At 70.7% G+C, this 226,276-nt stretch carries 207 protein-coding genes, 1 tRNA gene and 3 pseudogenes (1 of these 211 only partly in view); 133 read left to right on the plus strand and 78 right to left on the minus strand.

All coding sequences use genetic code 11. The features are described 5' to 3' along the window. On the plus strand, positions 1 to 181 hold the 3' end of the coding sequence (locus ACZZ9K_RS12480) for a hypothetical protein (protein ID WP_463444205.1). 260 nt of this gene lie to the left of the window's left edge; only the last 181 of its 441 coding nucleotides appear in the window; its start codon lies off the left edge, out of view; its stop codon occupies positions 179 to 181. Positions 182 to 253: 72 nt separating this feature from the next. Here ACZZ9K_RS12480 and ACZZ9K_RS12485 read toward each other — a convergent pair whose 3' ends face one another. After that, positions 254 to 1,132, minus strand: a complete 879-nt coding sequence (locus tag ACZZ9K_RS12485; RefSeq protein WP_027464977.1) for a LysR family transcriptional regulator — start codon at positions 1,130 to 1,132, stop codon at positions 254 to 256. 81 nt (positions 1,133 to 1,213) lie between these two features. On the opposite strand from ACZZ9K_RS12485, the gene ACZZ9K_RS12490 reads away from it, so the two are divergent. Both ACZZ9K_RS12490 and ACZZ9K_RS12495 read left to right on the plus strand, forming a co-directional pair. Then, positions 1,214 to 2,503, plus strand: coding sequence for an MFS transporter (locus ACZZ9K_RS12490; protein ID WP_463444206.1), 1,290 nt, complete (start codon positions 1,214 to 1,216; stop codon positions 2,501 to 2,503). A gap of 65 nt (positions 2,504 to 2,568) precedes the next feature. Continuing rightward, a complete protein-coding gene (locus tag ACZZ9K_RS12495) occupies positions 2,569 to 3,174 on the plus strand; it encodes a hypothetical protein (RefSeq protein ID WP_463444207.1) in 606 nt (201 codons plus the stop codon). Positions 3,175 to 3,273: 99 nt separating this feature from the next. Here the strand turns inward: ACZZ9K_RS12495 and ACZZ9K_RS12500 are convergent, their stop codons facing one another. After that, complete coding sequence (locus tag ACZZ9K_RS12500; protein ID WP_138802424.1) at positions 3,274 to 4,188, minus strand: cation diffusion facilitator family transporter; 915 nt, start codon at positions 4,186 to 4,188, stop codon at positions 3,274 to 3,276. A gap of 87 nt (positions 4,189 to 4,275) precedes the next feature. Between ACZZ9K_RS12500 and ACZZ9K_RS12505 the strand changes: the two are divergent. Both ACZZ9K_RS12505 and ACZZ9K_RS12510 read left to right on the plus strand, forming a co-directional pair. Next, positions 4,276 to 4,611 (plus strand): annotated as a pseudogene (locus ACZZ9K_RS12505) (DUF4166 domain-containing protein); the annotation flags it as partial. A 304-nt stretch (positions 4,612 to 4,915) separates the two neighbouring features. Beyond that, entirely contained in the window at positions 4,916 to 5,893 is a 978-nt protein-coding gene (locus tag ACZZ9K_RS12510) for an epimerase (protein ID WP_138803428.1), read from the plus strand. Here ACZZ9K_RS12510 and ACZZ9K_RS12515 read toward each other — a convergent pair. After that, complete coding sequence (locus ACZZ9K_RS12515; RefSeq protein ID WP_463444208.1) at positions 5,862 to 6,824, minus strand: EamA family transporter; 963 nt, start codon at positions 6,822 to 6,824, stop codon at positions 5,862 to 5,864. The two genes, ACZZ9K_RS12510 and ACZZ9K_RS12515, sit on opposite strands and share 32 nt — an antisense overlap. Before the next feature lie 72 nt (positions 6,825 to 6,896). Between ACZZ9K_RS12515 and ACZZ9K_RS12520 the strand changes: the two genes are divergently transcribed. Beyond that, entirely contained in the window at positions 6,897 to 7,811 is a 915-nt protein-coding gene (locus ACZZ9K_RS12520; protein ID WP_463444209.1) for a LysR family transcriptional regulator, read from the plus strand. A gap of 80 nt (positions 7,812 to 7,891) precedes the next feature. On the opposite strand, the gene ACZZ9K_RS12525 is transcribed toward ACZZ9K_RS12520, so the two are convergent. The 5 genes from ACZZ9K_RS12525 to ACZZ9K_RS12545 all read right to left on the minus strand — a co-directional run bounded on the left by ACZZ9K_RS12525 (position 7,892) and on the right by ACZZ9K_RS12545 (position 12,454). Then, positions 7,892 to 8,713, minus strand: a complete 822-nt coding sequence (locus ACZZ9K_RS12525) for a L,D-transpeptidase family protein (RefSeq protein ID WP_463444210.1) — start codon at positions 8,711 to 8,713, stop codon at positions 7,892 to 7,894. A gap of 101 nt (positions 8,714 to 8,814) precedes the next feature. Further along, complete coding sequence (locus ACZZ9K_RS12530) at positions 8,815 to 9,933, minus strand: hypothetical protein (protein WP_463444211.1); 1,119 nt, start codon at positions 9,931 to 9,933, stop codon at positions 8,815 to 8,817. 180 nt (positions 9,934 to 10,113) lie between these two features. Continuing rightward, positions 10,114 to 11,499: an adenylosuccinate lyase gene (gene purB / locus ACZZ9K_RS12535; RefSeq protein ID WP_463444212.1), complete on the minus strand. Its 1,386-nt coding sequence runs from the start codon at positions 11,497 to 11,499 to the stop codon at positions 10,114 to 10,116. Beyond that, positions 11,496 to 12,008 carry a low molecular weight protein-tyrosine-phosphatase gene (locus ACZZ9K_RS12540; protein ID WP_017886476.1) on the minus strand — a complete coding sequence of 171 codons (513 nt, stop codon included), beginning with the start codon at positions 12,006 to 12,008 and terminating at the stop codon, positions 11,496 to 11,498. The genes purB and ACZZ9K_RS12540 overlap by 4 nt, the downstream gene beginning before the upstream one ends. A 47-nt stretch (positions 12,009 to 12,055) precedes the next feature. After that, positions 12,056 to 12,454: a phage holin family protein gene (locus ACZZ9K_RS12545; RefSeq protein WP_463444213.1), complete on the minus strand. Its 399-nt coding sequence runs from the start codon at positions 12,452 to 12,454 to the stop codon at positions 12,056 to 12,058. Between the two features lie 61 nt (positions 12,455 to 12,515). Between ACZZ9K_RS12545 and ACZZ9K_RS12550 the strand changes: the two genes are divergently transcribed. The 6 genes from ACZZ9K_RS12550 to ACZZ9K_RS12575 all read left to right on the plus strand — a co-directional run bounded on the left by ACZZ9K_RS12550 (position 12,516) and on the right by ACZZ9K_RS12575 (position 18,998). Next, positions 12,516 to 13,595 (plus strand): histidinol-phosphate transaminase, encoded by a 1,080-nt coding sequence (locus ACZZ9K_RS12550; RefSeq protein WP_463444214.1) that lies wholly within the window; start codon positions 12,516 to 12,518, stop codon positions 13,593 to 13,595. Between the two features lie 23 nt (positions 13,596 to 13,618). Continuing rightward, complete coding sequence (locus ACZZ9K_RS12555) at positions 13,619 to 14,755, plus strand: thiamine pyrophosphate-dependent dehydrogenase E1 component subunit alpha (protein ID WP_027464965.1); 1,137 nt, start codon at positions 13,619 to 13,621, stop codon at positions 14,753 to 14,755. A gap of 86 nt (positions 14,756 to 14,841) precedes the next feature. Continuing rightward, positions 14,842 to 15,801 (plus strand): alpha-ketoacid dehydrogenase subunit beta, encoded by a 960-nt coding sequence (locus tag ACZZ9K_RS12560; protein WP_250898884.1) that lies wholly within the window; start codon positions 14,842 to 14,844, stop codon positions 15,799 to 15,801. A gap of 41 nt (positions 15,802 to 15,842) precedes the next feature. Then, positions 15,843 to 17,465, plus strand: a complete 1,623-nt coding sequence (locus tag ACZZ9K_RS12565) for a dihydrolipoamide acetyltransferase family protein (protein WP_463444215.1) — start codon at positions 15,843 to 15,845, stop codon at positions 17,463 to 17,465. Between the two features lie 90 nt (positions 17,466 to 17,555). Beyond that, entirely contained in the window at positions 17,556 to 18,137 is a 582-nt protein-coding gene (locus ACZZ9K_RS12570; protein WP_463444216.1) for a GNAT family N-acetyltransferase, read from the plus strand. Between the two features lie 126 nt (positions 18,138 to 18,263). Continuing rightward, a complete protein-coding gene (locus ACZZ9K_RS12575) occupies positions 18,264 to 18,998 on the plus strand; it encodes a GntR family transcriptional regulator (RefSeq protein ID WP_027464961.1) in 735 nt (244 codons plus the stop codon). A 78-nt stretch (positions 18,999 to 19,076) separates the two neighbouring features. On the opposite strand, the gene ACZZ9K_RS12580 is transcribed toward ACZZ9K_RS12575, so the two are convergent. Next, complete coding sequence (locus ACZZ9K_RS12580; protein WP_463444217.1) at positions 19,077 to 19,529, minus strand: PTS sugar transporter subunit IIA; 453 nt, start codon at positions 19,527 to 19,529, stop codon at positions 19,077 to 19,079. Then, positions 19,526 to 19,762, minus strand: a complete 237-nt coding sequence (locus tag ACZZ9K_RS12585; RefSeq protein WP_027464959.1) for a PTS transporter subunit EIIB — start codon at positions 19,760 to 19,762, stop codon at positions 19,526 to 19,528. The genes ACZZ9K_RS12580 and ACZZ9K_RS12585 overlap by 4 nt, the downstream gene beginning before the upstream one ends. 178 nt (positions 19,763 to 19,940) lie before the next feature. On the opposite strand from ACZZ9K_RS12585, the gene ACZZ9K_RS12590 reads away from it, so the two are divergent. The 12 genes from ACZZ9K_RS12590 to ACZZ9K_RS12645 all read left to right on the plus strand — a co-directional run bounded on the left by ACZZ9K_RS12590 (position 19,941) and on the right by ACZZ9K_RS12645 (position 30,347). Next, on the plus strand, positions 19,941 to 21,209 hold the full coding sequence (locus ACZZ9K_RS12590) for a PTS transporter subunit EIIC (RefSeq protein WP_463444218.1): 1,269 nt from the start codon (positions 19,941 to 19,943) through the stop codon (positions 21,207 to 21,209). Positions 21,210 to 21,398: 189 nt separating this feature from the next. Further along, positions 21,399 to 22,247, plus strand: a complete 849-nt coding sequence (locus ACZZ9K_RS12595; RefSeq protein ID WP_463444219.1) for a metal ABC transporter solute-binding protein, Zn/Mn family — start codon at positions 21,399 to 21,401, stop codon at positions 22,245 to 22,247. A gap of 47 nt (positions 22,248 to 22,294) precedes the next feature. Then, the gene (locus ACZZ9K_RS12600; protein WP_463444754.1) at positions 22,295 to 23,140 is read left to right on the plus strand and encodes a metal ABC transporter ATP-binding protein; all 846 of its coding nucleotides are present in this window, start codon (positions 22,295 to 22,297) and stop codon (positions 23,138 to 23,140) included. Beyond that, positions 23,140 to 24,078 (plus strand): metal ABC transporter permease, encoded by a 939-nt coding sequence (locus ACZZ9K_RS12605; protein WP_071246245.1) that lies wholly within the window; start codon positions 23,140 to 23,142, stop codon positions 24,076 to 24,078. Before ACZZ9K_RS12600 ends, ACZZ9K_RS12605 begins: the two co-directional genes overlap by 1 nt. Next, positions 24,075 to 24,500, plus strand: coding sequence for a Fur family transcriptional regulator (locus ACZZ9K_RS12610; RefSeq protein WP_027464954.1), 426 nt, complete (start codon positions 24,075 to 24,077; stop codon positions 24,498 to 24,500). The genes ACZZ9K_RS12605 and ACZZ9K_RS12610 overlap by 4 nt, the downstream gene beginning before the upstream one ends. Positions 24,501 to 24,510: 10 nt before the next feature. After that, positions 24,511 to 25,206: an alpha/beta fold hydrolase gene (locus ACZZ9K_RS12615; protein ID WP_214526814.1), complete on the plus strand. Its 696-nt coding sequence runs from the start codon at positions 24,511 to 24,513 to the stop codon at positions 25,204 to 25,206. A 322-nt stretch (positions 25,207 to 25,528) separates the two neighbouring features. Beyond that, a complete protein-coding gene (rpmB, locus tag ACZZ9K_RS12620; RefSeq protein ID WP_027464952.1) occupies positions 25,529 to 25,765 on the plus strand; it encodes a 50S ribosomal protein L28 in 237 nt (78 codons plus the stop codon). Further along, positions 25,765 to 25,935, plus strand: coding sequence for a 50S ribosomal protein L33 (gene rpmG / locus ACZZ9K_RS12625; protein ID WP_017886456.1), 171 nt, complete (start codon positions 25,765 to 25,767; stop codon positions 25,933 to 25,935). The genes rpmB and rpmG overlap by 1 nt, the downstream gene beginning before the upstream one ends. A gap of 2 nt (positions 25,936 to 25,937) precedes the next feature. Then, positions 25,938 to 26,243: a 30S ribosomal protein S14 gene (gene rpsN / locus ACZZ9K_RS12630; RefSeq protein ID WP_017886455.1), complete on the plus strand. Its 306-nt coding sequence runs from the start codon at positions 25,938 to 25,940 to the stop codon at positions 26,241 to 26,243. A 290-nt stretch (positions 26,244 to 26,533) separates the two neighbouring features. Next, positions 26,534 to 26,821 carry an HU family DNA-binding protein gene (locus ACZZ9K_RS12635; RefSeq protein ID WP_017886454.1) on the plus strand — a complete coding sequence of 96 codons (288 nt, stop codon included), beginning with the start codon at positions 26,534 to 26,536 and terminating at the stop codon, positions 26,819 to 26,821. Positions 26,822 to 27,015: 194 nt separating this feature from the next. Continuing rightward, positions 27,016 to 29,040 carry a cytochrome c oxidase assembly protein gene (locus ACZZ9K_RS12640; protein WP_463444220.1) on the plus strand — a complete coding sequence of 675 codons (2,025 nt, stop codon included), beginning with the start codon at positions 27,016 to 27,018 and terminating at the stop codon, positions 29,038 to 29,040. After that, positions 29,037 to 30,347, plus strand: a complete 1,311-nt coding sequence (locus ACZZ9K_RS12645) for an ATP-dependent DNA helicase (protein ID WP_463444221.1) — start codon at positions 29,037 to 29,039, stop codon at positions 30,345 to 30,347. The genes ACZZ9K_RS12640 and ACZZ9K_RS12645 overlap by 4 nt, the downstream gene beginning before the upstream one ends. A gap of 347 nt (positions 30,348 to 30,694) precedes the next feature. Here ACZZ9K_RS12645 and ACZZ9K_RS12650 read toward each other — a convergent pair. Then, positions 30,695 to 31,318, minus strand: a pseudogene (locus ACZZ9K_RS12650) (DUF4383 domain-containing protein); the annotation flags it as partial. A gap of 19 nt (positions 31,319 to 31,337) precedes the next feature. Here ACZZ9K_RS12650 and ACZZ9K_RS12655 point away from each other — a divergent pair. Both ACZZ9K_RS12655 and ACZZ9K_RS12660 read left to right on the plus strand, forming a co-directional pair. Beyond that, a complete protein-coding gene (locus ACZZ9K_RS12655) occupies positions 31,338 to 32,234 on the plus strand; it encodes a phosphatase PAP2 family protein (protein WP_463444222.1) in 897 nt (298 codons plus the stop codon). Positions 32,235 to 32,321: 87 nt separating this feature from the next. Next, a complete protein-coding gene (locus ACZZ9K_RS12660) occupies positions 32,322 to 33,461 on the plus strand; it encodes a CE1758 family FMN-dependent luciferase-like monooxygenase (protein ID WP_463444223.1) in 1,140 nt (379 codons plus the stop codon). 219 nt (positions 33,462 to 33,680) lie between these two features. On the opposite strand, the gene ACZZ9K_RS12665 is transcribed toward ACZZ9K_RS12660, so the two are convergent. Next, positions 33,681 to 34,034 carry a DMT family transporter gene (locus ACZZ9K_RS12665; RefSeq protein WP_071246233.1) on the minus strand — a complete coding sequence of 118 codons (354 nt, stop codon included), beginning with the start codon at positions 34,032 to 34,034 and terminating at the stop codon, positions 33,681 to 33,683. A gap of 1 nt (position 34,035) precedes the next feature. Then, entirely contained in the window at positions 34,036 to 34,350 is a 315-nt protein-coding gene (locus tag ACZZ9K_RS12670) for a DMT family transporter (RefSeq protein WP_138802440.1), read from the minus strand. Between the two features lie 106 nt (positions 34,351 to 34,456). On the opposite strand from ACZZ9K_RS12670, the gene ACZZ9K_RS12675 reads away from it, so the two are divergent. The 4 genes from ACZZ9K_RS12675 (at position 34,457) to ACZZ9K_RS12690 (ending at position 38,404) form a co-directional block, all read left to right on the plus strand. Further along, complete coding sequence (locus ACZZ9K_RS12675; protein ID WP_260678789.1) at positions 34,457 to 35,035, plus strand: TetR/AcrR family transcriptional regulator; 579 nt, start codon at positions 34,457 to 34,459, stop codon at positions 35,033 to 35,035. Between the two features lie 73 nt (positions 35,036 to 35,108). Then, positions 35,109 to 36,122, plus strand: a complete 1,014-nt coding sequence (locus tag ACZZ9K_RS12680; RefSeq protein WP_138802441.1) for a permease — start codon at positions 35,109 to 35,111, stop codon at positions 36,120 to 36,122. Then, positions 36,109 to 36,969, plus strand: coding sequence for a TIGR03943 family putative permease subunit (locus tag ACZZ9K_RS12685; RefSeq protein ID WP_138802442.1), 861 nt, complete (start codon positions 36,109 to 36,111; stop codon positions 36,967 to 36,969). The genes ACZZ9K_RS12680 and ACZZ9K_RS12685 overlap by 14 nt, the downstream gene beginning before the upstream one ends. Beyond that, positions 36,959 to 38,404 (plus strand): hypothetical protein, encoded by a 1,446-nt coding sequence (locus ACZZ9K_RS12690; protein ID WP_463444224.1) that lies wholly within the window; start codon positions 36,959 to 36,961, stop codon positions 38,402 to 38,404. Before ACZZ9K_RS12685 ends, ACZZ9K_RS12690 begins: the two co-directional genes overlap by 11 nt. A 72-nt stretch (positions 38,405 to 38,476) precedes the next feature. Here ACZZ9K_RS12690 and ACZZ9K_RS12695 read toward each other — a convergent pair whose 3' ends face one another. From ACZZ9K_RS12695 to ACZZ9K_RS12735, 9 genes are all read right to left on the minus strand, one after another. Then, positions 38,477 to 39,523: an NAD(P)-dependent alcohol dehydrogenase gene (locus ACZZ9K_RS12695; RefSeq protein ID WP_071404920.1), complete on the minus strand. Its 1,047-nt coding sequence runs from the start codon at positions 39,521 to 39,523 to the stop codon at positions 38,477 to 38,479. Positions 39,524 to 39,668: 145 nt separating this feature from the next. After that, positions 39,669 to 40,199: a glycerate kinase gene (locus tag ACZZ9K_RS12700; RefSeq protein WP_463444225.1), complete on the minus strand. Its 531-nt coding sequence runs from the start codon at positions 40,197 to 40,199 to the stop codon at positions 39,669 to 39,671. Continuing rightward, entirely contained in the window at positions 40,196 to 40,714 is a 519-nt protein-coding gene (locus ACZZ9K_RS12705) for a glycerate kinase (protein ID WP_463444226.1), read from the minus strand. The genes ACZZ9K_RS12700 and ACZZ9K_RS12705 overlap by 4 nt, the downstream gene beginning before the upstream one ends. A 226-nt stretch (positions 40,715 to 40,940) precedes the next feature. After that, positions 40,941 to 42,062: an FAD-dependent oxidoreductase gene (locus ACZZ9K_RS12710; protein ID WP_463444227.1), complete on the minus strand. Its 1,122-nt coding sequence runs from the start codon at positions 42,060 to 42,062 to the stop codon at positions 40,941 to 40,943. A gap of 46 nt (positions 42,063 to 42,108) precedes the next feature. Further along, positions 42,109 to 43,098, minus strand: a complete 990-nt coding sequence (locus ACZZ9K_RS12715) for an ornithine cyclodeaminase family protein (protein ID WP_463444228.1) — start codon at positions 43,096 to 43,098, stop codon at positions 42,109 to 42,111. Beyond that, complete coding sequence (locus ACZZ9K_RS12720; RefSeq protein WP_071246316.1) at positions 43,095 to 43,997, minus strand: ABC transporter substrate-binding protein; 903 nt, start codon at positions 43,995 to 43,997, stop codon at positions 43,095 to 43,097. Before ACZZ9K_RS12720 ends, ACZZ9K_RS12715 begins: the two co-directional genes overlap by 4 nt. Before the next feature lie 79 nt (positions 43,998 to 44,076). Beyond that, a complete protein-coding gene (locus ACZZ9K_RS12725; protein ID WP_260678791.1) occupies positions 44,077 to 45,522 on the minus strand; it encodes an MFS transporter in 1,446 nt (481 codons plus the stop codon). Positions 45,523 to 45,701: 179 nt separating this feature from the next. Continuing rightward, entirely contained in the window at positions 45,702 to 46,316 is a 615-nt protein-coding gene (locus ACZZ9K_RS12730; protein ID WP_138802448.1) for a GntR family transcriptional regulator, read from the minus strand. A 14-nt stretch (positions 46,317 to 46,330) separates the two neighbouring features. Next, positions 46,331 to 46,404: transfer RNA gene (locus ACZZ9K_RS12735), tRNA-Gly, on the minus strand. A gap of 195 nt (positions 46,405 to 46,599) precedes the next feature. Between ACZZ9K_RS12735 and ACZZ9K_RS12740 the strand changes: the two genes are divergently transcribed. Next, on the plus strand, positions 46,600 to 47,709 hold the full coding sequence (locus ACZZ9K_RS12740) for a DUF6177 family protein (protein ID WP_463444229.1): 1,110 nt from the start codon (positions 46,600 to 46,602) through the stop codon (positions 47,707 to 47,709). After that, a complete protein-coding gene (locus ACZZ9K_RS12745; protein ID WP_027464937.1) occupies positions 47,699 to 48,046 on the plus strand; it encodes a hypothetical protein in 348 nt (115 codons plus the stop codon). Before ACZZ9K_RS12740 ends, ACZZ9K_RS12745 begins: the two co-directional genes overlap by 11 nt. Before the next feature lie 50 nt (positions 48,047 to 48,096). On the opposite strand, the gene ACZZ9K_RS12750 is transcribed toward ACZZ9K_RS12745, so the two are convergent. Both ACZZ9K_RS12750 and ACZZ9K_RS12755 read right to left on the minus strand, forming a co-directional pair. Continuing rightward, positions 48,097 to 50,127 carry a cytochrome c oxidase assembly protein gene (locus tag ACZZ9K_RS12750; protein WP_463444230.1) on the minus strand — a complete coding sequence of 677 codons (2,031 nt, stop codon included), beginning with the start codon at positions 50,125 to 50,127 and terminating at the stop codon, positions 48,097 to 48,099. A gap of 52 nt (positions 50,128 to 50,179) precedes the next feature. Beyond that, positions 50,180 to 51,271 (minus strand): GNAT family N-acetyltransferase, encoded by a 1,092-nt coding sequence (locus tag ACZZ9K_RS12755; RefSeq protein ID WP_463444231.1) that lies wholly within the window; start codon positions 51,269 to 51,271, stop codon positions 50,180 to 50,182. A gap of 83 nt (positions 51,272 to 51,354) precedes the next feature. Between ACZZ9K_RS12755 and dcd the strand changes: the two genes are divergently transcribed. The 3 genes from dcd to ACZZ9K_RS12770 all read left to right on the plus strand — a co-directional run bounded on the left by dcd (position 51,355) and on the right by ACZZ9K_RS12770 (position 53,143). Continuing rightward, entirely contained in the window at positions 51,355 to 51,942 is a 588-nt protein-coding gene (gene dcd, locus ACZZ9K_RS12760) for a dCTP deaminase (protein WP_027464935.1), read from the plus strand. A 92-nt stretch (positions 51,943 to 52,034) separates the two neighbouring features. Then, entirely contained in the window at positions 52,035 to 52,550 is a 516-nt protein-coding gene (locus ACZZ9K_RS12765; RefSeq protein ID WP_185974093.1) for a helix-turn-helix domain-containing protein, read from the plus strand. Continuing rightward, positions 52,547 to 53,143 (plus strand): HepT-like ribonuclease domain-containing protein, encoded by a 597-nt coding sequence (locus tag ACZZ9K_RS12770; RefSeq protein WP_463444232.1) that lies wholly within the window; start codon positions 52,547 to 52,549, stop codon positions 53,141 to 53,143. The genes ACZZ9K_RS12765 and ACZZ9K_RS12770 overlap by 4 nt, the downstream gene beginning before the upstream one ends. Here the strand turns inward: ACZZ9K_RS12770 and ACZZ9K_RS12775 are convergent. The 5 genes from ACZZ9K_RS12775 to ACZZ9K_RS12795 form a co-directional block, all read right to left on the minus strand. Then, complete coding sequence (locus tag ACZZ9K_RS12775) at positions 53,073 to 54,176, minus strand: substrate-binding domain-containing protein (RefSeq protein WP_027464932.1); 1,104 nt, start codon at positions 54,174 to 54,176, stop codon at positions 53,073 to 53,075. The two genes, ACZZ9K_RS12770 and ACZZ9K_RS12775, sit on opposite strands and share 71 nt — an antisense overlap. 62 nt (positions 54,177 to 54,238) lie before the next feature. Continuing rightward, positions 54,239 to 55,531: a multiple monosaccharide ABC transporter permease gene (gene mmsB, locus ACZZ9K_RS12780; protein WP_035807945.1), complete on the minus strand. Its 1,293-nt coding sequence runs from the start codon at positions 55,529 to 55,531 to the stop codon at positions 54,239 to 54,241. Beyond that, positions 55,528 to 57,051, minus strand: a complete 1,524-nt coding sequence (mmsA, locus tag ACZZ9K_RS12785; protein ID WP_138803433.1) for a multiple monosaccharide ABC transporter ATP-binding protein — start codon at positions 57,049 to 57,051, stop codon at positions 55,528 to 55,530. The genes mmsB and mmsA overlap by 4 nt, the downstream gene beginning before the upstream one ends. A 786-nt stretch (positions 57,052 to 57,837) precedes the next feature. Next, on the minus strand, positions 57,838 to 58,857 hold the full coding sequence (locus ACZZ9K_RS12790) for a LacI family DNA-binding transcriptional regulator (RefSeq protein ID WP_017886425.1): 1,020 nt from the start codon (positions 58,855 to 58,857) through the stop codon (positions 57,838 to 57,840). A gap of 116 nt (positions 58,858 to 58,973) precedes the next feature. After that, complete coding sequence (locus ACZZ9K_RS12795; protein WP_463444233.1) at positions 58,974 to 60,023, minus strand: magnesium and cobalt transport protein CorA; 1,050 nt, start codon at positions 60,021 to 60,023, stop codon at positions 58,974 to 58,976. A gap of 327 nt (positions 60,024 to 60,350) precedes the next feature. On the opposite strand from ACZZ9K_RS12795, the gene ACZZ9K_RS12800 reads away from it, so the two are divergent. Next, a complete protein-coding gene (locus tag ACZZ9K_RS12800; protein WP_138802454.1) occupies positions 60,351 to 61,214 on the plus strand; it encodes a hypothetical protein in 864 nt (287 codons plus the stop codon). A 120-nt stretch (positions 61,215 to 61,334) separates the two neighbouring features. On the opposite strand, the gene idi is transcribed toward ACZZ9K_RS12800, so the two are convergent. Next, entirely contained in the window at positions 61,335 to 61,877 is a 543-nt protein-coding gene (gene idi / locus ACZZ9K_RS12805; RefSeq protein ID WP_071246200.1) for an isopentenyl-diphosphate Delta-isomerase, read from the minus strand. Between the two features lie 21 nt (positions 61,878 to 61,898). Here idi and ACZZ9K_RS12810 point away from each other — a divergent pair, with 21 nt between their 5' ends. The 7 genes from ACZZ9K_RS12810 (at position 61,899) to ACZZ9K_RS12840 (ending at position 68,329) form a co-directional block, all read left to right on the plus strand. Continuing rightward, entirely contained in the window at positions 61,899 to 62,957 is a 1,059-nt protein-coding gene (locus ACZZ9K_RS12810) for a polyprenyl synthetase family protein (protein WP_071246198.1), read from the plus strand. Then, the gene (locus ACZZ9K_RS12815; protein WP_138802455.1) at positions 62,954 to 63,892 is read left to right on the plus strand and encodes a phytoene/squalene synthase family protein; all 939 of its coding nucleotides are present in this window, start codon (positions 62,954 to 62,956) and stop codon (positions 63,890 to 63,892) included. Before ACZZ9K_RS12810 ends, ACZZ9K_RS12815 begins: the two co-directional genes overlap by 4 nt. Then, positions 63,889 to 65,529, plus strand: a complete 1,641-nt coding sequence (crtI, locus tag ACZZ9K_RS12820; protein WP_250897886.1) for a phytoene desaturase family protein — start codon at positions 63,889 to 63,891, stop codon at positions 65,527 to 65,529. Before ACZZ9K_RS12815 ends, crtI begins: the two co-directional genes overlap by 4 nt. Further along, on the plus strand, positions 65,529 to 65,861 hold the full coding sequence (locus ACZZ9K_RS12825) for a lycopene cyclase domain-containing protein (RefSeq protein ID WP_027464925.1): 333 nt from the start codon (positions 65,529 to 65,531) through the stop codon (positions 65,859 to 65,861). Before crtI ends, ACZZ9K_RS12825 begins: the two co-directional genes overlap by 1 nt. Further along, complete coding sequence (locus ACZZ9K_RS12830; protein WP_214561193.1) at positions 65,858 to 66,289, plus strand: lycopene cyclase domain-containing protein; 432 nt, start codon at positions 65,858 to 65,860, stop codon at positions 66,287 to 66,289. Before ACZZ9K_RS12825 ends, ACZZ9K_RS12830 begins: the two co-directional genes overlap by 4 nt. Continuing rightward, entirely contained in the window at positions 66,286 to 67,212 is a 927-nt protein-coding gene (locus ACZZ9K_RS12835; protein ID WP_071404934.1) for a prenyltransferase, read from the plus strand. The genes ACZZ9K_RS12830 and ACZZ9K_RS12835 overlap by 4 nt, the downstream gene beginning before the upstream one ends. Before the next feature lie 73 nt (positions 67,213 to 67,285). After that, positions 67,286 to 68,329, plus strand: coding sequence for a Gfo/Idh/MocA family protein (locus ACZZ9K_RS12840; protein ID WP_027464923.1), 1,044 nt, complete (start codon positions 67,286 to 67,288; stop codon positions 68,327 to 68,329). A gap of 193 nt (positions 68,330 to 68,522) precedes the next feature. On the opposite strand, the gene ACZZ9K_RS12845 is transcribed toward ACZZ9K_RS12840, so the two are convergent. Next, positions 68,523 to 69,263: an MBL fold metallo-hydrolase gene (locus ACZZ9K_RS12845; RefSeq protein ID WP_463444234.1), complete on the minus strand. Its 741-nt coding sequence runs from the start codon at positions 69,261 to 69,263 to the stop codon at positions 68,523 to 68,525. 63 nt (positions 69,264 to 69,326) lie between these two features. On the opposite strand from ACZZ9K_RS12845, the gene ACZZ9K_RS12850 reads away from it, so the two are divergent. From ACZZ9K_RS12850 to ACZZ9K_RS12865, 4 genes are all read left to right on the plus strand, one after another. Next, positions 69,327 to 69,842, plus strand: coding sequence for a hypothetical protein (locus ACZZ9K_RS12850; protein WP_111046213.1), 516 nt, complete (start codon positions 69,327 to 69,329; stop codon positions 69,840 to 69,842). 4 nt (positions 69,843 to 69,846) lie between these two features. Beyond that, positions 69,847 to 70,878 (plus strand): YihY/virulence factor BrkB family protein, encoded by a 1,032-nt coding sequence (locus ACZZ9K_RS12855; protein WP_463444235.1) that lies wholly within the window; start codon positions 69,847 to 69,849, stop codon positions 70,876 to 70,878. A gap of 61 nt (positions 70,879 to 70,939) precedes the next feature. After that, positions 70,940 to 71,431 carry a VTT domain-containing protein gene (locus ACZZ9K_RS12860; RefSeq protein WP_138802461.1) on the plus strand — a complete coding sequence of 164 codons (492 nt, stop codon included), beginning with the start codon at positions 70,940 to 70,942 and terminating at the stop codon, positions 71,429 to 71,431. A gap of 10 nt (positions 71,432 to 71,441) precedes the next feature. Then, the gene (locus ACZZ9K_RS12865) at positions 71,442 to 72,137 is read left to right on the plus strand and encodes an SDR family oxidoreductase (protein ID WP_463444236.1); all 696 of its coding nucleotides are present in this window, start codon (positions 71,442 to 71,444) and stop codon (positions 72,135 to 72,137) included. A 21-nt stretch (positions 72,138 to 72,158) separates the two neighbouring features. Here ACZZ9K_RS12865 and ACZZ9K_RS12870 read toward each other — a convergent pair whose 3' ends face one another. Further along, positions 72,159 to 73,730, minus strand: a complete 1,572-nt coding sequence (locus ACZZ9K_RS12870) for an ABC-F family ATP-binding cassette domain-containing protein (RefSeq protein WP_463444237.1) — start codon at positions 73,728 to 73,730, stop codon at positions 72,159 to 72,161. A gap of 274 nt (positions 73,731 to 74,004) precedes the next feature. Between ACZZ9K_RS12870 and ACZZ9K_RS12875 the strand changes: the two genes are divergently transcribed. Further along, positions 74,005 to 74,430, plus strand: a complete 426-nt coding sequence (locus ACZZ9K_RS12875; protein WP_463444238.1) for a DUF3151 domain-containing protein — start codon at positions 74,005 to 74,007, stop codon at positions 74,428 to 74,430. A 96-nt stretch (positions 74,431 to 74,526) separates the two neighbouring features. On the opposite strand, the gene ACZZ9K_RS12880 is transcribed toward ACZZ9K_RS12875, so the two are convergent. The 4 genes and pseudogenes from ACZZ9K_RS12880 to ACZZ9K_RS12895 all read right to left on the minus strand — a co-directional run bounded on the left by ACZZ9K_RS12880 (position 74,527) and on the right by ACZZ9K_RS12895 (position 80,980). After that, a complete protein-coding gene (locus tag ACZZ9K_RS12880) occupies positions 74,527 to 77,580 on the minus strand; it encodes a glycoside hydrolase family 2 TIM barrel-domain containing protein (protein ID WP_463444239.1) in 3,054 nt (1,017 codons plus the stop codon). After that, a complete protein-coding gene (locus ACZZ9K_RS12885; protein WP_027464914.1) occupies positions 77,577 to 78,512 on the minus strand; it encodes a carbohydrate ABC transporter permease in 936 nt (311 codons plus the stop codon). The genes ACZZ9K_RS12880 and ACZZ9K_RS12885 overlap by 4 nt, the downstream gene beginning before the upstream one ends. Continuing rightward, positions 78,509 to 79,624: a carbohydrate ABC transporter permease gene (locus ACZZ9K_RS12890; RefSeq protein ID WP_463444240.1), complete on the minus strand. Its 1,116-nt coding sequence runs from the start codon at positions 79,622 to 79,624 to the stop codon at positions 78,509 to 78,511. The genes ACZZ9K_RS12885 and ACZZ9K_RS12890 overlap by 4 nt, the downstream gene beginning before the upstream one ends. Next, positions 79,621 to 80,980, minus strand: a pseudogene (locus tag ACZZ9K_RS12895) (extracellular solute-binding protein). Before ACZZ9K_RS12895 ends, ACZZ9K_RS12890 begins: the two are co-directional and overlap by 4 nt. A gap of 231 nt (positions 80,981 to 81,211) precedes the next feature. On the opposite strand from ACZZ9K_RS12895, the gene ACZZ9K_RS12900 reads away from it, so the two are divergent. Further along, complete coding sequence (locus ACZZ9K_RS12900; RefSeq protein ID WP_463444241.1) at positions 81,212 to 82,375, plus strand: baeRF2 domain-containing protein; 1,164 nt, start codon at positions 81,212 to 81,214, stop codon at positions 82,373 to 82,375. Positions 82,376 to 82,513: 138 nt separating this feature from the next. Here ACZZ9K_RS12900 and ACZZ9K_RS12905 read toward each other — a convergent pair whose 3' ends face one another. Then, a complete protein-coding gene (locus ACZZ9K_RS12905) occupies positions 82,514 to 83,725 on the minus strand; it encodes an MFS transporter (protein WP_463444242.1) in 1,212 nt (403 codons plus the stop codon). A gap of 98 nt (positions 83,726 to 83,823) precedes the next feature. Between ACZZ9K_RS12905 and ACZZ9K_RS12910 the strand changes: the two genes are divergently transcribed. Further along, positions 83,824 to 84,525: a GntR family transcriptional regulator gene (locus tag ACZZ9K_RS12910; protein WP_231495634.1), complete on the plus strand. Its 702-nt coding sequence runs from the start codon at positions 83,824 to 83,826 to the stop codon at positions 84,523 to 84,525. 77 nt (positions 84,526 to 84,602) lie between these two features. Here ACZZ9K_RS12910 and ACZZ9K_RS12915 read toward each other — a convergent pair whose 3' ends face one another. Beyond that, on the minus strand, positions 84,603 to 84,752 hold the full coding sequence (locus ACZZ9K_RS12915; protein ID WP_155896754.1) for a hypothetical protein: 150 nt from the start codon (positions 84,750 to 84,752) through the stop codon (positions 84,603 to 84,605). Positions 84,753 to 84,980: 228 nt separating this feature from the next. On the opposite strand from ACZZ9K_RS12915, the gene ACZZ9K_RS12920 reads away from it, so the two are divergent. The 7 genes from ACZZ9K_RS12920 (at position 84,981) to ACZZ9K_RS12950 (ending at position 93,985) form a co-directional block, all read left to right on the plus strand. Continuing rightward, complete coding sequence (locus ACZZ9K_RS12920) at positions 84,981 to 86,081, plus strand: LacI family DNA-binding transcriptional regulator (protein WP_214561212.1); 1,101 nt, start codon at positions 84,981 to 84,983, stop codon at positions 86,079 to 86,081. Between the two features lie 301 nt (positions 86,082 to 86,382). Then, positions 86,383 to 88,125, plus strand: coding sequence for an ABC transporter substrate-binding protein (locus tag ACZZ9K_RS12925; protein WP_260678793.1), 1,743 nt, complete (start codon positions 86,383 to 86,385; stop codon positions 88,123 to 88,125). Continuing rightward, a complete protein-coding gene (locus tag ACZZ9K_RS12930; protein WP_017886395.1) occupies positions 88,122 to 89,102 on the plus strand; it encodes an ABC transporter permease in 981 nt (326 codons plus the stop codon). Before ACZZ9K_RS12925 ends, ACZZ9K_RS12930 begins: the two co-directional genes overlap by 4 nt. 58 nt (positions 89,103 to 89,160) lie before the next feature. Further along, entirely contained in the window at positions 89,161 to 90,102 is a 942-nt protein-coding gene (locus ACZZ9K_RS12935) for an ABC transporter permease (RefSeq protein ID WP_027464906.1), read from the plus strand. Then, positions 90,099 to 91,895, plus strand: coding sequence for an ABC transporter ATP-binding protein (locus ACZZ9K_RS12940; protein WP_463444243.1), 1,797 nt, complete (start codon positions 90,099 to 90,101; stop codon positions 91,893 to 91,895). The genes ACZZ9K_RS12935 and ACZZ9K_RS12940 overlap by 4 nt, the downstream gene beginning before the upstream one ends. Continuing rightward, positions 91,892 to 92,764 carry an alpha/beta fold hydrolase gene (locus ACZZ9K_RS12945; protein WP_138802472.1) on the plus strand — a complete coding sequence of 291 codons (873 nt, stop codon included), beginning with the start codon at positions 91,892 to 91,894 and terminating at the stop codon, positions 92,762 to 92,764. Before ACZZ9K_RS12940 ends, ACZZ9K_RS12945 begins: the two co-directional genes overlap by 4 nt. 24 nt (positions 92,765 to 92,788) lie before the next feature. Further along, entirely contained in the window at positions 92,789 to 93,985 is a 1,197-nt protein-coding gene (locus ACZZ9K_RS12950) for a glycoside hydrolase family 1 protein (RefSeq protein WP_463444755.1), read from the plus strand. Between the two features lie 107 nt (positions 93,986 to 94,092). On the opposite strand, the gene ACZZ9K_RS12955 is transcribed toward ACZZ9K_RS12950, so the two are convergent. Both ACZZ9K_RS12955 and ACZZ9K_RS12960 read right to left on the minus strand, forming a co-directional pair. Next, positions 94,093 to 95,280 carry an ankyrin repeat domain-containing protein gene (locus tag ACZZ9K_RS12955; protein ID WP_176708110.1) on the minus strand — a complete coding sequence of 396 codons (1,188 nt, stop codon included), beginning with the start codon at positions 95,278 to 95,280 and terminating at the stop codon, positions 94,093 to 94,095. A gap of 86 nt (positions 95,281 to 95,366) precedes the next feature. Continuing rightward, the gene (locus tag ACZZ9K_RS12960) at positions 95,367 to 96,551 is read right to left on the minus strand and encodes an acyltransferase family protein (RefSeq protein WP_463444244.1); all 1,185 of its coding nucleotides are present in this window, start codon (positions 96,549 to 96,551) and stop codon (positions 95,367 to 95,369) included. Positions 96,552 to 96,634: 83 nt separating this feature from the next. Here ACZZ9K_RS12960 and ACZZ9K_RS12965 point away from each other — a divergent pair, with 83 nt between their 5' ends. The 3 genes from ACZZ9K_RS12965 to galE all read left to right on the plus strand — a co-directional run bounded on the left by ACZZ9K_RS12965 (position 96,635) and on the right by galE (position 100,195). Then, positions 96,635 to 97,741: a polysaccharide pyruvyl transferase family protein gene (locus ACZZ9K_RS12965; RefSeq protein WP_463444245.1), complete on the plus strand. Its 1,107-nt coding sequence runs from the start codon at positions 96,635 to 96,637 to the stop codon at positions 97,739 to 97,741. Further along, positions 97,741 to 99,159 carry a tyrosine-protein kinase domain-containing protein gene (locus ACZZ9K_RS12970; RefSeq protein WP_463444246.1) on the plus strand — a complete coding sequence of 473 codons (1,419 nt, stop codon included), beginning with the start codon at positions 97,741 to 97,743 and terminating at the stop codon, positions 99,157 to 99,159. The genes ACZZ9K_RS12965 and ACZZ9K_RS12970 overlap by 1 nt, the downstream gene beginning before the upstream one ends. Before the next feature lie 76 nt (positions 99,160 to 99,235). Next, positions 99,236 to 100,195, plus strand: a complete 960-nt coding sequence (gene galE / locus ACZZ9K_RS12975; RefSeq protein ID WP_463444247.1) for a UDP-glucose 4-epimerase GalE — start codon at positions 99,236 to 99,238, stop codon at positions 100,193 to 100,195. A 76-nt stretch (positions 100,196 to 100,271) separates the two neighbouring features. Here the strand turns inward: galE and ACZZ9K_RS12980 are convergent, their stop codons facing one another. Continuing rightward, positions 100,272 to 101,534, minus strand: a complete 1,263-nt coding sequence (locus ACZZ9K_RS12980) for an MATE family efflux transporter (RefSeq protein ID WP_463444248.1) — start codon at positions 101,532 to 101,534, stop codon at positions 100,272 to 100,274. Between the two features lie 83 nt (positions 101,535 to 101,617). Between ACZZ9K_RS12980 and ACZZ9K_RS12985 the strand changes: the two genes are divergently transcribed. From ACZZ9K_RS12985 to ACZZ9K_RS13005, 5 genes are all read left to right on the plus strand, one after another. Further along, entirely contained in the window at positions 101,618 to 102,370 is a 753-nt protein-coding gene (locus ACZZ9K_RS12985; RefSeq protein ID WP_463444249.1) for a WecB/TagA/CpsF family glycosyltransferase, read from the plus strand. 41 nt (positions 102,371 to 102,411) lie between these two features. Next, positions 102,412 to 103,455, plus strand: a complete 1,044-nt coding sequence (locus ACZZ9K_RS12990) for a glycosyltransferase family 4 protein (protein WP_463444250.1) — start codon at positions 102,412 to 102,414, stop codon at positions 103,453 to 103,455. A 110-nt stretch (positions 103,456 to 103,565) separates the two neighbouring features. Next, positions 103,566 to 104,711: an O-antigen ligase family protein gene (locus ACZZ9K_RS12995; protein ID WP_214520718.1), complete on the plus strand. Its 1,146-nt coding sequence runs from the start codon at positions 103,566 to 103,568 to the stop codon at positions 104,709 to 104,711. After that, a complete protein-coding gene (locus tag ACZZ9K_RS13000; RefSeq protein ID WP_027464895.1) occupies positions 104,708 to 105,574 on the plus strand; it encodes a glycosyltransferase family 2 protein in 867 nt (288 codons plus the stop codon). Before ACZZ9K_RS12995 ends, ACZZ9K_RS13000 begins: the two co-directional genes overlap by 4 nt. Further along, positions 105,571 to 106,662: an NAD-dependent epimerase/dehydratase family protein gene (locus tag ACZZ9K_RS13005; RefSeq protein WP_463444251.1), complete on the plus strand. Its 1,092-nt coding sequence runs from the start codon at positions 105,571 to 105,573 to the stop codon at positions 106,660 to 106,662. Before ACZZ9K_RS13000 ends, ACZZ9K_RS13005 begins: the two co-directional genes overlap by 4 nt. A gap of 212 nt (positions 106,663 to 106,874) precedes the next feature. Here ACZZ9K_RS13005 and ACZZ9K_RS13010 read toward each other — a convergent pair whose 3' ends face one another. Both ACZZ9K_RS13010 and ACZZ9K_RS13015 read right to left on the minus strand, forming a co-directional pair. Next, entirely contained in the window at positions 106,875 to 107,300 is a 426-nt protein-coding gene (locus ACZZ9K_RS13010) for a DUF3060 domain-containing protein (RefSeq protein WP_027464893.1), read from the minus strand. 102 nt (positions 107,301 to 107,402) lie between these two features. Then, positions 107,403 to 110,933, minus strand: a complete 3,531-nt coding sequence (locus tag ACZZ9K_RS13015) for an Ig-like domain-containing protein (protein WP_463444252.1) — start codon at positions 110,931 to 110,933, stop codon at positions 107,403 to 107,405. 184 nt (positions 110,934 to 111,117) lie between these two features. Between ACZZ9K_RS13015 and ACZZ9K_RS13020 the strand changes: the two genes are divergently transcribed. The 5 genes from ACZZ9K_RS13020 (at position 111,118) to ACZZ9K_RS13040 (ending at position 115,829) form a co-directional block, all read left to right on the plus strand. Beyond that, entirely contained in the window at positions 111,118 to 111,450 is a 333-nt protein-coding gene (locus ACZZ9K_RS13020; RefSeq protein WP_232750336.1) for a hypothetical protein, read from the plus strand. Positions 111,451 to 111,719: 269 nt separating this feature from the next. Then, positions 111,720 to 113,585: a molecular chaperone DnaK gene (gene dnaK / locus ACZZ9K_RS13025; protein ID WP_071404963.1), complete on the plus strand. Its 1,866-nt coding sequence runs from the start codon at positions 111,720 to 111,722 to the stop codon at positions 113,583 to 113,585. A 2-nt stretch (positions 113,586 to 113,587) separates the two neighbouring features. Next, positions 113,588 to 114,247 (plus strand): nucleotide exchange factor GrpE, encoded by a 660-nt coding sequence (locus ACZZ9K_RS13030; RefSeq protein WP_081827213.1) that lies wholly within the window; start codon positions 113,588 to 113,590, stop codon positions 114,245 to 114,247. Between the two features lie 41 nt (positions 114,248 to 114,288). Continuing rightward, the gene (locus ACZZ9K_RS13035; protein ID WP_463444253.1) at positions 114,289 to 115,293 is read left to right on the plus strand and encodes a DnaJ C-terminal domain-containing protein; all 1,005 of its coding nucleotides are present in this window, start codon (positions 114,289 to 114,291) and stop codon (positions 115,291 to 115,293) included. Positions 115,294 to 115,418: 125 nt separating this feature from the next. After that, positions 115,419 to 115,829 carry a heat shock protein transcriptional repressor HspR gene (locus ACZZ9K_RS13040; protein WP_027464889.1) on the plus strand — a complete coding sequence of 137 codons (411 nt, stop codon included), beginning with the start codon at positions 115,419 to 115,421 and terminating at the stop codon, positions 115,827 to 115,829. Between the two features lie 66 nt (positions 115,830 to 115,895). On the opposite strand, the gene ACZZ9K_RS13045 is transcribed toward ACZZ9K_RS13040, so the two are convergent. After that, entirely contained in the window at positions 115,896 to 117,956 is a 2,061-nt protein-coding gene (locus tag ACZZ9K_RS13045; protein WP_463444254.1) for an Ig-like domain-containing protein, read from the minus strand. A gap of 121 nt (positions 117,957 to 118,077) precedes the next feature. On the opposite strand from ACZZ9K_RS13045, the gene ACZZ9K_RS13050 reads away from it, so the two are divergent. Further along, complete coding sequence (locus tag ACZZ9K_RS13050) at positions 118,078 to 119,223, plus strand: class I SAM-dependent methyltransferase (RefSeq protein WP_138802489.1); 1,146 nt, start codon at positions 118,078 to 118,080, stop codon at positions 119,221 to 119,223. Between the two features lie 55 nt (positions 119,224 to 119,278). On the opposite strand, the gene ACZZ9K_RS13055 is transcribed toward ACZZ9K_RS13050, so the two are convergent. Together ACZZ9K_RS13055 and ACZZ9K_RS13060 are read right to left on the minus strand one after the other, a co-directional pair. After that, positions 119,279 to 120,109 (minus strand): aldo/keto reductase, encoded by an 831-nt coding sequence (locus ACZZ9K_RS13055; protein ID WP_463444255.1) that lies wholly within the window; start codon positions 120,107 to 120,109, stop codon positions 119,279 to 119,281. 73 nt (positions 120,110 to 120,182) lie between these two features. Beyond that, positions 120,183 to 120,602, minus strand: a complete 420-nt coding sequence (locus ACZZ9K_RS13060; RefSeq protein WP_463444256.1) for a pilus assembly protein CpaE — start codon at positions 120,600 to 120,602, stop codon at positions 120,183 to 120,185. A gap of 238 nt (positions 120,603 to 120,840) precedes the next feature. Here ACZZ9K_RS13060 and ACZZ9K_RS13065 point away from each other — a divergent pair, with 238 nt between their 5' ends. The 18 genes from ACZZ9K_RS13065 to ACZZ9K_RS13150 all read left to right on the plus strand — a co-directional run bounded on the left by ACZZ9K_RS13065 (position 120,841) and on the right by ACZZ9K_RS13150 (position 143,260). Further along, positions 120,841 to 123,522, plus strand: coding sequence for a glycoside hydrolase family 2 protein (locus ACZZ9K_RS13065; RefSeq protein ID WP_463444257.1), 2,682 nt, complete (start codon positions 120,841 to 120,843; stop codon positions 123,520 to 123,522). A 111-nt stretch (positions 123,523 to 123,633) separates the two neighbouring features. Beyond that, positions 123,634 to 125,196: a sugar transferase gene (locus ACZZ9K_RS13070; protein WP_051596581.1), complete on the plus strand. Its 1,563-nt coding sequence runs from the start codon at positions 123,634 to 123,636 to the stop codon at positions 125,194 to 125,196. 148 nt (positions 125,197 to 125,344) lie between these two features. Next, positions 125,345 to 125,632 carry a twin-arginine translocase TatA/TatE family subunit gene (gene tatA, locus ACZZ9K_RS13075; RefSeq protein WP_372445505.1) on the plus strand — a complete coding sequence of 96 codons (288 nt, stop codon included), beginning with the start codon at positions 125,345 to 125,347 and terminating at the stop codon, positions 125,630 to 125,632. A gap of 104 nt (positions 125,633 to 125,736) precedes the next feature. Further along, positions 125,737 to 127,155, plus strand: a complete 1,419-nt coding sequence (locus tag ACZZ9K_RS13080) for an MFS transporter (protein ID WP_463444258.1) — start codon at positions 125,737 to 125,739, stop codon at positions 127,153 to 127,155. Between the two features lie 53 nt (positions 127,156 to 127,208). Continuing rightward, positions 127,209 to 129,377 carry an ATP-dependent Clp protease ATP-binding subunit gene (locus ACZZ9K_RS13085; protein WP_463444259.1) on the plus strand — a complete coding sequence of 723 codons (2,169 nt, stop codon included), beginning with the start codon at positions 127,209 to 127,211 and terminating at the stop codon, positions 129,375 to 129,377. A 74-nt stretch (positions 129,378 to 129,451) separates the two neighbouring features. Further along, complete coding sequence (locus ACZZ9K_RS13090) at positions 129,452 to 130,006, plus strand: DUF2231 domain-containing protein (RefSeq protein WP_463444260.1); 555 nt, start codon at positions 129,452 to 129,454, stop codon at positions 130,004 to 130,006. 45 nt (positions 130,007 to 130,051) lie between these two features. Beyond that, on the plus strand, positions 130,052 to 130,705 hold the full coding sequence (locus ACZZ9K_RS13095) for a response regulator transcription factor (RefSeq protein WP_027464882.1): 654 nt from the start codon (positions 130,052 to 130,054) through the stop codon (positions 130,703 to 130,705). Continuing rightward, entirely contained in the window at positions 130,702 to 131,907 is a 1,206-nt protein-coding gene (locus ACZZ9K_RS13100; RefSeq protein ID WP_463444261.1) for a sensor histidine kinase, read from the plus strand. Before ACZZ9K_RS13095 ends, ACZZ9K_RS13100 begins: the two co-directional genes overlap by 4 nt. Next, the gene (locus ACZZ9K_RS13105) at positions 131,904 to 132,422 is read left to right on the plus strand and encodes a hypothetical protein (protein ID WP_138802497.1); all 519 of its coding nucleotides are present in this window, start codon (positions 131,904 to 131,906) and stop codon (positions 132,420 to 132,422) included. The genes ACZZ9K_RS13100 and ACZZ9K_RS13105 overlap by 4 nt, the downstream gene beginning before the upstream one ends. Beyond that, positions 132,419 to 133,567 carry a peptidoglycan-binding protein gene (locus ACZZ9K_RS13110; RefSeq protein WP_463444262.1) on the plus strand — a complete coding sequence of 383 codons (1,149 nt, stop codon included), beginning with the start codon at positions 132,419 to 132,421 and terminating at the stop codon, positions 133,565 to 133,567. The genes ACZZ9K_RS13105 and ACZZ9K_RS13110 overlap by 4 nt, the downstream gene beginning before the upstream one ends. Further along, entirely contained in the window at positions 133,564 to 134,313 is a 750-nt protein-coding gene (locus ACZZ9K_RS13115) for an ABC transporter ATP-binding protein (protein WP_349847185.1), read from the plus strand. The genes ACZZ9K_RS13110 and ACZZ9K_RS13115 overlap by 4 nt, the downstream gene beginning before the upstream one ends. Further along, positions 134,310 to 135,497, plus strand: a complete 1,188-nt coding sequence (locus tag ACZZ9K_RS13120) for an ABC transporter permease (protein WP_463444263.1) — start codon at positions 134,310 to 134,312, stop codon at positions 135,495 to 135,497. The genes ACZZ9K_RS13115 and ACZZ9K_RS13120 overlap by 4 nt, the downstream gene beginning before the upstream one ends. Before the next feature lie 287 nt (positions 135,498 to 135,784). Further along, positions 135,785 to 137,110 carry a sugar ABC transporter substrate-binding protein gene (locus tag ACZZ9K_RS13125; RefSeq protein ID WP_463444264.1) on the plus strand — a complete coding sequence of 442 codons (1,326 nt, stop codon included), beginning with the start codon at positions 135,785 to 135,787 and terminating at the stop codon, positions 137,108 to 137,110. A 3-nt stretch (positions 137,111 to 137,113) separates the two neighbouring features. After that, positions 137,114 to 138,172: a carbohydrate ABC transporter permease gene (locus ACZZ9K_RS13130; RefSeq protein ID WP_463444265.1), complete on the plus strand. Its 1,059-nt coding sequence runs from the start codon at positions 137,114 to 137,116 to the stop codon at positions 138,170 to 138,172. Continuing rightward, complete coding sequence (locus ACZZ9K_RS13135; RefSeq protein WP_258373564.1) at positions 138,169 to 139,056, plus strand: carbohydrate ABC transporter permease; 888 nt, start codon at positions 138,169 to 138,171, stop codon at positions 139,054 to 139,056. Before ACZZ9K_RS13130 ends, ACZZ9K_RS13135 begins: the two co-directional genes overlap by 4 nt. A gap of 261 nt (positions 139,057 to 139,317) precedes the next feature. Continuing rightward, positions 139,318 to 140,106, plus strand: a complete 789-nt coding sequence (locus ACZZ9K_RS13140) for a DeoR/GlpR family DNA-binding transcription regulator (protein WP_301600215.1) — start codon at positions 139,318 to 139,320, stop codon at positions 140,104 to 140,106. Continuing rightward, positions 140,103 to 141,098, plus strand: a complete 996-nt coding sequence (locus ACZZ9K_RS13145) for a 1-phosphofructokinase family hexose kinase (RefSeq protein ID WP_111192068.1) — start codon at positions 140,103 to 140,105, stop codon at positions 141,096 to 141,098. The genes ACZZ9K_RS13140 and ACZZ9K_RS13145 overlap by 4 nt, the downstream gene beginning before the upstream one ends. A 74-nt stretch (positions 141,099 to 141,172) precedes the next feature. After that, the gene (locus ACZZ9K_RS13150) at positions 141,173 to 143,260 is read left to right on the plus strand and encodes a PTS fructose transporter subunit IIABC (protein WP_463444266.1); all 2,088 of its coding nucleotides are present in this window, start codon (positions 141,173 to 141,175) and stop codon (positions 143,258 to 143,260) included. A gap of 94 nt (positions 143,261 to 143,354) precedes the next feature. On the opposite strand, the gene ACZZ9K_RS13155 is transcribed toward ACZZ9K_RS13150, so the two are convergent. Continuing rightward, the gene (locus ACZZ9K_RS13155; protein ID WP_463444267.1) at positions 143,355 to 145,052 is read right to left on the minus strand and encodes a beta-N-acetylhexosaminidase; all 1,698 of its coding nucleotides are present in this window, start codon (positions 145,050 to 145,052) and stop codon (positions 143,355 to 143,357) included. A gap of 62 nt (positions 145,053 to 145,114) precedes the next feature. Here ACZZ9K_RS13155 and ACZZ9K_RS13160 point away from each other — a divergent pair, with 62 nt between their 5' ends. Next, positions 145,115 to 146,287, plus strand: coding sequence for an ROK family transcriptional regulator (locus ACZZ9K_RS13160; protein ID WP_463444268.1), 1,173 nt, complete (start codon positions 145,115 to 145,117; stop codon positions 146,285 to 146,287). 51 nt (positions 146,288 to 146,338) lie between these two features. Beyond that, positions 146,339 to 147,109, plus strand: a complete 771-nt coding sequence (locus ACZZ9K_RS13165; RefSeq protein ID WP_463444269.1) for a DedA family protein — start codon at positions 146,339 to 146,341, stop codon at positions 147,107 to 147,109. Between the two features lie 3 nt (positions 147,110 to 147,112). Here ACZZ9K_RS13165 and ACZZ9K_RS13170 read toward each other — a convergent pair whose 3' ends face one another. Beyond that, the gene (locus ACZZ9K_RS13170) at positions 147,113 to 147,316 is read right to left on the minus strand and encodes a hypervirulence associated TUDOR domain-containing protein (protein WP_027464869.1); all 204 of its coding nucleotides are present in this window, start codon (positions 147,314 to 147,316) and stop codon (positions 147,113 to 147,115) included. Between the two features lie 198 nt (positions 147,317 to 147,514). Here ACZZ9K_RS13170 and ACZZ9K_RS13175 point away from each other — a divergent pair, with 198 nt between their 5' ends. After that, a complete protein-coding gene (locus ACZZ9K_RS13175) occupies positions 147,515 to 148,567 on the plus strand; it encodes a serine/threonine-protein kinase (protein WP_071246475.1) in 1,053 nt (350 codons plus the stop codon). A 55-nt stretch (positions 148,568 to 148,622) separates the two neighbouring features. Then, on the plus strand, positions 148,623 to 149,243 hold the full coding sequence (locus ACZZ9K_RS13180; protein WP_027464868.1) for a phosphoribosylanthranilate isomerase: 621 nt from the start codon (positions 148,623 to 148,625) through the stop codon (positions 149,241 to 149,243). A gap of 100 nt (positions 149,244 to 149,343) precedes the next feature. On the opposite strand, the gene ACZZ9K_RS13185 is transcribed toward ACZZ9K_RS13180, so the two are convergent. The 3 genes from ACZZ9K_RS13185 to ACZZ9K_RS13195 form a co-directional block, all read right to left on the minus strand. Then, positions 149,344 to 150,102 carry an HAD-IIB family hydrolase gene (locus tag ACZZ9K_RS13185; protein ID WP_111056763.1) on the minus strand — a complete coding sequence of 253 codons (759 nt, stop codon included), beginning with the start codon at positions 150,100 to 150,102 and terminating at the stop codon, positions 149,344 to 149,346. An 82-nt stretch (positions 150,103 to 150,184) separates the two neighbouring features. After that, a complete protein-coding gene (locus ACZZ9K_RS13190; protein WP_017886352.1) occupies positions 150,185 to 150,619 on the minus strand; it encodes an acyl-CoA thioesterase in 435 nt (144 codons plus the stop codon). Between the two features lie 82 nt (positions 150,620 to 150,701). Continuing rightward, on the minus strand, positions 150,702 to 151,298 hold the full coding sequence (locus ACZZ9K_RS13195; protein ID WP_027464865.1) for a nitroreductase family protein: 597 nt from the start codon (positions 151,296 to 151,298) through the stop codon (positions 150,702 to 150,704). Between the two features lie 84 nt (positions 151,299 to 151,382). Between ACZZ9K_RS13195 and ACZZ9K_RS13200 the strand changes: the two genes are divergently transcribed. Beyond that, positions 151,383 to 152,306 carry an AEC family transporter gene (locus tag ACZZ9K_RS13200; RefSeq protein WP_463444270.1) on the plus strand — a complete coding sequence of 308 codons (924 nt, stop codon included), beginning with the start codon at positions 151,383 to 151,385 and terminating at the stop codon, positions 152,304 to 152,306. A 138-nt stretch (positions 152,307 to 152,444) separates the two neighbouring features. Here the strand turns inward: ACZZ9K_RS13200 and ACZZ9K_RS13205 are convergent, their stop codons facing one another. Continuing rightward, complete coding sequence (locus tag ACZZ9K_RS13205; protein ID WP_209080553.1) at positions 152,445 to 152,594, minus strand: hypothetical protein; 150 nt, start codon at positions 152,592 to 152,594, stop codon at positions 152,445 to 152,447. Here ACZZ9K_RS13205 and ACZZ9K_RS13210 point away from each other — a divergent pair. Then, a complete protein-coding gene (locus tag ACZZ9K_RS13210) occupies positions 152,593 to 152,940 on the plus strand; it encodes an aldehyde dehydrogenase (protein WP_232536581.1) in 348 nt (115 codons plus the stop codon). The two genes, ACZZ9K_RS13205 and ACZZ9K_RS13210, sit on opposite strands and share 2 nt — an antisense overlap. Before the next feature lie 15 nt (positions 152,941 to 152,955). Here the strand turns inward: ACZZ9K_RS13210 and ACZZ9K_RS13215 are convergent, their stop codons facing one another. Then, entirely contained in the window at positions 152,956 to 153,204 is a 249-nt protein-coding gene (locus tag ACZZ9K_RS13215) for a hypothetical protein (protein WP_027464862.1), read from the minus strand. A gap of 170 nt (positions 153,205 to 153,374) precedes the next feature. Continuing rightward, the gene (locus tag ACZZ9K_RS13220) at positions 153,375 to 154,211 is read right to left on the minus strand and encodes an exodeoxyribonuclease III (RefSeq protein ID WP_071246469.1); all 837 of its coding nucleotides are present in this window, start codon (positions 154,209 to 154,211) and stop codon (positions 153,375 to 153,377) included. A gap of 115 nt (positions 154,212 to 154,326) precedes the next feature. On the opposite strand from ACZZ9K_RS13220, the gene ACZZ9K_RS13225 reads away from it, so the two are divergent. Genes ACZZ9K_RS13225 through ACZZ9K_RS13250 form a run of 6 tightly spaced genes read left to right on the plus strand, consistent with a single transcriptional unit; the run spans position 154,327 to position 157,420 of the window. After that, positions 154,327 to 154,821: an Asp23/Gls24 family envelope stress response protein gene (locus ACZZ9K_RS13225; RefSeq protein ID WP_110858766.1), complete on the plus strand. Its 495-nt coding sequence runs from the start codon at positions 154,327 to 154,329 to the stop codon at positions 154,819 to 154,821. Further along, entirely contained in the window at positions 154,818 to 155,009 is a 192-nt protein-coding gene (locus ACZZ9K_RS13230) for a DUF2273 domain-containing protein (RefSeq protein ID WP_027464859.1), read from the plus strand. The genes ACZZ9K_RS13225 and ACZZ9K_RS13230 overlap by 4 nt, the downstream gene beginning before the upstream one ends. Then, positions 155,006 to 155,377, plus strand: a complete 372-nt coding sequence (locus ACZZ9K_RS13235) for a hypothetical protein (protein ID WP_110858768.1) — start codon at positions 155,006 to 155,008, stop codon at positions 155,375 to 155,377. The genes ACZZ9K_RS13230 and ACZZ9K_RS13235 overlap by 4 nt, the downstream gene beginning before the upstream one ends. Next, complete coding sequence (locus ACZZ9K_RS13240; RefSeq protein WP_138802512.1) at positions 155,374 to 156,006, plus strand: hypothetical protein; 633 nt, start codon at positions 155,374 to 155,376, stop codon at positions 156,004 to 156,006. The genes ACZZ9K_RS13235 and ACZZ9K_RS13240 overlap by 4 nt, the downstream gene beginning before the upstream one ends. Continuing rightward, positions 156,003 to 156,605, plus strand: a complete 603-nt coding sequence (locus ACZZ9K_RS13245; protein WP_463444271.1) for a hypothetical protein — start codon at positions 156,003 to 156,005, stop codon at positions 156,603 to 156,605. The genes ACZZ9K_RS13240 and ACZZ9K_RS13245 overlap by 4 nt, the downstream gene beginning before the upstream one ends. An 11-nt stretch (positions 156,606 to 156,616) precedes the next feature. Beyond that, positions 156,617 to 157,420 (plus strand): phosphotransferase, encoded by an 804-nt coding sequence (locus tag ACZZ9K_RS13250; protein WP_463444272.1) that lies wholly within the window; start codon positions 156,617 to 156,619, stop codon positions 157,418 to 157,420. A 28-nt stretch (positions 157,421 to 157,448) separates the two neighbouring features. Here ACZZ9K_RS13250 and ACZZ9K_RS13255 read toward each other — a convergent pair whose 3' ends face one another. The 4 genes from ACZZ9K_RS13255 to ACZZ9K_RS13270 form a co-directional block, all read right to left on the minus strand. Beyond that, complete coding sequence (locus tag ACZZ9K_RS13255) at positions 157,449 to 158,699, minus strand: hypothetical protein (RefSeq protein WP_463444273.1); 1,251 nt, start codon at positions 158,697 to 158,699, stop codon at positions 157,449 to 157,451. 89 nt (positions 158,700 to 158,788) lie between these two features. Then, a complete protein-coding gene (locus tag ACZZ9K_RS13260) occupies positions 158,789 to 160,630 on the minus strand; it encodes an alpha/beta hydrolase (protein ID WP_463444274.1) in 1,842 nt (613 codons plus the stop codon). 138 nt (positions 160,631 to 160,768) lie between these two features. Beyond that, entirely contained in the window at positions 160,769 to 162,115 is a 1,347-nt protein-coding gene (locus tag ACZZ9K_RS13265) for a peptidoglycan DD-metalloendopeptidase family protein (protein WP_463444275.1), read from the minus strand. 74 nt (positions 162,116 to 162,189) lie between these two features. After that, positions 162,190 to 163,857, minus strand: a complete 1,668-nt coding sequence (locus ACZZ9K_RS13270) for a hypothetical protein (RefSeq protein ID WP_463444276.1) — start codon at positions 163,855 to 163,857, stop codon at positions 162,190 to 162,192. Positions 163,858 to 163,953: 96 nt separating this feature from the next. Between ACZZ9K_RS13270 and pyrE the strand changes: the two genes are divergently transcribed. Both pyrE and ACZZ9K_RS13280 read left to right on the plus strand, forming a co-directional pair. Continuing rightward, positions 163,954 to 164,505: an orotate phosphoribosyltransferase gene (gene pyrE, locus ACZZ9K_RS13275; RefSeq protein ID WP_214528847.1), complete on the plus strand. Its 552-nt coding sequence runs from the start codon at positions 163,954 to 163,956 to the stop codon at positions 164,503 to 164,505. Then, the gene (locus ACZZ9K_RS13280) at positions 164,502 to 166,772 is read left to right on the plus strand and encodes a septum formation family protein (protein ID WP_463444277.1); all 2,271 of its coding nucleotides are present in this window, start codon (positions 164,502 to 164,504) and stop codon (positions 166,770 to 166,772) included. Before pyrE ends, ACZZ9K_RS13280 begins: the two co-directional genes overlap by 4 nt. Positions 166,773 to 166,954: 182 nt before the next feature. Here the strand turns inward: ACZZ9K_RS13280 and ACZZ9K_RS13285 are convergent, their stop codons facing one another. Then, on the minus strand, positions 166,955 to 167,908 hold the full coding sequence (locus ACZZ9K_RS13285) for an aldo/keto reductase (RefSeq protein ID WP_463444278.1): 954 nt from the start codon (positions 167,906 to 167,908) through the stop codon (positions 166,955 to 166,957). Positions 167,909 to 168,016: 108 nt separating this feature from the next. Between ACZZ9K_RS13285 and ACZZ9K_RS13290 the strand changes: the two genes are divergently transcribed. Continuing rightward, entirely contained in the window at positions 168,017 to 168,661 is a 645-nt protein-coding gene (locus ACZZ9K_RS13290) for a HEAT repeat domain-containing protein (RefSeq protein ID WP_463444279.1), read from the plus strand. Between the two features lie 462 nt (positions 168,662 to 169,123). On the opposite strand, the gene ACZZ9K_RS13295 is transcribed toward ACZZ9K_RS13290, so the two are convergent. Beyond that, on the minus strand, positions 169,124 to 169,813 hold the full coding sequence (locus ACZZ9K_RS13295) for a metal-dependent transcriptional regulator (protein ID WP_071246445.1): 690 nt from the start codon (positions 169,811 to 169,813) through the stop codon (positions 169,124 to 169,126). A gap of 37 nt (positions 169,814 to 169,850) precedes the next feature. On the opposite strand from ACZZ9K_RS13295, the gene ACZZ9K_RS13300 reads away from it, so the two are divergent. After that, entirely contained in the window at positions 169,851 to 170,741 is an 891-nt protein-coding gene (locus ACZZ9K_RS13300; protein ID WP_463444280.1) for a lysostaphin resistance A-like protein, read from the plus strand. Between the two features lie 173 nt (positions 170,742 to 170,914). Here the strand turns inward: ACZZ9K_RS13300 and ACZZ9K_RS13305 are convergent, their stop codons facing one another. The 3 genes from ACZZ9K_RS13305 to ACZZ9K_RS13315 all read right to left on the minus strand — a co-directional run bounded on the left by ACZZ9K_RS13305 (position 170,915) and on the right by ACZZ9K_RS13315 (position 175,423). Next, positions 170,915 to 172,894, minus strand: coding sequence for a phospholipase C (locus ACZZ9K_RS13305; protein ID WP_463444281.1), 1,980 nt, complete (start codon positions 172,892 to 172,894; stop codon positions 170,915 to 170,917). 61 nt (positions 172,895 to 172,955) lie between these two features. Beyond that, positions 172,956 to 174,284, minus strand: a complete 1,329-nt coding sequence (efeB, locus tag ACZZ9K_RS13310; RefSeq protein WP_463444282.1) for an iron uptake transporter deferrochelatase/peroxidase subunit — start codon at positions 174,282 to 174,284, stop codon at positions 172,956 to 172,958. Continuing rightward, positions 174,281 to 175,423: an EfeM/EfeO family lipoprotein gene (locus ACZZ9K_RS13315; RefSeq protein WP_463444283.1), complete on the minus strand. Its 1,143-nt coding sequence runs from the start codon at positions 175,421 to 175,423 to the stop codon at positions 174,281 to 174,283. Before ACZZ9K_RS13315 ends, efeB begins: the two co-directional genes overlap by 4 nt. Positions 175,424 to 175,749: 326 nt before the next feature. Between ACZZ9K_RS13315 and ACZZ9K_RS13320 the strand changes: the two genes are divergently transcribed. Continuing rightward, positions 175,750 to 178,818, plus strand: a complete 3,069-nt coding sequence (locus tag ACZZ9K_RS13320) for a DUF7507 domain-containing protein (protein WP_463444284.1) — start codon at positions 175,750 to 175,752, stop codon at positions 178,816 to 178,818. Between the two features lie 78 nt (positions 178,819 to 178,896). On the opposite strand, the gene ACZZ9K_RS13325 is transcribed toward ACZZ9K_RS13320, so the two are convergent. Further along, complete coding sequence (locus ACZZ9K_RS13325; protein WP_027464991.1) at positions 178,897 to 179,694, minus strand: HAD-IIA family hydrolase; 798 nt, start codon at positions 179,692 to 179,694, stop codon at positions 178,897 to 178,899. A 180-nt stretch (positions 179,695 to 179,874) separates the two neighbouring features. Between ACZZ9K_RS13325 and ACZZ9K_RS13330 the strand changes: the two genes are divergently transcribed. The 3 genes from ACZZ9K_RS13330 (at position 179,875) to ACZZ9K_RS13340 (ending at position 184,905) form a co-directional block, all read left to right on the plus strand. After that, complete coding sequence (locus tag ACZZ9K_RS13330) at positions 179,875 to 183,357, plus strand: SdrD B-like domain-containing protein (RefSeq protein WP_463444285.1); 3,483 nt, start codon at positions 179,875 to 179,877, stop codon at positions 183,355 to 183,357. Between the two features lie 180 nt (positions 183,358 to 183,537). After that, positions 183,538 to 184,236 (plus strand): TetR/AcrR family transcriptional regulator, encoded by a 699-nt coding sequence (locus tag ACZZ9K_RS13335; RefSeq protein WP_463444286.1) that lies wholly within the window; start codon positions 183,538 to 183,540, stop codon positions 184,234 to 184,236. 21 nt (positions 184,237 to 184,257) lie between these two features. Then, a complete protein-coding gene (locus ACZZ9K_RS13340; protein WP_463444287.1) occupies positions 184,258 to 184,905 on the plus strand; it encodes a TrmH family RNA methyltransferase in 648 nt (215 codons plus the stop codon). A gap of 94 nt (positions 184,906 to 184,999) precedes the next feature. On the opposite strand, the gene ACZZ9K_RS13345 is transcribed toward ACZZ9K_RS13340, so the two are convergent. Beyond that, on the minus strand, positions 185,000 to 185,989 hold the full coding sequence (locus ACZZ9K_RS13345; RefSeq protein WP_463444288.1) for a LacI family DNA-binding transcriptional regulator: 990 nt from the start codon (positions 185,987 to 185,989) through the stop codon (positions 185,000 to 185,002). A 261-nt stretch (positions 185,990 to 186,250) separates the two neighbouring features. Between ACZZ9K_RS13345 and ACZZ9K_RS13350 the strand changes: the two genes are divergently transcribed. Next, the gene (locus tag ACZZ9K_RS13350; RefSeq protein ID WP_463444289.1) at positions 186,251 to 187,147 is read left to right on the plus strand and encodes an endonuclease domain-containing protein; all 897 of its coding nucleotides are present in this window, start codon (positions 186,251 to 186,253) and stop codon (positions 187,145 to 187,147) included. 10 nt (positions 187,148 to 187,157) lie between these two features. Further along, positions 187,158 to 187,961: an NAD-dependent epimerase/dehydratase family protein gene (locus ACZZ9K_RS13355; protein WP_463444290.1), complete on the plus strand. Its 804-nt coding sequence runs from the start codon at positions 187,158 to 187,160 to the stop codon at positions 187,959 to 187,961. An 89-nt stretch (positions 187,962 to 188,050) separates the two neighbouring features. Here the strand turns inward: ACZZ9K_RS13355 and ACZZ9K_RS13360 are convergent, their stop codons facing one another. From ACZZ9K_RS13360 to ACZZ9K_RS13370, 3 genes are read right to left on the minus strand one after another with little or no spacing between them, the layout of a single operon-like run. Then, positions 188,051 to 190,132 (minus strand): YhgE/Pip family protein, encoded by a 2,082-nt coding sequence (locus tag ACZZ9K_RS13360; protein ID WP_463444291.1) that lies wholly within the window; start codon positions 190,130 to 190,132, stop codon positions 188,051 to 188,053. Beyond that, complete coding sequence (locus ACZZ9K_RS13365) at positions 190,129 to 190,899, minus strand: hypothetical protein (RefSeq protein ID WP_463444292.1); 771 nt, start codon at positions 190,897 to 190,899, stop codon at positions 190,129 to 190,131. The genes ACZZ9K_RS13360 and ACZZ9K_RS13365 overlap by 4 nt, the downstream gene beginning before the upstream one ends. Next, complete coding sequence (locus ACZZ9K_RS13370; protein WP_463444293.1) at positions 190,896 to 191,558, minus strand: TetR/AcrR family transcriptional regulator; 663 nt, start codon at positions 191,556 to 191,558, stop codon at positions 190,896 to 190,898. The genes ACZZ9K_RS13365 and ACZZ9K_RS13370 overlap by 4 nt, the downstream gene beginning before the upstream one ends. Positions 191,559 to 191,865: 307 nt before the next feature. Between ACZZ9K_RS13370 and ACZZ9K_RS13375 the strand changes: the two genes are divergently transcribed. Together ACZZ9K_RS13375 and ACZZ9K_RS13380 are read left to right on the plus strand one after the other, a co-directional pair. Next, on the plus strand, positions 191,866 to 195,366 hold the full coding sequence (locus ACZZ9K_RS13375; RefSeq protein WP_463444294.1) for a S8 family serine peptidase: 3,501 nt from the start codon (positions 191,866 to 191,868) through the stop codon (positions 195,364 to 195,366). Positions 195,367 to 195,541: 175 nt separating this feature from the next. Next, on the plus strand, positions 195,542 to 195,706 hold the full coding sequence (locus ACZZ9K_RS13380) for a hypothetical protein (protein ID WP_155896763.1): 165 nt from the start codon (positions 195,542 to 195,544) through the stop codon (positions 195,704 to 195,706). A 105-nt stretch (positions 195,707 to 195,811) separates the two neighbouring features. Here ACZZ9K_RS13380 and ACZZ9K_RS13385 read toward each other — a convergent pair whose 3' ends face one another. Next, positions 195,812 to 195,985, minus strand: a complete 174-nt coding sequence (locus ACZZ9K_RS13385; protein WP_463444295.1) for an Rv0909 family putative TA system antitoxin — start codon at positions 195,983 to 195,985, stop codon at positions 195,812 to 195,814. Positions 195,986 to 196,193: 208 nt separating this feature from the next. On the opposite strand from ACZZ9K_RS13385, the gene ACZZ9K_RS13390 reads away from it, so the two are divergent. The 6 genes from ACZZ9K_RS13390 to ACZZ9K_RS13415 all read left to right on the plus strand — a co-directional run bounded on the left by ACZZ9K_RS13390 (position 196,194) and on the right by ACZZ9K_RS13415 (position 202,312). Then, on the plus strand, positions 196,194 to 197,528 hold the full coding sequence (locus ACZZ9K_RS13390) for an adenylosuccinate synthase (protein WP_463444296.1): 1,335 nt from the start codon (positions 196,194 to 196,196) through the stop codon (positions 197,526 to 197,528). A gap of 2 nt (positions 197,529 to 197,530) precedes the next feature. Next, on the plus strand, positions 197,531 to 198,091 hold the full coding sequence (locus ACZZ9K_RS13395) for an arsenate reductase/protein-tyrosine-phosphatase family protein (protein WP_463444756.1): 561 nt from the start codon (positions 197,531 to 197,533) through the stop codon (positions 198,089 to 198,091). Positions 198,092 to 198,604: 513 nt separating this feature from the next. Beyond that, positions 198,605 to 199,579 (plus strand): CPBP family glutamic-type intramembrane protease, encoded by a 975-nt coding sequence (locus ACZZ9K_RS13400; RefSeq protein ID WP_463444297.1) that lies wholly within the window; start codon positions 198,605 to 198,607, stop codon positions 199,577 to 199,579. Further along, positions 199,566 to 200,933 carry a sensor histidine kinase gene (locus ACZZ9K_RS13405; RefSeq protein ID WP_463444298.1) on the plus strand — a complete coding sequence of 456 codons (1,368 nt, stop codon included), beginning with the start codon at positions 199,566 to 199,568 and terminating at the stop codon, positions 200,931 to 200,933. The genes ACZZ9K_RS13400 and ACZZ9K_RS13405 overlap by 14 nt, the downstream gene beginning before the upstream one ends. Further along, positions 200,930 to 201,601, plus strand: coding sequence for a response regulator (locus ACZZ9K_RS13410; protein ID WP_110892023.1), 672 nt, complete (start codon positions 200,930 to 200,932; stop codon positions 201,599 to 201,601). Before ACZZ9K_RS13405 ends, ACZZ9K_RS13410 begins: the two co-directional genes overlap by 4 nt. A 72-nt stretch (positions 201,602 to 201,673) precedes the next feature. Next, on the plus strand, positions 201,674 to 202,312 hold the full coding sequence (locus ACZZ9K_RS13415; protein WP_463444299.1) for a TetR/AcrR family transcriptional regulator: 639 nt from the start codon (positions 201,674 to 201,676) through the stop codon (positions 202,310 to 202,312). 202 nt (positions 202,313 to 202,514) lie between these two features. Here ACZZ9K_RS13415 and ACZZ9K_RS13420 read toward each other — a convergent pair whose 3' ends face one another. Beyond that, a complete protein-coding gene (locus ACZZ9K_RS13420; RefSeq protein ID WP_463444300.1) occupies positions 202,515 to 203,798 on the minus strand; it encodes a PP2C family protein-serine/threonine phosphatase in 1,284 nt (427 codons plus the stop codon). A gap of 74 nt (positions 203,799 to 203,872) precedes the next feature. After that, complete coding sequence (locus ACZZ9K_RS13425; RefSeq protein ID WP_301625448.1) at positions 203,873 to 204,595, minus strand: CPBP family glutamic-type intramembrane protease; 723 nt, start codon at positions 204,593 to 204,595, stop codon at positions 203,873 to 203,875. A 152-nt stretch (positions 204,596 to 204,747) separates the two neighbouring features. Between ACZZ9K_RS13425 and ACZZ9K_RS13430 the strand changes: the two genes are divergently transcribed. From ACZZ9K_RS13430 to ACZZ9K_RS13455, 6 genes are read left to right on the plus strand one after another with little or no spacing between them, the layout of a single operon-like run. Beyond that, positions 204,748 to 206,199: a tyrosine-protein kinase domain-containing protein gene (locus tag ACZZ9K_RS13430; RefSeq protein WP_071248450.1), complete on the plus strand. Its 1,452-nt coding sequence runs from the start codon at positions 204,748 to 204,750 to the stop codon at positions 206,197 to 206,199. A 14-nt stretch (positions 206,200 to 206,213) separates the two neighbouring features. Beyond that, entirely contained in the window at positions 206,214 to 207,161 is a 948-nt protein-coding gene (locus ACZZ9K_RS13435; RefSeq protein WP_463444301.1) for a beta propeller repeat protein, read from the plus strand. A 14-nt stretch (positions 207,162 to 207,175) separates the two neighbouring features. After that, positions 207,176 to 208,618, plus strand: a complete 1,443-nt coding sequence (locus ACZZ9K_RS13440; protein WP_463444302.1) for a sugar transferase — start codon at positions 207,176 to 207,178, stop codon at positions 208,616 to 208,618. Next, positions 208,615 to 209,691, plus strand: coding sequence for a glycosyltransferase family protein (locus tag ACZZ9K_RS13445; RefSeq protein WP_463444303.1), 1,077 nt, complete (start codon positions 208,615 to 208,617; stop codon positions 209,689 to 209,691). Before ACZZ9K_RS13440 ends, ACZZ9K_RS13445 begins: the two co-directional genes overlap by 4 nt. Before the next feature lie 29 nt (positions 209,692 to 209,720). Then, positions 209,721 to 210,917, plus strand: coding sequence for a lipopolysaccharide biosynthesis protein (locus ACZZ9K_RS13450; RefSeq protein WP_463444304.1), 1,197 nt, complete (start codon positions 209,721 to 209,723; stop codon positions 210,915 to 210,917). Positions 210,918 to 210,925: 8 nt separating this feature from the next. Continuing rightward, complete coding sequence (locus ACZZ9K_RS13455) at positions 210,926 to 211,660, plus strand: hypothetical protein (protein WP_463444305.1); 735 nt, start codon at positions 210,926 to 210,928, stop codon at positions 211,658 to 211,660. Here ACZZ9K_RS13455 and ACZZ9K_RS13460 read toward each other — a convergent pair. Next, positions 211,550 to 212,854 (minus strand): O-antigen ligase family protein, encoded by a 1,305-nt coding sequence (locus ACZZ9K_RS13460; RefSeq protein ID WP_463444306.1) that lies wholly within the window; start codon positions 212,852 to 212,854, stop codon positions 211,550 to 211,552. The two genes, ACZZ9K_RS13455 and ACZZ9K_RS13460, sit on opposite strands and share 111 nt — an antisense overlap. Positions 212,855 to 213,068: 214 nt before the next feature. Between ACZZ9K_RS13460 and ACZZ9K_RS13465 the strand changes: the two genes are divergently transcribed. Then, positions 213,069 to 213,698 carry an acyltransferase gene (locus ACZZ9K_RS13465; protein ID WP_463444307.1) on the plus strand — a complete coding sequence of 210 codons (630 nt, stop codon included), beginning with the start codon at positions 213,069 to 213,071 and terminating at the stop codon, positions 213,696 to 213,698. A 13-nt stretch (positions 213,699 to 213,711) separates the two neighbouring features. Here ACZZ9K_RS13465 and ACZZ9K_RS13470 read toward each other — a convergent pair whose 3' ends face one another. From ACZZ9K_RS13470 to ACZZ9K_RS13480, 3 genes are read right to left on the minus strand one after another with little or no spacing between them, the layout of a single operon-like run. Continuing rightward, positions 213,712 to 214,845, minus strand: coding sequence for a glycosyltransferase family 4 protein (locus tag ACZZ9K_RS13470; RefSeq protein WP_463444308.1), 1,134 nt, complete (start codon positions 214,843 to 214,845; stop codon positions 213,712 to 213,714). Next, the gene (locus tag ACZZ9K_RS13475; protein WP_463444309.1) at positions 214,832 to 215,947 is read right to left on the minus strand and encodes a glycosyltransferase; all 1,116 of its coding nucleotides are present in this window, start codon (positions 215,945 to 215,947) and stop codon (positions 214,832 to 214,834) included. Before ACZZ9K_RS13475 ends, ACZZ9K_RS13470 begins: the two co-directional genes overlap by 14 nt. Further along, a complete protein-coding gene (locus ACZZ9K_RS13480) occupies positions 215,940 to 216,470 on the minus strand; it encodes an LbetaH domain-containing protein (RefSeq protein WP_463444310.1) in 531 nt (176 codons plus the stop codon). The genes ACZZ9K_RS13475 and ACZZ9K_RS13480 overlap by 8 nt, the downstream gene beginning before the upstream one ends. Positions 216,471 to 216,589: 119 nt before the next feature. Here ACZZ9K_RS13480 and ACZZ9K_RS13485 point away from each other — a divergent pair, with 119 nt between their 5' ends. Further along, a complete protein-coding gene (locus ACZZ9K_RS13485; RefSeq protein ID WP_463444311.1) occupies positions 216,590 to 217,846 on the plus strand; it encodes a glycosyltransferase family 4 protein in 1,257 nt (418 codons plus the stop codon). Positions 217,847 to 217,865: 19 nt separating this feature from the next. Here the strand turns inward: ACZZ9K_RS13485 and ACZZ9K_RS13490 are convergent, their stop codons facing one another. Both ACZZ9K_RS13490 and ACZZ9K_RS13495 read right to left on the minus strand, forming a co-directional pair. Then, on the minus strand, positions 217,866 to 218,312 hold the full coding sequence (locus tag ACZZ9K_RS13490) for a serine O-acetyltransferase (RefSeq protein WP_463444312.1): 447 nt from the start codon (positions 218,310 to 218,312) through the stop codon (positions 217,866 to 217,868). A 49-nt stretch (positions 218,313 to 218,361) separates the two neighbouring features. Next, on the minus strand, positions 218,362 to 219,498 hold the full coding sequence (locus ACZZ9K_RS13495) for a glycosyltransferase family 4 protein (protein ID WP_463444313.1): 1,137 nt from the start codon (positions 219,496 to 219,498) through the stop codon (positions 218,362 to 218,364). A gap of 243 nt (positions 219,499 to 219,741) precedes the next feature. Between ACZZ9K_RS13495 and gmd the strand changes: the two genes are divergently transcribed. The 4 genes from gmd (at position 219,742) to ACZZ9K_RS13515 (ending at position 224,541) form a co-directional block, all read left to right on the plus strand. Continuing rightward, entirely contained in the window at positions 219,742 to 220,770 is a 1,029-nt protein-coding gene (gene gmd / locus ACZZ9K_RS13500) for a GDP-mannose 4,6-dehydratase (protein ID WP_463444314.1), read from the plus strand. Further along, positions 220,770 to 221,741 (plus strand): GDP-L-fucose synthase family protein, encoded by a 972-nt coding sequence (locus ACZZ9K_RS13505; protein ID WP_463444315.1) that lies wholly within the window; start codon positions 220,770 to 220,772, stop codon positions 221,739 to 221,741. Before gmd ends, ACZZ9K_RS13505 begins: the two co-directional genes overlap by 1 nt. Positions 221,742 to 221,776: 35 nt before the next feature. Beyond that, on the plus strand, positions 221,777 to 223,597 hold the full coding sequence (locus ACZZ9K_RS13510; protein WP_463444316.1) for a DUF4012 domain-containing protein: 1,821 nt from the start codon (positions 221,777 to 221,779) through the stop codon (positions 223,595 to 223,597). Positions 223,598 to 223,977: 380 nt separating this feature from the next. Then, a complete protein-coding gene (locus ACZZ9K_RS13515) occupies positions 223,978 to 224,541 on the plus strand; it encodes a hypothetical protein (protein ID WP_071248418.1) in 564 nt (187 codons plus the stop codon). Between the two features lie 69 nt (positions 224,542 to 224,610). On the opposite strand, the gene ACZZ9K_RS13520 is transcribed toward ACZZ9K_RS13515, so the two are convergent. Next, positions 224,611 to 225,075 (minus strand): VanZ family protein, encoded by a 465-nt coding sequence (locus ACZZ9K_RS13520; protein WP_463444317.1) that lies wholly within the window; start codon positions 225,073 to 225,075, stop codon positions 224,611 to 224,613. Between the two features lie 259 nt (positions 225,076 to 225,334). Here ACZZ9K_RS13520 and ACZZ9K_RS13525 point away from each other — a divergent pair, with 259 nt between their 5' ends. Beyond that, positions 225,335 to 225,664: a hypothetical protein gene (locus tag ACZZ9K_RS13525; protein ID WP_027465011.1), complete on the plus strand. Its 330-nt coding sequence runs from the start codon at positions 225,335 to 225,337 to the stop codon at positions 225,662 to 225,664. A 101-nt stretch (positions 225,665 to 225,765) separates the two neighbouring features. Beyond that, positions 225,766 to 226,095, plus strand: a complete 330-nt coding sequence (locus ACZZ9K_RS13530; protein ID WP_463444318.1) for a hypothetical protein — start codon at positions 225,766 to 225,768, stop codon at positions 226,093 to 226,095. The last annotated feature ends 181 nt before the right edge of the window (positions 226,096 to 226,276 follow it).

Here is a 226,276-nt window from a genome sequence, read left to right on the forward strand (position 1 = left end):
CCAGTGCGAGGACCGTGACGGCGGCCGGGTGTGCCAGTCGTCCGTCCGCGCCGAGACCGGCCCGGTCGACCAGGTCTCCACCTTCTTCCTGCGCGACGACACTTTCATCGTGATCCGGCAGGCGAACTTCCCGACGAACGGTCTGCTGGACGCCGTGGTCGGGGAGATCTGGGGGGACTGACGGCCTGGAGGCACGTGGCGGACCCGACCCGTGCCTCCAGTCCGTCGGTGGGGTCCACCCACCGACGCCGCGTCACCCCACCCGCGCCGCCACGATGTCGCGTGCCAGCGTCCGGACCGCGCGGCTCGGCTCCGGGGACGTCCTGACCGCCAGACCGATGCGGAGCGGTTCGACCTCGTCCTCCAGGTCGAGCACCGCACCGTCGTACCGCACCCCCGAGTCCGGCACGACCCCGACACCGAGGCCGGCCGAGGCGAACCGGATCACGGCGGGCATGTCGTTCATCTCCGCGACGATGCGCCGCCGGATGCCGAGGCGCTCGAGTGCCCCGTCGAGGATGATCCGGTTGCCGAACCCGTGCGCCGTGTCGACGAATGGTTCATCGGCGAGTTCGGCGAGCGACACCGACGACCGGCCGGCGAGCGGGTGGTCCGACGCGGTGAACACCCGGAACGGCATCTCCCGCAACGGCTCCACGACGACGCCGGCGGGCACGGTGGGCAGGCCCGTGTAGGCGATGTCGAGCCGCCCGGCGACCAGGTCCTGCACGAGCCCGGTCGTCCCCGACGGCGAGGTCATCAGCTCCACGGCGACGAGCGGGTGCTGCCGTCGGAACCGCTGCAGCACGCCCGTCAGGTCGACGATGTCCATGCTCGTGAAGATGCCGAGCCGCACCCGGCCCCGCAGGTCGGCGTCGTCGGCGGTGGCCAGGTCGCGCATCCGGTCGAGGGACTCGAGCACCGCGCGGGCGTGGGGGAGCAGGTCCTCGCCGGCGGGGGTCAGCACGAGCTGCCGGCCCGTGCGGTCGAAGAGCCGCACCCCGAAGCTGCGTTCGAGCGAGGCGATGCCCGCGGACACCGTGGACTGCGCCGCCCAGAGTCGTTCGGCCGCCCGGGTGACGCTGCCCTCGGCGGCGACGGTGACGAACTGTTCGAGCAGCCGGGTCTCCATCGTCCGAGTATCGAACAGATCGATCGTGCACATCAAGCGCATCCGTTGGACTCGATGCACACCGAGCGCGATCATCGGAGCATGTCAACCGTCACCGACACCCCGACGGGCACCGTCCCCGCCACCACCGCCGCTCCCGTATCCGCGAGCGACCGTGTCGTCGCCCCGCGCGGACGCCGTGTCCACACCCGTCGGCGCCACGGTTTCGGCTTCTGGGCCGTCGCCTTCGCGTTCCTCGCGGTCATGGCCTTCGCGACCGTCCCAGCACCCCTCTACGTCATCTACCAGGCCCGCGACGGGTTCCCGACCTTCACCACGACGGTGATCTTCGCGGCGTACGGGGTCGGCGTCGTCGGGTCGCTGTACCTCGCGGGACACCTCAGCGACGTGCACGGGCGGCGCCCGCTCATCCTGGTGTCCATCGCCCTCGAGCTGGTCGCCGCCGTGCTGTTCCTGCTCTGGAACGACGTCACCGGCCTCATCGTCGCCCGGCTCGTGACCGGCCTCGGTGTCGGGACGCTGACGGCGACCGCGACGGCGCACCTCGGTGAGCTCCGGGTCCGTGCGACCGGGTCGAGCGACTCCGCGAAGGGGGCGAGCGTCGCCGCCGGGGCCGTGAACCTCGGTGGGCTGTCGCTCGGCGCCCTGGTCGGTGGAGCGCTCGCCGAGTTCGTCGGGCAGCCGCTCATGGTCCCGTACGTGGTGTTCGTGATCGCGCTGGCCGTCGCGTTCGTACTGGTGCTCGCAGCACCGGAGACGGTCGGCCGCCCCGAGCAGCCCGTGGCCTACCGCCCGCAGCGCATGCAGGCGCCCGAGGGACAGGGTGCCGCGTTCTGGGCCGCCGGTGCAGCCGCGTTCGCCGCGCTCGCCGTGCAGGGCCTCTTCACCTCGGTCGCGCCGAGCTTCCTCGGCACCACCTTCCACGTCACCGACCGCCTGGCCGCCGGGGCCACGACCTTCGGGGTCTTCGCCGCGAGCGCGCTCTCGCAGATCGTCTTCGCCCGGCTGTCGCAGCGTGCGCAGATCCGGCTCGGCATGGTGCTGCTGGTCGTCGGGCTGGTCGTCCTGGCCGTCGCCGCGGTCCTGCTGCAGGTCGCCGGGTTCATCGGCGGCGGGGTCGTCGCGGGCGCCGGGGTCGGCCTGCTGTTCCGCGCCGCGATCGGCAGCGCCGCAGCACTGGTCGGGCCGGAGCGTCGGGGCGGCGTGCTCGCCGCCACGTTCCTCATCGCCTACGCCGGACTCACCGTGCCGGTCGTGGCCGTCGGGGCGGCGCTGCTGGTGATCCAGACGCTCCCCGTCCTGATCGGGTACGTCGTGCTCGTCGCCGTCCTGGCCGTCGTCGCCGGCACCCGACTGGCCGCGCGCGCCTGACGCGCCACGGGCCTCCCGGCCGCCCGTCGCACGACGTGCGGGCGCACTCCCGGCATACTGGGTGCGTGCCCCGGAACCGCAACCGTCCCGTGATCACGGGGATCGCTGCCGTTGTCGCCGCCGGTCTCCTCGCCGGCGGGCTGTTCCTGACGGCACGGCAGGGTGCGGACGACCCGACCATCGGCGCCGACTCGGCCGCACAGACCCCGGCCGATGCAGCGACCGCCGCCGGCGACGGCACCGTCACGATCACCCGCACCGGGCCGGACATGCCCGGCAGCACGGCGCTCGGCCGGTGCGACACGACGACCCAGGCGGCCGTCGCGCAGTACGAGACCGAGGCCCTGGGCCGTGTCACCCTGCAGTGCGGCACCGCTGCCCAGGGCTACGAGCACATCCGGGTGCGGCACACCGCCGACTGGCAGGACGTCGTGTCCGGGCACGGCTCGCGCGACTGGGACGACGCCATGCTCACGGCGGTGCACACGGCCCTCGAGGACCCGCGCCCCGGGTTCCCGCTCGACGCCGGCGACGGCAAGGTCTGCTACGCCGCACCCGTCCGGTTCGACGACGGTTCACGCCCCGACGACGAGCCCTTCGTCAAGGTGATCGTCTCGGCCACCACCGACCGGGTGATCACGGCGTACCCCACGCGCACCGACGACTGCTGACGCCGGCGCTGGCGCTGGCCGCCCGTTCCGCGACGGACCACGAGTCGATCACCTGGTGGATCGTCGCGAAACCGGGGCTGGGCGCCCGAGCGCGCGACCCTACGCGTGCACCTCGTACTCGTGCCGCCGGTGCGACGCCGGCTCCAACTGGAACGTCGAGTGCTCCACCGGCACGTCGAAGTGCTCCGCCACGCACCGCTGCAGCTCGTCGAGGATCGCCGGGGCGTGCGCCGTCGAGAAGCAGTGGTCGTCGACGACCACGTGCGCGGTCAGGTTCGGCACCCCCGTCGCCACGAGCGTCGCGTGCAGGTCGTGCACCGCGATGACGTGGTCGAGCTCGAGGATGTGGCCCCGCACGTCGTCGAGGTCGAGCCCTGGCGGCGTCGACTCGAGCAGCACGTTCGCGGTCTCGCGCAGCAGCCGGATCGCCCGCGGCAGGATGAGCAGGCCGATCAGGATCGCGGCGACGGAGTCCGCCCGCTCCCACCCGGTCAGCATGAGCACGACCGCGGCGATGATGACGGCCACCGACCCGAGGGTGTCGTTGAGGACCTCGAGCCGGGCGGCACGTGAGGTGAACCCCTCGCCCGAGGCCCGGAGCAGCACCGCGTAGGCCACCAGGTTGCCGACGAGTCCGACGATGCCGAAGACGAGCAGCGGCCCGGAGTGGATCTCCTCCGGCACGATGAGTCGCTGGACCGCCGAGATGATCACGTAGACGCCGACGGCGAGCAGGATCGCGGCCTGCGCGGTGGCCCCGAGGACCTCGGCCCGCTGGAAGCCCCAGGTGCGCTGTGCGGTCGGCGACCGGCGGGCGAGCCGCGTCGCGACGAGTCCGATGCCGAGTCCGCCGGTGTCGACGACCATGTGCCCGGCGTCGACGAGCAGTGCGAGCGAACCCGTGACCACGGCGCCCACGACCTCGGCGAGCAGGATGCCCGCCGAGATGCAGAACGCGATGAGCAGGGCGCGCTCCGAGGCGTGCCCGACGCCGTGCCCGTGGTCGTGTCCCATGTGCGACATCGTAGGGATCCGCACTGACGACATGCCAGGATCGTCGGCGTGAGCCGGTCGCCCTACGAGCTGTCCACACCACCCGAGGTGCTGGCCCGGCTGCACCCCCGGCTCCGGACGTACTTCGCTGCCGTCCCGCCCGGACACGTCGGTCGCGGCGAGGGCGTCTTCACCGTGGTCGGCACCCCGCGCCGCTGGGTCTGGCCGGTCCTCGCGTGGTTCGCGCGCGACGCCGTCGTGTTCCCGGTGTGGGAACGGGACGTGCCCTTCACCGTCGAGAACCGCCCGGCTCGCGTCCGTCGTGGACCCGGCACCGGCCTGGAGGCCCGCCCCGCCGTCCGCGCCCACCGCACCTTCCGGTTCCGCTCGGGCGCCCGCGCGATGGTGGACGCCATCACCGCCGAACCCGACGGCCTGGTCGACCACCTCGGTCGCCGCGGGCGCGTCAGCGCGCGTCTGCGGGCGCAGGTCGACGCGGACGGTCCGGACGCGGGCGCCCTGCGCCTGGTTCGTACCCGGGCGTGTGACCCGGGCTCGCAGGCTCGCCCGGCGCACCCCGCGCAACGCTGGCGCGTTGCCGCCGAGCGGGGCGCGCAGAACGATTCGATGACGAAGCCGACCTGCAGCGCGTGTCCCTGGTGCTCACCGCGCCGGTGCTCGGCACGCTGTACCGGTACGAGGGGGCGTTCCGGTACGAGATCGCGCCGGACACAGGACGGGGATGAAGATGAGCGACGAGAAGGGCCGCGTCGTGATCGCGGGAGCGAGCGGCTTCGTGGGGCGGTACCTGCGGGACGCCTTCGCGGCAGAGGGCTACCGGGTCGTCACCGTCGGCCGGACCGGCGACGCGGTGTGGGGCAACACCCTGCGCATCCGGGAACTCGTCGACGGCGCCGCCATGGTCGTGAACATGGCGGGCAAGAGCGTCAACTGCCGCTACGGCCGACGCAACCGTGCGGAGATCATGCGCTCCCGGGTGGACACCACGCTCGAGCTCGCCGAGGCCATCCGGACGTCGGAGCACCCGACGCCGCTGTGGATGAACGCCTCGACCGCGACGATCTACCGGCACGCCGACGACCGCCCGCAGGACGAGACCACCGGCGAGATCGGCGAGGGGTTCTCGGTCTCCGTGGCCCGCGCGTGGGAGGACGCCTTCTTCGGCGCCGACCTGCCCGGCACCCGTCGTGTGGCGCTCCGGATGGCGATCGTGTTCGGCGACGGCAGCGCCCTGCTGCCGCTCCTCCGGCTCGCGCAGGCCGGCCTCGGCGGGCCGCAGTACGACGGGCCGTGGGTGCCGACGCGCTCCCGGCTCCGCGCCGGCACGTACCACCACCACCGGCCCACGCACGGTCGGCAGCGCTTCAGCTGGGTGCACATCGCCGACGTCCTCGGGTCGATCCGGTTCCTCCGTGACCACCCGGAGATCGAGGGGCCGGTGAACCTCTCGAGCCCGAACCCGTCCGACAACCGCACCGTGATGGCGACCATCCGCGACGCCGTCGGACGCCGGTTCGGGGTACCGACCTGGCGGTGGATGCTCGAACTCGGGTCGTTCGCGATCCGCACCGAGACCGAACTCGTGCTGAAGAGCCGGTGGGTGGTGCCGACCCGGTTGACCGAGGCGGGCTACGAGTTCCGGTACCCGCACCTGCGTGGGGCGCTCGCCGGGATCATCGCGGAGCGCCGCCAGCACCGGGGCTGAGCACCGGCACCGGGACCCCGTCGACCGGAGCTGGCGCCGGGTTCCGGCCCGGTCGCGGCCCGCGGTCCCGCGCCGGACGCGACGACCACAGCACGGCGGCCACGACGACCGCGCCGGCGAGCACCTCGACCAGGTCGGGTACCTCGCCGAAGGCCGCCCACGACGCGAGCACCCCGACCACCGGCACGAGCATCGAGAACGGCGCGACCGTGCTCGAGGGGTAGGTCGCCAGCAGCCGCGACCAGATGCCGTAGCCCACCAGGGTCGCGACGACCACGATGTAGAGCAGGCCGAGGTCGGCCGGCAGCGCCGCCGGCGTGAACGCGGTGCCGAGTGCGGCCCCGATGCGGTCCGGTCCCTCGACCACGAGCGACAGCACGGCCATCGGCACGGGTGGCACGACCGACCACCACAGGGTCAGGTGCAGCGGGTTCGCGGCGCCCGCCCGCCGGGTCGCGACGTTGCCGATCGCCCACCCGAGCGCACCGCACAGCGCGAGCACGACGGGCAGCAGCGCGGCGGTCTGGGAGCGGTGCAGGGCGATCGCGGCGAGGGCGGCCACGGCGACGGTGACCCCGACGACCTGCCGGCCGGTCAGCCGCTCGCGCAGGAACACCCCGGCCAGCACCACCGTGAAGGGCGCGGAGGCCTGCAGCACGAGCGAGGCCAGCCCCGACGGCATGCCGGACGCCATGCTCAGGTACAGGAACGAGAACTGCAGCACGCCGAGCCCGAGGCCGACGAGCAGCAGTCGCCCGAACGGGATCCTCGGCCGCGGCACGAACAGCAGCGTCGGGACCGCCAGGATCGTGAACCGCAGCGCTGCGAGCAGGAACGGCGGGAAGTGCTCGAGCGCGAGTGCCGTCGCGGGGAAGTTCAGTCCCCAGACCACGGCCACGACGACGGCGAAGAGACGGTCACGAGCGGTCATGCTCCTCATCGTCCCGGTCCGCACGTTGTAGGTCCATCGAAACCTTCGCGAAGCACGATGTAGGGTCCCTGCATGGTCGACTTCGACGTGCAGCTGCTGGCGGTCCTCCGTGAGCTCGCTGAGCGTGGCAGTGTCACGGCCGTCGCCGAGGCCACCCACCGCACACCGAGCGCCGTCTCCCAGCAGCTGCAGACGCTGCAGCGGCAGGTCGGGGTCCCGCTGGTCGAACGCGTCGGGCGCGGCGTCCGCCTGACCCCGCACGGCCAGGTCCTGGCAGGCCTGGCACCCGGGGTCGCGACCGCCATCGCCCGGGTGGACGCCGCCTGGCAGGAACACCTCGGCGGCACGACCGGACCGGTGTCCCTGGCGATCTTCCCGTCCGCCGCCGAACTGCTGTTGCCCGGCGTGCTCACCCGGATGCAGGCGCACCCCGGCATCGCGCTGACCCTGGTCGACGTGGACGTCGGCGAGGGGGAGTTCGCACCGCTCGCCGCGGACCACGACGTGGTCGTCGGGCACCGGTCGGACGGCGTCCGACCGGCCGATCAGGGATCGGTCGACACCCTGCCGCTCCTGCGCGAACCGCTCGACGTCGCCCTGCCGCCCGGGCACGCCCTGGTCGGCCGCGCACGCGTGGGCATCGACGAGGTCGTCGGGGAACGCTGGATCGGCGTGCCGGAGGGGTACCCGATCGACCGGGTGCTGCACGCGATGGCCGCGGCGACGGACACCCCGCCGAGCGTCGCGTTCCGCACGATCCACCTGCCGGTCATCGAGAACCTGGTGGCGGCAGGGCACGGCATCGCACTCGTCCCGCGGTACACGTCGGGCACGCGGGCCGCCGGGCGCTTCCACCTGGCGGAACTCGCCGACGTCCGTGCCGGACGCCGCATCGAGGCACTGGTCCGCCCCGACCGTGCCGTCCGGCCCGTGGTGCGCACCGTCCTGGAGGCGCTGGTCGCCGTCGCCCTGGAGGTCACCACCTGAGACGGTGGCGCCCACCGCCGGACGCGCGCCGTGCCTCCAGGCCGCGTCAGCGCTCTTGAAACGTCAGCGCCCCTGGAACGTCAGCGCACCTGGAACGGCGTGCCGAGCGGCAGGAGCTCCGCCAGCGCCGTGATGTCGGCGTTGTGCATGCGGACGCAGCCGTGCGACGAGTCGGTGCCGATGCTCGACGAGTCATCGGTGCCGTGCAGCCCGATCTGCCCCGGACCACCGCCGAACGAGTTCAGCACGTCGGAGAACGCGGTCGTGCCGTACGCGTACGGGCCGTACCCGGCGTTGGTCGGCGCGAGGAGCTCGGTCAGCGCGAAGTGCCCCGTCGGGGTCGGAGTCCCACCGGTACCGGTCGCGACGGGGTAGCGGTCGACGACCTTCCCGCCCCGGTAGAGCTCGAGGGTGTTGGTCGACCTCGTCACGACGATCGCGTACGGGTCGGCTGACAGGTCGACGGACGTCTCCTCCACCCAGCCGGTGCTGCCGTTCGGACGCTGTGCGAGCTGCACCTGCACCCAGCCGTCCTGCTGTGCGACCACGAGGAACACGAGCGGGGCTCCGGAGGCCTGGGGGTTCGGCAGGGTGGTCGTGACCGCGCCGCCGGGCTCGGCGTGCACCGCGATCGACGCGCCACGGACCGCAGCGACCGTCGACGTCACCGGCGCGTGCACGGCGTCCACCGGAGCGGCGCTCGGCGTCGGTGTCGGGGTCGGTCCCCGGGTCGGGCTGGGCGTCGGCGTGCTCGATGCGACCGACGAGGGCGTCGGGTTGGGCGCGGCGGCCGGAGCGGACCACGGCCGCAGCGCCAGGACGATGATCACCGCGGCGACGGCGACCGCCACGGCGGCGGCGAGCAGCCCGGGGCGGAGTCGTGACGACGACGGTCGGGGCACGGTGCGGCTCCTCGGTTCTGACGTGGCGACGGCGCCCGGCGTGGAACTGGCCGGACGCCGTCGGACACCGCGGTGGGTGTCGGTTCGGTCGGTGCTGCGGGTCAGCCGGTGAAGGCCGCGTTGCCCGGGACCGGCACCGCGACGGGGGCGGGGTCGTCGACCGGGGCGGGGTCGGTGCCCGGCGTCGTCGGGTCGGCGACGACCGTCACGGCGAAGCTGACCAGGATGCCGCTGTCGTCACCGCTCAGGATGAACGCGACGTCGCCGGCCGGGATGTCGGAGCTGAACGTGACGGTCCCGGAGACGTTGCCGTCCGCGTCGGCGGTGAGGACCTGGTCCGCACCGACGTACTCGAGGTCCTGCAGCAGGACCGCGGGCAGCACCTTCTCACCCGGCAGGAAACCGGTCGCGGTGACCTGCACGCCCGGGTCGCGGAGCGACGACGACGTGGTCGGTGTCTGCACCCGGATCGTGCCGGTCGGCTCGGGGGTGAAGTAGGTGTCGTCGCTGTTCCGGGAGATCCCCGTGACCGTGCCGGCGCCGGTGAGCGTCAGCGCGCCGTACGCGTTGATCGTGGCGTCCGGCGTGGTCGCGGCGAACTGGGCCTGGAAGGCGGCGAGGGTCGCCGGGGTGCCCGCGGCGATCGTGCCGACGGGCAGCGTGGCGGTCCAGGTGCCGTCGACAGCGGTGGGCCCGGTGGCCGAGGTGGTCAGGACGACGCCGTCGCCCGGGGCGTTGTCGGTCGAACCGGCGGTGTCGATCACCAGCGCGTAGCGCGCGTCGCCGGTCGCGACGAGGTCGGCGGTGCCGAGCCCCAGGCCGTCCTGCGACGCCTTCGCCGTGCTGCGGACGTCGGTGAGGTCGGTCGCGGCGCTGCCGGTCGTGGTGTGTGCCAGGAGCGTGCCGGTCGACAGCGTCGCACCGCTCGCACCGAAGGTGGGCGTGCCGCCCGTGGTGAACCAGGTCGCCGGGAAGGCGCCGCTCGTCCAGGTGGTGAGGTCGTCCGCGGTGACCCACTCGGTGCCGGCCGCCGTCGCGGCGCGGCTCTGGGGTGCAGCCTTCGCCGCGGTGCCCTCGCCCACCGTGCCCGTGATGGACTGCTGGGACGCGGTGGGGGTCGGGCTCGGCGCGTTCTCGGCCGTGGCGACGCCCGGGAGGGCGACGAGCGCGGTTGCGAGCGCGGTCACCGCGGCGGCGGTGACGATGGTGGTACGGCGCATGGACGGGTTCTTCCGGTTCGAGCACCCGAGCGGGGTGCAGCGCGGACCCGGTTCCGTGCTCCGCGACGTCGCGGTCCCCCCAGCATCCGACGCGAGCTTACGTGAGGGAGCGTCGCGTGTCACGTGAACGTCAGCCGACGCCGTCCGGCGTCGGCTGACGCCGGACGGCGGTCCTCGACGTCAGACGTCGAGGTGGTCGACCAGCTCGTCCGCCAGACCCGTGTAGGTCGCCGGCGTCAGGTTCGTCAGCCGGGCCTTCGCGCCGTCGGAGATGTCCAGACGGTTCACGAACACGATGAGGTCCTGCTGGCTCACCCGCTTGCCCCGCGTGAGCTCCTTGAGCATCGCGTAGGGGTCCTCGATGTTCGACTGCCCGGCGGTGACCTCGGCACGGATGACCGTCTGGATGGCCTCGGCGAGGACCTCCCAGTTGTGGTCGAGGTCGTCGGCGAGCTTGGCCTCGTTCACGGCGATCTCGCCCAGACCGCGGCGCAGGTTGTCGAGCGCGAGCAGCGAGTGCCCGAACGCGACACCGATGTTCCGCTGGGTGGTGGAGTCGGTCAGGTCGCGCTGCAGCCGGCTCGTCACGAGGGTCTCGGACAGCGTCGAGAAGAGCGCCGACGAGATCTCGAGGTTCGCCTCGGCGTTCTCGAACTTGATCGGGTTGATCTTGTGCGGCATCGTCGACGACCCGGTCGCACCTGCGACGGGGATCTGGGTGAAGTACCCCATCGAGATGTAGGTCCACACGTCGGTCGCCAGGTTGTGCAGGATCCGGTTGGCGTGACGCACCCGGTCGTAGAGCTCGGCCTGCCAGTCGTGCGACTCGATCTGCGTGGTGAGCGGGTTCCACGTCAGGCCGAGGCCCTCGACGAACTCGCGGGACAGCGCGGGCCAGTCGGCCTCGGGGTCCGCGGCGAGGTGTGCCGAGAAGGTGCCGGTCGCGCCGGAGAACTTGCCGAGGTACTCGCCGCCCTCGATCTGGGCGAGGACGCGCTCGAGCCGGTAGACGACGACCGCGAGCTCCTTGCCGAGCGTCGTCGGGGTGGCCGGCTGACCGTGGGTGTGCGAGAGCATCGGCACGCTCTTCAGCTCGACGGCGAGCGTCCGGAGCTTCTCGAGCACGGCGCGGAAGCCGGGCAGCCAGACCTGGTCGACGGTGTCCCGCACCGTGAGTGCGTAGGACAGGTTGTTGACGTCCTCGCTCGTGGCGGCGAAGTGGGTGAGCTCGGCGATCGCGTCGAGCCCGAGCTCGGACAGCCGGCGGCGCACGAAGTACTCGACGGCCTTGACGTCGTGCCGGGTCGTCGCCTCGATGTCGGCGAGCTCCGCGATCTGGTCCTGGCCGAAGGTCGAGGCGATCCGGCGCAGCGCGGCCTTGTCGTCGACGCTGAGCGGCGAGGTGGTGAACATCGCGTGGTCGGTCAGGAAGATGAGCCACTCGACCTCGACCACGATGCGCGCGCGGTTGAGGCCGGCCTCGGAGAGGTGCTCGCCCACCGTGTGCACGATCGGGTAGTAGCGCCCGTCGAGCGGGCTGATCGGCTGCGGGGGAAGGGGGGTCATGGGGCTCCCTGACGGACTGCCGGCTCGAGCTGGTGGAAGAGCGCCCGGCAGGCCCGTTCGACGGTCGAGAGCACTCGGTCGAACTCGTGCCGGTCCGCGTAGTACGGGTCCGGCACGTCGGCCTGCTGGGGCCAGGCGGCGTCGTACCGCAACAGGAGCGTCACCTTGGCGGAGTCGTCCATGGTCGGGGCCCACGAACGCAGGATGCGCTCGTGGGAGCGGTCGAGTGCGACCACCAGGTCGAGGTCCGGGAACCGGTCCGGGTCGAACTGACGGGCGCGATGCCTGCTGCCATCGTATCCGCGCGCCGCCAGCGCTGCGATCGTGCGCTCGTCGGCGGGTTCGCCGACGTGCCAGTCACCGGTGCCGGCCGACTCCACCTGGAACCGGTCGGCGAGGCCGGCGTCCGCGGCGATCTGCGCGAAGACGACACCGGCCATGGGGGAGCGGCAGATGTTGCCGCTGCAGACGAACGAGACGCGGAACGGGGCGTCGACGTCCTGGGTCATGAGCACATCATGACGCAGGGCGGGGTCCTCCGCGAGGCCCGCCGGGGTCACGCCCGCTGGCGGTTGAGCACCGGGCGGGCGAAGAGCCCGATCAGCCAGGCGAAGACCGCGAGCACGAAGGCACCGACGATGCCCCAGCCGAAGGAGTCGACCTCGAGCCCGAAGCCGAACGCGTCCGAGATGCCCGCGACGATGAGCAGCAGGACCGCGTTCACGACGAACGAGATGAGCCCGAGCGTGAGGATGTAGATCGGGAACGCCACGATCCGGATGACCGTGCCGATCACCGCGTTCACGAGACCGAACACGAACGCCACGAGCAGGAAGGTGAGGACGGTCGCGGTGGTCCCGCCGTCACCGAACGGCGTGACGGAGACGCCGCTGACGATCAGCGTGGTGAGCCAGAGCGCGAGGGCGTTGACGACGAGGCGGACGAGGAATCGCATGCGCCCATGATGCCCTCGCTTCCCCTCGTGGGTGCCGTGGGCCTGCCGGTAGCCTGAACCCGTGAGCGAGCAGCGTGTGCACATCCGGCCCGAGGTGGCCGTCCTCCCCGCGTACAAGCAGGGGCGACAGGCGTCCGACTCCGCCTTCAAGCTGTCGAGCAACGAGAACCCGTTCCCGCCGCTCCCCGGGGTCGTCGAGGCCGTGCAGGCCCAGACCTCGTACAACCGCTACCCCGACGCCACCGCCCTCGCCCTGCGCGCTGTGCTGGCCAACCGCTTCGGGCTGACCGCCGAGCAGGTGCACGTCGCCCCGGGCAGTGTCGCGATCCTGCACGAACTCGCCCGCGCGACCTCCGGCCCCGGTGACGAGATCGTCTACGCGTGGCGCTCGTTCGAGGCGTACCCGGGCGTCGTCACGGTCGCCGGCGCCACCAGCGTGCAGGTGCCGAACCGCGCCGACGGTGGGCACGACCTCGACGCGATGGCCGCGGCCGTCACCGAACGCACCCGCATGGTGCTCGTCTGCTCGCCGAACAACCCGACGGGGCCGATCGTGACCGCCGCGGAGTTCGACGCGTTCATGGCCGCGGTGCCGCAGTCGGTGCTGGTCGTGCTCGACGAGGCATACGCCGAGTTCGTGACGGACGAGGCCGCCGTGCACGGCCACCCGCTGCTCGCCGCGCACCCCAACCTCGTGGTCCTCCGCACCTTCTCGAAGGCGTACGGGCTCGCCGGGCTCCGGGTGGGCTACGCGCTCGGTCCGGACTACGTGCTCGACGCCGTCCGTGCCTGCGCGATCCCGCTGTCCGTGACCGCCCAGGGCCAGGCAGCGGCGCTCGCCAGCCTGGAACGCGAGGCCGAGCTGCTCGAGCGCGTGACCGAGATCGCGACCCTGCGCGACCGGATCGTCGTCGAGCTCCGGGGACAGGGCTGGGACGTCCCCGACGCCCAGGGCAACTTCCTCTGGCTGCCGACGGGCGAGCGGACCGTCGCCGCGGCGGCCGCGTTCGAGGACGCCGGCATCATCGTCCGGGCCTTCCCGCCAGAGGGCATCCGCATCTCGATCGGCGAGCACGAAGCTGTGGAAACGCTCCTCCAAACAGCCCGCTCACTTGTGGGGGACCTCCAGGTGGCCGACTAGTGCCTGGCGCTACGCTGGCCCGCATGTCATTCCGCGCCGCGGCTCCCGCGACGACCACCGTCCGGCTCCTCGACCCCGAGGGTCGGTTCGTGGAGACCGACGAGAACGCCGAGTTCGCCGCCGCCGCGCGGGCGATCCCCGACGAGACCCTGCTGGCGATGCACCGCCGCATGGTGCTGACCCGTCGGTTCGACCACGCCGGCCACAACCTCCAGCGCACCGGCCAGCTCGGCCTGTGGGTGCCCAGCCACGGGCAAGAGGCCGCGCAGACCGGCTCGGCCTTCGCCCTCCGCGCCCAGGACCACGTGTTCCCGTCCTACCGCGAGCACGCCGTCACCATGCACCGCGGCGTCGAGCCGATGGAGATCATCGCGATGTACCGCGGGCAGACCCACGGCGGGTGGGACCCGGACCAGCGCGGCAACACGCACATCTCCACCCTGGTGATCGGCTCGCAGACCCTGCACGCCACCGGGTACGCGCTCGGCCAGAAGCTCGACGGCGACGTCGGCACGGGCGACCCGGACCGCGACGCCTGCTCGATCGTCTACTTCGGCGACGGCGCCACCAGCCAGGGCGACGTGAACGAGGCCTTTGTGTTCTCCGCGTCGACCAAGGCCCCGGTCGTCTTCTTCCTGCAGAACAACCACTGGGCCATCTCGGTGCCGGTGTCGGTGCAGTCCCCGACGCCGCTCGTCGACCGCCCGCGCGGCTTCGGGATCCCGAGTGTCCTGATCGACGGCAACGACATCCTCGCGTCCTACACGGCCTCGGTCGTCGCGACCGAGCACGCCCGCAGCGGCCAGGGCCCGGCCTTCATCGAGGCGGACACCTACCGCATCGGTGCGCACACCAGCTCCGACGACCCGAGCCGGTACCGTGCCGACGGCGAGCTCGAGGAATGGGTCCTCCGCGACCCGATCGTCCGGTCCGAGGCGTACCTGCGCTCGAAGGGTGCGACGGACGAGCAGTTCGCCGCGTTCGACGAAGAGGGCGAGGACATCGCCGCCGACGTCCGACGCCGCACCGTCGCCCTGACCGCACCGTCCGTCGACGTCATGTTCGACAACGTGTACCGCGAGCCGCACCCGCGGATCGCCGAGCAGAAGGCCTGGCTCGCCCAGTACGAGGCCGGCTTCGAAGGGGGCGCCCACGCATGAGCACCACCGAGCAGCTCTTCGACTACACCCTGCGCTCCCACCCGGGCGCCGGCGAGGTCCCGAGTGACCCCACCCCGACCCTGCCGATGGCCAAGGCCCTGAACGCCGGGCTCGCCGCGGCCATGGAAGCAGATGACAAGGTCCTGCTGATGGGCGAGGACATCGGCCAGCTGGGCGGCGTCTTCCGCATCACCGAGGGCCTGCAGGACCGCTTCGGCGCCGAGCGCGTTCGGGACACCCCGCTCGCCGAGGCCGGCATCATCGGCACCGCGATCGGCCTCGCCCTGCGCGGCTACCGGCCGGTCGTCGAGATCCAGTTCGACGGCTTCGTGTGGCCCGGCTTCGACCAGATCACCTCGCAACTCGCGAAGATGGCGAACCGCCTGCCGGCACACATGTCGCTGCCCGTCGTCATCCGCATCCCCTACGGCGGACACATCGGCGCCGTGGAGCACCACCAGGAGTCCCCGGAGACGTACTTCGCGCACACCCCGGGCCTGCGGGTCGTCAGCCCGAGCACCCCGAACGACGCCTACTGGATGATCCAGGAAGCCATCGCGTCGAAGGACCCGGTGGTCTTCCTCGAGCCGAAGTCCCGCTACTGGCCCAAGGGCCAGGTGGACCTGGTCGACGGCCACGTCCCGATGCACACGACCCGCGTCGCCCGCACCGGCACCGAGGTCACGCTCGTCGGGCACGGCGCGATGGTCGCCACCCTGATGCAGGCGGCGGACATCGCCGAGGCCGAGGGCACCAGCTGCGAGGTCATCGACCTCCGCTCGATCTCGCCGATCGACTGGGAGCCGCTGCTGGCCTCCGTCCGCAAGACCGGTCGCCTGGTCATCGCACAAGAGGCCTCCGGCTTCGTCAGCGTCGGCAGCGAGATCGCCGCGACCGTCGCCGAGCGGGCGTTCTACACGATGCAGGCACCGCCGCTCCGGGTCTCCGGCTTCGACGTGCCGTTCCCGGTGTCGAAGCTCGAGCACCTGCACCTGCCGGATGCCGACCGCATCCTCGAGGCCGTCGACCGCGCCCTCGCCTACTGACCCGTCCGACCGAGCTCGACCAGATCCGCGAAGGAGCCGTAGTGGCCGCCGCCGAATTCCCCCTGCCCGACGTGGGTGAAGGTCTCACCGAGGCCGAGATCGTGCAGTGGCGCGTCGCGATCGGGGACGAGATCGCCGTCGACCAGGTACTCGTCGAGATCGAGACCGCGAAGTCGCTCGTCGAGCTGCCGTCGCCGTTCGCCGGCACCGTCACGGGGCTGCTCGTGTCCGAGGGCGACACGGTCGAGGTCGGCAAGCCGATCATCCGTGTCGACTCGGACGCCTCGGTCGCCTCCGGTGCGGCCCTCACGCCGCCCGCGGAACAGCCTGTCGAGCAGCCTGGAGGCGCGGCGCCCGTCGCCCAGACCGCACCCGTCTCGCCGGTGGTCGCGTCCACCCCGCCGGCCGCGGCCACCCCGTCGACTCCGGTCGCGCAGACCCCGCCCGCTCCGGCGCGCGCCGCTGCTGCCCCTGCTCCGGCTGCCCCCGCTCCGGCCGTGCCTGCTCTGGCTGCTGCCGTCGCGCCGGCGGCGCCGGTCCAACCGGTCGCGGTCGACGCTTCCGTCCAGGGCACGGACGAGTCCTCCGGCGCCGTCCTCGTCGGCTACGGCTCGGCGACCTCGTCGCCCTCGCGTCGCAAGCCGGGTGCCCGCCGGGCCGCAGCGCTCGCGGCCGAGGCGAGCCGCGCCTCCAGTGTGGACAGCGCCGCGGCTGCCGAAGCCTCCGTCGACCCGGGCGAGGAGAGCACCGCCGAGGCGATCAGCGCCCTCGGCACGGGCTCCGCGCACAAGCAGAGCACCGCGACCAACGTGCTGGCGAAGCCGCCGATCCGGAAGCTCGCGAAGGACCTCGGCGTCGAACTGACCGAGATCGTCGCGACCGGTCTTGCCGGCGAGGTCACCCGCGACGACGTCATCCGGCACGCGAAGCAGGCCAGCGTCTTCCGGAACATCGAGACGCCCGAGTGGGGCGAGGTCCGCAGCGAGACGATCCCGGTCAAGGGTGTCCGCAAGGCCATCGCCACCGCGATGACGACGTCCGCGTTCACGGCACCCCACGTGTCGCTGTTCGTCGACGTCGACGCGACCCACACGATGGAGTTCGTCAAGCGGCTCAAGGCCTCGCCGACGTTCGCCGGCGTCAAGGTCTCGCCGCTGCTCATCGTCGCGAAGGCCGTCATCTGGGCCGTCCGCCGGAACCGCTCGGTGAACTCGACCTGGACCGACCGCGAGATCATCGTCCACCACTTCGTGAACCTCGGCATCGCCGCGGCGACCCCGCGCGGGCTCATCGTGCCGAACATCAAGGACGCGCAGGACATGTCGCTGCTCGAGCTGGCACAGGCGCTCGAGGAGCTCACCCTGACCGCCCGCGACGGTAAGACCACGCCGAAGCAGATGGCCAACGGCACGGTGTCGATCACGAACATCGGTGTGTTCGGCATGGACACCGGGACCCCGATCCTCAACCCGGGCGAGGTGGCGATCGTCGCCATGGGCACGATCAAGCCGAAGCCGTGGGTCGTCGACGGCGAGGTCCGCTCGCGCATGGTGACGACCATCGGTGCCTCGTTCGACCACCGGGTCGTCGACGGTGACGTGGCGTCCCGCTTCGTGCACGACGTCGCCTCGGTGCTCGAGGAGCCCGCGCTCCTGCTCGACTAGCGCTTCGGCCTGCTGCCGGTCTCCTGCGGGCTTCCGCAAACGTCGCGTGGTGTTCACACGGATGTCGGGGGTCGGCGGCATGATCGGTGCATGGTCCACCAGCTCCTGACCCCCTCGCAGGAGATCCGAACGGATCGCCTCCTGCTCACCCCGCTGACCCCGGCCGACATCGACGACGTGCACGCGCTCTTCTCGGACGCCCGCACGTGGCAGCACCTGCCCACGGGTCGGCACGTGGCGCGGAGCTCGAGCGTGGACATGGTGCAGCGCAAGATCGGCGGTCGTGCACGCCACGGCCTCGGGTCCTGGGCGGTCCGCATCGCCTCCGACCACGCCTTCGTCGGTGTGGGCGGGGTCGACATGACCGCCGGTGGGGTCTGGAACCTCGGCTACCGTCTGGCGCCCGCGGCATGGGGGCAGGGCTTCGCGTCCGAGATAGCCCTCGCTGCCGCCCGTGCCGCCGCCGACGCCGCTCCGGACGTCCCGGTGACCGGCCGCGTGCTCACGAACAACCCTGCTTCTGCAGCCGTGCTGCGTCGTGCGGGCCTGTCTCTGGTGTGGCAGGGGGCTCCCGCAGCGCAGAACCGTGCGGCCGCCGGGGTCGAGGGGCAGGTCTGGACCGATCGGCTGCTCTCCGACGAGCAGTTCGCCTGGCTCGTCGCCAACGCCTGAGCACCGACTCCGTCCCTTCGTCACCGCGCACGTTGGTCTTCCCGGCCTGACTCGCTACTGTGATGGGCACTGGTCATGTCCGCGCATGACCACCGCCCAGGACCAGCAACGGAGCACGAGGGACGCATGACGAGCCGCATCACCGAGGGTGCCGAACCGAAGCACCAGCAGCTGCGGCGCATCCTGCTCGACCTCGTCACCACACGGCTGGCTCCCGGCGCTGCGATCCCGTCCGAACGCCAGCTCATCGCCGAGTACGGCGTCTCCCGGATCACCGTGCGTGAAGCCCTCGGACAGCTGGTGAACGAGGGGTACCTGGAGCGCGTCCGCGGCAAGGGCACCTTCGTCGCGCACCGGCCCGTGCAGTCGACGCTGCACCTCGCCTCGTTCACCGAGGAGATGCGGGCGATGGGGCACGAACCGACCACCGTGGTGCTCGTGCGCGAGGAACGCGTGCCGCCGGCCGACACCGCCGCGGCCCTGCGGATCGATCAGGACGTGCCGGCCTTCCACGTGAAGCGTCTGCGGATGGCCGACGGCGCCCCGGTCTCGATCGACGACGCCTGGCTCGTGGCCGACGCGTTCCCGGGCCTGCTCGACCACGACCTGTCCGGGTCGGTGTACTCGATCATCGCCACGGAGTACGGCACCCCGATCGACCGCGCGCAGCAGACGGTCGCGGCGAACCCGGCGGCCGACGACGTCGCGACGCTGCTCGGCACGAAGACCGGAGCACCGGTGCTCGAGTTCGACCGGGTGTCGTACGCGGGGGAGCGACCCGTGGAGCACACCCGCAGCTGGTACCGATCGGACCGTTACCGCGTGCAGATGGAGGTCACCGCGACCCCCGCGGTCGCGTAGACCCGCCCAGCAACGCGAAAGCGACCGTGTGCCGCGGGTGTCCCGCAGCGCACGGTCGCTCTCGACGAGGAAAAACCCCTAGACCTCGAAGAGGGTTTCGCCGTCGAGCACCGTGGTGCCGACCTTCCCCTGGTCGACGCTGTCCGGCGTCGAGCCGAGCACGACGACCGGGCAGATCGGCGAGTACCCGGCGGCCGAGATGACCGAGGGGGTGAACCGGACGACGGGGTCACCGGTGGTGACGGTGTCGCCCTCGGTCGCGAGGAGCTCGAAGCCCTCGCCGGAGAGCTTCACGGTGTCGATGCCGACGTGCACCAGGACATCGGTGCCAGCGGCGCCCTGCAGGGCGAACGCGTGCGGGTGCAGCTTCACGATGGTGCCGTCGACCGGGGCCACCGCGGTGACCGCGCCCTCGACGCCCGTCGGGTCGACCGCGACGCCGGCACCGACGAGCTGCCCGGCGAACACCGGGTCGGGCACGTCGGCGAGGGCGACGACCGGGCCGCCGAACGGGGTGCGGACGACGGTCACAGTTCGTCCTGGATGTCCTGGGCGAGGTTGTCGGCGACCGTGCCGACGATGACCTGCCAGCCGGTGCCGCCACCGATGACCGCCTGGGCTCCGGCTGCCTGCAGGGCGGCCTTGTCGACCAGGTCCCCGTCCTCGACCTCGACACGGAGGCGCGTGATGCAGCCCTCGACCTCTTCGATGTTCTCGGCACCGCCGAGTGCGGCGATGATGTCGGCTGCCTTGATGTCGGCCATCGTTTCCTCCTCGTTAAGGGTTTGCGTCGCAGGTTGACACCGGACCGCTCGCGGATCAGACTACGGAACTGGTCATGACCGGACAGGACCGGACCTGGCGACACCGCCGAGGTTACCTGCGCTGGCTGCACGACTCAACTCACCCCGACAGCTCCACCCAATGACGAGAGGACCTCCGATGAGCGCCACCACTGCCACGGATGTGCCGGAGAAGAAGAAGCCGAAGAAGCAGTCACGGCTGTTCGCACAGGCCCAGCGCCTCGGACGGAGTCTGCTCCTGCCGATCGCGGTCATGCCTGCAGCGGGCATCCTGCTCCGCCTGGGCCAGTCCGACATGCTCGGCGCGATCCCCGGCTTCGAGCAGGGCGCGACGATCATCGCGGCCGCGGGCAACGGTGTCTTCACCTGGCTCCCGCTGCTCTTCGCGGTCGGCATCGCGATCGGTTGGGCCAAGAAGTCCGACGGCACCACCGCGCTCGCGGCCGTCGTCGGGTACATGGTCATGTACCAGGTGTTCGCCGCCATGTCTCCGATCGTCCTCGCCGGTGTGAAGGACGCCAACGGTGACCAGGCGACGATCAACTTCGGCGTGCTCGGCGGCATCGTGATGGGTCTCGTCTCCGCGGTCATGTGGGAGAAGTTCCACCGCACGAAGATGCCCGACTTCCTCGGGTTCTTCTCGGGCCGTCGCCTCGTCCCCATCCTCACCGCGGTCGCGGGTCTCGTCATCGCCGTCGCGATGTCCTTCGTGTACCGCTACTTCGACATCGCGCTGACCGCGGCGGGCACGGCCGTGGCCGACAACGCCGTGATCGGCGGCGGCATCTTCGGCTTCGTGAACCGCATGCTCATCCCGATCGGGCTGCACCAGCTGCTCAACTTCTTCCCGTGGTTCCAGCTCGGCAGCTTCACCGGTGCCGACGGCGTCACCTACCACGGCGACATCGCCCGGTTCCTCGCTGGCGACCCGACCGCCGGCATCTTCCAGACCGGCTTCTTCCCGATCATGATGTTCGCACTGCCCGCCGGTGCCCTCGCGATCTGGCGCAACGCCAAGCCGCAGAACCGCAAGCTCGTCGGCGGCATCATGATCTCCGCCGCACTGACCTCGTTCGTCACGGGCATCACCGAGCCGCTCGAGTACTCGTTCATGTTCGTGGCGTTCCCGCTGTACATCATCCACGCGGTGCTCACGGGTACCTCGCTCGCCCTGGTGAACGCCCTCGGGATCCACGACGGGTTCTCGTTCTCGGCCGGAGCGATCGACTACGTGCTGAACTTCGGCAAGGCCGACGGTGCGATCTGGCTCATCCCGATCGGCCTCGGCTACGCGGTCGTCTACTACTTCCTGTTCAGTTTCGTGATCAAGAAGTGGAACCTCCGCACCCCCGGGCGTGAAGAGGACACGATCGCCGAGAACACGATCGACGCGGCCACCAAGCCGTAGACGCGCGTTCCGACGGACGGGAGGCCCGGTGCCAGCTGGCACCGGGCCTCCCGTCCGTCTCCTGGTCGCGCTGAGAGCCCTCATAGCGGTTTTGACAATCGTTATCAGTAGGCGTTAGCGTCGTGCCATGCACAACCGCCTCCTCGCCCTCCCGCTCGTCGCCGGCGCCGCCGCGCTCGCCCTGACCGGGTGCGCCACCTCGTCCGCCTCGGGGAGGCCAGCGGTGACGGCACGGTCAACGTCGTCGCCTCCACCAACGTCTACGGCTCGATCGTCAAGATGATCGGTGGCGACGCCGTCACCGTGACGAGCATCCTGAGCGACCCGTCGCAGGACCCGCACTCGTTCGAGTCGAGCGCCCGCACGCAGCTCTCCGTGTCGAAGGCCGACCTGCTCATCGAGAACGGTGGCGGGTACGACGACTTCATGACGACGCTCGCGAACGCCTCGGACACCAAGGCCGACACGATCAACGTCGTGAAGCTCTCCGGCCTCGACAAGGGCGGCAGTGCCGAGTTCAACGAGCACGTCTTCTACAGCTACCCGACGATGGTGAAGCTGGTCGAGGCGGTCACGAAGGACCTCAGCGCGCTCGACGAGAGCGGCAAGGACGCCTTCGAGAAGAACGCCGCCACGCTCACCACCAAGCTCGAGGACCTCGAGGCCCAGACCGACGCCGTCAAGAAGCAGGACTCCGGCGACAAGGTGGCGTACACCGAGCCGGTGCCGGGGTACCTGTTCGACGCGATGGGGCTCGAGAACGAGACCCCGCCGGCCTTCTCCGAGGCCATCGAGGAAGGCGACGACGTCCCGCCGGCGGCCCTCCGCGACACCCTCGCGCTGTTCACCGGCAAGCGCGTGCAGCTGCTCGCCTACAACAACCAGGCGTCGAGCCCCGAGACCGAACAGGTCCAGAAGGCGGCCGAGCAGAACGACATCCCCGTCGTCGGTGTCACGGAGACGCTCCCCAAGGGGCAGGATTACGTCTCGTGGCAGCAGGCGAACATCGACGCGGTGAAGGCAGCGCTCCAGAAGTGACGACCTCGACCGCAGCAGCGGCGACCCACGGCCCGGCGACCACCACGGTGGACGACCGGGCTGCGGCTCGTCCGGTCCTCGCGCTCCGCGACGCCGGGTTGTCCTACGGCGCCCGGAAGCTCTGGGCAGGCCTCGACCTCGACCTCGCGCCGGGGGAGTTCGTCGCGGTCCTCGGCCCGAACGGCGCCGGCAAGACCTCACTGCTCCGTACCGTCCTCGGGCAGCAGCGGCTGACGAGCGGCACGATGTCGTTCCTCGGGCAGCCGGTGCACCGCGGCCACCGGAAGATCGGCTACATCCCGCAGCAGCGTCTGATGGAGGCGGGGACGCCCCTGCGCGCGCGGGACATGATCGCCCAGGGCGTGACCGGGCACCGGTGGGGCATCCGACGTGCGTCGAAGGCCGATCGGATGCGCATCGACCGGGTCCTCGACGAGGTCGGCGCCACCGCCTTCGCGAACGCCCCCGTCGCCGAGCTCTCCGGCGGCGAACAGCAGCGCACCCGCGTCGGGCAGGCCATCGCCGCAGACCCCGCCCTGCTGCTGTGCGACGAACCCCTGATCTCGCTCGACCTGCGGCACCAGCGCGGGATCACCGAGCTCATCGACCGCGAGCGCCGGCAACGCGACGCCGCCGTGCTCTTCGTGACGCACGACGTGAACCCGATCCTCGACGTCGTCGACCGCGTGCTCTACATCGCCGGGGGTCGGTTCCGGATCGGTTCCCCGGACGAGGTCCTGCGCGCCGACGTCCTGAGCGACCTGTACGGCACTCCCGTCGACGTCGTCCGCACCATGGGACGCATCGTCATCGTCGGGGCGAACGAGGCCCACGAGCACCACCCGGGCGAGGTCGACCCGCACGCTGACCAGCCGGACGAGGGGCGGATCTGATGGACGTGCTCTCGACCGTCTTCTCGTTCCAGGACTACGGCCAGCTCCTCGTGCTGGTGCAGAACTCGATCTGGGCCGGCGCGGTGCTCGGCATCGTCGGCGGGCTCATCGGACCGTTCGTCGTCGCCCGGAACATGCCCTTCGCCGTGCACGGCATCTCGGAGCTCTCGTTCGCCGGGGCCAGCGCGTCGCTGCTGCTCGGGGTGAACGTCGTCTCCGGCTCACTCGTCGGATCGGTCATCGCTGCCCTGCTCATCGGCGTCCTCGGGTCGCGTGCCCGGGAGCGCAACTCGATCATCGCCGTCCTCATGCCGTTCGGGCTCGGGCTCGGCATCCTCTGCCTGGCGCTCTACAAGGGCCGGGCCGCCAACAAGTTCGGGTTGCTCACCGGGCAGATCGTCTCGGTCGACAACCCGCAGCTGACGTTCCTGATCGTGGTCGCCGCGATCGTCGTGGCGACGCTGCTCGTCATCTGGCGCCCGCTGATGTTCGCCTCGGTCGACCCCGACGTGGCCGCGGCCGCGGGGATCCCGGTGCGGACCCTCGCGATCGTGTTCATGCTCGTGCTCGGACTGGCCACCGCCGTGTCGGTGCAGATCGTCGGTGCGTTGCTCGTGCTGTCCCTGCTCGTCACCCCGGCGGCCGCGGCCCTGCGCCTCAGCTCGCACCCGGTCGTCGTGCCCGTGCTGTCGACGGTGTTCGCGGTGACGTCGGTCGTCGGTGGCATCCTGCTCGCACTGGGCGGCGGCCTGCCGATCAGCCCCTACGTGACAACGATCTCGTTCGCGATCTGGGTGGTCTGCCGGATCATCGGGTCACGACGCGACAGGCGGGGACGCAACCGCGTCGCCGGCCGGAACCAGCGTGGCGGGGGCGAACCGGGCCTCCAGGCCGGGACGACGTCGACAGCCGGTCGGAAGGAAGAGGTGTCAGCATGAACGCCGTGCAGAAGACCAAGCGGAACACGTGGCAGCGCGAAGCGGTGCGCGGAGCCCTCGACTCGACCGAGGGGTTCGTCAGCGCGCAGGCGCTGCACCAGCACCTGCGGGACGAGGGCTCGACCATCGGTCTGGCCACGGTCTACCGGGCCCTCGCCGACCTGGCCACCGAGGGCGACGCCGACTCGCTGCAGCAGGACGGCGAATCGCTGTACCGGGCGTGCACGACGGACGCGCACCACCACCACCTGATCTGCCGGAACTGCGGCCGGACCGTCGAGATCGAGGCGGACCCGGTGGAGCAGTGGGCGCAGGACGTCGCCGCCGCCAACGGGTTCACCAACGCCAGCCACGTCGTCGACATCTTCGGCGAGTGCGCCGTCTGCACGGCAGCCCGCGCGACCGCCGCAACCGACGAGTAACCTGCCCCGCATGCACGTCATCCTGGTCCCCGGGTTCTGGCTCGACGCGAGCGCGTGGGACGACGTCGCCCCGGTGCTCCGCGAGGCCGGGCACTCGGTGCAGGCGATCACGCGTGACGGCGACACGCTCGACGAGCAGGTCGCCGCGTTGGTCGCGATCCTGGACGACGTCGCGTCCGCCGACGAACCGGTCGTGCTCGCCGGACACTCGGGTGCCGGGCCGATCGCGTACATGGCCGCCGACCAGCGCCCGTCGCTCGTCGCGCACCTGCTCTACGTCGACACGTTCCCGGGGCCCGAGGGCGGGTGCGTCAACGACGAGCTGCCCGTGGTCGACGGGGTCGTGCCGCTGCCGTCGTGGGACATCTGGGAACCCGCCACCGTCCGGGGCATGACGCCCGAGGTCCGGCAGGACGTCGAGCACCGGGCGATCCCCGAGCCGGCCTCGGTGCCGTCGGACCGGTTCCACTACGCCGACCCGGCACGGCACACGATCCCCGCGACGATCATCACCTGCGAGATCCCCGCCGCCGAGCTGCTGGCGATGGTGGCGGACCACCAGGCCTGGGCGGCCGAGCTCGTCGCGACCGAGGAGCTCTCCATCGTCGGGCTCGAGACCGGCCACTGGCCGATGTTCACGGCGCCGCAGCAGCTCGGGGAGCTGATGGTGCAGGCGCTCGCGCCCAAGCCGACGCAGGCGCCGTAGGGGCGACCACACGGGTGCGTGAGCGGCCCTGTCCGGCAGCCACGGGCCTCCAGGCCTGGAGGCGCGGCTTGCGACACGCCCGGTCCTCGCGTAACGTGGACCCCTGGTTCTCCGCGTCCGCGCGGCGGACCCGTTGTTCCAAGCCCTCCGACCGTCGCGAACGCCGCGGTCGCGTGGTGTCCGGCTCTCCTTCGACAGGGGATGCGGACCTGGGCGGTGCACACAACCCCCTCGCACGGTCACCCCGGTGGCAGTGCGCGTGTGCACCAGGCAAGTGAACTTGGGTGCGGCCGTCCGGTCGCACGGTACTCAGGAGGAAACCATGGCAGCAGTGTGCCAGGTGACCGGCGCCGTTCCCGGCTTCGGTCACAACATCTCGCACTCGCACCGCCGGACGAAGCGTCGCTTCGACCCGAACGTGCAGAAGAAGACGTACTACGTGCCCTCGCTTCGTCGTAACGTCACGCTCACGCTCAGCGCGAAGGGCATCAAGGTGATCGACGCACGTGGCATCGAGTCCGTCGTCAAGGATCTCCTCGCCCGTGGGGAGAAGATCTGATGGCGAAAAAGGGTCAGGACATCCGTCCGATCATCAAGCTCCGCTCGACGGCGGGCACCGGGTTCACCTACGTGACCAAGAAGAACCGTCGGAACAACCCCGACCGACTCGTGCTGAAGAAGTACGACCCGGTGATCCGCAAGCACGTCGACTTCCGTGAGGAGCGCTAAGCATGGCGAAGAAGAGCAAGATCGCGAAGAACAACCAGCGTGCCGTCATCATCGCGCGCTACGCCGAGCGTCGTCTCGAGCTGAAGAAGGCCCTCGTGGACCCGAACGGCACCGACGAGTCGCGTGAGGCCGCCCGCGTGGGCCTGCAGAAGCTGCCCCGCGACGCATCGCCCATCCGGTACCGCAACCGTGACGCCATCGACGGCCGCCCCCGTGGCCACCTCGGTGAGTTCGGCATCAGCCGTGTCCGCTTCCGTGACATGGCCCACCGCGGCGAGCTCCCCGGCATCACGAAGAGCTCCTGGTAAGCACTCGCAGTACACGACGCCCCGTCACCTCCTGGTGGCGGGGCGTTCGCTGTGTACGGGGTACATGCGAGCCGTCATTCGTCACATCTGCCCCTCCAGCACCCCCTCGGAGCCCCGACAACCCCGGAAATCCGGGCGAGTCGGCGGTTTTCACCCCCGGCGGCTGGTAGGTTCAACTCCGGTTCCGCCGGGCCCTCGGCCCACTGGCACCGTGGCACGGGGCAACCGCTCCGGGCGCCGGACGACACGTGCGTCCGACCGATACTGCAAGAAGTCCGAGGAGGACATCCATGGCTGACAAGTCACTGAACCGCACCGAGCTCGTCGCTGCCGTCGCCGCTGAGTCCGGCCAGAGCCAGGCCACCGTCAACGGCGTCGTCGACGCGCTCTTCAGCGTCGTCTCGTCGTCCGTCGCCGACGGCACGAAGGTCACGATCCCCGGTTGGATCGCCTTCGAGAAGACGCACCGCGCCGCCCGCACCGGCCGCAACCCGCAGACGGGTGACGCCATCGAGATCGCCGCGAGCGACTCGGTCAAGGTCAGCGCCGGCTCGAAGCTCAAGGCTGCGGTCAAGTAAGACTGTTCCGCGCATCGGGAGGGACGGCTTCGGCCGTCCCTTTCGTCGTTCCCGGGGCGCGTGCGTGGACGTGTGCTCGGTCGGGCGCGCGTGCGTGCGCCCGGTGCGCGCGTCCTGCCTGGAGGCCCGAGCCGGTTTGCACAGATCGGCCCGCCCCGTCCGTCGGCCGGGTGGGCACCGCCTAGGCTTGACGGGTGAATCGGATCGCGCGCATCGCCGGTCCCGCCGTGCTCCTGCTCGTCGGGTTCGTGGCGCTGCTCACGGCACTCGTCATCGGTGGGGGCGCGAACCCCGCACTCATCGCCGACCCGGGGCCCGTCGTCCGCTTCGGGCTGCCGATCGCCCGGCTCGTCGTCGACCTGGCCGCGGCCACCACGATCGGTGGGCTCGCACTGGCGACCATCGGCCTCTCGCGCTCCGGCCCCGAGTGGAACCGCGCGATCGACGTCGCCGCCGGGGCCAGTGGCGTCTGGACGGTCGCGTCGGCCGTCGCCACGTTCTGCACGTTCCTCAGCGTCGCCGGTTCGCGCATCAGCATCGACGAGCAGTTCGGGCAGTCGATGGGGGTGTTCCTCACCGGCACCGAGCTCGGTCTCGCCTGGCTCGTGACCGTCCTCGTCGCCGCGGCCGTCACGGTGCTCTGCTTCGCCGTCCGTTCGCGGGGCATGGTCGCCCTGACCGCCGGCGTCTCGATGATCGGCCTCATCCCGCTCGCGCAGCAGGGCCACGCCGCCGGCACCGCGAGCCACGACGCCGCCGTGACGGCACTGGGGCTGCACCTGGTCGGTGCGGCGCTGTGGGTCGGTGGGCTCGTCATGCTCGTGCTGCTGCGCGGGGTGCTGCCCGGCGACCGGCTGGCTGCCGTCGTGGCCCGGTACTCGAGCATCGCCCTCGGCTGCTTCGTGCTCGTCGCCGTCTCCGGCACCGCGTCGGCGCAGATCCGCGTCGGGGCGCTGTCCAACCTGTTCACCCCGTACGGCACGCTCGTCCTGGTGAAGATCGGTGCGATCGTCGCCATCGGGGTCCTCGGCGCGGTGCAGCGTCGTCGGGCCATCCGTGCGCTGACCACCTCGCCCGATCGACAGCGGCCCTTCTGGACCCTCATCGTGGTCGAGCTCGCGGTGATGGGTGTGGCGTCGGGGTTCGCCGCGGCACTCGGGCGGACCGCCACGCCGGTCGACCAGATCGCCCTGAGCAAGACCACCGACCCGAGCCCCGCGGAACTCCTGACCGACGACCTGCTGCCGCACGCGCCCGGTGCGTGGGGCTGGCTGACCCAGTGGAACATCGACCTGTTCTGGCTGATCGCCGCCGTGCTGCTCGCTGCGACCTACGTGGCCGGCGTCGTGCGACTGCGACGGGGCGGCGTTCGGTGGCCGGCGCGTCGCTCGATCGCCGCGGCCCTGGCGGTCGTGTCCCTGGTGGTCGCGACCTCGGGCTCGCTGCACCAGTACGACCGGTTCCTCGTCTCGGCGAACGTCGGTGCCCACGTGCTGCTCGGCCTGGTCGTCCCCGCCCTGGTGTGGGCGGCGGCCCCCGTCGCCCTGATCCGCGCCGCCGTGCAACCCCGGAACGACGACAGCACGGGCGTGCGTGAGTGGACCGACGTCATCGTCGAGCACCCGTCCGTGCGCTACCTGGCCCAGCCGTTCCCCGCGTTCCTGCTCGCGGCGGCCCTGTGGTGGGCCTTCTTCGCGACCGACGCCGTCCGGTGGTCGGTGAGCGACCCCACCGGCCGCACCGTCAGCGACGTCGTGTTCCTGCTGGTCGGGCTCCTGGCCGTCCCGACGCTCTGCACACCGATCCCCGCCGGGCACCGTCGTCCGACCACGGCTGCCGCGGTCGTCCGGATCGTCGGTGCCGTGGTGATCGCGGCGGGCACGGTCTCGCTCGGCATCGCGATGCGCGGGCCGCTCGGGCTGCTGCAGGCCTCGTGGTTCGGCGCGATGGGTCGGACGTGGGGGCCGGACCCGCTCGTCGACCAGGCCAGGGCCGGCCTGGTGCTGATCGTCGCCGGGGTGCTGCTCCTGGTGACCGTGGTCGTGGTGGTGCTCGTGCGGCTGCGGCGTGACGGCGGAGACGCGGTCGACATTGTTGACGCAGCTGCAGCCGGTTCCACCGCCGTCGCCGAGCCCGCTGCCCGGGCCGACCAGGACGACCTGGACTTCGACGACGTCAGTGACGACCTCGAACCCTCGCCCGGGGCGGACGCCCGATGAGCATCGAGCTGAGCGACGAACAGCGCGCCGTCTTCGAGTACATCGAGCACACCCGTGACCACGTCTTCATCACCGGCCGGGCCGGCACGGGCAAGTCCACGCTGCTCAACCACCTGTCGTGGAACACCGAGAAGCAGGTCGTCATCTGCGCCCCGACGGGAGTCGCTGCGCTCAACGTCGGCGGCCAGACGATCCACTCCCTCTTCCGGCTGCCGATCGGGCTCATCGCCGACGCCGAGCTGCGGCAGGGCCCGGACACCCGCAAGCTCCTCAACACGATCGACACCCTGGTCATCGACGAGGTGTCGATGGTCAACGCCGACCTGCTCGACGGCATGGACCGGTCGCTCCGCAAGGCCCGCGGTCGGCAGTTCGAGGCGTTCGGCGGCGTCCAGGTCGTGATGTTCGGCGACCCGTACCAGCTGCCCCCGGTGCCCGGCGACGCCGACGAGCGCGCCTACTTCACCGACCACTACCGGTCGATGTGGTTCTTCGACGCCAAGGTGTGGCTCGAGGCCGAGCTCAACATCATCGAGCTCGCCACGGTGCACCGGCAGCGCGACGACGCCTTCGCCGCGATGCTCACCGCCGTCCGGCACGGCCGGGTCACCGCGGACATCGCCGAGCAGCTCAACACCGCCGGGGCACGTCCGGCTCCGGACGACGCCATCACCCTGGCGACCCGCAACGACACGGTCGCCCGGATCAACAAGGCGGCCCTCGAACGGCTGCCCGGCAAGGTGAAGACCGCCAAGGCCGACGTGAACGGCGACTTCGGTGGACGGAACTTCCCGGCCGACGAAGCCCTCGAGCTGAAGCCCGGAGCGCACGTGATGTTCCTGCGCAACGACGCCGACCAGCGCTGGGTGAACGGCACCCTCGGCATCGTGACGGCCATCCGCGACACCGTGTGGGTCGACGTCGACGGTGAGTCGTTCGAGGTCCAGCCGTCGGTGTGGGAGAAGTTCAAGTACTCGTACGACGCGGACAAGAAGGAACTCAAGAAGGACACCGTCGGGGAGTTCCAGCAGTTCCCGCTCCGACTGGCCTGGGCCGTGACCATCCACAAGTCGCAGGGCAGCACCTACGACCGGGCCGTGGTCGACCTGGGCAACCGGGTGTTCAGCGCGGGCCAGACGTACGTGGCGCTGTCGCGGCTGACCTCGCTCGAGGGGTTGTTCCTCACCCGCCCGCTCCGGCCGCAGGACATCATCGTGGACCTGGACGTCCGGCGCTTCATGTCCGAGGCGCCCCGCATCGTCGCCACCGAGCTCGAGTCCCCGAAGAAGCAGCCCGACGCCGACTGACGCGTCCGACCTGCGGCTGTCCCCGGCCGCCGTCCGAGCGGGTTCCGTCCGTTCCGCGCGGCGCGGCGCGGTTGAGCGGTCACGACTCCCCGTCGGTCCCGCCTCGAGCGGTCACGATCTGTCGCTCCGAGGCGCCGCAGCCGACGGTTCGTGACCGGCCGGCAGACCTGAGCGGGGAGTCGTGACCGGACGACACACCCGCCGGACCACCCCGCCGCCCGCACACACGACGACGCCCGCCTGCCGGAGCGGCAGACGGGCGTCGGGGAGTGCGGTCGAGCGGGTGCGTCAGGCGCGCGCGCTCGCAGCGCGCGGAGGTTCTCCTTGTCGGCACCGAGCGCGGTGAGCAGCAGGAGCACACCGACGACGGCGTGGAACACGTTGTCCGTGGTGTTCAGCGCGAAGACGTTGGCCGAGGTGTCGACGAAGACGAAGCCGTACACCGCGAAGACGACGAGCAGGACCCCGACGAGCAGGACCCCGACGAGCAGGTTGCCGTTGCGCGATCCGACGGTGTTGCCGAGGCCGGTGATGAGCAGCACTGCGGCGAGCAGCACCCACACCAGGCAGAGCGCCGGGTTCACGCCGAACGCGTTCCACAGCATGCCGCCCTGGCGGTTGAAGAAGCCCGGGTCGCCGTCGGCGGCGAAGAAGAAGCCCAGGACGCCCCAGAGTGCGAGGACGCCGCCGGCCGTGAGTGCGAGACCCCGGTTCGGCGAGGCGATGATGCCCGGTTCCTTGATGGCCACTTCGGTTTCCTCCTCGTACACTGCCGACGCGACGTGCGTCGGTCCCGCGTGGTGCGACGGCCCGGCGGGGATCACCGATCCCCTCGTGTCAGCGCGCAGTGCGCGGCCGACGGGGGTGCGGTTCCCAGCCTCCGGCCGGTGCTCCAACGGTATCGTGTCGGACCCCGACCGACCCAATCGCAGCGCCGCCGCCAGTCGTGCGACGAGCCCGACGACGACCACCCCGAGGAGGACCAGCCCGGTGACCTTGACACCCGAGCGCAGTGCATCCGAGTCGCGCGGACCGTGGGTCTCGCGGCGGGTGCGGTGGGCTGCGCTGGCGGCTCTGGGGTTCGTGATCGTGCCTCTCGTTTACGGGGTCGCGGTGCTGACCCCGGTCGGTCAGAAAGCGGAGGACGCCGCGCTCGGCGGGGTCCGGGAGTCCGACCTGTTCAGTTCGGACACTGCGCTCAACGTCATCTCGGTGCCGGTGATCCTGTTGCTCGTCGTCGTGATCGTCGCCGTGGCGTTCGCCAGACGGCGGCTCTCGGTGGGACTCGGCGCGGGGGTCGTGGTGCTCGCGTCGGCGGCCACCTCGACGCTCGTCAAGCGTATCGCCGTGCGCCCTGAGATCGCTCAGTCGACGACGCCGAACTCGTTCCCGTCCGGGCACGCGACGATCGCGCTGGCGGCGCTGTTCGCCGTCCTGATGGTCACGCCTCGTCGGTTCCGCCCGCTGGTGACCATCGTCGGCGCCGGGTACGCGGTCTTCGTGGCGAACCAGACCGTGGTCTACGGCTGGCACCGGGTCAGCGACATCATCGGTGCCTGCGCGATCGCGATGTTCTGGCTCGGGATCGTCCGCGCGGTCGGGCCCCGGGTCGACCGCGGGCTCCGGGGCGACCGTGACGGTCGGCGGGGGCCGCGGCGGGTGGTGAGCGTCGTGCTCCTCGTCGCGACCGGGATCACGCTGGCGATCGGTGTCGCGGCGCTCGTGGTCGGCCTGACCGGCGGCGGCGCGCACGACCACGCCGCGATCCTGGTTGCGGGACGGCTGGCGTCCAGTGCGAGCGTCCTGTCGGTCGTGACGATCGTGTGGTTCCTCGACGGGATGCACCACGCCGCGCGAACCGACCCGGCCACGCTGCCGGCCGCCTGACGCGCGGAGCGGGAATGCTGACGCGTGCGCTACGTTGTACCCAGCAAGTCGATGCAAACGCATCGAAATCGCGAAAGGCGGCGCATCATGCAGTTCGGCATCTTCACGGTCAGTGACGTCACGACCGACCCCACGACCGGCACCACGCCGGACGACACCCAGCGCGTCCGCGACATCCTGACGATCGCCGAGCACGCCGACCAGGCCGGGCTCGACGTCTTCGCGACCGGCGAGCACCACAACCCGCCGTTCGTGGCCTCGTCGCCGACCACGCTGCTCGCCTACCTGGCGGCGAAGACGAAGGGCATCACCCTGTCCACGTCGACGACCCTGATCACCACCAACGACCCGGTGCGCATCGCTGAGGAGTACGCGATGCTCCAGGTCGTCTCCGACGGCCGCATGGACCTGATGATGGGCCGCGGCAACACCGGCCCCGTCTACCCGTGGTTCGGGCAGGACATCCGCCAGGGCGTCAACCTGGCGATCGAGAACTACGCACTCGTCCGCCAGCTGTGGGAGAACGACGTCGTCAACTGGCAGGGCAAGTTCCGCACGCCGCTGCAGGGCTTCACCTCGACCCCGCGTCCGCTCGACGGTGTCCCGCCGTTCGTCTGGCACGGCTCGATCCGCACGCCGGAGATCGCCGAGCAGGCCGCCTACTACGGTGACGGCTTCTTCCACAACAACATCTTCTGGCCGATCCAGCACACCGAGCAGATGGTCGGCCTGTACCGCCAGCGCTTCGAGCACTACGGGCACGGCCGCGCCGACCAGGCGATCGTCGGGCTCGGTGGGCAGTTCTTCGCGCGGAAGAACTCGCAGGACGCGATCAACGAGTTCCGGCCCTACTTCGACAACGCCCCGGTCTACGGTCACGGCCCCTCGATGGAGGACTTCACCGCCCAGACCCCGCTCACCGTCGGTTCGCCGCAGCAGGTCATCGACCGGTACGCGGCGATGAAGGACCACGTCGGCCACTACCAGCGCCAGCTGTTCCTCATCGACCACGCCGGTCTGCCGCTCAAGACGGTGCTCGAGCAGATCGACATCCTGGCGACGGACATCGTGCCGGAGCTGCGCAAGCTGAACGACGAGGGTCGCCCCGCCGACGTCCCGTCGGACCCGCCGTCGCACGCGGCACGTGCCGCTGCCGCGATGGCGGACGGCACCGTCGGCAGCGACCACGTCGCCGCCGAGGACGAGTGGACGGGCGCCTCCGTCTGACGCTCGCAGCGCTCGCATCGTGAGCAGGAATGGTCGGGTCCCGCGAGGTGACCCGACCATTGCTGCTCACCATGCGCGGTGGGCGCGGCCACGACCGGACGGGAGGCCCCGTGCCAGCTGGCACCGGGCCTCCCGTCCGTCTCGGCGCGTGTTCTCGGACCGCACCCGCTTCACGGGGTCAGCGACACTTCACGGGGTCGCTGGTGCGTGAGCTGTCGCTCAGCGCGTGAGTTCGGCGGCGGGCTCCGCGGCGGGGCGGGCCGGCACCAGCTTCAGGCCGACCACGCACCCGACGATGCCGGCGATGAACAGCAGGCGAAGGACGGTGACGGGCTCCGCGCCGGTGGCCATGCCCCACAGCACCGTGAGCGCGGCGCCGGTACCGGTCCACACCGCGTACGCCGTGCTGATCGGGATGTGCTTGAGGACGTAGCCGAAGGCGACCAGGCTGATCACGATCGTGACGGCGAACACGATCGTCGGTCGGAGCTCGGTGAAGCCGTCGCTCTCGCCCAGGGCGGTCGCCCAGACGGTCTCGAGTGCGGCGCTGACGAACAGGACGATCCACGCCACGTCAGCTCACCACCTTGAGGCCGATGACGCACGCCACCAGGCCGAAGACCAGGGCGAGGCGGGCGAGGGACGCGGCCTCCTGTCGGCGGAGGATCGCGACGACCACGGTCAGGGACGCCCCGATACCGACCCAGACGGCGTAGGCGGTGCCGACCGGGATGCTCTTCATCGCGAACGCCAACCCCACCATGCTCAGTGCCATCCCGGCGACGAACACGATCGTGGGGACGACCTTCTTGAAGCCGTTCGAGGCGCTGAGGGCGGTGGCCCAGACGGCCTCGAGCACGCCGCTGAGCACGAGGATTGCCCATGCCATGACGATGTCCTTTCCTGCTGGAGTCGTTCGTTCTCGTTGTCGTACGACTGTGCGACAACGACATCGACGGTAGCACGAGTTCGTACAACTGTGCGAGTATGGCGTCGTGGCCAGGAGCATGGACGTCGACGAACGGCGCCGCACCGTGTCCGAGGCGGCCTGCCGTGTCCTCGCCCGCGACGGCCTCGGGGCGCTCAGCGTGCGGAACGTCGCTGCCGAGGCCGGACTGCCGCCGAGCACGGTCCGCTACACGTTCCCGACCCAGGCGAGCGTCCGCGAGCACACCATCACGCTCGTGTTCGACCGGATCCGCGAGCGCATCGATGCCATCCCCGCTGACCTGACGCCGGCCCGACGGGCACGCCGGATCGTGCTCGAGCTGCTGCCCCTCGACGAGGAGCGGGTCATCGAGCTCGAGGTCTACCTGGCGCTCGGCAACGCCGCGCTCACCGACGTCGCGCTCCGGCCGACGCTCGACCGGACCGTCGCGGCGATGCGGACGTGGTGTGAGGAGATCCTCGGGTTGCTCGGCGTGCCGGCGGACGACCGGGAGTACGAGGCCTGCCGTCTGCACGCGCTCCTGGACGGGCTCGCGATGCAGGTCGTCCGACTGGCTCCGGGGGAGTCCGGCGACTGGGCGATCGACGTGCTCGACCGACACCTGGACGGCGTCACCGCGGGCTGAGCGCGCGGCCCCCTCGCACCGTGCGAGGGCGCGCGCGCAGCCCCGGGCAGGACGCGTCACCTATCCTGTCCCGGTGACGACGACCACGCGGCCGCCGCAGCGCACTCGGAGCCTCACCGGCCCCGGCCTGGTGCTGCTCGCCGTCGTGATCCTGCTGGGCATCCGGCTGTTCTCCCCGAGCATCGGGACGACCGGGCTGCCGGACGTCGTGCAGGACTTCCTCACGCTGGCGATCAGCGTCGTCGTCGAGTCCCTGCCGTTCGTGGTGCTCGGCATCGTGCTGTCGATCGTCGTCGAGGTCTGGGTGCCGGTCGGCGCGCTCGAGAAGGTCCTGCCGCAGAACGCCTTCGGCCGTCGCGCCGTGATCTCCCTGATCGGCATGCTGTTCCCGGTGTGCGAGTGCGGCAACGTCCCGCTCGCCCGAGGCCTGATGATGCGCGGGTTCACGCCGGCCGAGGCCGTCACGTTCCTCGTCGCGGCCCCGATCCTCAACCCGCTCGTCATCATCAGCACCGCGCAGGCGTTCGGCTGGTCCGGGTGGATCCTGCCGGTGCGCATCGTCGGCGGGTTCGTCATCGCGAACCTCGTCGGCTGGATCGTCGCCGCGCACCGCCGTCCGGCCGACCTGCTGCTCCCCGCCTTCGAGGCCCGGTGCCGTGCGGCCGTCGGAGCGCCCCGCGGCCTGCACCGCTGGCGGCAGAGCGCCGCACAGTTCGGCGGCGAGACGGCGACGATGATGCCGGCGCTGTTCGTCGGTGCCGGGCTCGCCGCGGCGATCCAGGTCGCTGTTCCCCGCTCGACACTGGTGGCCGTCGGCTCGAACCCGGTGCTGTCCGTCGCGGCGATGATGCTGCTGGCGATGACGGTGTCGCTCTGCTCGAACGTCGACGCCTTCTTCGCGCTGTCGTTCGCGTCGACGTTCCTGCCCGGGTCGATCACGGCCTTCCTGATCATCGGGCCGATCATCGACGTCAAGATGATCGCCCTGCTGCGCACGACGTTCCGGGTCCGCTTCCTGGTGCTGCTGTCCGTCGTGTGCGTCCTGTTCGCCGGAGCCGTCGGGTTGGTGATGAATGTCCTCGTCTGATGCACGCAGCAACGCGGCCGCGTACCTGGGTCTCGGGTCGGTGCTGGCCGCGGCGCTCTGCACGCTGTGGCTCGCGCTGGTCGGGCACCTCGACCTGTACATCAACCCGCGGTACTCGGTGTTCACGGTCGTGCTCGCCGCCGTCGGTGTGCCCGCGTCGATCGCCGGACTGGTGGCCACCGCCCGCGGGTACGGCCACACGCACGGTGACGAAGCGGACGAGCACCACGCCGACGCCCACGTCGCCGCTGATGCCCACGGGCACGACGCCGACGCCGACGCCCACGAGCCGCGCCCCGGCCGCGGTCGCGCCGTCCGCCTCGCCCTCGGCGGTGCCGCCGCCGTCGTCACGATCGGCGTCACCGTCGCGATGCTCGTCCTGCCGCCGACGACCCTGTCCGCCCGCACCGCCCAGCAGCGGAGCGTGGACTCCGCGACCCTGTCCAACGCGACCGGCTCCGAGTCCGCAGTGCAGCTGCTCGGCAGCGAGGGCGTCGACACCTCGCAGTACGGCGTCAAGGACTGGGCCGCGCTGATCCGGCAGACCACCGACACCACGGCCCTCGTCGGCAAGCCGGTCGAACTGTCCGGCTTCGTGGTGCCCGGCGACGACGGGTCCTTCACCCTCACCCGCTTCGTGATCAGCTGCTGCGCCGTGGACGCGCAACCGGTCGGCCTCGGCGTCGTGACCGGCGACGGCACCGGGACCGTCCCCGACGAGGGGCAGTGGGTCACCGTCCGCGGAGCCCTGGCCGCCAACCCGGACCAGTCCGCCGACGCCCGCATCGTCGTCAAGGCCGCGAAGATCACCGACATCGCGCAGCCCGAGGACCCGTATGAGTTCTGAGCGCCGCGGAGACCAGCCCCGCGAGCGGCGCAGAGACGAGCGCCGCGAGCGCCGCCCCGTCGCACACCGCTTCCACCGCCGGTACGTCGCCGTCGTGGTGGTCCTCGCCGTGGTCGCCGCGCTCGCCGCGGTCGTCGGCTCGCAGCAGGGCCCGCGGCTCCGCGACGTGTCCTACGACGCGACCGGCCTCGTCACCCGTCCGGCCCAGCGGGTGATCCTGACGGCGAACCAGGCGCTGCAGAAGGTCGCCGCCGCCGACGTCCGGGTCAGCCCGGCTGCGGCGCACACCGTGACCTCGAGCGGCAACACCATCGCGGTCGAGTTCGCCGGACCCCTGGCGTACGACCGCGAGTACACCGTGACGGTCGCGGACGTCCGGGCACCCGGGCAGCGCGCCACGTCCGACCTGACCGCGGCGATCCGCACCGGCAGCACCGACGTGCTCGCACTCGTGCCGGGGCAGGCCGGGGCGAAGGACCGCATCGTCCGGCGATCCCTCGACGCGGGCGGCGCCACCACCGTCCACGAGGGCACCGCGATCTCCGAGTACGCCCGGCTCGGCCGTTCCCTGGTGGTCGTGAGCGGCACGGACGCCAGCTCGTCCGTCGACATCGTGGCGCTGAGCGGTGGTGTGCAGGACGCCGACGCCCCCGTCGAACACCTCACCCTGCCGACTTCCGAGGGTCGCGTCACGGCGCTCCACGTGGCCGACGACGGTGCCTCGTTCGGGTTCGAGTACGCCGACACCTCGACCGGGCAGTCCCGGAACACCGGTCTGTACGTGGTCGACATGACGGGCACCCACATGCCCACGGCGATCGCGGCGGACGGCAAGCCGAAGACGGGCGCCGTGCCGATGACCGTCGGGCAGTGGGCCTACGTGCCGCGGACCGAGAGCGCGCTGGTCCGGACGGGCAGCGACGACCTGGTGCTCGTCGACATGAGCGGGCGTGCCGACCCGGTCCGGCTCGGCAGCGCCACCTACCTGCACGGCTTCGTCGGCACCGGCACCACGGCCGTCGTCGAGACGGGAACCGGTATCGAGCGGTTGGACCTGACCGACGGGTCGAAGTCGGCGCTGCAGGCGCCCGCCGCGAGCACCGATGCGGCCGTCCTCGGCCGCATCGCCCAGCTGTCGGACGACACGTACCTGCGGGTGCTGGGGGACGTGCGGTCGGACGGCACCATCGCGGCACGGATCGTGCGTGTGGACGGGGGACGGGCCTCCCGGCTGCCCGTGACGATCCCGGACGACGCGAGCGTCACCGCGGTCTGCCCGTCCCCGAACAGCCAGTTCGTCGCAGTCGCGACGAAGTCGGCGGCCGGCGAGCTCGTGAGCATCGTCGACGCGGCCTCCGGTGCGCTCGAGGCGAGCATCGACGCGGGCTCCGTCGACTGGTGCGGCGCGCTGCCGTCCGGCGACGAGGTCGGCTGACGGTCTCGAGACGACAGACTGGAGGCCCGGTACCAGCTGGTACCGGGCCTCCAGTCGTTCAGGTGGTGACGACTACGCCAGCGTGGCCGCGTCGATCACGAAGCGGTAGCGGACGTCCGAGGACAGCACGCGCTCGTAGGCCTCGTTGATCTGGTCGGCGCTGATGAGCTCGGTCTCCGGGAGGATCCCGTGCTCGGCGCAGAAGTCGAGCATCTCCTGGGTCTCCTGGATGCCGCCGATGGCGGAACCCGCCCAGCTGAGCCGACGCGGGATGAGCGCGAAGGCCGGCACCTCGAGCGGCTCGGACGGAGCGCCCACGTTGACGAGCGTGCCGTCGACCTTGAGCAGGCCGAGGTAGGCGCCCATCGGGATCTTCGCCGAGACGGTGTTGATGATCAGCTCGAAGGAGTTCGCGAGCTTCTCGAACGTCTCCGGGTCCTTCGTCGCGTAGTGGGCCTTCGCGCCGTAGCGGAGCGAGTCCTCCTGCTTGGAGGTGGTCTGCGACAGGACGGTGACCTCGGCGCCGAGCGCGACGGCGATCTTGACGGCCATGTGGCCGAGCCCGCCCATGCCGACGACGGCGACCTTGGTGCCGGGACCGGCGTTCCAGTGGTGCAGCGGCGAGTAGGTGGTGATGCCGGCGCAGAGCAGCGGCGCGACCTTCTCGATGTCGAGCGATTCGGGGACACGGAGGACGAAGTCCTCGTTCACCACGACGGCCTGCGAGTAGCCGCCCTGGGTGATCGAGCCGTCGGCCGGGTCGACGCTGGCGTAGGTGCCGATGTTGCCCTTGAGGCAGTACTGCTCCTGGCCGGCGACGCAGTTCTCGCACTCGCCGCACGAGTTCACCATGCAGCCGACGCCGACGCGGTCGCCGACCTTGTGCTTGGTGACGTTCTCGCCGACCTCGGTGACGTGGCCGACGATCTCGTGGCCGACGACCTGCGGGTACTGGATGGGACCCCACTCACCGCGGACGGTGTGGATGTCCGAGTGGCAGATGCCGGCGTAGGCGATGTCGATCGCGACGTCGTCCGGGCCGACGTCCCGGCGGGTGATGGTGGTCTTGACGAGCGGCTCGGTCGCTGACGGTGCCGCGTACGCGTTGACGGTGCGCAATGATCTCCTCGTGGGGGTGGTGCGTTGCGGGCCGGTTCCGGCCCGGAACCAGTGTGCGCGCAGCCGCGGCCGGGTGGGAGGTACAACCAGGACACCCCTGTGCCCGCCGACGGGCGCGTCGCGGTGCTCGCGTCGTTCTGCTCACTCAGGCGAGCCGGGCCAACCGCTGCCCCGCGATCGTGGCGAAGCGCAGCGGGTCGGCGAGGGCGTCGTCGGGCTCGCCGGTGGTCTGCGTCGCGAGCACGGTGAGCGACGCGGCTGCCGCGTAGTCGTCGAGCGGGGCCTCGATCGCGCCGGCGACGAGCATCGAGCGGGCACCGGGAGCGTGCGCCGCGGTCAGGTCGCGGACCACCGAGGGCACCTTGCCGACGGCGCTCTGGCCGTCGAAGCACCCTTCGCCGCTGATCACCACATCGGCACCGTCGAGCAGCGCCGGCAGCCCGAGGACCTCGGCGACGGCCGCGGCCCCACCGGCGAGCGTGGCGCCCCACACCAGCAGGCCGAACCCGACACCGCCGGCGGCTCCGGCGCCCGGGGTGTCCGGGTCGACGTCGGGGAAGCGTGCGGCCCAGGTTGCGAGTCGGTCGTCGAAGGACACCACACGGTCGGGCGCGATGCCCTTCTGCGGGCCGAAGACGGCGGCGGCACCGGTCGGACCGAGCAGCGGAGAGGTCACGTCGGTGAGCACGGTGACACCGAGCGGGGGAGCGCGCGGAGGCCGCCGGTGTCGGCTCCTTCGCTGTCGAGTCCGAGCGCCTCGAGCACTGGACGCCCGCCGTCGGTCGACGCGCTGCCCCCGATGCCGAGCACGAGCCCCGTCGCACCGGCGTCGAGCGCGGCGGCGATCGCTTCGCCGAACCCGCGGCTCGTCGCCGTGTCCGGCATCGGAGCGTCGAGCAGGGGGAGGCCGCTCGTCGCGGCGAGCTCCACCACCGCGCGGCCGTCGGGCAGCCGCAGCCAGTGGGTGGCGACCGGGGTGCCGGCCGGTCCGGTCACGGCGACGGGGACCCGGACGGCTCCGGGGACCGCGGACTCGAAGGCGTCGAGCGTGCCCTCGCCGCCGTCGGCCATCGGGACGAGCACCACGTCGTCGTCGGGGCGTTCGGTCAGCCAGCCGTCGTGGACCGCCGCAGCGATCGACGCCGCCGTCGCGGTGCCCTTGAACGAGTCCGGAGCCACGATGATGCGCACGGCTCCCACCGTAGTGGCCGGTCGCCAGACGCCGGCGTGCGTGCGAGACGCCTTCGTGTGCGCGTGTGCGCGTGTGCGCGTGTGCGCGTGTGCGCGTGTGCGAGACGCCGGCGTGTGCGCAGGACGCCTCGTTGTCCTCGAGACGCCTCCGGATCCGGCGGCGTCTCGACGACATGGCGGCGTCGAACGGACACGCCGGCGTCTCGCGAACGCCCGCGCGCTGGCCTCAGGGCGCGGGCACCGGCTCCGGCAGGGCGAAGCGCGGGTGCGGCGCCCCGCCCGTCGCGAGGTCCGCGAGCATCTCGCCCAGCAGCGGCGCGAACTTGAAGCCGTGCCCGGAGAACCCCGTCGCCACGGTCAGCGGCCCGACGCGGTCGATGACGAAGTCCTCGTCGGGGGAGTTGTCGTACAGGCAGCTGATGAACGTCGGCTTCGTCGCGTCGACCCCCGGCACGTACCGCGCGACGTACGCCTGCAGCCGCTCGGCCTCGGCCGGCACGGGCACGAAGTCCCGGTGGTCCGGGTCGACGACGGGGCCGGTGCCGTGGAACCCGACCTTGACGCCCTCGCCCGGCGTGAGCAGCCCGTACACGTCGTCGCCGTCGGCCCAGTGCACGAAGCTCGGCCAGGCCGCGTCCGGCAGGTGGCTGGGGAAGTGGGCCGGCTGCTCCTGGGTGACGCGGATGGCCGGGAGGCCCGCCCCGCGTCCGGCGAGCAGCCCGCCGACCAGCGTGGGGGCCCACGAGCCCACCGCGGCCACCACGGACGCGGTACGGACCGCGCTGCCGTCGGACAGCGCCACGGTGACGTCGTCACCGTGGTCCTCGAGCCCGGTGACCCGCGTGTCGAACCGCAGGTCGGCGAGACCGGTCCGTTCGGCCAGCGTCAGGAACACCTCGATCGTCCGGTCGGAGCGGATGCGCCCGGCGGAGGGATGGGTCAGCACGCGCCCCTCGAACGCGATGCCGGGCCAGCGTGCTGCCGCCTGGTCCGGGGTCAGTGACTCGTGCGGGATGTCCGCGTCGGCGAGGGCGGCGGCGATCGCGTCGACGACCTCGGGCCGACCGTGGTCGACGGCCCCCGTGCGGACGATGAGTTCCTCGCCGGCGGCGGCCTCGAGCGCTCCCCACAGTTCGAGGGCCCGGGTGGTCAGCGCGACGTACTCGGGGTCGGCGTATCCCTGCCGGAAGATCCGGGTCGCACCGTGCGAGGAACCGAGGTGGTGGCCGCGGGCGTGCTGTTCCACGAGCAGGACGCGCTCGCCGCGGGCGGTGAGGGCGTAGGCGGTCGCGGCGCCGACGACCCCGGCACCGATGACGACGTGCGTTGCCGGTGCGGGGATGGTCATGTCGAGATCGTAGTCGGGCACGCCGACCCCGACACGACCGTCCCCATCAGCCGCCCGAGGTCGGCACCGTGGTCCCGAGGCCTCGTTCGCGAGCGACTTCGAGCACCAGGGCGGCGACCGCCAGATCCTGCGCACCGAGCCCGACCGAGTCGAACACCGTGACCTGGTCGTCGTCGACCCGGCCGGCGGCACGTCCGACGATGACCTCGCCGAGCTCGGTCGGGTGGAGGTCCTGCGGGAGCGCGCCCTCGACGACGGCCTCGAGCAGGTCGCCCGACTTCGACCAGGCTGTGGCCCGGCTGTCGACGAACACCGTCCCACGCGCCATCGCGGGGCCGTCGAGCTCGCGGTGGGTGGGGCGCGGACGGGCGCCGACGGCGTTCACGTGCTGGCCCGCGTGCAGCCAACCGCCCTCGACGACCGGGCGTACCGACGGCGTGAGCGTGCACAGGACGTCGCACTCCTCGGCCACCTGGCGGGGACCGCCCACCACGGTGCACCGTCGAGCGAGGTCGTCACCGACGGCCTCGAGGAACCGACCGGTCGTCGCCGCGGAGCGAGACCAGAGGAGCACCCGTTCGAAGTGCCAGACCTTCGCGAACGCGCGCAGATGCTCGACGGCGAGGTTCCCGGCGCCCACGAGCCCCAGCGTCGTGTTGTGCGATCGAGCGAGGTGCTGTGTGGCCACGACCGACGCTGCCGCCGTCCGCGCTCGGGTGATGTCCTTGCCGTCCAGCACGCCCAGGCACTCGCCGGTCATCGCAGACGACACCAAGATGGTGGACCGCTGGGTCGGCAGGCCGCGGGAGGCGTTGTGCGGGATGTCCGCCATGAGCTTCACCGCCACCAGACCCAGCCGGTCGGACCGCACCGCCATCGGCAGGAACAGCGCATCGTCGGCACCGGACATGGCAACCGGGGCCGGTTGCTGCATCCGGCCTGCTCCGAGGTCGGCGTGGACGGCTTCGACGGCTTCGAGCACATCGACGTCCTCGAGCGCAGCAGCGACGTCGGACGCCTCGAGGACGAGCGTCACGAGACGGCGACGGCGCTCGGCGAACCGAGGAGTTCGTCGTACGACGGGACATGCGTCGTGAGTCCGCCGTCGAACAGGATCCGCATCCACCGGTCGGACGCATCACGGTCCACGACGGCGGAGTCCCACACGCCGCCCGCCGCCATCTCGTCGGCGGCTCGTCGGAGCAGTGACTGGTCCTTGTCCGGCCAGCGTGCTGCGAGCACGGCGGTGATCTCGGCGTCGGCGTGCCCAGCGGTGATCCGCTGCATGGCCGCAGCGATGCCGTCCATGAACCGGGGCACGCGGTCACCGAGTTCCTCGATGCGGTCGGTGCGGGTGTAGTAGACGCTGTTCGGCATCACCCCGCCGGCATCGAGGTGCCGGAAGACGATCGACCCGCCGCCGGCCGCCACGAGCTCCTCGGCGGAGACGAGGTCGAGGATGATGGCGTCACCGAGGCCTCCCCGGTAGAGCTCCACGAGCATGGCGGTCGACAGGTCGCGGACGAAGCGGGTCGCTGCGACGTCGAAACCGGCTTCGCGGACGAGCCCCGCCGTGAACTCGTACGGCGCGCTGCCGCCCGCACCCGGCGCGAGCACGACCTTCCCCGCGAGCCAGTCCAGGGTGATCGGGGCAGTCTCGTTCCGCGCGACGATGGTCATCGGGAAGGCGTTGTTCAGCTGTCCGACGACCGACAACTCACGGGCGGTGCCGGCGTACATCGCCGGCACCCAGAGGCCCCCGAGCGCGAGGTGGGCTGCACCCGAGTCGATGTCGTCGAGGACGCCCGTCCACGGGTCGCAAGCGGTGGCGGTCACGGTGAGTCCGCGTTCGGCGAAGAGGCCGCCCAGGTCGGCGACGTACTCGGGCAGGTAGTTGAGGCCGTTCGCGGTCGCCGAGATCTGCAGGGTGTCCATGGTGGTGCTCCGTTCGTGGTGTGCGGTATGCCGGGCGTTCCCCGGCACACCGCTGGATCGTGTGGGTGGATCGGGTGGTTCAGGTGGACCTGGCGGTGAGGACGTTCTCGTTCACGTCCTCGAGGGACCGACCGCGCGTCTCGGGAGCGAACCGCGACGCGATCACGAGCACCGCGTACATGGCTGCCGCGAGTCCGAAGACACCGGCGAAGGCCCAGGAACCGTAGAGCGCGATCGCGGCGAAGGGCATCACGGCGCCGGCGATGTTGCCGATCCCGTTCACGATCGAGGCGCCGGACGCTCGGATCGCCGTGGGGTAGACCTCGGCGGTCCAGGCCGCGAGCGTGGTGTTCGTCAGCATCGTGAAGAACTGGAACAGTGCGCCGAGGGCGAGGATCGCGCCGGTGTCGTTCCCGAACGCTGCGAACGCCAGTGCGGTCAGACAGCCCAGGACCCCCGCGGTGGCGATCAACGGTCGACGCCCGATGCGGTTCGCGAGCAGGGCGGCGGCGGTGCACCCGAGGAGCGAGCCGACGTTCATGATCATCGTGTACAGCAGACTCTGCGAGACGGAGTACCCGCGTTCGACGAGCAGCGTGGGCATGAGGAAGTTCAGCGTGACCTGCACCCCGAAGGCCATCCACGACGCGACCCCGATGGCGATCGTCCGGCGCAGGACCAGCCGGTGGAACACAGCTGCGGGTGAGGCGTGCAAGGACACCGGCGGGAGATCTGCAGGGCTGAGCCGGACGGGGCCGACGGCGTCCGCAGGCGGTGTCAAGGTGTTCGAGGCGAGGACCGCGAGCGAGCGGTTCGCGTCGTCGATCCGGCCCTTCGAGAGGAGCCAGCGCGGCGTCTCGGGCAACTTGCGCCGGTACAGGACGACGAACAGCGCGGGGAGCGCCAGGATCACGAAGCTCCAGCGCCAGACGTGGTCGTCGCCGCCGAGCGGGACGGCCAACGGGCCGAGGAGGAGCAGGAAGAGGCCGTAGGAGATGAAGTTCCCGATGCCGCCTGCACCGACGTTGATCGTGGCGATGAGTCCGCCCCGGTACCGGGTCGCGACCATCTCGGACAGCATCGCGATGCCGATCATGAACTCACCGCCGACGCCGATGCCGACGATGAAGCGGCTGACCAGCAGCATCTCGAAGTTCGGGGAGGCAGCGCTCAGCAGGCCGCCCAGCGTGTAGACGAGCAGGTTCAGGCCGAGTGAGAACCGGCGGCCGTAGCGGTCGGCGAGCCAACCGGCGAGGAGCCTGCCGACCAACCCACCGACGACGGTCGCGGTGTTGATGGTGGAGAGCTGGACGTCGCCGATCGCGAGGGAGGCCTTGATGTTGGTGGCCATCGCGCCGATGGAGTTCTGCTCGAGGGTGTCGAAGAACTCACCGGCGAGGATGAGCATGAGGACCCAGAACTGGGCTCGTGTGAACCCGATCGAGTCGAGTGCGGAGCCGACGCCTCCGGAAGGCTGGTCGGTGGTGGTGCGTGTTGGTGCGGTGGAGCGCGTTACAGCAGACATTCGTAACTCCAGCGGGGAAGAGTGAGCGGTGCACCGTGCGGTCACTCTTTTGTATACGAAAAGCTGTTTCGGGCTGGTTTCGACTGCAAGACGTTTCGTGACGTCTCCTGTTTGAACCGCACCAAGTGGGGCATGCGGCCGGGGCTCCCGTTTGCGCGCGAACCGACGTCGTATACGTTCTACGCGCTGAGTTCGCGGTAGATCGCTTCGTCGCGACGCAGGTGCTCGTCCATCAGCAGCCCTGCCTGAACCGACGCTCCCCGCAGGATCGCGTTCGCGACGGCGGCGTGGTCCCCGCTGCTCGCGGCGACCTCTTCACGCGTCACGCGCTCGAAGGCCCAGGCGGTCTGGTGGATGAGCTGTTCGATCATCGTCTCGAGCCGGGTGTTCCCGGATGCCCGGGCCACCAGGCCGTGGAAGGCGAACCGGGGCGACTGGGCCTCGACCTCCTGGTCGGAGCGGCCCTCGTGGCCGACCGCCCGGAGCAGGTCCGCGCAGTCGCCGCCCGTCCGGTCGGCCGCGAGCTCGGCGGCGAGGACCTCGAGCCCGCGCCGGATCTGCATCAACTCGATGACGACCTCGGTGGAGGAATCCGCGACCCGGACGCCCTTGAACTTCTCGGCGACGACGAAGCCCTCGGTCTCCAGCTGCCGGAGGGCTTCGCGGACAGGGACCCGGGAGACGCCGAAGCGCTCCGCGAGCACGTCTTCCTTGAGTCTCGAGCCACGTGCGAGCGAGCCGCTGATGATCTCGGCCCTGATGGCCTTGAGGACCGATGCCGGCTTGGACTCCACGGTTCGATCGTAGTTGGAGCGAGTGACGGGAATCGAACCCGCGCTACCAGCTTGGGAAGCTGGAGTTCTACCATTGAACTACACTCGCGCGCCCCGCAGAACGGGACTCGGCAAGCCTAGCGGATTCTCGCCTGGAAGCCAGCCGACCGCGCACCGTACGCCGTCTCGCCGGCGCGTGTCGTGCCTCCCGAGTCTCCGCTGTGAGGGTGCGAGCCTGACGGACAGGTGTCGCCCCCGTGTGTACCGTCCAGGGAGTTCCAGCCCCGAACCGAGGAGGACCCGGATGGTCAGGCATCCCCTCATCGACGACGTGGTCGGCTCGGCGATCGTGGTCGAGTCAGCCTCGCCCGTCGTGTGGCTGACCGATGCGTTCGCCTCGCTGCTCCGCCGGTCGGCGGACGCCGGACGGACGGTCGTGCTCCGCACCGGCCGGGCCGCGGCCATCACCCCGGCACTCCGGCACGCGCTCGGCGCGTACGGTGCCGCGTGGGCGGTGTCCGACTTCGACGGCACACTGCGTGACGGCCGGACCGGCGTCGCCGCATCGGACATCGAGGACTTCGTGCACCGCGGCCCCGAACTCGTGGGCACCCCGTCGCCCGAGCACCCGGTCTCGGCTGACTCGGTGCGACAGATCAGCATCGACCTGACCCTCCGGCACCACCCCGGCCGCGCGGTCGACATGGGCTCCGCGATCGAGGCGTTGTGCCACACCGTCGGCACCTGCCCGACCCGGTGGGGCACCGCCGAACCGCTCACCGTGCCCTGGGACCGCTGGGTCGTGACGCAGTACGCGAAGCACGAAGCGCCCGGTATCTCGACCTCGTACGCCGTCGGCGAGGGGTTCTCCGCGACGATGACCGCGCACCTGGTCGGCGGGGTCGTCGTCGAGACGATGTCCGCCGTGCTCACCGTGCCCGAGGAGAACACCGACCCGGGGCTGGCGAACCGGATGTTCGACGCCGTGCAACGGGTCGCCGACCAGGTCGTCCCCGTGTTCGGCGTCGTCATGCAGCGCCGCGGGGACGCCGACCACCTGGTGCGGGCCGTCTCGCACGGCGAACCGTCGCCGCTCGCCGTCGTCGTGGGCCCCGAGGCCGCGGGCTTCCTGGACCGCGACGGCGTCTGGCCACCGCCGCGCACCACGACCGCGACGTTCGCAGCCGGCTCCGGGCCGGCCGCCCGTCCGGGTGCCGACGCAGCCGACGACGGTGGGATGATCGTCCGCTTCGAGGACGGCTGGGAAGCGCTCGAGTCGTTCCTCGACCGCATCGACGAGGACCGCTTCCTGCAGCTGGTCGGTGGCGCACCGCTCGACCCCGCGCACGACGAGGGCACGCTCGACGGCCACGTCCGCGACGACCGGATGGTGGGCGGTCACGGTGCCGCGTGACGTCACCATCCTCTGCCGCCAGCCGGTCGAGACGCGCGAGGTGGCGGAGGCGCTCCTGCTGCACGACGAGACCTGGGGCGTCCGGGCGCTCGACGACGGCCCGATGATGCAGGTCTGCCGCGACGCCACGCACCCGGTGATCACCGTGCTCGGCGTGCGCCGGGTGGACTCCTTCGACGAGGTCGAGCGGATCCTGCCGGACGCCCCGACCCTGGCGACGCCGCTGTGGTGGGTCGACACCGTGACCCCCGCGGGCCCGGACGGGGAATCGGGGATCTCGGCCGCGCTCGAGGCCGCGATGGACCTCGACGCGGTCTGCATCGTCCACGGGGACTGACCGGGGCCGTGCCTGCCGTGTGGCCGGTACCGCGGGTCAGTCCCGCTTGCTCATCGCTGCCAGGCGCTCGTTGTAGGCCTTGAGGTCGGCGTCACCGTCGCGGTCGGCCTTGCGGTCCAGGCGCTTCGCGTCGCGCTTGTCCGAGCGCATCCAGTTCCGGACGACGAGCAGGGCCACGAACACCATCGGGAGCTCGAAGCGCCCCAGGCGATGCCGCCGCCGGTGTGCTGGTCGTCGAGCAGTGCGGCGTCGTTCGTCTGGCCCAGCGCGTGGAACCAGTCGACCGCGAACACCGACTGCGACGTCATGACCGCGACGCCGAAGAACGCGTGGAACGCCAGGGTGGCCAGCAGGGTGATGATGAGCATCGGGTACGGCGGGCGCTGCGGGCCCGGGTCGACGCCGACGAAGACCCAGAAGAACAGGTAGCCGCTCAGGACGAAGTGGATGATCATCGCGACGTGCCACTCGTGCGACTGCATCGCGGCCTGGTACGCCGGCGTGAAGTAGAAGACCACGAGGGACCCGGCGAAGATGATGCCCGCGACGGCGGGCTTGCCGAGGAACTGCATCCAGCGAGAGTGCACGAAGAGCATGAGCCACTCGCGGGCACCGCGTGAACCGTCGTTCCGGACCGGCAGGGTGCGGAGCGCGAGCAGCACCGGGCCACCGAGCACGAGCGGCAGCGGGACGAACATCATCAGCAGCATGTGCTGGAGCATGTGCGACGAGAAGTGGATCATGCCGTACACGGCAGGGCCGGCCGACGTGGTCCAGATGAACAGGGCGCAGCCGATCAGCCAGGCGATCGTGCGACCGACGGGCCAGGCGTCGCCGCGCTTCCGGAGCTTGCGCACCGCCAGCAGGTACCAGACGGCCCCGACGACGGCCAAGCCGAGCCACACCCAGTCGATGTGCCACTGGGTCAGGTAGGTCTGCGTGGTCTGCGCCGGCGGGAACGGGAACCCGATCAGGCCGGAGCGGGTGTCCTCGCCCGTCGCCGGGGTCTGCGGGATCGGGGGCTGCGAGCGGGACACGGCGACCGAGACGCCGATCGCCACGGCCATGAACACGATCTCGGCCAGCGCGAACCGGGTGAACAGGCGGCGGTCGAGCGGCGCGCGGAGGAGCCCGGGCACGAGCTTCCGGCGCTGCACGATCCCCGCGACGCCGAGCAGTACGAGGATGAGCGCCTTGACGGTGATGAGCCAGCCGTACGTCGTGGTGACGAGGTCGAGCGGGCCGGTCAGACGCAGCGACGCGTTGACGATGCCGGAGAACGCCACGGCCCCGAACGACCACCCGGCGAGCGTGGAGTACCGGGCGATCACGCGTCCGGTCGCGCCCTTGGTGCGGGTGCGGAGCAGGACCACGGCGACCAGGCCGCCGGCCCACACGCACACCCCGACCAGGTGGATCGCGAGCGAGTTCACCGCGTTGGCGTGCTCGAGCGACCCGGCGGCGTGGCCGGACAGGGCCAGGGGGAGCAGGGCGAACAGGCCGATCACGGTGGCGAACGCCAGGGTCGTCACCCGGGTGGCGAAGGCGGCGACCACCGTGGCGACCAGGATCGCGGCAGCCGACACCACGAGCGCCTGGCCGATCTCGACCTGGAACGCGAAGAGCATGAAGTTGCGGGCGAACACCGGGCTGGTGAGCGGGACACCGAGGGTGTTCGCGCCGGTCAGGACGATGCTCACCGCGGCCGCCAGGAACCAGACGGCGCCGGTCGCCGCGGCCCACCGGGTGGCCCGGTGCTGCACGCTCGACAGGGCGCCGTGGTCCTTCTTCTGCGCGGGCAGCGCGAACGCCGCGACGATGAGGAGCCCGATGGTCAGCGCCGCCATCGTGTCGTGCACGACGCGGGCGATCGGCAGGCCGTACTCGACGACGTCGCCGGCGGACACCAGCTGCTGACTCGCGCTGAAGGCACCGGTGATCGTCAGCCCGAGGATCGAGCACGCGACGGCGAGCGGGATCGCGATGACGAGGACCGTCGCGACGGTGGACGAGCGCCCGGTGGTGGGGGCGGCGTCCGGCGCTGACCCGGTGGGCTGGGTTTCGGGTGACGTGACGGTCATGACCGTCCAATGGTAGGCGTGTCGGCTGGCAACCGGCCCCTCGGGTGCGCGCTCAGACCCGCCGTTCCCAGATGCCCTCGCAGCCGACGCCGACGAACCCGACGGCCTCGTTCACGTCGAGCATGTGGCGGTTCTCCTCCGCGTTGAACGTGATGATCGACGGGTGCCCCGGATGCTCCCGCTCGACGGCCTCGATCCCGACCGCCTTCAGGAGCCATCCGAGCCGCTGCCCACGGTGCTCACGGACGACGAGGGTGTCGCCCTGCATGACCGGCTGCGCGAGGGGACCGGGGACGGCGAGCTGGGTGAACCCGACGAGCGACCCGGTCGAGGTGTCCTCGACCACGACCGTGCGCATCGTGCGGGGCCCGTCCTCGAGGTGCTGCTCGTGTGTCCGGAGCCGCTCGACCGTCCAGGCGTCCTCGGGCTCGGTCATGTCGCCCGACGGGGCGTCGGTGCTCATCCGGGTCAGCAGGAGCGCGAGGTCCGACTGCCACCGATCGGGTGTCGGACCTGTCCAGGTGTGCACGCGGTGGTGGTCACCCGACGCCGCGGTCGCAGCCGCACGGACGCCGGCCACCGCGGCCTCGGCAGCCGGGAGTGCGAGACGGCTGATCCGGTTGACCTGCCCGAGCCGCCAGCCTCGACCGGTCAGGAACCGGACCGCTGCCTCGTCCTCCGGGACGGCCCCGAACCCGGTGGGGGCCTGTCGGTACCCGGGGCCGGATGCCGGCCCGACCTGTCGTGAGACCGCGTAGGTCTTCCACTGCGTGCGTCCCTGACCGCGAGCGACGTCCTCCAGGTGTTCGGCCAGGAGCGTTCCCACGCCGCGACGTCGGTGTTCGGGTGCCACGCTGACCGCGATCCAGCAGTTCGGGGCGGCCGGGTCCACCTTCGAGTCGTACGAGCCGGCTCCGACCGCGGTCCCCTCGTCGTCGCGGACCAGGAACAGTCGGCTGGGTGCGTCCGGGTCGAGCAGGTACGGCAGCTGTTCCTCGGGGGTCCAGAGCAGCTCGGGCAGGTGCGTGGTCGCGACCTCGGCCCGGTTCTGCACGTCGACCCACTCACGGAACACCGAGACGACGGCCGGGTCGTCGTCCATGGTGGCGGGCACCGTGATCTCGTCGACGGTGTACGTGGTCATCACTGCTCCGAACGCCGCCCGCCCGGGTGGTGGGCAGCCTGGCAGCATACCGGCGCGACGCCCGCTGCCGCTAGGCTTCCTCCGTGCTGCTCTCCGACCGCGACATCACCGCCCAGCTCGCCGAAGGCCGGATCGGCCTCGACCCGTACGACGCCTCGCTCGTGCAGCCGTCGAGCATCGACGTCCGGCTCGACAAGTTCTTCCGGCTGTTCGACAACCACAAGTACCCGCACATCGACCCCGCGGTGGACCAGCCCGACCTGACCCGCCTGGTCGAGACCGACCCGGACGAGGCGTTCGTGCTGCACCCGGGCGAGTTCGTCCTCGGCTCCACGTTCGAGGTCGTGACGCTGCCCGATGACATCGCGGCGCGGCTCGAGGGCAAGAGCTCGCTCGGTCGCCTCGGCCTCCTGACCCATTCGACGGCGGGCTTCATCGACCCCGGGTTCTCCGGGCACGTGACGCTCGAGCTGTCGAACGTGGCGACGCTGCCGATCAAGCTGTGGCCGGGGATGAAGATCGGGCAGCTCTGCTTCTTCCAGCTGTCGAGCCCGGCCGAGAAGCCCTACGGCTCCGCCGAGTACCAGTCCCGCTACCAGGGTCAGCGGGGCCCGACCGCGTCCCGCTCGGCGCAGAACTTCCACCGGGCGGACGTCTCCGACCCGCGCTGACGAGCGTCGGACCGTACCGTTTCGTCCGGGCTTGCACAGACCCGCATGTCCCACTAGCAGACGAAATGTCGCATGCTGTGTATCGTTGCAGCATGTCCGCTGTTCCCCCACGGCCCGCCCCGCCACTGTCGGCCGCGGTGCTCATCCGCGACGCCCGTGAACGCGCCGAACTGACCCAGGTCCAGCTCGCCCAGCGCGCCGGCGTCACGCAGAGCGTCATCAGCACCTACGAGAACGGTCGGCGGGAACCGTCGCTCGCCGCCCTGCAGCGGATGCTCCGGGCGGCGGGCTTCACGACGACGATCGACCTGCAGCCGGTCGAGGAACCCCAGCCGCTCCTCGAACGGGTGGTCGCCGCCCGGCAGGACCTCGTCGACATCGTGCAGCGGTTCGGCGGGCGGAACCCCCGGATCTTCGGCAGCGTCGCCCGGGGTGAGGACGGCCCGGACAGCGACGTCGACCTGATGGTCGACGTCGACGCGGGGCTCGGGATCTTCGCGCTGATGCGGATCCAGGACGCCGCCGAGCGGTTGCTCGGCGTCCGCGTCGACGTGGTGGATGCCGCGGGCATGCGTCCCGGGGTCGTCCGGACCGCGGTGCCGCTGTGAGCGCCGAGCCGGGCGTCCGACGTGCCGTCGGCGACCGCCTCGACGACGTCATCCGGGCCTGCGAGGCGATCCGGCGCTACGTCGACGACGAGCGGCTGCCCGAGGATCTGGTGCACGACGCGGTCCGGATGCGCCTGGTCGAGATCGGTGAGGCCGTGCGGGTGCTCCCGGTCGGGGTCACCGCGAGCGAGCCCGGCATCCCGTGGTCGCGCGTGTCCGACCTGGGGGAGCGGCTGACCCGGCGGTACTTCGACACGACGCGTGCGCTGGTGTTCGGCACCGCCCGCACCGACGTCCCGCACCTCGCCGACGCCGCGCGCCGGTTGCGCGCTGCCCACCCCCTGACGGACGCGGGCACGGACCGGGCGCGGCCACGTGCCCTGGGCGGACCACATGCCGGACTGGAGGCACGGATCACGACGTGCACCGAGCCTCCCGTCCGCCGTGTGGCCGGCCTCAGGACGACGCAGGACGGCCCCGTCTCGCCGAGGCGAGACGGGGCCGTCCGTGGTGCTGGGGAGATCAGCCCTTCTTGGCGAGCTCCTCGAGGGTGTCGTTGCCCTTGTAGGCCTCGACGGCGTTGTCCTTGGTGACCAGGACCGGCGTGAGCTCGATCGCGGGGACCGTCTTCTTGCCGTTGTAGTTGTTCGTCTTGTCCATCTTCGTGTCGGGCTTGTCGCCCTTCGACAGCGTGGAGACGAGGTCGACGGCCGCCTGGGCCTCCTTCGACGTGTCCTTGAAGATCGTCGAGTACTGCGTGCCCTGCATGATGAGCGGGATGGACGCGGTCTCCGAGTCCTGGCCCGTCACGACGGGGTTGTCCTTGCCGGCGGCCTTGGTCGCGGTGAGGATCGCACGGGCGAGGGTGTCGTTCGGCGACAGGACGCCGTCGAGCTCGGTGTCACCCGTGTAGTACTGCGAGAGCAGGTCGGTCATGCGCGACTGGGCCTTCTGCGCGAGCCAGCCCTGCGTGACGACCTTCTGGAACGTGGTCTGACCGGAGACGACCTTGATCGTGCCGTCGTCGATCTTCGGCTGCAGGACGTCCATCGCACCGTTGAAGAACACGGTCGCGTTGGCATCGTCCGGCGAACCGGCGAAGAGCTCGACGTTGTACGGCTTGTCGCCCTTCTTCTCCTCGAGGCCCTTGAGCAGCGCCTCGGCCTGGAGCTGGCCGACCTTGAAGTTGTTGAACGCCACGTAGTAGTCGACGTTCTTCGTGTTCAGGATGTTGCGGTCCCAGGCGATGACGACGGCGCCACGGTCCTTGGCGGACTTGACCTGCGCGGTCAGCTGCGAACCGTCGGCGGCACCGATGATGACGGCCTTGGCGCCCTTGGTGATCATGCCGGAGATCTGCGACTGCTGGTCGGGGACCGGGTTGCCGGCGTTGGCGTACTGGATGTCGGCCTTGAAGCCGGCGTCCTCGATCGACTTCTTGAACGCGGCACCCGCGAGGACCCAGTTCTGCGAGGTCTTGGCCGGCAGGGCGACGCCGATGAGGTCGCCCTTCTTGATGCTGCTGGTGCTGCCGGCGTCGTCGGACGAGCCGCGTGCCGAGCAGCCGCTGAGGGCGAGGCCCGCGATGAGCGCCAGGCTGAGGCCGGCGACGATCTTCTTGCGCATGTGATTGCTTTCTCTTCGTTGAGGAGGTGTGGGGCCGGAGCCCCGCTGTGGGGAGGGGTGAACTAGGGGAGGGTGATCTTGTCCGGCTGGTCCTCGATGGACCGCGGCTGCTGGGCGGCCACCGTGTTCTGCTCGGTGTCCTTCCGCTGGAACTGCCGCATCATGCCGCCGATCAGCGACGGGCGTCCCTGCGACTTCGAGTAGACGTCGAAGGCGACGGCGACGAGCAGGACCAGGCCGCGGATGATCTGCACCTGGTTGGACTCGAGGCCCATGAGCTGCAGACCGTTCGACAGCAACGCCATCACGAGACCACCGATGATCGAGCCGGAGATCGTGCCGACACCACCGGCGACCGCCGCTCCACCGACGAACACGGCGGCGATCGCGTCGAGCTCCCAGCCGGTGCCGTCCGCGGGGCCCGAGGCGCCGGAGTAGGCGACGAACACCATGCCGGCGATCGCGGCGAGGACCGACATGTTCATCATGACGAAGAAGTTGACCCGCCGCGCCGAGACGCCGGACAGGACGGCTGCGTTGGCGTTGCCACCGACGGCGTAGACCTGGCGACCGAAGATCGTGTTCTTCGTGACGAAGCCGTAGACGATGGTCAGGACACCGAGGATGATCGCGACGATCGGGACCGAGGTGCCGACCGGACCGGCGCCGAACAGGTACGTGGCGACGAGCGTGACGGCGACCAGGATGCCGGTGCGGACGATCGAGACCCACAGCGGCGGGACCTCGGCCTGCATCTTCCGACGGCGGGCACGGCCACGGGCCTCGATGATGATGAGCGCGAGGATCGTGACGAGGCCGATGAGCAGCGTGCCGTTGCTGAAGCCGAAGTCGGGGCCGAAGTCACCGAGGAAGCCGGCGCCGATCGGGGTGAAGGCGTCCGGGACGGGGACCGACGTCGAGTTGCCGATGATCTGGTTCACACCACGGAAGATGAGCTGACCGGCCAGCGTCACGATGAAGGCCGGGACCTTCACGAACGCGACCCAGAAGCCCTGCCACGCACCGATCAGGGCACCGCACGCGAGACCCAGGATGATGGCGGCCCACACCGGGAAGTCCCACACGGCCATGGACTGCGCCACGACGATGCCGACGACCGCTGCGACCGACCCCACCGACAGGTCGATGTGCCCCGCGATGATGACCATGACCATGCCGAGCGCCAGGATCAGGATGTAGGAGTACTGCAGGAACAGGTTGATGACGTTGGTCGGCTCGAGGATGAGCCCGTTCGTCGTGATCGAGAAGAAGATCAGCAGCACGATGAGCGCGATGATCATGCCGTACTGGCCGATGCTGTTGCCCTTGCCGAAGAGCAGTTTCAGGTTGTTCATGAGGCGGTGGCGCCCTTCCGCGCGGAGGTCATGCTGCGCATGAGCGATTCGGGATCGGCCTGGTCGGCCGGGAGGTCAGCGGTGATCTGGCCCTCGAAGATGGTGTAGATCCGGTCGGAGAGACCGAGGAGTTCGGGGAGCTCGGACGAGATGAGGATGATGCCCTTCCCCTCGGCGGCGAGCTGCTGGATGATCCCGTAGATCTCGAACTTGGCGCCCACGTCGATGCCGCGGGTGGGCTCGTCGAGGATCAGGATGTCCGGGTCCGTGAACATCCACTTGGACAGGACGACCTTCTGCTGGTTGCCACCGGACAGCTTGCCGACGTTGTCCTCGACGCTCGGCACCTTCGTGCGGAGCATCTTGCGGTACTTCTCGGCGACCGAGTACTCCTCGAGCGAGTCGACGACACCGGCCTTCGAGATCTTCCGCAGGTCGGCGGCGACCGTCGAGCGCTTCACGGTGTCGAGCAGGTTCAGGCCGAGCGCCTTGCGGTCCTCGGAGACGTAGCCGAGGCCGTTCTCGATCGCCTGCTGGACGTTCGTGACCTTGATCTCGCGGCCGTCCTTGATGATCTGGCCGTCGAGCCAGGTGCCGTACGAGCGACCGAACAGGCTCATCGCGAGCTCGGTGCGTCCGGCGCCCATCAGGCCGGCGAAGCCGACGATCTCACCGCGGCGGACGTGGAAGTTCGAGGCCTTGCAGACCAGACGCGACGAGTCGACCGGGTGCTGCACGGTCCAGTTGCGGACCTCGAAGAAGGTCTCGCCGATCTTCGGGGTGCGGTCGGGGAAGCGCGACTCGAGCGAGCGGCCGACCATGCCGCGGATGATGCGGTCCTCGTTGACGCCGTCCGCCTTGACGTTGAGCGTTTCGATGGCCTTGCCGTCGCGGATGATCGTGATCTCGTCGGCGATCTGCTCGATCTCGTTGAGCTTGTGGCTGATGATGATGCTCGCGATGCCCTTGGCCTTCAGCCCGACGATCAGGTCGAGCAGGTGCTGCGAGTCGTTCTCGTTGAGCGCGGCGGTCGGCTCGTCGAGGATCAGGAGCTTGACGTCCTTGTGCAGGGCCTTCGCGATCTCGACGAGCTGCTGCTTGCCGACACCGAGGTTCTTGATCTGCGTGTCCGGGTCGTCGGCCAGGCCGACGCGGGCGAGCAGGTCCTGCGCACGGAGCTGCGCGGCGGTCCAGTTGATGACGCCACCGCGGCTCGGCTCGTTGCCCAGGAACAGGTTCTCGGTGATCGAGAGCTCCGGGATGAGCGCCAGCTCCTGGTGGATGATGACGATGCCGGCCTGCTCGGACTGCTTGATGTTCGAGAAGCGGACTTCTTCGCCCTCGTAGACGATCTCGCCGCTGTAGGTGCCGTACGGGTAGACGCCCGACAGGACCTTCATCAGGGTCGACTTGCCGGCGCCGTTCTCGCCGCAGATCGCGTGGATCTCGCCGGCACGGACGCTGAGGGAGACGTCGGCCAGCGCCTTCACACCAGGGAACTCCTTGGTGATCGAGCGCATCTCGAGGATCGTCTCGGGTGCGGTGATCGACCGGGTCTCGAGGCCGGTGTCGATCGGGGTTGACGCCACAGTGCATCTCCTTCTGCCGCTTCGGTGCGGCAGTGTGTTCGGGTGGTTCTGCTGCGGCAGCGAAAGCACAGGGGGCCTGTGTGGACTTCGTTGTCGCGTCCGGATCCGGCTCGGTGTGACGCTCATGTGAACGGTCACATCGGCTGGACGGAGGCAATTTACGCACAGCCTCGGTGCGGCTGTCAATTCGGATTGGTCGCGTTTTCGTAACGGCGTGCGTGATCCGGAGGGAACGTCCCCCGGGTTGGGGCCAGGGGCCCCGGGAGCGGGCGTTTCGTTGCGTGGTTCCGCATGCGCGGACGGGAGGCCCGTGGCGGGCCGGCCACGGGCCTCCCGTCCGCTTCGTGGTCGCGTCCGGAGCCGCGCTCGCCGGTGCGCCGCCGCCCTGCGGTCCCGCGCGTGGCTGGTGCTTCCGGGCGTACCTGGTCGGAACTTCTTGGCAGGTATGCCCGTTCGTAGCAGGTACTGCGGGGCGGCCGGGTGGTTTCGGGCGTACCTGGTTGTTCCGGGCGTACCTGGTGTCTTCGGGCGTACCTGGTCGAAACTTCGTGGCAGGTATGCCCGTTCGTGGCAGGTACTCCGCGGCGGCCGAGTGGTTCCGGGCGTGCCTGGTGTCTTCGGGCGTACCCGGTGGTTCCGGGCGTACCTGGGCAGAAGTTCGTGACAGGGATGCCCGTTCGTGGCAGGTACTCGGGGCGTGGCGCTGCCCGAGGTTCGTCAGCGCGTGCGGGGTGCGCTGGTGGAGGCGCGCACGACCAGCTGCGGGACGATGTCGATCGGGCGGAGCAGTTCGCCCTCACTCGGCAGCAGCAGGTCCACGCAGCGACGCCCGAGCTCGGCGAAGTCGACCTGCACCGTGGTGAGCGGCGGCCAGAAGTGCTTCGCCTCCGGGATGTCGTCGTAGCCGACCACGGACAGATCGCCCGGGACGTCGAGCCCGTACGAGCGTGCCGCGTGCATCACGCCGAGCGCCATCTGGTCGTTCGAGCAGAAGATCGCGGTGCAGTCCCGCCACCGCAGCAGCTCACGGCCGGCGTGGTAGCCGAAGTCGGCGGTCCAGTCGCCCAGGATCGGCGGCGCGACGGCCATGTCGCGGTCGGACATCTCACGCAGGAACCCCTGCATGCGGGCGTCGGCCTCGATCCAGTCCTGCGGTCCGGCGATGTGCCGCACGTACTCGTGCCCCAGGTCGAGCAGGTGTGCGGTCGCGAGTCGTGCGCCCTCCATCTGGTCCACCCACAGGGCCGTCGGGTCCTCGCCGACGCTCGCGCGCATGGTGACGTAGGGAGTGCGGATGCCGAGCTCCGCGATCAGGTCGAAGACCCGCTGCTGGGGTGCGATGACGACGATGCCCTCGACGTCGAGGTCGAGCAGGTGCCCGAGTCCTTCACGCACGGCGGCATCGGTCGCCTCGGCGATGTTCGCCGTCGTGACCGAGTAGCCGCGGAGCATCGCGGCGTCCTCGATCGCCTGTAGTGCCACGGCGGGACCGTAGTGGGCGCGGCGGGCCGTCAGGACGCCGATCGTGTGGGTCCGGCTCGTGACCAGGGCGCGTGCGGCCCGGTTCGGCCGGTACTGCAGCTGCTCCATGGCCGCCAGGACCTTGTCGCGTGTCTCGGCCCGGATCGCATCCGAGTTGTTCAGCACCCGCGAGACGGTCTGGTGCGAGACGCCCGCGATCCGTGCGACGTCACGGATGCTGGGCGAACGCGGTTGCTGTGTCCGCGATGACGCCATTGCTGCTCGTTTCCGCCCGGGTGTCGTGGCACATCGATGTGCACGTTCACATCCGGGCCAGATCATTATGCACGTCCGACGGATCGACGCCACCTGTGCATCGATCCACCGTCCGCTCAGAGCCAGTTGCGCTTGCGGAAGATCGCCCAGAGCACGCCCATCAGCAGGAGCATGGCGAGGATCGCGACCGGGTAGCCGTAGTGCCAGTGCAGCTCGGGCATGTGGTCGAAGTTCATCCCGTACACACCGGCTATCAGGCCGGGCGCGAACAGGATCGCCGCCCACGACGAGATCTTCTTGACCTCCTCGCCCTGGCGGTGTGCTGCCCGGGCGAGTTGCCGGCTCTCCTCACCCTGGGCCAGGCTCGCGCTGGTCATCCGGCGCATCGCCTCGTTCTGCTCCTGCGACACCAGGGTGGCGTGCAGGGTCAGGGCGTTCTCGAGCAGGGCGCGGAACGAGTCGACCCGCTCGGTGACACGGAGCGCGTGGTCGTGCACGTTGCGGAGCCGGTGCTGCACGTCGTCGTCCACGCCGTACTTGTCCGCACCGCGGAGCAGCCCCGTGACCATCGCCGGCACCGGGGTGGTGGCCCGCTGGAACGCCAGGACCTCGCTGAGCAGCTGGTAGATGCGCTTCGAGACCCCGGGGTCGACCTGCCCGGCGAACAGCTGGTCCTCGATGGCGTCGATCTGCTCCTGCAGCACCTGGACGACGGGGCCGTAGCCGTCCACGACCTCGTCGAGCACGGCCGCGGTCACCGCCTCCGACCCCTTCGCCAGGAACTCCGGGTCCGCCTCGACCTGCGCCCGCAGCACCGCCAGGTCGGGTCGGGCGGCGTGCCGGACGCTCACGACGAAGTGGTCGCCGACGAACAGGTGCACCTCGCCGAACTCCACGGTGCCCTCGGACGGGTCGAACCAGGCCGGCCGGAGCACCAGGAACAGGGTGTCGCCGTAGCGCTCGAGCTTGGCGCGCTGGTGTCCCTTGCGGGCGTCCTCGACGGCGTTCTCGTGCAGGTCGAACTCGGTGGCGACGGCCTCGAGCTCGTGCGGGTCGGGCCGGAGCAGCCCGATCCACGTCAGGTCGCCACGAGCCGGGCGCGACAGGGTCGACGGAGACTCCACGCGGCGTCCCCGGACGTAGATCGCGTTGTCGATCAGTGCCATGTGCGTGCTCCTTCGGTGGGGAGCAGGCGGGCGCGATGGCGCCCCGGAGGCGATCCGGGGCGGGGCAGGGTCAGCGAGCGGGCGCGACGACCGACACGGGCGGCCGGCCCGATCGAGGATGGTCACCCGACATCGCGCCTCACCTGCCCTTCTCGTCTCGTCGTGCGGCGCCCAGAGCGCTGCACACGGTCGAGCGTACGCCTGCGGCGCGGGTCGGACAACACCGACCACCACGTTCCACATGGCCGCGACGACCCTTGCTGCACACCAGGGAGGACGCTAATGTCCTGATATCCAGAACACTGGATGCGAACACGAAGGAGTGTCATGGTCAAGAAGCAATCGCCCACCGTCGGCATCATCGTCGCGTCAGTCGGGTGCATCGCCCTGTCGTTCGCCCCGGGATTCCGCGACGTCGCTGTCGTGTGGTGGCTCCTGGGTGCCGCCGGGGTCACCACGGCGTGGATGCGCGCAATACGACCAAGGCGGCGGCGCCGGACGAGGACACTGGCACTGTCGGGGGTGGCGTTCGTCGCCGCGGCCACTGCGGCGATCGCGCTCGTCGGCGTCGTTGCGCCGACACGGGCCGATGCGTCGAGTGCCGTGACGGCCACGGACCCCTCCGGCACAGGACGCCTCATCCAGCTCGCGTCTCAGCTCCGAGCCGAGGGCGGCAGCCGGGGCTCGAGTGCGGTCTCGGCGGCTCGGGAGACGGGGTACTCCGTGCGTTCGGGGCTGGAACCCGACTGGGCCGGTGCGTCCGCGTACTCGTACGAGGGCGCGGACGTCGTGTCGGTCCCGCTGCTCGGGACCGACGTGCCGGAGATGACGAAGCTCTCGTTCGTGACCGTGGACGGTGAGACGGCGATCACCGAGATGGCATCCGCCATGACGTCGACCACCGTGGTGCACTTCGCCATGTGGCAGGACGGTCAGCTGACCAAGAACGTGGACCTCACGCAGGGATCCGACGCGGAGCGGGCGTCGTCGATCGGGACGTACGGCCTCGATTGGAAGCGGCTGAACAACTGCCTCAACAGCATCGGGATCAGTTGGGCGGTGATCGCAGTCCTCGGCGTCGCGTGTGGCGCAGCCTGCGCGACCATGGTGCTGTGCGCTCCGTGTCTCGCCGCGGCGGCGGGCTTCACGACGGGCACCATCGCGAAGTGCGTGTCGAACGCCTGGTCCTGAGCGGACAGGCCGTGGCCTGGCAGGTGCCGCTTGCGCACCTGTCAGGCCCCAACGACCTCGTGCATGAGCAAAGCGCCGGCAGGGTGCAACCGCACAGCGGCAGGCGCAGGCGCAGGCGCGTCAGCGAGTGACGTGCAGCCCAGCGGTCTCGAGCTCGGCGAGCTGCCACCCGAGCCACGGGCTCCAGGCGAACGGCGCGCCGGCGACGGCCTGCCTGAGAGAGTCCTCGGACACCCATGCCCACTCGGCGACCTCGTCGTCCGCGGGAGCCGGGGTGTCGTCGGTCACGGCACGGAAGACGGGGCAGACCTCGTTCTCCACGATGCCCGAGGCGTCGACCGCGCGGTACCGGAACTCCGGCAGCACGACCTCGACGTCGCGCACGGTGATGCCGAGCTCGCGGGAGGCCCGACGGGCGATGGCGTCCTCGAAGGACTCGTCCGGACCGGGGTGGCCGCAGAAGGTGTTCGTCCACACCCCCGGCCAGGTCTTCTTCGACAGTGCTCGTCGGGTCACCAGGACGTCGCCGTCGGTGTTCCGGACGTGGCACGAGAACGCCAGGTGCAGGGGCGTGTGGGCTGTGTGCACCGTGAACTTGTCCGCCGTGCCGATCGGGGTACGGTCGTCGGCCAGGAGCACCACGGATTCAGGGAAAGCGTTCATCTGTGTCGATAGGTTAGGCCAATGAGCGAGGAAGCGACCACCGTGCCGCACATCGACCTCGCGCTCGTCGACGACTGCCTCGAGCGCTTCTTCGCCGTGTCGTCGGCGCGCGCCGAGCGCTACGGCCGACCGTCGGAAGAACTGTGGCGCGTGCTCCGCAAGGCGAGCATGGGCGGCAAGCGCTTCCGCCCCCGCATGGTCATGACCGCGTACGCCGGCATGGGCGGCACCGACGCGCACGCTGCCGCCAACGTCGCAGCGGCGTACGAACTCCTGCACACCGCACTCGTGGTGCACGACGACGTCATCGACCGTGACTGGTCGCGCCGCGGGCAGCCGAACGTCGCCGGGTCGTTCCGCGACAACGGGACGACGGGCGGCCTGCCGCTGCCGACCGCCGAGCACCGGGGGATGAGCGCCGCCGTGATCGCCGGTGACCTGGCGCTCGCCGGGGCGCCCCGCTTCATCGAGGCCGCGGGCGTCGACGGCACCCGGCGCGAGCGACTGCTCGAACTGTTCGACGAGGCCGTGTTCGCGAGCGCTGCCGGTGAGATGACCGACGTCGACCTGGCGCTCGGCGTGATGCCGACGGTGGACGAGGTCCTGGCGATGGAGCGGGCGAAGACGAGCGTGTACTCGTTCGAGGCTCCGCTGCAGTCCGGGGCCGTGCTGGCCGGCGCCGACGAGGAGATCGTCACCGCCCTCGGTGCCTTCGGCCGCGAGATCGGCATCGCGTACCAGATCGTCGACGACCTGCTCGGGGTCTTCGGCGACGAGACCATGACCGGCAAGACCGTGCTGGGCGACCTGCGCGAGGGCAAGCGCACGATGCTCATCGCCTACGCGGCGACCACGGACTGCTGGCCGGACCTCGAGCCGTACCTGGGCGACCCGGACCTGACCGAGGCCCGTGCGGACGAGGTCCGTGCGACCCTGGTCTCCTGCGGTGCGCGCGGTGCCGCGGAAGAACGCGTCGCCGACCACACCGCACTCGCCCGGGCCGAGCTCGCCCGGCTGCCGTACGACCTCGCCGACCGCCTGGAGGCCCTCGTGACCGAACTCGTGGAGCGCGCCCGGTGACCCACAGCACCACCACGGCGACCGGATCCCGTCCGGCTCGCCTCCAGCTGTACGACGCCACGGCCGAGGCCGCGTCGGGTGTCGTCATCGACCGGTACTCCACGTCGTTCGGCCTGGCGAGCCGGATGCTCGCCCGCGACACGCGCGAGCACATCCGGAACGTCTACGCGCTGGTCCGCGTCGCCGACGAGGTCGTCGACGGCCCCGCGACCGAGGCCGGGCTCGACCGGGAGCTCGCCCGGACGGTGCTCGACGAGCTCGAGGCCGACACCGAACGGGCCATCGCGCTCGGCTTCTCGGTGAACCCCGTCGTCCACGCCTTCGCCCGGACCGCCCGCGCCACCGGCTTCGGCGCCGAGCTCACCGCCCCGTTCTTCGCCTCGATGCGCATGGACCTCGACCGCACCGAGCACGACGACGCCTCGTTCGACGCGTACGTGTACGGCTCCGCCGAGGTCGTCGGCCTGATGTGCCTGCGCGCGTTCGTGTACCGGGCCGGTCGGCCGACGTTCGACCAGGCCGAACTCGTCGCCGGGGCGCGTGCGCTCGGTGCCGCGTTCCAGAAGGTGAACTTCCTGCGTGACCTGCACGCCGACTTCGAGGTGCTCGGTCGCTCGTACTTCCCGGGCGTCGACATCCGGTCCTTCGACGAGGCCACGAAGGACCGCCTGGTCGCCGACGTGCAGGCCGACCTCGACCACGCCGCGCGGACGATCCGGCTGCTGCCGGCCGACGCCCGCAACGCGGTCGGACTCGCACACGCACTGTTCCAGGAACTCAACGACCGACTCGCGCGCACGCCGGCGAGCCGCCTCGTCACGACGCGCGTGCGCGTCCCCAACCCGGTGAAGGTCCGCCTCGCGGCGCAGGTCCTCGCCGGACGCGCACCGCTCCGGTCGCGCGGCACCACCCACCGGCCGGGAGGCTCCTCATGACCCCGCCCCGCGCCTCCCGACCGACAACGGTCGCCACCACCACCCGGCGCAAGGTGCCCGCACGCCGCGCCGTCGTCATCGGCGGCGGCATCAGCGGCCTGGCGGCCGCGGCGCTGCTCGCACGCGACGGCTTCTCGGTGACGGTGCTCGAGCAGCGCACGCAGCTCGGCGGCCGTGCCGGCTCGTGGGAGCAGGACGGGTTCCGGTTCGACACCGGGCCGTCGTGGTACCTCATGCCCGAGGTCTTCGACCACTTCTTCCAGCTGCTCGGGACGTCGGCCGAGGCCGAACTCGACCTGGTGAAGCTCGACCCCGGTTACCGCGTCTACAGCGAGGGCCACGACGAGCCGATCGACCTGCGGGCCGACGCCGAGGCCAACATCGCCTTGTTCGAGTCCATCGAGCCCGGTGCCGGCGAGCGGATGCGGAAGTACCTCGCGTCGGCCGAGGACACCTACACGATGGCCGTGCGCCGGTTCCTCTACACGAGCTTCCAGGACCTCACGAAGCTCGCCGCACCCGACGTCCTGCGGCGCCTGCCCAAGCTCGCGCGCCTGCTGCTCGAGCCGCTCTCCACCTTCGCCGAGACCGCGGTGCGCGACCGTCGCCTGTGGCAGATCCTCGGCTACCCGGCGGTGTTCCTCGGCACGAGCCCGTACGCGGCACCGAGCATGTACCACCTGATGAGCCACCTCGACCTGGCCGACGGCGTGCTCTACCCGAAGGGCGGCATCACCGAGGTGATCTCCGCCGTCGAGCGGGTCGCCCGGGCCGAGGGCGCGAAGATCATCGCCGGTGCGAAGGTCGAACGGATCGTCGTCGAGGACGGCGTCGCCACCGGAGTCGTCCACCGCGACCGCGACGGCGTGCAGCACACGGCCCCCGCCGACCTCGTGGTCAGCGCTGCCGACATGCAGCACACCGAGATGCAGCTGCTCGACCGCGAGCACCGCACCCACGGTGCCGACCACTGGAAGAAGCGCGACCCGGGCCCGAGCGCGGTGCTCGTGTACCTCGGCATCGACGGTCCGACGCCGGGCCTGCTGCACCACACCCTGATGTTCACCGCGGACTGGAAGGCGAACTTCGGCGCGATCTTCGGGGACGACCGGCACGTGCCGGACCCCGCCTCGATCTACGTCTGCGCCCCCTCGGAGACCGACCCGAGCGTCTCCCCGCCCGGCACCAGCAACCTGTTCATCCTGGTGCCCCTGCCCGCCGACCTGTCGATCGGCAAGGGCGGCATCGACGGTGCCGGTGACTACCAGGTCGAGCAGATCGCGGACCGTGCCATCGACGTGCTGGCCGAGCGCGCCGGGGTGCCGGACCTGCGCGACCGCATCCGGGTCCGACGGACGATCGGGCCGCGCGACTTCGCCGACGACCTGAACGCCTGGAACGGCTCGATGCTCGGCCCGGCGCACACCCTGAAGCAGAGCGCGTTCTTCCGCGAGAAGAACGCGTCGAAGAAGGTCGAGGGGCTGTACTACGTCGGAGCCTCGACGATCCCGGGGATCGGTCTGCCGATGTGCCTGATCAGCGCCGAGGTCCTGCTCAAGCGCATCCACGGCGACCGGAGCACCGAGCCGCTGCCGACGCCCCTCGGGGCTCCGCGGGACCGGACCGAGACCGCCTGATGCCCGGGGTCTACCTCGCCGGCCTGGTGGTGTCCCTGGTCGGCATGACCGTGCTGGACGCCCGCTTCCGGCTGTTCTTCTGGCGGGCACCGTGGCGGGCGGCGGCCGTGATGGTCGTCGGTGTCGCGTTCTTCATGGTGTGGGACGTCGCCGGTGTCGCTGCCGGGATCTTCTTCATCGGGCCGCAGAACCTGCTCACCGGGGTGCTCCTGGCGCCCGAGGTCCCGCTCGAGGAGCTCTTCTTCCTGCTGCTGCTCTGCTACTCGACGATGGACCTCGTCGGCTTCGTCCGGCCCCTGGTGCAGCGGGCGACCGATCGGCGGCGTGCGTGAACGGCACCGGGGCGTACGCGCTCCTGGCCCTGCCGTTCTTCGGCGTGACGGCCGTCGTGGCCGTGGTCGCCGGCGTCGTCGCCGCTCGCCGGGCCCGCGCGGCGGGGCGACGGCCGGCCCTCGGGCGCCGGGTCGCGGTGCTCACGTCCGTGATCGCCGGCATCGCGCTGCTGGTGATGACGATGGTGTTCGACAACGTCATCGTCACGCTGCGGATCGTCGCCTACGACCCCTCGCTCATCAGCGGTGCGAAGATCGGTGCGATCCCGGTCGAGGACCTCGCCTACGCGATGTCCGCCATCGTGCTGCTGCCCAGCCTGTGGGTCCTGTTCGACCGGACGGGCGCACGCGACCGGACCGGCGCGCGCCCCGCGCCCGACCCGACCCCAGCACCAGCGGAGCCAGCACCAGCAGAGGACATGAAGTGAACGCCAGCACCGCCTCCCGGCCGTCGACCCTGCGCGCCCTGTTCGTGTCGTCACGCCCGATCAGCTGGGTGAACACCGCCTACCCGTTCGGCGCCGCGTACCTGCTCGGCAGCGGGGTCGGCGTCGAGGGCGGCGGCGGGTTCTCGCTCGTCGCGTTCCTGGTCGGTGTCGTGTACTTCCTGGTGCCCTACAACCTGGCGATGTACGGCATCAACGACGTCTTCGACTACGAGTCCGACCTGCGCAACCCGCGCAAGGGCGGTGTCGAGGGCGCCCTGCTCGACAAGAGCGTCCACCGCACCACGCTCTGGGCCGTCGTCGTCACGAACGTCCCCTTCCTCGTCGCGCTCGTGGTGCTCGGCGCCGTCAGCGGCAACGGGCCGTGGTCGTGGCTCGTCCTGGCGATCAGCGTGTTCGCGGTGATCGCGTACTCGGCACCGGGGCTGCGGTTCAAGGAGAAGCCGTTCCTCGACTCGCTCACGTCGAGCACCCACTTCGTCTCACCGGCGATCTACGGCCTCGCCCTGGCCGGCCCGCACTGGACCGGGGAACTCGTCGCCGTCTGCATCGCGTTCTTCCTGTGGGGTGTGGCCTCGCACGCGTTCGGTGCCGTGCAGGACGTCCTGGCGGACCGTGCCGGCGGCATCGGCTCCGTCGCGACCGTGATCGGTGCCCGGGCCACCGTCCGCCTGGCCTTCGTCGCCTACCTGGTCGCCGGGGTCGCGCTGCTGTTCTCGGCGTTCCCGGGCCCGATCGCCGCGATCGTCGTCATCCCGTACGCGCTCAACGTGCTGCCGTGGTGGAACATCACGGACCAGGGTGCCGAGGCTGCGAACGCCGGGTGGAAGCGGTTCCTCTGGATCAACTACCTGGCGGGCTTCATCGTGACGATGGCCCTCATCGCGTACGCCTTCACGCACTGACAGACTGGACGCACGCACCGCGGCGTCCGTGGTGCGACACCAGCCACGACGGCAGCCACGAAGGAGTGCACGCATGAGCGTCCGGATCATCCACGTCGGTCTCGGAGGGTGGGGCGGCAACTGGGCCCGCACCGCCATCCCAGAGGTGTCGGAAGTGCAGGTGGTCGGGATCGTCGACCCGTCGGCGCCGACGCTCGAGGCCGTGCGGACCGACCTCGGGCTCCCGGCCTCCGCGGCGTTCGGGTCCCTGACCGAGGCGCTCGCCGCGGTCGAGGCCGACGCCGTCGTCATCACCGCCCCCGCCGTGACGCACGTGCCCCTCGCGCTCGAGGCCCTCGACGCCGGCAAGCACGTCCTGGTCGAGAAGCCGTTCGCCAACACCACCGACGAGGCCGTCACCGCGGTCCGTCGCGCCGAGGAGCTCGGCCTGGTGCTGCAGGTCAGCCAGAACTACCGCTGGTACCCGGCGCCGCGGGTGGTGCAGGAGATGCTCGAGGCGGACGTCGTCGGCGAGGTCTCCGCGATCAACGTCGACTTCCGCCAGTGGGACAACGACCAGCCCGCCGAGACGTACCCGCACTACCGGTTCCCGCACGCGATGATCAACGACATGGCGATCCACCACTTCGACCTGCTCCGGATGATCACCGGGCAAGAGGCCGTCCGCGTCTTCGCCAAGGCCAGCTACCCCGCCTACAGCAAGTACCAGGACGAAGCGGTCGCCTCGATGATCATCGAGCTCGACGGCGGCACGGTCGTCAACTACCGCGGCAGCTGGCTGAGCCGTGGCCCGCGCACCGCCTGGGCCGGCGAGTGGAGCATCGAGGGCGAGGACGGCGAGCTCTGGTTCACGAGCCGCGACGGTGAGCCGAACGCGGTCGACGGCGACCGGGTCACCGTCCGCCGCACGCAGGACGACGTCGCCGAGCCGGTCGAGCTCCCCGTGCTCGCGCACACCGACCGCCAGGGTGGGCTGCAGGCGTTCGCCCGCTCGGTGCAGGGCGGCCCCGCTCCCGAGACGAGCGGCCGCGACAACCTGCGGAGCCTCGCGCTGATGGAGGCCGCCGGCCGCTCCGCGGCGTCCGGTCTGCCCGAGGACGTCGTCGTCCCGTCCTGACCGCGACCACCAACGGCCCGGAGGCGCGGGGCGGGCCCGCACCGCGCCTCCGGACCGGCTCTGGTCGCGCCCACCGCGTCGGCGACGTTTCGCGCACGCCCCCACGGCGACGTTTCGCGCCCACCGACAGTCCACGCGTCGGAGCGCCCGTGAGGTGTCGCTGAGCGCGTGGACTCGCGAGCTGGTCGCCGCGTCAGGCGGCGCCGGCCACCCGCCGCGCCTGCGCGACGGCCCGCCGCACACCGAGCGACCAGCCCGGCCCGTGGCCGGGCAGCACGTGCTTCGCCTCGGTGTCCGCGAGCCGGTCGAGCGACGCGACCGCCGTCGCGACGTCGGAGGTCGCCGCGGGTGCCACGATCCGGGGTCCGATCCCGCCCGTGTACGGGTCGAAGGTGACGAGCGCGTCCCCGGCGATCACGGCGTCACGGTCGGCGAAGTGCAGCGCCACGTGGCCGTCGGTGTGCCCCGGGGTCTCGATGATCCAGGGGTTGCCCGGCACGTCGGCGCGGCTCTCCAGCGGTTCGGTGTCCGCGATGCCGTTGACCGTGACCGCACCGGCCAGCAGCATCCGGCCCAGGGGGCGCAGACCACCCGGGTGGAGCGCGACGAACCCGAAGCGGTTCGTCTGCGGCCGGTACGAGTACGGGTGCGCGGCGAGGTGCCGATCGCCCGGGTGGACGAACACGGGCGTGCCCCAGTCGCGGTGCATCCGTGCGGCGGTGCCGACGTGGTCGAAGTGCCCGTGCGTGAGCAGGAGCCCCTCGACCTGGTCGGGCGTGTAGTCCAGGTCGTGCACGGCGAGCTGCAGGTGCGGCCACGCGGCGGGCAACCCGGCGTCGACGACGAGCAACCGATCGCCGGTCTCGACGAGGTAGGTGTTGGTGTGTGCGATCTCGAGGCGGTGGATCCCCTCGGCGGCGTCCCGGAAGAGCATGTGCGGCACGGTAGACGCGGCCTGCTGGGCACGATCCCGGGTGGGACGTGTACGAAATGGGGAATGGCCAAGGACAGTCTGCCCGAGCTCGAACTCGCCAACGTGCGCACCCGCGAGGGCATCACGGACACCGTGACGGAGCTGAAGCGACGCGCGGACCTGCCCGCCCGGACGCGGCTCGCGGTCGCCAAGACGAAGCAGCGGTGGCACCGCGACCCCACGCCGCTGGTGGCGATGGGCATCACCGGACTGACCGGTGTCGCGGCGATCGTCCTCGGCATCGCGCTCCGGAACAAGCCCGCTGGGCACCTCGCTCAGCCCCCGGCGAACTCGGCCTTCACCGCGCTGCTGCCGTTCGGCGCGCGAGGCGACGCCCCCTCGGCGAAGGAGCAGGCGCAGGCAGGTCGCAAGGGACGGAAGGCGCGGGCCAAGGCGGCCGAGGAAGCCCTCGAGCGTGACCCGGCCCACCGCGGCCGCGTGAAGCAGCAGGTCGGCATCGCGGCGGTGCAGCGACGGGCGAACAAGAACCGCAAGCAGGCGGTCAAGCGGTCGAAGCAGGCCGTGAAGGCGAGAGGGTAGGCACATGGCGCACGAAGAGCACAAGCCGGACCCGGACGACGCCCGGAAGCCCGACGACCCCACCGACCTCAAGAAGCCGACGCTCGTCTACACGCTGAAGAAGACACTGCGCGAGTTCACGAGCGACCAGTGCACCGACCTGGCGGCGAGCCTGACGTACTACTCGGTGCTCGCGTTGTTCCCCGGGCTGCTGGCGGTCGTGTCGCTGCTGGGCCTGGTCGGACAGGCCGACAACACGATCAAGACCCTGCTGCAGATCATCGGCAACATCGGGTCCGACCAGGTCGTGGACCTGATCAGGGAGCCGCTCGAGGGGCTCGTCCGCTCGCCCGCCGCCCCGATCACGTTCATCGTCGGTGTCGTCGGTGCCCTCTGGTCGGCCTCCGGCTACGTGGGCGCGTTCGGCCGTGCCATGAACCGGATCTACAACGTCCGCGAGGGCCGGCCGATCTGGAAGCTCCGCCCGACCATGCTCGGCGTCACGGTGACCACCGTCGTCCTGCTCGTGATCGGTCTGCTGGTCCTGGTGAGCGGACCACTCGCTCGGAGCTTCGGCGACGTCATCGGCTTGGGCGACGTCGCCGCGACCGTGCTCCTCATCGTGCAGTGGCCGATCCTGCTCGTCATCGCGATCATCGTCGTCGCAGTGCTCTACTACTGGTCGCCGAACGTCAAGCAGCCGAAGTTCCGGTGGGTCAGCGGCGGCTCGATCCTGGCGATCCTCATCTGGATCATCGCCAGCGTCGGATTCGGGTTCTACGTCGGGAACTTCTCGAACTACAACGCCACGTACGGCTCCCTGGGTGGGGTCATCGTGTTCCTGCTGTGGATCTGGATCACGAACAACGCCCTGCTCTTCGGTGCCGAGTTCGACGCCGAGATCGAGCGGGGTCGCGAACTGCAGGCCGGCATCCGCGCGGAGGAGGACATCCAGCTCCCCGAGCGCGACACCCGCCAGATCGAGAAGCAGGACGAGAAGCGGGCGCAGGACGTGCTCGAGGGCATCCGCATCCGCCAGGGCGTCGACAACGACTGAGCGTTGCGCGTCTGATCGGCGCTGACGGGCGCTCTCCGGGTCGGGACGCTACGGTGCGAGCGTGCCGTCCTTCCTCGAGGGGCTCCCGTTCCGGTGGCTCGTCCTCGCGCTCTTCGTGATCGTGTTCTGCCGTGCGCAGGCCACGTACTGGGTCGCGCGGCTCGCGGTGACGGGTGCGTCCCGATCACGGTGGGGCGGCTGGCTGCGCTCGCCGCCGGTCCGTCGCGGTTCGGCGCTGCTGGATCGCTGGGGGTTGCCCGTCGTGACGGTGAGCTTCGTCGTGGTCGGCCTGCAGACGGTGATGAACGCCGCAGCGGGGCTGGCACGGGTCGCCTGGTGGCGGTACACGATCGCGATGGTGCCGGGATGCGTGGCCTGGGCGTTCCTGTACGCGACGGTCGGGCTTGCCGTGTTCTGGGCGGTCGTCGCGGCGCTCGCCGGCTCGCCGTGGGGCATCGCGGCGCTCGTGGGCCTGGTGGTCGTCGCCGGCGTCGCGCTGACGGTCCTGCGTCGTCGCCGCGATCGCACAGGAGGCCCGGCCCGGCTTCCGTAGGCTGGCCCACGTGACGACAGAACCGCTCCAGAACCGTCCGGTCGCCCTGGTGACCGGAGCCACCCGCGGCATCGGCCGCGCGATCGCCGCCGACCTCGGCCGCACCCACCACGTGCTCGTGGGCGGCCGGTCCGCCGACGCCGTGGACGTCCTCGTCCAGGAGCTGCCGAGCGCGGCACCGTTCGTCGGCGACCTGGGCGCGGGCGAGGTCCCCGCGCTGCCCGATCGGCTCGACGTCCTCGTGCACTCGGCCGGCGTCGAGCAGGGCACCACCGTCGCCGACACCCCGCGCGCGGTGTGGGAGCAGGTCTTCGCGACGAACGTGTTCGCGGTCGCCGAGCTCACCCGGTTGGCGCTGCCGGCACTGCGGGCGGCCCGGGGCATCGTCGTGCCGATCAACAGCGGCTCCGGGTTCCACTCGGGCCCCGGCGGTGGCGTGTACGCGGCGTCGAAGTTCGCGCTGCGGGCCTTCGCAGACGCCCTGCGCGAAGAGGAGCGGGCGAACGGCGTGCGGGTGTCGAGCGTGCACCCGGGCCGGACCGACTCGGACATGCAGCGGCAGCTCGTGGCGAAGCTCGGCGAGTCCTACGACACCGACTACTACCTGGCGCCCGAGGACGTGGCCGCCGCGGTCCGCACCGTCGTCGACCTGCCCGAGCGCGGCACCGTCGAGTCGCTCGCGATCCGGCCGACCCGACGGCGCTGACACGCTGACGGCGACCATCGGCTACCGCAGCTCGATCCGGTCGTCGAGCTCGAGCCGTTCCAGGAACGTCTCGTCGTGGCTCACCACGACGAGTGCTCCCCGGTAGGCCCGCAGCGCGTCGACGAGCTGGTCGACGCTCGTCAGGTCGAGGTCGTTCGTCGGCTCGTCAAGCACGAGCAGCTGCGGCGGCGGGTCGGCGAGCACCAGGGCCGCCAGCGCCACCCGGAACCGCTCCCCGCCGGACAGGTCCCCGGCCGGGCGGTCGACGGTGTCCCCGCGCACCAGGAACTTCGCCAGCCGGTTTCGGACCTCGGCGACGGGCACGTGCGGGGCGTCCCGGCGCACGTTGTCGAGCACCGTGGAGGTGTCGTCCAGGCTGTCCTTCCGCTGCGGCAGGTACGCGATCCGGTCGACGTGGGCGACGGCCGTGGTCTCGGGCAGCGGGTGCTGCCGGGCAGCGGGGTCGCCGACGAGCTGCTCGATCAGGGTGGACTTGCCGACCCCGTTGTCCCCGGTCACGGCGATCCGTTCCGGCCCCTGCACGACGATGTCCCGTCCGCGGACGGTCACGGTGGCGATCCGACGCGACGCCGGTACGTCCGGGTCGGGCAGGGCGACGTGGATCGACTCGTCGTCGCGCAGACGGAGCTCGGCCTCGCGCTTGGTGGCGAGGGCGGCGGCTTCGTCGTCCGCGTACCCGACGCGCAGTCGGCCGGCGGTCTCCTGCGCCTTCTTCCGCTGCTCGTTCGCCAGGATCTTCGGCATCGAGCGGCCCGCTTTCTCGCCGGCCCTCGCACGTCGGGCGATCTTGGTCTCCGCCTCGATGCGCTGCCGCTTCTCGGTGCGGTGCCGCTGTTCGGCGACCCGGACCTCGCGCTCGACGGCCGCCTGCTGCACGGCGAGGTGCTCCTCGAACGCGCTGAAGGTCCCGCCGAACACGGCCATCGCCCCGGCGCGGAGCTCCACGGTCTCGTCGACGTGCTCCAGGAGTTCCCGGTCGTGGCTGACGAGCACCAGGGTGCCGCGCCAGTCGTCGACCAGGTCGAGGAGCAGCCCGCGGGCCCGGCGGTCCAGATTGTTCGTCGGCTCGTCCAGGAACACGATCGGCCGCGCGCGCAACCGGACTCCGGCGACGGCGACGAGCACCGACTGCCCGCCGGACAGCGTCGACACCGGTCGGTCGAGGTCGGTGCCGACGAGCCCGACCCGGTCGAGCACCGCGGCGGCCCGTTCCTCCAGGTCCCAGTCGTCGCCGACCGCCTCGAGCTGTGCGGCCGTGGCGTCGCCGGCCAGGACGGCCCGGAGCGCGGTGAGTGTGGGCCGGACGCCGAGCAGGTCGGCGACGGTGTCGTCGTTCCCCGTTGCAAGGCGTTGCGGCAGGTGGTCGACGGGGCCGGACGTCGCGATGCTGCCCGACGTGGGGTGGAGCCGGCCGGTCGCGAGCCGGACCAGCGTGGACTTGCCGGCCCCGTTCCTCCCGACCAGGCCGGTCCGGCCACGTCCGAAGGCGGCGGTGAGGTGGTCGAGCGCGACTGTGCCGTCGGGCCAGGCGAAGGTGACGTCGTGCAGGACGACGGACGGACTGGTGGGCATGGGGGTGTCTCCCGGTGTCGATGCTGGGCGCACGACACCGAGGCCACCGCGGTGCGGTGGAGCGCCCGACGGGGCGCGCGATCACGGTGTCAGCGCGTGGGCTGAGCGGTACCGGTGATCGACAGCAATCCGTCTGCTTCCGTCGGGGGACCCCCGTGTCCGCCATCCGTTCCGCCGGTCGGTCTCCCGCCCCGGCGGCCCCGCGATGACGACGAGGTGACCTCCACGGTAATCCCGTGACACGGGCACCCGCAAGGGATGACAGGCTGGGGGCATGCCGGAGAACCTGCTGCCGACCCCGTCGTCGAACCCCGAGACCCTGCTGCCCGCCGAGCCGGAGGTGACCGCCGCGATCGAGGCGGAGGCCCCCGTCGCCAGCGTGGTGGTGTCCTACCCGTCGTCGAGCCTGGCGTGGGCGCTGCTCGCCGACGAGGCGTGGGCGCGCGGCGCGACCCTCGAGTCCTACGCGTACGCCCGTGTCGGGTACCACCGTGGGCTCGATGCCCTGCGCAAGGCCGGCTGGCGCGGTGTCGGCCCGGTGCCGTGGTCGCACGGCCCCAACCGTGGGGTCTTGCGGGCGCTGTTCGCCCTGCGCCGTGCCGCCGAGGCGATCGACGAGCCCGGCGAGCCCGAGCGCCTGACCGACTTCCTGAACGCGAGCGACCCCGAGGCCCTGCACGCACTGTCTGCCGGCGCGTAGCTCCCGCACGCAAAACACCGGTGTTCGCACTGCACGCCGCGGGATGCGGGTGTGCAACGTGCGAACACCGGTGTTTTGCGGGGCCGCGACGACCGCCTAGCCCAGCAGCACGCTCCAACTGAACGCCTGCGGCCAGAGCTGGTGCTCCGGCAGCACGTCGAGCCCGCACGCCCGGCTGCCGAGCCCGTGCTGCGCGGCGTCGAGGTACAGGTACAGGTGGTCCGACGTCGGCAGCTCGTACGGGTGCTCGGCACGGTCGATCTGCTGCGCGGTCCACGGCGACAGGGTGAACCCCGCACGGTGCGATCCCACGGTCGACACCGTGAACGGCCCGACCGACAACGAACGCAGCGAGGGCCGGTGCCCGGTCTCCTGCGGCCGCGAGTACTCGACCCCGAGCGACCGCACCGGAGCGGTGAACCGGCCGACGCGAGCAGCGTGCGACGAGTCGGCGTAGGACTCGAGCGGCCCGGTGCCGAACCACGTGGCCGCCTCGTCGGCCAGCCCGGCCGGCAGGTCGAACCGCACCCCGATCCGCGGCCAGGTGACGTCCCAGGCCCCGAACGGCACCGCGTCGGTCTGCAGCACGAGTCCGTCGGACGTCAGGGTCCAGCGGTGCGTGACCTCGAGGCCCCACCCGCTGTTCGCCGCCGCGACGCGCACGCGCTGTTCCAGCCCGGAGGTGGTCCGCGACACCGACACCAGCCGGTGCGTCAGCCGGTCCAGCCCTCGGTCGCGCCAGCGCGACGCCGACGGGGGAGCGGTCGGGTCGCCGACACCGTGCGTGAGCACCGGGTCCGCGGTCTCGTAGCCGCCCTGGGACGCCAGGCTGTCGTTGTCGGTCGGCGCACGCCAGAGCTCCAGGCGGGGCCCCGCGACCTCGTGGCCCTTCCAGGACACCAGGTCGCCGCGGGCACTGAAGGTGCCGTCACCGAGTCGGTCGCCGTCCCACCCCTGCCGGGAGGCCCGTGGTGCGTCCGCCGCGCGCGCCGCGACGAGCCGCTGGGTGCGTGCGACGACGTGGCCGGTGTCCGCCCACCCGGTCGGCCCCGCCAGTTCCACGGTCAGGTCGAACCAGAGCTCGTCGCCGGGTGCGAGTTCGGACGTGGCCGCGTCGAGCACCTCGGAGGGCACCGGGACCGTCGCCGACTCCCGGGCGGCGACGATGCCCGTGGACAGGCGCCCCGAGGCCTCGACGACGCCGTTCCGCGACAGGGTCCAGCACAGCCGGAGCCCGGCGGTCGAGGCCGAGTGGTACCGGTTCTCGACGAGCACCGTGGTGTCCGAGACGGCCAGGCGGATCGGGGCCACGACTGCGGCGAACTCGGCGAGCCCCGGCGTCGGGGTGTCGTCGGGCAGCACCAGGCCGTCCATCACGAAGTTGCCGTCGTGCACGACCTCGCCGAAGTCCCCGCCGTAGGCGTAGTAGTCCTCGCCCGCGGGCGTCTTCGCGAGCAGGCCGTGGTCCCGCCACTCCCACACGAACCCGCCGTGCAGCCGTGGGTACCGGTCGACCAGGGCCTCGTACTCGGCGATCTGCCCGGGGCCGTTGCCCATCGCGTGCACGTACTCGCAGTGGATGAAGGGCTTCGACCGCTGCCGTGCGGCCTCGGCCGGGCCGCAGCCGAGCAGGGGCGTCGGGGTGCCGCCGCCGATCGACTCGGTCTCCTGCAGCGTCGGGTACATCCGCGAGTAGACGTCGGTGTACTCGCCCGTGTAGTCGCCCTCGTAGTGCACCGGGCGCTCGGCGTCGCGGTCGTGCACCCACTGCGACATCGCCGCGAGGTTCCGGCCGGTGCCGGACTCGTTGCCGAGCGACCACATCACGATCGACGGGTGGTTCTTGTCACGCTCGACGGTGCGCGCGATCCGGTCGAGGTAGGCCTCGGCCCACGCCGGGTCGTCGGAGGGGTTGCCGACCCAGTCGGTGAACAGGAACCCGTGGGTCTCCAGGTCGCACTCCAGGATCACCCAGAACCCGAGCTCGTCGGCCAGGTCGAGCACGCGGGGGTGCGGCGGGTAGTGCGAGGTGCGGATGGCGTTGACGTTGTTCCGTTTCATCAGCGCCATGTCGGCGCGGGCGTGCTCCTCGTCGAACACCCGGCCGCGCACGGGGTGGGTCTCGTGCCGGTTCACGCCGTGGAAGACCACGCGCTCGCCGTTCACCAGGAACCGGTCGCCGACGATCGACACGGTGCGGAACCCGAGCCGGAGCGACACCGTCTCGCCGCCCGAGCCGCCCGAAGCGCCCGAGCCGCCGGCCGCCGCGGCGCCGGTGGACAGCGTCGCGTCGTACAGCTTCGGCAGCTCGGCACTCCACGGCTCGACGCCCTCGACCTCGATCGGCTCGACGTCGTCCGCCGTGGCCCAGGTCACGTCGACGCCCAGGTCGGGCACCGCGAACCGCACCGGGAACACCGCGTCGAGCGTCGGGAACGTGATCGTGCCGGTCCCCGTCTCTGGCCGTCCCGACGCCGCGGTGCCCGCCGAGGCGGCCGTGCCGAGCGTCGCTCGCCAACCGGCGCGCACGAACACGTCGTCGATCGGCGCCGTGGGCCGGGCGAGCAGGGTGACGTCACGGAAGATGCCCGGCAGCCACCACTGGTCCTGGTCCTCCAGGTAGGACGCCGCCGACCACTGGTGCACCCGGACCGCGAGCTCGTTCGCTCCCGGGCGCACCAGCTCGGTGACGTCGAACTCGGTCGCCAGGCGGGAGCCCGTCGACCACCCCACGAGCGTCCCGTTCAGCCACACCCGGAAGTGCGACTCGACCCCGTCGAACCGCAGCAGCACCCGGCCGGCACCGTCGAACGACGACGGCAGCTCGAACGTGCGGCGGTGGTCACCGGTCGGGTTCTCCTCCGGCGGGTGCGGCGGGTCGATCGGGAACGGGTACTGCAGGTTCGTGTAGCTCGGAGCGCCGTGCCCGTGCAGCACCCAGTGCGACGGCACCGGGAGCTCACCCCAGGCCGGGTCGTCGTCCTCCCCACCCTCGGTCGCGAAGTCCTCGGAGACCGAGGCGACGGGCGACCACCGGAACCGCCAGTCCCCGTTCAGCGACAGGGACGGGGCGTCGGTGTGCAGCCAGGCACGGGGTGCCAGCCGCGAGTCGGAGCCGGGTGCGGTGGACGAGAGTGCGGAGTGGGTCAACCCTTGACCGATCCTTCCGTGAGGCCTCCACGCCAGAAGCGCTGGAGGACGATGATGGCGATGACGAGCGGGATGACCGAGACGAGCACCCCGCCGGTGGTGAGCTGGTAGAACTCCGGCAGGCGGTCGACCTGCGAGCGCCAGTTGTTCAGACCCAGTGTTATCGGGTACAGCTTCTGGTCCGCCAGCATGATGAGCGGCAGGAAGAAGTTGTTCCAGATCCCGACCACCTGGAACAGGAACACGGTGACGAGCGCCGGGGTCATCTGCCGGAGCACCACGGTGTGGAAGATCCGCAGTTCACCGGCACCGTCGATGCGTGCCTGTTCGAGCAGGGTGGTGTCCACCGACGCGGCGGCGTACACCCGGCACAGGAACAGGCCGAACGGCGACACCAGGCTCGGGATGAGCACGCTCCAGTACGTGTCCGTCAGTCCCATCGACGAGAACAGCAGGAACAGCGGCAGTGCCGTCGCGGTCCCGGGCACGAGCACGCCGCCGAGGATCGTGCCGAACACGAACTGGCGCCCCCGGAAGTCGTACTTCGCCAGCGCGTACCCGCCGGCCGCGGCGAAGTAGGTGGCCAGGACCGCACCGACGCCGGAGTACAGGATGCTGTTCGCGATCCACCGGACGAAGATGCCGCCGTCGTAGGTGAACACCTGCTGCAGGTTGCTCCAGAGCGCGAACTCGCCGCCGAACCAGAACCCGTTCGTCGAGAACAGCGCGCCCGTGGTCTTCGTCGCGGCGATGACGACCCAGTAGAGCGGGACGATGAAGTACAGCGCGACGACGACGAGGATCCCCGTGACGACGATCTGCGAGCGTGGGGACCGGTCGAGCTTGCGGCGCTGGTGCGCCGAGATCGACGTGGTGTCCACGGGGACGGCGGTCTTCGCCGTGGCCGGCGCTTCGATGGCTTCGCTGGTCATCGGTCAGTCCCTTCGGTGGTCGCGACGCGACCGGCCTGGAGGCCCGGGTCGGCTTGGGTGGTGACCGTGCTGCCCGCCGCAGCGCGCGTCTGGAGCGCGGTGCGGGCCTCCCGGCCGTCGCGCCGTGCGCGCTTGCGGCGGTCGCGTTCGTCCTTGGGTGGTCGGTTCGTCAGCGCGAGGAACGTGAACGACAGGATGAACGCGGCCAGCGCGATGATGACCGCCTGCGCGCTCGCGACGCCGTACTCGTTGAACGCGAACGCGTTCGTGTAGGCGGCGTAGTTCGGCGTGTACTCGGTGTCGATCGCCGGTGCGACCGTCGACAGGATCTGCGGCTCCGCGAAGAGCTGCAGGGTGCCGATGATCGAGAACACCGTCGTGAGCACCAGGGCCGGTGCGATGAGTGGGATCTGGATCCGCCACGCGACCTGGAACGCGTTCGCACCATCGACCTTGGCGGCCTCGTAGACCTCGCCGGGGATGGACTTCAGCTGCGCCACGATGATGAGCATGTTGTAGCCGGTGTACGTCCACGTGACGATGTTCGCGATCGACCACAGCACGCTGTTCGCGCCGAGGAAGTCCGGCTGCAGCCCCATCGACTGCAGCAGCGACACGATCGGTGACAGGCCGGGCACGTACAGGAACGACCACAGGATCGTGGCGATGACCCCGGGGACGCCGTACGGCATGAAGTAGATGGCCCGGAAGAAGCCCGGCCAGCGGGCGCTCGCCGACTCGAGCAGCAGCGCGAGGATCGTGCAGGCGATGATCATCACCGGGACCTGGACGATGCCGAAGAGCAGCATGCGGCCGATCGAGGCGACGAACCCGCTGTCCTGCAGGGCGATCGCGTAGTTGTCGAACCCGGCGAACCGGCCGACGACGCCGTCCTCGCCGAACAGGCCCTCGCGGTCCACGGTGGTGAACGACTGGAACAGGGCGCTGATGATCGGGATGACGAACGTCAGCAGGAACAGGGCCAGGAACGGGGCGAGCAGGATCCACGGGGCGCGCTTCTGCGCGCTCGTGGCCTTCGTGCTGGTGCGGAACGCGGGGGTGCTGCCGGCCGGTCGACCGGTGGACCGTCGGGTGGTGGTCTGCTGGGTCATCGTGCCGTCCTGACGCTGAGGCCCTTGTCCTTGAAGGACTGGACGATCTCCCGCTGTGCGAGCTCCACGGCGTCACTGAGCTTCAGGCCCGAGGTGATCTTGCGGCGGAACTGGTTCTGCAGGCTGGTGAAGGCCGACTGGGTCACCGGGGACCACGACCAGTCGATGTTCTGCTCCTTCGAGGCCGGCACGAAGACGTCCTCGTTGTAGTTCTGGCCGGAGAACCACTTCGACGGCTTCCTCGCGCTGCGCCCCGATGTAGTCGACCGCGGGCGACCAGCCGATGCCGCAGTACTTGATCATCGCGTCGATGCCCGCCTTCGAGGTGGTCATCCACGTGATGAACTCGAGCGCCTCCTTCGGGTGCTTCGCGTTCGCCAGCACCGCGGCCGTCGAACCGCCGATGGCGCTCGAGCCGAAGCCGTCGGCGCCCCACTTCTGCATCGGGGCGACCTTCCACTTGCCCTCGCCGCCCTGCACCGACTCGATCAGTGCGTCACCCCAGCTCGCGCTCGTGACCGCGGCGATCTTGCCGCTCGCGGCCGCGGCGTACCAGCCGGGGGAGTACGCACCGGCACTGGTGTCGACCAGCTTGTCGTCGATCACACCGTCGAAGAAGTCCGCGACCATCAGGGTCTTGTCGTCGGTCATGTCGACGACCCACTCGTCGCCGTCGACCTTGAACCAGCGCGCGCCGGCCTGCTGTGCGTACGCGGCGAACGGTGAGGCGTCGGCGACCGGGAACACCTCGAGGTAGTTCTGCTTCCCGGTGCTCCGGACCTTGTCGGCCAGGTCACGCCACTCGTCCCACGTCGTCGGGGGTTCGCCGCCGGCCTGCTCGAGGATCGCGGTCTGGTAGTAGAAGCCCATCGGGCCGGTGTCCTGCGGGATGCCGTAGATGCCGTCGACGAACGACACCTGCGCCCACGCGGCCTCGTCGTACTTCGACTCGAAGTCCTTCGCGCCGTACCGGGCCAGGTCGACCAAGCCGTTCGCGAGCATGAACTCGGGGATCTGCCGGAGCTCGACCTGCCCGATGTCGGGGCCGCCGCCGGCCGCGAGCGCGGAGTACATCTTCTGGTACCCGCCGCTGTTGCCGCCGGGGATCCAGTTCGCCGAGACCTGGATGTTCGGATGTGTCTCGTTCCAGACGTCGCAGACCTTCTGCAGGTCCTTGAGCCAGGCCCAGTAGGTGAGCTGGACGGTCTCACCCGAGGCCGCGGCGGGCACGAGGGCCGCCTTGTTGACGTTGGTCGAGCCCGGGACCGCACAGCCGGCGAGGAGTCCCGCCGCCGCGGTGCCGAGGCCGAAGCCCAACAGGTGTCGTCTCGTGATGGGTCGTGGTCGTGGCGCCATTGCCGCACTCCGTTCGTCGTTGATCGGGGTTGTCCACACCCAACCACAGAACCGAACGCCGTTGTGGTTTCGTGGCCGACTCGTTGCTGTGGGTGCGGCGCCGAGGCAGGCGCAGGGCCGCCTGGGTGTTCCCTCACGACTGCGGACGGGATCAGGTCGTCGGGTGGAGTGTGGTCGCACGTGAGAGCGCCGGGGCTCATCGGCTCCGGCACCCGTCCGAGAGGAGCTGCCATGACGTCGACCAATGCGACGAGCGAACTGCACCGGATCCTGGGAGAGCGGCTGGAGGGCGGAGGCACCTGGGCCTGGGCGTACGCCGACGTCTCCGGCAATGTCGAGGATCCCCGACGGCAGGCCGCGTTGAAGCTCCGGGCAGTCGAGGAAGCGCTCCGGGCGCAGGGTGCCGGTGACGCCGTCGTCGAGCTGGTCGCGGCCGAGTTCGAGCAGGAGCCGGGTGTCCCGTCGCCCGTCAGCCGGTACGTCCTGGTGCACGACGACACGGTCGTGTTGAGCGAGGTCCTGCCCGGCTCACTGCACGGCCCCGAATCGGTCGGGGTCGGCGCTGTGCCGGACCTCGTGCCGCTCGTCGCACACCGGCCTGTCGACCTGCCGTTCCTGGTGGTCCACGCCGGGAAGGAGGGCGGGGCGTTCCGCGCCTACCGCCTCGGGCACGCGCCGGTCGCAGAGGACACGACCGAGCAGCAGGTCCGGGGGCGGAACGACACCCTGCACTACGCGAAGGCCGGCACCGGGTGGAAGCAGCCGCACTGGCAGCAGCACACCGAGGAGATCTGGAAGCAGAACTCGTCCGAGACCGCGGCCGCCGTCGACGAGGCCGTGCGGACGATCCGCCCCGGGCTGGTCGTCGTCGCGGGTGACGTCACCGCCCGGGAGCTGCTGGTGAAGGCGCTGTCGACGGAGACCCGGACGCTCGTGTCGGTGTTCCCGGGCGACCCTCGTGCCGACACCGGGTCGAAGCAGGCCTTCGTCGAACACGTCGAGACCGCACTCGCCCGTGTCGTCGCCACCCGCCGCCACGACCTCGAGGACGCCCTGCGGACCCACGTCGGCCGCGGCGACAACCAGGTCGTGACCGGACTCGGGCTGGTCGTCGAGGCGCTCCAGCAGGCGCAGGGCGCCACGGTCGCGCTCGACGCCGTCGCCGTCGGGGACCGGACGCTGCTCGCCCTTGCGGGTGCACCCTGGGTGGCCACTGCGCCGGAGCAGGCTGCGGGTGTGCCGGTCATCGCAGCGGTCCCCGCCGTGTGCGCGCTCGTCCGTGCGTCGGTCCTGACGGACGCCGAGCTCGTGCTCGTCAACGCGGCGTCCCTGCCCGGAGGTGCCCCTGCGGCTGCGCTGCTCCGCTGGCCGGTCGGGCCCGTGGTCCCCGCGTGAGCCGGGGCGCGAGTTGACCAGGTCGAAACGGGCGTACCTGGTCGAAACGGGCGTACCTGGTCGGTTCTTCCGACCAGGTACGCCCGTTCCTGCAACCCATCTCACGTGTCCTGGGAAGGAACGAACGGGGGCGAACGGTCAGTCGTGCGACCGGTCGCGTCGGGGCACCAGCGGGACCGCGAGCAGCGGGAGCACCGCCACGATGCCGAACGACGCCGCGAACCCGAGCGCACCGACCAGCGCCCCGATGCCCGGACCGACGGCGCTCGCCGCGATGAACTGTCCGGTGTTCTGCGCCCCGAGCGCACGCCCCGACCAGAACGGTCCCGCCGCCTCGGCGACCGACGTGTAGGCCAGCCCGTTGTCGGCGACCGTCACGCTCGTCGCGAGCACCAGGAACACCGCCGCCCCGGCCAGGTGCGTCGCGTCGACGACCGCGAGGACCGCCATCACCACCGCGGCGCTCACCGCGACGATGCGCAGGGGTCCGACGCGCGACCCGGCCCGGTCGCTCCAACCACCGACCAGGATCCGGCCGATCGCCCCGACGAACTGCGCGGCGCCGACCAGCAGCCCGGCCGCGGGTGTCGACCAGCCGAGGCCCACGAGCCAGACGAGCCCGTACGTCGACAGGGTGAACTGCGGCACCACGAGCAGGACCGACACCGCGTGCACCCGCCACAGGAAGCCGCTCGACCGGTAGGGGTTCGTGGTCGCCGTCGTCGCCACCGCGGCCCGGGCAGGGCGTGGCGGGTCGGTGATCCCGATCGCGCAGCAGACGGCGAGCACCGCGCACAGCACGATCGGCAGGACCAGTGCCGCGCGGATCCCGGAGCCCTCGGCGAGCTGCGGCACCGTGACCGCCGCGAGCGTCACCCCGAGCGGCTGCGACATCTGCCGGATGCCCATCGCGAGTCCCCGGCGCTCCTTCGGGAACCACCCCACCACGACCCGACCGCTCGCGGCGTTCGTCGAGGCACTCGTCATGCCGCCTGCCAGGAACGCCAACCCGAGCAGCGCCGGGTCACCCGCGGCCAGCCAGGCGGCGACCACGGCGAGCGTGGTGAGCACGAGCCCGCCGGCGATGACGACGCGCTCGCCGAACCGGTCCGTGATCGCGCCCCAGGCGATGAGCGTCAGGACCATGCCGAAGGTCGGGGCGGCGGCGAGGACCCCGGCGACCGGCAGGGACGTACCGCGGCTGAGCAGGTGGGGGATGAGGAGCGCCGGCGCGGACACGACGAGCGTCCCCGCCGCCTGGGCCGCGACCCCGAGGGCGAGCATCGTCCAGGCGCGGGCGGAGACCGGCGGCGTCGTGGTGGATCGCTGCGGGGCGTCGGTCGTGGGCATGGGTCGTGTCGGCCGTTCGTCGTCGTTCCATCGCGGAACGGATTGGTATACCAGAACGGTATACCATTCCCGCCGTCACGCCGCTAGGCTTGTCCGCCGTGACCGACACGACCGACGCCGCGCCCGTGTCGCAGACGGCCCAGCTCTACGACAACCTGCGCGCGGCCATCCTGACCCTCGACATCGCACCGGGTGAGCGCATCTCGGAGCGGGGGCTCGAGGCACGGTTCCACGCCTCGCGCACGCCGGTCCGCGCCGCTCTGTCGCGGCTCGAGCGCGAGGGGCTCATCCTGCACGAGGGTCGTTCGTGGACGGTCACCCCGATCGACCTCGACGAGATCGCCTCGCTCGCCGAACTCCGCGGCATCCTCGAGCCCGCTGCCGTTCGGCTGGCCGTCCAGCGCGCCACCCCCGAGCAGTTGGCGGAGGTCCGTGGGCACCTCGACGCGCTCCGGCCTACCCCCGACCAGCAGGCCGGCATCCGGATGGGGTCGACGTTCCACCTCGACCTCGCCGCGCTCGGGGGCAACCGGTTCGTCACCGACGCCATCGCCGACGCCCTGACGCGGCTCGAGCGCACGCGCTGGATCGAGGTCCGCACACCCGAGGCGCGCGACGCCGCGTGGGACGAGCACAGCGCCATCATCGACGCCGTCCGCGACGGTGACGCCGACCGCGCAGCGGAACTCGTGGCCGCCCACGTCGCGGGCACGAACGACCGGCTGCTCAGCTGGATCGCGCAGGAGCGCCGACGCCTGCGCGGGGCGGGCATGACGATCGTGGGCGCGACCGAGGGCTGAGTGTCCGCGGACGTGAGTGGTCTGCGGGCGCCTGCCCGGGCCTCCTGGCCGTGTCCGGGGAGGCCGGGCGCGAGCCGCTAGCGCAGGTCCGTCGTCTCCTGCGGCGCGTCGAGATCGTCGAACGTGCGGATCGAATCCGTGCGTTCGAGCAGCGCGTCGCGCACCTCGGCCTCGTCGTGGCTCGCGCGGAGTGCGAGCTTGCTCCCGGAACGTGTCGACTGTGACATGTCGTGTCCTTCCCCTGCGTGTGGGCAACCTGATCGGTGCGGGCACGCGGCCCGCTGGTGCGCTTCCTCACGGGACGTACTGAGGTCGGAACAGTGTCGCGCGACCCCCGCGGTCCCGCAAGCGTTTCCGGCACCGTGTGGAGAACTCCCGGGACACGGCATGCCTAGGATGGTCCGGCCGCACAGCGCGAGGCGCGGCACCAGCGGACGTCGAAGGGGAGGCACGGGTTGGCCGACCAGCGCACCGCACCTCCCACGGTCTACGACGTCGCGTCTGCAGCCGGCGTCTCCATCGCCACCGTCTCGCGCGTGCTCCGCACGCCCGACGCTGTCCGCGAGGGCACCCGGGACCGCGTGCAGGCGGCGATCCGGAGCCTCGGGTACGTCCCGTCCGGCAACGCCCGCGCCCTCGCCGGCAAGCGCACCGGCGTCGTCGGACTGCTGCTGCCCGGGTTCGACGTGGTGCCCGACGAGCGGCCGGACCTGGTCACCGACGGCGGCGTCCGCGTGGTCGACGACCGGCGGCACGTGACGCAGCCGTTCTCGTCCAACCTGTACTTCGACGAGGTCCTGCGCGGTGCCGAGACCGAGGCCTGGCAGCGGGGGCTCGCGCTCATGGTCGCCGCCGGGCGGGGGTCGTCGCGCGACGTCATCGTGAACGACGTCGCCGGCCGGGTCGACGGGCTGGCCGTGCTGGCGCAGACCGTGCCCGACGACCTGCTCGAGCACGTCGCCCGACGCATCCCGGTCGTGGTGCTCGCCGACGACCGGCGCTCGCACGGGTTCGACTCGGTGAGCGTGGACAACGCCGCGGGCATGCGGACCCTGGCGTCACACGTGATCGGGCGCCTGGGGATCCGGTCCCTCGCGTACGTCGCGGGGCCCATCGACTCGCCCGACGACATGGAGCGCTCGGCGGGGTTCCGCGCGGCGCTGGCCGACCACGGGGTGCCTGCCTCGACGGTGCGCACCGTGCACGGCGACTTCGGGCGGGCTCGGGCGCGGGAGCTCGCGGTGCCGCTGCTGGCCGACGACGTCCCACGCGCCGTCGTCTGCTCGAACGACCAGTCCGCGCTCGGGGTCCTCGACGCCGCCGCTGCCCGGGGGCTCCGCGTGCCCGAGGACCTCGTCGTGACCGGGTTCGACGGCATCGACGCCGGTCGGTTCTCGTCGCCGCGCCTGACGACCGTGCACCAGCCGATGGGGGCGCTCGGGCGTGCTGCCGTCCTGGCGATCGTGGACCGGCTGGAGCGCCGCGAGGGGCCGCCGCGCGCCGTGCGCCTGCCCGTCGAGGTGCTGCTGCGCGAGAGCTGCCCGCCCGCGCTGTAGGCGTGCGGCGGCTCGCACCGTGCGACCTTGTGCATCCCGTGCGCCCTTGCTCGCTCAGTGCGAGCCTGGAGCCGCGCACGGAGCGGGCAACCTCGCACCAGTCGGCGCACCTCGCACCGTGCGCCGCCCGCCCTCGGGGCCGCAACCTCGCACCACGCGCGACGCCCTCGCACCGTGCGACCTCCCGCGCCGACGGCACCTCGCACGGTGCCACCCCGCAAAACAACACCCGCGCTTGCACGCCGTGATGTAAGCGCATACATTGAGCACGTACCGACTCGACATGGAGGTCGACCGAGCAATGACGCTTCCCCCACAGCGCACGCGCGGCACGCGTGACCCAGGCCCCCGCCGCCGAGGCCGCCTCGTCGCGGCCATCGCCGGCCTCGCCGCAGTGGCCCTCGTGGCCACCGGCTGCAGCATCCAGGTCCGCTCCGAACCCGATCCCACCATCGGCAAGGACACGATGCTCATCAACGCGGACCGCGGCAACCCGCTGTTCGACCGCAACTTCAACCCGTACATCGCGAACGCCCGCACGGCCTCCAAGTGGATGTACGAGCCCCTCATCGAGGTGAACCCCCTCGACGGCAAGCGCAACCCGTGGCTCGCCAGCGCGTGGAGCCAGCCCGATGCGAAGACGATCGACATGACGATCCGCTCGGGTGTCGAGTGGTCCGACGGGTCGCCGTTCAGCGCGAAGGACGTCGTCTTCACCTTCGACCTGCTCAAGAAGTTCCCCGCCATGGACGTCAAGGGGGCGTGGCAGCACATCGAGCGCATCGAGCAGGACGGTGACCACGTCGTCTTCCACCTCAAGAGCGAGGACGTCCCGAGCCTGACGATCATCGGCCAGACGTACATCCTCGGCGAGGACCACTGGGGCGGCGTGAAGGACCCGACGACCTGGCGCGACCCGAACCCGGTCGGCACCGGTCCGTTCGTCCTCGGCAACTACACCGACCAGCAGTACTCGATGAACAAGAACCCGAAGTACTGGCAGGCCGACAAGATCGCCATCAAGCACCTCATCCTGCCGGCGACGAACACGCAGCTCGACACCGTCACCCGCGGCTACGACTGGGCGTACTCGTTCATCTCCGACGTCAAGGGCACCTGGGGTGCCGCATCGAAGACGAACGAGTGGTGGTTCCCGGCCGGCGGTGTGATCGGCCTCATCCCGAACCTCACGAAGGCGCCGTACAACGACGTCAACGTCCGCCGGGGCATCTCGCTCGCGCTGGACCGTGACGCCATCGCCGAGACCGCGTCCGAGGGCAACCTGTCGGCGGCGGGCCAGACCGGCCTGATCCTGCCGAACCAGGAGCGGTACCTCAACCCGGACATCCCCGACCAGGGCATGATCACCCAGGACACGAAGGCGGCGCTCGCCAGCCTCGAGAAGTCCGGTTACACCGTGCAGGGCGGCAAGGTCGTCAAGGACGGCAAGCAGCTCGCGATCACGATCATGACCGCGAACGGCTACTCCGACTGGCTCCGCGCCGCGCAGGAGGTCCGCCGCGAACTGACGGCCATCGGCATCAAGGTGACGATCCAGGCGCCGCAGCCCGCCGGGTACCAGCAGAACATCAACAACGGCACGTTCGACATGGCGATGGGCGGCATGGGCAACGGTGACGTCTACCAGGCGTTCAACTCCCTGCTCAGCAGCGAGTTCTACCAGCCCGTCGGCAAGTCGACCGTCAACAACTACGAGCGGTACAAGAACGCCGACACCCAGAAGCTCCTCGACGAGTACAAGGCGACGACGGACACCGCGAAGCAGCAAGAGATCCTCGACCAGCTGCAGCAGACCGTCTACGACGAGCTCCCCGTCATCGGCATGTACTACGGCGGGCTCTGGGGTCTGTTCAACACCGGCAAGTTCGTCGGCTGGCCGAGTGCGAAGGACCCCTACATGGCACCGCAGAACTACGACTCGGCACCGCTGCTCATCTTCACCAAGCTCCGTCTGCGCGACAGCGCCGCCGGCAAGCAGATCCTGCAGGAGCAGAACGCCGCGCAGCAGGAGGACCAGAAGTGAAGTACATCCTCCAGAAACTCGTCCTCTTCGTCCTGACCCTCTGGGCCGCGGTCACGCTGAACTTCGTGCTCCCGCGCCTGATGCCCGGCAGCCCGGCCGACGCCGCACTCGCGAAGCTCAGCCAGAACGGTCCGGTCACCGACGCCACCAAGAAGGCCATCGAGGCCCAGCTCGGGGTGCCGACCGGCAACCTCTGGGACCAGTACGTCAGCTACCTGCACCAGGTCATCACCCTCGACTTCGGCACGAGCTACACGTTCTACCCGCAGCCCGTCGGTGACCTCGTGTCGAAGGCCCTGCCGTACACACTGATCCTGGTCGGGGTCGTCACGATCCTGGCGTTCGTCCTCGGCACCCTGATCGGTGTCGCGGCGGCGTGGAAGCGTGGCACCTGGCTCGACTCGCTGCCGACCCTGTCGGGCAGCTTCATGTCGACGTTCCCGTACTTCTGGACCGCCCTGCTGCTGCTGTTCTTCCTCGGCTACGTGCTGCACTGGTTCCCGACCACGGGCGCCTACTCGGCGACGACGACGCCCGGGCTCAACGGCGCCTTCTTCGGCGACGCGCTGCAGCACGCGGTGCTGCCGGCGGTCACGATCCTGGTGACGAGCCTCGGCGGCTGGATCATCGGCATGCGCAACGCGATGATCAACACCCTCGGTGACGACTACGTGACCTTCGCCGAGGCCAACGGCCTGCGCGGACGCACCGTGGCCATCCGCTACGCGGCCCGCAACGCCATCCTGCCGAACCTGACCGGCTTCGGTCTGGCGCTCGGTGGCGTGGTCGGCGGTTCCGTCCTGGTCGAGCAGGTCTTCGGCTACCCGGGCATCGGCTACCTGCTGTTCAACGCCGTGATCGGGCAGGACTACCCGCTCATGCAGGCCCTCTTCCTGATGATCACCGTGTCGGTGCTCATCGCCAACTTCATCGTGGACGTCATGTACGGCGTCCTGGACCCGAGGACGCGTCGATGACCAACAACACCACGAAGGCGGCGTGCTGCGCCCACATCAAGCACCCGGGGGCACGTCGATGACCAACAACGCAACCATCGCCGTGCGAACGCAAGACACGGAAGAACAAGCAGCGCCGTCCAAGTGGCGCGCCGCGGCCCGCCAGTTCGGCGTCGTCTGGTCGAACAAGAAGGCCCGGATCGGCATCATCATCCTCGGCGTCTTCGTGTTCGTCGCGGTCTTCGCCCCGCTCCTGGCCCCGTACGGCGCCAGCCAGAACGGCTTCGCCCGGTCTGCCGACGCGACGCCCGACCACTGGATGGGCACCACCGCCGCCGGTGAGGACGTCCTGTCCCAGATCATCTACGGCGCCCGCATCTCGGTCATGGTCGGCGCGGTCGCGGGCATCCTGTCCACGCTCGTCGCCGTCGCGATCGGCCTCAGCTGGGGCTACGTCCGCGGCTGGATCGCCGAGGTCATCGGGTTCATCGTGAACCTGTTCCTCGTCATCCCGGGGCTGCCCCTGATGATCGTCATCGCCGCCTACCTGCAGAACGGCGGCATCGCGGTGATCATCGCGGTCATCGTCGTGACCGGTTGGGCGTGGGGCGCTCGCGTGCTCCGCTCGCAGACGCAGTCGCTGCGCGGTCGGGACTTCGTCACCGCCGCCCAGTTCTCCGGTGATGGCGCGACCCGCATCGTGTTCCGCGAGATCCTGCCGAACATGACGAGCCTCATCGTCGGCAGCTTCTTCGGGGCCGCCACCAGCGCCATCCTCGCCGAAGCGGGCCTCGAGTTCCTCGGACTCGGCGACTCGTCGATCGTCAGCTGGGGCACGATCCTGTACTGGGCGCAGAACTCGAACGCGCTGCTCACCGGGCAGTGGATCCTGCTCTTCGCGCCGGGTCTCTGCATCGCGCTGCTCGCGATGAGCCTCACCCTGATCAACTTCGGCGTCGACGCCGTGTCCAACCCGCGGCTGCGCGACGGCGCACGGCCCCGTAAGGAGAAGCGCGCATGAGCGGCTTGCCAGAAACGCACCCGGCAGACGGCCTGGAGGCGCCCACCGGCGCCGCCACGGGCCTCCAGTCCGACGGTGGTGCCGTCCAGGGCGACGCCTCCGTCCTGCTCGACGTCCGCGACCTGTCGGTCGTCTACGAGTCGGCCGGCCAGAGTGCCGTCCAGGCCGTCGACCACGTGTCGTTCCAGCTCAAGCGGGGCGAGTTCGTCGGCCTGGTCGGCGAGTCCGGTTCCGGCAAGTCGACCCTCGGCTACGCGCTGACGCGGCTGCAGAAGCCGCCGGCGCGCACGAACGGCGGCAGCATCGTCTTCGCGGGCAAGGACATCCGCGACCTCGACGACGAAGCCCTGCGCCAGCAGCGGCAGGGCGGCTTCGCCATGGTGCTGCAGTCCGGCATGAACGCGCTCAACCCGGTGCGCACCATCCGGAACCACTTCATCGACGTCTTCCAGGCGCACGGCCACGTGTCGCGCGACCGCTGGGACGCCCGGATGAAGGAGCTCATCGAGAAGGTGAAGCTGCCGACCTCGATGCTCGCCCGGTTCCCCGGGGAGCTCTCCGGCGGCATGCGGCAGCGCGTCTCCATCGCCCTGGCGCTCTCGCTCGAACCGCAGCTCATGGTGTTCGACGAGCCGACGACGGCGCTCGACGTGCTCGTGCAGCACGCCGTGATGGACACCATCATCGAGCTGCAGCGCACCGAGGGCTTCACGGCGATCCTGATCAGCCACGACCTCGGCATCGTCCTCGAGGCCACCGAGCGCGTCCTCGTCATGCACGAGGGCCGGATCGTCGAGGACGGCGGCTCCCGCGAGATCCTCCGCGACCCGCAGGACGAGTACACGCAGATGCTCCTGTCGCACTACGCCGACCCCCGCGCCGAGGTGGTGTCGCTGCCGGGCTTCCCGGACCGCTCGCTCCGCGCCGAGGCCGGCGAGAAGCGGCAGGAGACGACCTCGTCGTTCAGCACCGTCGGGTCCCGCGAGCGCAGTGCCGCCCGCAACCCGATCGTCGTCGACCACATCGTGAAGACCTACCCGGCACCCCGCCGCGGTGAGCAGCCGGTGCAGGCCGTGCGCGACGTGTCGTTCACCCTCGAGCCCGGGCAGTCGCTCGCCCTGGTCGGCCAGTCCGGTTCGGGCAAGTCGACCATCGCGAAGCTGCTCACCGGCGTCGAGAAGCCGACCACCGGCACGGTCCGGTTCGGGGACCTCGACGTCGCCCGCCTCGGCAAGCGCGGCCTGCGGGACCTGCGCTCCGAGGTCCAGATGGTGTTCCAGGACCCGTACTCGGCGCTCAACCCGCTGCACACGGTCGAGTACACGCTGTCCCGGCCGATCGCGAACTACACCGGGCTCACCGGGCGCGATGCCCGACGTCGGGTCCTCGAGCTGCTCGAGACGGTGGGGCTCACCCCCGTCGAGCAGTTCGCCCAGAAGCTCCCGCACCAGCTCTCCGGCGGGCAGCGGCAGCGCGTGGTGATCGCCCGGGCGCTCGCGAGCGACCCACAGGTGATCATCGCCGACGAGCCGGTGTCGATGCTCGACGTGACGCTGCGCGCCGGTGTGCTCGCGCTGCTCGAGGACCTCCGCGAGCAGTGGGGCGTCTCGCTCCTCTACATCACGCACGACCTGCTGAGTGCGCGGCTCATCACGGACGACATCATGGTGCTCCACGAGGGCGCCGTGGTCGAGCGGGGTCACACGGCCCAGGTGCTGCAGGACCCGCAGGACCCGTACACGATCGCCCTCCTCGACGCTGTCCCCAATCCGCGGAGGACCCTGCGCGCATGACGAACCTGCACGACTTCCCGACGGTCCCGCCGTTCGGGCACCTGCCCACCCCGGACGGCGTCGACGTCGTCGGGATCGACGTCCCGGTCGGTCGGCTGACGGCCTACCGGATCGTGCCCGAGGGGGTGTCGAAGGGCACCGTGCTCATCGTCCCCGGCTACACCGGCTCGAAGGAGGACTGGCGGACCTTCCTGCCCGTCCTCCGCGACGCCGGCTGGACCGCGGTCGCGATCAGCCGGCGCGGTCAGGCCGACTCGGCCGCACCGACCGAACCCCGCGACTACTCCCTCGACGAAGAAGCGGCCGACGTCGTCCGGGTCGCGCGCCTGCTCGACGACGGCGCCCCCGTGCACCTGGTCGGGCACTCGCTCGGCGGTGTCATCGTCCGGGCCGCCGCGATCCAGGACCCGACGGCGTTCCGCGACGTCGTGCAGTTCTGCTCCGGGCCGCACGGATGGCCGTACCGCAAGGTCGCCGAGCTGACGATCCTGCACGACACCGGCGGGAACCTCCGGCAGCTGTTCGACTCGACGAACCCGCTCTGGGCGTACCGGCCCGACGGCGAGCTGCCCGACGACGTCCGGATGGTGCGCGACCGCTTCGACGCGACGAGCCCGCTCAGCGTCGTCGCCGGTGGCCACATCCTCGAGGACCACACCGACGCCTCCGACGCCCTGCGCGCCACCGGCCTGCCGGTCCTCGTCGCCCACGGCGAGTGGGACAACGCCTGGCCGATCCCGTGGCAGCGGGCGATGGCCGAGCAGACCGGCGCCGAGTACGTCGTCATCCCCGCGAGCTACCACGGTCCCCAGGTCGAGAACCCGCTCGGGACGGTCGCCGTCTTCGACGCATTCCTGAGCCAGCACTGACTCGAACAAGCACTGAAAGGCACCATCATCTCCACGCTGCAGTTCCCCGACGGCTTCCTCTGGGGTGCCGCCACCGCCGCCCACCAGATCGAGGGCAACAACGTCAACAGCAACTGGTGGGTGCACGAGCACGAGCCGGACACCACCATCGTCGAGCCCTCGGGTGACGCGGCGGACAGCTACCACCGGTACCGCGAGGACATCCGCATCGCGGCCGAGCTCGGGCTGAACTCCTACCGGTTCAGCATCGAGTGGGCCCGCATCGAGCCCGAGCGCGGGTTCGTCAGCCGTGCCGAGGTCGACCACTACCGCCGCATGGTCGACGCCTGCCACGAGTTCGGCATCGAGCCGATCGTCACCCTCATGCACTTCACCGTGCCGCGCTGGTTCGAACGCGACGGCTTCTGGCGGGCACCCGACGCCGCCGACCTGTTCGCCCGCTACACCGAGGCCGCGCTCCCCGTGGTGCAGGACGGCGTCCGCTACGTCTGCACGATCAACGAACCGAACATCGCGGCCATGCTCGCCGGCGGCGAGGACGCGGCCAACCTGGTGGCCTTCGGCCTGCCGAACCCGGACCTGGGGGTCGCCGACGCCCTGCTGGCCAGCCACAAGCGGTCGCGAGAGGTGTTGTCACAGGTGTCGGGCCTCCAGTCAGGGTGGACCGTCGCGACCCAGGCCTTCAAGTCCAACGGTGAGCCGGGCGCGGACGCGATGCTCCGCGAGTACGGGTACCCGCGCGACGACTGGTACCTCGAGAACGCCGCGGGCGACGACTTCCTCGGCGTGCAGGCTTACACCCGCACGTTCATCGGTCCGGACGGGCCCCTGCCCGTCGCGGACGACGTCGAGACGACCCTGACCGGCTGGGAGTTCTACCCCGAGGCCTCGGCCGACGGGCTCCGCAGCGCGTGGGAGCTCTCCGGTGGTGTCCCGCTGATGATCACCGAGAACGGCATCGCCACGGCCGACGACTCCCGCCGGCAGGTGTACACGCAGGGCGCGCTCGAGGGCATCCACCGCTGCATCGAGGACGGCATCGAGGTCCTCGGCTACCAGCACTGGTCGCTCCTGGACAACTACGAGTGGGCCTCCGGCTTCCGACCGACCTTCGGGTTGGTCGCGTGGGACCGCGAGACCTTCGAGCGCACGCCGAAGGACTCCGCCCGCTGGTACGGGCGGGTCGCGCAGGCGAACGCCCTCGAGTCGGTCACCGTCTAGGACGGTCGACCCCGCAGGCGCGCGGCGGACGGGAGGCCCTGCTCCCGTCCGCCGCGCTTCGTCGTGTCCGGCACGGGTCGGCCCACGGGCCGTGGTGCGGACAGCGCTCAGGCGGCGGCGAGCAGGTCGGCGACGGCCGTCTCGCGGAGCAGCTCCGCGCGGTCCGCAGCGGTCGAGCCCTCGTCGTCGGCGGCGTCCCGGTCGACGTCGAGCGACAGCACGACGCGGACCGTGTCGAGGTCGCCGGAGTCGACGGCCGCGATCAGCAGCGTCGCGCCCCGTGACCCGCGCGCCCTGGTGTCCGCACCCGCGGCGGCGAGGGCACGCACGATCGCGGCGTGCCCGCCCCACGCAGCGCGGACGATCGGGGTGTTGCCGTCGCCGTCACGGGCCTCCAGGTCGGCGCCCGCTGCGACCAGCACGTCGACCGCCCGTCGCGCGTCGCGGTCGATCGCCAGCGTCAGCGGCGTCCGCCCCTCGGTGTCCTCCAGCTGCAGGGTCGCCCCGCGGCGCAGGAGTTCCTCGAGCATCTCGGGGTGGTCGAACCACGCGGCGGCGTGCAGCGGGGCGAAGCCCCAGCGGGGGTCGACGTCGTCGACGTCGCTCGCGTCATCGGCCAGGTGCAGCCCGCCGAGGTCGCCGTACGCCGCGGCCCGTACCACCTCGGTCGCCCACTCCACCCAACCGTCCGGCACCGGGCCGTGCCAGCCGCGTGCCGGGCGCGACTCGAGGCCGGAGTACACGGACTCGGCGACGCTCCGGATCGCCACCCGGACGCCCCGGAACCGGATCGCGACCTCACCGACGGGGGAGATCAGCAGGCGGAGTTCCCAGGCGTCGTGCTCGTTCAGGTACTCGAGCTCGCCCCGGGCGACGTGCGCGTCACCGGCGAGCAGCGCCGCGGCGTCGACACCCGGCGGGTCGATGACGGCGTCCCGCAGCCGGAGCGACACCCTGGCGTGGTTCCAGCGGCGCCACAGGCCGCTCGGGGTGTCGAGCACCTCGTCGTTGCGGACCACGATGTCGGCGTGCACGACGACCGGGTCCGGCACACCGTGCCCCGGCAGGTCGACGGGGGTCGTCACGTCGTCCTCGTCGGCGTCCGGGTCGACGACGGCGTCGGCGGACTCCACGACCCAGCGTTCGATCCGTGAGTCGGTCCACTTGACCGTCAGGAGCGCGGCGATCGTCGGCGGGGCGTCCTCGAGCAGCCGGGTCACGTGTTCGCGCTGGCCGTCGAAGTCCTCGAGGGAGACGTAGCCAACGGAGGGCCAGTTCACTCGACTCCATCGCACGGGACGACCCTACCCGGCAGTGGTCCGTCTCCCCGCGGAGGGCCTCGTCGCGTGCTCTCGTCCAGCTCCGCAGTTCTCCACAGGTGTCACCCTTCCGGAGCAGCGCCGTCCGGAATGTGAGATGTTGAAGACATGCCGCCGCGGACCGTCCCCCGAGTTGCGGTACGGGCTGCGTCCAGGGGTCCTGATCGCGCGACTGCTCGGCTCGAGGACCTGCGGCCATGGCCGGAGCGAGCCCCGGGGAGCAGCAGGCGGCTGGCTCCGCGAGTGAGCGGACGGTCGACGAAGCGGTGGGCGAGTGGCGCCACGGCGAGCATGGCACCGACGGTGATCGTGACGACCACGAACCACGGCACCCAGTACGCGCCCACGGCGGCGAGTGCTGCGGGCACCACCGGCGCCAGGAGCGGATGAACGAGGTACAGCGCGTACGAGGCAGCGCCGCCGGCCATCACCCAGCGGGGCACGAACCGGCCGATCCGATCGTCCAGCCAGACCGCCGAGAACACGACAGCGGAGATCACGAGCGGGACGACGGCCGCCGAGACCTCGAGCCGCTCGGCTCGCAACGAGGCCAGGGTGCCCATGCAGACCGCGATGCCGCCGAGCGACAAGACGGTCAGGACCGGTCGTCGTGCTCGCCACCCGCGGGCGATGACCATGCCGGCGAGGAAGTAGAGCGTCACGTCATCGGCGTAGAACCACCATGCTGACCCGGTGGCCGGGCGCAGGAGTGACGCGGCGGCCGCGAGCGTGAGGATCGGTGCGCAGAGTGCCAACGGGTCGATCCGGATGGCCAGGGCGAGCGTCATCAGCGCGTAGAACGCCATCTCGAAGACCAACGTCCACCCGACGCCCCAGAGCGGATGGATGGCACCGGCTTCGTCGTGACTGGGGATGAACAGGTACGACGCAAGGACCGTGCCCGGGCTGAGGGCCGAGTTGACCACCAACGAGCCGGCCAGGACCACCGCGGCGACCTTGATGGTGGTCATCAGCCAGTAGAGCGGGACGACCCGCGCGAGCCGCGCCCGGGCGAACCGGTGCCAGGACCCCGGCGCCTGACCGAGGTCGTCGCCGACGAGCACCATCACGAAACCACTGATCGCGAAGAACAGCCAGACGCCCAGTCCGCCGATCCTGTCGAGCTGCGGGGTGTGCTCGTCGAAGCGCTCCGCCGAGTAGTAGCACGCGTGGACGACCACCACGAGGGCGGCTGCGATGTACCGCAGGGGCTGGATGAGACGGAAGGGCTGCTGTCGGGTCGGCATGTAGCAATTCTACATGCAAAATACAAACATACGCGATGATATCGAGCGCGTGCTATGGATATTGCAGGTGATATACTAATGACATGACCACACGAACCGCAGCGCGCGAGGTCGTCTACCTCGGCTGGACGGGGCACGGCAACTACGGCGATGAACTCCTCCTCGAGACGTGGCGTCTCGCCCTCGGGATCGACGCCGTCTCGCCGGTGACTCGACGGGAGCGACTCGCCGATGTCCGGAGCGCGATCCACTCGTACCGCACCGGAGGCCGTACCGAGCGGATGCTCCTCCTCGGTGGCGGAACGGTGCTCGGCTTCCAGAACTGGGCACGGCACGTGGCAGATGCTGCTCGGGTGTACCGCGCAGACGCAGTGGTCGCACTCGGAGCGGGGGCGGCTGAGTCGACCGACACGTTCGCCCTGGGCCTGCAGGAGCGCGACTGGCGGCGCTGGGCGGAGCTCCGATCGATCTTGCTCGGTGTCCGCGGTCCGCTCACAGCGGTGGAGTGCGAGCGGGCCTGGGGTCGTCCTGCGGTCGTCGGCGACCCCGCTCTGCTGTACCCGGTCGTGGCGGGCATCGAACACGTCCACGACGCCGACGGCCCGGTCGGTGTGAGCGTCGGCGCTGATCCGGTGTCGCGGTTCGACCCGCGGTCGGTCGCAGCGGCGGTGCGCAGGATGACCGGAGCGGACACCGAGATCGTGTTGTTCGCGCTGTCCCCGAACGACCTCGCCGCCTGTCGAACCCTGCAGTCCGAACTGCACCGCCCGTCGCGGATCCACCGGTTCGACGGCGACGTCCGCGCAACGACCTCGGAGATCAGCCGGTGCAGTCTCATGCTCACCGAGCGACTGCACGGCGCCGTCGCCGCGGTCGGCCTGGGCGTCCCCACGGTGCCGCTCGCCTACGCCTCGAAGTGTGACGACTTCTGGCTCAGCGTCACGGGTGAACGGCCCACGGTCGTTCCGGGCTCGACGGAGCAGCAGATCGTCGATGCTGCAATGCGGGCACTCGACCCCCTGGAGCGCTCGGCGACCCAGGCGCTGGCGAGCACGCTCCGCCAGCGCCTCGTGGTCGGGGTGCAACGGATAGCCGACTGGCGCGAGGGCGTCACCATGACCGACCAGCTCCGCGAGCCGCTCCCGTTCGAGACGGTCGAACCCGCTGGTGCCCACGGAGGTGTTGCCTGATGGAGGCTCAGGAGTACGTCCGGATCCTGCGGAAGAGCTGGCTCCTCATCACGGCGACGGCGCTGCTCGGCATCCTCAGCGGTGGTGCGCTCGCTGCTGCGTCGACACCCGCCTACACCGCGGCGACCCGTCTCTACGTCTCGGTCCGTGCGCAAGAAGGCGCCGCCAGTACGGATCTGAACCAGGGGACGAGCTTCGCGCGACAAGCGATCTCCACCTACGTCGACGTCGTGAACAGCCCGATCGTCCTCGATCGCGCCGGACGCGAGCTGGAGCCGCGCATGACGGCAGCCGAGCTCGCGCCGCTCGTCAGCGCTTCGTCCCCTGCCAACACCGTGCTCCTCGAGGTCTCCGTGACGGACACCAGCGCGAAGCGAGCGGCCGAGATCGCGAACGCCGTCGGGGAGTCCTTCGCACGCGTCGTGTCCGAGGACCTCGAGAAACCGAGCGTCGGGCCGTCCCTCATCGCCGTGAAGACGATCGCGCCGGCAACCGTGCCGAGCGCGCCGAGTGCTCCACGGATCCCGCTGATGCTCGCGATCGGCCTCGCGGTGGGTCTCGTGACCGGGGTCGGGATCGCGGTGCTCCGGACGAACCTGGACACGAGGGTCCGGACCGCGGAGCAGATCGAGGCAGTCGCGCGTCGCCCCTACCTGGGCGGGATCTTCGTCGATCCGGACGCCCAGAAACGCCCCCTCATCGTCCACGCCGACCCGAGGAGCCCACGGTCGGAAGCCTTCCGCCGACTCCGGACGAGTCTGCAGTTCGTCGGTCTCGGCGACGCTGGCCGCTCGTTCGTGGTGACCAGTTCCGGGCCGGGCGAGGGCAAGAGCTACGTCGCAGCGAACCTGGCCATCGCCCTTGCCGAGACCGGAGCGAGTGTCGTCCTCGTCGATGCGGACCTCCGGCGCCCCCGTGTGGCGGACTACCTCGGCATCGAGGGGAACGCCGGGCTGACGGACCTGCTCATCGGACGTGCGGAGATTGCCGACGTCCTGCAGCCGTGGGGTGAGCAAGCGCTCTCGGTGCTCCCGTCCGGACGCATCCCCCCGAACCCGAGCGAGATGCTCGGCTCCGCTGCGATGCGTGCGACCGTGGAACACCTGGAGCGCAACTTCGACTACGTCGTGATCGATGCGCCGCCTGTCCTGCTGGTCGCCGATGCCACCGTGCTCAGCGCGGTCGCCGGCATCCTCTTCGTGGCCGCCGCCGGCAAGGTCCGCAAGGCGGATGTCGTCGCGGCACTCCGGGCGCTCGATGCGGTCAAGGCGGTCACGTTCGGAGTGGTCGGCCAGATGCTGCCGATGCGCGGTGCCGGTGGTGGGTCCTACGGCAAGTACGCCTACTACGACGGCGACACCCCGGTCATCGAGCCGGTGCCCGAGGAGCGGCGCAGCCGGCGCGGTCTGACCACATGACCCACGGTGTCGGCTCGACCGTCGCCCGCCCGGTCGGCGCCGCCCTCACCGACCCCGAACCCTCTGGGAGCTGAACTTGTCAATCCTCGTCACCGGCGGCGCCGGGTACATCGGCTCGCACGTGGTCCGCCTCCTCGAGGAGCGAGGCGAGTCGGTCGTCGTGGTCGACGACTTCTCGAGCGGCCTCAGGTCCCGGGTCGGAGCCGTCGTCGTCCAACTCGACCTCGCGGCCGCCGATGCCACGTCAGCACTCATCGACGTCATGCACGAGCACGACGTGTCCTCGGTCATCCACCTCGCGGCGCTCAAGGACGTCGCGGAATCGGTCGCCGAGCCGGAGCGCTACTACAGCGTCAACGTCGGAGGGCTCGGGCACCTGCTCGAAGCGATGCGGTCCGTCGGAGTCACCCGAATCGTCTTCTCCTCCTCGGCTGCCGTGTACGGCGATGTGCAGGACGTCGTCGTCACGGAGCGGACCCCGTGTTCGCCGATCAATCCGTACGGCCAGACGAAGCTGATCGGTGAGTGGATGCTCGACGCAGCGCGCGACGCCTGGGGGCTACGGGCGATCTCGCTGCGCTACTTCAACGTCGCCGGCGCCGGATGGGACGACCTCGCGGACACGGCTGCCAAGAACCTCATCCCGATCGTGTTGGATCGGATCCTTCGCGGTGAGTCACCGGTCGTCTACGGCGATGACCATGACACCCCGGACGGCACCTGCATCCGCGACTACATCCACGTCGCAGACCTCGCACGGGCGCACCTCGCTGCGGTCGACACGCTCCACGACGCCAGCGACTTCGCCGGCCCGGTCAACATCGGCACGGGCAAGGGGGCGTCCGTCCGAGAGGTCGTGGCCGAGGTGAGCAGCGCCCTCGGTCGACCGAGCACCCTGCGGGTCGCCGCAGCTCGTGCTGGCGATCCCGCCGCGGTCGTCGCGGACCCGTCCGTCGCAGCCGATCAGCTCGGGTGGCGGGCTCGTCACGGTCTCGACGCGATCGTCCGGTCCGCCCTCGGAGCAGTCCACTCCTGACGCACGCTGATGAGCGCGCTGTTCGCATCGACGCGCGGAGCGCCCGGGAGCCGCTGCGTTCTCGGCTCGGGACTCGTCAGAGTCGCCGCGACACGGGCGCCCAGCGGAGCACGGCATGGAGCGCAGGGAAGACAACCCACGGCGCGGTCGCGGCGATCAGCCGGACGGGCACAGCGATGTCCGACGGTACGGCGACGAGGATGCCGAGCGAACACGCGAGCGTGACGACCCGCACAGTCGTGAGCTCGGCGTTCGATCGGCGGTAGCGCTGGAACGTCGAGAACACGGTGCTGGTCCACAGTGCTGACACCAGGAGGCAAGCGACCACGCTGAACGGGACTGCGTCGGAGAGCGCGGTCAGGTGGATGGCGCTCAGGACGAACGGCACGACCGCAGCAGCCGTCGTGCCCCAGAGCACGCCGGCCAGTATCGCGCTCGCGGCAATCGTTGCGGGGAAGGCGAGCGACCGCATCCGTGCGCGGAAGGACGACGGCACAGCTCGAGTGGGATCCCGGTGATCGGCCGATCGCTCCTCGAGCGCTCGGCCTCGCATCGAGCGGATGACGGTCGGGGAGAGTCCTGTCTGCAGCATCTGGAACGGTCCCGCGATGAGGGTGGTGCAGCTCCGGAACGCGCCGGCCACGGCGAGTGACGTCGATGCACCGAGCGCGATCACCACCGCGCTCATCGTGGTGCCGATCAGGACTCCGTCGAGCGCGAGGAACGGGATGTCCCGCCGGTACTCATCGAGGAAGACCCGGACGCTCCACGACCGGGTCGGGCGTCCGCGCAGTGCGAGTCCTGCGGCACCCACTCCGTACGCGATCGTCATCGCCACCGGCAGCGCCACCGACGCGTCGACGCCGGGCAACAGCCCGACAGCACAGAGTCCAGCCAGGACCACCATCACCACGCCGTCGGTCGAGACGACGCGGCCGTAGCGGACGGCCGACATCTCGACCGATCGTGTCGTGTCGTACAGGGCGTACGTGACGAGTGCGGCTGCGAGCGCGAGTCCGGATGCGGCGGTTGCGAGACCGAGACCGACGACCGCGATCGTGATCGACGCGGGAGCCGCTGCGACGAGGGTGAGCAGCACTGCAGCGCGGCGTGCGGCTCGAGACCGTTCCGGGTCGCCTGACAGGTAGATGACGACGGGCAGTGCTCCGAACCCGCGCACGAAGCCGGCCGCCATGAAGAACACGGAGAGCAGAACGGCGAAACGGCCCCATCCGTCGGGAGTGAGGCGGACGGTGCCGACGATCGTGATGCCCATCTGGCCCAGGCTCAGCATCGCCTGAGCGGCGAAGGGGAGCGCGAGTCGGCCGAGTCGCTGCATGTTCGCGCCTCTCTCATTATGGATGTCACGTGTTAGTATATCACTGACCCGTGGGGGACCCACCTGATGAGTGAAGGACCGAGATGCTGACATTTGCCGAGTTCGAGCGAACCGAGATCGCGGGCGTGCCGATCATCGTCGCGACCCGTGATGAAGCGATCGAACAGATCGCGGCGGTCGCGCAGAGCGGTGGTGCCGGTGACGTCCACCTGGCGAACTCGTACGTGATCTCCCTCACCGCGCAGGACGAGGACTACCACCGGCTCATCGCCTCCGGGGCTGCCGTCTACCCGGACGGGAAGCCCCTCACGTGGGTGTCGAGAGTGCTCCCGGGCCGCGCGCTGTCGCAGGTCAGGGGCCCGTCGCTGTTCCCGGACATGATGGACCGGGGGCGGAGCCTGGGAATCCGGCACTTCTTGCTCGGCAACACGGACGAGGTGCTGGCATCCCTCCGCGCCGAACTCGAGCGGCGGTACCCGGGCGTCTCGATCGTCGGGACGCACCGCTCGTACTTCCGGCCGCTGACCGACGACGAGCTCGCTGCGCAGGACGCCGACATCGTCGCAGCTGATCCGGACATCATCTGGGTCGGCCTCGGCACACCGCTGCAGGACGTCGAGACGCGACGGATCGCCGAACACCTCGGGAAGGTCGCGATCGGGGTCGGGGTGGCGTTCGACTTCATCGCGGGGACGAAGCCAGTGGCGCCGGAGTGGATGACCCGTGTCGGACTGGAGTGGGTCTTCCGGCTCGCGAGCGAACCGCGCCGTCTCTGGAAGCGCTACCTCATCGGGAACTTCGTGTTCCTCCGCGCGGCCTTGCGGCGACGCCGATGACCGGCGGACGCGTGGCGGTCGTCAGCCAGGTTCCTCCGCCCGTGCACGGCCAGACCGTGATGACCCTCCGCTTCCTCGACGTGCTCGAGCGGCTGGGGCGACCGTCACGACTCATCGACCGACGGTTCAGTGCGACGGTCGCCGAGGTCGGTGTGCCGTCGCTGCGCAAGGTGGTCGCGGTGGTCGGACTGCTCACCCGTGTCGTCTGGACGAGCGTCCGTTTCCGGCCCGAGGTGGTCGTGGTGTTCGTCACCACCCGGGGCGGATCGTTCCTCGTCGACTGGGCCGTGTCCGAGCTCCTGCGGCTCTTCCGGAGTTCTCTGGTGCTCTACGTGCACTCGGTCGGCTTCGAGGACCTCCGTCGTCGAGGTCGGTTGTGGGCGTGGTGTGTGGACCGTCTGCTCGGCTCGAGCGACCGGATCGTCACACTCGGTCCGTCCCTGCTCGCAGACCTGCCTGACCGCGCTGCACTGTGTCTCGCCAACACGCCGGGCCCAGTTCCGGCAGTGACCACCGCAGCCGACCCGTGCAGCGTCCTCTTCCTGTCGAACCTCATCCCCGGTAAGGGTGCCGAGGACTTCGCGCGGATCGCCGGCCTCCTCCTCCGTCGCACCGGGACCGAGCGCTGGCGTTTCACGTTGGCGGGTTCGCCCGCCGATGCAGCCGTCGTCGCAGCGGTCGAACGAGAACTGGTCGACGCTGACGCCACGGCGCGTGTCGCGGTCGTGGGCGCGCTCGGTGCGGCGGAGAAGTGGCAAGCCTTGGCGGTGTCGACGTGTCTTGCCTTCACGTCGTCGCTCGAAGAGGCGCAGCCTTTGACGATCGTCGAGGCGTTCGCGAGCGGCACGCCTGTGGTCGCGTACCGCGTCGGCGGCGTTCCGGACCTCATCGAGCACGGTGTCAACGGCTTCCTCGTCGACGTCGGCGACGAGGAAGCGTTCGCCGATGCACTCGAGTCCCTGATCAGAGACCCTGCACTCCGCGGACGTCTGTCCGCTGGCGCCTCCCGGACCTTCTCGGCGCGTCTGTCCGAGCTCGCCTACACGGACGCCTGGCGACACGTCCTCGACGAGAGCACCCGATGAGCGTCCGTCCCGGCACGGCGTTCCTTCCGAGCCGTCGATCGTTCCCAGGGCACCGCTGGCGAGCCCCGGCCCTTCCCTGGCTCACCTGGGTGGCGGTGGGGATGGCGATCGTGATCGACACGAGTGGCCGTGTCGGTCTGGGGTCGGTGAGCCTCTCGGCGTTCATCTCGGTCGGCGTCATGGCGGTGCTCATCGCGCTGGCCCCGCTCGTCGTGGGAGCGGGCCTCGCGGCCGTTCCCCTGCCGTTCCTCCTGTTCTACGGCTTCGTCGTCGTCCGTCTCGTCTTCGCGCCCAACCCCGACGGGCTCCAGAACGCAGCGATCCTCACCATGTTCACCTTCGGCATCGCGTTCTCTGCGCGGTCGGCGACGGTGGAGATCGCCGGCGCGACGCTCCGGGTGTTCGCCGGTGTCGGTGTCCTGGTCGCCGTCGTGTTCGCCGTCGGCAGCGTGTCGGGTGCGGACGTCTACATGACCCGTGCATTCGCCCTCACTGCTCTCGTGCTGCTGGCCGCTGCGGTCGTGCTGCCACCGACGGACCTCCTCGCCCGTGCCGCTCCGTTCGTGATCGTCGGGGCCATCGTGCTCAGCCTGTCCCGGACGGCGTCCGCGATCAGCATCCTGATGTTGGTGGGACTCGTCGTCCGGCTCCGCCGAGGACACCGGCTCCTGCTCGCCTGTGGCGCGGTGACCGGCGTCGCGCTCGCCACGTGGGCGCTCCTGTCGACGTTCGCACCGCTGCGTGATCGCTTCCTCGTCGGTGACAACGCGGTCGAGGTCGGTGGCCTCGCGATCAACACCTCCGGCCGTTCGGCGCTCTGGGAAGCAGTCAGCCAGAACGCGATGCACGCGCCCTTCCTCGGCCACGGCCCGGGGTCGGCGGTCGTCTTCGTGACGGAGCGGTTCGGTGGGATCACCCAGCCGCACAACGAGTACCTCCGCGTCCTGCACGACGAGGGCCTCGTCGGACTGATCCCGTTCGTCCTGGGCTGTCTGCTCGTGCTCATCCGTGTCATCAAGCGGATCGCACGGACGGACCAGCCGATCCACTGGGCCGCGCTGTTCGCCCTGACGGCGACACTCGCTGCCGCCGCCACGGACAACGTCCTCGTCTACCCGTTCGTCCTGCTTCCCGCTTCGGTCCTCATCGGGCTGTCGCTCGGTCTCCCGGTCGGTCTCTCCGAGCAACCGACGACGGGAGCGCGCGCACGAGAGCCTCGAATCGGCGACCGCGGACTCCTCGGAGCATCCCGATGACCGGTCGCCCCGACATCGCAGTCGTGATGAGCGCCTACAACGCCGTCGACACGATCATCCCCGCCGTGCGCTCGCTCCTCGACCAGACCGAGGTCGCCCTGGAGGTCGTGGTGTTCGACGACGGATCGACCGACGGGACCGATCTCGCGCTGGGATCACTCGCCGATCCGAGGCTCCGCGTGATCCGTTCCCCGCACAACGTCGGTCGATCGGTCGGACGCGACCGCGCCATCCGAGCGACGACCGCAGCGGTGATCGCGATCGCTGACGCGGACGATGTCGCGCTTCCTGGAAGGCTCGCGGCACACGTCCGACAGCTCCGGGGAAACCCGCACGCAGTCGCGACGTTCGGCAGGCTCGTCGAGCAGCGTGGCTCGCGGACGATCCTCGCCGATCGGTTCCCGCCCGACTCCGATGCCGTCGACGCGATGTTCGAGCGCGGTCAGATGCCGGTGGCGCACCCGGCGAGTGCGTTCCGCCGCGAGTGGTACCTCGACACCGGCGGGTACGACCCACAGATCCGTTGGTGCGAGGACTACGACCTGTTCGCACGCGGATGGCGCCCAGGAGCCGTCGTCCCCGACCGCGCACCCGTCGTGGTCTACGCGTCCCCTGGAGCCGTCCGGCCGTGGCGCTACTGGTGGGAGAACGAGCGGCACCGTCGTGCGATCACCGCCCGTGTCCTCGCGGCCGGCCGCTCTCGAGCGGGTGCGACTCCCATCGCGCCCTACCTCCGTGCTGCCAGCGCCCCACCACGTCGCGCCGTCGAGGTGCTCCGGTACGTCGCTGTGTCAGCTCGCGACGCCGTTCGCGAGCGTCGGCGTCTCCACCGTCCCACAGAAGAAGGAAGCGGAAACAGATGAACACCACCAAGACCGTCCTCATCACCGGGGGTGCCGGCTTCATCGGCTGCGCCCTGTCCCAGCGGCTCGCGAGTTCGTTCACCCGCTGGGTGGTGGTCGACTCGCTGCACCCACAGGTGCACCCCGAGCGAGTCCGACCGGATGGACTCCATGACTCGGCAGAGCTCGTGGTGGGCGACATCACGAAGAGCGCGACCTGGGACCGTGTGCTCTCGGACATCCGCCCGGACATCGTGATCCACCTCGCCGCAGAGACGGGAACAGCGCAATCGCTCGACGAGGCTTCGCGTCATGCCGAGGTGAACGTCGTCGGCACCACGCGCATGCTCGACGGGTTCGGTCGTCTCGGCATCGTCCCCGAGCGGATCCTGCTCAGCAGCAGTCGCGCCGTGTACGGCGAGGGGCGCTGGATCTCCGAGCGGGGGGACGTCCGGTACCCGGGCCAGCGCAGTCACGGGCAGCTCGAGCGTGGGGCGTGGGACTTCGACGGACTGGCACCGCTGCCCGCCCGCGCCGGCGACAACGTCCCGCATCCGACGAGCGTCTACGGATCGACCAAGCTGTCGCAGGAGCAGATCCTCGCGGCATGGGTGGGCGCGCGCGACACGGCGTTGACCGTGCTGCGCCTGCAGAACGTGTTCGGGCCCGGCCAGTCCCTGACGAACAGCTACACCGGGATCGTCTCGTTGTTCTCGCAGCTCGCCCGTGCCGGTCAGAGTATCCCGATCTACGAGGACGGCGAGATCACCCGCGACTTCGTCTTCATCGACGACATCGCCGACGCCTTCGTCGCCGCGCTCGGGACCGCTCGCTCGGTCGGGACCACGACGTTCGACGTCGGGTCCGGCGTGCCTTCGACGATCAACGATCTCGCTCGGACGATCGCTCGTCACCACGGAGCACCCGCGCCGCACATCACCGGGGCGTTCCGCGACGGCGACGTCCGGTTCGCCGCGTGTGACGTTGCTCCGACGGTCGCTGCGCTCGACTGGCAGCCGCAGTGGAGCCTGGACGCCGGCGTCGTGCGCCTGCAGGACTGGATCGACGGCCAGCTCGGAACGCCGGTCGAGGCACTGATGGCTGGCTGAGGCGCTCGCACAAGAAGCCCCGACCGCTCCCGTGTGGAGCGGTCGGGGCTTCTTGCTGTCCCGCGGAAGGCCGGCGGCCGTTGATCGACACACGCGTCGCCCGCCGAAGAGACCGAGGCGAGCACTGGCGCGCACACGAAGATGCCCCGGCTGCTCGCGATGAGCAGCCGGGGCATCTCGTGGTGTGCGGGAACAACGCGCTCGTGCGCGTGCTACTCCGCGGTGATCTCGTTCTGCTCGCCCTTGTCGTCGACCGTGGGGGTGTTCCCGGCCTTCACGAGGTTGCCGTTCGAGCCGGCACCGATGGTCACCGACCCGACGGACTTCGCACGGACCGTGTTGATGGCCCCCGTGATCGAAACGTGTTCGACGGCTCCGGACACCGTGACGAGCGAATTGGACGCGGAGATCTCGACGTTCTCGCAGTCGCCCTGCACGGTGAGCTCAGCGCTGTCGTCGGTGACCTTCGCGGTCCCGTCCTTGCACGCGACGTCCTTCTTGACCACGGGCGGGGCCGTCGACGTGGACGTCGGGCTGGAACTGGGCTTCGCCGTGTTCGTCTCAGCCGCTGTGCAGCCTGCGAGGGTGGCGATGGCGAAGGCGGCGGTGGCGATGGCGAGCGGCTTGATGAACTGCATGAGGGATCCTGACGTCGATTGCGTTGTGTGGATGGGAAGGGCCGAGGCCCAGGTCGCGGTCAGCGAGCCTGGGCCTCGACGAGTGCTCCGGATTCGGAGTGCTCAGCTCACCGTGAAGGAGAACGGCGCGGTGGTGTCCGCACCGGGCAGGGACTGCAGCACGGTGCCCGAGTAGCTGCCGGGTGCCAGCGTCACGGTCGACGTCAGCGTCCAGGTGCCGTCGTTCTTGACCGATCCCGTGGCCAGGGTGGTACCGCCGGAACCCTTGATGACCAGCGGAGCGTTGGGCGTGCCCGCTCCGGAGAACACCGGCGTGCCGCTGGTCACCGTCCCGCCGATCGCCGGGCTCTCCAGCGTCACCGCAGTGAACTGGATGCGGAACTGGAACGGGGCGGTGGTCACCTTGCCGTCAGCGACCTGTCGGACGGTCCCGGAGTAGGAACCGGCTCCGAGCGCGATCGTCGAGGTGAGGTCGAACTCGCCGTTGCTGCGCACCTTGCCTGCGGCGAGCTGGGTCCCGGAAGCGCCGGTGACGGTGATGTCTGCGTCCGGGGTCCCCTTACCGCTGAAGACCGGGTTCGGGGTGGAGACCACCGCATCCTGCGCGGGAGCGGTCAGCGAGACCGGGATCATCGGTGCGACGACGGTGAAGCGGAAGTCGGCCGAGGTGGTCTTGTCGTTGACGGTCTGCCATGCCTTGCCGGCGTAGGTGCCTCGAGCGAGGGCGACGTCCGAGGGAGCTTCCCAGGTGCCGTCGTCCTTCACGGTCGCGGTGGCGAGGAGGGTGCCGTAGGTGCCCTTGACCTCGATGGTCGCGCCGGGCTGGCCCTCACCGGTGAACACGGGGTTGGTGTCGGTGACCTCGGCGCCGATCGCCGGGGTCTCGAGCGTCACCGGGGCGATCGCCTGCACGACGGTGAACCGGAAGTCGGCCGAGGTGGTCTTGCCGTTGACGGTCTGCCATGCCTTGCCGGCGTAGGTGCCGTTGGCGAGGGTGACGTCAGAGGTTGCTTCCCAGCTGCCGTCGTCCTTCACGGTCGCGGTGGCGAGGAGGGTGCCGTAGGTGCCCTTGACCTCGATGGTCGCGCCGGGCTGGCCCTCACCCGTGAACACGGGGTTGGTGTCGGTGACCTCGGCGCCGATCGCCGGGGTCTCCAGCGTCACCGGGGCGATCGCCTGCACGACGGTGAACCGGAAGTCCGCCGAGGTGGTCTTGCCGTTGACGGTCTGCCATGCCTTGCCGGCGTAGGTGCCGTTGGCGAGGGTGACGTCAGAGGTTGCTTCCCAGGTGCCGTTGTCCTTCACGACGGCGGTGGCGAGGAGGGTGCCGTAGGTGCCCTTGACCTCGACGGTCGCGCCGGGCTGGCCCTCACCGGTGAACACGGGCTTGGTGTCGGTGACCTCGGCGCCGATCGCCGGGGCGGTCAGCGTCACCGGGGCGATCGCCTGCACGACGGTGAAGCGGAAGTCCGCCGTGGTGGTCTTGCCGTTGACGGTCTGCCATGCCTTGCCGGCGTAGGTGCCGTTGGCGAGGGTGACGTCCGAGGGAGCTTCCCAGGTGCCGTCGTCCTTCACGGTCGCGGTGGCGAGGAGGGTGCCGTAGGTGCCCTTGACCTCGACGGTCGCGCCGGGCTGGCCCTCACCCTTGAACACGGGCTTGGTGTCGGTGACCTCGGCGCCGATCGCCGGGGCGGTCAGCGTCACCGGGGCGAGGTTCTGGCCGACGGTGAACCTGAACGGTGCCGTCGTGGTCTTGCCGTCGACAGTTTGGCTTGCCGTTCCGGCGTAGCTACCGGTTCCGAGCGCAACCGTCGAGGCAACCGACCAAGTGCCGTCTTCCTTGACCGTGGTCGTGGCGAGCGTGCTTCCGTAGGTGCCCTTCACGACGACGGTCGCCCCAGGCGTGCCGCCGCCCGTGAAGACGGGGTTCGGCGTCGAGACATCGGAGTCGATCGCGGGAGCGGTCAGCGTGACCGGGACCATCGCCTTGACCTCGAAGTTGATCGGCGCGGTCGTCTTCTCCCCTTCAAGCGGCGTCTGCGTGGCGGTGAGCATGTAGCTGCCGTCCACGAGGTCGAAGCCAGCCGGGACACTCCACTTGCCGTCCTTGACGGTGGTGGTGGCGACGACTCTGCCGGTCGAGCCCGTGATCTCGATCGTGGCACCTTCGTCGCCCGTACCGGAGAACACCGGACGCTTGTCGGTCGCGGTCGACCCGTTCGCCGGAGTCTCCACGACGATCGGAGCGACCGGGTTCACGGCCTCGTCGAGCGTGGCCTGCGTGGTGCTCGTGGTGTTGAACGCGCCCTCGACGGCGGTGCCGCTCAGGACGGTGCGCATCGGGAAGGTGCCGGCGTCGGCGTTCTCGGGCGTGCTCACGTTGATGTTCCAGCGCATCAGCGACGCGTCGGGGAGATTCCAGGTCGTGGTGGTGGTCGCGAAGTCGTAGGTGTACTTCGTGCCGTCCTCGGAGCGGACCCCGTTGGTCAGGGTCATGGAGGCGTTCGTCCAGGCGTCCTCACCCGGCTTCTTGAACGAACCTTCGATCGTGCCCTGGTCCGCGGCGAAGGTCGTCCCCTCGGGCGCGGTGAACTCGACCTTGCCCTGCGGGCGGCTGATCGAACCGTTGGTCTTGAACAGGGACTCCACCGAGGTGACCTCGCCACGCTCGAGCGTGACAGCGGTGCCGTCCTGGCCCGAGATCGCGGCATCGTTGATGACGACGTCGAGGTCCTTCGAGTCGTGCTCCTCGCCGTCGATCTCCTGCACGATGTGCAGCGGGTTCGTCCCGCGGTCGAGATCGTCGACCGTGATGCTCCACGCACCGGTCTCGGCGTCGGCTTCGACGCTCTTGTCGCCGATCGTGATCGTCGCGCCTGGGGTTGCGGTACCCGAGATGACCGCGGTCTTGCCTGCGTGGTCGATCGACGCAATGTTCGCCACGAGGTCGACGACGTTCGTCTCGATCGTCGTGGTCGTCGTACCCTCGGCCAGGAAGTCACCCTTGCTGCTGGTACCCGACATGGTGAACTCCATGGCGTCGGAACCGGCGGGGGCGTCATCGGCAGCGGTCACGCCGACCATGAAGCGGTACTGCTCGTCAGCGGGGCGGTTCGCGGCCCAGTCGGCGTCGAACGTGATGGTCTTGCCGTCGTTCGACAGGGAACCGGCGGTCAGCGGGACGGATGTGGTGTTCGCCCAGTCATCCTCTCCGACGTCGCGCATCTGCCCCTGGACGGTGGCCTGTGTGTCGAACGTCGTGTCCTCGGGCGCCTCGAGCGTGACAGTCCCATCCGTGTTCGTGCGCGCCTCGCGGTTCTCGACCACGAACGGCACCGGGGTGCTCTCCCCGCGCTCGAGCTCGATCGGGCCCTGGTCGACACCGACGAGCGTGCCTCCCTCGACGATCGTCGCGGTGACGGTCTTCTGGTCGACCTGCGAGTTGTTGAAGCGCTGCGTCGCGGTGAGGGAGTTCGCTCCGACGGAGAGTCCTTCGACGGTCATCGACCAGTTGCCGCTCGAGTTCACGTCGACGGTCTTTCCGCCGATCGTCACCGTCCCGTTCGGCGTCGCGGTGCCCGACACCACGGCGGTCTTCGCGATGTTGTTCACCTTCGTCACCTGCGCGGTCATGGCTCGGGTGCTCGGGAAAATCTCATCGTACGTCGCGAGTTCGTAACCTGTCTGGCCTTTCCCAAGCCATGCTGGCTCGTTCGAGTACGGCCAAATACCGATCCGGGAAGAACCCTCCCAGAGGGTGCCGCCGCTGAGGTTGATCTGCACCGCGTTGCCGCAAGACCCAACGGTGTAGTCGTGGGTGAAGCCCGACGGCGCCGGGACAATGCACGAGGATCCGATCTTGAGCTCGCCAGTACCCGTAGTGAATGTCGCAGTCGCAGCAGCCGCTTTCGCGGCGGCGAGCGATGAATGGGCTGTGGCGCTGAGATTGGATTGGACAGCCCACCAGGTCGAGTTGGATCTGGACTTCATCACGAACTTGCCGGAGGCGGTGGCCTGGGTCGAGATCGACCGAGGCTCGGGCGAAGCGATCGCCGTTGCTGCACCGAAGGACAGGCCAGACACGATGGTGGCAGCGGCCAGCCCGGCCGCACCCATGGACTTGAGGGCGGTCGATGCCCTCTTCTTGTGAGACATGTGCATCTTTCAGGACAGGCCGCAGACAGCGGCTGTGCGGGAAGGGGCACGCCCGTCGGCAGAGTCCGACGGCGCATGTGTATTCAGAATATCACGTGAAATACCAACATACGTGCGTGCTGGCTGTGGCGCTCGGTTGCCTGTGAGTTGAGTGAGGCCGGCGCACGTTCCCGGCCCCGAAGTTGACTCCAGGCGACTCAGGAGTAGAGTTGAGTCCATCGGACGCAAGTCCAACGACTTACCCCCAAGCAAGAGGAGCAACACATGGGACGTGCAGTAGGCATCGACCTCGGAACCACCAACTCCGTCGTCGCAGTTCTCGAAGGTGGCGAACCCACCGTCATCGCCAATGCCGAGGGCATGCGCACCACGCCGTCGATCGTGGCGTTCACGAAGGACGGCGAGGTCCTGGTCGGCGAGACCGCCAAGCGCCAGGCCGTGACGAACGTCGACCGCACCATCGCGTCGGTCAAGCGTCACGTCGGCACCGACTGGACCACCGAGATCGACGGCAAGAAGTACACGCCGCAGGAGATCTCGGCCCGCACCCTCGGCAAGCTCAAGCGCGACGCCGAGCAGTACCTCGGCGAAGACGTCACGGACGCGGTCATCACCGTCCCGGCGTACTTCAACGACGCCGAGCGCCAGGCCACGAAGGACGCCGGTGAGATCGCCGGCCTCAACGTCCTCCGCATCATCAACGAGCCGACCGCGGCCGCCCTGGCCTACGGCCTCGACAAGGGCAAGGAAGACGAGCTCATCCTGGTCTTCGACCTCGGTGGCGGCACGTTCGACGTCTCCCTGCTCGAGGTGGGCAAGGACGACGACTTCTCGACGATCCAGGTCCGCGCGACCTCCGGTGACAACCGCCTCGGTGGCGACGACTGGGACCAGCGCATCGTCGACTACCTGGTCAAGAAGTTCAAGGACGAGCACGGCGTCGACCTGTCCACGGACAAGATCGCCAAGCAGCGCCTGAAGGAAGCGGCTGAGCAGGCCAAGAAGGAACTGTCGTCGCAGATGTCGGCGAACATCCAGCTCCCGTACCTGACGCTCACCGCCGAGGGCCCGCTGAACCTGGACGAGACGATCTCGCGCGCACAGTTCGAGCAGATGACCTCCGACCTGCTCGACCGCACCAAGAAGCCGTTCAACGACGTCATCAAGGAAGCCGGTGTCTCGGTCAACGACATCGCCCACGTGGTGCTCGTCGGTGGCTCGACCCGCATGCCCGCCGTGGCCGAGGTCGTCAAGTCGCTGACCGGTGGCAAGTCCCCGAACCAGGGCGTCAACCCGGACGAGGTCGTCGCCGTCGGCGCCGCACTGCAGGCCGGTGTCCTGAAGGGCGAGCGCAAGGACGTCCTGCTCATCGACGTCACGCCGCTGTCGCTCGGCATCGAGACCAAGGGCGGCCTGATGACGAAGCTCATCGACCGCAACACCGCGATCCCGACCAAGCGGAGCGAGACCTTCACGACCGCTGACGACAACCAGCCGTCGGTCGCGATCCAGGTCTTCCAGGGCGAGCGCGAGTTCACCCGCGACAACAAGCCGCTCGGCACCTTCGAGCTCACCGGCATCGCACCGGCTCCCCGTGGCGTCCCACAGGTCGAGGTCACCTTCGACATCGACGCCAACGGCATCGTGCACGTGTCCGCGAAGGACAAGGGCACCGGCAAGGAGCAGTCGATGGTCATCTCCGGCGGCTCGTCGCTGCCGAAGGAGGACATCGAGCGCATGGTCCGCGAAGCCGAGGAGCACGCCGCCGAGGACAAGGCTCGTCGCGAGGCCAACGAGCGTCGCAACCAGGCCGAGCAGCTCGTCTACTCGATCGAGAAGCTGATCAAGGAGAACGACGAGAAGCTCCCCGCGGACGTCAAGTCCGAGGTGCAAGCCGACGTCGACGCGCTCAAGTCCGCGCTCGCGGGCGAGGACGACGACGCCGTGAAGTCCGCCTTCGACAAGCTCAACGAGTCGCAGGGCAAGCTCGGCCAGGCCATCTACAGCCAGCAGGACGCAGCAGCCGGCACCGCCGGTGGCGAGCAGCCCGCGGGTGAGCAGCCGGCCGACGACGAGGACATCGTCGACGCCGAGGTCGTGGACGACGAGGACGACAAGGACAAGAAGTAACGATGACGGATCCCAAGGACAACGTGCCGAACGAGGAAGAACCCCAGGTCGAGGGAGACGCCACGAACGCGGCCGAGCCCGAGGACCTCATCGAGGCGGAGGGGCCCGACGTCGAAGTACCGACGGACGGCCCCGCCGCCGGGGGCCCGGCGGCCGACGCAGCGAACGACCTCTCCCCGGAGGACGAAGCGCTGCTCGCCGACGCCGCCCGCGGCATCGCCGAGGACAAGCTGAGCACCGAGGACCGCGACCTCGTCGCCGAGATGCGTGCGGACATGCTCCGTGCGCAGGCCGAGCTGGTCAACTTCCGGAAGCGCGTCGAGCGTGACCGTGAGGCCAACCGCGAGGTCGCCATCGCCGAAGTGGTGCGGGCACTGCTGCCGGCGCTCGACGACCTCACCCGGGCCGAGGCCCACGGTGACCTCGCCGAGGGTCCGATGCAGGTCATCGGCCAGAAGATCCGCGGGGGCTTCGAGAAGTTCAAGCTCGTGCAGATCGGCGAGAAGGGCGAGGCGTTCGACCCGAACATCCACGAGGCGATCGTCCAGCTCCCCACCCCGGGTGCCACCGGACAGACCGTCGCGGACGTCGTCGAGCCGGGCTACAAGCTCGGTGAGCGGGTCCTCCGCGCGGCCAAGGTCGCGGTGGCGGTCCCGGCCTGAGCCGGGTCCCCACGGTGACGACAGAAGAAGGCAGGTGATCCATGGCCAGTCAGGATTGGTTCGACAAGGACTTCTACAAGGTCCTCGGCGTGTCCAAGGACGCCTCCGACGCCGAGCTGAAGAAGACGTACCGCAAGCTCGCGCGGCAGTTCCACCCGGACTCCAACCCGGGTGACGCCGCCGCCGAGAACCGCTTCAAGGAGATCAGCGAGGCGTACTCGGTGCTCTCCGACAAGGAGCAGCGCCAGGAGTACGACCAGGTTCGTGCCATGGGCTCCGGCGCCCGCTTCACGGCGGGCGGCGGGGGCCAGGGCGGGTTCGAGGACGTCTTCGGCGGGATGTTCGGGCAGCAGGGCGGTGGCGGACAGCGCGTCCGCTTCGGCCAGAGCGGCCCTGGCGGTGCCGGCGGTTTCGAGGACATCCTCGGCGGGATGTTCGGTGGGGGTGGTGGCTTCGGCCAGACCTCCGGCGGCTACCGCGGCTTCGGTGGGCCGACGAAGGGCCGCGACGTCACGGCGTCGACGACCCTCGACTTCACGACGGCGATCGCCGGTGACACCGTCAAGCTGTCGCAGGGCAACGGCCGACCGGTGAACGTTCGCATCCCAGCGGGTGTCGCCGACGGCCAGAAGATCCGTCTGCGCGGCCGCGGCGAGCCCTCGCCCGACGGTGGTGAGGCCGGTGACCTCGTGGTCGCCGTGTCGGTGCGGAAGCACCCGGTGTTCGAGCGCGACGGGCTCAACCTGCGTGTGGACGTCCCCGTGACGTTCACCGAGGCAGCGCTCGGCGCGACGATCGAGGTCCCGACGCTCGGCGGGTCGCCCGTGAAGCTCAAGGTCGCCGCCGGCACGCCGTCGGGTCGCGTCCTGCGCGTCAAGGGCCGCGGCGTCACGACGAAGAACGGCACGGGCGACCTGCTCGCGACCGTCCAGGTCGCGGTGCCGTCGCACCTGTCGGACAAGCAGCGCGAGGCAGTCGAGGCACTCGCGGCTGCGCTGCCCGACGAGAACCCCCGCGAGGACCTCCTCGCCAAGGCGCGCGACTAGCGGGCGCAACCACAGCAGTAGACCCGGCTTGGAGGCCCGGCGCGGCTCCGTCAGGAAGCCACCCCGAGCCTCCAGGCTGGTTTCCACCCCACGCGGACGACGGAAAGGAACGCGCCATGACCGACATGGACGAGAACTCGCCCGTCTTCGCGATCGCGGTCGCGGCGGAGCTCGCCGAGATGCACCCGCAGACGCTGCGGCAGTACGACCGGCTCGGCCTCGTCGTGCCGGGTCGCACCCGGGGTGGGTCGCGGCGCTACTCGATGCGCGACGTGGTGCAGCTTCGCGAGATCGCGCGCCTCGGCTCCGAGGGGGTGTCGCTGGAGGGCATCCGGCGGGTGCTCGACCTGGAGAACGAGAACAAGGCGCTCCGCGACCGGGTGCGGGAACTCGAGTCGGCGCTGGCCGACCAGCTCATCAACCGGCCCGGCGCACGGGTCTTCGCAGCCACCGCGAGTGGTGCGGCGATCTCGCTCAAGGCGGGGTCGCGGCCGCAGCGGAACACGCAGATCGTGTTGTACCGCGGGCCGCGCTGAGTGTCGGAGAGCGCAGAACGCCCCCGGTGACCATCTGGTCACCGGGGGCGTTCTGTGAGCCGGGGCTCAGTTGATGGTGAAGTGGACGGGCGCTTCGCTGGTGGCGTTGCCGGGGGCGGTCTGCTTCGCGGTGAGGACGTAGCTACCGCGGGCGAGGTCGATGTTCGACTCGGCGCTCCAGTTGCCGTCAGCGTTGACCTTCGCGGTCGTGACGACGCGGGTGGTGCCGCGGATCTCGATCGTGGCTCCGGCCTGGCCGGTACCGGTGAAGGTGGGGCGGGGCCCGGTCGCGGTGCCGTTCGTCTCGGGAGACGTGACCGCGATCGGCGCTGCCGCGGCGGCGGCGATGGTGAAGTGGACGGGCGCTTCGCTGGTGGCGTTGCCGGGGGCGGTCTGCTTCGCGGTGAGGACGTAGCTACCGCGGGCGAGGTCGATGTTCGACTCGGCGCTCCAGTTGCCGTCAGCGTTGACCTTCGCGGTCGTGACGACGCGGGTGGTGCCGCGGATCTCGATCGTGGCTCCGGCCTGGCCGGTACCGGTGAAGGTGGGGCGGGGCCCGGTCGCGGTGCCGTTCATCTCGGGAGTCTCGACCACGACCGGTGCGACGGAGTCGTCTTCGGCGGCGAACGCGATGTCGCGCATGACCGAGGTGCGGCCGTCCGCGGTGGTCTGGGTGAAGGTGAGCTCGTAGCCCTTGGCGCTGGTGAGGTCCGCGTCCGCCTTCCACGTGCCTACGCCGGAGCGTGAGCCGGTGACCTCGGCGCTGAACACCTGGTGGCCGTCCTGGTCCGTGGCGGTGACGGTCGCGCCGGCCTCGGCCTTGCCGGAGAACGTGCGGGCACCGGGCGCGTAGGCGTTGTCGTCGGCGATGCCGTCGACCTGCAGGAGGCGGGGGAGCGCCACACGCTCGGACGTCCCGACGAAGTCGCGGCCGTCGAAGACCAGGTTGACCATGTCGAGCTGCTTGCCGGTCGCGGCGGCGGCTATCGTGTAGCTCCACACCGCATCGGCGCTGGTGACGTGACCGACGACGCGGTCGCCGTCGAGGATCCAGAGCCCAGGAGCGTCATCGTGCTCCCCGACCACCTGGACGCGCCCGTCCGGGTAGACGAACACGGACCGGAGGGACGGTGCGGCGGCAGTCGGGTCGATCGGCAGCTGCTCGAGCGCGACGGGCACGCGGGCCGAGGAGGTGCCGTCGGCAGTGCGTCCGACGACGTAGACCGTGGAGCCGACGCGGTCCTGCGGGAGCCGAGCGGAGTAGCCGGTCTCGCCGAGGCTGGCGTCGGCGATGGTGGAGCCGGCTTCGTCCTGCACGACGACCGAGTCGACGTCCTCAGTGACGGAACCGGCCACGACGAACGACCCGTCGAGGACGCGCCCCTTCTGCACGACCGTCGGCGCCTGCGGCGCCTCCGATGCCGCCGGCGAGAACCGCACGTCGCGGAGCTCGTTCTTCCGACCGTCGGTCGTCGTCTGCGTGAGGGTGATCACGTGGTCGGAGTCGGCGAGGTCGGCATCGGCGTTCCAGGTGCCGGTCCCGTTGCGTGCCCCGCTGACCTCGGTCGTGAACAGGGTGGCGCCCGAGGTGGTGTCCTTCGCGACGATGGTGGCGCCGGCGGTCGCACTGCCGGCGAAGTGGGTGGTGCCGGGCGTGAACGTGTTCTGCTGCTGCAGTCCGTCGATCTTGATGGTGCGGGGGATCGGGGTGCGCTCGCCGCGGGTCTGGGTGCCGTCGGCGGCGGTGTGGACGCGGATCGCTTCGAGCGGTTCGTCCTTGTGGCGGTCCTGCACGACGAGGAAGAAGATGCCGGTGGTGCTCCGGTCGTACACCTGGTTGCCGCTGACGAGCCAGACGTCGTCGCCACCACCGGCTCGTCCGCCGACGATGCGGGATGACCACGGGGTGCTCCAGTCGATGGAGAAGCGCAGTGCCTCCAGCGAGGGATCGACGGGGATGGAATCGAAGTCCGGAAGAGTCTCCTGCACGGTGGAGTCCGACGACGAGGCGGCTGCGGGAGTGGCGGTGGCAGCGGTGGCGGCCGCGGGCGTCAGCAAGCCGAAGCCGAGGGAAGCGGTGAGGACGCCGCAGACGACCGCGGCGCTCCTGAACGATGTGGATGCCATTGAGGGCTCCTTCTGGTGGGGGACCCCCAGTGTATTGACATATGAAATACACAGGCTGTTGATATCGCGAGTGCGATCACCATGCGCTTCGCTGCGGGCTGTCGCCGGGTACGCTGACGCGGTGCCAGACTTCGCCGACCTCTTCCGCCGACGCGACGACGACGCGCCCGACCTCATCGCGATCGACGGCACCGACCGCTTCCTGCTCGACGAAGCACCGCACGTGCACGGCGACGCACTCCGGCAGCCCGGCGAGGTCGCGGTCGTCGACGACCGGTACGGGGTGCTGACGCTCGGCCTCATCACGCAGTACGGGGCGAGCGACATCCGCGTCGTGCAGGACTCCCTGGTGGGGGAGCGGGCGCTCGAGGCCAACGCCGGCACGTTCGGGCTGCGCGGCTTCCACCACCCCGACTCGCTCGAGGACGCCTTCCGCGACGTGCGGCTCGTGGTGCTGCGGCTGTCGAAGTCGCACGATCGGCTCGACGAGATCGCCCGCGCGGTCGCCCGGTTCGCGGCGCCGGACGTGGTGCTGCTCTGCGGCGGCAACGTGAAGTACATGCACGTGACGCAGAACGACGTGCTCCGGCGCTCGTTCGGCGAGGTCACGGCATCGCGAGGTCGTGGCAAGTCGCGACTGCTCATCGCGCAGGACCCCCTGCGCGCACAGGCGAACCGCGCCGCCACGACGAACCCCTGGCCCCGGTCGGTGCACGTCGACGACCTCGGGATGACCCTGGTCGCGCACGGCGGTGTGTTCGCCGGGACGTCGCTCGACCAGGGCACACGGGTGCTCCTCGATGCGATGGACCAGGCGGTCCCGACCGCGCGCACGATCATCGACCTGGGCAGCGGCAACGGCGTGATCGCGGCTGCGGTCGCCCGTCGGCGACCGTCGGTGCGGGTGATCGCCACCGACGTGTCCCGGATCGCGGTCGAGTCGACGCGCGCGACCGCGGAGGCCAACGGTGTGGCCGACCGGGTGACGGTGCTGCGGACCGACGCGGGCGACGAGCTCGCGGAGGGGTCCGCGCAGCTCGTGCTCTGCAACCCGCCGTTCCACGCGGACACCACGGTGACCACGGACACGGCCGAGGCGATGTTCCGGAACGCGGCCACGATCCTCCAGGCCGGCGGTGAACTGTGGTGCGTCTGGAACACGCACCTGCGCTACCGGCCGGTGCTCTCGCGCCTGGTCGGGCCGACCCGCGAGGTCGTCCGGACCCCGAAGTTCACGGTGACGGCCTCGGTCGCGACCAGCCGCTGACGGCGAGAGCCGCCCGGGCTGACCCGGACGGCTCTCGCGACGGTGCTGGGACCGATCAGGCCGGCACGTAGTCGAACGTGTCGGGGTCGGGGCCCGTGCGGTGCCCCTTGTCGAGGGCGGTGATGTCGGTCATGTCCTCGTCCGAGAGCTCGAAGTCGAAGATCGCGAAGTTCTCCTCGACGCGGGCTCGCGTGACCGACTTCGGGAACACGATGTCGCCGCGCTGGATGTGCCAGCGGAGGACGACCTGAGCCGGGGACTTGCCGACCGACGTGGCGACGCGGGTGATGGTCTCGTCGTCGAGGACGAGGCCCTGCGCGATCGGGGACCACGCCTCGGTCGCGATGCCGAGCTCGCGGTTCACGGCGCGGAGGTCGTCCTGCACGAGGTACGGGTGCACCTCGATCTGGTTGACCGACGGCGGGACGTCGGTCTCGGCGCGCAGGCGGTGCAGGTGGTGCGCCTGGAAGTTCGAGACACCGATCGAGCGGGCGGTGCCGGCGTGGTACAGCTCCTCGAGGGCCTTCCACGTCGGGACGAAGTCCGAGACGGTGGGCAGCGGCCAGTGGATGAGGAACAGGTCGGTGTAGCCGCCGAGCAGGTCGGCCGACTTCTTGCCGTTCTCCAGCGTTGCGGCCGGGTCGTGGAAGCCGTTGTTGAGCTTCGAGGTGACGAAGATCTCCTCGCGAGGGATGCCGGACGAAGCGATGGCCTCGCCGACCTCCTTCTCGTTGCCGTACATCTCGGCGGTGTCGATGTGGCGGTAGCCGACCTCGAGCGCGGCCAGTGTGGCGGCCTTCGTCTCGGAGGGGTCGATCTGGAAGACACCGAAGCCGAGCTGCGGGATGGTCTTGCCGTCGTTCAGGGTGATGTTCGGAACGGTCATGGTGTCATGCAACCAAACGCCCCTCAGCGCCCATTCCGCCAACGCCCAGGAACGGCGACCCCGGGCGCGCCGTTCACGCGAGCGCGGCCGTGATGTACGCCTGCAGGGCCCGCCCGTAGGCGATGGCCGGCACCTCGGACGCGAAGCTCCGGTCGGCCCCGCCGATCGTCGCCGTCACGGTGAAGACCACGCGACCGCCGACCTGCACCCGGGTCAGTCCGATGAACGAAGGCCCGAGGAGTTCGCGGAGCTGGTCCTCGCGGGGCAGCCAGAGCGACTCGGTGGCGGTGACCGAGTCGAGCGCCCACTCGGTGGTGCCGTTGAAGCCGAGGATCGTGCCGGTGGGGGAGTCGTGCCGCTCGACGGTCATCTCCGACACCGTGTAGACGTCGTCGTCGATGCCGGGCTTGTCGATCACGAACCGGTCCCCGGTCTCGGGGTGCCAGCGGAGGCCGGCGTCTCGGAGGGACCTGGCGAGTTCGACGGTGATCACGTTCCCACCTTGCCCGCGCGACCCGCCCCTGTCACCACCTAGGTTGCCGAAAGCATCCCGTACTAGCATCGCCGAGCACCCCTCGCGCGAGCGCAACCCGTTCGCGCGCGCGACGTGACGACGCCCGGGCAACCGGTGCCGAGCCTCCAGGCCGTGGGAACCGGCCGTGGGTCGGACCGCCGGTCGGCGTCCCCGACCGAGGCTGACGGACACCCTGCCGCCGAAGAGAAGGACCCGCATGACCCTCGAACGCGAGGAACTCCGCGACGACTGGACAGTGACCCTGGCCGGGGGAACCGGCGCGCCGGACGGTGTCGCGGGCCGTGCCATCCCGGCGACGGTGCCGGGCCAGGTGCACACCGACCTGGAACGGGAGGGCCTGCTGCCGGACCCGACGTTCCACCTGAACGAGCAGCCCGCCAAGTGGGTCGGTCGCGCCGACTGGGCCTACCGCCGCACGGTCGACGTCGACCCGCGGGGCCACGAGCGCGTCGACCTGGTCTGCGACGGCCTGGACACGGTCGCGGAGCTCAGCCTGGACGGCGTCGTCGTGGGCACGACCCGCAACATGCACCGTCGCTACCGGTTCGACGCCCGGGTGCAGACGGGATCCGGCGGCACCACGAAGGACCTCGAGATCCTGTTCGAGTCGCCCTACCGCGAGGCTGGCCGGGTCGCCGCGAAGGCCGGCAGCATGCCCGGTCCGTACGACGAGCCGTTCCCGTACGTCCGCAAGATGGCGTCGAACTTCGGCTGGGACTGGGGCCTGACGGCGGTCACGAGCGGCCCCTGGCGACCGGTCGCGATCGAGCGTTGGTCGACCGCTCGCCTGCGCGAGGTCCGCCCGCTCGTCGACGTCGAAGCCGGCGAGGGCGTGCTCGATGCGCACATCACCGTCGAGCGCTCGGGCATGAACGACCTGGACCAGGACGGCGAGGACGACGACCTCGTGCTCGTCGTCACCGTCAGCGGCGAGACCGAGGACGGCGGCACCACACGCCAGCGGTCCCGCGCGCAGCTGACCCCGAAGGACGACGAGACGGTCGTCACCGTGCGCGTCCCGGAGGCTCGGCGCTGGTGGCCGCGCGGCTACGGCGCGCAGCCGCAGTACGACGTCGTGGTCGAGCTGCAGACCGTCGACGGCGAGGTGCTCGACCGCGACACGTTCCGCACCGGGTTCCGGTCGACCCGCATCGAGACCCAGGTCGACGGCATCGGCCGCCCCTTCGCCGTGCACGTCAACGGCACGCTCATCGACGTCCGGGGCGTCAACTGGATCCCCGATGACGTCATCGTCTCGCGCGTCGACCGTGCCCGGCTCGAGTCCCGGCTGGGTGCCGCGGCCTCGCTCGGCACGAACCTCGTGCGCGTCTGGGGCGGTGGAGTGTACGAATCGCGCGACTTCTACGAGGTCTGCGACGAACTCGGACTGCTGGTCTGGCAGGACTTCCCGTTCGCGTGCTCGGCCTACCCCGAGGTCGAGCCGATCCGCAGCGAGGTCATCGCCGAGGCGCGCGACAACGTCGCCCGCCTCGCCCGCCACCCCTCGCTGGTGGTCTGGAACGGCAACAACGAGAACATCTGGCTGCACGACGCCGACGGCTGGGGTGCGGAGCTGGGCGATCGGGGCTGGGGACTCGACTACTACCTCGACCTGCTGCCGACCATCGTCGACGCCGTCGACCCGTCGCGGTTCTACACGGTCGCGTCGCCGTGGTCCGGCTCCGAGTCGCTGCCCGCGAACGAGGTCGACCACGAGACACACCATTCGTGGGACGTCTGGAACCGGCTGCCAGACACCGCCTACCGCGAGTCGGTGCCGCGGTTCGTGTCCGAGTTCGGCTGGCAGGCGCCGCCCGCCTGGCGCACGCTGCGTGAGGCGGTCACGGACTCGCCGCTCCGGGTCGACTCGCCCGGTGTGGTCCACCACCAGAAGGCCGCGGACGGGATGGCCAAGCTGGCACGCGGACTCGAGCCGCGCTTCGGCGCGGTCGAACCGGTCGCGTTCGACGCGTGGCACTACCTGACGCAGCTCCAGCAGGCGCGGGCGATCGCGACCGGCATCGAGCACTGGCGCACGCACTGGCCGCGCAACACCGGTGTCGTGGTGTGGCAGCTGAACGACCTGTGGCCGGTGTCGTCGTGGTCGGCGATCGATTCGGCGGGGCGGCTGAAGCCGCTGGCGCACGAGCTGCGCCGTCTGTACGACGACGTGCTGCTGACGATCCGTCCGGTGTCGTCGGTGTCGGTGACGCCGGGTGCGGCAGGGGCCGCTGGTGCGTCGGGTGCGGAGCGGACTGGAGGCACGGATCACCCGGGTGGATCGTCTGCGGTCGGCGAGACGGCCGACCTGGGCGAGCTCGCGGACACGCTCTCGCTGGGTGTCTCGCCCGGCGCGTTCGGGTCCTCGCCCGTCGAGGTGGCCGTCCGGTCGACCCGCACCGGGCACGACAGTGTGGTGCGGGTGCGCCGGATCACCACGGCCGGCACGATCCTGGCCGAGGTGTCACTGCCGGTCCGGTTGTCCGGCGCCGGCGTCGCGGTGGTGTCGCTGCCCGAGTCGGTCGGTGTCGTCGACGACCCGGCGAACGAGCTCATCGTCGCGGACATGGACTGGCGCCGTGCGGTCTGGACCCCCGGACCCGACGCTGCCATCCGTTGGGAGCCCGCCCGCTACCGGACCTCGTTCGCGGTGGTCGACGGCGGTCTGGACCTGACGGTCGAGGCCGATTCGCTCGTGCGCGACCTGCTGGTGCAGCCGGACCGGGTCGCGGAGGGCGGCACGGTCGATCGTGGGTTCATGACGCTGCTGCCCGGGGAACGGGTGGTGTTCCGGCTCGGCGGTGTGACCGAAGCGGATGTACCGGCGCTGCGGTCGGAGCCGGTCCTCTGGAGTCTGGACCGCGCCCTCGCTCGTTGATATGCAGAACAGCACGGTGATATATTCGACATTGCGCCGCTCGTTGTCGTGACCTGAGCGACTCCGGCGTCCGATCGACCTCCTCGTCGACCGGTCGACAGGAGGTCCCACATGTCGCTCGCCATGCGCCCAACCACCGGAGCGGTGCCGACCGTGCTGCACTCGACCGCGCTGCACTCGACCGCGCTGCACCCGATCGTCCCCGTGTCCTCCCCTGCCGGGGCTGCTGGGTCCACGGCGTCGCACCGCACGGTCGCTCCGGCGGGGGCCCGCCGAGGGTTCGTCCCCGCGGTGGCGCTGCTCGACCTCGTGCTGCTGCTCGCCGCGTTCGTCATCGCCCACGTCGTGCGGTTCCCCTGGGAACTCGCGTCCGTCCGACCGCGGTCCGGCTGGCTCGAGTTCGTCGTGGCCCCCGCCATCGTCGTGGTCTGGATGCTCCTGCTCTCGGTGTTCCGCACCCGCGACCCCCGGATCGCCGGCATCGGCGGCGACGAGTACCGCCGCCTCGTCACCGCGAGTCTCGTCGCCGTCGCCGGTGTCGCGGTCGTGGCGTACGCAGCGCAGCTCGACCTGGCTCGCGGGTACGTCGCGATCGCCTTCCCGTTGGGGCTCGTCTTCCTGGCGCTCGGCCGCAAGGGGGTCCGGACAGTGCTCGCCCGCAGCCGCGCCAGGGGTGAGCACCTGCAGGACGTCCTGATCGTCGGCGACGCCGAGGACGTCCGCTACGTGGGCGCCCGGATCGCCGCCGCACCGAGTGCCGGCTACCGAGTGCGTGCCGTCGTGACGGACTGTGCTCCGGTCGGGGCCGAGGTCGACCTGGGGGCGGCCACGGCTCCGGTCGTCGGCGGCATCGAGGACGTGCTCGCGCACGCCCGGGCCGAGGGTGTGTCGGCCGTCGTCGTCGCGGGCGCTGTCCGCGGTGGGCACGCGCGCCTCCGTCGACTCGGGTGGCAGCTCGAGGAGCACGGCGTCGAGCTCGTCGTGTCCTCTCCCCTGGCCGACATCGCCGCCGGGCGGGTGCACGAGCGCCCCGTGGACGGGTTGCCGCTCATGCACGTCGAGACGCCCGACTACCGCCGCCGCGCGGGCAAGCGGGCACTCGACGTCGTCGGCGCCGCGCTCGGCCTGACGCTGCTCGCCCCGGTCCTCGCCGTGGTCGCGCTGGCGATCCGCGCCGACGACGGCGGGCCGGTCTTCTTCCGGCAGGTCCGCGTCGGTCGCGGCGGTGCGGAGTTCCCGATCCTGAAGTTCCGGACGATGGGCATCGACGCCGAGGCGCGCATGGCTGCCCTGCAGTCCGAGAACGAGGGCGCCGGTCCGCTGTTCAAGATGAAGGACGACCCGCGGGTGACCCGGGTCGGTGCGTTCCTGCGACGGACCTCGCTCGACGAACTGCCGCAGCTGTGGAACGTGCTCACCGGTTCGATGAGCCTGGTCGGCCCTCGGCCTGCCCTGCCGCGCGAGGTCGCGCTGTACGAGGACTTCGCGGACCGCCGACTCCTCGTGACCCCGGGGATCACGGGCCTGTGGCAGGTCAGTGGCCGCTCGGACCTCGACTGGGCCGAAGGGGTCCGGCTCGACCTGCACTACGTCGAGAACTGGTCGTTCCTGCACGACCTCGTGATCCTCGCCCGTACCGTCCCGTCGGTGCTGCGGTCCCGCGGCGCGTACTGAGCGCTGCGCCTCCCTGTACGAACGGTGTCCGTTCCGGTGCCCGGCCTGGGCATCCAGGGGCGGGGGAGTTACGATGGATGCACACGGACTTCCGCCGCGTGGGTCGACGACGATCACCGGACGGCGACCAGTTCCACAACAAGGAGTCATGATGCTCGGAAACCTCGGCGGCATTCACCTGCTGATCATCCTCGGGATCGTCATCCTGCTGTTCGGCGCGACCAAGCTCCCGGCGCTCGCCAAGGGCCTCGGCCAGTCGATCAACATCTTCAAGAAGGAGATGTCCGACGACGAGAAGAAGGCCCAGGCCAACGGCACGGCGCCGGACGGCACGGTGCACAACAGCACCGTCCAGAACGCTCCCGCCGAGCCCGCCGCCGGTCCGGTCCTGAACCCGGGGCCGAGCGCGCAGCCGAACACCGACTCCCGGCGTTAGGACACCCAGCCCCGTCCTGTCGGCAGCCCCCGCGACCACATCGGTCGCGGGGGCTTCGTCGTGTGGGATCGACCGCCGGGCACCCCGTGCCGCAGGATGAGCACATGACCGCTCCCGTTCCCGTTCCGGCCCCCGTGCCGCACGGAGTCGCGCCGCTCCGGGACGACCGGCGGATCGTGCTGGTGGTGGCGATCCTGGCGTCGTTCGTCGTCGGGCTCGACTCGAGCGTCGTGAACGTCGCGCTCCCCGCGATCCGGCAGGAGCTCGGCGGCGGACTCGTCGTGCAGCAGTGGGTCGTCGACGCGTACCTGGTCACCCTCGGCTCGCTCATCCTGGTCGCCGGCAGCCTGTCCGACCTGTTCGGCCGGGTCCGGATCATCACGTGGGGGCTCGTGGTCTTCGGGATCGCCTCCGTGGTGTGCGCCGTCGCGCCGACCGGCGAGGTGCTCATCGTCGCGCGGGCGCTGCAGGGTGTCGGCGGGGCACTCGTCATGCCGAGCGCACTCGCCCTCATCGTCGCGGCGTTCCGCGGGGCGGCGCAGGCGAAGGCGATCGGCACGTGGACGGCGTGGTCGAGCGCGGCCACGATCCTCGGCCCCGTGGTCGGCGGGTTGGTGGTCGACGGCATCGGGTGGCGGTGGGTCTTCGTGCTCACCGCGGTGCCGATCGCCGTCACGATCCCGCTGGTCCTGCGCATCACCGGCGACGTGCACCCTGCGGTGCGCCCACGCATCGACGTCGTCGGGGCCGTGCTCGCCGTGGTCGGGGTCGGCGGTGTCGTGCTCGGGCTCATCGAACAGGAGCGGCTGGGGTGGAGTGCGCCCGTGGTGGTCGGCGCGCTCGTGCTCGGTGCCGCCGCACTCGTGGCGTTCGTGCCGTGGGAACTGCGGGTGACCCGGACGACAGGGTCGCCGCTCGTCCCGCTCGAGCTGTTCCGGGCGCGGAACTTCACGGTCGGCAACCTCGCGACCCTGTCCATCTACGGTGCGCTCGGCATGGTGTTCTTCGTCGTCACCCTGTTCCTGCAGGAGGTCTGGCGGTACCCGGCCTGGCTCGCCGGCCTCGCGACGCTGCCGCCGACGATCATGCTGCTCGCGCTGTCCACCGCCGTCGGGTCCGCGGCGGGTCGGTTCGGCCCGCGGTGGTTCATGGCCGCCGGGCCGGCGGTGGGGGCGGTCGGGGCGCTCCTGCTGCTGCTCGCCGGCGACGACCCGACCGGGTACTGGTGGTCGGTGTTCCCCGGGCTGGTGCTGATCGGCGTGGGCATCGCCCTGATGGTCACGCCCCTGACGAGCGCGGTGCTCGGGTCGGTGCCGCAGTCCGAGGCCGGGTCCGGGTCCGCCGTGAACAACGCGGTCGCGCGGATCGCCGGACTCGTCACGGTGGCACTGGCCGGCGTGGTGCTCGGCGGCGAAGTGAGCGTCGACGGGCTGCACCGGGCCATGGTGGTGATGACGCTCCTGCTGCTGGCCGGCGCCGTCGTCTGCGCCGTCGGGATCCGGAATACGCCCGCGCGGACGTAAGTTGAGTGGAGTAGACTCAACTCCAGGACCACCGCAACGAAAGGACGGAACGCATGGCGAACCTCCAGGGCGCTCCTGACTCGCAAGAACGACAGAAGACCGCCCTCGAGCAGTACGGCATCGACCTCACGGCGATCGCCCGCAGCGGCAAGCTCGACCCCGTGATCGGCCGCGACTCCGAGATCCGGCGCGTCTCCCAGGTGCTCACGCGCCGCACCAAGAACAACCCCGTGCTCATCGGCGAGCCCGGCGTCGGCAAGACCGCCGTCGTCGAGGGGCTCGCGCAGCGCATCGTCGCCGGTGACGTCGCCGACTCCCTCAAGGACAAGCGACTCATCTCGCTCGACATCTCCGCCCTGATCGCCGGCGCCAAGTACCGCGGCGAGTTCGAGGAGCGGCTCAAGGCCGTGCTCAAGGAGATCAACGACTCCGACGGGCAGGTCATCACGTTCATCGACGAGCTGCACACCCTGATGGGTGCCGGGGGCGGCGAGGGGTCCGTCGCGGCGTCGAACATGCTCAAGCCGATGCTCGCCCGCGGTGAGCTCCGGCTCATCGGCGCGACGACCCTCGACGAGTACCGCGAGTACATCGAGAAGGACGCCGCGCTCGAGCGCCGCTTCCAGCAGGTCTACGTCGGCGAGCCGAGCGTCGAGGACGCCGTGGCGATCCTCCGTGGGCTCAAGGAGCGCTACGAGGCACACCACAAGGTGACGATCAACGACTCCGCACTGGTCGCGGCCGCGAGCCTGTCGAACCGGTACATCTCCGGCCGCCAGCTGCCCGACAAGGCCATCGACCTGATCGACGAGGCCGCGAGCCGACTCCGCATGGAGATCGACTCCAGCCCGGTCGAGATCGACGAGCTCAAGCGGAACGTCGACCGTCTGCGGGTCGAGGAGTTCGCGCTCAAGCAGGAGAAGGACGACGCCTCGAAGGCCCGCCTCGAGACCCTGCGCAACGAGCTGCACACGCGCGAGGAACGACTCGGCGAGCTCGAGCAGCGCTGGCAGGCCGAGCGCGCGAGCCTGAACCGCATCGGTGAGCTCAAGCAGCAGCTCGACGACCTGAACATGCGGTCGCAGCGGGCCCAGCGCGAGGCCGACTACGAACTCGTCTCCCGACTGGAGTACGGCGAGAAGCCCCGCATCGAGGCCGAGCTCGCCGCCGCCGAACAGGCCGAGAGCGCCGACCGGATGGTGAACGACAGCGTCACCGACGAGGACATCGCCGCGGTCATCGCGCAGTGGACGGGCATCCCGCTCGGCCGACTGCTGCAGGGTGAGACCGAGAAGCTCCTGCACCTCGAGAGCGAGCTCGGCCGCCGCATCATCGGGCAGCGCACCGCCGTGACCACCGTGTCCGAGGCCGTCCGTCGCACCCGCGCCGGCATCTCCGACCCGGACCGGCCGACCGGTTCGTTCCTGTTCCTCGGCCCGACCGGCGTCGGCAAGACCGAGCTGGCCAAGGCGCTCGCCGAGTTCCTGTTCGACGACGAGAAGGCCCTCGTCCGCATCGACATGAGCGAGTACGGCGAGAAGCACTCCGTGGCCCGCCTGATCGGTGCCCCGCCCGGGTACGTCGGGTACGAGGCCGGTGGACAGCTCACCGAGGCGGTCCGCCGCCGTCCGTACTCGGTGATCCTGCTCGACGAGATCGAGAAGGCGCACCCCGAGGTGTTCGACGTGCTGCTCCAGGTGCTCGACGACGGGCGACTGACCGACGGCCAGGGGCGCACGGTCGACTTCCGGAACACGATCCTGGTGCTGACGTCGAACCTGGGCTCGCAGTTCATGACCGACCTGACCCTGAGCGACGTGCAGCGGGAAGAGGCGGTCCGTGAGCTCGTGCAGCAGGCGTTCCGACCGGAGTTCATCAACCGACTCGACGACATCGTGGTGTTCCAGGCCCTGACGGCCGACGACCTCGGGCAGATCGTGTCGCTCTACGTCGACCGGCTGGCCCGCCGTCTGACCGACCGCCGGCTCGAGCTCGCCGTCACCCCCGAGGCGCGCGGCTGGCTCGCGGAGCGCGGGTACGACCCGCTGTACGGCGCGCGGCCCCTGCGTCGCCTGATGCAGCGACAGATCGACGACCGGTTGGCACGCGCCATCCTGTCCGGTGACGTCCGCGATGGCGACACGGTGCGGGTGGACGTCGCGGCGGACGGCGACGGCCTGACGGTCGAGCCCTTCGAGCTGGCCGAGATCGTCGAGGAGTAGTCCACCAAGACGGACGGGAGGCCCGTCAACGGTTCCTGGGACCGGCGACGGGCCGCTCGTCTACCGTCCACGGCATGCCTGAGATCCGCGCGATCCGTCGCCTCACCGGCGCAGTCGAGCACGCGAGTGTGCTCGACAAGGCCGTCGACATCGACCGTGCCGTCGTGAACGCCCTAGCCAAGCCGAAGGCCCTGCGCCAGCTGCTGCACGGCGTGCCGTTCGGTCACCCGATCCACCCGCTCATGGTCCAGGTGCCCCTCGGCGCCTGGATCTCCGCCGCGGTCCTCGACCTGCTCGGCGGGAAGGGCAACGCGAAGGCCGCCAAGACCCTGGTCGGCGTCGGGGTCGTCTCGGCGAGCAGCGCCTCGGTCGCCGGCTACGTCGACTGGTCCGAGCTGAACCGCGAGCAGCTCCGCACCGGATGGGTGCACCAGGCCGTGAACTGGACCGGCCTGTCGTTGTACGGCCTGTCGTGGCTGCAGCGGAAGCGCGGCAACCACGGCGCCGGCAAGCTGCTCGGCTTCGCGGGTCTCGCCGTCGTCAGTGTCGGCGGGTACCTCGGTGGGCACCTCTCCTACCGACAGCGTGCTGGCGTCAGCGAACACGGCGAGGTGCCGTTCGACGCCTGATCCACTTCACAGGTTGGGCAAAGGTACGTCACGTGTGATGTATCGATGCGCGTACTCGTGGTGGACGACGAACGGGCCCTCGCTGACCTGGTCGCGACGGGCCTGACCCGGCAGGACATGGCGGTGGACGTCGCCTACCGCGGCGACGACGCCGACGAGCTGCTGGCGGTGCACGACTACGACGTCGTCGTGCTCGACCGTGACGTCCCCGGTCTGCACGGCGACGAGGTCGCACGGCGGCTCACCGCGCGCGGTGCACTCACGCGGATCCTCCTGCTCACCGCCGCGACGACGTTGAGCGACCGGGTGCACGGGCTCGAGCTCGGCGCCGACGACTACCTGACCAAGCCGTTCGAGTACCCGGAACTCGTCGCACGGGTGCGCGCGCTCGGTCGGCGGAGCGTCGCACCCGTCGCCCCGGTGCTCGAGCGTGCGGGGTTCGTCGTCGACACGAACCGGCGGATGGCCACACGCGACGGACGGCCGCTCGACCTGACCTCGAAGGAACTCGGGGTGCTCGAGACGCTGCTCCGCGCGGACGGTCGGATCGTGTCCGCCGAGCACCTGCTCGAGAAGGTCTGGGACGTGAACACCGACCCGTTCACCGCCGCGGTCCGCGTGACGATGTCGAAGCTCCGCCGGAAGCTCGGGGACCCCGACCCGATCCGGACGGTGCCCGGCCAGGGCTACTCGCTGTGAGTCGGTGGGCCCGGGGCTGGAGCATCCGGACCCGGACGGCCCTGACGTTCGCGCTCGCGGCCATGGCACTGGCGACCGGGGTCGTCCTCTTCACGAACACGATGTCGCTGGCCGGTGTCGGTGCCGGCCTCGACACCGCGGCCGTGCAGCGCCCGCCGTCCGGATCGCCGGGTGCCACGACCGCTCCAGAACCGATCGAGGTGGGCGGAGACGATGACGGTGCGGTGGCGGTGATCCGGCTCGTGGCCGTGCAGCAGTGGCAGTGGTCCGCGATCGGGATCGCTGGCGCCGGGCTCGCGGCCGGGGGCATCGGCTGGCTCGTCAGCCGCCGGGTCCTCCGCCCCATCGACCGGATCACCGCGACCACGAACCGCATCTCGGCGTCGAACCTGCACGAGCGCATCGCGCTGGACGGTCCGGACGACGAGCTCCGGCGCCTCTCGCGCACCGTCGACGATCTGTTGGCCCGCCTGGAGACCGCGTTCGAGAGCCAGCGTCGGTTCGTCGCCCAGGCGTCCCACGAACTCCGGACGCCCCTCGCGGTGCAGCGCGCGGCGGTGCAGATCGGTCTGCACGACGACGCCGACCCCGCGGACGTCCGAGCGGTCCGGGCGGAGCTGCTGGAGCAGAACCGCCGGACCGAGCGGTTGGTCGAGTCGTTGCTCGTGCTCGCCGAGGCCGATCGCGGCCTGGCGGGCGCGACGCGCGCGGTCGACCTCGACGAGGTGACCGCCGAGGTCGTCGCGGGGGCGGCCCGGGACGCGGCCGAGGCGGGGGTGACGCTGACCCATGAGCGCCGCATCGGGCCTCCCGGCCTGGTCGTACCGGGGGAGCCGACGCTGCTGCGCCAGCTGCTCGGCAACCTGGTCGGCAACGCCGTCGAGTACAACGAACCCGGCGGCGCCGTCCTGGTGACCACGGAGCCGGACGGCTTCGTCGTCGAGAACGGAGGGCCGGTGGTCCCGGCGGACGAGGCGGGGTTGCTCGTCGAGCCGTTCCGCCGCGGTGGGACCGATGCCGGACGCGGCCAGCACAGCGGTCTGGGTCTGTCGATCGTGGCCGCCATCGTGCACGCGCACGGGTGGCAGCTGTCGATCACCGCACGGCCGGCGGGCGGGCTGCTCGTCCGGGTCCGTGTTTCGCCGGTGCAACCCGACGAGCACGCGGGGCGAAACAGTCGTTCCGGTGTGCTGGAGGCATGAACCACACCACGAAGACGACCACCCGTCGCACCCGGTCCCTGATGAGCGCGGCCGCGGCCGTCGTCCTGCTGCCCCTGCTGCTCGTCGGCTGCTCGGACACGGCACCGGACGACGACACGACGACGGCAGCCGGGAGTGCGGCGCCCGGCGTCGCCCTGGCCGAGTGCATGCGCGACCGCGGGTACGACATGCCCGACCCCGGCACGGGTGGCGGGTCGATGCAGCTCAGTGCACCCGACGGCGTCGATCCCGAGCAGTACCAGAGGGACCTCAAGGGCTGCCTCGACGACTCCGCAGCCGCCGGCGACGCGCAGGCCGCGCAGCCGATGCCGGGCAGCGAGGAGATCGCCCGGAAGACCGCGGAGTGCCTGCGGGAGCAGGGGTTCCCGGACTTCCCGGACGACCAGGAGGCGCAGAACCGGTTCCAGCCCGACGACCAGGAGGCGTTCGACGAGGCCGCCGGCACCTGCACCGACGCGGCCTTCGAGGCCGTCCAGGGCGGAGCCGGGTCGTGAGCCACCGGCGCGCTCGACGCCGGACGATCGTGTCGGTGTGCCTCGTCGCGGCGGTGGCCGCGGGGGCCGGGACGTGGGCCCTCGCCACGGTGCCGAGTGGTCCGGGAGCCTCGGCCAGCAGCGGGTCGCGCGGCGGGACCGCGTCGACCGGAGCCACCGCCACGGTCACGCGCGGTGACCTGACCGACTCGAAGGTGTTCGCCGGGACGCTCGGGTACGGCGCGGCGACGGGGGTCCCCGGTGCCGCCGCCGGCACGATCACCTGGCTGCCCCGCGCCGGAGACGTCATCGAACGCGACGGGGCCCTGTACGCCGTCGACGAGCGGGACGTCCGGTCGATGTACGGCACCGTGCCGCTCTGGCGTGACCTGGAACGGGGGCTGCAGGGCGCCGACGTGCGGCAGCTCAACGAGAACCTGGCCGCGCTCGGGTACGACGTGTCCGTGGACGACCGGTTCGGTCCACGGACCGAGCGGGCCGTCCGGCAGTGGCAGCGGGACCGCGGACACGTGGTGACCGGGGTGCTGACGGCGGACGACGTCGCCTTCGTCGACGGTGCGGTGCGGGTCGCCTCGGTCGACGGTCGGCTCGGGGAGCGGATCGCCGGCGGAGCGGGTGCGGCGGCGGGTGCGGGTGGTGCAGGTGCAGGTGCAGCGGACGGTACGGGTGCGGCGCCCGGCGCGGGTGCGGCGGCCGACGTCCTGCAGGTCACGAGCACCCGGCGCGTCGTCGCGGCGACCGTGCCCCAGCGCGACGCCGAGCGGCTCGCGGTCGGCACCGACGTCGAGGTCCGGGTGAACGGCGCCGGGGCAGCCATGCCCGGATCCGTCGTCGACGTGCAGCCGACGACGAGCGAGGACGGCGGCACGTCCGTCGACGTCTCGGTGTCGTTCGACCCGGGGAAGCGGACGCTGCCCGCGGCAGCGTCCGCGCAGGTCGACGCGAAGGGCGCCACCGAGCACGACGTCCTGTCCGTGCCGGTCGCCGCACTCGTCGCGGGCGCCGGTGGCCGGTACGCCGTCGACGTCGTGCAGCGGGACGGCACGACGGAGCGGGTTCGGGTCGAGCCCGGCTTCAGCGCGGACGGACGGATCGCGGTCACGGGTGACCTGGCCGCAGGCGACCGCGTGGTGGTGCCCGGATGAGCGCCGCCGTGCTGCCACCCGCCGCCGTGCCGTCAGCCGCCGCCGTGCCGCCACCCGACTCCGTCCTGTCGCTCCGTGACGTCACGAAGACCTACGGCGACGTCGGAGCCCTGCGCGGGGTGTCGCTCGAGGTCACCGCGGGCGAACTCGTCGCGGTCGTCGGCCCGTCGGGATCGGGCAAGTCGACGATGCTCAACGTCGTCGGGACCCTGGACCGTCCCACGTCCGGCACGGTGACGATCGCCGGCAACGACGTCGCGACGATGTCCGACGACGCCCTGTCCGGACTCCGTGCCGACCACATCGGGTTCGTCTTCCAGCACTTCCACCTGCAGGCCGGCGCGACCGCCACCGAGAACGTCGCCGACGGCCTGCTCTACCAGGGCGTGCCCCGGCGCGAGCGGCACCGACTGGCGGTCGAGGCCCTGGGTCGCGTGGGCCTGGCGCACCGGGTGGACCACCGACCGCACCAGCTCTCCGGAGGGGAGCGCCAACGCGTCGCCATCGCGCGGGCCGTCGTGGGCGACCCGACGATCCTGCTCGCCGACGAACCGACGGGTGCGCTCGACTCGGTGTCCGGGGCCGCGGTGGTCGAGCTCCTGCGCGAGCTCAACGCGGCGGGCACGACGGTCGTGGTCATCACGCACGACCTCGACCTGGCGGCGTCGCTGCCCCGGCAGGTCCGGATGCGCGACGGCCGGATCGAGCACGAGGTCACGCCGGTCGTCGACGAGGTCGCCCGGTGAGCCGGCGTCGGTCCCCGGGCGCGGTCGACCTGCTCCGCCTCGGCGTCTTCGGGTTGCGGACCCGTCCGGGTCGCGTCGTGCTGTCGGCGCTCGGCATCGCGATCGGCATCGCGGCGATGCTCGCGGTCGTCGGGATCTCGTCGTCGAGCAAGGCGAAGGTCGACCAGGTGCTCGACACGCTCGGTACGAACGTGCTCACCCTCACACAGGCGCAGGGCCTCGGCGAACCGGTTCCGTTGCCGTCCACCGCACTCGAATCGGTGCTGCGGCAGGACGACGTCGAGTCGGCCGCGGCCGTCGGCACCGTGCCCGACACCGGTGTGTACCGGAACGACCACGTCCCGGCGCCCGAGACGAAGGGCCTCGGGGTGCTCGCCGCGTGGGGCGACGTGCCACGGGTCCTCGGCGGCCAGCTCGCAGCCGGGCGGTGGATCGACGACGCCGCCGGGGCGCCGCCGCAGGTCGTGCTGGGAGCACGGGCGGCCGCGGTCCTCGGCTTCGACGACCTGCACCCGGACAGCCGGGTCTGGATCGGCGGTCGCTGGGTGCAGGTGGTCGGGGTGCTCGAACCCGTCGCGCTCGCCGAAGACCTCGACTCGCGGGTGTTCGTACCCCGCGGGTTCGCCGGACAGCTGGGCTTCGACGGGGCCCCGACCGCGGTCTACACGCGTGTCGACCCGGAGCACGTCGAACGGTCCAGGGACCTGCTCGCCGGTGCGGTCCGACCCGGGGCACCGCAGGACGTCGGCGTGACACGGCCGTCGGACGCGTTGGCAGCGAAGGACGCCACGGACGACTCCTTCACCGGGCTGCTGGTCGGTATCGGCGGGGTGGCGCTGCTCGTCGGCGGCATCGGGGTGGCGAACACGATGGTGATCACCGTCCTGGAACGCCGCGCCGAGGTGGGCGTCCGTCGTGCGCTGGGGGCCCGTCGTCGGAACATCCGCGACCAGTTCCTGGTCGAGTCGTTGCTGCTGTCGTTCCTCGGCGGGCTGGCCGGCGTCGTGCTCGGCGTCGCGGTGACGGTCGTCTTCGCCGTCACGCAGGGCTGGCCGGTCGCGCTGCCGGTCTGGGCCGTCGTCGGGGGACTCGGTGCCACGGTCGTCATCGGCGGGGTCTCCGGGCTCTACCCGGCGGCACGCGCGGCGCGGATCCCGCCGACGTCCGCCCTGGCGGCCGTCTGACGCGTGCGGTGGACGCACGCCCTGGAGGCCCGGTGCTGGTCCGCCGGACCAGCACCGGGCCTCCAGGCGGTCGCTTCCCCACACCGGACGCGAGTCGCAGATCATGCCTGGTCATGACCACCTGGTCAAGCATCTGCGTCGATCTGTTCGACATCCGTGATGCCCCGGAAACACGCGGATCTAAAGCGGTCACAGGGACCGATCCAACGGTTGACAAGGGGCCGTGCAGGGTCTTCTATTGCGAATACGCAACGTCCTTTCATAAAGGTCGGACCAAGGGAGTCATCGTGACACGAACGCGTTTCGCCGCACTCGGTGCGCTCGCCCTCGCAGGCGCGCTCGCCCTCACCGGGTGCTCCGCCGGGAGCAATGCCGCTTCCGACGGCGGCACGAAGTCCATCGGCACACCCGATGGCAAGGGCAAGACCATCACCGTCTGGATGATGAACGGCGACCTGAGCGACAAGGTGCTCGACGCCGCCGGCAAGCAGTTCACCGCCGACACCGGGGCGGAGGTGAAGATCCAGACCCAGCAGTGGGACGGGATCACCACCAAGCTCACCACGGCGCTCGCGCAGAGCGACGCCCCCGACGTCGTCGACCTCGGCAACACGCAGGTGCCGGTCTACGCGGCCGCCGGCGGGTTGACCGACCTGACGCCGTACCGCGACGAGCTCAAGGATGGCCAGACCTGGCTCACCGGGCTCGAGGGCCCTGCCACCGTCGACGGCAAGCTCTACGGGGCACCGCTGTTCGCCGGCAACCGGGCCGTGGTCTACGACAAGAAGGTCTGGAAGGACGCCGGCGTGACCGACGTGCCGACCACCTACGACGAGCTCACCGCCGACCTCGACAAGGTCAAGGCCGCCAACCCGGCCAGCGACTTCTCCGCCTTCTACATGCCCGGTCAGTACTGGTACGGCGGGCTGCAGTGGGTCTGGGACGCCGGCGGCGAGATCGCGACGGACAAGGGCGGCAAGTGGACCGGCACGCTCGACTCCGCGGACGCGGTCGAGGGGCTGACCGCCTGGAAGGACTTCCAGAACGCGTACTCGGCGAAGTCCACGCAGGACATCAACACCGACAAGCCCTCGCAGAGCGACGTCTTCGCGCAGGGGAACACCTCGGCGTTCCTCGGATCCGCCTGGGAGATCGGCTCGATCACCACGGCGAAGCCGGAGCTCGCCGACCGCATCGGCACGTTCCCGATGCCGTCGTCCACGGCGGGGAAGACGCAGCCGGTGTTCCTCGGCGGCTCCGACCTGGGGATCCCGGCCAAGGCGCAGAACCAGGAGCTCGCGCTGTACTACCTGAAGATCCTGACCTCGAAGGAGTTCCAGCAGGACCAGGTGTTCGGGGTCGACGGCTGGGAGCCGAACTCCACCGAGCTGCTCGACGCGGTCGCCGGCGACGTCAACGAGCTGCACAAGCCGTACTTCGAGGCGGCCGGCACGAGCCGACCGACCCCGGCCACCCCGGGCTGGGCCACCATCGAGGGCGACGCCTCGTTCCAGTCGATGTTCGCCGACGTCGCGACCGGCCGGAAGTCGCCGGAGCAGGCAGCCGAGGGCTTCTCGGAGCACCTCACGACCGCGCTGAACGCGCAGCCGTAGGCGATGACGTCCACTGCGGAGCCGGTGACCGACGCGGAGCGGTCCGCGCCGGTCGCCGGCGGGCGGGGTGCCGGCGGCCGGGGTGCCGGTGGCCGGCGGGCCGACGGGCCGGTTCAGGGGTCGTCGCGGGGATCCCGTCGGGGTGGGCGCGGCGCGGGTCGTCGGTCGCCGGTCGGGTCGCGGGCGCCGCTCGTCCTGCTGGCCCCGGCGGCACTGCTGCTCATGGCCCTCGTCGTCTACCCGCTCGTCCGGCTGGTCGTCATCTCGTTCCAGGACTACGGGCTGCGGGCGATCTTCACCGGGCAGGCCGGGTTCACCGGGCTGACGAACTACACGGACGTCCTGACCGACGCGTCGTTCTGGCCGGTCATCCTGCGCACCGTGCTCGTGACGGGCGCGATGGTCCTGGGCACGATCGTCATCGGCATGGGGGTGGCGCAGCTGCTCACCCGCCTCGGGGTCGCGATGCGGACGATCGTCAGCGTCGTGCTCGTGCTGGCCTGGGCGATGCCGAACGTGGCCTCGAGCCTGGTCTGGCAGTGGCTCTTCCAGCCGTTCTACGGCGTGCTCAACTGGCTCATCACGCAGCTGCGGGTGTTCGGCGACCACACGCAGGACAACTGGGCGTCGCACCCGGGGCAGGCGTACACGATCGTGCTGACGCTCGTCATCTGGCAGGCCGTGCCGTTCGTGGCGCTGACGCTGTACGCCGCGCAGTCCCAGATCGCGCCGGAGTACTACGAGGCCGGTGCGCTCGACGGGGCCTCGGTGTGGACGATGTACCGCGCGATCACGCTGCCGGCACTCGCGCCGACGCTGCTGCTCGTGTCGATCCTGTCGGTGATCTGGGACTTCAACGTCTTCAACCAGATCTGGCTGCTCACCCGCGGCGGACCGGAGGAGGCCACGCTGACGCTCGGCATCTGGACCTTCGTGCAGTCGTTCGTCTCCAACGCATACGGGCAGGGCGCGGCGATCGCCGTGATCTCGACCCTGATCCTCGGGGTGCTCACCAGCTACTACATCCGCCGGCTCGTCCGCAGCGGTGAGGAGGACCTGTGACCGTCTCGAGGACGGCGCCCCGAACGAGCGGGGCGTCCGCGCCGGGCCCCGTGCGGGTGCGCAAGCGCAAGCCGCGCGTCGTCGCGAACACCATCGCCGTGCTGTTCTGCCTGGTGTGGGTGTTCCCGATCTACTGGATGGTGAACACCGCCTTCAAGCCCGCCGACGAGGTCACCACGATGACCCCGATCTGGGCGCCGCTGCACCCGACGCTCGACAACTTCACGCGGGCGCTCACGCAGGAGGGCTTCCTGGTCTACCTGCGGAACTCCACGATCGTGGTGGTGGCGGCCGTGCTGCTGTCGATCGTCGTCGGGTTCCTGGCCTCGGCGGCACTGTCGCGGTTCAGGTTCCGGGGACGGCGGGCGATCCTGGTCGCGATCCTGTTCGTGCAGATGATCCCGTCGGGTGCACTGCTCATCCCGCTGTTCCTGTCGTTCCAGACCCTCGGGCTGCTGAACAGCTACGTCGGGCTGATCCTGGCGTACGTGGCGAGCGTGCTGCCGTTCTCGATCTGGGTGATGCGCGGCTTCTTCGTGGCCGTCCCCGTCGAGATCGAGGAGGCGGCGAAGGTGGACGGCGCCGGCACGTTCCGGATCCTGTGGAGCGTGCTGTTCCCGCTCGTCATGCCCGGGGTCATCGCCACGAGCGTGTTCGCGTTCATCGCGGCGTGGAACGACTACCTGATCGCGTACGTGATGCTCAAGGACCAGGGGATGTACACGCTGCCGGTGTGGCTCGCCGGGTTCTCGACGAACAAGGGCACGGACTTCGGCGGGCTGATGGCGGCGAGCGTGCTGTTCTCGATCCCCGTCGTGGTGTTCTTCCTCATCGTGCAGCGCCGACTGGTCAGCGGGATGACGGCGGGTGCCGTGAAGGGGTAGCACGTCGGACGACCTGCATCTGCGTCGTGTCGCGAGGTCGCAACACCCCGCGTGCATGCCTGCGAGCGGTCAAGGAGTGTCGGCTGGCGCCATTGCAGCCGACACTTTGTGACCCCTCGACCTTCGGCTCACGACGTGTTGTGACCGGTGCAGCACACGACCTGCACCTGTGATCGTGTTGGTTGCACGACGGAACGGTTGCGTTCTTGTGGGTTTCAAACGTAGAGTGCTCGAAACCCAACGGAACGAAGGAGTTCGGGCATGTACGCAACCGAGCGGCACACCGCCATCGCCGCCGAGCTGCAGTCCGCCGGTCGCGTGTCCGTCGCCGGTCTTGCCGAGCACTTCGACGTCACCACCGAGACCGTGCGCCGCGACCTCGACCTGCTCGAGACCGCCGGGGTCCTGCGCCGCGTGCACGGGGGAGCGGTCCCCGTCGGCCGCTCGAGCGTCGTCGAACTCAGCGTCGCCGAGCGGGAGGGCCAGCACGGCACCGCGAAGTCCGCGATCGCCCGCGCCGCGATGCGCCTGGTACCGCCGACCTTCACGGGCTCGATCGCCCTCGACGCCGGCACCACCTGCGCCGCCGTCGCCTCCGAACTCGCCCGCTGGGAGCCCGAGGTCGCCGGCTCGACGATCACCGTCATCACGAACTCGGTGCCGATCGCTGCCACCCTGCAGCACAGCGAGCACCTCGAACTGCACCTGCTCGGCGGCCGCGTGCGCGGTGTCACGAGCGCCGCGGTCGGCACGGCCACCGTCGAGCAGATCGGTGCCCTCCGGCCCGACGTGGCGTTCATCGGCACGAACGGCCTGTCCGCCGGCTTCGGTCTGAGCACCCCGGACGAGTACGAGGCCGCCGTGAAGGGCGCCTACGTGCTCGCCGCCCGACGGGCCGTGGTGCTCGCCGACGCCGCCAAGCACGGCGTGGAGGCCCTGATGCGGTTCGCGCGCCTGGACGAGATCGACACGCTCGTCACCGACGAACAGCCCCCGGCCGACCTCGCCGGTGCGCTCGCCGACGCCGACGTCGAGGTCGTCGTCGCATGAACGTCCGCATCGTCACCGTCACGCCGAACCCGTCCCTCGACCGCACGATCGAGCTCGCCGGCGAACTGCAGCGCGGCGCCGTCCAGCGTGCGACCCGGTCCACCGCGGAACCCGGCGGCAAGGGAGTCAACGTCTCCCGCGTGGTCGTCGCGAGCGGCGGGGACACCGTCGCCGTCCTGCCCGGCGACGAGCTCGACCCGGTCCTGCTCGGCCTGGCCACGCGCGGCATCCCCACCGCAGCGCTGCCGATCGGGGCGCCGCTCCGGTCGAACGTCACCGTGACCGAGCCGACCGGCACCACGACGAAGCTCAACGAACCCGGCCCCTCGCTCGCCGGTCGCCTCGACGACCTCGCCGCCCTGGTCGCCGACACCGCCGCTGCGACCGCCACCGGTCCCGCTGCCCGCTGGGTCGTGGTCGCCGGGTCGCTGCCGCCCGGTCTGCCCGACGACGCGCTCGCCGTGCTCGTCCGGGCCGTCCGTGCCCGCCACGGTGCGGACGTCCGGATCGCCGTCGACTCGTCCGGGGTGCCGTTCACCGCGCTGCTGCAGTCGGGCGAACGGATCGACCTGGTGAAGCCGAACGCCGAGGAACTCGCCGAGGTCGTCGGCGGCGATCCCGAGGAGTACGAGCGCGACCTCGACGCCGCGGTGGCCGGGGCGCAGCGTCTTCGGCGGAGGAACGTCGGCACGGTCCTGCTCACCCTGGGCAGCGCCGGCGCCGTGCTGGTCTCCGACGAGGGCGCGTTCGCCGCCGCGGCACCGAAGATCGTCGCCCGCTCGACCGTCGGGGCGGGGGACTCCTCGCTCGCCGGCTACCTGCTGGCCGAGGTCGCCGGAGCGTCACCCGAGCAGCGTCTCGCCCAGGCCGTCGCCACCGGTGCCGCGGCCGCAGCCCTGCCCGGCAGCGACGTGCCGGCACTCGACCACACCGACCCGACGGCGGTCTCCGTCCGGGTGCTCGACACGCACCCGGCGCCCGAACCCGCCTGATCCCCTCCCCACCCGACCACCCCACGAACACCTGCACGACCGCGCGATCAGCGCCATTGCGAAGGAGCAAGCACATGTCCGCAGACTCGAGTCCGCGCCTCATCAGCGCACAGCTCGTCGGCCTCGACGAGGACCTCGGCGCCACGTCGACCGACGTCATCCGGGTGCTCGCCGACCGCGTCGCCGCGACCGGCCGCGCCGCCGACGGTGCCACGCTCGCCGACGACGCCATCAAGCGCGAGGCGAGCGTCGGCACGGGCGTCCCCGGCGGTATCGCCATCCCGCACGCCCGGTCGGCGTCGGTGTCCGAGCCGACCCTGGCGTTCTCGCGGCTGGCCCGGAAGGTGCCGTTCGGCGCCCCGGACGGCGACGCCGACATCGTCTTCATGATCGCCGTGCCCGAGGGGGCGGACAAGGACCACCTGACGGTCCTCTCGACCCTGGCCCGCGCACTCATCCGCGAGGACTTCACCGCTGCGCTCCGCGCCGCGACCACGGCCGACGAGATCGTTCAGCTCGTCGACGACGAGGTGAGCGGCGAAGTGGCCGAGGCCGGCGTCGGGAAGGCGAGTGGTGCCTCCGAACCGGCCACCGCGCCGGAGGCGGGCCGCAAGGTCTTCGTCGGCGTCACCGCCTGCCCGACCGGCATCGCGCACACCTACATGGCGGCCGACGCCCTCGTCGCCGCAGCCCAGCGTGCCGGTGCCGAGATGCACATCGAGACGCAGGGGTCCTCGCAGGTCGAGCCCCTCGACCCGGCGCTCATCGCCCGCGCCGACGCCGTCGTGTTCGCGGTCGACGTCGACGTCCGCGACCGCGGTCGGTTCGCCGGCAAGCCGCTCGTGTCCGGACCCGTGAAGCGCGGTGTCGACGAGCCCGACAAGATGATCGCCGAGGCCATCCGCGCCTCGGAGGACCCGCACGCCGCACGCGTGCAGGGCGGTGCCGCCGTCGAGGGCGAGACGAACAAGTCGAACGAGCACTTCGGGCAGGCGCTCAAGCGCTGGCTGCTCACGGGCGTGAGCTACATGATCCCGTTCGTCGCCGGCGGCGGGCTCCTCATCGCGCTCGGCTTCCTGCTCTCCGGGTACGGCATCGCGCTGACCCACGGTGACTCGGGCCAGAACAACGCCGTCTTCACGCTCACCAACTACACCCTGCTGAACCTGCCGCCGGAGGGCCTCGGCTACTACCTCGGCGCCGCCGCGTTCCAGATCGGGTCCGTGTCGCTCGGGTTCCTGGTCGCAGCACTCGCCGGGTACATCGCCTACGCCATCGCCGACCGTCCCGGCATCGCACCGGGCTTCGTGGCCGGGTCCATCGCCGTGTTCATGAACGCCGGGTTCCTCGGTGGTCTGGTCGGTGGCCTCATCGCCGGTGCCGCCGCGTACTGGATCGGGCGCATCCCGACCTGGCGCTGGCTGCGTGGCCTGATGCCGGTCGTGATCATCCCGCTGTTCGCGTCGATCATCGCCTCGGGCCTGATGCTCCTGGTGCTCGGTGGCCCGATCGCCTGGGTCATGACCGAACTCACCGCCTGGCTCAACTCGCTCTCCGGTGCCTCGGCCGTGCTGCTCGGGATCATCCTCGGCCTGATGATGGCGTTCGACCTCGGTGGTCCGGTCAACAAGGTGGCGTACGCGTTCGCCGTCGCCGGGCTCGGTGCCGGGACCGCCACGAACGTGGTGCCGTTCGAGATCATGGCCGCCGTCATGGCGGCCGGCATGGTGCCGCCGCTCGCACTCGCACTCGCCTCGACCGTGCTCTACCGCAAGGGCTTCACGAAGCCGGAGCGCGAGAACGGCAAGGCCGCGTGGCTGCTCGGTGCGTCCTTCATCTCCGAGGGTGCGATCCCGTTCGCCGCTGCCGACCCGCTGCGCGTCATCCCGGCGTCGATGGTCGGTGCCGCGATCACGGGTGCGATCTCGATGGCTGCCGGCGTGACCTCGCGAGCGCCGCACGGCGGGATCTTCGTCTTCTTCGCGATCGGTGACGTCCTGATGTTCGTCGTCGCGATCCTGGCGGGCACCGTGGTGTCCGCGCTGGTGCTCGTCGCCCTGAAGAAGTGGGTCCGCCGCCGCCCCGTCGAGGAGGCCGCTGCGGGCAGCGAGGCTGCCGTGGCCGGCGAGACGGTGGGCCAGCGCGCACCGGTCGCCGCGTAGTCGACGCGACCGCGGGCAAGACGGGAGGCCCGGTGCCAGCTGGCACCGGGCCTCCCGTCCGTCGTGTGGTCGCGACGCGACCGCTCGACGCGCGCTACTCGGCGATGTTCGCCGTGACCGCGTCGATGTACGCGGCACGCTCCTCGCGCGAGTGCGGGCGCCCCTGCACGCCCGGTCGCTGCTCCCACGGGAACGGCCCGGCCTCGTGCCGGTACTCGATCCCCATGGCCTCGAGCCGGGCGGTGTGCTCGGCCAGGCGCCCGCGGAACTCGGCGAGGTCACGCGGCCCGGTGACGTCCGCCGACCACAGTGCCTCGGCGAGGGCGGCGACGCGGGGGAAGAGCTGGTAGTCGAGCCGACGGGCGGAGTCGACGTGCTCCGTCCACATGTTGCCCTGGCCGCCGATGACGTGGGCGCGCTCGGCGTCGGTGAGTCCGGACGGCACCGGGTCGAAGGCGAAGACGTCGTCGACGGTGAGCACGATCGAGACCGGGATCGGCTCGGTCGGCAGGTCGCTCTGGCGGTAGTCGAGGTACACCTGGTCGTCCGGCGACGAGATGACGTCGTGCCCGCGTCGGGCGGCGGTCCGTGCGCCGGTCAGCCCGCGCCAGGAGACCACCGTCGCCGAGGGGTCGAGCGTGCCACCCTCGAGGATCTCGTCCCACCCGAACGCCCGCCGGCCGTGCGACTCGACGTGTGCGGCGAGCTGCCCGATGATCCAGGCCTGCAGCTGTTCCTCGTCCCGCAGCCCGAGCTCGCGGATGCGCTCCTGGGTGCGCGGGTCGGTCTCCCACTGCACCTTCGGGCACTCGTCACCGCCGATGCCGATGTAGCCGGAGGGGAAGAGCGCGATGACCTCGTCGAGGACGTCCTTGAAGAAGTCGATCGTGGCGTCCTCGGCGTTCAGGACGTCGTCGGCGATGCCCCACTCCGTCCACACCTCGACGGGCTCACCCGTGACGCCGAGCGACGGGTAGGCCGCCAGCGCCGCACGGACGTGCCCGGGGGTCTCGATCTCGGGGACGACGGTGACGAACCGGTCGGCCGCGTACGCCACGATCTCGCGGATGTCGTCCTGCGTGTAGTACCCGCCGTGCGGGCGGCCGTCGAACCCGGCGACGACGAGTGTGCCGTCCGGCCCGGGGACGTGCGCGCCGACCTGGGACTCCCGACGCCAGCAGCCGACCTCGGTCAGGCGCGGGTGCTTCCGGATCTCGATGCGCCACCCCTGGTCCTCGGTGAGGTGGAAGTGCAGGCGGTTGATCCGGTGCGCGGCGAGCTGGTCGACCACCCGCATGACCTCGTGCTTCGTGCGGAAGTGGCGGGCCACGTCGAGCATCACGCCGCGCCATGCGAAGGCCGGGGCGTCCTCGACGACCACGGCGGGGACGGACCACGGGCCGGTCGCGACCCGGCCGCTGCGGTACACGTCCGGGGGCATCAGCTGCAGCAGGGCCTGTACGCCGTAGAAGACCCCGGCGGGCGAACCGCCGACGACGTCGATGCCGTCCGGTGTCACGGTGAGGCGGAACGACTCCACCCGGTCGCCCTCCGGCGTGGTCGGGCCCGCGGGCAGGGACGGGTCGTCGGCGACGCGCAGCGCGATCGTGCCGGCCCCCGGTGCCGTGTCGTCGAGGGCGTCCCGCACCGGCAGCCCGGTCGATCCCCGCAGGGTCTGCTGCAGGTACAGTCGGACGGACTCGCTCGCCGGGTCGGCGGCGATCCGGGTCGACGGGGTGATCTCGAAGGCCCCGACACCGGGAGCGGTGCGGCGCGGTCGTGGGACGAGCATGTCGGAGCCACCATTCCTCAATGATCTTTCGTAATGTGGAGGCTATGACCGTGGAGCAGACCGTGTCAACGACCCCGAGCGTCGCGGGCTCGACCCCCGGTGTCGTGGGGACGACCCCCGGCGTCCTGCGGCAGATGAACTCGCGGGCCATCCTCGACGAGCTCCTGCGCGACGACGTCTCCCGCACGGTCACCGAGCTCGGCCGCACGGTCGGACTCTCCCGCCCCACGGTCGAGGCCGCACTCGCCGACCTGGTCGACCAGGGCTGGGTGGCCGAGGCCGAGGCGATCGCGACCCCGAACAAGGCCGGTCGTCGCGCCAAGCGCTTCGCCGCGGACGCGTCGGCCGGCTCCGTGCTCGGCGTGGACCTCGGCCTGCACGGCATCGTCGGCGTGCGAGCGGACCTGCGCGGCGTCACGCTCGCCCGCGTCGAGGAGCGCTACGCCGACCTCGCCGACGCCGAACAGGCGTGGTCGAGCGTGCAGGACGTGGTCCGTCGGCTGACGTCGCCTGTCGGCGGCGGGGTCGGCGGCCCCGCCGGTGGTGCGCCGGTGCTCGGTGCCACGTTCGGCGTCCCGGCGGTCGTCGACCGCGACGGGGCGATCGACTACACGGTCGCGGTGCCGGAGTGGGTCGAACGACGGGTGCCCGGCCGGATCCAGGACCTCTTCCCCGGGGTCGCCACCTTCTTCGACAACGACGCCAAGCTGGCCGCCACGGCCGAGGCCCGGTGGGGGCGGTTCCACGGCATCCGGGACGGCCTGTACCTGGTCATGGGGCGGCAGATCGGTGCCGCCCTGGTGGTCGACGGCTCGTTGGCGCGCGGTGCGCGCGGTGCCGCCGGTGAGATGGGCGGCATCGCCTCGACCGGCTGGCCCGCCGCACCCGCCCGCCTGGAGGCCCGGATCCCGACCGACACGGACCTCGAGTCCGTCTTCGCCGCGGCCGCCCAGGGCTCGGTGTCGGCCGTCGAGACCGTTCGTGCGTTCGCGGCCGACGTGGCACCCGGCGTCGTGCAGCTCGTGACGACGATCGACCCCGAGGTCGTCGTCGTCGGTGGCGAGGTCCTGCCGGCGGCGGAGGTGTTCTGCGCCGCGCTCGACGAGATCGTCACGCCGCAGCTCCGGCACCCGGTGGCGTTCACCCCGTCGACCGTCGGGCGGGACGCCGTGGCCCGGGGTGCGCTCGCCCGGTCGCTCGTGCACGTCCGATCCGTCCACATGGGACTCGGCTGACACCCAGGGAGCGCGCCGGGTCCTGACAGGGCGTTCAGGGATGCTGGGGGCATGACGACTGCCGTGACCGCCCGTGCCATGACCGTCGCCAGTGGCGACTCCACCGCTCCGTCGGACCTCGGTGGGCTCTCCGGCCTGGTGCTCCAGCTGATCGACGCCCTGGGGGAGTGGGGCGTCGGGCTGATGCTCTTCGTCGAGACGGTGTTCCCGCCCATCCCGTCCGAGGTCATCCTGCCGCTGGCCGGGTTCCTCGCGGGCGCCGGCCAGATGAACCTGGTCCTGGTCCTGGTGCTGGCGACGATCGGCTCGTACCTCGGGGCGCTGGTGCTGTACTGGCTCGGCGCGAAGATCGGGTTCGAACGCACCACGCGGTGGTTCGGCAAGTTGCCCCTCGTCGACGAGGACGACTTCCGCAAGGCGGCCGGCTGGTTCCACCGGCACGGCAAGAGCGCGGTCTTCTTCGGCCGGTTCGTCCCGATCGTCCGCAGCCTCATCTCGTTGCCGGCCGGCGCCGACCGCATGCACCTCGGCACGTTCTCGGTGTTCACGATCATCGCGAGCGGCATCTGGAACAGCGCGCTCGTGCTGCTCGGTGCCGCGTTCGGGTCGCAGTACGACCAGGTCGAGGCGTACACCGAGTGGATCGACCGCGTGCTCTACGTCGCGATCGCCGTGGTCGTGGTGACCTTCGTCGTGCGCCGGATCCGCCGTGTGCGCGCCGAGCGGCGCACGGGCGGCCCCGACGACCACGACGACGCCGCCGGCAGCCCTGCCGTGGGCGGCGCCCGGGGCCGTCGTCGCGCCGAGCCCGCCCGCGACTGAGCCTCAGGCCTTCGTCAGCGCCGACTCCTTGTGGGCGGCCTGCTTGCCGCTCTTCTCCGACTCGACGATCCAGTACGGGTCGTCGTCGGTCGGCCTGAAGTGCTGCCCGTCGAACTCGAAGTCGCTCGTCCGCTTGCGCACGAGCGTGCCGGTCGTCCTGCCCTGCGAGGTGTTCCAGTGCACCTCGTCACCCTTCGACAACGCCATGCTGTCCTCCTTGCGCGATTCCTCGTCCTGGTGGAGGTCGGACTGTACCCCGTCGATCCCCGGAAACCCGGGGGAGTACGGCGATCACGATGTCGTAACGGCCATGCGGATCGAGAGTCGGACGCGTACCGTTTCCCTTGAGTCCACACGTCGGCAGCGGCCGCGGAACCACGGGCTCCGGACGGGACGACGGACACCATGACCCTGCTGGACAGCGCGCGGGCGGACACCGTCCTCTCTGCGCGGTACCGGCTCGTGAAGCTCATCGGCACCGGCGGCATGGGATCCGTCTACGAAGCCCGTGACGAGCACACGTACCGGGCCGTGGCCGTGAAGCTCTTCGCGACCCCGGACAAGATGACCACCGCCGATCGCGTCCGCCAGGAGCGCGAGATCCGGCTGCTCAGCATGCTCTCCCACCCGGGACTCATCCCGCTGTACGACGCCGGCACCCACGAGTTCGAGGACGGCCCGCACCGGTTCATCGTGATGGAGCTCATCGCCGACACGACGCTGCTCCGCCGCCTGTCCGAGGGCGCCCTGCACAACTACGAGGTGGCCGACCTCGGTGCGCAGCTCGCCGACGCCCTGGCCTACGTGCACTCCCGCGGCATCGTGCACCGCGACGTGAAGCCCGCCAACATCCTGATCAGCGACGAGGGCTCGTCCGGGTTCGCCCGCACGGTCAAGCTCACCGACTTCGGCGTCGCCCACTTCGTCGACGGCTCCCGCCTGACGAACGACGGCACGGTCATCGGCACCGCCGCCTACCTCAGCCCGGAGCAGGTCGCCGGCGAACCGATCAGCTTCGCCACCGACGTGTACTCGCTCGGGCTCGTCCTGCTCGAGGCGCTGACCGGCAAGCAGGAGTACTCGGGCACCCTGATCGAGGCCGCACTCGCCCGGCTCCGCCGCGACCCCGAGATCCCGGACGACGTCGCCGACGAGTGGCGCGAGCTGCTGAGCCGGATGACCGCCCGCGACCCGGAGCGCCGGCCCACGGCGGTCGCCATCGCCAACGCGCTGCGCGGCGGGTCCACCCAGATCACCGGCCCGGTGCCGCTCGGCCCGGAACGGGTGAAGCACCAGCGCGACCACCGCATGCACCGCGCCGCGCACCGGCACGCCAAGCGCGGCACGTTCTCCGCCGTGCGTCGCTGGCGACGGCGGAACGTCCTGGTCGGCTCCTTCGCGGCCTTCGGCGTCACCGCGGCCTGCGTGGCCGCCTACGTCGCGGGTGCCCTGCACTGATCCGCTCGGCGGCTCCGTGCTCCGAGCACCGGAGCGCCCTGGCAGGATGGACAGCATGACCGACCAGCGCTGGATCAAGATCTGTGGCCTGTCGACGCCGGACACCGTGGACGCCGCCATCGACGCGGGTGCCGACGCCGTCGGGTTCGTCTTCGCGGCGGGCAGCCCCCGGACCGTCACCGCCGACCTGGCGAAGGAACTGGTCGAGCGGGTGCCGGACGGCATCGACGCCGTCGGGGTCTTCCGCGACCAGAAGATCGACGAGATCGTGGGCATCGCCTCCGAGGTCGGGCTCACCACGCTGCAGCTGCACGGTGGCGAGTCGGCGTCCGACTTCGCCCGCGCGCGCGATGCCGGCTTCTTCACCATCCGGGCCATCGCGGCCGAGGACTACCTGCGCGAGACGCCCGAACAGCGCGCCGCGTTCGACCACGACCTGCTGCTGCTCGATGCCGCCGTGCCCGGCAGCGGTCGGCTCGTCGACCCGGCCACGATCGACGGCGTGGACGAGGCCTGGATCCTCGCCGGCGGGCTGACCCCGGCCAACGTGGTCGCCGCGGTCGAGGCGCTCGACCCCGACGGCGTCGACGTGTCGAGCGGCGTCGAGTCCGAGCGCGGCGTCAAGGACCCCGCGAAGATCCGTGCGTTCGTCGAGGCCGTCCGCAGCCTGGGCTGAGTGCCGGGCTGCATCGGCCGCGTTCGCGGCTCTGGACGCGACCGCGGACTGACAGGAGGCGCGGTGCGGGCCCGCCACGGGCCTCCCGTCCGCCGCGCGCTCAGCGCAGGGTGGGGATGAGCTCCGTCAGGAACGCGTCGGTGTCCTCCCAGCCCTCGACCGCGTGGCAGGGGACGCCGAGCGCCTTGACCGGGTAGTCGTTGCCCTCGGGGTCGAGCCGGTCGCCGACGAAGAGCATGTCGTCGAGCGCGATGCCGGTGATCTCGGCGAGACGCTGCATGCCGTAGGCCTTGTCGATGCCCTTGCGGGTGATGTCGATGCTCGTGGAGCCGCCCGAGCGGACCTCGAGGTCGGGCAGGTCCTGCTGCACCAGACGGCGCAGGTGGTCCTTCTTCTCGCCGGTCGGGTCCCACTGCTTCTTGACGTCCACCGGGGCCGACTGGCCGAGGGCGGAGAACGTGATCTGCGACCCGCGGTCCTCGAGGATGGCGCCCCAGGTCTCGGACTCCCAGTACCCGGCTTCCTTCGCACGGGCCTCGACCGCGGCGAGGGCGCGGTCCTTCTGCTCGTCGGTGAGGTCCTCGGCGTACTGCAGTGCCCAGTCCTGGTCCTCCCAGCGGTAGTACCGGGTGCCGCAGGTCGGCAGGAGGTGCAGGGCGTCGAGCGTCAGGCCCTCGCGCTGCCGGAGCGGGGTGACCAGCTGCTGCTCGAACTGGGTGAAGTTGCCGCCGGAGATGACCGCGACCGGCACGACCTCGAGCAGGGACGCGAAGGTCTCGAGCATGCGGGGGTCGAGGGAGGACTTCGACGGGGCGAGCGTGTCGTCCAGGTCGAAGGCGACGAGGCGGGGCGTGGTCATGCCACCGATCCTGCCAGAGCCCGCCGACCACCCGCAGGGTGCGAGCACCCGGGTGCCCGGGTGCTGCGCGATGTCTGCGGGGTCACGCGCGGTGCGTGGCGGGGACCCGGTCGCGGGCGTAGGTGATGTCCGTGTAACCGTGCGGGGCGGGGTTGCCGTCCTCGTCGAGGTTCACGAAGACGACCTCGTCGATCGTCAGGATGCTGCGGTGCGTGAAGAGGTTGCGCGCCTCGGCCCGCATGGTCAGCGACGTCCGGCCGAACCTCGTGGCGACGAGGCCGATCTCGACGATGTCGCCCTCCTTCGCCGAGGACAGGAAGTTGATCTCCGACATGTACTTCGTGACGACCTTGCCGTTGCCGAGCTGGATGATCGCGTAGACCGCGGCTTCCTCGTCGATCCAGCGGAGCAGGCTGCCGCCGAACAGGGTGCCGTTGGCGTTGAGGTCCTCCGGTCGCACCCACTTCCGGGTGTAGAAGTTCATCTCCGGCGGGGCGTCGTCCTGGTGCTGATCCATGTCACGTCATGGTACGCCGACGGCCGCGCCCCCGCAGGGACGCGGCCGTCGTGGCGATCGCGGGCGGCGGTGCCGCCGGTGCTCACTCCTTGACGAGGACGACCTCGTCGAGGGGGATGCGGGTGCGCGGGGCGACCTCGCGCTCGGCGGCCTTGTCGTCGAGCTGCGACGGGTGCGCGACGGTGCCGACGGCCGTGACCGTGTACGGCAGGAACCGCTCGGGCAGGTCGAACGCGGCGCGGAGCCCGGCGGCGTCGATGCCCGCCATCTGGTGCACGTGCAGCCCCTCGGCGTGCGCCTGCACGGTCAGGGCGGCGAGCGACTGGCCGAGGTCGTACTGCGCGAAGGGGCGCTCCTCACCGTCGGCGGTCACGGTCTCGAGCACGCCGACGACGAGGGCGCTGGCGCGGAAGGCCCAGGCGGCGTTGAAGCCGAGCAGGTTCTCGTTGATCTTCCGGAAGGTCTCGGTGCCACGGCGGCCGGCGATGAAGCGGCGGGGCTGGAAGTTCATGGCCGAGGGGGCCCAGCGAGCGGCCTCGAGGACGGCGTCGAGCTGGTCGTCCGAGATCGTCGCGGTCTCGTCGTAGGAGCGGGGGCTCCAGCGCTCCTCGAGCAGCGGCACGAGCGGCTGGCTGGAGTCGGTGGACCGGGTGAGGGTGTCGGCGTTCGTCGAGGTCATGATGCGCTCAACGGTATTCGATGCGTACGCATTTCCGACCTGAGTGACGTCACATCACCGCCGGCAGGTGCCAGGATGGACGGGATGGGTGGCGTGTTGACCGGCTTCGCGATCATCGGCGCGATCATCGCCGGTGGGTACGTCGTCGGACGCATCGGTCTGCTGGGCCCGCACGCGCAGTTCGTGATGAGTCGGCTCGCGTTCTTCGTCCTGATGCCGTGCCTGCTGTTCCACACCATCGCGACCGCCGACATCGCGTCGCTGCTGTCGTCGATGCTCTGGGTCTCGCTGCTGAGTGCCGCCGTGGTCGCCCTCGGTGCCGCCGCCGTGTTCCGCCTCGTGCTGCGCCGTCCCGTCACCACGACCACCGTCGGCGCCTTGGCTTCCAGCTACGTCAACGCGAACAACATCGGACTGCCGGTGGCCGTGTACGTGCTCGGCCAGGCGACCGCGGTCGTGCCCGTGATCCTGCTGCAGCTCGTCGTGATGGCCCCGATCGCGCTGACGATCCTGGACGCTTCGACCGCGGGAGCCGGCGGCTGGGGACGACGGATCGCGGGGCCGTTCCGGAACCCGATCATCATCGCCTCGCTCGTCGGGCTCGTGTGCTCGGCGACGGGGGTGACGCTGCCCGACCCGGTGCTCGAGCCGTTCTCGCTCATCGGTGCGGCCGCGGTGCCCGTCGTGCTGCTGTCGTTCGGGATGAGCCTGCACGGTGCGACCCCGCTGCGGGACCCGGCGATCCGCACCGACGTCATCGTCGCGTCGTCGATCAAGCTCGTGGTGATGCCGGCCGTGGCGTTCGTGTTCGCCCGTTTCGTGTTCGGGCTCGGCGACCAGGAGGTCTTCGTGCTCACCACCCTGGGCGCCCTGCCGGCGGCGCAGAACGTCTTCAACTACGCGCAGCGGTACGGGGCAGCGGTCCCGGTGGCGCGCGACGTCGTGCTGATCTCGACGCTCGGCTCGGTGCCCGTGCTCGTCGCGATCGCCGCCCTGCTGCACCCGTAGCGCGCTGTGGTCGCGCGACGCGGCGACGGGAGGCCCGTGGCGGGGCCGCACCGGGCCTCCCGTCCGGCCGTGGTGGCGACCACCGCGGATGGTGAGCAGCGGAGGTCGGGTCGCGTCCGCCGACCCGACCCGTTCTGCTCACGAAGCGCGGACGGCACGCGCGTACCCTGGCGGGCACGCGGGGCGGACCGCTCCGCGACCGATGACCACGACGAGGAGACCGGCGATGGACACGATGGCGATGATGAAGAACATGTCGATGACGGACATGCCCATGGAGATGGACATGGACATGATGCAGGACACGATGATGGCGATGAACGCCGCGTCGATGGCGGCGACGATGTGCTCCGCGGCCGACATGCGGATGGGCGGCGAGATGGCCACCTGCGCCGCGATGTGCTCGAACACCGCGATGCTCGCCGACACCGGCATGCGGATGATGATGCGTCCGATGGGGATGGACACCGCCGCGATGCAGGCGATGCTCATGGCCGTCGTCGCGATGGGCACCGCGTGTGCCGCCGAGTGCCGCCAGCACCAGGACATGGACGAGTCGTGCCGGTACTGCGCCATGGCCTGCGACGAGATGGTGTCGAAGTGCCAGGCGATGCTCGACTCGATGGCGGCCTGAACCGCTCCGCCGGCGCTACGCGACGCGTGCGGTGGTCTGTCGACCGCCGGCGCTGAGGATCTCTGCGACCGGGTGGTGGGCGACCGGCTCGCCGACCGACAGGACGCCGTCGGCGTCCGCCACCCGCAGCTGCGTGATGCTCCCGTCGAGGAACAGCACCACGGCGTCGGCTGCGCGGGTCTCGACGACGATGCCGTCGCGCCACGCACCGGGGGCCGCGGTCGCCATGAGGCGCTGGATGGGAAGGATCGTCGTGCGGGACATGGCTTCACCTGCTCTCGAAGGGGTTCGGTGCAGGAAACCTACGTCGGTGTGACGGACGGCTCAATCACGGCGGACGCCGGGCGTAACAGAGCCGGACGGGCGCCGGGCCGGGCCGGGCTGGGCCGGGCCGGGCCGGGCCGGGCCGGGCCGGGCCGGTGACCCGACTCCGATCAGAAGATCATCGGGCGGTCGTCGTCGAGCGACGTGTCCAGGTCGAGGTCGACCACCACGGGCACGTGGTCGCTCGGGGCGTCGCCCTTGCGCTCGTTCCGGTGGATCGAGGCGTCGGTGACGACGTCCGCGAAGGCCTGCGAGCCGAGGACGAAGTCGATGCGCATGCCCTCGTTGCGCGGGAACCGCAGCTGCTTGTAGTCCCAGTAGGTGTAGCCGTCGGGCACGATCGGGCGGACGACGTCCTGCAGGCCCCGCGCCTCGAACTCGCGGAACGCGGCCCGCTCGGGGTCGCTGACGTGGGTCGACCCCTCGAAGACCCGCATGTCCCAGACGTCCTGGTCGAGCGGTGCGACGTTCCAGTCGCCCATCAGCGCGAGCGGGGTCTCCGGCGACGCCTGGATCCACTCCGAAGTGCGGTCGGCCAGCTGAGCGAGCCAGTCGAGCTTGTACGTGTAGTGCGGGTCGCCGAGCTCGCGGCCGTTCGGCACGTAGAGGCTCCAGAGCCGCACACCGTCGACCGTGACGCCGATCGCGCGGGCCTCGACCGGCAGGTCCGGCCCCTCGTGGCCCTTCAGGAACCCGGGCTGGCCGGGGAAGTCCCGGGTGACGTCCTCCATCGGCAGCCGGCTGGCGAACGCGACGCCGTTCCACTGGTTCAGGCCGTGCGCCTCGACGTGGTACCCAGCGGCCTCGAACTGCTCGACCGGGAACTGCTCCGGCTTGCACTTGATCTCCTGCATGCCGAGGACATCGACGTCCTCACGCACCAGCCAGTCGACGATCCGACCCACTCGGGTGCGGACGGAGTTCACGTTCCAGGTCGCGACGCGCATGGAACAAGAACCTACCGGTGCCGACTGACGACGAGGTCGGCAGGTGCGCCGCCTGTGCGGTGTACGGCACGATGGTGTTCGCTGGAGGCCAGCAATCGATCGCACGGAGGCAGCAATGGCATCGACGACGAACCGCGTCGACGGGACCACGACCGGGGCCACGCTCGGCACCGGGGCCGGGAGCACCCAGCCCGCCGGCACCACCACGACGCAGGTCACCGCCAAGGGCAGGACCATCATCGACGACACGGTCGTCGCGAAGGTCGCGGGCATCGCCGCCCGCGACGTCCCCGGTGTCTTCGCGCTCGGCGGCAACGCCTCGCGGGCGTTCGGCGCCATCCGCGACGCCATCGGCTCGAGCGCGCTCGGTCAGGGCGTCCGTGTCGAGGTCGGCGAGACCCAGGTGGCCGTCGACCTGACCATCGTCGTCGACTACCCGACGCCGATGATGGAGGTCGCCTCCGCGGTGCGCGCCGCCGTGACGAACGCCGTCACCGAACTCGTCGGCCTCGAGGTCACCGAGGTCAACATCGCCATCAACGACGTGAACATCCCGGCGCTCAACGGCGTCGCGGACGAGCTCGACACCCGGGACGGTCGAGTCCGGTGAACGCCACCGTCGTCGGGATGGGCACCGGCGCCCTGCTCGCGATCGTCGCCGTGACGCTCGGGTTCTGGGCGTTCGTCGTCGTCGCCGTCTGCATGGCGGTCGGCGCTCTGGTCGCCCGCATCGTCACGGGCGACGTCGACTTCCGCCGCTTGCTCGACGTGCTGCGCGGACGCCGGAGCTCGTCGTGAGCGACGCCGCCGTCGCCACGACCGGCGACAGCGGCGTCCGGCTCCGCGGCTCCGACCGCATCGGCACGTCGGCGCTGGTGCACACCGCCCAGGCGGTCGCCGCCGAAGCACTGCGCGTGGCCTTCCGGGAGGTCCGTGCCCGGGTCGCCGACGACGGTCGCGGCGCTCTGGCGGTCGAGATCACCGCCCCGCTCGCCCTGCCGGTGCTGGGCTCGCACGCACTCCCCGACGAACCGGTCGTCGCCACGGCGCACCGGGCTCGCGGCACGATCGCCGAGCGCTTCCGGACCATCACCGGCCGACAGGTCGCCCGCGTGACCGTGACCTTCGCCTCGTCGGTCGTGGACACTCCGCGGAGGGTCCGGTGACCGCCGCCGGGCGCACTGATCCGGTCGTCCCCGCCGGCCCCGCGCACGACGACCACCGCGCCACCTACCGTCGCCTGCTGCGCCGCGAGACCCACGTCTCCCGCTCCGCCGCAGTCGTCGTCGCGATGCTCATCGCCCTGGTGCTCGCCGCCGCCGCGGTCTTCGCCGGTGCGCTCGTCCTGCTCGACCAGAACGTCCTGGGTGTCGACCCCCGTGCCGTGGTCGACGCCGCGCTCGCGGCCCCGGACGGCCTCGAGACCACCGTCGTGATCGGCATCGGCGCCATCGTGGCCCTGATCGGGCTCGTCCTGCTGCTGCAGGGGGTCCTGCCCCAGCGCCGTCCACGGCACGTGATGTCGTCCGACCGGCTCGCAGTCGTCGTCGACGACGAGGTCCTGGCCTCCGCCGCGGCCCGCGCCGCCCGTTCCGCGACCCGTCTGGGCGCCGACGCCGCCGTGGGCACCGTCGGCCGCCGCACGGTCGACGTCGTGCTCCGGCCCGCAGCCGGGGTGGACGTCCCCGCGGTGGCCGCGACCGAGGCCGTCGAGCGGGAGTTCGCCGCGATCGACGCGCAGCCGGCCCTCGCCGCGCGCGTCCGGGTGCAGCCGACGGGGCGGGTGGACGGATGAACGCCACGAACCGCGCGCTCGGCCGCGCGGCATTGGTCCTGCTCGGGCTCGTCCTGCTCGTCGCCGGGGTCGCCGCGATCCTGGTGCAGACCGCGCAGGGGCTGCCCCTCGTCGCATCGTGGTGGCGCACGGTCGGCGATGCCCTCGCCGGACTCGGCACCGGTGCATCGCGTGACGACTCGGTGTTCGCGTGGACCTGCGTGCTCGGCGGTGGCGTCGTGCTCGGCGTGCTCGCCCTCGTCGTGCTGACGACCCTCGGCGGTGGCCGCGAGGACACCGTCGTGGACAGCGACGGTTCGGCCGACGGCGTCGCCGGCTCGGTGCGCATCGAGTCCACCGCCGTGCAGCACGCGCTCTCCTCGGCCATCGGCGACATGCCGCAGGTCGGGTCGCTCGCCGTCGACGTCTACCGGGTCCGCGGAGGCCGCGCGATCCGGGTGCGGGTCCGTCCGCGCCGGGGGGCCGCGCCGCGCGAGATCACCGAACGGGTCGAGGCCGTCGTCGCCGACCTGGACGCCCTGCTCGGCGAACGCCTGCCCGTGCTGCTCGAGATCGCCCGCGGTGGGTCGGGGTCCTCCCGCCCGGACCGCGTGCACTGACCATCACCGTGGTGCGCTCGATCGGTGGACTGCCCCGGCCGGGCGAGACGGTCCCGGTGCCGCGCATCGTCACCGAGGTCGCGCGAGGGCGTGAGTTCGCGCTCGTCTGGCACAACCAGATCGGCGGGACGACGTTCCGCATCGGACCGGATGCGCAGGCCGAGGAGTTCGTGAAGGTCCTGCCGCACGCCTACGGTTCGTGGATCAGCGGTGAGGCGGAACGGCTCACGTGGGCGTCCCGGTACGCCCGGGTGCCGGAGGTGCTCGGCCACGGCACCGACGACGACGGCGTCTGGCTGCACACCCGCGCTGTGCCCGGGTGGAGCGCCGTCGACCCGCGCTGGCACGACGAACCCCGGACCGCGGTGGTCGCGGTGGGCGAGGGGCTGCGCGCGCTGCACGACACGTTGCCCGTCGACGACTGTCCGTTCACGTGGGCGACCGCGGACCGGCTCGATCGCGCGCGTTCGGCGGTCGTCGACGTCGACGCCGACGCCGGCCGCGGCCCGGGCGGTCTCGGTTCGGAGCCGCCTGCCGACCGCATCGTCGTCTGTCACGGTGACCCGTGCACGCCGAACACGTTGATCGGTGCAGATCGGCGGTGGAGCGGGCACGTCGACCTGGATGCGATGGGCGTCGCGGACCGCTGGGCCGACATCGCGGTGGCGACGATGGCGCTCGGCTGGAACTACGGACCCGGGTGGGAGCCGCTGTTCCACCGGGCGTACGGGCTGCCGGACGACCAGGAGCGGACGGCCTGGTACCGGGCGCTGTGGAACACCGACGTGGACGACGTGGGACCTGCGGCGGGCTGAAGCGGAGCCGTCGTGGTGCTCGATCCGATCAGATTTTCGGCTGGTTGATGATGGGGTCGTCCCATTGGGGGAAGTCCGGGTACACGCCGGGAAGGGACCCATCAGGGAACTTCACGGTCGAGCGTCCGTAGATGGCCGTCGAGAGCGCGTTGGCGTCGTTGGTCCAGAAGGGTTCGCTGTAGACCTCGAGCGTGTACCGGCCGTTCGTCTGCGCCGAGTAGATGATCTGCCAGCCGTCGCCGGTGGTGGCCCAGACCTCGTGGTCGCCGGTGACCGTGCGTTGCTCGATGTCCCAGCCCTGCTCGGTGAAGTAGTCGATCATCGGTTGGAGGTCCCGCTGTTGGCCGGTGGTGCCAGGCGGGGACCAGAGCCGCCCGCTCCGCATGTCGTAGCTGTTCTTCGTGTCCGAACCCGGTAACGGGGCAACGCCGTCGCCGCCGATCTGTGGGATGTCGTCGCCACTGTCCCATTCCCATTCGCCGTCGTGGACCTGGAGTTGTGCGTCCCGCAGGAGTTGCTGCATGTGTTCGTAGTGGTCGCGGTAGGCGTCGAACTCTTGGTGCAGGGACATCTCGGCGACCTCGTGCTGGGTGAGGCCGGCTGCGTCGGTGGGCATCTGGGTTCCTCCTGCCGCGCATCCCGAAAGCAGCCCCAGCGTCAGGGCAGCAGTCGTGATGGCACGGAGCATCGGGTCAGATTTTCGGCTGGTTGATGATGGGGTCGTCCCATTGGGGGAAGTCCGGGTAGATGCCGGGGAGAGACCGATCAGGAAGTCGGCCTGGGAGCGTCCTGCCACCGCTCGCCGGAGCTTGTGTGCGTCGTTGGTCCAGAAGGGTTCGCTGTAGACCTCGAGCGTGTACCGGCCGTTCGTCTGCGCCGAGTAGATGATCTGCCAGCCGTCGCCGGTGGTGGCCCAGACCTCGTGGTCGCCGGTGACCGTGCGTTGCTCGATGTCCCAGCCCTGCTCGGTGAAGTAGTCGATCATCGGTTGGAGGTCCCGCTGTTGGCCGGTGGTGCCAGGCGGGGACCAGAGCCGCCCGCTCCGCATGTCGTAGCTGTTCTTCGTGTCCGAACCCGGTAACGGGGCAACGCCGTCGCCGCCGATCTGTGGGATGTCGTCGCCACTGTCCCATTCCCATTCGCCGTCGTGGACCTGGATTTGCGCGTCCCGCAGGAGCTGCTGCATGTGTTCGTAGCGGTCGCGATAGGCGTCGAACTCTTGGTGCAGGGACATCTCGGCGACCTCGTGCTGGGTGAGGCCGGCTGCGTCGGTGGGCATCTGGGTTCCTCCTGCCGCGCATCCCGAAAGCAGCCCCAGCGTCAGGGCAGCAGTCGTGATGGTACGGAGTATCGGTCGCATGGTCTTCATCATGGCTTCCCCGTCGCGATGATCCTCGCGATGGTCTGTTGTGCGGTGGCATCGCGGGACAGGTATCCGACGCCGCTGTCCGGGAACATGTCGTGCCCGGTGACGGCCCTGCCGCCTGCAGAATCCTCAGCGCCGAACGTGTCGACGTCTGGAAGGTCGCGTGGATCGGTGCGTCCGATCCGGCCGAGGATCGCTGTGTGGTCAGCGGACCCCTCGGTCGCGTACACATGGTCCACGTTGAGGTGCTCGGGAGTCGTGGTGTCGGTGAACCCGACGGAGCCGTACGTGACGAGCGAGTCGACCCGGTACCGAGTCTGCGCGAGCGCTTCGGCCGCGGTGGTGGACCCGTAGGAGTGCCCGAGGACGGTCAGCGACCGCGGCGCGCTGCCCCGGCTGTCGTGGATGCCGTCGAGGAACGAGGCGAGGTTCGCCCCGCCAGCGGTCGCACGCGCCTGGCTGGGGACCTCGACGGCACCCGGTGCGCGGTACCCGATCCAGGACACGATCGCGAAGGAATCTTCGCCGGTTCCCTTTCTGCCCGCGGCGGTCAGGAGGCTGTTGGCGGCCCGGACCTTTTCGTCCATGCTCTCGACGCCAGTTGTCGCGCCGGGGACGTTGACCGTCACGTTCGACGCGGTGTCCAGGTCGCCGAGGACGACTGCGGCGACGAGCGCGCCGTCCGACACGCCGAAACCCACGAGCTGCGCCATGGCCTTCGACGGGCTCTGGATTCTGCGCGCGAGGTCGTCGGCGTCACGGAGGCCGTCTCGAAGCGCCACCACCTGCTTCCGGAACTCGTCGAGGGTGACCGCGCCGTAGGTGTACGGCAGCCCCATCAGCCGGTACAGCCGCTCCGGGTCCCGTACCGCGGCCGAGAGGACGGCCCTGGACGCGATGTCGCGCTGCGCTGCCGGAACCCCGTCGAGTCCTGCGAACTGCAGCTGCGTGGCCAGGGGCAACGCCCGGACGTCGGCGTCGGCGAAGCCGAGCGCGGCCCAGGCCGCTGCGACCTCAGCCGGGGTCAGGGACGGATCGAGCAGCCGCTGCAGCCCGAGTGGAAGTTTGGAGGTGCCGGCGACGTCGAGCGCAGCGTTCGCGAGGGAACCGCCGCCAGCGGCCCTGAACGCGCTCGCGATCCGATCGATCCACGACGCGTCGTCGGCGTTCTCGGCAAGGTAGTCGGCGAAACCACCTGGCAACGACGCCCCGTCGACCGGGACCCAGCTGCAACGGTTGCGGAACACGGCCCACGCGTTGCGCACCCGCACGAGATCCTGCTCCGTCGAGGAGTCCTGCACCCGGGCCACGGCAGCGAACTTCCGCAGCCGAGCGGGATCTGCCCCGCTCCGTCCTCCGGACCGGCCACCGGTGCGCTGCCGGGAGCGCGCGCTGAACACCGCGGACACCGGAAAAGGTCGCTGTGGCCTGCCCGATGGTTCGGGGTCGAACACCGAGCTGCTCCAGTCGAGCACGGGTTGCAGCGGGAGCCCGCCACCGGCGCGCACCAGGTCACGGTCGGCTTCGCGCTGCCGCCACGCGGCGACGTCCGCCAACCGCTCGCGTTCGGTGTCCGCCTGCCGCTCGCGTTCGGTGTCCGCCTGCCGCTGCGCGGTCCGAACCTGTTCGACCAGGGAATCGAGCGCCGTCGCCAACCGGGTTCGGTCTTGCGACTCCGTCACCCGAGCCGCCTCGAACAGCCGCGCGTACGCACCGTCGAAGTCGTGCAGTGCGGCCTCGGCGCTGTTCCGCCGTGGTTGGGCGCTGGCACGCAGCGAAAGCGCCACCTCGGCTGCGCAGTCGGCCAACCGCGACGCGGCTGCGTCGTCGAACTGGATCCCCATCGTCCCCCACCATCCGAACTGGCTGATGGGAGAAACGTAGCATTTCAGCGGTGCAGCATGAAATGACAGTGAGGTGCTTGTGGGAAACAACAAACCGCCGCCCACTGCGAGAGGACGGCGGTCTGGTGAACGAGCTGGCTAGAAGGCGACCCCGCGCGCACCCATGAAGGGCACCGGGTCGGTGGTGGCACCGTTGATGTGCACCTCGACGTGGCTGTGGCAGCCGGTCGACGCCCCGGTGGAGCCGACGAGCGCGATGAGCTGTCCCGCGGAGACCTGCTGCCCGGTGGCGACCCGGAAGCCGCCGTCGACGATGTGGCCGTACGCAGTCTGGACGCCGCCGCCGTGGTTGATGCGGACGTAGTTGCCGTAGCCGCCGTACCAGCCGACGTAGTCGACGGTGCCGGCCGAGGCCGCGACGATGGGCGTGTAGCAGCCGCTCGCCAGGTCGGTGCCCTCGTGCATGGTGACGACGCCGGTGATCGGGTGCACGCGGTACCCGTACGGGCTGATGACGTAGCCGCTGGCCGGGCGGACCCAGCCGGTCCCGGAGCCCGCGCCGACGGAACCGCCGCCGCCCGAGCCGCTGCTCCCGGTCGAGCCGCCACCCGACGACGAGCCCCCGCCGGAGTTCGCGGCTGCCGCTGCTGCCGCCGCCGCTGCGGCCGCGCGCTGTGCCGCTTCGCGCGCGGCCTTCTCCTCCGCCGCCTTGCGGACGCGCTCACCCTTGGCGAACTCGGCTTCGGTCCGGACGCGGCCCGATGTCAGGGTTGCGAGCTGGGCGTCGAGTCGGGCCTTGTTCGACTGCTGCTCGTCGTAGGCGGCCTGCACGGCGTCGGATGCCGCCTGGGCTTCCTGCATGCGGTCTTCGGCCTCGGCAGCGAGGTCACCCAGCGCTTCGGCGGCGCGGTCGGCCTGCGCCTCGAGCGACCTGGCGACGGCGGCGTCGGCACTCGCGGCGGCCTGGACACGCTCGGCCTGCTCGGAGAGCTTGCTCAGCGCACCGAGGTTGTACAGCAGATCACTGGCGTCTTCGCCCTGGGTGATCACCGAGGTGGTGACGTCGGCGCCCCCGGAGCGGGACATCTGCGCGGCGAACTGCCCGGCCTGCGCGGCGCTCTGGTCGGCGACCTTCGCGTGCTCCTTCGCGTCGGCGCGGAGCTGCTGTTCCTTCTCGGCCGCGGTCTGGGCCTTGCGCTGCGCCTTGTAGAACACGTCACCGAGCTTCTTGGCCTTGGCCTCGGCCGCGTCGACCTTGGCGTCGAGCTCGCTGATGATGCCCCGGATCTCGGTGATCTGCCCCTGCTTCGCGGATTCCTTGCCGCGGGCGGACTTCACTTCGTCCCACGTGGGGTAGGTCACCGCCTGAGCGGCCGGAGCATCGGCGATGACCGTGCCGACGAGGCCCGCGAGCGCCAGACCGGTGACGGCGAGGCGCAGGCGCACGGGGACACGGTGGGCGCGGGGGCTGGTGGGGCGAGACATCGAGCACGAGCCTATACATCCGTACAGCGAGCATCGGACGGCAACGCGCCGCTGTGGACAACTTCAGCAGTGCATCAGAAGCCGCGGTCGCGTCGGATGACGTCGGCGCTCCCGACGACGTCGCGCCGCAGGATGGCCTGCCCCGCGGTGCCGGCGTAGTCGTAGACGTCGAACCCGGTGCAGTGGGTGATCGTCGCCGGGGTCCCGAGGGAGTCCTCGACCGCGGTCGTCCAGAGGTCGTGCGACCCGACCACCACGAAGCTCGGGTCGGCGTCGCGGTAGGCCCCGAGGTCGACGAGCCAGGGGTACGTCTCGAAGGTGTCCCGGACCTGCAGCAGCCCGACGTTGCTCGACGTGTAGGTGGCGAGGGGGCGGACGGTCCAGAACTGCCCGACGCCGGTGACCTGGCGTCCGTCGGCCCAGCGGTCCAGGCACGCCGCCGCCGGGTACCGCGCGGTCGCCACGGCGTGGGCGGTACCCGGGGCCACGGCGATCCCGGTCGCGAGCACGGCGGCCATCGCGACCGCCACCCCGGCCCGGACCCCACGGTGCGGGCGGTGCACGCGGGTGCGGCGGACCGCGGTGCGGGTGAGCTCGGCCACGGCGACGAGCGCGAGCAGCGGTGCCGTCACGATCGGCTGCAGGTACCGCGGGGTCTCGGACCCGGCGACGACGACCCCGACGGACACGGCGACGACGGTCACCAGGGGCAGCAGGGTCGCGACCAGCACGGTGCGTGCGGTGCGGACCCGCCAGGCCCAGACCGTGCCCCCGACGGTGACGAGCACCCCGGCGAACAGCAGCAGGAGCCCGAGGTCGCCCGGTGCCGTGCCCGCCCGGTCGTCGGTCAGCGCCGCGAAGAACCGCAGGGTCTCCCCGGCCCGGGACGGCTGCACGTACGTCGCCGGGTCGAGGGAGACGAACGGCCGGAGCGGGATCCGCACCAGGTACCCGATGACCGATCCGACCGTGACGGCACCGGCGAGCAGCGCGGCCGGATGCCACGGCACCCGCCGCGCCAGCACGAGGAGCCCGAGGGTCACGACCACCGGGGCCGCTGACCACGGCACGAACAGCGGGTTCGACGCGGTCGTGCACGCGGCGACGAGTCCGAGCACCACGAGCAGGGGCACCGACGCCCGGCCGAGGCGCACCGCCCGCAGCACGAGCACCGCGGTGCCGAGCATCGCCAGCACGGCACCGTAGTAGTAGGTCGTGGTGAGCAGCAGGGACGCCAGCTCGAGCGACGTGGCCGTCGCCGACGACTCGGTCAGCACCAGCAGCGTGACCAGACCGAGCGCCCCGGCCGACACCGCGATCCGGGCGGGGCGTCCGGCGGACGGCATCAGCTCGTTCGCGGCCGCCCGCACCAGGGCGTAGACGGCGAGGAGCACGAGCACGCCGTTCACCGCCAGGGCCTGCTGCGGCGTGGCGGTCACCAGCGAGCAGAACAGGTACACGGGCAGCTCGGGGAAGAAGAACAGCGCGGGCGACATGGCCCACTCGAACGGCTGGCCGGCCTGCAGCGAGCGTTGGACGAGCGGCAGCAGCACCGAGTCGCCGTCGTACCAGAGCAACGCGACCCGCTCCGTCGCGATGACGTGGCGCAGGGCGATGACGGCCAGGGCCAGCGCGACCAGGCCGCCCAGGGCCTCCCGTCCGATCGTGACGGCGACCTCGCCGGGCCGCCGGTCGCCGGACGGAGCCGGCTCCACGGCGGGGCGGCGCGGTGCTCGGGACATGCCCCGGAGCGTACCGAGGCCGCCTCGGTGCCGGCACCCCGCGGCCCACAGGCTGGGGGAGCGCGTTGCAGGCCCGACCGACTACCCTTGTGCGCTGTGACCGACGCGCGCGAACAGTTGATCCAGTACATCTCCTCCGAAGCGGTGTTCCACGGCGACTTCACCCTGACCAGCGGGAAGAAGGCGACGTACTACATCGACCTGCGGAAGGTCAGCCTGGACCACCGCGTCGCGCCGCTGATCGGGCAGGTCATGACCGAGCTCGTCCAGCAGGTGCCGGACGTGTCCGCCGTCGGTGGCCTCACCATGGGTGCCGACCCCATCGCCAGCGCCGTCCTGCACCAGGCCGCCGCCCAGGGGCTGACCTACGACGCCTTCGTCGTCCGCAAGGAGCCGAAGGACCACGGCCGCGGCAAGCAGGTCGAGGGGCCGGACCTCAGGGGCAAGCGCGTCGTCGTGCTCGAGGACACCTCCACCACCGGCGGCTCGCCGCTCAAGGCGGCCGAGGCGCTCGAGCGCGAGGGCGCGATCGTCGCCGCCGTCGCGGTCGTCGTCGACCGGGACACCGGTGCCAAGGAGACGATCGAGGCGGCCGGCTACCCGTACTTCGCGGCCATCGGGTTGGCTGATCTGGGGCTGACCGCGTGACCGAGGAGCGTCCGGACGACGCACGCGAACCCGACGGCACCGCCGGCCCGGCAGACGGGGACGACGGCCTGGAGGCTCGGCGTGCGTCCGGCTCGGACGCTCCGTTCCACGGTCTCCGCAGTGCTGCGGACATCTTCGGCGCTCCGCGCGGCGAGGAGGACTGGCCGTCGCGACGGGAGCGCCGCGAGGCCGAGCGCACCGCCCGCGAGACGGGCGCGCCGCTGCCGGAGCCCTTCGTGGCCGAGGGCGAGGCGGAGGCTGCTGAGCCTGCTGCTGCTCCTGCCGCGCCTGAGCCGGCGCTCGACGACGGCGCGACCCAGGCCATCTCGATGCCGCCCGAGTTGCTCGCACCCTCCGAGAACCCCGACGCCGTCGTCGAGCACGAACGCTCCACACTGCACGACCGGATCCCCGCCGCCGCCGACGCCCCGCCGGACTCCACCGCACCGCACCCGTCGTCGATCGTGCTGCCGACGGCGCAGACCCACCGCGACGAACGTGCCGCTGCGTCGAAGGCCATCGAGGACGAGCGTCGCCGCGTCGACCCGTTCGGTGAGGGCCGCGCCGACGTCGACTGGCTCGGCCGCGCGACCGGGAACCACCCGGAGCCCGTGTCGCCCGCTGCTCCCGCTGCACCGCAGCCCCTCGGCGTCGAGAACGTGCTGCCCCCGACCGAGGAACCACCGACCTTCACCGACCTGCTGCGCATCACCAGCACCGGGCCGGTCCCCACGCAGACCGGCGCGCACGACCGGCCGTTCGACTGGGCGATCGGTGACGACGAGCCCGGCGAGGTCCCGGCGACGCTGACCACCGACTCGTTCGACACCACGGCGCTGTCCGCCGGGTCCTGGTCGCTCGCCGACGAGTTCGACGACGAGGACGAGGTCGTCGCCGGCGAGGTCGACACTCCGGCCTCCGGGCTGCCGCAGGCACCGCGGACCTACCCGGTGCCGCCGGCGGTCCCCGTGCCGCCGGTGGTGCCCCCGGCGGTCCCGGCCACGCCCGTGTCGGACACGGCTGCGCCGGCTGCCGTGCCGGATGCCGCTGGTGCTCCGTCGGAGGTGACCGAGGCCGTGGACGGACCCCGTCGGCCCGCCGGAGACGACGTGCCGGACGCGACCGAGGGCCTCCATGCCGATGCCCCGACCACCGCGATGCCGGCGGCCGGCACGCCCTGGTGGTCCGAGCCCGACGCGACCGTGCCGCCGACCGCCGCACCGCCGCTCGTCGAACCCACCGGTGGACAGGAGTACCCGGCGCACCTGCCGCCGTCGGTGGGGCAGGACCTCGACGCCGTTCTGGGGCTGCGGGGGAACGACACCGGTCCGCAGCCGGAGTCCCTGCCCGCCGCCGCGCCGGACGACCTGGACCAGTCCGAGTGGGACGGCCGCGAGACCAGCGACACGAGCGCCATCAAGGACCTGTTCGGCACCGAGGCGGTCGGGCAGCTCGGTGGCACCGGCTACGACCCCGAGGACACCGGGACGCGGATGATGCCTGCGGCTGCCGTGCCTGCGGCGGCCGTGCCTGCTGCTGCCGCTCCTGCTGCTGCCCCGCCACCCGCTGCTGGCGGACGGCCCGCCGGCGGTCCGGACCGGCCGTCCGGCGAACGCGACAACTTCATCAACGAGGGCTTCGCGCGGCTGCGGAACGAGGGCAAGCGCGGCAAGCAGCTGCTGATCTACGGGTCGATCGCGCTGATCCTCGTGCTCATCGTGCTGGTGTTCCTGCTGTCGAAGTGGATCCTCGGCAACAACATCGCCGACCAGGCCGTGCCGACGAAGTCGCCGGCGGCCGCTTCGGCACCGGCGACACCGAGCGCTGCGCCGTCGGCCTCGCAGTCGAGCGAGGCCGCCGCGCCCGCCGCCACGCTGCAGTTCGCCACGACGCCGGCGGGGCCCGGCGAGCACCCGTGGACCGACCTGGCCGGCGGGGAGTGCCTGTCGCCGTTCACGAACGCGTGGTCGCAGACATTCACGGTGGTGGACTGCGCGACGCCGCACATCGGGCAGCTGACCGCACGACTCGCGGTCCAGGGCGACACCTACCCGGGTGCCGAGGCCCTCGCGACCCAGGCGGCCGACCAGTGCCAGTCCGACGCGGCGCTGAACGCCTCGGCCGCCGCTGCCGTGGGCGACGTGCAGGTGCAGGGTTCCTACGCGCCGGACCAGGCGACGTGGGACCAGGGTGACCGGTTCATCTCGTGCTTCGTGACGCGCTCGTCGGGGCAGCCGCTCACCGGGTCGTTGGCGCCGGGGGCGTAGGCGCGGGCCGATCGTCGGGGCGGGCGGTGGGGTCGGGCGGCGGGGTCCGACGCGGGGGCCGACGGCGGGGTCCGACGCGGAACGACGATGTCGACGTCGTACGACAGCGACATCGTCGTTCCGCGTCCGTGTCCGCCTGCGCCCGCCCGCGACCGCCGGCGTCGCTCGACAGCGCGTGGGTGTCAGGCGCTCGCGGGCACCTTCGCCGACACGTCGGACAGCGTCTGCAGCTCGTCGACGCTGAGCTCGAGCTCCGCCGAGGCCAGCAGCGCCGGCAGCTGCTCGGTGTTCCGGGCGCTCGCGATCGGCGCGACGACGTCGGGCTGCGCCTGCAACCAGGCGAGTGCGACGGTGGCGATCTCGGAGCCGTGCGCGTCGGCGATCGAGGACAGCGCGCCCACGACGGCGAGCCCCTCGTCGGTGAAGTACCCGGACACCTGGCCCTCGCGGTCCTTGCCGGCGAAGTCGTCCTTGGAGCGGTACTTGCCGGTCAGGAACCCCGCGGCGAGCGAGAAGTACGGCACGACGCCGAGTCCGTGCTCGTGCGCGAGCGGCGCGATCTCCGCCTCGTACGGCTGGCGGGTGACCAGGTTGTAGTGCGGCTGGATGGCGACGGGCTGGGCGAGGTCGTTCTCCGTCGCGATGCGGATCCACTCCGCGGCGCGGTCCTTCGAGTAGTTCGAGATCGCGGTGTAGCGGACCAGGCCGTCCTGCACGAGCTGGTCGAAGGCGCGGACGGTCTCCTCGAGCGGGGTCGACTGGTCGTCGAAGTGCGCGTAGTACAGGTCGATCCGGTCGGTGCCGAGGCGCTCGAGGCTGGCGCGGGCAGCGGCGGCGACGGTGCCCGCGGCGAGGCCCTGGAACTCCGGGTGCTGCGAGCCCTTCGTCGCGATGACGACGTCGTCCCGCTTGCCCGAGGCGCGGAGCCACGAACCGATGACCCGCTCGGACTCACCACCCGAGTTGCCCGGCGCCCAGGCCGAGTAGACGTCCGCGGTGTCGATGAAGTCGCCACCGGCCGCGGTGTAGGCGTCGAGGACCTGGTGCGAGGTCGACTCGTCCGCCGTCCAGCCGAAGACGTTGCCGCCGAGGGCGAGGGGGAACACGTGCAGGTCACTGGTACCGATGCGGGGCATGCGGAGGTCCTTTCGTGGTCGTGGGTGCGGTGGGAGCGGACCGCACGTCTCCCGACGCTATGCCCCGATGCTTGACACGGCCCCGGCGCGAGGGGCTTCGATGGAGGGATGACCACGCTCACCGACGCCCTCGCCGACCCGCGATCCTCCGCCCGGCTGCAGGCCGTGATGGCCGCGGGGACCACCCCGGACCCCGCGGACCTCGAGGTGCTCGTCGCGCAGTGCGCCGTCGAGCCGGACTTCTTCGTCCGCGACATGCTGACGTGGGCACTCACCCGGCACCCCGCCGACGACGTCGTGGCCCGCGTGCTGCCCGAGCTCGAGCGCCCCGAGCCGCAGGCCCGCAGTCAGGCGCTCCACACCCTGTCGAAGATCGGTGACCCGGACGCGTGGCCCGCGGTACGGCCGCTGCTCGGGGACCACGACGACGAGGTGCTCCGCGCGGCCTGGCGGACGGCCGTCGCACTGGTGCCGGACGACGAGCGGGCGTCGCTCGCGCGGACCCTCGCGGTGCAGCTCGGCGTCGGCGACCGCGAGCGTCGGCTCAGCCTGTCGCGTGCCCTGGTGGGGCTCGGCGAGGACACCGTCGGACCCGTCCTCGCCTCGGCCGCGGAGCGGGGGACCGACGCCGTCCGGGAGCACGTGCGCGAAACCGGACGACTGCTGCACGACCCGGACGCCGCATCTGCGCTCGCCCTCGAACGCGCCCGGCGTGAGGTCGCCCTCGGCCGGACGCGCTCCGTCAAGGGGTAGGGCCGACGGGCGCGCCCGGCCGGGAGCGCCGGGTGGTCACGAAGCGTCGCCGTCACGGTCGTGGGGCGGTCGTGGGGCGGCTGCGGGGTGGGCGCGTCGCGCGGTCACGACACCCCGTGGGTGGGGGCCCAAGTGGTCGCGAACCGTCGGCTGCGGGGCTCCCGGGCGACAGTTCGTGACCAGTCGGCGGAGGTGAGCGGGGTTTCGTGACCGCTGGGGCGCCGGACGGGAGGCGCGTGGCGGCGTGGCACCGGGCCTCCCGTCCGACGCCACGCGTGTTCGCGGGCCGCGGTGCGGTCACGACACCCCGTGCGCTGGGCGCCGAGTGGGCGCGAACCGTCGCCTGCGGGGCTCCCGGGCGACAGAGCGTGACCGCTCAGCGGACCTGAGCGGGGTGTCTCGACCGGCCGACCAACGCACGCCGGCCAGCGCGTGCGTGACGGCCAGCAACTCGCAGCGCGGTCAGTCGCCGTCGGGCGCGAGCCAGATGGACGACGCCGCCGCGGCCGGCAGGTCGACGAGGGACTCCGAGCCGTCGGTCGCCCGCCGCGACACCGCGATGACGCCGGCGTAGTCCCGCACCCGCTCGACCCGCAGGTGCGTGCCCAGCCCCACCCCGAGCTCGTCGAAGTACCGCAGCAGCGAGGGGTCGTCGTCCGAGACGCGGTCGACGGTGCCGCACGCTCCCGGCTCGATCGCGCCGAGCAGCGTGCCGGGGGAGTCCGGCACGATGCCGTCCGCACCGGGGATCGGGTCGCCGTGGGGGTCGTGCGTCGGGTGGCCGAGGTCGGCGTCGACCCGGTCGAGGAACCGCTCCGACACGGCGTGCTCCAGGGCCTCGGCCTCGGTGTGCACCTCGTCCCACGAGTAACCGAGCCGCTCCACCAGGAACGTCTCGATCAGCCGGTGCCGCCGGACCATGGCCACCGCGACCTGCTGCCCGAGCGGGGTGAGCACGACGCCGTAGTACGGGGTGTGCTCGATCAGGCCGTCGCGGTCGAGCTTCTTGAGGTTGCCCGACACCGTCGACGCCGACACCTTCAGGGACGCCGCGATGTCCCGCGTCGCCAAACCGGGCCCGCCGCGCTCGCTGGCCTTCCAGATGAGCTTGACGTAGTCCTCTGCCATGGTGGACAGGGAGGGCAGGCGCATACCGCCAATCGTACGTCCCGCCTGGTACAACCAGCAGATGACCACCACCGCCCCCGTCCGAGCCCCTCGCCGTCGCTGGCCGGTGCCGCCGTCGCTGCTGCTCGGGCTCGCGCCGATCGTGGTGTTCGCGGCGGTCAGCGCGTGGCGGTCACGGCCGAGCGACGACTACGCGACCCTCGGGCAGACGGTCGACAGCGTCGTGCACGCCCTCGTCATCCCCGAGGGCATCGCCGTCGCGGCACTCGCCCTGTTCGTCACGGCGCTCGGCTGGTGGCGGATCGCCACGGTCGACCCGGTCCGGACGCGACTGCGGTGGACGATGGTCGCGCCGATCCTCGTGCTGGTGGTGTGCGTCGTCCGGCTGCCCCTGATCGACTGGACGGCGCTGCCCGCGCACTACTTCCTGCTGCTCGCCGTCGGGGTGCTGTTCGTCGGGGTCTTCGAGGAGCTGATGGCCCGCGGCACCCTGCTCGTGGGGCTGCGGCGGCGCCTGCCGGAGATGGGGGTGTGGGCCCTGTCGTGCGCGCTGTTCGGGCTGCTGCACCTGCTCAACGCGCTCGCCGGTGCCGGCATCGGGCCGACGCTGGTCCAGGTCGTGTTCGCGGCGTCGTTCGGGTCGACGCTGTACGTCGCGCGTCGGCTGACCGGGTCGCTGCTCGCCCCGGTGCTGCTGCATGCCTTCTGGGACTTCGGGTCGATCGGGTTCACGGCGACCACCGACCCGGGCGACTTCGGGAAGCTGACCCTGCTCGGTCTGATCGGGCTGTTCTCGTTCGGGGTGCTCGCCTTCGGCATCGTGGCCGGCGGGGTCATCGCCTGGTACGACGACCGGCCCCGTCGGCTCGCGAAGCGGTGGCGGACGGTGCCGCCGATGGCGGCGGTCGTGGTGTCGGGAGGCGAGCCGCGCCTCCCGGCCGACGTGGTCTGAGGGAACGGATCCGACGCACGGCGCGATGACGGACGCGGCGACGACGGACGCTGCACCGACGGGCGCTGCACCGACGGGCGCTGGGCGGCAGCGCGTGGACGCGACGGTGCCCCGGAGCACAGGACGCTCCGGGGCACCGTTCGGTTCCGTGTCGGTCGGCCCGACGCTGCGTGTCAGCCGGCCCGACGGCGGAGCTGTCGACGACGGACGACGACCAGTGCGATGCCGGCCATCAGGAACACGATCGCGGCGACCGTGACCCCGGTGAGCTGCACGCCGGTGAAGGCCAGGCGCTTCGCGGACGGATCGGTCGCGGACGGGTCGGCGGCAACGGTCTGCCCCGCGCCCGCGCCCGCGCCCGCGCCCGCGCCTCCAGCCGAGGTGCTCGAGGCCGGCGCCGCCCCGCCGCTTGTGCCGCTGCCGGTACCCGTACCGGTGCCCGCCCCGCCCCCGGATCCCGCGCTGGAGCCCGTCCCACTGCCGGTCCCCGCGTGCGGCTTCGTCGTGGGCTTGGGGGTCGGCTTCGGAGTGACGGCCGTCGACACGATCCGCGAGACCGCACCCGTCGTCGTGTTCAGCAGCACCTCGCGGTGCTGCGGGTGCGTGAAGTCGAACATGCCCCGGAGGGATCCCGCCCGAGCGTCGAACGACTGGTCACCGATCCGCCCGGTCGACCAGTTGTCCTCGATGAACTTCGTGGTCGAGGTCTGCTCGATGGCGGTGTGGTCGACGTGGTTCTGCTTGGCGAACGGCGAGATGACCAGGTACGGCAGCCGCTGCGAGGGGCCGCACCGGTCGAGGTACCCGCCAGCGACACCCATCTTGGTCGCAGCCGAGGTGCAGACCGTGGTGTCGTTCGAGGAGTCCGTCGAGCCGTTCAGGATGGTGGGCGCGACGTGGTCGTACCAGCCGTCCGAGTCGTCGTAGTTGATGATGATGGCCGTGCTCGACCACTCCGGCGACTGCTCGATCTCGTTGATCTTCGACGTCAGGAACCTCTGCTCGTCGAGCGGGTCGGAGTAGGCGGCGTGCCCGTCCTGGGCTTCGGGGGCCTTGAGGAACGACACGGCGGGCATCCGGTGTTCGGCGAGGGCCGTGTCGAACGAGGACAGGTCGTACTGGTGGTTCGCCCGGTCGGTGGAGCCGATCATGCGGTCGCTCGTCGGCGCGAGGTGGTGCGGGTTCGACGTCGATGCGTAGTACGCGAACGGGTTGTGGTGCGGCGAGTAGTCGTTACTGACCGACCCGCCCACGTTCGTCGTGGTGGCGTCGCACTTGGCGAGGGTGCCGGTGCCCGCGTACGCCGTCGTCGGGGTGAAGCCGCCCTGGAACCAGCCCCAGGTGACGCCCTTCGCGTTGAGCAGGTCGCCGATGTTCTTGCCCGACATCTTCACCAGGTTCGACGTCGACGTGCGGTCCTTGTCGGAGCAGTCGTCGTAGGCGGGGTCCGGGTCGGCCGTGACGGTGCCCTGGCCCGCGGCGTCCTTCGCGACGACGGCGGTCGAGGTCGGCACCGTGGCGCCGGTGACCGAGTCCACGCCCGTGCCGCCGTGGGTGTTGCCGCTGATCAGGTTGAGCGCTCCGGGGGTGGAGGGGCCGAAGCCGGTGTCCCAGGCGTTGTCGCTCATCGCGTAGTTCTGGGCGTAGTTCCACAGCCCGGTGGTCGTGTTGCCGTCGTAGTAGTCCATCGTCAGGCCCGGCGATCCGTACAGGCCCGTGCAGGTGTCCACCGAGGTGCTCTCGACGAACTTGTCCATGGCGCCACCGGCGACGGCCTTCTGCTCGGGAAGGTAGTTGTGGTTCTGGTCACAGGTGAGCGCCTGAGCGGGCGTCAACCGTGACGGTGCGTAGGCGTTCGGGTTCTTCGTGAGGGTGCCGGAGGACGCGAGCGTGTTCACCGTCGGCGTGCCACGCACCGCGGTGAAACGGGTGCCGTCGGTGTTCGCGGCCTTCGGGTAGGTGCCGAAGTAGTGGTCGAACGACACGTTCTCGTCGTACATCACGACGACGTGCTTGACGGGGGTGGTGGTCCGCAGGGAGTTGTCCGCGGCTGACGCAGACTGCGGGATGGCGATGGCCGTCCCCGCGACGGCCGCCAGGGCCATGATGGCGAGCGCGCCCTGTTGGATGCGTCGTTCGGAAGGTCGGAACACGAGGAACCTCTCACTGGTCGGGACGGCGGGGATGGGGAAGCAGTGGGGCCGGCGGGCCCGGTCAGATGCGTGCGAACAGTCGACGGCCCAGCCAGTCGTCCGCGTGGCGGACCCCGGGCAGGGCGAAGAAGTAGCCGCCACCGACCGGCGACACGTAGTCGACGAGGGGCTCGTCGACCAGGCGCTTCTGCACGGCGACGAACTGCCGTTCCAGGTCGGCCTGGAAACAGGCGAACAACAGGCCCATGTCGAGGTCGCCGTTCGTGTCGGTGCCGTTGTCGTAGTTGTACGGGCGTCGGAGCATCTGCTGCGCACGGGCTTCGGCCGTGCGCGGGTTCGCCAACCGGATGTGCGCGTCCATCTGGATCACGTCACCGGTCGGGTCGTCCTGGTACCGCGGGTCGTCGAACTCGCCGCTGCGGGTGAGCGGGGCACCGGAGTCGCGGTGGCGGCCGATCATGTTCTCCTGCTCGTGCAGCGAGACGCGATCCCAGAACTCGACGAACATCCGGATGGTCCGCACGACGTGGTAGCTGCCCCCGGTGACCCAGTCGGGTTCGCCGTCCTGTCCGCCGCGGGTCCAGACCAGGTCGTCCATCACGCTTCGGACCGCGGTGGAGGGGTTGCCCGTGCCGTCCTTGAACCCGAGCAGGTTGCGCGGGGTGCCGGAGGGGCGCGGCGGCGAGGCGAAACCGTCCTGCCGCCAGCGCACCTGCATGCCGCCGCGGGTGGCCCGGGCGATGTCGCGGACGGCGTGCAGGACGGTGTCGGTGTTGTGCGCGCACACCTGCAGCAGCAGGTCGCCGTCCGAGACCGACCGGTCGAGGTCGTCGTTCGGGAAGTCCTCCATCGTCCGCAACCGCGCCGGGCGCTGCCCCACCAGACCGTACCGGTGGTCGAACAGCGAGGCGCCCACGCTCGCCGTCACGGTGAGCCCGTCGGCCGCGACCTCCGGTCCGAGCACGCCGGAGTCGGCCGGCGGCGCGGTGATCCCGACGTCGGCGGGCGTGCCGCCGCGGGTGAGGAAACGGGCCCGCTCGGTGATCGTCCGGAGCAGGCCGGCCAGGTCCCCGCGGCTGGCCGCGGTCACGTCGAACGCCAGGAACGCCGACTGTCGCTGCGCCGGTGTGGTGATCCCGGCCTGGTGGGCGCCGTGGAACGCGTACGAGGCCGCGTCGGCACCGCCGGTGGTCGCGGCTGCTGCCTGGAGGCCCGTCCCGCCCCCGGCGGTCAGGCTCGCTGCCGCCGCAGCGGCTCCGGCTCCGGCACCGACCGCGCTGGTCAGGAACGCGCGACGGCCGAGCCCGCGGGCTCCCGTGGTCGGCGGCTCCCGGTTGCCCTGCTGGACCCCGGGGGCCCGCGGGCCCTGGTGCTGCGGTCGTTCGGTCACGAGGTCCTCCTCGGGTCGCAGATGGCGGCGACGGGCGCGAGCCGCTCGAGTGCGGCGTCGAGGTCGGCGTCGAGGTGCTCTCGGTCGGTGCGGCCGAGGCCGTCGAGGGTGTCCCAGCTGCCGTCGGTCCGTCGGTGCGATCCGACGTCGGCGCGGAGGGTCGCCAGCGCACGATCGGTGGCTGGCAACCCCGGGTAGCGGGTCCGCAGGATCGGCCGGAGCGGCTCGAGCGCGTGTTCCGTCCCGCTGATGTTCGCGTCGATCGTGGCCAGAGCCGTGTGGCTGCCGCCGTCGGTGGCCCCGGTCACCTCGAAGCGCAGCGCGTTCTCGAGGATCTCGTGCGCGCGCAGGCCGACGTCGAGCGGGTCGACCCGCTGGGTGGGGAACGTCCGGCGCAGGTGCGCGACCGCGGCGACCAGGGCGTCGGCCGGCGCGACGGCACGGCTGCTGGGGCCGCCCGACCACAGCAGTGCCTCGACACGGTGGAACCCGGCCAGGTGCTGGTCGTCGAGCGCGGTCCGTCCGGCTGCGGGGAGGCCGTCGATCGCGGTGTCGTCGTCGCCGAACGCCCCGTAGGCGGCTCCGAGCTGCTCGTACTCGCGGTGACCGACCAGCCAGTCCCGCTGCGCCGCCCGGACGTCGCCTGCACGGACGTCGGCGTCGAGCGCACGCACGTCGTCGAGCAGCGCCGGCAGGCGGCTCTCGATCCAGGTGCCGTAGGACTTCGCAGCGGGGATCAGGTCGTCGCGGGTGACCGGGACGATCCCCGGGGTCTCGTCGCTGACGTGGGCGGCACCGCGCAGGTGGACGACCGGTCCGGTGCTCGGGTTCGCGTCGGCGGGCAGGCAACGGAAGCGGTACTGGCCGCGCGGGAGTCGGACGCCGTAGTCGTGCGTCGCGCCCGCCCCCAGCCCCTCCGCGTCGAGGTAGACCGCGCCGCTCGTCGGGTCGACCAGCTGCACCTCGATCCCGGCGACGGACGTGTTGTGGATCCGGAACGTGTGCGGGCCGGCGAGGGCGCGGTCCGGACTCGCCGGCCACCCCGCACCGCAGGCGTCGGTGCCGGCCTGCACGGAGACCGCCGACGTCTGCGGCGCCGACGAGGGGACCAGGTGCGGTGCGACGATCGCGGTCCCCACAAGCGCTCCGAGCGCGCCGACGACCACTGCCGTTGTGGCACGAACCGACATCGGCACCGATGACCCCATCCTGTGGCGATTTACAGAAAACCCTGATCAGAGCCGTATTGGGCTCCAACCAGGGCAACCTTAGGGTCACCCGCGGGGCAGTTTTCCCGTCGTTCACCGCGGGACGGTTCTGTTCACCCGATCGTCATCAGGATGGGCAGCCTCGGGGCGGGATTGCGTATTGCGATAAGGAATGTAAAATTTTGCATGGACCATCCATCGATCGTCCGCGAGCCCCCGTCCGAGCGCATGCGCGGACGAAGACCTGAAGGAGACCGATGACATCGCCACAGGGCGCTGGAGCCTGGAAGCGTTGGTCGGCGTTGTTGGCCGTCGCTGCGACCATCACGGCCGGACTGTCACTGACCGCCGCCGGCGCGCATGCCGAGGGGCAACTGCCGCGAGCCGGAGCTGTCCCACCGGCTGCGGACGGCGCGAAGTCCGCGAGCGGCTCTGCTCCGAAGGTGATCTTCAGCGAGGGCTTCGAGCAGGGAGTCGGTTCCTCCACGATGCTCCTCACCCAGTACGTGGGGCTGAACGGTGTCAAGTACCGCGCAGACCCCGAGTGGGTCAGCGCGGCGCAGTGCAACGGCATCATCACGAACTTCGTCGCGCCGACCGCGCCGACCTGTCACAGCGACCAGGGGAGTGTGGGCGAACTCGCCTACGTGCTCGGCCAGATCAACGGTGGGGACCCACGCACGAACCACGCCGTCAGTGCTTGGACCTGGGACCGGTCCACCACGCCGGGGAGTGTGCAAGTCGGGTCAGTGCGCGACGTTCCGATCGGCGGCACTGACCGGTTCATCTCCTTCGGAGTCGATGCCGCCGCGTCGGCGTGCAGCGGTTTCGCCCACCCGTCGCTCGTGTTCTCCCTCGTCGACGGCGGGCGAGAGCGTCCCGTCACCGATTCCGCGATCGACCCGTGCACCACTGCGGGGACCAAGGCGTACTCGGTCGGTGGGCACCAGGTCCGCGGGGGGCACTTCGTTGCTGATGCAGCGCTGCTGGTCTCGAACGATGCGGTCGGCTGGACGATGCGGAACCGGCAGGGGAACTACTCGGGGAACGACGGAGCGATCGACGGTGTCACGATGTACGACGCCACACCGCGTCTCGCGAACGCATTCGACGGGACCACTCCGTTCGTCGGCGAGTCCGCACGGTTGACGTTCACCGTGCAGAACACGTCCGAGAACGGTGCGAAGTCGGGCTGGTCCTTCTCGGACACGTTGCCGGACCATCTCGTGCTGTCGGCCGACCCGCGTGCCGAGACCACCTGTGCACAAGCCGACGTCGCGGCGGACGGGGGCTCGTCGACGGTCACGGTCTCGGGTGGGCTCGCCGCTGGGGCAGCTTCCTGCACGGTCACGGTCGACGTGACATCGACGACGGCGGGTACCTACTCGATCGGTGCCGACACGGTGACCGACCACACCGGGATCGACCTTCCCGAGACCGCGAGCATCACGTTCCTGCCCGAGCAGAACGAACTCGTCGTCGAGGACCGTCCCGTCCTCGGCGGAAGCAGCGATGCGGTGGCCGATCTCGGTGAAGGAATCGCGTTCGCACAGCGCGTCACCAATGCAGGGGCGCTCCCCGTGACCGGGCTCGAGGTCGAGGGCACCAACGGTGTCGTCGTCTGCGAGGCTGACGACCTCGCCCCTGGCGCGTCGACGGACTGTGCAACGCCGTCCCGTCGTGTCGTCCAGGCGGACATCGACCGGGGGCACATCGATGACGAGGTCGGTGCTACCGCACGATCGCCCCTCGGCGCAGAGGTCGAAGCCACGGACTCCGCTTCGCAGCCGACCACGGCGTCCGCTCCGGCGATCGGGACCTCGGTCTCTGCGACCCTCGAAGCGACGGACATGCCGGTTCCCGGCCTCCCGGTCGAGCTGCGGTTGTCCGCAACGAACATCGGGAACGTCACGCTGCGCGACGTGGCGGTCACGATGCCGGGTCTGGTGGGCGAGGGGGTCAGCTGCCCGCAGGACGAGCTCGCACCGACGGACAGCGTCGAGTGCACGGTGCCGGACCATGCCCTCACGCAGGCGGACATCGATCGCGGAAGCATCGTGTTCTCCGACCGCGCGGACGGGGTTGCTCCGGATGGTCGGACGGTGAACGCTGAGGACGACGACACGGTCACGCTTCCCCAGGTGCCGAGTGTGTCCACCTCGATCACGGCGAACCTCGCGTCGTCGGAGCACGACGTTCCCGGTGCGGGGGACTCGGTGGAGGTCGCTGTCACGGTGACGAACACCGGCAACACGACGCTCAAGGAGATCGGCGCGGCGATCCAGGACCGACCCGAGCTCGCCGTCACCTGCTCCGCGGAACCGCTCGTGCCCGGGGGATCGACCTCGTGCACGGTGCCGGACCATGCCCTCACGCAGGCGGACATCGATCGCGGAAGCATCGTGTTCTCCGACCGCGCGGTCGGGGTCGCTCCGGATGGTCGGACGGTGAACGCTGAGGACGACGACACGGTCACGCTTCCCCAGGTACCGAGTGTGTCCACCTCGATCACGGCGAACCTCGCGTCGTCGGAGCACGACGTTCCCGCTGCGGGGGACTCGGTGGAGGTCGCTGTCACGGTGACGAACACCGGCAACACGACGCTCAAGGAGATCGGCGCTGCGATCCAGGACCGACCCGAGCTCGCCGTCACCTGCTCCGCGGAACCGCTCGTGCCCGGGGGATCGACCTCGTGCACGGTGCCGGACCATGCCCTCACGCAAGACGACATCGAGCTCGGGGCCGTCGAGTTCATCGAGACCGCGAGCGGCAAGGACCCGAACGGTGAAACCGTGACGGCGGACGACTCCGTCACGGTCGGCCTCGATGCACGATCGGCCTTGTTCCTCGAAGGAGCGTGGACGCCGAGTGACGGCAAACCGGTGCGATCCGGCGACGAGATCGCGTCGACCTACGAGGTGACGAACACGAGCAACCTGGTCGCCCGGTCGATCTCGGTCCAGAGCGTGGAGGCCGGCGTGATCACCTGCCGAGCTGAGGAGCTCGCCCCCGGTGAGCAGACCGCGTGCACAGCGAGCACCCCGCGTCAGGTGACCGACGCCGACGTCACCGTCGGTCACGTCCTGTTCGAAGCGGTCGCGACTGGTTCGGTGGCGCGCGAAGACGGGGCCGTGGGTCCTCGAGGTGCCGTGGAGGTGCGGTCCAACGAGGTCGAGGCCCGGTTCGTCGTCGCACCGTTGCCGGCCGACCTGGCGTACACCGGGGCGGACATCGCAAGGACGGCCGCGATCGCCCTGGGCGTCTTCGGCTCGGGGGCCGTGATGCTCTTGGCGGTCTGGCTGCGCCGTCGCCGTCGAGAGGTCTGAGTGGTCCGAGAGATCGCGGTGTGAGAAGTCACCCGGGCCGTACGATGTGCGGTTCCGGGTGACTTCGTTCGCCCTGCGCTAGAGCTCGACCTCGAAGGGCTCGGTGCGCACGAGCTCGTGCACGCCGGAGATGACCTCGCTCGGGCGGAACGGGTACCGGTCGATCTCCGCCTGGTCGCTGATGCCCGTCATCACGAGCACGGTGTGCAGTCCTGCCTCGATGCCGGCCTGCACGTCGGTGTCCATGCGGTCGCCGATCATGCCGGTGTTCTCGGAGTGCGCCCCGATCCGGTTCATCGCGGAGCGGAACATCATCGGGTTCGGTTTGCCCACCACGTAGGGCTGCTTGCCGGTGGCCTTCTCGATCATCGCGGCGATGGCGCCGGTCGCCGGCAGGACCCCCTCGGCGCTCGGGCCGGTGGCGTCGGGGTTCGTCACGATGAACCGGGCCCCGGCGCGGATCAGGCGGACGGCCTTGGTGATCGCCTCGAACGAGTAGTTGCGGGTCTCGCCGACGACGACGTAGTCGGGGGCGGTCTCGGTCATGATGAACCCGGCCTCGTGCAGGGCGGTCGTCATGCCGGCCTCGCCGATGACGAACGCCGAGCCGCCGGGCATCTGTGACTTGCAGAAGTCCGCGGTCGCGAGCGCGCTCGTCCAGATCCGCTCCTCGGGCACGTGCAGGCCCGAGCCGCGGAGCCGGGCGCTGAGGTCGCGCGGCGTGAAGATCGAGTTGTTCGTCAGCACGAGGAACTCGGTGCCGTCGTCCAGCCACTGCTGGATGAGCTCCGGAGCGCCGGGGAGCGCCTGGTTCTCGTGGACGAGCACGCCGTCCATGTCGGTCAGCCAGCACTCGACGTCGTCTCGGGTCGCCATGGCCCTCACCCTACTGCGCAGGGGTTCGCGCCTGCGGTCTCGAGGCTCGGCAATCACCATCAGTGATATGCGGAACATGAATAATTGTTGTTACATGCAATGTGTGCGTACGCTGCCGGTCGGGGCGGTCCTCGTCCCCCCGATCTGCGGGACATCAGCCTCGCGAGAACAAGGAGACCCATGCGATCTCGAAGTAGAGCGCGCATCGCCGTGTCGACGCTGGCCACCGCTGGCGTCGTCCTCGGTCTTGCCCTGCCGACCGCCCCGGTGACGGCGAGCGAGCCGGAAGGGCCCGACGGCACCGCATCCGCCGCGCCGCAGAGCACGGTCGCCGTCGCGATCGACGTCACGAAGGACGGCAACGGCCCCTTCACCCCGACGGACGGCGCTGGTGGTGACGCGAGCGAGAAGAACGGCATCGTCCGCACGATGGACGCGGTCACGTACCGCGTCTCCCTCAACTCGAACGACGGCAGCAGTACGAACGAACGCTTCACCGTGACCGCCCCCGCCGGCACGTCGTGGGCAGGGGTCCCGACCATCTGCGTCGGCCCCGGCTCTGCGGTCTCGGCGGCCGTGCTGACCTGCAACATCGGCACGCTCGGAGAAGGCCGGACGGTCTCCGTGCCGATCGTCCTCGACGTCTCGGGCGACTTGCAGAACGGCGACACGCTCGCCGTCCCGGTGACCGCGACGGCGGACGAGGCCGAGAACGGCCCGGTGACCGCGGTCGCCGACGCCGTCACGGTGTCCGCAGCCGCGCGCTACAACCTGAGCAAGAACGTCCACGCGTCATCGCTCCGGACCGACGTCACCGGTCCGGACGGAACGACGAAGGGGCTGCAGCTGATCTACCCGATCGCCGTGGACTGGCAGCCGCTCGTGTCCGGACAGGGGCTCCTCGGGTTCGAGAAGAGCGCCGGCCCGATGACGTTCACGGACGACCTCTCCCAGATCCTCGGCGCCGTGCCCTCCGATGCGGTCCTGTGGAACGGCGGCAACCCCGTCTGCGGCCCGAACGAGCCGGGTGACTGGCGGATGGGCGGCCTGCCCGGCGGCAGCGGCGGCGGCGAGCAAGCGGTCACGGACTCCGGTGCGTTCTCCTGCGAGCAGGCGGCCCCCGGCCGGGCTGTCGACGTCACGATCACCGGGACGGTCACCGACCCCGAGCACGTCCCCTCGAGGAGCCTCACGAACGGGCCGATCGCCGGCGGCGCCAAACCCTACTTCGTGAGCGGCTACATCAGCCTCTGGATGCCCAACCCTCCGACCGGGACCTCGGTCGAGTCGGTCAACACCTTCACGCCGCTGCAGACCACGTCCGTCAGCGGAGCGCCGAACTTCCCCGGCGGCACGGAACCGACGGGTGACAACTCCGCCAAGCGCAACGTCCTCGAGTACGCAGACGGCTCCGCGCAGAAGCGGCTCCTCCGGGTCATCGGCGACGGGCAGGCCGTCGAGCGGGGCTCTGCTCGCGACGGTGACCCGTGGGCCACCCCGGGCACGCTGCTCCGGAGCGACGTCAGCGCCTCCAACAGGGGGCTGGCGTCGTTCGAGAACGCGATCCTCTGCGACACCTTCGACCGCGACACGCAGCACGTCACCCGCGTCGGCGGCGGCGGGGTCGCGGCGTTCACCAGCGGCATGACCAGCGCGAAGGTGCAGTACGCCGCGTACGACATGACCTCTCCATCCGCGGGCCAGAAGGCGACCTGCGACGACGAGGACGGCCCCTGGTACGACCAGCCGGAAGACGTCCCCGGCGGCATCGACGCCGTCGGGGCGGTGCGCGCGACCGGTGACGTCCCCGGTGGCAGTGACGGCACGCTCTACAGCTACGTCACCACCGAGGACGCCGCGGACGGCACGCGGGCCTACGACTTCGGTCACGCGTGGTTCGGCGACCGCTCAGAGCGCTGGGCGCACGACGTCTGGTCCGACGCGGACCTCGGTGCCGGTCCCCTGTCCGACAGCGTCATCCTCACCGAGAACCTCGCCCGGATCCAGAAGAAGATCGTCGACCCGGGCCACGACGCGGCCGACACCCCCGACGAGACAACCTTCACCGTCGCCGGCGACACCATCGAATACGCCCTGTACCCGTCGCTCACGAACGGCAAGACCACGGGGAAGGAGACCTCCGTGACGGTGCGTGACGTGCTGCCGAACCACGTGACCTACGTTGCCGGCAGTGCCTCCGAGGTGCCGGAGATCGACACCACGAAGGACGACGACGGCAACGACGTCCAGCGTCTCACCTGGACGTCAGCGGTCCGGCCGAACGAGGCGATCGACCCGATCACGTACACCGCCACGGTCTCGAAGCTCGCCCCGGCGGGTGCGATCACCAACACGACGGACATCGCCTCGCCGACGGACAAGTCGCCGAAGGCCTTCCGCGACGCCCAGCGCGCCGTCCAGGTCGTCGCCACCGGCGGGGTCGGCGTCGAGAAGACCGCCGTCGAACCGGTCGTCGTCTCGGGGGACCACCTGGAGTGGGACCTCGGGTACACGAACATCGACGCCACCCCGATCGACGGCCTGGACGTCATCGACGTCCTTCCGTACCGGGGGGACACCCGCAACTCCACCTTCCACGGCACGGTCGGACTCGCCGAGCCCATCGCGGTCGCCGAGGCAGCCGGTGAGCGCGTCCGCTACACGAGCCGCGACCCGCGCGACGTCGTGCTCGACGCCGCTGACCCGTCGAACCAGGGCGGTGGCGCCACCACCTGGTGCTCGGCGTCGGCGTTCGGCACCGGGGGGTGCCCGGCCGGGCTCGCGGACGTCACGGCTGCGCGCATCCTGCGGACGGCCCCCGTGGGCGTGGGTGAGACCGTGACGCACCGGGTCGTGGTCGCGACGGCGGGCCAGCGCGACGGTGACGCGTACACGAACCGGTTCGGCCTCCGCGCCTCGAACCTCGCGCTGCCGGTCCAGTCCAACCCGGCGACGGTCACGGTCGTCGCCGGTTCGATCGGCGACTTCGTGTGGTCCGACGAGAACGGCGACGGTCTGCAGGACGACGACGAAGCCGGCATCGCGGACGTCTCGGTCCGCCTCACCGGCTCGGACGACCGCGGCGACGCCGTGCGCCGGACGACCACCACGGACGGCGACGGCGAGTACGCCTTCGACGACCTGCGCCCCGGCTCCTACACCGTGCACTGGACGGCACCGGACGGTCGGGAGTTCACGAAGGAGCTCGTCGGCGACGACCGCGCGATCGACTCCGACGCCGACACTTCCGGTGCGACCGCCCCCGTCGAACTCGCCGCGATCCGTTCCGACGAGGGCCAGCTCGAGCACATCGAACAGGACCGCACCGTCGACGCGGGGCTCCTGCCCGCAGCGGAGACACCGACCGGACCGCCGGTGACGCCCGGTGGGCCGGAAGCGCCCGGCACGCCCGGACATCCCGGGAACGCCGGGAACGCCGGGAACGCCGGGAACGCCGGGTCTTCGGGAACACCCGGCACCCGCGACGACGCGGAGGCGTCGTCGGGTGCCGGCGACGGATCCCGCGACCCGGCACGCGGCGGACTGGCGTTCACCGGAGCCGACGGACTCGGACTGACGGCGGTGACGGCGGCGCTGCTCCTGGCCCTGGGCGGCCTCATCGTGGCGCGCAGGCGTCGCACCCGCAGATCGAGCCAGCGCTGAGCAGCGGGGCCGCGGCGAGCAGTCGTCGCGGCCCCACTGACGGTCCGCTCAGAAAGGGCCGGGAGGCCCGGAGCGGCTCTTGCGCGCTGCTGCCAGACCCGAGATGGTCGAGACACCGAACTGCGGTCGGCTTTTGCCCTACGCTTTTCGGGACACGTACCGAATCAAGGAGGCCCCCTCGTGCTCGTCGAACCCGGAACCCCGTCCACCGCGCCCCGACCCACCCCGGTGTCGGAGACGGAGCTCGAGGTGACGCCGCGACGACGCCGGGGCCGCCCCAACGTGCTGTCCCGCGAGCAGGTGATCGACGCAGCCACGACCATCGCGAACGAGGACGGCCTCGACCGCCTCTCCTTCCGGGCACTGGGCGTGCGGCTCGGCGTCGCCCCGATGACCGTGCACCGGACCATCGGCGGGCTGGACGACCTGCACGCCGAACTGGTCCGCCGCACCGTCGACGAGTTCACCGCGACCTTCGTCTGGCCGGACGAGTGGCACGCCGTCGTCCGCACCTTCGCCACGACGTTCCGCGACCTGATGCGCACCCACCCGCTCGTGCTCGAGTCGCACAGCCAGCGTGCCCCGCTCGCCTCGACCGAGTCCGACGCCGTCGTCGCGAAGGTCGTCGGCGCCCTGCAGGACGCCGGACTGCCGCCAGCCGAGGCGATGTACACCTTCTTCGTCGTCTACGACTTCGTGGTCGGGCACGCCGGGGTGCAGGTCGGGCGCGGGGACTCCGAGGCCGGACGCCCCGAGCGGCACCGGCTGGTGGGCGAGATCCTCGGCGAGCACTCCTACGACGACCGGTTCGCGCTCGGCCTCGACATCCTGATCGCCGGCATCGAGTCGCGCATCGACCACCCGGCCCACACCGCCTGACCTCGGCCGTACGCTGGTCGGGTGACCACTGCGCCCGAACCGTCGCACGAGCTGACGACCAACGGGGTGGGGCCGCACCCGGAACCCTGGCCCGACGACCCGCGGCTCGACCCCGAGCTGCTGGCCGCGGGGGACTCCCGGAACGTGCTCGACCGCTACCGGTACTGGTCGATGGACGCGATCGTCGCCGAGCTCGACACCCGACGGCACGCGTTCGACGTGGCGATCGAGAACTGGCAGCACGACCTGAACATCGGGTCGATCGTGCGGAGCGCCAACGCGTTCCTGGCCGGCACCGTGCACATCATCGGACGACGCCGGTGGAACAAGCGCGGGGCGATGGTCACCGACCGGTACCAGCACGTCCGCTACCACCCCGACGTCGAGGCGTTCCTCGCCGCGATGGCCGAGGAACAGCGTCCCGTCGTCGCCATCGACAACACCCCCGGTGCCGAGCGCATCGAGACCGCGACGATCCCGGAGCGCTGCGTGTTCCTGTTCGGGCAGGAGGGCCCCGGGCTCACCGAGCAGGCGGTCGCCGGTGCCGACGGACACCTCGAGATCACGCAGTTCGGGTCGACGCGGAGCATCAACGCCTCGGCCGCCGCGGCGATCGTCATGCACAGCTGGGTCGTCCAGCACGCGGAGTTGCCCGGCGCGACTTCGTGAGCAGAAAAGGTCGGGTACGGGCCCTGAACCCGACCATTTCTGCTCACGAAGCGGGCGGGGCGGAGGCAGGACGGGCCTCCCGGCCGGGGTACCGTCAGCGCGCGGCGGTGGTGCGGCGCGCGACCAGGCGGGGTTCGACGAGCACTTCCGTGGCGGCGATCCTCGGATCGGCGATCCGGGCCAGCAGGCGCTCGCCGGCGCCTCGGCCGATCTCGACGCTGCGGTCGTCGATGCTCGTCAGGCCGACGTAGCGCATCGCGGCCACCGGGGTGTCGTCGTACCCGATGACGGAGACGTCCTCGGGGACGCGCAACCCGCGTTCGGCGAGCTCCGACAGGGCGCCGAGGGCCATCACGTCGTTCGCGGCGAAGACCGCGGTGACGTCCGGGTGCTCGTCGAGGAGCATGCCGAGGGCGCGGGAACCGGCCTCTTCAGTGGGTTCTCCCGGCAGCACCGTCGTGACGACGGATGCGCGTGCCGCCGCGGCCTCCGCGAACCCTGCCTGGCGTTCGGCAGAGGCCGCCGAGCTCGCACCGACGAACCCGAGTCGGGTGTGGCCGAGATCGAGCAGGTGCTGCGCCGCGATGCCGCCACCGGCATGGTCGTCGTTGGCCACGGTGTCGGCACGGGGGATCGCGACGCGGCCGCCGGCGATCACGAGCGGCATCGACGCGGGGATCGCGAGGTCCGTGGTGGGCTCGCCCGCGATCACGATGCCCTCGACGCGCATCGAGAGGAAGCCCTCCACCGGAGAGGCATCGAGCCCCGTGTTGAGGAACCGGTCGGCGACCACGAGCCGGTGTCCCTGGTCCTGCAGGCTCTCGCGCAGGCCGGTGAGCAGGTCCACGAACCACTGGTTGCGGAAGTCGTCGAGGACCACACCGATGGTGCGGCTGCGCGTGCCGGCGAGGGACACCGCTGCGGTGGAGGGACGGTAGTCGAGCTCCTGGATGGCCTTGAGCACGGCGGCCCGGCGCTGGTCACTGACCCGGGGGGAGCGCTGCAGCACGAGGGAGACGAGGGACTTCGAGACCCCGGCGCGTGCGGCGACGTCGTAGATGGTCGCGGGCTTGCCGTCTCCCATGATGCGCTTCGACCTCCGTTGGCTCGTGGGTCGATCGTAGCGGTTGACGTGACATGGGCCGGGCGGGGTCGTGTCGGGGCGGCGTCGGGGTGGCGGTTTCGCTTCGTGAGCAGAAATGGTCGGGTGCGGGGCGGCGACCCGACCATGTCTGCTCACGATCTGCGCGTGACTGGTCCTCCACACGGGAGGCCCGGGGTGCGTTGTGCACAGAAGTCGCGTTCGGCGCGCGGGCAGTGGGCGCGGGGCGCGAACGTGGTGGTCATGCGAGCACGACCACTTCCGACACCGCTGCGCGGGCGCGCGTTCGACGTCGGTGCCGCCGACCGCGCGGGCGTCTCCCGACAACGACTCCGACGGCGTGACCTGATCCGGCCGACCCGGTCGATCCGATGGGCACGTGACCGTCCGCCCGACCCGGTCCACCGGATCCGGGCGTTCCGGCCGGTCCTGGTCCCCGGGCAGTTCATCAGTCACGTCTCGGCGGCGGTCCTCTGGCAGCTGCCGGTCCCGTTCGCTGACGACGGACCGGTGCACGTCACGAGTCCCGTGCCGATCGCACAACCGCGACGTCGCGGGGTCGTCGGGCACCGCATCACACCGGACCGTGCCCGGGTGACGGAACGGTGGGGGATGCCGACGAGCACGCCCGCGGCGCTGTGGGTGGACTGCGGTGCCGTGCTCTCGGTCGACCAGCTCGTCGTACTCGGGGACGCCATCGTCACGGAACGACGGTGCGCAACGACGATCGACGACCTCGCTGCCGCCGTCGCCCTGGCTGGCGCGCGATCGGGTGTCCGACGACTGCGAGCGGCGCTCGAGCTCGTGCGGGTGGGGGCCGGGTCGCCGCAGGAGACCAGAGCACGGCTGGCGATCGTCCGCGCGGGGCTGCCCGAGCCCGACCTGCAGGTCGACGTGCTCGACGAAGACGGTCGGTTCGTCGGCCGCGTCGACCTGGCCTACCCGGAGCAACGCATCGTCATCGAGTACGAGGGCGACCACCACCGGACCGACGCCGAGCAGTGGGGCCGTGACCTCCGCCGCTACCGCGAGATGGAACGTCTCGGCTGGGCGGTCGTCCGGTGGGCGAAGTCCGACCTCGACACCACGGCGTTCGGCGCGATCGCACACCTGAGGTCGCTGCTCGCGCGCCGGGGGTAGCGTCCGCGGCATGGCGACGCTGCTCATCACCGGAGCCGCGGGTCGCATCGGGAGCGCCCTGCGTCCTCGACTGCGGTCCGCGGGACACGACCTCGTGCTGCTCGACGAACAGCGACCCCACGATCCGATCGTCGCCGGGGAACGGTTCGTGCCCGGTTCGGTGAACGACCCGGCGGCGGTGGACGATGCGCTCGCCGGGGTCGACACCGTGGTGCACCTGGCGGGCATCCCGACCGAGGCCGCCTGGGACGACCTGATCGCGGCGAACCTGACCGGCACGAAGAACGTGCTGGAACGGGCGGCCGCCGCCGGGGTGCTCCGGGTGGTGCAGGCCAGCTCGATCCACGCGGTGGGGCTGGTGCCCGAACCCCTCGACCAGCCGGAGAGCGTGCCCGGCGACCGGCTGCCCCGTCCGGACACGTACTACGGCGTGACGAAGGCGGCGATGGAACTGCTCGGCAGCCTGTTCGCCGATCGGTACGAGATGTCGATCGTGTCCGCGCGGATCGGCGCGTTCGGTGCGTTGCCGCCGACGACCCGGGGGCTGCTCATGTGGACCTCGCCCGACGACCTGACGCGCCTGGTGCTCGCGACCGTGGCGCTCCGCGACCCCGGGCACCACGTGGTCTGGGCCCTGTCGCGGAACACCGGGTCGCCGGCTGACCTGTCCGCCGGGGAGCGCATCGGGTTCCACCCCCTCGACGACGCCTCCGCTGTGCTCGATGCAGACGCCCGTGCTGCCCTGCCGACCGATGACCTGCGCACCCTCGGCGGCGGGATGGTGCACCAGCCGCTCGGCGAACGTACTTCGTGAGCAGAAGAGGTCGGGTGACCTGACGTCACCCGACCTCTTCTGCTCACGAAGCGTGCCGCGCCCCGCGCGACGGCGCCCGGCGCGCCGCGCTACCCGATCAGGCTCGGGCGCAGGTCGCGCAGCGTGCGGGAACGGGTCTGTCGCGCGGTGACCACGAAGGACACCAGGAGCGCCCCGAGCAGCCAGCACAGCAGCACGCCGGCGTCGGACCACGCGGCGCCGAGGTTCCCGCCGTACATCGTCTGCCGGATCGCGTCGACCGAGTACGTCATCGGCAGCGCGAAGTGCAGCGCCGCCAACGGCCCCGGCAGCGTCTGCCACGGGAACGTCCCGCCGGCGGTGACGAGCTGCACGAGCATGAGCACCAGGCCGAGGAACTGCCCCACCGATCCGAGCAGCACGTTGAGCGCCATGATGATCGCCGCGAAGGTCGCCGAGGCCAGCACCATGATCCCGATCGTGCCGCCGACGTGCACGACGTTCAGGTCGAGGGCGAAACGCACGATGAAGAACAGCGCCACCATCTGCACCAGGCCGAGGAGCGCCGGGGTCAGCCAGCCGCCGAACACCACCGCGAGGGGCTTCCGCACCGCCGTGATCGCACGCTTGGAGATCGGCTTGAGGATGAGGAACAGCGCGTACATGCCGATCCAGGCCGCGAGCGAGATGAAGAACGGCGCGAGACCGGCACCGTAGTTCGACGCGGCGGCGACGTTGTCGTCCCCGACCTTGACCGGGTCGGAGATGACCGAGGCCTGCGACTCACGCTCCGAGGCGTTCGACGCCGGGATCTTCGTGCGGCCCTCGTCGAGCGACGACGCGAGCTTCGACGACCCGGTCGTGAGCTTGTCGAGCCCTGACGCGAGTGATGACGCGCCCTGGTCGGCGGTCTTCGCACCGGTCGCGAGCTGCGACGCCCCGGACGACAGCGTCGGAGCGGCCGAAGCCAGCTTCGACGTGCCGTCCGCCACCTGGGCGGCCCCCGATGCGAGGGTGGATGCCCCTGTCGCCGCCGAGGAGATGCCGGACGCGAGCGTCGGCGCCGCGGAGGCGAGCGACGACGTGCCGGCCGCAACCTGTGCGGAGCCGTCACGGAGCTTGTCCACCGAGGACTTCGTCGTTTCGTAGGTGCTCTTCGCAGAGGCGCCGGCGGTGTTGACCCGGGTGACGGCGTCGGTGACGGTCGCCTGCAGGGCAGCCTGCTGTTCCTCGGTGAGCTCGACACCCTCGGGCAGGTTGTCGGTGATGCCCGAGATCACGGTCTGGGCGTCGAGGGGTCGGAGCGAATCGACGTCGGCGCTGTACGAGTCGACCGTGTCGGCGAGCTGCTTGTTGCCGGCCGCGACCCGCTGCGCCCCACTGTTCAACTGCTGCGTCTGCGACGGCAGCGCCGCCGTCTGCTGCTGCGCGCTGGCCAGCCCGGACGCCAGGGTCGACGCCCCCGACGCCACCTGCTGTGCGCCGCTGTTCAGCTGCTGGGTCTGCGACGGCAGGTCGGCCGTGCCGGACGCGAGCTCCGCCGCGCCGGACGACAGCTTGCCGGTGCCGTCGGCGAGCTGGTGCGCGCCCGAGTCCGCCTTGGCGGTTCCGGACGCGAGTTCATCGGCCCCGTCGACGGCGTCGCCGAGGCTGTCCCGCACGTCGGCGAGTCCGACGAGCAGGGTCTTCGCCGCCTGCTTGCCGACGCGCTCGGCGACGGCGGTGCGCATGGTCTTGCCCGCCTGCTCGGCGATGGTCGACGCCAGGTACGAGTTCGTGTCGGCCGTCGTCATGACGAGTTTCGCCTGCGTCGGGTCGTCGGACTGCGCGGACACCAGGTGCTCGGAGAAGTCGTGCGGGATGGTGACGACGAAGTCGTAGGTGCCGTTGCGGACGCCGGAACGGGCATCGGTGGCGCTCGTCTTCGTCCACTTGAAGTCGGCGCCGTCGATGGCCTCCTTCGTGACGTCCTTGCCGTAGTCGACGTGCTCGCCGTCCAGCGTGGCGCCGGCGTCGAGGTTCACGATCGCGGCGGGGATCTGGTCGAGCTTCGCGTAGGGGTCGCGGTTCGCCCACAGGTAGGCGCCGCCGTACAGCAGCGGCACGATCATCAGCGCGATGAACGCCAGGCGTGCGAGCGGGGTCGCGGTGAGCCGCGCGAGTTCTGCGCGGACGAGCGAGGTGGTGGTCACTTCTGTGCCTCCGTCGGGACGGTTGCGGATGCTTCGGTGACGGAAGGAGCGGCCGGGAGGCCCGGCTCGGTTCCGTCGGTTCGGGCCACGTCCTCGGGGTCCTCGGTCTGGGGCGTCACGAGCGTCGCGACGTCGTCGTGCGTCTCGGCGTCGTCGTGCGTGTCGATCGTGTCGAGCAGGTGCTCGACGGTCGTGGCGGCGGCCTTCGAGGTCACGAGGACCACGGTCACGCCCCGTCGTGCGACGTCGCGGACCACCTGGAACCAGTCCTCGACGGCGCCGCCGTGCCGCTCGGGCGAGGTGATCACGATGCCGGTCACACCGTCGCGGAGCAGGGCGAGTTCGACGAGCAGTCGGATGCGCACGGCGGTCGGCACCCGCTGCACGGCGGTGTCGACGTAGTCCCGCAGTCCGAGCTCGTCGAGCACGGTGTCGACGTGCTCGCGGTTCGGGCGCTGTGCGGCGAACGCGAGCTCCTCGCGCACGATCTGCTTCAGGGTCATGACGGGGAAGGGCTCGGCGACACCGGGGGTGTCGACCAGGGCGAACGCGCGCCGGACGGCTGCCGGGTCCTCGTGGCCGTCGAGCAGCAGGCGGCCGGTGTCGGGCTGCATGCGGCCACCGGCGACGAGTGACGCGAGGACGGGTGCCTGCTCGGTCTCGACGGCGAGGACCCCCGGGCGTCCGGGGGCAGCGACGGCGGAGACGACGGGCAGGGGCGCGCCGGGCTCCTCGCCGATGCCGACGTGGTCGAGTTCGAGCGTCATGCGTGGTCCTTCGGGGCAGAGGCGGGAGCGGGAGCGGGAGCAGCGGGTTCGGAGAGCAGTGCGGTGCGCCAGTCGATGCCGGCCATGCCCAGCGCCGACACCACCACCATGCGCCGTCCGTCCTCGTCGCTCGTGCCGGAACGGGTGGCCTCGTCGAGGACGGCGATGCACGCACCCTCGACCAGACGGCCGAGGGTCTCGGGGTCGACGTCGTCGCGCATGGCGCCGTCGGCGATCCCGAGCGCGCACGCCTGACGCACCTGCGAGCGCAACGGTGCGAACACCTCGGCGACGGGTTCGGCGAAGGGGCTGCGCACGGCGACCCTGGCCATCGAGCGGACGTGCGACACCTCGCTCCAGAGCGTCACGGCGATGGCGGCGAGGCGTGCGGCCGGCGGGAGCTCCTGCAGGTCCGAGGTGGTGGGCATGGCGGCGGCGATCCGGGCGGCGCCGGCGGTCACGACCTCGCGCACCAGGTCGTCGCGCGAGGGGAAGTGTCCGTACACCGCACGACGCGAGAGGCCGGCGGAGGCGGCGATCGTCTCGATCGAGGCATCCGGGTCGTGCTGCAGGCAGGTCTTCGCCGCGTCGAGGAGGGCTGCCCGGTTCTCCGTGGCGTCGCGGCGGGGCGCGCGGGAGGGCTGCTCGGTGGTGGTCACGCACCCCATCGTAATAACGTGCACATAGGTGTGCAACTTAACAGGTTCCGTCCCCCGGACGAGGGGAGTCCCCCAAAGAGCGGACTGTCCTGCCTGAGAACGAACGCATAGCTTCACAGGAATCTCATGCGAACCACGGACTGAGCCTGGAGTGCCCTCTTTGAACCGTGCAACACCGATTCCCGACCCGAACCCAACACCCCATCGCTTCACCCGCGTCCTGACCGCCGGCATCGCCGTCGCGGCCCTCGCGTGTGGCGGTCTCGCAGTCGGGGGCGCGGCCTCCGCAGCTCCGGCCGGGATCTCGGTGGCCGACCTCAAGCTCTCCGCCCCGCTCCGTGACGCCAAGCCGACGAAGACCGTCGCCGCGTTCGTGCGCACGACCGGCCAGGGTGCCCTCGAAGTGGACGCCAAGGCGAAGGGCGGGGACCTGACGAAGTCGCGGACCCAGTCCTCCGCAGCCAAGAACCGCGTCGAGGCGATCCAGTCGACCGTCGCCGCGGTGCGGTCGGCCGTCAAGCGCGCCGACGCCCGGGCGACCGAGCTCTACTCGACCGAGTACACCGTCCCCGGAGTCGCGGTCGTCGCCGACGTCGACGCGTTCCGGCAGATCGCGGAGCGCTCCGACGTCGAGAGCATCATCCCGCTCACGCCGAAGAAGATCGTCGAGCCGACGGTCAACGAGAACGCCGACGCCGCTCCCTCGGGCGTCGACCCCAGCCTGGTCCAGCCCGGTGCCGACGGCGTCGCGCCGAAGAACGCCGCGAGCGACGTCTACACGCGCTCGCTCAACGCCTGGCAGCAGACCGGCCACACCGGCAAGGACGTCAACGTCGCCGTCCTCGACACCGGTCTCGACTACACGCAGGCCGACTTCGGCGGCCCCGGCACCACCGAGGCGTACCAGCAGGCCCTGGCGAACGCGAGCGGCGGCGCCCCGGACCCCAGCCTGTACGACGCGTCGAAGTTCCTCGGCGGGTACGACTTCGCCGGTGCGACCTACAACGCCGACCCGACGGACCCGAACACCTACGACCCGGTGCCGGCCCCCGACGACAACCCGATCGACGGCACGGGCGGCGACCACGGCACCCACGTGTCCGGGTCGATCGCCGGCTACGGCCTGACCGCCGACAAGCAGCGGTTCGACGGCGACTACACCAAGCTCACCACGCAGCAGGTGCAGGACATGTGGATCGGCCCGGGCACCGCGCCCGAGGCCGGCCTGTACGCCCTGAAGGTCTTCGGCGACAACGGCGGCTCGACCGACGTCACCGGTGCCGCGCTCGACTGGGTGGGCCAGGCGCTCACCCAGGGCAAGGACATCAACGTCCTGAACCTGTCGCTCGGCTCCGACTACGGCGCACCGGACGACCCCGACAACGCCAAGATCGACGCACTGACCGCTCGCGGCGTGCTCCCCGTGATCGCCTCGGGCAACGCCGACGACTTCACCGACATCGGTGGTTCGCCGGGCAACGCCGAGGGCGCGCTCACCGTCGCCGCGAGCGCCACCGGCCAGTCGCTCTACGACGGCGTCCAGGTCACCGCACCGGCCGACGTCGCGAAGACCTACCGCTCGCAGTACTCGTCCAACTTCACGGGCACCCTGCCCGTCGAGGGCGACGTCGTCGTCCCGACCGCGAACATCGACGGCTGTGCCGCGTTCGGCGCCGCCGACGCCGCGAAGATCAAGGGCAAGGTCGTCTGGCTGAAGTGGACGGACGCCGCGCTCGAGTGCGGTTCCGCCGTGCGCTTCAACAACGTCCAGGCTGCCGGCGGCGTCGGTGTCCTGCTGGCGGGCACGCTCGACACGTTCGAATCCGGCATCGGTGGCAACGCGACCATCCCGGGTGCCGAGCTGACCGCGAAGAGCGTGGCGAGCCTCCAGGCCACCGCGAAGGCGGGGACCCTGCACGTGCGCTTCGCGGACGAGCTCAAGGGCTTCGAGGTCGCGATCGAGGCGGACGCCGTGAACACGCTCGCGTCGTTCACCAGCCGTGGCGTGCACGGGTCGTTCGACGACATCGTCAAGCCGGACATCGCCGGCCCCGGGGTCAACGTGATCTCGGCGGCCAACGGCACCGGTGACGGCCGCATGTCGATGAGCGGCACCTCGATGGCCACGCCCGACGTCGCGGGCATCGCGGCGCTGACGTTCCAGTCGCACCCGACCTGGTCCGCCCCGCAGGTCAAGGCGGCCCTGATGAACACCGCGACGCACGACGTCAAGGACGGCAACCGTTCGGCCACCCTGCTCCGCCAGGGCACCGGTCGCGTGGACGCGCTGCAGGCGGTCACCGCCGGCACCACGGTCCGCAGCACCGAGAACGACCAGCTCGTCACCGCGTCGTTCGGTGTCGTCGAGGTCGCCGGCAAGACGAGCGAGCGCCGCACCCTGCGCATCGACAACACCGACGGCAAGGCGCACACGTACAACGTGTCGTACCAGCCGCAGGTGACGCAGCCGGGCGTGACGTTCGCGCTCAGCTCGAAGCAGGTCACGGTGCCCGCCAACGGCACCGCGTCGGTCACGCTCACGTTCTCGGTCGCCGACCCGACGAAGCTCCGTCGCGTCATCGACCCGACCCAGGAAGCCGTGCAGCAGGGCTACCAGCGCGAGTTCGTGGCAGCCGCCTCCGGCATCGTGGCGTTCGCACCGACCGACAGCTCGCTCAACCCGATGCGCCTCGGGGCCTACGTGGCCCCGAAGCCCGTCAGCGCCGTGCGGGCCCGGACCACGGTCTCGTTCACGGGGCCGGGCAGGTCGGCCGAGCTGACGCTCAAGGGCCGCACGCTCGACCAGGGAGGACTGACGACCGGGTACCACGCCGCCGTCGCTCCGTTCGTGCTCGGTGGCACCGACCCGGCCGAGTCGTTCCCCGAGGGTTCGGCGACGCGTTCGCTGCAGGCCGCCGACGTCCGTTCCTACGGTGCGTCGTACGACAAGGCGTCGGGAACCCTGGCGTTCGGCGTGCAGACCGCTGGTCCGGACGCGAACCCCGGGGCCGTCACCAACGTCGAGGTCCTCATCGACACGAACCGTGACGGCGAGCCCGACTACCTGGTGTACGACGCGAAGTCGGCCACGGTCGACGCCACGCTCGCCACGACGGTCGACCTGGCGACGGGCAAGACGGTCGACGCGCAGCCGCTCAACGGCGGGGCGCCCGGACAGGACGTCAACACCTTCGACAGCTCGGTGAAAGTGCTGACCGTCGGAGCATCGGCCATCGGTGCGTCGAAGGCGTTCGACTACACCGTGCTGACCGAGTCGGCCTACGCGCCGGGTGCCGCCACCAGCGGGTCCTCGGTGGTGGACGAGACCAAGGCGGCCACCTTCGACCCGTCGAAGCCGAAGCTGTCGTTCTCGCAGGACGGCGCCACCGGCGTGCTGTTCGCCGACGCCGATTCGCTCACGGTCACCCGTGCGTCGGGTGTCACCAAGGCGACGGTGCTGGTGCTCCACCTCGACAACGCGGCGGGCAAGCAGGCCGACACGTCGACCATCAAGGTGATCCCGCCGACGCTGGCGCTGGCCAAGGGCAGCAAGGTGACGGTGAGCGGGAAGGCGAAGGTCGGCTCGACCCTCACCGCGAAGCACGGCACCTGGAGCACGACGAAGGCGACGTACAAGTACCAGTGGCTCCGTGACGGCAAGGTCGTCAAGTCGGCCACGGGCACGAAGTACAACGTCGGCTCGTCCGACGTCGGGCACCGCATGAGCGTGCGGGTGACCGCGCACGCCTCCGGGTACGTGGACGGCACTGCCAAGTCCGCAGCGACCCCGAAGGTCACGCGCCGCTAGGCCAGGGTGCGCGCCGCTCGCGCGTCACCTGGTGAGCAGAAGAGGTCGGGTCCCGAAGGGGGATCCGACCTCTTCTGCACACGAAGCGCCTCGGCGCACACCGGGTGGAGCAGGAGAACGCGTGTTCAGGACAGGTAGTTAGACAAACTAGTGAAGCGGTGCCAGTGTGGCTCACATGCAGAACACGCTGAACCAGCTCCGGTCCAACCCGGTCGAGTGGCGCCGTCGTGGACTCACTCCGCCGGACGTCATCCAGGCCATGATCGAGCAGCGCCTGGCCGAGCCCGGGCACTCCCAGCCCGTCGGTGACCCGTCGTACCAGGACTTCTTCCGGAGCTGATCCGGGGTCGGCCGGGCGATCCGGGACGCACCGACCAGACAGACGGGAGGCGCGGTGCCAGCTGGCACCGCGCCTCCCGTCCGTACGTCGGTGGCGTCTCGGACGTCACTTGCCGATCGTGCCGTCGGCCGCGTCCTCGGCCTTGCCGATCTGGTCGCCCTGCCCGCCGCCGGTCGCCTTGTCGGCCGCGTCGCCCGCCTTGTCGAGGCCGGCGTCCGTGGCCTTCTCGCCCGTGTCGCTGTCGGCGAAGTCCTCCGCCTTGTCTCCGATGCCGCTCATGTCGTGCTCCTTCCCTGGTGGACCTGGACGGGTCCGACCGTGCTCCGACCGCTCCGCAAGTACACCCAGGTGCGCTGGATGTGGACAAGGGGCCCACGGTCCACAGGGCGTCACGGCGGGTGACGCGCAGGTGACCAGCCGATAGACTCGGGTGGACCACCGGCCCGGACGGCCGTGTGCGGTCCTCCGCCAACGTGAGGAGAACCAGATGCCCGCAGCAGTCATCATCGGCGCCCAGTGGGGCGACGAGGGCAAGGGGAAGGCCACCGACCTCCTCGGCTCCCGCATCGACTACGTCGTGAAGTTCAACGGCGGCAACAACGCCGGCCACACCGTCGTCGTCGGCGGCGAGAAGTACGCCCTGCACCTGCTGCCCTCCGGCATCCTGACGCCCGGCGTGACCCCGATCATCGGCAACGGCGTCGTCGTCGACCTCGAGGTGCTGTTCCAGGAGCTCGACGCCCTGCGCGCCCGGGGTGTCGACGTCTCGAAGCTGCTCGTGTCGGCCAATGCCCACGTCATCACGCACTACCACCGCACCGTCGACAAGGTGACCGAGCGGTTCCTGGGCAAGCGCCAGATCGGTACCACCGGTCGCGGCATCGGCCCGACGTACGCCGACAAGATCAACCGCGTCGGCATCCGGATCCAGGACATCTTCGACGAGAACATCCTGCGCCAGAAGGTCGAGGCCGCGCTCGACCAGAAGAACCACCTGCTGGTCAAGGTCTTCAACCGCCGCGCCATCGACCCGGAAGAAGTCGTCGAGTCGCTGCTCTCGTTCGCCGAGCGCCTGCGCCCGATGGTCGCCGACACCGCCCTCGAGATCCACCGTGCCCTGGAGCGTGGCGAGACCGTCCTGTTCGAAGCCGGCCAGGCCACGATGCTCGACGTCGACCACGGCACCTACCCGTTCGTCACCTCGTCGTCAGCGACCGCCGGTGGCGCCGCGACCGGTTCCGGCATCGGCCCGGGCAAGCTCGAGCGGATCATCGGCATCGTCAAGGCGTACACGACCCGCGTCGGCGCAGGCCCGTTCCCGACCGAGCTGTTCGACGAGTCGGGCGAGTTCCTGCGCGCCAACGGCTTCGAGTTCGGCACCACCACCGGCCGCCCGCGCCGCTGTGGCTGGTACGACGCCCCGATCGCCCGCTACACGGCACGCATCAACGGTGTGACCGACTTCGTGCTCACCAAGCTCGACGTCCTGACCGGGCTCGAGACGATCCCGGTGTGCGTCGCGTACGAGGTCGACGGCGTCCGTGTCGACGAGGTCCCGGTCAACCAGTCCGACTTCCACCACGCGAAGCCGGTGTACCAGGAGTTCCCCGGCTGGACCGAGGACATCACCGGAGCCCGCACCTTCGACGACCTGCCGAAGAACGCGCAGGACTACGTCCTGGCGATCGAGGCCATGTCCGGCGCACGGATCTCCGCGATCGGCGTCGGCCCCGGCCGTGACGCCATCGTCGTGCGGCACGACCTGCTCGGTGCCGACGAACGTGCCGCCGAGCGCGCCGGCGAACGCACCGACGCAGCGTGACGATGCGGATCCTGTTCGTCTGCAGCGGCAACATCTGCCGGTCCCCGCTCGGCGCGCAGGTCCTGACGGCACGGCTCGGCCCGGACGCTCCGGCGTTCGTGGTCGAGTCGGCCGGCACCATCGCCGACGACGGCGCCCCGATGGACGCCGCCGCGGCCGAGCAGTCCGTGCGGCTCGGCGGAGATCCCTCGGTCCACCGGTCGCGGTACCTGACGGCCGAGATCGTCGAGCGCGCCGACCTGGTGCTGACCGCCGAGCGATCGCACCGTGCAGCCGCCGTCTCCCTGGCGCCCCGGGCGTCCAAGCGGACCTTCACGATCAAGCAGTTCGCGCGGGTGCTCGCCGGCCTCGAGGCCGGTGACCTGGCCGACGTGACGACCCCGCAGCAGCTCGTGGAGCGCGTCGCCCGGTTGCGCGGCACCGTCCCGCCGCCAGCCGACCCGGCCGACGACGACGTGGACGACCCCTACCGTCGCTCGACGGCGACCCACCAGCGCGTCGCCGACGAGCTCGACGCGGCGCTGACGCTCATCGCCGACGCACTTCGGGCAACGCTGCGCTGACGCTGCGTTGCGCCGCGCACGGTGCGTGGTTGTTCGCCCGGTGCGAGGTTGGCGGCCTGGTGCAGGGCTGTAGCGGCGCACTGAGCGAGCAAGCTCGCACGGGCTGAGGGACGCAGCACGGTGCGAGTCCTGCGGCTGCGCGGACCCCGTCGTCCTGGCGCACGTGGCTGCGCAGCGCGACGCCTGAACAGAGCCGCGAGACGCCGGCGTCCCGCGGGCCGAGTCGGTTCGGAAGACGCCGTCGTCGGACGAAGGCGCCGCCGAGTGCTCGAGACGCCTCCGAACATGGCGGCGTCTCGAGCACGACGGGGCGTCGAGCGATGACGACGGCGTGTTCCTCACCCCGGCGAAGCAAGGCCGGTGCACCTCGGCGAAGCACGGCCGGCCACCACGGCGACCGGACCGGACGGGACCGGACCGGCCAGCAGCGCACTTGCATCCTTCGATGGAACTCCCGCAGGTGCATCCCGAAGCCGGTCGTCCCCGAGCGCACTGGTTCCTAGCGTCGTGTGCATGACGAACACCACCGAAGTCCGGCCCACCGCCGGCACCGCAGCCCGCGACCGAGGGGGTGTCCGCGGCCTCATCGCCCGGCACCCGCTCGTGTCCTTCTTCACCATGGCACTCGGCCTGAGCTGGCTCGCGTGGGTGCCGTACATCCTGTCGCCGCACGGCATGGGCGTGTGGGACATCCACTTCCCCGAGGTCCTGGGCAGCGCGCAGTTCACGGGCGTCCTGCCCGGGGCGCTCCTCGGCCCGCTGGGCAGCGCGTTCATCGTCACCGCGGTCGCCGACGGTCGCGCGGGGCTCCGCCGCTGGGTCGGACGGCTGTTCCGCTGGCGGGTCGCCTGGTACTGGTACGCGCTGGCACTCGTCGTCGTGCCGGCCCTGATCGTCGTGTCCGCGCTGCCGTTCGCCGGTGGTGACGTGCGGGCCCCCTCGGCCCTGGCCTTCGCCATGCTCGTCCCCGGGCTGATCATCCAGCTGTTCTCGACCGGCCTGAGCGAGGAGCCCGGCTGGCGCGACTTCGCCCTGCCCCGCCTGCAGCACCGCTTCGGGGGCCTCGGTGCCGCCGCGATCCTCGGCCCGATCTGGGCGCTCTGGCACATGCCGCTGTACTTCAGCGACTGGGGCGGCTGGCCGAACGCGCACTGGAGCGAGCCCGTCGTGTTCGCCCTGTTCACCATCACCTTCAACGTCGTGATGATCCAGGTCTTCAACAAGACCCGCGAGAGCCTGCCCCTGGCCCTGCTGCTGCACGTCGGCGTGAACAACACGATCTCGACGCTGTTCCCCGAGATGTACCCGAGCATGACCGCCGGCACGCTGATGATCGGCCTGACCATCATGTCGACCATCGCCGCCGTGGTGCTCCTCGTCGCGACCCGTGGCCGCCTGGGTTACGACCCCGCCCGACGCGCCCTGCCCCTCGACGCACCGGTCCCCGCCCGCGCCCGCCTCGTAGGATCCAACGATGGCACCCGCTGAGCACGACGCGCTGCGCGCACCGGCCGAGCCGGCAGCGCAGCGCGCACCGGCCGAGCCGGCAACGCAGCGCGCCCGCCGCGTCGACGTCTTCGTCGCCCTCGGCACGGCCGTCGTCGCCCTCGGGCTGCTGCTCGGCCTGCCACCCCTGGACGCCCTCGAGCCCGACGGTGCCGCCCTGGCGCTGCGGGCGCCCGCACCGTTCACCCTGGCCTGGAGCGTCCTGGCGCTCGGCCTGGTGGTCCAGTCGGCCGCCCTGCTCGCCGCCCGTCGGGCACCGCGCACCGTACTGATCGTCATCGCCGCCCTGCCGGTGGTGGTCGCGGCGCTCGCCCCGGAGTCGTCCGACCTGTTCGGCCTCACCGCACTGCCCGTGGTCGTCGCCGTCGTCCTCGCAGCACTCCGTGTCCCGCTGGCCCGCCTGTGGCCGACGCTCCTGGTCGCCGGGGCGCTGGTCGCCGCCGGCAGCGCGGTGCTGTCCGCCGTCGCCGGTGGTGCGTTCCGCGGCGACTTCTCGACGGGCCTTGCCGGGTCGCTCGGGCAGGGCGTGCTGCAGGCGATCGGTGCGGTCGGCCTGCCCCTGCTGGTCACCCTGCTCGTGCAGTCCCGGCGCGAGGTCCGCGTCGCCCGCACCGCCGAGGCCAGTGCCGTGAACCGTGAGCAGGACGCCCTGGTCGACGCCGCGGTGTCCCGCGAACGAGCAGCGATGGCCCGCGAGCTCCACGACATCGCCGCGCACCACCTGTCCGGCATCGCGCTGATGGCCGCCGTCATCGACCGGCGGATCGACGCGGACCCGGAGCGTGCCCACGAGGGTGCCCGCCAGGTCCGGGAGCAGAGCACCGCCGTGCTCGAGGACCTCCGCCGCCTGGTCGGCCTGCTCCGCGACGACGCCCCCGCCGAGCGCGCCGTCGAGACGGTCGCCGGCATCGTCGACCTGGCCGAACGCGCCCGGTTCCGCAGTGACGTCCGGCTCGACGTGCTGCCGGGTGACCGTCCGCTGGCCGACGGCGTCGGCCCGCTCGCACAGCTCGCCGCCTACCGCACCGTCCAGGAGGCACTCGCCAACGCCGCCCTGCACGCCCCGTCCGCCCAGTGCACCGTCACCATCGACGACCGTGACGCGACCCGGGTGGTGATCCGGGTGGAGAACGCACCCGCCACCGTCCCGGCAGCGGGGACCTCTCCCTCGGGTGGCAACGGCCTGCGGGGGATGCGCGAGCGGGCGGACCTGGTCGGCGCGCGCCTCCAGACCGGCCCGACCGCGACCGGCGGATGGCTGGTGGAGCTGGCGCTCGGCCGGGAGGCACCTGCCGCACCCGCGCAGGCCGCCGACGGCACCGGGGTGGTCGCGTGATCCGCGTGCTGGTCGCGGACGACCAGCCCCTGGTCCGCGCCGGGGTGTCCGCGCTCCTCGGCGCGGAGCCGGACATCGAGGTGGTCGGCGTGGCCGCCGACGGCGGCGAGGCGCTCGCGCTGGCGCGCGAGACGCGACCCGACGTCGCCTGCCTGGACATCCGAATGCCGGTGATGAACGGCATCGAACTCGCCCGGATCTTCTGTGCGCCGGACGCCGATCCGGCGATCCCCGCGCTCATGCTGACGACGTTCGACCTGGACGACTACGTGTTCGGGGCGCTCGAGGCCGGTGCGTCCGGCTTCCTGCTCAAGGACGCCGAGCCGGACACCATCGTCGACGCCGTGCGACAGGTCGCCGCCGGCAACGGCACGCTCGACCAGGCCCTGACCCGGCGGGTGCTGCGGGAGTTCGTTTCACGGCGGAGCCTGCAGCCGGTGTCCGGCGACCGGGCCGACGGCGTGCTGACCGCCCGCGAGCGCGAGGTGCTCCTGCTGCTGGCGCAGGGGATGTCGAACGAGGAGATCGCGGCCGCCCTGGTGCTCGAGGTGTCGACCGTCAAGTCGCACCTGGCGCGGATGCTGCCGAAGCTCGGGGTGCGGTCGCGGCTGCAGGCCGTGGTGTGGGCGTACCAGAACCGGATCGTGACGGTGCCGGAGCAGCCGTAGGGCCTGTCCGGGGAACGCGCGTTCCCGTTCGGGGGACTGTGCACGGCCGCTCCGGGCTGGTGCAGTGTATGCATGCACATCGAAACGCCGCCGGTCACCACCTCCGACGACACCGCCCTGCGGGGTGAGGTCATCCACGGGATGATCACGGCGTTGCGTTCCCGTCCGCTGCACGAGGTGACCCCCGAGGTCGTCGCGGCTGCGGCCGGTGTGGACACCGACGTCGTCGGCCGCACGTTCCCGAGCTGGGACGGCCTGCTGCTCGCCACCATCGACCGGTGGAACGAGGAGCGCACCGTCCCGCTCATGCCCCTGGCCGAGCAGCACGGCACCATCCGGTTCCTGCGTGCGATCGTCACCGCGAACGTGGCCGACCCGTCGCTCATGCGGTTCCTGACGGCGACGCTGAACATCGCGGCGTCGCCCGAGCACCCGCTCGCGCCGATGCTGCACGTCCGGTGGCGCCGGTTCCACGCCTTCGTGCAGCACGCCCTGGAGCGCGACGTCATGCTCGGCCGTGAGCCGGGCACGATGGAGCCGGCGCGCGGCTCGGAGCAGCTGCTCGCGACCTACGAGGGGCTGCAGCTGCAGTCGATGGTGCGGCCGGAGATGGACCTGCTCGAGGCCTTCGACCGCGCCGTGACGCGCCTGCGCGAGGGCTGGTCCCGTGCGTACGTGCCGCCCCTCTGGGACCTCGACCGGGTCGGTTGACCCTCCGGGGTGGCCCGTCGGGCCGCCCCCCCACAGACCGAGGACGCTAGGGCGTCCGAGGGCAGACGCTCACCGTCTGCACGCGTCGCCGCACGATTCGGGTTCGAGCGGCGGCGCGTACCAATCTCTGCAGGCCGTGCGTGCGTTCCGCGCCGGTCGCGTGCGCTCGTTCCGCGTCACTCGGCGTGCTCGTTCCGCGCCGTCAGTCGGCGTGCATCGCGAGCGGTCGCTCCGTGTCCACCTCGACGGGCTGCCGGCGGATCGCGATCACCGTGACGTCGTCGTCGTGCGGCACCTCGTCGGCGCGGGCCGACAGTGCGAGGACGACCGCGTGCGGGTCACGGCCGGCGCGGGCGATCGCGGCGACGGACTCGATCGTGTCGTCGAGGTCGTCGTACAGGTCGAGCACGCCGTCGCTGAACGAGACGAGCAGGTCACCCGGTTCGAGGGCGCCCTGGGTCGTCGCCCACTCCTCGCGGATGCCGAGCCCGAGCGGCATGTCGCCGGAGCGCAGCCGGTCGACGTGACCGTCCGCGCGCAGGACGAAGCTCAGCCCGTGCCCGGCGTCCGCCCACTGGAGGGCGCCGTCGTCGGAGATCCGGGCGTGGAACAGCGTGGTGAAGGCGAGGTCGGGTCCGACGCCCTCGGCGGTCAGCCCGTCGGAGGCCCGCTTCAGTGCCTCGCCGGGGTCCTCGACGGTCCGGGCGCTGCGCAGGGTCGCGCGCACCGCGGCCGCGATCAGCCCCGCGCCGACGCCCTTGCCCATGACGTCGCCGAGGCTCACCGCCACCCCGGTCGGCGTCGGGTACCAGTCGAAGAAGTCGCCACCGACGCTCCGGGCCGGCAGGCAGGCACCGGCGACGACGACGTCCTGGGTGATGCGGCCGGTCGTCGTCGGGAGCAGGGATCGCTGCACCGCCGCTGCCCGGTCGATCTCGGCGCGGACCTTGCCCTCACGTGCCTCGGCCGACCGCAGGTTCAGGCGCGAGCGACGGGAGAGCTCGTGCACGACGACGGCGACGGTGCCGAACACGACGACGAGGATGCCCAGGCGGACGAGTTCACTCGCGCCGGGCGCGTCGGACGGGGTCAGGACGTAGGGCGCGAGGATCACGAGCACGATGCCCGCGATCGCGAAGAGCACGGTGCGACGGTTCTCGAGCGACGCCCACCAGACCACCGGGAGCACCACGATCGCGGTGAACAGCGAGGAGCCGGAGCCCGTCCCGGTACGCAGCAGTGCGATCGTCAGGAAGTCGACGGTGAGCAGGACCGGCACCACCCAGGCCGCGCTGCGCACGAGCGTGGGGATCGCGCTCATCAGCGTCGCGACCACCACGCCGACCACGCTCGCGACGAACAGGTGGTGCTGGGTGATCGCCAGCGTCGGCATCACGACGCTCAGGAACGCCGACAGCGCCAACAGGCCGCTGATCGGAGCCTGACGGACGAGAGGGTTGTCGACGATGCTGGTTGGGCGAGTCATGCTCAGTGCAGGCTAGTGGTCCGGGCTGCTGAGCGACCGACTCTGACCCCATCTGGGGACGCGGCCCTGGCCGCTCAGCGCGGCCAGGTGGCGACGACCGCGACCGCGTTGAACAGCACGTGCGCCAGGATCGCGCCGCCGATGCGGTCGGTCATCCCGACGAGCGTGCCGGTGAGCAGGCCGAGCAGGAACGTCGTCACGAACACCTGGAACCCGCCGAGCGACGTGCCACCCGCACCGAGCAGCAGGTGCAGCAGTGCGAACAGGAGCGCCGTGACCAGCACCGCGAGGAACCGGGTGCGGGGCGTGAGCTCGGCGGCGAGCCGGCGCTGGAACAGCCCGCGGAACACCACTTCTTCGAGCACCGGGCTGACGATGACGATGCCGATCGCCGACACGAGCAGCAGCCCGACGTCGGGCGTGCCGAGCGTCGGTGCCGGGACCAGCCCGGTCGACCCCGTGAACGCGATCGACAGGAACACGTCCACCGCGCGGCACACGATCACGATGCCGATCGCGAAGACCACGATCCCCAGGTCGAGCCGCAGCCGCGACACCATCGCCGAACGCGGGGTCCGACGGAGCACCACGGCGGCCGCGACGACGAGCGGCACCCACACGGCGGCGTCCGCGGCGAGCACCTGCAGGACCGGCGAGGGGATGCCCCCAGTCCGGGTGACCTGTCCGACGATCCGGGTCAGGATCACGGCGACGCCGAGTGCGACGAGGATGACGATGAGGTCGCGCTGTCGCCGCACGCTGGGCTCGGTGGTGGTCTGGGCCGGCTCGGAGCGCATGGGGCCACCGTAGAGGACACTGCGCGCCGGATGGCGACTTCCCCCGAGCAGTGCTCGTTCCTGTGGCACTATTTGTATGCCGTGCGCTGGGAGTACCCCGGCGTGCCTGTGTCGGGACCACGGGGACGGCCATGATCGGGGAAGGCAAAGGCGTGGAACTCCGCGACTACATCACGGTGCTCCGCAAGGGATGGGTGCTGATCGTCGTACTCGCCCTGGTGGGAGTGGCCGCAGCCGCAGGGTTCTCCCTGCTGAAGAAGCCGGTCTACTCGGCATCGGCGCAGGTCTTCGTCTCCACCGAGACGTCCGGCAGCGCCAGCGACCTGGCGCAGGGCAACACGTTCACCCAGCAGCGGGTGCTGACGTACTCGAACCTGGTGTCGACGCCGATCGTCCTGCTGCCGGTCATCTCGTCGCTGAAGCTCGACATGAACGCGGACCAGCTCGCGACCATGGTGTCGGCGACGGCGCCGACGAGCACCACCCTCATCGCCATCTCGGTCGAGGGCACCGATCCGGTGCAGGCCGCGAACATCGCGAACGCGACCTCGCAGAGCCTGACCAACGTCGTGCAGGACATCGAGGCCACCGACGCGAGCGGCAAGAGCACGGTCAAGCTCACCCGCGTGAAGCAGGCCGACGTGCCGAGCACGCCGGTCAGCCCGAACGTCCCCGTCAACGTCGCGCTCGGGCTGCTCGTCGGGCTCGCCCTCGGTGTCGGCATCGCCGTGCTGCGCCAGACCCTGGACAACCGGATCCGCACCGAGCTCGACGTCGAGAAGATCAGCGACAAGCCGGTCGTCGGCGGGATCGCCTTCGACGCCAAGGCCGCCGAACGCCCGCTCATCGTGCAGGTCGACCCGCGCAGCCCCCGCGCCGAGTCGTTCCGCACGCTCCGCACCAACCTGCAGTTCCTCGACATCGGCACCGGTGCCCGCACGTTCGTCATGACCTCGTCGATGCAGTCCGAGGGCAAGAGCACCACGGTCGCGAACCTGGCGATCGCCCTGGACAGCGCCGGGTTCCGCGTCATCCTGATCGACGCCGACCTGCGCCGCCCCCGCGTCGCCGAGTACATGGACGTCGAGAGCAACGCCGGTCTGACCGACGTGCTGATCGGCCGCGCCGACCTGGAGGACGTGGCTCACCCGTGGGGACGCGGCAAGCTCGTCGTGCTGCCCGCCGGTCAGATCCCGCCGAACCCGTCCGAGCTGCTCGGCTCGCGTGCGATGCAGGACCTGATCGACCTGCTCGAGCAGCAGTTCGACTACGTCCTGTTCGACGCCCCGCCGCTGCTGCCCGTCACCGACGCGGCGATCCTGGCCAAGAAGGCCTCCGGCGCGATCGTCGCGGTCGCCTCGGGGCAGACGCTGAAGGGCCAGCTCGCCGCGGCCGTCGCCACCCTCGAGAACGTCGGCGCCCCGGTCTCCGGCTTCGTCCTGACGAAGATGCCGCTGAAGGGCCCGGGCGCCTACGGCCACGGCCGCTACGGCTACGGCTACAGCTACGGCCACGACGAGGACGACAACACCGTGACCACGTCGACGCACCCGCCGAAGCGTGCCGGCAAGAAGCTGGGCGTGCTCCGCCGCGCCGGACGCTGAACGGGGCCGATCAGATGAAGACTCGCCGGGGGACCCGAAGCCTCGGCCGCGCACTGCCCCGGACCACGTTCATCCTGGTGGCCGTCGTGGTGGTGGCGCTGATCGTCGTCGACGTGGTGCTCGTCGCGCTCGCCCTGGGCCGCACCGCGCCCGAAAAGAACGGACCGGCGGGTCCGATCCCGACCTTCTCGCAGGCACCGGATCCGAGCGAGACACCGCGGGCCAGCGCGACCGCCGACGCAGACGCCGCGTCGACCAAGCAGCAGGGCCGCCGCCTGTTGGCAGCGGTCGACGGCCAGGAGGCGTGGCGCGCGTCCGGTGGATCGTGCGGCGGCCCGCGGCCGGTGCTGGAACACTCGGTGGACGGCGGGGCGACGTGGGTTCCGGTGGGACTCGGGACGGATGTCGGATCGCTCATGGCGATCCGGGCCTCCAGTGCGGAGCTCTCGATCCTGGTGGGCGTCGGCGACGACTGCACCACGACCGCGCGGACCAGCACCGACGCCGGCGTGACGTGGGAAGCCGGGGCGACCGGCGCAGCCGGTGCCGGCATCAGCACCGACGGTGTCGTGCTCGCGAGCGGAACCGAGCAGGCGCCGTGTGCCGACCCGATCGACGCGTTCCAGGGCGAGCAGACCGCGGTCGTCATCTGCGACGGCCAACTCGAGTGGCGCACCGGTGAGGAAGCCTGGGTCGACGTGCCGATGGGCGGCGTGCGTTCGATCGCCGTCGCCGGCAGCGACTACACGCTGGCCCGCGTGGGGGTCGCGTCGTGCGACGGCGTGCAGCTCGTGACGATGCCCGCCGCCGGGGTGACACCCAGCACCCCCGTCACGCCGGTCGGTTGCGCTGACGGCGCGGACACGGACAACACCGTCACCATCGACCGTGCAGGCCAGGACGTGTGGCTGTGGGACGGCACGACCGTCCGGGTCTCGTCGGACGGTGGGGCGACGTGGTGACCGTCACAGGGCGGATGACCCAAGTCGCCGACAGTTGGGAGAGCTCGTACGCGCGCCGGCTGGTCGTGACCGACACACTCGCACTCATCTGGGTGACGTTCGGCGTCCAGATCGCGTGGTTTGGCCTCGACAGCCGACGGGTCGACGGGAGCATCCCGGACCTGGCGATCGGCTACACCGCCGTGTCGATCTTCATCATCGCTGCGTGGCTCGTCGTGCTCGCGCTCTACGACACTCGGGATCCTCGGTACATCGGTGCCGGGTCGGGTGAGTACCGGCGGATCGTCGACTCAGCGATCCGTCTCTTCGCTTTCATCGCCATCCTGGCGTACGGCTTCAAGGTCGATCTCGCTCGCGGTTACATCTTCATCGCGTTCCCGCTCGGCGTGCTCCTGCTCTTGCTGACGCGCTGGATGTGGCGTCAGTGGCTCGGCGCGCAACGAAGGAACGGACGGTTCTCTGCGCTCGTGCTGCTCGTCGGTTCGGATGAGAGCGTCGAGTACATCAGCCGTGAGCTCGGCAAGCATCCGGAGGAGGGATACCAGGTCATCGGCGCCTGCGTGCCCAATGCCCCCATCGGATCGACGCTTCGCGGTGGTGACATCCCCGTGGTGGGACGCATTCCCGACGCCCTTTCCGCCCTCGCCACGACGGGAGCGGACACGGTCGCCGTCACGAGCTCTGATGAGCTCGGTGCTCGTGCTGTGCGTGAACTGAGCTGGGGGCTCGAGAGCGGCCGTCAGCACCTCGTCGTGGCCCCGAGTCTCACTGACATCAACGGCCCACGCATCCACATGCGTCCGGTCGCCGGTCTGCCTCTCATGCACGTCGAGATGCCGCGGTACGAAGGGGCCACCCACTTCGCGAAACGAGCGTTCGACATCGTGGGCTCGAGCGTGATGATCTTGGTGCTGTCCCCGCTGCTCGTTGCGATCGCCGTCGCCGTTCGGATCAGCAGCACAGGTCCCGTCCTCTACCGCCAGCAGCGGATCGGACTCAACGGGAAGCCCTTCCACATGCTGAAGTTCCGTTCGATGCGGGTCGGAGCGGACGCTGAGCTCGCCGCGTTGCTCGCGGAGCAGGGCCGCGGCGGGGAACCCCTGTTCAAGGTGGAGAACGACCCGCGAGTCACTCCCGTGGGCCGATTCCTCAGGAAGCACTCGCTCGACGAGTTCCCGCAGCTGTTCAACGTACTGACGGGCAGCATGAGCCTGGTCGGCCCACGTCCTCAGCGAGAAGGCGAAGTGGCGCTCTACGACAACGCTGCACGGCGGCGCCTGCTCCTCAAACCGGGTATGAGTGGGCTCTGGCAGGTGAGCGGACGTTCGAGCCTGTCGTGGGAGGACGCCATCCGCCTCGACCTGTTCTACGTGGAGAACTGGTCGGTGACGGGCGACGTCGTGATCCTCTGGAAGACCGTTCGAGCTGTGCTCGCGCCAGGCAAGGAAGCATCATGACCTCGGTGCGGCAACGGAACCCGGACACCGTGCTGATCGTCGAGCAGAACCCCACAGGGCATCGTTTGTTCTACGTCCGCGTGCTTGCAGAGGCGGCTCTCGCTGCAGGGGCTCGTGTCGTTGTCCTCCTCGGGCCGGACCCGGCTCCTGACGCCGAACAGGTGCACTTGGCCTCCGTCATCGACCGGATTGAGTTGCTACGGCGGCCACTGATGAGCCACGACGACGTCTCGCGTCTCTCGCATCAGGTCGAAGCCCATCGGATTGTCATCCCGGATGCGGATCGCTTCGCCCTGCGCCTGGCAGTTCGACGTCGGTGGGCGGGCTCAGGGCGGCTGAGCCTGCTCATCATGCGCGAGTCGGCGCAGCCCACGGGGTCCCCACTCGCGGACGGTCTGAAGACACGACTGAGGACCGTCGCGTTCCGCCGGGTCGCTCGTCTGCGGAACGTCGATCTTCGTGTTCTGAAGTCTGCTGGGTGGGCCGGCACCGCGCGGTTCCCCGTCGCGGTCGATCCCGTGGTCATCGCGTCGTCTGATCGGTCCGTCGAACTGTTCCGCGCCGAGCACGGGATGGACCGCGAGCGGTACTGGTTCGCGGTACTCGGGGCGATCTCCGCACGGAAGAACGTCGGTCTCATCGTCGATGCGCTCAGGAACGTGCCATCGCCCTGGGGGCTCCTCGTTGCCGGCCAGATCGACGAGGACATCAGCGAGGAGCTCCGAGTCCGGCTCGGTTCGATGGTCTCCGCGGGCTCTGCGGTCGTCGTGGATCGACTCCTGACGGACGATGAACTCGACACCGCCGTCCGGGCTGCCGACTGCCTGGTCCTCGCCCACTCCAACGAAGGGCCGAGCGGACTCCTGGGAAAGGCGGCGGCATCCGGCACACGGGTGGTGGCAGCAGGAGCGGAGAGCCTCAGACGCGACGTGTCGGCGCTGGGTGGCCTCGGCGAATGGGCACAACTCGACGAGGGTGCCCTGGCCGCGCTGCTCCACCGCTCGACTCGTCAGCCTCGACCCCGGGCGGTGCTGCCAGCAACGACATCGGCATTCACCGACGCGCTCCTGTGAACGGCGGTCCGACCAGAGGTGAGCGGCCGATGGCGCACCAGGCGGTACTGCTCGCCGGAGCGACCGGGTTGTCCCAAGTGCTCGTCGCAGTGCTCTACCTCTTCGCTGCCCGGGGTGTCGGCCCCGAGGCCTTCGGGTCTGTTGTCTCAGCGATCGCACTGGGCACGGCAGCGGCGGGCTTCATCGACTTCGGCACGAACAACCACTGGACCCGGGAACTGGCGCGTCAGGCCATCGGACGTGATGTCTTCGCCACGCGCCTGTTCTCGAAGATTGCCATCACCATCGCGCTGGCGGTCATCTGGACGGTCGTGCTGGGGATCGCAGCGCCGGCTTCCCATCTCTGGCTCGCTGGCCCCATCGCCGCCGCGCTCGTGGCCAACCAGGCGTACCAGGTGCCGCTCCGCAGCATTGCACGTGGCGATCTGGTTGCGATCGTCATCCTTTCCGACCGAGCGTCCGCGGCGGTGTTCTTCTTCGGGCTGCTTGCGGTCCAAGTGCCGTCGACCGTCGCGCTTTGGATCGCGCTCGCTGCGGGTTCGGTACTCGCTTCCGTCATAGCGAGTGCGCTGGCACCGGATCGTCTCACCGGTGTCCGCCTGCGACTGGTGAACCCCTGGGTCGGGGCTCGGTACTTCGGCATCACCGTGGTGGCGACCAGTGCACAGTCCCTGGACCTGTCGCTGCTGTCGGCCGTCGGCGGAAGCGCGGCGTCGGGTGTCTACGGAGCGGTCAGCCGATGGACCCAGCCCATGAGCCTGCTAGCTGCGGCCTTCTCGTCAGCGCTCGCACCCTACGCGGCGAGGAGCCCCGATCTCAGAACCGCCTGGAGCGAACTCCGACGGGCCCTCTGGATGCCGATCGCCGCGATCGGACTCGCCGTCGCGGTCTTCTTCGCGGCGCCGATCGTCGTCGACGTGCTTCTCGGCGACGACTACGCAGGGTCCGCGGGGGTGCTCCGGCTGCTCGCGCTGGTCGTGATCCCGTCGATCATCTGCCAGCCCCTCGTCGTGATCCTGCAGGCTTTCGGACGCGACCGGTACGTTGCCCTCATCATGGTGATCGCAGCGATCGCGCAACTCGTTCTCGTTCTCGTTCTGGGGCATGCGAGTGGTGCGCTCGGCGCGGGTCAGGCCGCGCTGGTTTCCCAACTGCTGATCCTCATCGCCCTGATCGCGGGAGTCCTGCACTTCAGGAGCACTACCTCGAAGGAGGGACGCCCATGACGGGGACCGTGCTCCTCACCGCGACGGTGCGCCCGAACACGACGATGTACCTGGTGCAACACGATCCGGCCGCGAGGCTCGAACAGTACCGGCACGCGATCTCGAGTTGGGCCACACAGCTCGAAGGCACGTCGTTCGATCTCACCGTGGTGGAGACGAGCGGTGCGACCGCGACGGAGTTGCTGTCAGCAGTCGATCCCCGTCTCCGCTCTCGTGTCCGAACGATCCAGTACGACCCATCCGAATCGGATGCGAGTCGCGGCAAGGGCCGTCTCGAGGCTGACGCGATCGCGTGCGGGGTAGCCGCCATCGAGCAGGATTCCGACCCGGACCAGGGCATCTACAAGTCCACGGGTCGACTCGTTCTCCGGAACGCCCGACGACTCGTGCGCCCGATTCCGCTCGACGCCGTCCGGGTCCGGATGACCCTCGATCGCTCCTTCGCGGACACGCGGTTCGTCGGTGCCCACGCGCAGGTTTGGCGGACGATCCTCCTCGCCGACACCGCAGCCGTCGACGAGGAGGCCGGGATCTACCTCGAGCACGTCCTCGCTGGGGCGGTCGCGCGTGCAGCAGCCCTGCAACAGATCCGGATCGAGCGCTTCCCGGAACGGCCGCACTTCGCCGGGCAATCAGGCTCGACGGGCCGCCGGTACCGTCGTGGCCTCACGTCCGCCCTGCCCGCGCTTCCGCTTCTCGCGGAGCAGGGGCTTGCTCGTCTTGCTTCGAGGAAGCAGACCTGAGACTTCCGGCGTCTGCTCAGCGAGCGCGGCGCCGACGAGCAGGACGGCGAGCCCGACCGTGATCGCGAAACCCTTGTCCTCCAAGGACGCGCCGAAGGGCAGGAGCGCGACGAGGATCGCGACGCACCCGCGGACGGCGGTGTTCGCGATCGTCCACTCGAACATGGGCGCACGCCGCAACAGCGGCACGAAGATCAGCACGAGGCACGTGAGCAGGATGACGCAGCCGATGATCCCGAACTTCGCCAGGTAGACGAGAGGACTGTCGACCGAGAAGTCGGTACCGGCGACACCCGTGGTCGGATTGATGAAGGTCTGGCCTTCACCCCTGCCCATCAGGAGGTTCTGCTGCCAGAGCATGAGGCAGTACTCGTAGGCACGAGAACGAATCGCTCCCGACTGATCAGAACCGACGCCGTTCTGGATCGTCTGCCAGATGCTCGCGAAGCGCTGAGCCAAGAAGTTCTCGTTCTGGAAGAACTGAGCAGTCAGGGGCACGGCCGCCGCGATCGCCGCGAGGCCGACCACGGCGGCCGTCACGATTCGCCGGACAGGCGCGCGTCGCTTGCTCCGCGCGCCCACGATGCCGATGAGGACTGCGGCGAAGACCACGCCGGTTCGAGTACCGGTCACCAGGACCGCGAACACGAAGGCGAGGCCTGCCGCAAACCACGCCCAGTTGATCCGTGAACCCGCCAGCGCCATCGCGAAGCTGAGTGACACGGCCAACGTCAGCGCGGTCAGCGACGACAGGAGAGCGGCATCGCCGTCCACGGGTTGCGCCGACACCAGACCGCGTGCGGCGATCCAGCGCGCGGCGAAACTGTACGCCGCGAGTGCGCCCACCAGGACCACCAGGATGCGAGAAGTGCGAACACTCGTGGTGCCGATCGCGTCGAGGGCGATGATCACCGCGCAGCCGATCAAGATGTACGTGGCCCCGTCTCGGAGCCAGTTCGACAACGAAGCCCCTTGAACCGCGACGGAGTAGGGGAGGACGATCAGGACCTGCCACAGGATGATCCCTATCCCGCCCATGTACGCGGGGAACAGCGACCGCAACGCTGGCGACTCCGACAGCCCTCTCAACTTCGTCAGACTGACCAACACCGATACGCCGACCACCGCGAAGTAGAACAACTTCGGTGCACTGAGACCGCTCGAAGTCTGGAAGACGAGGAACGCGCCGAACACGAAGAATGCGGCGCGTGCCCAGGAGTAGCGGATGACCAGGGCGAGTGCGAGCGCAGCGGGGATGACCAACGCCACGCGTGGGTCGGAGGATGCGCCAACCGCGAGTGCACACGTGACCGCCGCTGCGAGAACGACCAGTGCGCCTGTGCGTGTCCCCGATCGCATGTCCGAACTCTAGCCGGTTCGGCGAGTTCGACGACCTACTCTTGAGGCCATGAGGCGACTCGTTCTTCTGCTGTTCGGGGATTTCCGAATCTCGTGGCTCCGCACGCTCCTCCAGCTGGTCCGCGGGCGTCGAATCCTCATCGGGCGGCGCTTTCGTCTGAAGGGGACGCCTGAGCTCGTCGATGAACGATCTCGTTTGACGCTCGGAACGCGCCCGTACGGTTTCGCGACAGGTCGAGATGACGGCATCCTCCGCGTGCGTGGCAGGCTGCTGATCCGTGGCAGGGTCGCGATCGGAGTCGGATCGAGGATCGAAGTGGCGCCGGGCGCACTCGTGGACATCGGCGAGGACAGCTACTTCTCCCCGAACGTGAGGATCATCGTGAGCTCCGGGCTCACCATCGGGCGTGGATGCGCGATCGGGTGGGACGTCCAGATTCTGGACGACGACCAGCACGTCTTCCGGAGTGGAGATCGGCAACGACCCCGGTCTGCTCCGATCGCCCTCGGGGATCACGTGTGGGTCGGGAGCAAGGCAATGATCTTCAAGGGTGTCGAGATCGCCGACGGGTGCGTCGTCGCCAGCGGCGCCGTCGTGACGAGGAGCGTTGACGAACCGAACAGCCTCATTGCGGGAAACCCTGCTTCCGTCGTCCGCCGAGGGATCGCCTGGGACTGATCGGGGTCTGGCTTCAACCCTGGTCGAGTGCGCCGAGGAAGACCGATGCGAACGCGGCCGGCGTGTGCTGGAGGATCTCCGGGGTACTGATGTGGCCGCGCCAGTCTGACTTCGACGCGACGAGCGCCTCCGCGAGGGAGTCCACGTCGGGAGCGCACGTGTAGACGCCCTGCATGTGCTTCGTCGAGGCAGCGACGCCGCTGCTCGAGGTGACCACCGCGTGGAGACCGGCTGCCAGTCCCTCGTTGACGACGAGTCCCCACACCTCTTCAGAAGACGGGAGGACCAGGGTGTCGCTCGCGATCACCTCGTCGATCGCCGCGTCGTTCTCCGTCGTTCCCGTGAGCGTGACGTGCTCACTGAGGCCCATGGACCGGACACGCTCTTTCAGCATGTCTCGCTCGGGGCCATCGCCGACGAAGACGAGGACGTCCTCCGGCCCACGGACCTTCGCGAACGCTTGCAACAGGAGAGCGGGTTGTTTCCGCCTGACCAACTGTCCGACGAAGATGAATCGGTGTCCGCGCGCCTGCTGGTCGCTGGCCCGAACGGAACGCGCTCGATCTGCGATGTGCTGGACGTCGACGGCGTTGAAACCGCGGTGGATGCGCTCGGCGGCGACACCGAAGCTCTTGAGAGCGTCCTCTGCATCCGCACCTGGGACGACGACCGCGTCGAGAGAACGCATGAACAGGCTCCGCGCTCGCGCGATCATTCCGGAGCGGTGGCGGTTCGTGTTGAGGGTGGATTCGTAGAAGCCGACGGTTCGGATCCGACGGAGTTTCGCGACGAACAGGAGTTGCCAGTAGGCGGGGGACTCCCACCCTCCGAGCAGGACCGCGTTCGGCTTTCGCGTGAGGGCAAATCGAGGGTCGAGGAGCGTGTACAGGCTCGTTTCGCCCCTGCGCAGCTTGAGCGTGCGGAGTGTCCGGTGTCGAAGCCCCCGGAGCCCGCGCTCAGACCAGTCGGCGGGGCGACGCCCTTCGCGCACACGCTGCCGGTCGCTTTCGAGGAGGAACACCGTGAGGTCAGCCCGGCTCGCGAGGTGTTCCCAGACCGGAACGCGGTAGGGAGCCGCGATGTTCGTGAACCAGTGCAGAACCGGCACCTGTCCCCGGCTGCCCGCCAAGGCGTCAGGCTTCGGCATCGTAGACGTCCTGCAGACCTTCGACCACCTGGGACATCGAGAACCGCTCCTGCGCGAGTTGTCTCGCCCGGGCCCCGGTCTCGGCTGTCGTCTGTGGTGAGTTCAACGCTTCCTCGAGTCGGATTCGCAACTCATCGACGGATCCGAAGGTCCACCCCGCCCGCGCCGCCGAGATGAGCGGGGCGAGCGCAGAGGTGTGGTGCACGATCGGCGGTGTTCCAGTGGACATCGCCTCCAGGATGGTCATGCCGAAGGGCTCGTCGGCGGCCGGCTGAACGAACACCTCAGCTGACTTCATGTGGTCGACGACCTCGTCTGGAGGGACTGATCCGACGAGCGCGACGCGCTCGCCTCCAGGGAATTCGCTCAGCGCGCTGCGGACGTTGGAGAGGTCGCCTTCGTCGGGGCCAGCAATCCGGAAGGTGTCGTCCGGGTAGCGGCTCGCCAGCTCCGCCGCCGCAGCGGCGAACACGGTCGCTCCCTTTCGCGGGTGAAGCCGGCCGAGGAACAGCGCACCCTGCCGGAGTCGTGGTTCGGCATCGTCATGCGCCGGGATGCCGTTCTCGAACAGCACTGACGGCGTCGTCCCGGCTGACAACCGAGCGACCTCACGGCTCTCCTCGGGGGTGAGCACCAAGGCCGTCCGGGCGGCCGAGACCACGCGGGCGGTCATCAACGAATCGACGACGTGCGCCGACCGCTTCGATGAGGCATCGATCATCCCATGGGTGTGGATGACGTAGGGGAGCGATCGTCGGCGGAGGGCCATGGCGATCGGCAGCGTGACGAGGTCACGCGCGAGGTGGACGTGGAAGATCTCCTTGCCGGTGAGTCCGCGGAGGACCTTCCGTCGGAGGCCAGGCGCCACCGTGGTCGCGAAACCCATCCCCGGGACGAGGCGGCGAGAGCGTGCGAGCTGGAGTGGCACGCCCCGCCAGTCCGTCGGCAGTGTCTCGTAGCCGTCTGCTCCCGCGAACACCGATGAGTCGATTCCACGACGCCGTTGTTCGGCTGCGATGTCGAGCGCGACCTTCGTGGGGCCACCGAAGCGGCCGTCGGGGGAAACGAGCGTGACCACGTGTCGAATGACGTGCTCAGCCATGCCGGGTGCCCGTCACGACTGCCGGGTTCCCGACCGCGATCGAGTTCTCGGGGATCGCACCACGGACCACCGAGAGCGGCTGCACGAGTGCTGACCGACCGATGTGGGCACCCCCGAGGACCACGCAGCGAGCCGTTACCCAGGCCCCGTCCTCGATGACCACCGGTCGAGTGATCAGCCCCATGTCCCGCCGGTGCGCGTGACTCCCGGTGGTCACGAACGTGTCCTGCGAGACGACGACGTCGTGGCCGATGGTCACGTGGTCCTGGTTGTGGATCCAGACGCCTTCGCCGATCCAGCTGTCGTTGCCGATGCGGAGCTTCCAGGGAAAGCGCACACGAGTGCGGGGACGGAAGATCACGCCGTCGCCGATGTCTGCCCCGAAGCGGCGTAGCACGGCGACGCGGAGCCGCGAGCTGATCTGGAGGGGATTCGTGACGAAGAGCAGTTCCGCGATGCCCCAGAGGTACACGATCGGTGCCGGCCGCCCCCAGGACGTGCGCTCTCCGGGTGCGGCTCGCAAGCTGATGATCCGGGGCCGCCCCGATGGCTCTTTGTCGAGGTTCACAGTTCAACGTCCCGTACTCGGTCGAGGATGTCCCCGGCTGTTACTGTCCTCGGGTGTCTTCCCGAGTCTCTGTCGTGATCTTCGCACAGAACTACGCACCGGAACCGAGCGGCAACGCGCCGTACGTCACCTCATTGGCCGAGGGGCTGCAGGCGAGCGGGGAATTCGACGTGACGGTCGTCACGGCACATCCGTACTACCCGGACTGGCAGATACGAGCGGGGTACGGCCAGTGGAAGCGTGACGAGACCCTCCATGGTGTCCGCCTCCGCCGGAAACTGCACTACGTCCCTCGCCACCCGACCGCGCTCCGCCGCCTCGTGTCCGAACTCTCGTTCGGTGCCCGTTCAGCTCTTTCATCCTGGGGGCGGCCCGACGTGGTCGTCCTCGTGTCTCCGAGCATGTTCGCGAGTGCGGTGACGATGCTCCGTTTGAAGCTGTTGCATCCGCGTACGCCGGTCCTGGCTTGGGTGCAGGACCTCTACAGCCTCGGCATCCGCGAAACCGGAGGCCGGGCGGAGGTCGCGAAGGCGGTCACGGCAGTCGAATCGTGGTTGTTCCGGAGCGTCGGCATTGTGACAGTCATCCATGAGCGTTTCCGGAACACGGTCACCTCGCTGCTCGGAGTCGAAACCGACCGTGTGCGAGTCATCCGGAACTGGACTCACATCAACCCGGTCGACGGAAGCCGCCGTTCCGCGGCGCGGTCGAAGCTGGGCTGGGGCGATGCCGAGATCATCGCCCTGCACACCGGCAACATGGGCGTCAAGCAGGGTCTCGAGAACGTGGTGCGTGCGGGTGCGCTCGCAGAACGGCGCGGTGTCCAGGTCCGGTTCGTCTTCATCGGCGGAGGCAATCAGCGAGATCGTCTCGTCGCCATGGCCGACGGTTTGACCCAGGTCGATTTCGTCGGCTCTCTACCGGATGACGAGTACGCGCTCGCACTGGGTGCAGCAGACGTTCTGCTGGTCAACGAGCTTCCCGGCGTGTCCGGGATGGCGGTGCCGAGCAAGCTGACTTCGTACTTCGCAGCTGGGCGACCGGTCGTCGCTGCGACGGACGCAGGGGGCGTGACCGAAGAGGAGGTCACGGCTTCGAAGGCCGGGGTGTGTGTCCGAGCGGGGGACGAACGGGCGCTGTTGGACGCGGTCATCGAGGTCGGTGCTGATGCCGAGCGGTCATCGCAGATGGGGCTCGAAGGAGTTCGTTACTACGAACGACTCCTTTCCCCTGATTCGGCCATCGACGCGTTCAAGCAGGCGCTCCAGGACGCTCGCCGAACCAGCACGTCGAAGCGGAAGCGCGGTCACACCGTCGAAGCTGACGCTTGACTCGAGGAGCCCGAGGTCATCACCGGGTGCCGATCTTCCGCGCCGGGCACCCTGCCCAGATCTCACCGGCCGGGACGCTCTTCGTGACGACCGCGTTCGCGCCGATGACCGCACCTTTGCCGACGGTGAGGAACCCACGTGCACAGACGATCTTCGCTCCGGCGCAGATGATGACATCGTCTTCGACGATGAAGCCTTCGAGCGAGGACGCGGGATCTGGTACCCAGACATCGCCGCGTCCGATGGTCACACCGTGGTAGATGGTCACGTTGTTCCCGATCACGGTGCGCGGATGCAGGACGACTCCGAATCCTCGGTGCATGACCTGAAAGCCGGATCCGATCTGAACGTGCGCTGGTATCTCGATTCCGTAGAGGGACAAGAGCTCCCGCGCCGCGCGCCGGAATGGTCCACGGCGAGCCCTGATCGCGCGGTCTAGAAGCGACATCATCTTCTCCGTGGGCACGAAAAGTCGATCGTGAGACCGTAGCCGAAAGGCACCGTCGCGCGGAGTCTCATTCCGACGAGGCTGGTCTAGAGCGTCGGAGGAGTTGTTCGATGGACTGTTGCATCCGGTCCACCATGTCTTCGAGCTTGTACTCGCCGAACCGAGACTCTGCGGCGCGAGCCAGCCGACCGGCTTCTTCTGGGCGGCCGACCAGTTCGTCGAGTGCGGCGGCAAGTGCTTCGGGTGAAGCTTCCGTGACGAGCGAATCGACGCCCGGGCGGAGGTACTCGAACTCAGGAGCGTGGAACGCGGAATCGGCTGTGACGATGGGGAGTCCGAGGGCGAAGCTCTCCGGAGCGATCAGTCCGACTCTGCCCGGATTGAAGATGCCCATGCAGATTCGGGCCAAGAGAGCCTTCTCGCGATCACCGGCATAGCCAATGGAGTGTACTTGCTTCCGCGCGATCGCCGGATCCAGGAGATGCTCCAGATGACCTCGCCCGGCGACCACGAATCGCGCCGGTGACCTCCTCTCCCACAAGACGTCGAGTGTCGAGGCAAGGAGGTCCACCCGTTTGCTCGCGTCGAGACCACCGATGACGGCGAAGTGCGCCCCACCACCGATACCGAGCGCTGCACGAGCATCCCTCTCGGACTGGCCACGTGCAGCAAGAACAGCCCGTCGAAGCGCGCCTGTGTCAGAGGTGTTGCCGAGAACCGAAACCTTGGCTGGATCCGCGCCGAACGCGACTGCGAGGTCTCCGCCGCTCGGCGTGTACGCGAGGACCGCATCTGCCCGTCGCACCTGCCAGGTTCGCAAGGCCTTCGAGACGAACGAGTCCTGACTGACGTAGGAACCCACGTGGCCCCACACCCCCGTCGGAGTAGAGCCGAGTAGCGCTCGATAGGAGTAGATGGCGCCGGCCGCGAGTTCGACGACGACCGCGTCCGCCGACGCCCATGCGGACGGCGCGGGGGCCGTGCGTATCGTCGCCGGACCCAGCTTCAGCGACTTGGTCTTGAAGATGCGGTGCCGAACGTCGGAGAGCTCGACGCTGTCCTGGCGCTCGCGTTGCTCGAAGTCCGGCTCTCCCGACACGATCACCAGTTCGTGGCCGTTGGAACGGAGCCGGCGTCCGAGTTCGGAGAAGAGCGCCGACCGATAGGCAGGAACGTACGGCTGCACGATCACGATCTGGGCCACGTCGCCACATCTCTCATCGGTCGGACCCCGTGAAACCTTCTGGGGAGTGAGTGGGATCGTAGCGCTCGCGTATCCGAGCGTGGGCGACTCCGGAGGACTGTCCAGCACGCGCATTGGAGCACGTCGATGTCTCGTGCTCGGCGTCGTGCCGATGTCGTGTCACCTTGAGGACGTCCGTATGCTCAGGAGCTGGAGGGGCCGCCGGATGACCGACGGGCTCCATAGTGAGAACTGGGGAATCGTTTGACGAAGCGGGCGCTCATTACCGGCATCACCGGACAGGACGGCTCGTACCTGGCCGAGCTGCTGCTCCGGAAGGGGTACGAGGTGCACGGACTCATCCGTCGTGCCTCCACGTTCAACACCTCGCGGATCGACCACCTGTACGTGGACCCGCACAACCCCGATGCCAAGCTGTTCCTGCACTACGGAGACCTCGGCGACGGCGCGCGGCTCGTCAGTCTCCTCAGCGAGCTGAAGCCCGACGAGGTCTACAACCTCGCGGCGCAGTCACACGTGCGGGTGTCGTTCGACGAGCCGGAGCACACCGGTGACGTGACAGGCGTGGGCACCATGCGCATGCTCGAGGCGGTCCGGGTGTCCGGCATCCACACGCGCTTCTACCAGGCGTCTTCCTCGGAGATGTTCGGGGCCACCTCGCCGCCGCAGAACGAAGAGACGCCGTTCTGGCCGCGTTCCCCGTACGGCGCCGCGAAGGTCTACAGCTACTGGGTGACCCGGAACTACCGCGAGGCCTACGGCATGTTCGCGGTGAACGGCATCCTGTTCAACCACGAGTCTCCGCGTCGCGGTGAGACGTTCGTCACCCGGAAGATCACCCGTGCGGTCGCTCGGATCAAGGCCGGCCTCGAGGACCACGTGTACCTCGGCAACCTCGACTCCGTTCGCGACTGGGGGTACGCCGCCGAGTACGTCGAGGGCATGTGGCGGATGCTGCAGGTCGACGAGCCGGACGACTTCGTGCTGGCGACCGGCGGCGACTTCACGGTCAAGGACTTCCTCACCACGGCGTTCTCGCATGCCGGGCTGAACTGGGAAGACCACGTCCGGTTCGACGAGCGCTACCTGCGACCGAGTGAGGTGGACGCCCTCGTCGGCGACGCCTCGAAGGCGAAGGAGAAGCTCGGTTGGGAGGCGACCGTCGACACCGCCGAGCTGGCGAGGATCATGGTCGACGCCGACATCTCGGCGCTCGAGCACGAGGGCCGTCCGTGGATCGACACCGTCCGACTCGAGAGCTGGGGTTCCTGATGGCCACGACCGACTTCACCGCCGGTCCGATCGACCGGGCTGATCGCGTCTACGTCGCTGGACACCGTGGCCTGGTGGGCTCGGCCGTCTGGCGCAAGCTCGAGTCGGAGGGTTTCACGGACGTGGTCGGGCGCACCTCGTCCGAGCTCGACCTGAAGGACCGCGGCGCGGTCTTCGACTTCTTCGCGGACCAGCAGCCGAAGCACGTCGTGCTCGCCGCTGCCAAGGTCGGCGGGATCATGGCGAACAACACCTATCCGCACGACTTCCTGAGCGAGAACCTGCAGATCCAGGTCAACGTGATGGATGCCGCGGTGGAGCACGGTGTCGAACGGCTCGTGTTCCTCGGCTCGTCCTGCATCTACCCGAAGATGGCCGAGCAGCCGATCCACGAGGACGCGCTGCTCACAGGGCATCTCGAACCGACGAACGACGCGTACGCCATCGCGAAGATCGCCGGCATCCTGCAGGTGCAGGCCGTCCGTCGGCAGTTCGGCCGTCCGTGGATCTCGGCCATGCCGACCAACCTCTACGGCCCGGGCGACAACTTCTCGCCGACCGGCTCCCACGTCCTGCCGGCACTCATCCGCCGGTACGACGAAGCCGCTCGCAGCGGTGCGTCGACCGTCGAGAACTGGGGGACCGGGTCTCCCCGTCGTGAGTTCCTGCACGTCGACGACATGGCGGCAGCGGTGTTCCACCTCATGGAGCGCTACGACGGTCCTGACCAGGTCAACGTCGGTACCGGATCGGACGTCACGATCAAGGAGATCGCGGAGACGATCGGCAAGATCGTCGGGTTCGAGGGCGAGACGGTCTGGGACACCACCAAGCCGGACGGTACTCCGCAGAAGCTGCTCGACGTGTCGAAGCTGGCAGACGCTGGATGGACGGCGCAGATCGGTCTCGAGGACGGGCTCCGCAGCACCATCGACTGGTACCGCGAACACGCGGATTCCGTCCGTCAGTGACGGGTGTGGGACGTTCGGAACCGTAGGATCGCCTCATGTCCGACGCGCCCGAGTCGCGACGCACTGCAGCACGCCGGGGGTCCAGGGCCCGGATCGTCCTGTGGGTCGTCCTCGCCCTTGTCCTGCTGCTGATCCTCGCCGTCGCATGGGTGGGCATCCGCGGCATGCTCGCAAAGGGGCACCTGGAGCGGGCCGTCGGGGACGTCGACACGCTCCGGTCCCAGCTGACCGGCGGTGACACCGCCGCTGCCCAGAAGACGGCGCGCCACCTCGAGGACGAAGCAGCGTCGGCGCGATCGCTGACCGGCGACCCCGTCTGGGGTGCTGCGCAGTCCGTTCCGTTCTTCGGGACCAACCTGCGGGCCGTGCGTGACGTGTCGGTGATCGTCGACGACGTGGCCAGCGACGCCGTCAGTCCGGTCGCCGGCGTCATCGGAGGGCTCGGGTCGGACTCGTTCGCGCCGAAGAACGGCAGGATCGACCTCCAGCCGATCGAGGACGCGCAGCCGGCGGTCGCCGAGGCCACGAAGACGCTCCAGCAGGCACGCACCGACGCGGCGCGGATCGACACCAGTGGAACGCTGTCGCCGGTCACCACCGCGGTGGGGAAGCTGCGGAACGCCCTGTCGTCAGCGTCCGAGCAGGCGGTCGCAGCGAACCGCATCGTGCAGCTCGCGCCGGCCATGCTCGGCCATGACGGGGACCGGAACTACCTGCTGCTGTTCCAGAACAACGCCGAGTTGCGCGCGGGCGGAGGCATACCCGGCGCGGTGGCGCTCCTGCAGGTGAAGGACGGTGCGATCAACTTGGGGAGCCAAGCGTCCGGGGCGTCCTTCGGACCGTACGACAAGCCGGTGCTGCCGCTGGCCGACGACACGCGTGGGCTCTACGGGGACATCACCGGCGAGTACATGCTGGACGTCACGCTCACGCCGCGCTTCGACGTGTCGGCGAAGCTCGCGCGGGAGATGTGGAAGCAGCGGTTCGCGCAGCAGGTCGACGGCGTGCTCGCGATCGACCCCGTGACGCTGAGCTACCTGCTCAGGGCGACCGGCCCCGTGCAGCTGCCTACCGGCGACACCCTGACCGCGGACAACGCGGTCCAGTTGCTGCTGAACGATGTGTACGCCAGGTACCCCGACCCGGCCGTGCAGGACGCGTTCTTCGCGTCCGCCTCCAGCGCGGTGTTCGGCAAGGTCGCGTCGGGCGGGTTCGACACGAAGGCCTTCGTGTCTGCGCTGACCCAGAGCGCTGATGAGGGCCGCCTACGGCTCTGGAGCGCGGACAAGGCCGAGCAGCGCCGCATCAGCGGGACACCGGTTGCCGGCGAGCTGCCGACGGCGACCGCCGACTCGAGCCAGTTCGCCGTCTACCTGAACGACGGCACCGGCTCGAAGATGGACTACTACCTCGACAAGAGCATCTCCGTCGGCAGTTCAGTGTGCCGGAAGGACGGGCGTCCGACGTCCGTCGTCCAGATCACCATCAAGAACACGGCACCAGCCGATGCCGCGACGAGCCTGCCGCGGTACGTGACGGGTGGCGGCGACTTCGGCGTCGAGCCCGGCAAGATCAAGACCCTGCTCGCCGCGTACGCACCCGCGGACGCGATTTTCCTCGGTGCCACGAAGGACGGCAAGACGACCGCCGTGCAGACGGCGACCGACGGTGGGCATCCCGTGGCCCAGCTGCAGACCCTGCTCGCCCCCGGCGAGAGCTTGACCTACCGCGTTGCCTTCCTCGGCGAGGCGAAGTACGCGAAGGCAGCGGTGCAGGCGAACTCGACTCCCGGTGTCCGGCAGACCGAGACGAAGCCCCTCACGTTCGACTGCGAGCAGCCGCTCGCCGCTGGCTGACATCGGCAAGCTCCGGAAAGCGAACCGCGGAAGTGCCCCCACTCCGAGGGACAGAAGACCAACCTGTCCGGGTCCAAAGGCCCTTGATCTGACGCACAGCCTGTTCTAGTGCGCACCGTGAGGGCCGCTCACCTGGGGTTTCTGGCATCTGAGGCCTCGACCGACCGACGCTTGGGTCGTGCGGTGGGCAGTGAACGCGGATGAACACACGTCGACCAATGACCAAAATCCACGTGATCTGGTACCAAGCTGGGAAACTCCGCTAGATTGAGACAACTTCGCCATAACAACCGCCATTTCTGTGGCTGGGGTCAACCACCGGCGGACAGCGGGCTCTGGGTGTCAGGGTCTGGATTTTCAGATCTTTAGGGGAACCATTCATGAAGAAGCTCATCGCAGCGGTGGTGCTGGCTGGCGCCGCACTGCTCGCCACTCCGGCCGTCGCCAACGCCGCCGGCTACACGCCTGACTCCGACGTCTCCGTCTCCGGCACTGCCGTCGCCGGTGGCACCGCAGCCGTGAGCTTCACGCCGGGTGCGTTCCAGGACAACGAGACCGTCAACGTCCAGGTCACCGGTGCCGGTGCCGTCACGCTCGGCGCGCTGCCGACCACGACCGTCTCGAAGACCTACACGGCTGCTTCGGACGGCTCGCTCGTCGTCAAGGTCACGTTCCCCCAGGGTGCCTCGGGCACCTACAACCTGACCGCCACCGGCGCCACCTCGGGCGTCGTCGGCTTCGCGGCCTTCACCGTCGCCCCGGCTGACGCTGCTGCGGTTCCCGCAGCTGGCGCCGGTGCTGGCAACGGCACCGACGGCACGCTGGCCTTCACGGGTTCGACCGTCTCCGCCCTGGCCCTCTGGGTCGCCGGCGGCGCAGTCGTCCTCGGTGGTGGCCTCCTGCTGGTCCGCGGCTCGGTCCGCCGCCAGCGCGAGTCCGTCTGAGTCGCAACGCACTGAACGAAGCCCCCGGAGCATCTGCTCCGGGGGCTTCTTCGTGTGCGGGGATGGTCGTCAGCGCCGCCGAGCCGCCCGGCTGAGCAGCAGCACCCCTGCCACGGCCCCCAGGACCGCCCCCACGCCGTTCGCGACGACGTCGTCGATGGTCGCGGTGCGGGCGGGCAGGAACAGCGCCTGACCGGTCTCGATGCACGCGCTGACGACGAGCCCCGCGGCGATGGCGGCCCACCACCACCGCGCTCCGGCGAGCAGCACCACGAGCAGTCCGAGCGGCACGAAGTAGACCACGTTCGCAAGGGACTCGACGGCGGCATAGTCGATGCGCTCCGGCAGGCCGTGACGGTGTGCAGCTGTGAGCGCGCGGGTGAGCCACGGGCCTCCTGCGGCGTCGACAGGGGAGCCCCAGAACCCGACGAGCACCAGGGCGACGCCGTAGGCGATCGCCAGCCCCGTCGCGAACCGACGGCTGCGCCAGGTGGCCGGGGCGCGGTCGTCGACGTGGGGCTTGTCGGAGGTCACGTGCCGACGCTAGCGAGTCGCGCCTCCAGGCAGGTGTCCGCACCATCTCGTCCCCCGATCGCGGCGATCCGGAAAACGAGTACCCCGATCCTGGCGCTGTACCCCGGAAGTGCGACGCACCTGCCCGGAAATCCGGGGCTGCCCGATGGATGGCATTGACGAAACCCGTGAATCGACGGGCCTGGCTGGCGATCCCCTCGGCACTTCTCGTAGCGTTCTGGTGTCAGCAGATGTACCCCGGATCGTGAAGGAGAGCGACATGAGCATCACCGTGAACAACGCGACGCAGGCCGAGGTCACCCTCGACACCGACACCGTGGACACCATCGCGATCCTCGAAGCCGATGCAGCGCTCTCGACGCGTCCCAAGCGCGCCAAGGTCACCTGGGTGCAGGAAGACCAGGGCGAGTGGATCGCCGGCTACGGCGGGTACTTCGGCGGCAGCGTCGACAAGCGCGACGACCGCTACGTGGCCTCCGACACCTTCGGGCTCGTCGTGGGCGAGTTCTCCTCCCTCGAAGAGGCGCAGACCAAGCTCGAGGACCAGCTCCACGTGATGCTCCCGCCGGTCATCCGGCCGGTCGAGTGACGACAGCGGACACCAGCTCCACCGGCGTCGACCGCGACGCCCGCACCACCCGGAACCACCGGCACCATCCAGCACGCAGCACAGCACGAAGGAGCAGGACCATGAGCACGACCGTCGCCCACCGCCAGCAGGCCGAGGTGACCCTGGACACCCAGACGATCGAGGTCATCGCCGAGATCGAGGCCCAGGTCGTGGCTCCCGTGCAGGTTGCCCCCGTCCGCATCTCGTGGGCCCAGGCCGACTCGGGCCTGTGGGTCGCGAACTACGGCGGCTACTACGGCGGCACCGTCGACCGTCAGGGCAGCCACTTCTTCGTCGCCGACACCTTCGGTGCGTACGTCGGGGACTTCCGTTCCCTCGACGAAGCGAAGGCGCGCCTGGCCGAGCGCCTGCACGTGCTGCTGCCGGACGTCATCCGTCCGACCGCTTGATCCGCTGCTGATCGCTCGTTGATCCTCGAACCCCCGCCGGCCTGCCGGCGGGGGTTCTTCCGTGCGCCCGGGGCGCGACCGGACCGTGCCGGGCGCGGTCAGGTGCCCGGCTGCGGCGTGGCCCCTGAACGAGTGGTCCCCCCTATTGGGGACCCCGATTGTCCCCATCAGAACACGAGGA

This window comes from Curtobacterium sp. AC268, from assembly GCF_979258745.1.

What these genes read in the sequence shown, in the direction of transcription:
- ACZZ9K_RS13475 (WP_463444309.1), bottom strand. Translation starts at nt 215,947, where the DNA reads ATGGCTGAGCACGTCATTCGACACGTGGTCACGCTCGTTTCCCCCGAC.
- ACZZ9K_RS13270 (WP_463444276.1), bottom strand. Translation starts at nt 163,857, where the DNA reads ATGTCCCGAGCACCGCGCCGCCCCGCCGTGGAGCCGGCTCCGTCCGGC.
- ACZZ9K_RS12570 (WP_463444216.1), top strand. Translation starts at nt 17,556, where the DNA reads ATGGTCCACCAGCTCCTGACCCCCTCGCAGGAGATCCGAACGGATCGC.
- ACZZ9K_RS13400 (WP_463444297.1), top strand. Translation starts at nt 198,605, where the DNA reads ATGACGAACACCACCGAAGTCCGGCCCACCGCCGGCACCGCAGCCCGC.
- ACZZ9K_RS13265 (WP_463444275.1), bottom strand. Translation starts at nt 162,115, where the DNA reads ATGTCTCGCCCCACCAGCCCCCGCGCCCACCGTGTCCCCGTGCGCCTG.
- ACZZ9K_RS12485 (WP_027464977.1), bottom strand. Translation starts at nt 1,132, where the DNA reads ATGGAGACCCGGCTGCTCGAACAGTTCGTCACCGTCGCCGCCGAGGGC.
- ACZZ9K_RS12960 (WP_463444244.1), bottom strand. Translation starts at nt 96,551, where the DNA reads ATGCCGACCCGACAGCAGCCCTTCCGTCTCATCCAGCCCCTGCGGTAC.
- ACZZ9K_RS12660 (WP_463444223.1), top strand. Translation starts at nt 32,322, where the DNA reads ATGCAGTTCGGCATCTTCACGGTCAGTGACGTCACGACCGACCCCACG.
- ACZZ9K_RS12530 (WP_463444211.1), bottom strand. Translation starts at nt 9,933, where the DNA reads ATGCGCCGTACCACCATCGTCACCGCCGCCGCGGTGACCGCGCTCGCA.
- ACZZ9K_RS13255 (WP_463444273.1), bottom strand. Translation starts at nt 158,699, where the DNA reads ATGCCCACCGACGCAGCCGGCCTCACCCAGCACGAGGTCGCCGAGATG.
- ACZZ9K_RS13150 (WP_463444266.1), top strand. Translation starts at nt 141,173, where the DNA reads ATGTCCGCAGACTCGAGTCCGCGCCTCATCAGCGCACAGCTCGTCGGC.
- ACZZ9K_RS13170 (WP_027464869.1), bottom strand. Translation starts at nt 147,316, where the DNA reads ATGGCGTTGTCGAAGGGTGACGAGGTGCACTGGAACACCTCGCAGGGC.
- ACZZ9K_RS13525 (WP_027465011.1), top strand. Translation starts at nt 225,335, where the DNA reads ATGAGCATCACCGTGAACAACGCGACGCAGGCCGAGGTCACCCTCGAC.
- ACZZ9K_RS13345 (WP_463444288.1), bottom strand. Translation starts at nt 185,989, where the DNA reads ATGGGAGACGGCAAGCCCGCGACCATCTACGACGTCGCCGCACGCGCC.
- ACZZ9K_RS13515 (WP_071248418.1), top strand. Translation starts at nt 223,978, where the DNA reads ATGAAGAAGCTCATCGCAGCGGTGGTGCTGGCTGGCGCCGCACTGCTC.
- ACZZ9K_RS13070 (WP_051596581.1), top strand. Translation starts at nt 123,634, where the DNA reads ATGTCGCTCGCCATGCGCCCAACCACCGGAGCGGTGCCGACCGTGCTG.
- ACZZ9K_RS12515 (WP_463444208.1), bottom strand. Translation starts at nt 6,824, where the DNA reads ATGACCGCTCGTGACCGTCTCTTCGCCGTCGTCGTGGCCGTGGTCTGG.
- ACZZ9K_RS12510 (WP_138803428.1), top strand. Translation starts at nt 4,916, where the DNA reads ATGAGCGACGAGAAGGGCCGCGTCGTGATCGCGGGAGCGAGCGGCTTC.
- ACZZ9K_RS13405 (WP_463444298.1), top strand. Translation starts at nt 199,566, where the DNA reads ATGGCACCCGCTGAGCACGACGCGCTGCGCGCACCGGCCGAGCCGGCA.
- ACZZ9K_RS12560 (WP_250898884.1), top strand. Translation starts at nt 14,842, where the DNA reads ATGGCCAAGGCCCTGAACGCCGGGCTCGCCGCGGCCATGGAAGCAGAT.
- ACZZ9K_RS13325 (WP_027464991.1), bottom strand. Translation starts at nt 179,694, where the DNA reads ATGGCGACCCGAGACGACGTCGAGTGCTGGCTGACCGACATGGACGGC.
- ACZZ9K_RS13260 (WP_463444274.1), bottom strand. Translation starts at nt 160,630, where the DNA reads ATGGGGATCCAGTTCGACGACGCAGCCGCGTCGCGGTTGGCCGACTGC.
- ACZZ9K_RS13155 (WP_463444267.1), bottom strand. Translation starts at nt 145,052, where the DNA reads ATGCTCGTCCCACGACCGCGCCGCACCGCTCCCGGTGTCGGGGCCTTC.
- ACZZ9K_RS12945 (WP_138802472.1), top strand. Translation starts at nt 91,892, where the DNA reads ATGACGAACCTGCACGACTTCCCGACGGTCCCGCCGTTCGGGCACCTG.
- ACZZ9K_RS12940 (WP_463444243.1), top strand. Translation starts at nt 90,099, where the DNA reads ATGAGCGGCTTGCCAGAAACGCACCCGGCAGACGGCCTGGAGGCGCCC.
- ACZZ9K_RS13085 (WP_463444259.1), top strand. Translation starts at nt 127,209, where the DNA reads ATGGCGAACCTCCAGGGCGCTCCTGACTCGCAAGAACGACAGAAGACC.
- ACZZ9K_RS13465 (WP_463444307.1), top strand. Translation starts at nt 213,069, where the DNA reads ATGAGGCGACTCGTTCTTCTGCTGTTCGGGGATTTCCGAATCTCGTGG.
- ACZZ9K_RS12740 (WP_463444229.1), top strand. Translation starts at nt 46,600, where the DNA reads ATGGTCAGGCATCCCCTCATCGACGACGTGGTCGGCTCGGCGATCGTG.
- ACZZ9K_RS13330 (WP_463444285.1), top strand. Translation starts at nt 179,875, where the DNA reads ATGCGATCTCGAAGTAGAGCGCGCATCGCCGTGTCGACGCTGGCCACC.
- mmsB (WP_035807945.1), bottom strand. Translation starts at nt 55,531, where the DNA reads ATGAACAACCTGAAACTGCTCTTCGGCAAGGGCAACAGCATCGGCCAG.
- ACZZ9K_RS13175 (WP_071246475.1), top strand. Translation starts at nt 147,515, where the DNA reads ATGACCCTGCTGGACAGCGCGCGGGCGGACACCGTCCTCTCTGCGCGG.
- ACZZ9K_RS12900 (WP_463444241.1), top strand. Translation starts at nt 81,212, where the DNA reads ATGACGTCGACCAATGCGACGAGCGAACTGCACCGGATCCTGGGAGAG.
- ACZZ9K_RS13195 (WP_027464865.1), bottom strand. Translation starts at nt 151,298, where the DNA reads ATGACCTCGACGAACGCCGACACCCTCACCCGGTCCACCGACTCCAGC.
- ACZZ9K_RS13220 (WP_071246469.1), bottom strand. Translation starts at nt 154,211, where the DNA reads ATGCGCGTCGCGACCTGGAACGTGAACTCCGTCCGCACCCGAGTGGGT.
- ACZZ9K_RS13010 (WP_027464893.1), bottom strand. Translation starts at nt 107,300, where the DNA reads ATGCAGTTCATCAAGCCGCTCGCCATCGCCACCGCCGCCTTCGCCATC.
- ACZZ9K_RS13470 (WP_463444308.1), bottom strand. Translation starts at nt 214,845, where the DNA reads ATGCCGAAGCCTGACGCCTTGGCGGGCAGCCGGGGACAGGTGCCGGTT.
- ACZZ9K_RS13015 (WP_463444252.1), bottom strand. Translation starts at nt 110,933, where the DNA reads ATGACCGCGCAGGTGACGAAGGTGAACAACATCGCGAAGACCGCCGTG.
- ACZZ9K_RS13290 (WP_463444279.1), top strand. Translation starts at nt 168,017, where the DNA reads ATGACCACGCTCACCGACGCCCTCGCCGACCCGCGATCCTCCGCCCGG.
- ACZZ9K_RS13245 (WP_463444271.1), top strand. Translation starts at nt 156,003, where the DNA reads ATGAACGCCACGAACCGCGCGCTCGGCCGCGCGGCATTGGTCCTGCTC.
- rpsN (WP_017886455.1), top strand. Translation starts at nt 25,938, where the DNA reads ATGGCGAAGAAGAGCAAGATCGCGAAGAACAACCAGCGTGCCGTCATC.
- ACZZ9K_RS13420 (WP_463444300.1), bottom strand. Translation starts at nt 203,798, where the DNA reads ATGACTCGCCCAACCAGCATCGTCGACAACCCTCTCGTCCGTCAGGCT.
- ACZZ9K_RS12825 (WP_027464925.1), top strand. Translation starts at nt 65,529, where the DNA reads ATGCCCGGGGTCTACCTCGCCGGCCTGGTGGTGTCCCTGGTCGGCATG.
- dnaK (WP_071404963.1), top strand. Translation starts at nt 111,720, where the DNA reads ATGGGACGTGCAGTAGGCATCGACCTCGGAACCACCAACTCCGTCGTC.
- ACZZ9K_RS13105 (WP_138802497.1), top strand. Translation starts at nt 131,904, where the DNA reads ATGAACCACACCACGAAGACGACCACCCGTCGCACCCGGTCCCTGATG.
- ACZZ9K_RS13295 (WP_071246445.1), bottom strand. Translation starts at nt 169,813, where the DNA reads ATGCGCCTGCCCTCCCTGTCCACCATGGCAGAGGACTACGTCAAGCTC.
- tatA (WP_372445505.1), top strand. Translation starts at nt 125,345, where the DNA reads ATGATGCTCGGAAACCTCGGCGGCATTCACCTGCTGATCATCCTCGGG.
- ACZZ9K_RS13225 (WP_110858766.1), top strand. Translation starts at nt 154,327, where the DNA reads ATGGCATCGACGACGAACCGCGTCGACGGGACCACGACCGGGGCCACG.
- ACZZ9K_RS12605 (WP_071246245.1), top strand. Translation starts at nt 23,140, where the DNA reads ATGGACGTGCTCTCGACCGTCTTCTCGTTCCAGGACTACGGCCAGCTC.
- ACZZ9K_RS13130 (WP_463444265.1), top strand. Translation starts at nt 137,114, where the DNA reads ATGACGTCCACTGCGGAGCCGGTGACCGACGCGGAGCGGTCCGCGCCG.
- ACZZ9K_RS13140 (WP_301600215.1), top strand. Translation starts at nt 139,318, where the DNA reads ATGTACGCAACCGAGCGGCACACCGCCATCGCCGCCGAGCTGCAGTCC.
- ACZZ9K_RS12490 (WP_463444206.1), top strand. Translation starts at nt 1,214, where the DNA reads ATGTCAACCGTCACCGACACCCCGACGGGCACCGTCCCCGCCACCACC.
- ACZZ9K_RS13185 (WP_111056763.1), bottom strand. Translation starts at nt 150,102, where the DNA reads ATGACCACGCCCCGCCTCGTCGCCTTCGACCTGGACGACACGCTCGCC.
- ACZZ9K_RS12615 (WP_214526814.1), top strand. Translation starts at nt 24,511, where the DNA reads ATGCACGTCATCCTGGTCCCCGGGTTCTGGCTCGACGCGAGCGCGTGG.
- ACZZ9K_RS13450 (WP_463444304.1), top strand. Translation starts at nt 209,721, where the DNA reads ATGGCGCACCAGGCGGTACTGCTCGCCGGAGCGACCGGGTTGTCCCAA.
- ACZZ9K_RS13040 (WP_027464889.1), top strand. Translation starts at nt 115,419, where the DNA reads ATGGACGAGAACTCGCCCGTCTTCGCGATCGCGGTCGCGGCGGAGCTC.
- ACZZ9K_RS13030 (WP_081827213.1), top strand. Translation starts at nt 113,588, where the DNA reads ATGACGGATCCCAAGGACAACGTGCCGAACGAGGAAGAACCCCAGGTC.
- ACZZ9K_RS13530 (WP_463444318.1), top strand. Translation starts at nt 225,766, where the DNA reads ATGAGCACGACCGTCGCCCACCGCCAGCAGGCCGAGGTGACCCTGGAC.
- ACZZ9K_RS12685 (WP_138802442.1), top strand. Translation starts at nt 36,109, where the DNA reads ATGTCCTCGTCTGATGCACGCAGCAACGCGGCCGCGTACCTGGGTCTC.
- ACZZ9K_RS13425 (WP_301625448.1), bottom strand. Translation starts at nt 204,595, where the DNA reads ATGCGCTCCGAGCCGGCCCAGACCACCACCGAGCCCAGCGTGCGGCGA.
- ACZZ9K_RS12850 (WP_111046213.1), top strand. Translation starts at nt 69,327, where the DNA reads ATGGCCAAGGACAGTCTGCCCGAGCTCGAACTCGCCAACGTGCGCACC.
- ACZZ9K_RS13045 (WP_463444254.1), bottom strand. Translation starts at nt 117,956, where the DNA reads ATGGCATCCACATCGTTCAGGAGCGCCGCGGTCGTCTGCGGCGTCCTC.
- ACZZ9K_RS12585 (WP_027464959.1), bottom strand. Translation starts at nt 19,762, where the DNA reads ATGGCCGACATCAAGGCAGCCGACATCATCGCCGCACTCGGCGGTGCC.
- ACZZ9K_RS12915 (WP_155896754.1), bottom strand. Translation starts at nt 84,752, where the DNA reads ATGTCACAGTCGACACGTTCCGGGAGCAAGCTCGCACTCCGCGCGAGC.
- ACZZ9K_RS12755 (WP_463444231.1), bottom strand. Translation starts at nt 51,271, where the DNA reads ATGACCACGTACACCGTCGACGAGATCACGGTGCCCGCCACCATGGAC.
- ACZZ9K_RS12795 (WP_463444233.1), bottom strand. Translation starts at nt 60,023, where the DNA reads ATGGCACTGATCGACAACGCGATCTACGTCCGGGGACGCCGCGTGGAG.
- ACZZ9K_RS12875 (WP_463444238.1), top strand. Translation starts at nt 74,005, where the DNA reads ATGCCGGAGAACCTGCTGCCGACCCCGTCGTCGAACCCCGAGACCCTG.
- ACZZ9K_RS12870 (WP_463444237.1), bottom strand. Translation starts at nt 73,730, where the DNA reads ATGCCCACCAGTCCGTCCGTCGTCCTGCACGACGTCACCTTCGCCTGG.
- ACZZ9K_RS13165 (WP_463444269.1), top strand. Translation starts at nt 146,339, where the DNA reads ATGACGACTGCCGTGACCGCCCGTGCCATGACCGTCGCCAGTGGCGAC.
- ACZZ9K_RS12775 (WP_027464932.1), bottom strand. Translation starts at nt 54,176, where the DNA reads ATGCGCAAGAAGATCGTCGCCGGCCTCAGCCTGGCGCTCATCGCGGGC.
- crtI (WP_250897886.1), top strand. Translation starts at nt 63,889, where the DNA reads ATGACCCCGCCCCGCGCCTCCCGACCGACAACGGTCGCCACCACCACC.
- ACZZ9K_RS12555 (WP_027464965.1), top strand. Translation starts at nt 13,619, where the DNA reads ATGTCATTCCGCGCCGCGGCTCCCGCGACGACCACCGTCCGGCTCCTC.
- ACZZ9K_RS13365 (WP_463444292.1), bottom strand. Translation starts at nt 190,899, where the DNA reads ATGACGCTCGAACTCGACCACGTCGGCATCGGCGAGGAGCCCGGCGCG.
- ACZZ9K_RS12970 (WP_463444246.1), top strand. Translation starts at nt 97,741, where the DNA reads ATGGAGGCTCAGGAGTACGTCCGGATCCTGCGGAAGAGCTGGCTCCTC.
- ACZZ9K_RS12810 (WP_071246198.1), top strand. Translation starts at nt 61,899, where the DNA reads ATGAGCGAGGAAGCGACCACCGTGCCGCACATCGACCTCGCGCTCGTC.
- ACZZ9K_RS12980 (WP_463444248.1), bottom strand. Translation starts at nt 101,534, where the DNA reads ATGCAGCGACTCGGCCGACTCGCGCTCCCCTTCGCCGCTCAGGCGATG.
- ACZZ9K_RS12690 (WP_463444224.1), top strand. Translation starts at nt 36,959, where the DNA reads ATGAGTTCTGAGCGCCGCGGAGACCAGCCCCGCGAGCGGCGCAGAGAC.
- ACZZ9K_RS12800 (WP_138802454.1), top strand. Translation starts at nt 60,351, where the DNA reads ATGGTCAAGAAGCAATCGCCCACCGTCGGCATCATCGTCGCGTCAGTC.
- ACZZ9K_RS13080 (WP_463444258.1), top strand. Translation starts at nt 125,737, where the DNA reads ATGACCGCTCCCGTTCCCGTTCCGGCCCCCGTGCCGCACGGAGTCGCG.
- ACZZ9K_RS13445 (WP_463444303.1), top strand. Translation starts at nt 208,615, where the DNA reads ATGACCTCGGTGCGGCAACGGAACCCGGACACCGTGCTGATCGTCGAG.
- ACZZ9K_RS13095 (WP_027464882.1), top strand. Translation starts at nt 130,052, where the DNA reads ATGCGCGTACTCGTGGTGGACGACGAACGGGCCCTCGCTGACCTGGTC.
- ACZZ9K_RS13395 (WP_463444756.1), top strand. Translation starts at nt 197,531, where the DNA reads ATGCGGATCCTGTTCGTCTGCAGCGGCAACATCTGCCGGTCCCCGCTC.
- ACZZ9K_RS13005 (WP_463444251.1), top strand. Translation starts at nt 105,571, where the DNA reads ATGAACACCACCAAGACCGTCCTCATCACCGGGGGTGCCGGCTTCATC.
- ACZZ9K_RS12635 (WP_017886454.1), top strand. Translation starts at nt 26,534, where the DNA reads ATGGCTGACAAGTCACTGAACCGCACCGAGCTCGTCGCTGCCGTCGCC.
- ACZZ9K_RS12905 (WP_463444242.1), bottom strand. Translation starts at nt 83,725, where the DNA reads ATGCCCACGACCGACGCCCCGCAGCGATCCACCACGACGCCGCCGGTC.
- ACZZ9K_RS13115 (WP_349847185.1), top strand. Translation starts at nt 133,564, where the DNA reads ATGAGCGCCGCCGTGCTGCCACCCGCCGCCGTGCCGTCAGCCGCCGCC.
- purB (WP_463444212.1), bottom strand. Translation starts at nt 11,499, where the DNA reads ATGACCCCCCTTCCCCCGCAGCCGATCAGCCCGCTCGACGGGCGCTAC.
- ACZZ9K_RS12750 (WP_463444230.1), bottom strand. Translation starts at nt 50,127, where the DNA reads ATGACCGTCACGTCACCCGAAACCCAGCCCACCGGGTCAGCGCCGGAC.
- ACZZ9K_RS13300 (WP_463444280.1), top strand. Translation starts at nt 169,851, where the DNA reads ATGACCACCACCGCCCCCGTCCGAGCCCCTCGCCGTCGCTGGCCGGTG.
- ACZZ9K_RS13215 (WP_027464862.1), bottom strand. Translation starts at nt 153,204, where the DNA reads ATGTCCCGCACGACGATCCTTCCCATCCAGCGCCTCATGGCGACCGCG.
- ACZZ9K_RS13285 (WP_463444278.1), bottom strand. Translation starts at nt 167,908, where the DNA reads ATGCCCCGCATCGGTACCAGTGACCTGCACGTGTTCCCCCTCGCCCTC.
- ACZZ9K_RS12720 (WP_071246316.1), bottom strand. Translation starts at nt 43,997, where the DNA reads ATGGACACCCTGCAGATCTCGGCGACCGCGAACGGCCTCAACTACCTG.
- ACZZ9K_RS12925 (WP_260678793.1), top strand. Translation starts at nt 86,383, where the DNA reads ATGACGCTTCCCCCACAGCGCACGCGCGGCACGCGTGACCCAGGCCCC.
- ACZZ9K_RS12840 (WP_027464923.1), top strand. Translation starts at nt 67,286, where the DNA reads ATGAGCGTCCGGATCATCCACGTCGGTCTCGGAGGGTGGGGCGGCAAC.
- ACZZ9K_RS13350 (WP_463444289.1), top strand. Translation starts at nt 186,251, where the DNA reads ATGCGAGCACGACCACTTCCGACACCGCTGCGCGGGCGCGCGTTCGAC.
- ACZZ9K_RS13035 (WP_463444253.1), top strand. Translation starts at nt 114,289, where the DNA reads ATGGCCAGTCAGGATTGGTTCGACAAGGACTTCTACAAGGTCCTCGGC.
- rpmG (WP_017886456.1), top strand. Translation starts at nt 25,765, where the DNA reads ATGGCGAAAAAGGGTCAGGACATCCGTCCGATCATCAAGCTCCGCTCG.
- ACZZ9K_RS13055 (WP_463444255.1), bottom strand. Translation starts at nt 120,109, where the DNA reads ATGACCGTTCCGAACATCACCCTGAACGACGGCAAGACCATCCCGCAG.
- ACZZ9K_RS12500 (WP_138802424.1), bottom strand. Translation starts at nt 4,188, where the DNA reads ATGGGACACGACCACGGGCACGGCGTCGGGCACGCCTCGGAGCGCGCC.
- ACZZ9K_RS13180 (WP_027464868.1), top strand. Translation starts at nt 148,623, where the DNA reads ATGACCGACCAGCGCTGGATCAAGATCTGTGGCCTGTCGACGCCGGAC.
- ACZZ9K_RS13190 (WP_017886352.1), bottom strand. Translation starts at nt 150,619, where the DNA reads ATGGATCAGCACCAGGACGACGCCCCGCCGGAGATGAACTTCTACACC.
- ACZZ9K_RS13385 (WP_463444295.1), bottom strand. Translation starts at nt 195,985, where the DNA reads ATGAGCGGCATCGGAGACAAGGCGGAGGACTTCGCCGACAGCGACACG.
- mmsA (WP_138803433.1), bottom strand. Translation starts at nt 57,051, where the DNA reads ATGCGCTCGATCACCAAGGAGTTCCCTGGTGTGAAGGCGCTGGCCGAC.
- ACZZ9K_RS12935 (WP_027464906.1), top strand. Translation starts at nt 89,161, where the DNA reads ATGACCAACAACGCAACCATCGCCGTGCGAACGCAAGACACGGAAGAA.
- idi (WP_071246200.1), bottom strand. Translation starts at nt 61,877, where the DNA reads ATGAACGCTTTCCCTGAATCCGTGGTGCTCCTGGCCGACGACCGTACC.
- ACZZ9K_RS13510 (WP_463444316.1), top strand. Translation starts at nt 221,777, where the DNA reads ATGTCCGACGCGCCCGAGTCGCGACGCACTGCAGCACGCCGGGGGTCC.
- ACZZ9K_RS13210 (WP_232536581.1), top strand. Translation starts at nt 152,593, where the DNA reads ATGGACATGATGCAGGACACGATGATGGCGATGAACGCCGCGTCGATG.
- ACZZ9K_RS12545 (WP_463444213.1), bottom strand. Translation starts at nt 12,454, where the DNA reads ATGCGATTCCTCGTCCGCCTCGTCGTCAACGCCCTCGCGCTCTGGCTC.
- ACZZ9K_RS12890 (WP_463444240.1), bottom strand. Translation starts at nt 79,624, where the DNA reads ATGACCCAGCAGACCACCACCCGACGGTCCACCGGTCGACCGGCCGGC.
- ACZZ9K_RS13205 (WP_209080553.1), bottom strand. Translation starts at nt 152,594, where the DNA reads ATGTCCATCTCCATGGGCATGTCCGTCATCGACATGTTCTTCATCATC.
- ACZZ9K_RS13200 (WP_463444270.1), top strand. Translation starts at nt 151,383, where the DNA reads ATGGGTGGCGTGTTGACCGGCTTCGCGATCATCGGCGCGATCATCGCC.
- ACZZ9K_RS13145 (WP_111192068.1), top strand. Translation starts at nt 140,103, where the DNA reads ATGAACGTCCGCATCGTCACCGTCACGCCGAACCCGTCCCTCGACCGC.
- ACZZ9K_RS12670 (WP_138802440.1), bottom strand. Translation starts at nt 34,350, where the DNA reads ATGGCATGGGCAATCCTCGTGCTCAGCGGCGTGCTCGAGGCCGTCTGG.
- ACZZ9K_RS13320 (WP_463444284.1), top strand. Translation starts at nt 175,750, where the DNA reads ATGACATCGCCACAGGGCGCTGGAGCCTGGAAGCGTTGGTCGGCGTTG.
- ACZZ9K_RS13415 (WP_463444299.1), top strand. Translation starts at nt 201,674, where the DNA reads ATGCACATCGAAACGCCGCCGGTCACCACCTCCGACGACACCGCCCTG.
- ACZZ9K_RS12790 (WP_017886425.1), bottom strand. Translation starts at nt 58,857, where the DNA reads ATGGCGTCATCGCGGACACAGCAACCGCGTTCGCCCAGCATCCGTGAC.
- ACZZ9K_RS12855 (WP_463444235.1), top strand. Translation starts at nt 69,847, where the DNA reads ATGGCGCACGAAGAGCACAAGCCGGACCCGGACGACGCCCGGAAGCCC.
- ACZZ9K_RS13380 (WP_155896763.1), top strand. Translation starts at nt 195,542, where the DNA reads ATGCAGAACACGCTGAACCAGCTCCGGTCCAACCCGGTCGAGTGGCGC.
- ACZZ9K_RS13505 (WP_463444315.1), top strand. Translation starts at nt 220,770, where the DNA reads ATGGCCACGACCGACTTCACCGCCGGTCCGATCGACCGGGCTGATCGC.
- ACZZ9K_RS12710 (WP_463444227.1), bottom strand. Translation starts at nt 42,062, where the DNA reads ATGACCATCCCCGCACCGGCAACGCACGTCGTCATCGGTGCCGGGGTC.
- ACZZ9K_RS12725 (WP_260678791.1), bottom strand. Translation starts at nt 45,522, where the DNA reads ATGTCTGCTGTAACGCGCTCCACCGCACCAACACGCACCACCACCGAC.
- ACZZ9K_RS12575 (WP_027464961.1), top strand. Translation starts at nt 18,264, where the DNA reads ATGACGAGCCGCATCACCGAGGGTGCCGAACCGAAGCACCAGCAGCTG.
- ACZZ9K_RS13000 (WP_027464895.1), top strand. Translation starts at nt 104,708, where the DNA reads ATGACCGGTCGCCCCGACATCGCAGTCGTGATGAGCGCCTACAACGCC.
- ACZZ9K_RS13090 (WP_463444260.1), top strand. Translation starts at nt 129,452, where the DNA reads ATGCCTGAGATCCGCGCGATCCGTCGCCTCACCGGCGCAGTCGAGCAC.
- ACZZ9K_RS12845 (WP_463444234.1), bottom strand. Translation starts at nt 69,263, where the DNA reads ATGCTCTTCCGGGACGCCGCCGAGGGGATCCACCGCCTCGAGATCGCA.
- ACZZ9K_RS13440 (WP_463444302.1), top strand. Translation starts at nt 207,176, where the DNA reads ATGACCCAAGTCGCCGACAGTTGGGAGAGCTCGTACGCGCGCCGGCTG.
- ACZZ9K_RS13435 (WP_463444301.1), top strand. Translation starts at nt 206,214, where the DNA reads ATGAAGACTCGCCGGGGGACCCGAAGCCTCGGCCGCGCACTGCCCCGG.
- ACZZ9K_RS12765 (WP_185974093.1), top strand. Translation starts at nt 52,035, where the DNA reads ATGTCCGCTGTTCCCCCACGGCCCGCCCCGCCACTGTCGGCCGCGGTG.
- ACZZ9K_RS13390 (WP_463444296.1), top strand. Translation starts at nt 196,194, where the DNA reads ATGCCCGCAGCAGTCATCATCGGCGCCCAGTGGGGCGACGAGGGCAAG.
- ACZZ9K_RS12965 (WP_463444245.1), top strand. Translation starts at nt 96,635, where the DNA reads ATGACCACACGAACCGCAGCGCGCGAGGTCGTCTACCTCGGCTGGACG.
- ACZZ9K_RS12645 (WP_463444221.1), top strand. Translation starts at nt 29,037, where the DNA reads ATGAGCATCGAGCTGAGCGACGAACAGCGCGCCGTCTTCGAGTACATC.
- ACZZ9K_RS12610 (WP_027464954.1), top strand. Translation starts at nt 24,075, where the DNA reads ATGAACGCCGTGCAGAAGACCAAGCGGAACACGTGGCAGCGCGAAGCG.
- ACZZ9K_RS12590 (WP_463444218.1), top strand. Translation starts at nt 19,941, where the DNA reads ATGAGCGCCACCACTGCCACGGATGTGCCGGAGAAGAAGAAGCCGAAG.
- ACZZ9K_RS12885 (WP_027464914.1), bottom strand. Translation starts at nt 78,512, where the DNA reads ATGACCAGCGAAGCCATCGAAGCGCCGGCCACGGCGAAGACCGCCGTC.
- ACZZ9K_RS13355 (WP_463444290.1), top strand. Translation starts at nt 187,158, where the DNA reads ATGGCGACGCTGCTCATCACCGGAGCCGCGGGTCGCATCGGGAGCGCC.
- ACZZ9K_RS12985 (WP_463444249.1), top strand. Translation starts at nt 101,618, where the DNA reads ATGCTGACATTTGCCGAGTTCGAGCGAACCGAGATCGCGGGCGTGCCG.
- ACZZ9K_RS12540 (WP_017886476.1), bottom strand. Translation starts at nt 12,008, where the DNA reads ATGACCCAGGACGTCGACGCCCCGTTCCGCGTCTCGTTCGTCTGCAGC.
- rpmB (WP_027464952.1), top strand. Translation starts at nt 25,529, where the DNA reads ATGGCAGCAGTGTGCCAGGTGACCGGCGCCGTTCCCGGCTTCGGTCAC.
- ACZZ9K_RS12520 (WP_463444209.1), top strand. Translation starts at nt 6,897, where the DNA reads ATGGTCGACTTCGACGTGCAGCTGCTGGCGGTCCTCCGTGAGCTCGCT.
- ACZZ9K_RS13065 (WP_463444257.1), top strand. Translation starts at nt 120,841, where the DNA reads ATGACCCTCGAACGCGAGGAACTCCGCGACGACTGGACAGTGACCCTG.